General features: G+C 65.8%; 227 protein-coding genes, 2 tRNA genes and 8 pseudogenes (1 of these 237 only partly in view). 102 read left to right on the forward strand and 135 right to left on the reverse strand.

What is annotated here, in order from left to right:
* From aceE to ACWW36_RS26585, 8 genes are all read left to right on the forward strand, one after another.
* Positions 1-23, forward strand: partial view of a pyruvate dehydrogenase (acetyl-transferring), homodimeric type gene (gene aceE, locus ACWW36_RS26550; protein WP_456138913.1) — the 3' portion only. 2,767 nt of this gene lie to the left of the window's left edge; the window shows 23 of its 2,790 coding nt (coding positions 2,768-2,790); its start codon lies off the left edge, out of view; its stop codon occupies positions 21-23.
* 42 nt (positions 24-65) lie between these two features.
* On the forward strand, positions 66-1,352 hold the full coding sequence (locus tag ACWW36_RS26555; protein ID WP_456138914.1) for a PucR family transcriptional regulator: 1,287 nt from the start codon (positions 66-68) through the stop codon (positions 1,350-1,352).
* Between the two features lie 128 nt (positions 1,353-1,480).
* Positions 1,481-2,389: an ACP S-malonyltransferase gene (locus ACWW36_RS26560; RefSeq protein WP_456138915.1), complete on the forward strand. Its 909-nt coding sequence runs from the start codon at positions 1,481-1,483 to the stop codon at positions 2,387-2,389.
* Positions 2,390-2,462: 73 nt separating this feature from the next.
* On the forward strand, positions 2,463-2,765 hold the full coding sequence (gene acpM / locus ACWW36_RS26565) for a meromycolate extension acyl carrier protein AcpM (protein ID WP_456138916.1): 303 nt from the start codon (positions 2,463-2,465) through the stop codon (positions 2,763-2,765).
* Positions 2,762-4,012: a 3-oxoacyl-ACP synthase KasA gene (gene kasA, locus ACWW36_RS26570; protein ID WP_456138917.1), complete on the forward strand. Its 1,251-nt coding sequence runs from the start codon at positions 2,762-2,764 to the stop codon at positions 4,010-4,012. Before acpM ends, kasA begins: the two co-directional genes overlap by 4 nt.
* 24 nt (positions 4,013-4,036) lie before the next feature.
* Positions 4,037-5,290: a 3-oxoacyl-ACP synthase KasB gene (gene kasB, locus ACWW36_RS26575; protein WP_456138918.1), complete on the forward strand. Its 1,254-nt coding sequence runs from the start codon at positions 4,037-4,039 to the stop codon at positions 5,288-5,290.
* Between the two features lie 56 nt (positions 5,291-5,346).
* Entirely contained in the window at positions 5,347-6,768 is a 1,422-nt protein-coding gene (locus ACWW36_RS26580; protein ID WP_456138919.1) for an acyl-CoA carboxylase subunit beta, read from the forward strand.
* Positions 6,769-6,780: 12 nt separating this feature from the next.
* A complete protein-coding gene (locus ACWW36_RS26585) occupies positions 6,781-7,854 on the forward strand; it encodes a VIT1/CCC1 transporter family protein (protein WP_456138920.1) in 1,074 nt (357 codons plus the stop codon).
* 41 nt (positions 7,855-7,895) lie between these two features.
* Here the strand turns inward: ACWW36_RS26585 and ACWW36_RS26590 are convergent, their stop codons facing one another.
* Both ACWW36_RS26590 and ACWW36_RS26595 read right to left on the reverse strand, forming a co-directional pair.
* Positions 7,896-9,401, reverse strand: coding sequence for a glycerol-3-phosphate dehydrogenase/oxidase (locus ACWW36_RS26590; protein ID WP_456142636.1), 1,506 nt, complete (start codon positions 9,399-9,401; stop codon positions 7,896-7,898).
* A gap of 44 nt (positions 9,402-9,445) precedes the next feature.
* The gene (locus tag ACWW36_RS26595) at positions 9,446-10,024 is read right to left on the reverse strand and encodes a TetR/AcrR family transcriptional regulator (RefSeq protein ID WP_456138921.1); all 579 of its coding nucleotides are present in this window, start codon (positions 10,022-10,024) and stop codon (positions 9,446-9,448) included.
* Positions 10,025-10,056: 32 nt separating this feature from the next.
* Here ACWW36_RS26595 and ACWW36_RS26600 point away from each other — a divergent pair, with 32 nt between their 5' ends.
* Genes ACWW36_RS26600 through ACWW36_RS26610 form a run of 3 tightly spaced genes read left to right on the forward strand, consistent with a single transcriptional unit; the run spans position 10,057 to position 13,366 of the window.
* Positions 10,057-11,637, forward strand: a complete 1,581-nt coding sequence (locus tag ACWW36_RS26600) for an FAD-binding oxidoreductase (protein WP_456142637.1) — start codon at positions 10,057-10,059, stop codon at positions 11,635-11,637.
* On the forward strand, positions 11,634-12,548 hold the full coding sequence (locus ACWW36_RS26605) for a diacylglycerol kinase (RefSeq protein ID WP_456138922.1): 915 nt from the start codon (positions 11,634-11,636) through the stop codon (positions 12,546-12,548). Before ACWW36_RS26600 ends, ACWW36_RS26605 begins: the two co-directional genes overlap by 4 nt.
* An 11-nt stretch (positions 12,549-12,559) precedes the next feature.
* On the forward strand, positions 12,560-13,366 hold the full coding sequence (locus ACWW36_RS26610) for an enoyl-CoA hydratase/isomerase family protein (RefSeq protein WP_456138923.1): 807 nt from the start codon (positions 12,560-12,562) through the stop codon (positions 13,364-13,366).
* A gap of 10 nt (positions 13,367-13,376) precedes the next feature.
* Here the strand turns inward: ACWW36_RS26610 and ACWW36_RS26615 are convergent, their stop codons facing one another.
* From ACWW36_RS26615 to ACWW36_RS26635, 5 genes are all read right to left on the reverse strand, one after another.
* Positions 13,377-13,889 (reverse strand): DUF3145 domain-containing protein, encoded by a 513-nt coding sequence (locus ACWW36_RS26615; protein WP_456138924.1) that lies wholly within the window; start codon positions 13,887-13,889, stop codon positions 13,377-13,379.
* Between the two features lie 107 nt (positions 13,890-13,996).
* The gene (locus tag ACWW36_RS26620) at positions 13,997-14,821 is read right to left on the reverse strand and encodes a serine hydrolase domain-containing protein (protein ID WP_456138925.1); all 825 of its coding nucleotides are present in this window, start codon (positions 14,819-14,821) and stop codon (positions 13,997-13,999) included.
* Positions 14,822-14,831: 10 nt separating this feature from the next.
* On the reverse strand, positions 14,832-15,788 hold the full coding sequence (locus ACWW36_RS26625; protein ID WP_456138926.1) for a homocysteine S-methyltransferase family protein: 957 nt from the start codon (positions 15,786-15,788) through the stop codon (positions 14,832-14,834).
* Positions 15,789-15,796: 8 nt separating this feature from the next.
* On the reverse strand, positions 15,797-16,867 hold the full coding sequence (locus tag ACWW36_RS26630) for a class I SAM-dependent methyltransferase (protein WP_456138927.1): 1,071 nt from the start codon (positions 16,865-16,867) through the stop codon (positions 15,797-15,799).
* Between the two features lie 22 nt (positions 16,868-16,889).
* Positions 16,890-17,660 carry a dioxygenase family protein gene (locus ACWW36_RS26635; RefSeq protein ID WP_456142638.1) on the reverse strand — a complete coding sequence of 257 codons (771 nt, stop codon included), beginning with the start codon at positions 17,658-17,660 and terminating at the stop codon, positions 16,890-16,892.
* A 130-nt stretch (positions 17,661-17,790) separates the two neighbouring features.
* On the opposite strand from ACWW36_RS26635, the gene ACWW36_RS26640 reads away from it, so the two are divergent.
* Both ACWW36_RS26640 and ACWW36_RS26645 read left to right on the forward strand, forming a co-directional pair.
* Entirely contained in the window at positions 17,791-18,879 is a 1,089-nt protein-coding gene (locus ACWW36_RS26640; RefSeq protein ID WP_456138928.1) for an S-(hydroxymethyl)mycothiol dehydrogenase, read from the forward strand.
* Positions 18,876-19,505, forward strand: a complete 630-nt coding sequence (locus tag ACWW36_RS26645) for an MBL fold metallo-hydrolase (protein WP_456138929.1) — start codon at positions 18,876-18,878, stop codon at positions 19,503-19,505. The genes ACWW36_RS26640 and ACWW36_RS26645 overlap by 4 nt, the downstream gene beginning before the upstream one ends.
* Here the strand turns inward: ACWW36_RS26645 and ACWW36_RS26650 are convergent.
* Complete coding sequence (locus tag ACWW36_RS26650) at positions 19,502-20,242, reverse strand: SHOCT domain-containing protein (protein ID WP_456138930.1); 741 nt, start codon at positions 20,240-20,242, stop codon at positions 19,502-19,504. The genes ACWW36_RS26645 and ACWW36_RS26650 overlap by 4 nt on opposite strands.
* An 82-nt stretch (positions 20,243-20,324) precedes the next feature.
* On the opposite strand from ACWW36_RS26650, the gene ACWW36_RS26655 reads away from it, so the two are divergent.
* Positions 20,325-21,413, forward strand: coding sequence for an SAM-dependent methyltransferase (locus ACWW36_RS26655; protein WP_456138931.1), 1,089 nt, complete (start codon positions 20,325-20,327; stop codon positions 21,411-21,413).
* A gap of 2 nt (positions 21,414-21,415) precedes the next feature.
* On the opposite strand, the gene ACWW36_RS26660 is transcribed toward ACWW36_RS26655, so the two are convergent.
* The gene (locus ACWW36_RS26660) at positions 21,416-22,378 is read right to left on the reverse strand and encodes a GlxA family transcriptional regulator (RefSeq protein WP_456138932.1); all 963 of its coding nucleotides are present in this window, start codon (positions 22,376-22,378) and stop codon (positions 21,416-21,418) included.
* A gap of 46 nt (positions 22,379-22,424) precedes the next feature.
* On the reverse strand, positions 22,425-23,954 hold the full coding sequence (locus ACWW36_RS26665) for an acetolactate synthase large subunit (protein ID WP_456138933.1): 1,530 nt from the start codon (positions 23,952-23,954) through the stop codon (positions 22,425-22,427).
* A 106-nt stretch (positions 23,955-24,060) separates the two neighbouring features.
* Between ACWW36_RS26665 and ACWW36_RS26670 the strand changes: the two genes are divergently transcribed.
* Both ACWW36_RS26670 and ACWW36_RS26675 read left to right on the forward strand, forming a co-directional pair.
* On the forward strand, positions 24,061-24,687 hold the full coding sequence (locus ACWW36_RS26670) for a DJ-1/PfpI family protein (protein WP_456142639.1): 627 nt from the start codon (positions 24,061-24,063) through the stop codon (positions 24,685-24,687).
* Complete coding sequence (locus tag ACWW36_RS26675; RefSeq protein WP_456138934.1) at positions 24,678-24,977, forward strand: hypothetical protein; 300 nt, start codon at positions 24,678-24,680, stop codon at positions 24,975-24,977. Before ACWW36_RS26670 ends, ACWW36_RS26675 begins: the two co-directional genes overlap by 10 nt.
* Here the strand turns inward: ACWW36_RS26675 and ACWW36_RS26680 are convergent.
* From ACWW36_RS26680 to ACWW36_RS26695, 4 genes are all read right to left on the reverse strand, one after another.
* Positions 24,974-26,713, reverse strand: a complete 1,740-nt coding sequence (locus tag ACWW36_RS26680) for an acyl-CoA dehydrogenase family protein (protein WP_456138935.1) — start codon at positions 26,711-26,713, stop codon at positions 24,974-24,976. The two genes, ACWW36_RS26675 and ACWW36_RS26680, sit on opposite strands and share 4 nt — an antisense overlap.
* 9 nt (positions 26,714-26,722) lie before the next feature.
* A complete protein-coding gene (locus ACWW36_RS26685; RefSeq protein ID WP_456138936.1) occupies positions 26,723-28,480 on the reverse strand; it encodes an Hsp70 family protein in 1,758 nt (585 codons plus the stop codon).
* A gap of 63 nt (positions 28,481-28,543) precedes the next feature.
* Positions 28,544-29,629 (reverse strand): NAD(P)H-dependent amine dehydrogenase family protein, encoded by a 1,086-nt coding sequence (locus tag ACWW36_RS26690; protein ID WP_456138937.1) that lies wholly within the window; start codon positions 29,627-29,629, stop codon positions 28,544-28,546.
* Entirely contained in the window at positions 29,622-30,368 is a 747-nt protein-coding gene (locus tag ACWW36_RS26695) for a potassium channel family protein (protein WP_456138938.1), read from the reverse strand. The genes ACWW36_RS26690 and ACWW36_RS26695 overlap by 8 nt, the downstream gene beginning before the upstream one ends.
* 105 nt (positions 30,369-30,473) lie before the next feature.
* On the opposite strand from ACWW36_RS26695, the gene ACWW36_RS26700 reads away from it, so the two are divergent.
* Positions 30,474-31,214 (forward strand): 3-oxoacyl-ACP reductase family protein, encoded by a 741-nt coding sequence (locus ACWW36_RS26700; RefSeq protein WP_456138939.1) that lies wholly within the window; start codon positions 30,474-30,476, stop codon positions 31,212-31,214.
* A gap of 10 nt (positions 31,215-31,224) precedes the next feature.
* On the opposite strand, the gene ACWW36_RS26705 is transcribed toward ACWW36_RS26700, so the two are convergent.
* Complete coding sequence (locus ACWW36_RS26705) at positions 31,225-31,752, reverse strand: hypothetical protein (protein WP_456138940.1); 528 nt, start codon at positions 31,750-31,752, stop codon at positions 31,225-31,227.
* A gap of 143 nt (positions 31,753-31,895) precedes the next feature.
* Between ACWW36_RS26705 and ACWW36_RS26710 the strand changes: the two genes are divergently transcribed.
* Genes ACWW36_RS26710 through ACWW36_RS26730 form a run of 5 tightly spaced genes read left to right on the forward strand, consistent with a single transcriptional unit; the run spans position 31,896 to position 37,673 of the window.
* Positions 31,896-33,431 (forward strand): ABC transporter substrate-binding protein, encoded by a 1,536-nt coding sequence (locus tag ACWW36_RS26710; RefSeq protein WP_456138941.1) that lies wholly within the window; start codon positions 31,896-31,898, stop codon positions 33,429-33,431.
* Positions 33,428-34,396 carry an ABC transporter permease gene (locus ACWW36_RS26715; RefSeq protein WP_456138942.1) on the forward strand — a complete coding sequence of 323 codons (969 nt, stop codon included), beginning with the start codon at positions 33,428-33,430 and terminating at the stop codon, positions 34,394-34,396. The genes ACWW36_RS26710 and ACWW36_RS26715 overlap by 4 nt, the downstream gene beginning before the upstream one ends.
* A complete protein-coding gene (locus ACWW36_RS26720) occupies positions 34,393-35,277 on the forward strand; it encodes an ABC transporter permease (protein ID WP_456138943.1) in 885 nt (294 codons plus the stop codon). Before ACWW36_RS26715 ends, ACWW36_RS26720 begins: the two co-directional genes overlap by 4 nt.
* Positions 35,274-36,902, forward strand: a complete 1,629-nt coding sequence (locus ACWW36_RS26725; protein ID WP_456138944.1) for a dipeptide ABC transporter ATP-binding protein — start codon at positions 35,274-35,276, stop codon at positions 36,900-36,902. The genes ACWW36_RS26720 and ACWW36_RS26725 overlap by 4 nt, the downstream gene beginning before the upstream one ends.
* A gap of 30 nt (positions 36,903-36,932) precedes the next feature.
* On the forward strand, positions 36,933-37,673 hold the full coding sequence (locus ACWW36_RS26730) for an SDR family NAD(P)-dependent oxidoreductase (protein ID WP_456138945.1): 741 nt from the start codon (positions 36,933-36,935) through the stop codon (positions 37,671-37,673).
* 81 nt (positions 37,674-37,754) lie between these two features.
* On the opposite strand, the gene ACWW36_RS26735 is transcribed toward ACWW36_RS26730, so the two are convergent.
* Positions 37,755-38,690, reverse strand: a complete 936-nt coding sequence (locus tag ACWW36_RS26735) for a hypothetical protein (protein ID WP_456138946.1) — start codon at positions 38,688-38,690, stop codon at positions 37,755-37,757.
* On the opposite strand from ACWW36_RS26735, the gene ACWW36_RS26740 reads away from it, so the two are divergent.
* Together ACWW36_RS26740 and ACWW36_RS26745 are read left to right on the forward strand one after the other, a co-directional pair.
* Complete coding sequence (locus tag ACWW36_RS26740; protein ID WP_456138947.1) at positions 38,656-39,390, forward strand: hypothetical protein; 735 nt, start codon at positions 38,656-38,658, stop codon at positions 39,388-39,390. The two genes, ACWW36_RS26735 and ACWW36_RS26740, sit on opposite strands and share 35 nt — an antisense overlap.
* 223 nt (positions 39,391-39,613) lie before the next feature.
* The gene (locus tag ACWW36_RS26745) at positions 39,614-39,949 is read left to right on the forward strand and encodes a hypothetical protein (RefSeq protein WP_456138948.1); all 336 of its coding nucleotides are present in this window, start codon (positions 39,614-39,616) and stop codon (positions 39,947-39,949) included.
* A 6-nt stretch (positions 39,950-39,955) separates the two neighbouring features.
* Here the strand turns inward: ACWW36_RS26745 and ACWW36_RS26750 are convergent, their stop codons facing one another.
* Positions 39,956-40,381, reverse strand: a complete 426-nt coding sequence (locus ACWW36_RS26750) for a hypothetical protein (RefSeq protein ID WP_456138949.1) — start codon at positions 40,379-40,381, stop codon at positions 39,956-39,958.
* Positions 40,382-40,443: 62 nt separating this feature from the next.
* Here ACWW36_RS26750 and ACWW36_RS26755 point away from each other — a divergent pair, with 62 nt between their 5' ends.
* The gene (locus tag ACWW36_RS26755) at positions 40,444-40,932 is read left to right on the forward strand and encodes a hypothetical protein (RefSeq protein WP_456138950.1); all 489 of its coding nucleotides are present in this window, start codon (positions 40,444-40,446) and stop codon (positions 40,930-40,932) included.
* On the opposite strand, the gene ACWW36_RS26760 is transcribed toward ACWW36_RS26755, so the two are convergent.
* The gene (locus ACWW36_RS26760; RefSeq protein ID WP_456138951.1) at positions 40,929-42,485 is read right to left on the reverse strand and encodes a serine/threonine-protein kinase; all 1,557 of its coding nucleotides are present in this window, start codon (positions 42,483-42,485) and stop codon (positions 40,929-40,931) included. The two genes, ACWW36_RS26755 and ACWW36_RS26760, sit on opposite strands and share 4 nt — an antisense overlap.
* A gap of 326 nt (positions 42,486-42,811) precedes the next feature.
* On the opposite strand from ACWW36_RS26760, the gene ACWW36_RS26765 reads away from it, so the two are divergent.
* Complete coding sequence (locus tag ACWW36_RS26765; RefSeq protein WP_456138952.1) at positions 42,812-43,522, forward strand: cutinase family protein; 711 nt, start codon at positions 42,812-42,814, stop codon at positions 43,520-43,522.
* Between the two features lie 134 nt (positions 43,523-43,656).
* Positions 43,657-44,928: a L,D-transpeptidase gene (locus ACWW36_RS26770; protein WP_456138953.1), complete on the forward strand. Its 1,272-nt coding sequence runs from the start codon at positions 43,657-43,659 to the stop codon at positions 44,926-44,928.
* Positions 44,929-44,933: 5 nt separating this feature from the next.
* Here the strand turns inward: ACWW36_RS26770 and ACWW36_RS26775 are convergent, their stop codons facing one another.
* The 5 genes from ACWW36_RS26775 to ACWW36_RS26795 are packed head-to-tail and all read right to left on the reverse strand — an operon-like array spanning position 44,934 to position 48,337.
* Positions 44,934-45,170, reverse strand: a complete 237-nt coding sequence (locus tag ACWW36_RS26775) for a ferredoxin (RefSeq protein ID WP_456138954.1) — start codon at positions 45,168-45,170, stop codon at positions 44,934-44,936.
* A complete protein-coding gene (locus ACWW36_RS26780; RefSeq protein ID WP_456138955.1) occupies positions 45,167-46,378 on the reverse strand; it encodes an NADH-ubiquinone oxidoreductase-F iron-sulfur binding region domain-containing protein in 1,212 nt (403 codons plus the stop codon). Before ACWW36_RS26780 ends, ACWW36_RS26775 begins: the two co-directional genes overlap by 4 nt.
* Positions 46,375-46,935, reverse strand: coding sequence for a ferric reductase-like transmembrane domain-containing protein (locus ACWW36_RS26785; RefSeq protein ID WP_456138956.1), 561 nt, complete (start codon positions 46,933-46,935; stop codon positions 46,375-46,377). Before ACWW36_RS26785 ends, ACWW36_RS26780 begins: the two co-directional genes overlap by 4 nt.
* Positions 46,932-47,870, reverse strand: a complete 939-nt coding sequence (locus ACWW36_RS26790; RefSeq protein ID WP_456138957.1) for an FAD:protein FMN transferase — start codon at positions 47,868-47,870, stop codon at positions 46,932-46,934. Before ACWW36_RS26790 ends, ACWW36_RS26785 begins: the two co-directional genes overlap by 4 nt.
* Positions 47,867-48,337 (reverse strand): hypothetical protein, encoded by a 471-nt coding sequence (locus ACWW36_RS26795; RefSeq protein WP_456138958.1) that lies wholly within the window; start codon positions 48,335-48,337, stop codon positions 47,867-47,869. The genes ACWW36_RS26790 and ACWW36_RS26795 overlap by 4 nt, the downstream gene beginning before the upstream one ends.
* A 206-nt stretch (positions 48,338-48,543) precedes the next feature.
* Between ACWW36_RS26795 and ACWW36_RS26800 the strand changes: the two genes are divergently transcribed.
* Complete coding sequence (locus ACWW36_RS26800; RefSeq protein WP_456138959.1) at positions 48,544-49,515, forward strand: aldo/keto reductase; 972 nt, start codon at positions 48,544-48,546, stop codon at positions 49,513-49,515.
* 18 nt (positions 49,516-49,533) lie between these two features.
* Here ACWW36_RS26800 and ACWW36_RS26805 read toward each other — a convergent pair whose 3' ends face one another.
* From ACWW36_RS26805 to ACWW36_RS26815, 3 genes are all read right to left on the reverse strand, one after another.
* Complete coding sequence (locus tag ACWW36_RS26805; RefSeq protein WP_456138960.1) at positions 49,534-50,718, reverse strand: acyl-CoA dehydrogenase family protein; 1,185 nt, start codon at positions 50,716-50,718, stop codon at positions 49,534-49,536.
* Positions 50,719-50,746: 28 nt separating this feature from the next.
* Positions 50,747-51,535, reverse strand: a complete 789-nt coding sequence (locus ACWW36_RS26810; protein ID WP_456138961.1) for an SDR family NAD(P)-dependent oxidoreductase — start codon at positions 51,533-51,535, stop codon at positions 50,747-50,749.
* A 100-nt stretch (positions 51,536-51,635) separates the two neighbouring features.
* Entirely contained in the window at positions 51,636-52,301 is a 666-nt protein-coding gene (locus tag ACWW36_RS26815; RefSeq protein ID WP_456138962.1) for a hypothetical protein, read from the reverse strand.
* Positions 52,302-52,410: 109 nt separating this feature from the next.
* Between ACWW36_RS26815 and ACWW36_RS26820 the strand changes: the two genes are divergently transcribed.
* The 3 genes from ACWW36_RS26820 (at position 52,411) to ACWW36_RS26830 (ending at position 55,524) form a co-directional block, all read left to right on the forward strand.
* Entirely contained in the window at positions 52,411-53,097 is a 687-nt protein-coding gene (locus tag ACWW36_RS26820; protein ID WP_456138963.1) for an esterase, read from the forward strand.
* 172 nt (positions 53,098-53,269) lie between these two features.
* Positions 53,270-54,763 (forward strand): FAD-dependent oxidoreductase, encoded by a 1,494-nt coding sequence (locus ACWW36_RS26825; protein ID WP_456138964.1) that lies wholly within the window; start codon positions 53,270-53,272, stop codon positions 54,761-54,763.
* Positions 54,760-55,524 carry a lycopene cyclase domain-containing protein gene (locus tag ACWW36_RS26830; RefSeq protein ID WP_456138965.1) on the forward strand — a complete coding sequence of 255 codons (765 nt, stop codon included), beginning with the start codon at positions 54,760-54,762 and terminating at the stop codon, positions 55,522-55,524. The genes ACWW36_RS26825 and ACWW36_RS26830 overlap by 4 nt, the downstream gene beginning before the upstream one ends.
* Here ACWW36_RS26830 and ACWW36_RS26835 read toward each other — a convergent pair.
* Positions 55,441-57,942, reverse strand: coding sequence for an ABC transporter permease (locus tag ACWW36_RS26835; RefSeq protein ID WP_456138966.1), 2,502 nt, complete (start codon positions 57,940-57,942; stop codon positions 55,441-55,443). The genes ACWW36_RS26830 and ACWW36_RS26835 overlap by 84 nt on opposite strands.
* Positions 57,939-58,622 carry an ABC transporter ATP-binding protein gene (locus ACWW36_RS26840; RefSeq protein WP_456142640.1) on the reverse strand — a complete coding sequence of 228 codons (684 nt, stop codon included), beginning with the start codon at positions 58,620-58,622 and terminating at the stop codon, positions 57,939-57,941. Before ACWW36_RS26840 ends, ACWW36_RS26835 begins: the two co-directional genes overlap by 4 nt.
* A gap of 198 nt (positions 58,623-58,820) precedes the next feature.
* On the opposite strand from ACWW36_RS26840, the gene ACWW36_RS26845 reads away from it, so the two are divergent.
* The 4 genes from ACWW36_RS26845 to ACWW36_RS26860 all read left to right on the forward strand — a co-directional run bounded on the left by ACWW36_RS26845 (position 58,821) and on the right by ACWW36_RS26860 (position 64,176).
* A complete protein-coding gene (locus tag ACWW36_RS26845; protein WP_456138967.1) occupies positions 58,821-61,664 on the forward strand; it encodes an MMPL/RND family transporter in 2,844 nt (947 codons plus the stop codon).
* A gap of 80 nt (positions 61,665-61,744) precedes the next feature.
* Positions 61,745-62,635 carry a cutinase family protein gene (locus ACWW36_RS26850; RefSeq protein WP_456138968.1) on the forward strand — a complete coding sequence of 297 codons (891 nt, stop codon included), beginning with the start codon at positions 61,745-61,747 and terminating at the stop codon, positions 62,633-62,635.
* Positions 62,616-63,416, forward strand: coding sequence for a DUF1906 domain-containing protein (locus ACWW36_RS26855; protein WP_456138969.1), 801 nt, complete (start codon positions 62,616-62,618; stop codon positions 63,414-63,416). The genes ACWW36_RS26850 and ACWW36_RS26855 overlap by 20 nt, the downstream gene beginning before the upstream one ends.
* Positions 63,417-63,546: 130 nt before the next feature.
* On the forward strand, positions 63,547-64,176 hold the full coding sequence (locus tag ACWW36_RS26860; RefSeq protein WP_456138970.1) for a DJ-1/PfpI family protein: 630 nt from the start codon (positions 63,547-63,549) through the stop codon (positions 64,174-64,176).
* Between the two features lie 427 nt (positions 64,177-64,603).
* Here the strand turns inward: ACWW36_RS26860 and ACWW36_RS26865 are convergent, their stop codons facing one another.
* Positions 64,604-64,846, reverse strand: a complete 243-nt coding sequence (locus ACWW36_RS26865; protein ID WP_456138971.1) for a hypothetical protein — start codon at positions 64,844-64,846, stop codon at positions 64,604-64,606.
* Positions 64,847-64,883: 37 nt separating this feature from the next.
* Between ACWW36_RS26865 and ACWW36_RS26870 the strand changes: the two genes are divergently transcribed.
* The 3 genes from ACWW36_RS26870 (at position 64,884) to ACWW36_RS26880 (ending at position 66,220) form a co-directional block, all read left to right on the forward strand.
* A complete protein-coding gene (locus tag ACWW36_RS26870) occupies positions 64,884-65,165 on the forward strand; it encodes a lipoprotein LpqH (protein WP_456138972.1) in 282 nt (93 codons plus the stop codon).
* Between the two features lie 145 nt (positions 65,166-65,310).
* A complete protein-coding gene (locus tag ACWW36_RS26875; protein ID WP_456138973.1) occupies positions 65,311-65,610 on the forward strand; it encodes a DUF732 domain-containing protein in 300 nt (99 codons plus the stop codon).
* 322 nt (positions 65,611-65,932) lie between these two features.
* Positions 65,933-66,220 carry a CD225/dispanin family protein gene (locus ACWW36_RS26880; RefSeq protein WP_456138974.1) on the forward strand — a complete coding sequence of 96 codons (288 nt, stop codon included), beginning with the start codon at positions 65,933-65,935 and terminating at the stop codon, positions 66,218-66,220.
* A gap of 54 nt (positions 66,221-66,274) precedes the next feature.
* Here ACWW36_RS26880 and ACWW36_RS26885 read toward each other — a convergent pair whose 3' ends face one another.
* The 4 genes from ACWW36_RS26885 to ACWW36_RS26900 form a co-directional block, all read right to left on the reverse strand.
* A complete protein-coding gene (locus tag ACWW36_RS26885) occupies positions 66,275-66,901 on the reverse strand; it encodes a hypothetical protein (protein ID WP_456138975.1) in 627 nt (208 codons plus the stop codon).
* Between the two features lie 14 nt (positions 66,902-66,915).
* Positions 66,916-67,536 (reverse strand): hypothetical protein, encoded by a 621-nt coding sequence (locus ACWW36_RS26890; protein ID WP_456138976.1) that lies wholly within the window; start codon positions 67,534-67,536, stop codon positions 66,916-66,918.
* Positions 67,537-68,046: 510 nt separating this feature from the next.
* Positions 68,047-68,331, reverse strand: coding sequence for a DUF732 domain-containing protein (locus tag ACWW36_RS26895; protein WP_456138977.1), 285 nt, complete (start codon positions 68,329-68,331; stop codon positions 68,047-68,049).
* A gap of 558 nt (positions 68,332-68,889) precedes the next feature.
* Positions 68,890-69,276 (reverse strand): hypothetical protein, encoded by a 387-nt coding sequence (locus ACWW36_RS26900; RefSeq protein ID WP_456138978.1) that lies wholly within the window; start codon positions 69,274-69,276, stop codon positions 68,890-68,892.
* 239 nt (positions 69,277-69,515) lie between these two features.
* Here ACWW36_RS26900 and ACWW36_RS26905 point away from each other — a divergent pair, with 239 nt between their 5' ends.
* The gene (locus ACWW36_RS26905; protein WP_456138979.1) at positions 69,516-70,310 is read left to right on the forward strand and encodes a cutinase family protein; all 795 of its coding nucleotides are present in this window, start codon (positions 69,516-69,518) and stop codon (positions 70,308-70,310) included.
* 173 nt (positions 70,311-70,483) lie between these two features.
* On the opposite strand, the gene ACWW36_RS26910 is transcribed toward ACWW36_RS26905, so the two are convergent.
* From ACWW36_RS26910 to ACWW36_RS26940, 7 genes are all read right to left on the reverse strand, one after another.
* Positions 70,484-71,683, reverse strand: a complete 1,200-nt coding sequence (locus ACWW36_RS26910) for an IS481 family transposase (protein ID WP_456138980.1) — start codon at positions 71,681-71,683, stop codon at positions 70,484-70,486.
* 113 nt (positions 71,684-71,796) lie between these two features.
* Positions 71,797-71,870 (reverse strand) — tRNA-Ile (locus tag ACWW36_RS26915).
* Between the two features lie 121 nt (positions 71,871-71,991).
* A complete protein-coding gene (locus ACWW36_RS26920) occupies positions 71,992-72,837 on the reverse strand; it encodes a carboxymuconolactone decarboxylase family protein (protein ID WP_456138981.1) in 846 nt (281 codons plus the stop codon).
* Positions 72,838-72,844: 7 nt separating this feature from the next.
* Positions 72,845-74,218: a metallopeptidase TldD-related protein gene (locus ACWW36_RS26925; protein ID WP_456138982.1), complete on the reverse strand. Its 1,374-nt coding sequence runs from the start codon at positions 74,216-74,218 to the stop codon at positions 72,845-72,847.
* Between the two features lie 3 nt (positions 74,219-74,221).
* Positions 74,222-75,739 carry a TldD/PmbA family protein gene (locus ACWW36_RS26930; protein WP_456138983.1) on the reverse strand — a complete coding sequence of 506 codons (1,518 nt, stop codon included), beginning with the start codon at positions 75,737-75,739 and terminating at the stop codon, positions 74,222-74,224.
* Between the two features lie 246 nt (positions 75,740-75,985).
* Entirely contained in the window at positions 75,986-76,819 is an 834-nt protein-coding gene (locus ACWW36_RS26935) for a CbiQ family ECF transporter T component (RefSeq protein ID WP_456138984.1), read from the reverse strand.
* A complete protein-coding gene (locus ACWW36_RS26940; RefSeq protein ID WP_456138985.1) occupies positions 76,816-78,879 on the reverse strand; it encodes an ABC transporter ATP-binding protein in 2,064 nt (687 codons plus the stop codon). Before ACWW36_RS26940 ends, ACWW36_RS26935 begins: the two co-directional genes overlap by 4 nt.
* Positions 78,880-78,985: 106 nt before the next feature.
* Between ACWW36_RS26940 and ACWW36_RS26945 the strand changes: the two genes are divergently transcribed.
* Both ACWW36_RS26945 and ACWW36_RS26950 read left to right on the forward strand, forming a co-directional pair.
* Positions 78,986-79,423 carry a MarR family winged helix-turn-helix transcriptional regulator gene (locus ACWW36_RS26945; protein WP_456138986.1) on the forward strand — a complete coding sequence of 146 codons (438 nt, stop codon included), beginning with the start codon at positions 78,986-78,988 and terminating at the stop codon, positions 79,421-79,423.
* 23 nt (positions 79,424-79,446) lie between these two features.
* The gene (locus ACWW36_RS26950) at positions 79,447-80,658 is read left to right on the forward strand and encodes an MFS transporter (protein ID WP_456138987.1); all 1,212 of its coding nucleotides are present in this window, start codon (positions 79,447-79,449) and stop codon (positions 80,656-80,658) included.
* Here ACWW36_RS26950 and ACWW36_RS26955 read toward each other — a convergent pair.
* Positions 80,655-81,389, reverse strand: coding sequence for a VIT1/CCC1 transporter family protein (locus ACWW36_RS26955; protein WP_456138988.1), 735 nt, complete (start codon positions 81,387-81,389; stop codon positions 80,655-80,657). The two genes, ACWW36_RS26950 and ACWW36_RS26955, sit on opposite strands and share 4 nt — an antisense overlap.
* Positions 81,390-81,488: 99 nt before the next feature.
* Between ACWW36_RS26955 and ACWW36_RS26960 the strand changes: the two genes are divergently transcribed.
* Entirely contained in the window at positions 81,489-83,411 is a 1,923-nt protein-coding gene (locus ACWW36_RS26960; protein ID WP_456138989.1) for an acyl-CoA dehydrogenase family protein, read from the forward strand.
* 6 nt (positions 83,412-83,417) lie between these two features.
* Here ACWW36_RS26960 and ACWW36_RS26965 read toward each other — a convergent pair whose 3' ends face one another.
* From ACWW36_RS26965 to ACWW36_RS26980, 4 genes are all read right to left on the reverse strand, one after another.
* Positions 83,418-83,894 carry an LppP/LprE family lipoprotein gene (locus tag ACWW36_RS26965; protein ID WP_456138990.1) on the reverse strand — a complete coding sequence of 159 codons (477 nt, stop codon included), beginning with the start codon at positions 83,892-83,894 and terminating at the stop codon, positions 83,418-83,420.
* A 75-nt stretch (positions 83,895-83,969) separates the two neighbouring features.
* Positions 83,970-84,359: a nuclear transport factor 2 family protein gene (locus ACWW36_RS26970; protein ID WP_456138991.1), complete on the reverse strand. Its 390-nt coding sequence runs from the start codon at positions 84,357-84,359 to the stop codon at positions 83,970-83,972.
* A 206-nt stretch (positions 84,360-84,565) separates the two neighbouring features.
* Complete coding sequence (locus tag ACWW36_RS26975) at positions 84,566-87,304, reverse strand: M4 family metallopeptidase (RefSeq protein ID WP_456138992.1); 2,739 nt, start codon at positions 87,302-87,304, stop codon at positions 84,566-84,568.
* A 983-nt stretch (positions 87,305-88,287) separates the two neighbouring features.
* Positions 88,288-88,360 (reverse strand) — tRNA-Asn (locus tag ACWW36_RS26980).
* A gap of 150 nt (positions 88,361-88,510) precedes the next feature.
* Here ACWW36_RS26980 and ACWW36_RS26985 point away from each other — a divergent pair.
* Positions 88,511-88,762, forward strand: coding sequence for a hypothetical protein (locus tag ACWW36_RS26985; protein ID WP_456138993.1), 252 nt, complete (start codon positions 88,511-88,513; stop codon positions 88,760-88,762).
* A gap of 6 nt (positions 88,763-88,768) precedes the next feature.
* Here the strand turns inward: ACWW36_RS26985 and ACWW36_RS26990 are convergent, their stop codons facing one another.
* The 3 genes from ACWW36_RS26990 to ACWW36_RS27000 are packed head-to-tail and all read right to left on the reverse strand — an operon-like array spanning position 88,769 to position 92,350.
* Entirely contained in the window at positions 88,769-89,101 is a 333-nt protein-coding gene (locus ACWW36_RS26990; protein WP_456138994.1) for a DUF7155 family protein, read from the reverse strand.
* A 16-nt stretch (positions 89,102-89,117) separates the two neighbouring features.
* Entirely contained in the window at positions 89,118-91,028 is a 1,911-nt protein-coding gene (gene dnaG, locus ACWW36_RS26995; protein WP_456138995.1) for a DNA primase, read from the reverse strand.
* A 29-nt stretch (positions 91,029-91,057) separates the two neighbouring features.
* Complete coding sequence (locus ACWW36_RS27000) at positions 91,058-92,350, reverse strand: deoxyguanosinetriphosphate triphosphohydrolase (protein ID WP_456138996.1); 1,293 nt, start codon at positions 92,348-92,350, stop codon at positions 91,058-91,060.
* Here ACWW36_RS27000 and ACWW36_RS27005 point away from each other — a divergent pair.
* A complete protein-coding gene (locus tag ACWW36_RS27005; protein ID WP_456138997.1) occupies positions 92,349-94,349 on the forward strand; it encodes a TPM domain-containing protein in 2,001 nt (666 codons plus the stop codon). The two genes, ACWW36_RS27000 and ACWW36_RS27005, sit on opposite strands and share 2 nt — an antisense overlap.
* 61 nt (positions 94,350-94,410) lie before the next feature.
* Here the strand turns inward: ACWW36_RS27005 and ACWW36_RS27010 are convergent, their stop codons facing one another.
* Positions 94,411-95,826: a glycine--tRNA ligase gene (locus ACWW36_RS27010; protein ID WP_456142641.1), complete on the reverse strand. Its 1,416-nt coding sequence runs from the start codon at positions 95,824-95,826 to the stop codon at positions 94,411-94,413.
* Positions 95,827-95,865: 39 nt separating this feature from the next.
* Here ACWW36_RS27010 and ACWW36_RS27015 point away from each other — a divergent pair, with 39 nt between their 5' ends.
* Both ACWW36_RS27015 and ACWW36_RS27020 read left to right on the forward strand, forming a co-directional pair.
* A complete protein-coding gene (locus tag ACWW36_RS27015; RefSeq protein WP_456138998.1) occupies positions 95,866-96,225 on the forward strand; it encodes an ArsR/SmtB family transcription factor in 360 nt (119 codons plus the stop codon).
* Between the two features lie 11 nt (positions 96,226-96,236).
* Positions 96,237-96,656 (forward strand): Fur family transcriptional regulator, encoded by a 420-nt coding sequence (locus ACWW36_RS27020; protein ID WP_456142642.1) that lies wholly within the window; start codon positions 96,237-96,239, stop codon positions 96,654-96,656.
* Here the strand turns inward: ACWW36_RS27020 and ACWW36_RS27025 are convergent.
* The 3 genes from ACWW36_RS27025 to recO are packed head-to-tail and all read right to left on the reverse strand — an operon-like array spanning position 96,645 to position 98,759.
* Positions 96,645-97,049 (reverse strand): hypothetical protein, encoded by a 405-nt coding sequence (locus ACWW36_RS27025; RefSeq protein WP_456142643.1) that lies wholly within the window; start codon positions 97,047-97,049, stop codon positions 96,645-96,647. The two genes, ACWW36_RS27020 and ACWW36_RS27025, sit on opposite strands and share 12 nt — an antisense overlap.
* A gap of 35 nt (positions 97,050-97,084) precedes the next feature.
* Positions 97,085-97,969, reverse strand: coding sequence for a decaprenyl diphosphate synthase (locus tag ACWW36_RS27030; protein ID WP_456138999.1), 885 nt, complete (start codon positions 97,967-97,969; stop codon positions 97,085-97,087).
* Positions 97,914-98,759 carry a DNA repair protein RecO gene (gene recO / locus ACWW36_RS27035; RefSeq protein ID WP_456139000.1) on the reverse strand — a complete coding sequence of 282 codons (846 nt, stop codon included), beginning with the start codon at positions 98,757-98,759 and terminating at the stop codon, positions 97,914-97,916. Before recO ends, ACWW36_RS27030 begins: the two co-directional genes overlap by 56 nt.
* A 63-nt stretch (positions 98,760-98,822) precedes the next feature.
* Here recO and ACWW36_RS27040 point away from each other — a divergent pair, with 63 nt between their 5' ends.
* Both ACWW36_RS27040 and ACWW36_RS27045 read left to right on the forward strand, forming a co-directional pair.
* Positions 98,823-100,349 (forward strand): amidase, encoded by a 1,527-nt coding sequence (locus ACWW36_RS27040; protein WP_456139001.1) that lies wholly within the window; start codon positions 98,823-98,825, stop codon positions 100,347-100,349.
* Between the two features lie 49 nt (positions 100,350-100,398).
* Positions 100,399-100,851 (forward strand): annotated as a pseudogene (locus ACWW36_RS27045) (CAP domain-containing protein); the annotation flags it as partial.
* 271 nt (positions 100,852-101,122) lie between these two features.
* On the opposite strand, the gene era reads toward ACWW36_RS27045, so the two are convergent.
* The 10 genes and pseudogenes from era to hrcA all read right to left on the reverse strand — a co-directional run bounded on the left by era (position 101,123) and on the right by hrcA (position 109,358).
* Entirely contained in the window at positions 101,123-102,022 is a 900-nt protein-coding gene (gene era / locus ACWW36_RS27050; protein ID WP_456139002.1) for a GTPase Era, read from the reverse strand.
* The gene (locus ACWW36_RS27055; protein ID WP_456139003.1) at positions 102,019-102,336 is read right to left on the reverse strand and encodes a cytidine deaminase; all 318 of its coding nucleotides are present in this window, start codon (positions 102,334-102,336) and stop codon (positions 102,019-102,021) included. Before ACWW36_RS27055 ends, era begins: the two co-directional genes overlap by 4 nt.
* Positions 102,333-103,652, reverse strand: coding sequence for a hemolysin family protein (locus ACWW36_RS27060; protein WP_456139004.1), 1,320 nt, complete (start codon positions 103,650-103,652; stop codon positions 102,333-102,335). Before ACWW36_RS27060 ends, ACWW36_RS27055 begins: the two co-directional genes overlap by 4 nt.
* Positions 103,649-104,185: an rRNA maturation RNase YbeY gene (ybeY, locus tag ACWW36_RS27065; RefSeq protein WP_456139005.1), complete on the reverse strand. Its 537-nt coding sequence runs from the start codon at positions 104,183-104,185 to the stop codon at positions 103,649-103,651. Before ybeY ends, ACWW36_RS27060 begins: the two co-directional genes overlap by 4 nt.
* Before the next feature lie 5 nt (positions 104,186-104,190).
* Positions 104,191-104,526, reverse strand: a pseudogene (locus tag ACWW36_RS27070) (PhoH family protein); the annotation flags it as partial.
* Positions 104,527-104,787: 261 nt separating this feature from the next.
* Positions 104,788-105,615, reverse strand: a pseudogene (locus tag ACWW36_RS27075) (LAGLIDADG family homing endonuclease); the annotation flags it as partial.
* A pseudogene (locus ACWW36_RS27080) lies at positions 105,604-106,302 on the reverse strand (PhoH family protein); the annotation flags it as partial. The pseudogenes ACWW36_RS27075 and ACWW36_RS27080, both read right to left, overlap by 12 nt.
* Positions 106,303-106,410: 108 nt before the next feature.
* Positions 106,411-107,148, reverse strand: a complete 738-nt coding sequence (locus tag ACWW36_RS27085) for a 16S rRNA (uracil(1498)-N(3))-methyltransferase (RefSeq protein ID WP_456139006.1) — start codon at positions 107,146-107,148, stop codon at positions 106,411-106,413.
* 5 nt (positions 107,149-107,153) lie between these two features.
* Entirely contained in the window at positions 107,154-108,296 is a 1,143-nt protein-coding gene (dnaJ, locus tag ACWW36_RS27090) for a molecular chaperone DnaJ (RefSeq protein ID WP_456139007.1), read from the reverse strand.
* Positions 108,297-108,326: 30 nt separating this feature from the next.
* Positions 108,327-109,358, reverse strand: a complete 1,032-nt coding sequence (gene hrcA, locus ACWW36_RS27095) for a heat-inducible transcriptional repressor HrcA (protein WP_456139008.1) — start codon at positions 109,356-109,358, stop codon at positions 108,327-108,329.
* 145 nt (positions 109,359-109,503) lie between these two features.
* Between hrcA and ACWW36_RS27100 the strand changes: the two genes are divergently transcribed.
* Positions 109,504-109,839 carry a type II toxin-antitoxin system VapB family antitoxin gene (locus ACWW36_RS27100; protein ID WP_456142644.1) on the forward strand — a complete coding sequence of 112 codons (336 nt, stop codon included), beginning with the start codon at positions 109,504-109,506 and terminating at the stop codon, positions 109,837-109,839.
* Positions 109,840-109,854: 15 nt separating this feature from the next.
* Here ACWW36_RS27100 and ACWW36_RS27105 read toward each other — a convergent pair whose 3' ends face one another.
* Together ACWW36_RS27105 and ACWW36_RS27110 are read right to left on the reverse strand one after the other, a co-directional pair.
* Complete coding sequence (locus ACWW36_RS27105; RefSeq protein ID WP_456139009.1) at positions 109,855-110,481, reverse strand: DUF998 domain-containing protein; 627 nt, start codon at positions 110,479-110,481, stop codon at positions 109,855-109,857.
* 18 nt (positions 110,482-110,499) lie between these two features.
* Positions 110,500-110,889, reverse strand: coding sequence for a nuclear transport factor 2 family protein (locus ACWW36_RS27110; RefSeq protein WP_456139010.1), 390 nt, complete (start codon positions 110,887-110,889; stop codon positions 110,500-110,502).
* Between the two features lie 46 nt (positions 110,890-110,935).
* Here ACWW36_RS27110 and ACWW36_RS27115 point away from each other — a divergent pair, with 46 nt between their 5' ends.
* On the forward strand, positions 110,936-111,796 hold the full coding sequence (locus tag ACWW36_RS27115) for an LLM class F420-dependent oxidoreductase (RefSeq protein WP_456139011.1): 861 nt from the start codon (positions 110,936-110,938) through the stop codon (positions 111,794-111,796).
* A 63-nt stretch (positions 111,797-111,859) separates the two neighbouring features.
* Here ACWW36_RS27115 and ACWW36_RS27120 read toward each other — a convergent pair whose 3' ends face one another.
* The 3 genes from ACWW36_RS27120 to hemW form a co-directional block, all read right to left on the reverse strand.
* On the reverse strand, positions 111,860-112,567 hold the full coding sequence (locus tag ACWW36_RS27120) for a hypothetical protein (RefSeq protein ID WP_456139012.1): 708 nt from the start codon (positions 112,565-112,567) through the stop codon (positions 111,860-111,862).
* On the reverse strand, positions 112,564-113,073 hold the full coding sequence (locus ACWW36_RS27125; protein ID WP_456139013.1) for a sigma-70 family RNA polymerase sigma factor: 510 nt from the start codon (positions 113,071-113,073) through the stop codon (positions 112,564-112,566). Before ACWW36_RS27125 ends, ACWW36_RS27120 begins: the two co-directional genes overlap by 4 nt.
* A gap of 121 nt (positions 113,074-113,194) precedes the next feature.
* The gene (gene hemW / locus ACWW36_RS27130) at positions 113,195-114,370 is read right to left on the reverse strand and encodes a radical SAM family heme chaperone HemW (RefSeq protein ID WP_456139014.1); all 1,176 of its coding nucleotides are present in this window, start codon (positions 114,368-114,370) and stop codon (positions 113,195-113,197) included.
* Between the two features lie 93 nt (positions 114,371-114,463).
* Between hemW and ACWW36_RS27135 the strand changes: the two genes are divergently transcribed.
* The 5 genes from ACWW36_RS27135 (at position 114,464) to ACWW36_RS27155 (ending at position 118,753) form a co-directional block, all read left to right on the forward strand.
* On the forward strand, positions 114,464-114,556 hold the full coding sequence (locus tag ACWW36_RS27135; protein ID WP_456139015.1) for an Ms4527A family Cys-rich leader peptide: 93 nt from the start codon (positions 114,464-114,466) through the stop codon (positions 114,554-114,556).
* Between the two features lie 127 nt (positions 114,557-114,683).
* The gene (locus tag ACWW36_RS27140) at positions 114,684-116,354 is read left to right on the forward strand and encodes a nitrite/sulfite reductase (RefSeq protein WP_456139016.1); all 1,671 of its coding nucleotides are present in this window, start codon (positions 114,684-114,686) and stop codon (positions 116,352-116,354) included.
* A gap of 8 nt (positions 116,355-116,362) precedes the next feature.
* Positions 116,363-117,055 carry a phosphoadenylyl-sulfate reductase gene (locus tag ACWW36_RS27145; RefSeq protein WP_456139017.1) on the forward strand — a complete coding sequence of 231 codons (693 nt, stop codon included), beginning with the start codon at positions 116,363-116,365 and terminating at the stop codon, positions 117,053-117,055.
* A complete protein-coding gene (locus tag ACWW36_RS27150) occupies positions 117,034-117,759 on the forward strand; it encodes a sirohydrochlorin chelatase (RefSeq protein ID WP_456139018.1) in 726 nt (241 codons plus the stop codon). The genes ACWW36_RS27145 and ACWW36_RS27150 overlap by 22 nt, the downstream gene beginning before the upstream one ends.
* A gap of 4 nt (positions 117,760-117,763) precedes the next feature.
* Positions 117,764-118,753: a YncE family protein gene (locus ACWW36_RS27155; protein ID WP_456139019.1), complete on the forward strand. Its 990-nt coding sequence runs from the start codon at positions 117,764-117,766 to the stop codon at positions 118,751-118,753.
* Positions 118,754-118,762: 9 nt separating this feature from the next.
* Here ACWW36_RS27155 and ACWW36_RS27160 read toward each other — a convergent pair whose 3' ends face one another.
* Positions 118,763-119,338, reverse strand: coding sequence for a TetR/AcrR family transcriptional regulator (locus tag ACWW36_RS27160; protein WP_456139020.1), 576 nt, complete (start codon positions 119,336-119,338; stop codon positions 118,763-118,765).
* A gap of 26 nt (positions 119,339-119,364) precedes the next feature.
* Here ACWW36_RS27160 and ACWW36_RS27165 point away from each other — a divergent pair, with 26 nt between their 5' ends.
* Positions 119,365-120,375, forward strand: coding sequence for a quinone oxidoreductase family protein (locus ACWW36_RS27165; protein WP_456139021.1), 1,011 nt, complete (start codon positions 119,365-119,367; stop codon positions 120,373-120,375).
* A 9-nt stretch (positions 120,376-120,384) separates the two neighbouring features.
* On the opposite strand, the gene ACWW36_RS27170 is transcribed toward ACWW36_RS27165, so the two are convergent.
* The 6 genes from ACWW36_RS27170 to ACWW36_RS27195 form a co-directional block, all read right to left on the reverse strand.
* On the reverse strand, positions 120,385-121,443 hold the full coding sequence (locus ACWW36_RS27170) for a sulfate/molybdate ABC transporter ATP-binding protein (protein WP_456139022.1): 1,059 nt from the start codon (positions 121,441-121,443) through the stop codon (positions 120,385-120,387).
* A 12-nt stretch (positions 121,444-121,455) separates the two neighbouring features.
* A complete protein-coding gene (gene cysW, locus ACWW36_RS27175; protein ID WP_456139023.1) occupies positions 121,456-122,274 on the reverse strand; it encodes a sulfate ABC transporter permease subunit CysW in 819 nt (272 codons plus the stop codon).
* The gene (gene cysT, locus ACWW36_RS27180; protein ID WP_456139024.1) at positions 122,271-123,149 is read right to left on the reverse strand and encodes a sulfate ABC transporter permease subunit CysT; all 879 of its coding nucleotides are present in this window, start codon (positions 123,147-123,149) and stop codon (positions 122,271-122,273) included. The genes cysW and cysT overlap by 4 nt, the downstream gene beginning before the upstream one ends.
* Positions 123,146-124,174 (reverse strand): sulfate ABC transporter substrate-binding protein, encoded by a 1,029-nt coding sequence (locus tag ACWW36_RS27185; protein WP_456139025.1) that lies wholly within the window; start codon positions 124,172-124,174, stop codon positions 123,146-123,148. The genes cysT and ACWW36_RS27185 overlap by 4 nt, the downstream gene beginning before the upstream one ends.
* A gap of 116 nt (positions 124,175-124,290) precedes the next feature.
* On the reverse strand, positions 124,291-124,383 hold the full coding sequence (locus tag ACWW36_RS27190) for an Ms4533A family Cys-rich leader peptide (protein ID WP_416366905.1): 93 nt from the start codon (positions 124,381-124,383) through the stop codon (positions 124,291-124,293).
* 135 nt (positions 124,384-124,518) lie between these two features.
* Complete coding sequence (locus ACWW36_RS27195; protein ID WP_456139026.1) at positions 124,519-124,713, reverse strand: hypothetical protein; 195 nt, start codon at positions 124,711-124,713, stop codon at positions 124,519-124,521.
* Positions 124,714-124,805: 92 nt separating this feature from the next.
* Between ACWW36_RS27195 and ACWW36_RS27200 the strand changes: the two genes are divergently transcribed.
* The 3 genes from ACWW36_RS27200 (at position 124,806) to ACWW36_RS27210 (ending at position 128,485) form a co-directional block, all read left to right on the forward strand.
* A complete protein-coding gene (locus tag ACWW36_RS27200; RefSeq protein ID WP_456142645.1) occupies positions 124,806-125,969 on the forward strand; it encodes an FAD-dependent oxidoreductase in 1,164 nt (387 codons plus the stop codon).
* 56 nt (positions 125,970-126,025) lie between these two features.
* On the forward strand, positions 126,026-128,041 hold the full coding sequence (locus ACWW36_RS27205; RefSeq protein ID WP_456139027.1) for a glycoside hydrolase family 15 protein: 2,016 nt from the start codon (positions 126,026-126,028) through the stop codon (positions 128,039-128,041).
* Between the two features lie 177 nt (positions 128,042-128,218).
* Positions 128,219-128,485 (forward strand): ANTAR domain-containing protein, encoded by a 267-nt coding sequence (locus ACWW36_RS27210; RefSeq protein ID WP_456139028.1) that lies wholly within the window; start codon positions 128,219-128,221, stop codon positions 128,483-128,485.
* Positions 128,486-128,492: 7 nt separating this feature from the next.
* Here ACWW36_RS27210 and ACWW36_RS27215 read toward each other — a convergent pair whose 3' ends face one another.
* A complete protein-coding gene (locus tag ACWW36_RS27215; RefSeq protein WP_456139029.1) occupies positions 128,493-129,668 on the reverse strand; it encodes a cytochrome P450 in 1,176 nt (391 codons plus the stop codon).
* An 87-nt stretch (positions 129,669-129,755) separates the two neighbouring features.
* Between ACWW36_RS27215 and ACWW36_RS27220 the strand changes: the two genes are divergently transcribed.
* A complete protein-coding gene (locus tag ACWW36_RS27220; RefSeq protein ID WP_456139030.1) occupies positions 129,756-130,340 on the forward strand; it encodes a TetR/AcrR family transcriptional regulator in 585 nt (194 codons plus the stop codon).
* Positions 130,341-130,355: 15 nt separating this feature from the next.
* On the opposite strand, the gene ACWW36_RS27225 is transcribed toward ACWW36_RS27220, so the two are convergent.
* The 4 genes and pseudogenes from ACWW36_RS27225 to lepA all read right to left on the reverse strand — a co-directional run bounded on the left by ACWW36_RS27225 (position 130,356) and on the right by lepA (position 134,350).
* On the reverse strand, positions 130,356-131,069 hold the full coding sequence (locus ACWW36_RS27225; protein ID WP_456139031.1) for a sensor domain-containing protein: 714 nt from the start codon (positions 131,067-131,069) through the stop codon (positions 130,356-130,358).
* Positions 131,070-131,167: 98 nt separating this feature from the next.
* On the reverse strand, positions 131,168-131,704 hold the full coding sequence (locus ACWW36_RS27230; protein WP_456139032.1) for a DinB family protein: 537 nt from the start codon (positions 131,702-131,704) through the stop codon (positions 131,168-131,170).
* Between the two features lie 19 nt (positions 131,705-131,723).
* On the reverse strand, positions 131,724-132,431 hold the full coding sequence (locus ACWW36_RS27235) for a sensor domain-containing protein (protein WP_456139033.1): 708 nt from the start codon (positions 132,429-132,431) through the stop codon (positions 131,724-131,726).
* 9 nt (positions 132,432-132,440) lie between these two features.
* Positions 132,441-134,350, reverse strand: a pseudogene (lepA, locus tag ACWW36_RS27240) (translation elongation factor 4).
* Positions 134,351-134,382: 32 nt separating this feature from the next.
* Here lepA and ACWW36_RS27245 point away from each other — a divergent pair.
* Positions 134,383-134,982, forward strand: a complete 600-nt coding sequence (locus tag ACWW36_RS27245) for a type II toxin-antitoxin system PemK/MazF family toxin (protein ID WP_456139034.1) — start codon at positions 134,383-134,385, stop codon at positions 134,980-134,982.
* 20 nt (positions 134,983-135,002) lie between these two features.
* Here ACWW36_RS27245 and ACWW36_RS27250 read toward each other — a convergent pair whose 3' ends face one another.
* The 3 genes from ACWW36_RS27250 to ACWW36_RS27260 all read right to left on the reverse strand — a co-directional run bounded on the left by ACWW36_RS27250 (position 135,003) and on the right by ACWW36_RS27260 (position 136,717).
* Positions 135,003-135,617 (reverse strand): GNAT family N-acetyltransferase, encoded by a 615-nt coding sequence (locus ACWW36_RS27250; RefSeq protein WP_456139035.1) that lies wholly within the window; start codon positions 135,615-135,617, stop codon positions 135,003-135,005.
* On the reverse strand, positions 135,618-136,049 hold the full coding sequence (locus tag ACWW36_RS27255; RefSeq protein ID WP_456139036.1) for a CBS domain-containing protein: 432 nt from the start codon (positions 136,047-136,049) through the stop codon (positions 135,618-135,620).
* An 80-nt stretch (positions 136,050-136,129) separates the two neighbouring features.
* Complete coding sequence (locus ACWW36_RS27260) at positions 136,130-136,717, reverse strand: TetR/AcrR family transcriptional regulator (protein ID WP_456139037.1); 588 nt, start codon at positions 136,715-136,717, stop codon at positions 136,130-136,132.
* Between the two features lie 78 nt (positions 136,718-136,795).
* On the opposite strand from ACWW36_RS27260, the gene ACWW36_RS27265 reads away from it, so the two are divergent.
* Together ACWW36_RS27265 and ACWW36_RS27270 are read left to right on the forward strand one after the other, a co-directional pair.
* Complete coding sequence (locus ACWW36_RS27265; RefSeq protein WP_456139038.1) at positions 136,796-137,971, forward strand: FAD-dependent oxidoreductase; 1,176 nt, start codon at positions 136,796-136,798, stop codon at positions 137,969-137,971.
* A gap of 8 nt (positions 137,972-137,979) precedes the next feature.
* Entirely contained in the window at positions 137,980-139,002 is a 1,023-nt protein-coding gene (locus ACWW36_RS27270) for an aldo/keto reductase (protein WP_456139039.1), read from the forward strand.
* Here the strand turns inward: ACWW36_RS27270 and ACWW36_RS27275 are convergent, their stop codons facing one another.
* Genes ACWW36_RS27275 through ACWW36_RS27290 form a run of 4 tightly spaced genes read right to left on the reverse strand, consistent with a single transcriptional unit; the run spans position 139,003 to position 143,003 of the window.
* On the reverse strand, positions 139,003-139,722 hold the full coding sequence (locus ACWW36_RS27275) for a TetR/AcrR family transcriptional regulator (RefSeq protein WP_456139040.1): 720 nt from the start codon (positions 139,720-139,722) through the stop codon (positions 139,003-139,005).
* A complete protein-coding gene (locus tag ACWW36_RS27280; protein WP_456139041.1) occupies positions 139,715-140,494 on the reverse strand; it encodes a creatininase family protein in 780 nt (259 codons plus the stop codon). Before ACWW36_RS27280 ends, ACWW36_RS27275 begins: the two co-directional genes overlap by 8 nt.
* Positions 140,461-141,831, reverse strand: a complete 1,371-nt coding sequence (gene glnT, locus ACWW36_RS27285) for a type III glutamate--ammonia ligase (RefSeq protein ID WP_456139042.1) — start codon at positions 141,829-141,831, stop codon at positions 140,461-140,463. Before glnT ends, ACWW36_RS27280 begins: the two co-directional genes overlap by 34 nt.
* Positions 141,832-141,839: 8 nt before the next feature.
* Positions 141,840-143,003: an aromatic ring-hydroxylating oxygenase subunit alpha gene (locus tag ACWW36_RS27290; protein ID WP_456139043.1), complete on the reverse strand. Its 1,164-nt coding sequence runs from the start codon at positions 143,001-143,003 to the stop codon at positions 141,840-141,842.
* Between the two features lie 186 nt (positions 143,004-143,189).
* Here ACWW36_RS27290 and ACWW36_RS27295 point away from each other — a divergent pair, with 186 nt between their 5' ends.
* Positions 143,190-144,050 (forward strand): ribonuclease Z, encoded by an 861-nt coding sequence (locus ACWW36_RS27295; protein WP_456139044.1) that lies wholly within the window; start codon positions 143,190-143,192, stop codon positions 144,048-144,050.
* On the opposite strand, the gene ACWW36_RS27300 is transcribed toward ACWW36_RS27295, so the two are convergent.
* Positions 144,017-144,898, reverse strand: a complete 882-nt coding sequence (locus ACWW36_RS27300) for a TIGR03560 family F420-dependent LLM class oxidoreductase (protein WP_456139045.1) — start codon at positions 144,896-144,898, stop codon at positions 144,017-144,019. The two genes, ACWW36_RS27295 and ACWW36_RS27300, sit on opposite strands and share 34 nt — an antisense overlap.
* Positions 144,895-145,596: a hypothetical protein gene (locus ACWW36_RS27305; protein ID WP_456139046.1), complete on the reverse strand. Its 702-nt coding sequence runs from the start codon at positions 145,594-145,596 to the stop codon at positions 144,895-144,897. Before ACWW36_RS27305 ends, ACWW36_RS27300 begins: the two co-directional genes overlap by 4 nt.
* Before the next feature lie 88 nt (positions 145,597-145,684).
* Here ACWW36_RS27305 and ACWW36_RS27310 point away from each other — a divergent pair, with 88 nt between their 5' ends.
* Entirely contained in the window at positions 145,685-146,182 is a 498-nt protein-coding gene (locus tag ACWW36_RS27310) for a MarR family winged helix-turn-helix transcriptional regulator (protein WP_456139047.1), read from the forward strand.
* A gap of 45 nt (positions 146,183-146,227) precedes the next feature.
* On the opposite strand, the gene ACWW36_RS27315 is transcribed toward ACWW36_RS27310, so the two are convergent.
* From ACWW36_RS27315 to ACWW36_RS27325, 3 genes are read right to left on the reverse strand one after another with little or no spacing between them, the layout of a single operon-like run.
* A complete protein-coding gene (locus tag ACWW36_RS27315) occupies positions 146,228-147,067 on the reverse strand; it encodes a transglutaminase family protein (RefSeq protein WP_456139048.1) in 840 nt (279 codons plus the stop codon).
* Positions 147,067-148,044, reverse strand: coding sequence for an alpha-E domain-containing protein (locus ACWW36_RS27320; protein ID WP_456139049.1), 978 nt, complete (start codon positions 148,042-148,044; stop codon positions 147,067-147,069). Before ACWW36_RS27320 ends, ACWW36_RS27315 begins: the two co-directional genes overlap by 1 nt.
* Positions 148,045-148,058: 14 nt before the next feature.
* A complete protein-coding gene (locus tag ACWW36_RS27325) occupies positions 148,059-149,750 on the reverse strand; it encodes a circularly permuted type 2 ATP-grasp protein (RefSeq protein ID WP_456142646.1) in 1,692 nt (563 codons plus the stop codon).
* A gap of 146 nt (positions 149,751-149,896) precedes the next feature.
* Here ACWW36_RS27325 and rpsT point away from each other — a divergent pair, with 146 nt between their 5' ends.
* Complete coding sequence (gene rpsT, locus ACWW36_RS27330) at positions 149,897-150,157, forward strand: 30S ribosomal protein S20 (RefSeq protein WP_456139050.1); 261 nt, start codon at positions 149,897-149,899, stop codon at positions 150,155-150,157.
* On the opposite strand, the gene holA is transcribed toward rpsT, so the two are convergent.
* Genes holA through ACWW36_RS27345 form a run of 3 tightly spaced genes read right to left on the reverse strand, consistent with a single transcriptional unit; the run spans position 150,158 to position 153,491 of the window.
* Entirely contained in the window at positions 150,158-151,120 is a 963-nt protein-coding gene (gene holA, locus ACWW36_RS27335) for a DNA polymerase III subunit delta (protein ID WP_456139051.1), read from the reverse strand.
* Entirely contained in the window at positions 151,117-152,661 is a 1,545-nt protein-coding gene (locus ACWW36_RS27340; RefSeq protein WP_456142647.1) for a ComEC/Rec2 family competence protein, read from the reverse strand. Before ACWW36_RS27340 ends, holA begins: the two co-directional genes overlap by 4 nt.
* Positions 152,662-152,666: 5 nt before the next feature.
* Positions 152,667-153,491: a helix-hairpin-helix domain-containing protein gene (locus ACWW36_RS27345; RefSeq protein WP_456139052.1), complete on the reverse strand. Its 825-nt coding sequence runs from the start codon at positions 153,489-153,491 to the stop codon at positions 152,667-152,669.
* A gap of 132 nt (positions 153,492-153,623) precedes the next feature.
* Between ACWW36_RS27345 and ACWW36_RS27350 the strand changes: the two genes are divergently transcribed.
* Positions 153,624-154,280 (forward strand): hypothetical protein, encoded by a 657-nt coding sequence (locus ACWW36_RS27350; protein ID WP_456142648.1) that lies wholly within the window; start codon positions 153,624-153,626, stop codon positions 154,278-154,280.
* Here ACWW36_RS27350 and ACWW36_RS27355 read toward each other — a convergent pair.
* The 5 genes from ACWW36_RS27355 to ACWW36_RS27375 are packed head-to-tail and all read right to left on the reverse strand — an operon-like array spanning position 154,163 to position 158,255.
* Entirely contained in the window at positions 154,163-155,359 is a 1,197-nt protein-coding gene (locus tag ACWW36_RS27355; RefSeq protein ID WP_456139053.1) for a hypothetical protein, read from the reverse strand. The two genes, ACWW36_RS27350 and ACWW36_RS27355, sit on opposite strands and share 118 nt — an antisense overlap.
* A gap of 31 nt (positions 155,360-155,390) precedes the next feature.
* Positions 155,391-155,792: a DUF6841 family protein gene (locus tag ACWW36_RS27360; protein WP_456139054.1), complete on the reverse strand. Its 402-nt coding sequence runs from the start codon at positions 155,790-155,792 to the stop codon at positions 155,391-155,393.
* 30 nt (positions 155,793-155,822) lie between these two features.
* Entirely contained in the window at positions 155,823-156,722 is a 900-nt protein-coding gene (locus ACWW36_RS27365; RefSeq protein ID WP_456139055.1) for an SPFH domain-containing protein, read from the reverse strand.
* A gap of 52 nt (positions 156,723-156,774) precedes the next feature.
* Entirely contained in the window at positions 156,775-157,200 is a 426-nt protein-coding gene (locus tag ACWW36_RS27370) for a RidA family protein (protein ID WP_456139056.1), read from the reverse strand.
* Positions 157,197-158,255, reverse strand: coding sequence for an acetamidase/formamidase family protein (locus ACWW36_RS27375; protein WP_456139057.1), 1,059 nt, complete (start codon positions 158,253-158,255; stop codon positions 157,197-157,199). Before ACWW36_RS27375 ends, ACWW36_RS27370 begins: the two co-directional genes overlap by 4 nt.
* A gap of 211 nt (positions 158,256-158,466) precedes the next feature.
* On the opposite strand from ACWW36_RS27375, the gene ACWW36_RS27380 reads away from it, so the two are divergent.
* Together ACWW36_RS27380 and ACWW36_RS27385 are read left to right on the forward strand one after the other, a co-directional pair.
* Positions 158,467-158,766 carry a hypothetical protein gene (locus ACWW36_RS27380; RefSeq protein WP_456139058.1) on the forward strand — a complete coding sequence of 100 codons (300 nt, stop codon included), beginning with the start codon at positions 158,467-158,469 and terminating at the stop codon, positions 158,764-158,766.
* 102 nt (positions 158,767-158,868) lie between these two features.
* The gene (locus tag ACWW36_RS27385; protein WP_456139059.1) at positions 158,869-159,729 is read left to right on the forward strand and encodes an alpha/beta fold hydrolase; all 861 of its coding nucleotides are present in this window, start codon (positions 158,869-158,871) and stop codon (positions 159,727-159,729) included.
* Positions 159,730-159,731: 2 nt separating this feature from the next.
* On the opposite strand, the gene ACWW36_RS27390 is transcribed toward ACWW36_RS27385, so the two are convergent.
* The 3 genes from ACWW36_RS27390 to ACWW36_RS27400 are packed head-to-tail and all read right to left on the reverse strand — an operon-like array spanning position 159,732 to position 162,957.
* Complete coding sequence (locus ACWW36_RS27390; protein WP_456139060.1) at positions 159,732-160,562, reverse strand: mycofactocin-coupled SDR family oxidoreductase; 831 nt, start codon at positions 160,560-160,562, stop codon at positions 159,732-159,734.
* Positions 160,562-161,362 (reverse strand): mycofactocin-coupled SDR family oxidoreductase, encoded by an 801-nt coding sequence (locus tag ACWW36_RS27395; RefSeq protein WP_456139061.1) that lies wholly within the window; start codon positions 161,360-161,362, stop codon positions 160,562-160,564. Before ACWW36_RS27395 ends, ACWW36_RS27390 begins: the two co-directional genes overlap by 1 nt.
* Entirely contained in the window at positions 161,362-162,957 is a 1,596-nt protein-coding gene (locus tag ACWW36_RS27400; RefSeq protein WP_456139062.1) for a flavin-containing monooxygenase, read from the reverse strand. The genes ACWW36_RS27395 and ACWW36_RS27400 overlap by 1 nt, the downstream gene beginning before the upstream one ends.
* Before the next feature lie 102 nt (positions 162,958-163,059).
* On the opposite strand from ACWW36_RS27400, the gene ACWW36_RS27405 reads away from it, so the two are divergent.
* From ACWW36_RS27405 to ACWW36_RS27445, 9 genes are all read left to right on the forward strand, one after another.
* Positions 163,060-163,329 carry a 2Fe-2S iron-sulfur cluster-binding protein gene (locus ACWW36_RS27405; protein WP_456139063.1) on the forward strand — a complete coding sequence of 90 codons (270 nt, stop codon included), beginning with the start codon at positions 163,060-163,062 and terminating at the stop codon, positions 163,327-163,329.
* 93 nt (positions 163,330-163,422) lie between these two features.
* Complete coding sequence (locus tag ACWW36_RS27410; RefSeq protein ID WP_456139064.1) at positions 163,423-164,601, forward strand: acyl-CoA dehydrogenase family protein; 1,179 nt, start codon at positions 163,423-163,425, stop codon at positions 164,599-164,601.
* On the forward strand, positions 164,601-165,509 hold the full coding sequence (gene bphC, locus ACWW36_RS27415; protein WP_456139065.1) for a biphenyl-2,3-diol 1,2-dioxygenase: 909 nt from the start codon (positions 164,601-164,603) through the stop codon (positions 165,507-165,509). Before ACWW36_RS27410 ends, bphC begins: the two co-directional genes overlap by 1 nt.
* Positions 165,510-165,512: 3 nt before the next feature.
* Entirely contained in the window at positions 165,513-166,976 is a 1,464-nt protein-coding gene (locus tag ACWW36_RS27420; protein WP_456139066.1) for an FAD-dependent oxidoreductase, read from the forward strand.
* Between the two features lie 148 nt (positions 166,977-167,124).
* Complete coding sequence (locus tag ACWW36_RS27425) at positions 167,125-167,913, forward strand: IclR family transcriptional regulator (RefSeq protein ID WP_456139067.1); 789 nt, start codon at positions 167,125-167,127, stop codon at positions 167,911-167,913.
* A gap of 97 nt (positions 167,914-168,010) precedes the next feature.
* Positions 168,011-168,946: an alpha/beta hydrolase gene (locus tag ACWW36_RS27430; RefSeq protein ID WP_456139068.1), complete on the forward strand. Its 936-nt coding sequence runs from the start codon at positions 168,011-168,013 to the stop codon at positions 168,944-168,946.
* Positions 168,939-169,286, forward strand: a complete 348-nt coding sequence (locus ACWW36_RS27435) for a hypothetical protein (protein ID WP_456139069.1) — start codon at positions 168,939-168,941, stop codon at positions 169,284-169,286. Before ACWW36_RS27430 ends, ACWW36_RS27435 begins: the two co-directional genes overlap by 8 nt.
* Positions 169,279-169,899, forward strand: a complete 621-nt coding sequence (locus ACWW36_RS27440) for a Dabb family protein (protein WP_456139070.1) — start codon at positions 169,279-169,281, stop codon at positions 169,897-169,899. Before ACWW36_RS27435 ends, ACWW36_RS27440 begins: the two co-directional genes overlap by 8 nt.
* Positions 169,896-170,327: a nuclear transport factor 2 family protein gene (locus ACWW36_RS27445; protein WP_456139071.1), complete on the forward strand. Its 432-nt coding sequence runs from the start codon at positions 169,896-169,898 to the stop codon at positions 170,325-170,327. Before ACWW36_RS27440 ends, ACWW36_RS27445 begins: the two co-directional genes overlap by 4 nt.
* Here ACWW36_RS27445 and ACWW36_RS27450 read toward each other — a convergent pair whose 3' ends face one another.
* On the reverse strand, positions 170,328-171,215 hold the full coding sequence (locus ACWW36_RS27450) for an SDR family NAD(P)-dependent oxidoreductase (RefSeq protein WP_456139072.1): 888 nt from the start codon (positions 171,213-171,215) through the stop codon (positions 170,328-170,330).
* Positions 171,212-173,089: a flavin-containing monooxygenase gene (locus ACWW36_RS27455; protein WP_456139073.1), complete on the reverse strand. Its 1,878-nt coding sequence runs from the start codon at positions 173,087-173,089 to the stop codon at positions 171,212-171,214. The genes ACWW36_RS27450 and ACWW36_RS27455 overlap by 4 nt, the downstream gene beginning before the upstream one ends.
* Positions 173,090-173,191: 102 nt before the next feature.
* Between ACWW36_RS27455 and ACWW36_RS27460 the strand changes: the two genes are divergently transcribed.
* The 6 genes from ACWW36_RS27460 to ACWW36_RS27485 all read left to right on the forward strand — a co-directional run bounded on the left by ACWW36_RS27460 (position 173,192) and on the right by ACWW36_RS27485 (position 179,483).
* Positions 173,192-174,349, forward strand: coding sequence for an acyl-CoA dehydrogenase family protein (locus ACWW36_RS27460; RefSeq protein WP_456139074.1), 1,158 nt, complete (start codon positions 173,192-173,194; stop codon positions 174,347-174,349).
* Positions 174,350-174,360: 11 nt separating this feature from the next.
* Positions 174,361-175,920, forward strand: coding sequence for an acyl-CoA synthetase (locus ACWW36_RS27465; protein WP_456139075.1), 1,560 nt, complete (start codon positions 174,361-174,363; stop codon positions 175,918-175,920).
* Positions 175,921-175,968: 48 nt separating this feature from the next.
* Positions 175,969-176,451, forward strand: coding sequence for a polyketide cyclase (locus ACWW36_RS27470; RefSeq protein WP_456139076.1), 483 nt, complete (start codon positions 175,969-175,971; stop codon positions 176,449-176,451).
* 6 nt (positions 176,452-176,457) lie between these two features.
* Positions 176,458-177,318 carry an SDR family NAD(P)-dependent oxidoreductase gene (locus ACWW36_RS27475; protein ID WP_456139077.1) on the forward strand — a complete coding sequence of 287 codons (861 nt, stop codon included), beginning with the start codon at positions 176,458-176,460 and terminating at the stop codon, positions 177,316-177,318.
* A complete protein-coding gene (locus ACWW36_RS27480) occupies positions 177,315-178,289 on the forward strand; it encodes an alpha/beta hydrolase (protein WP_456139078.1) in 975 nt (324 codons plus the stop codon). Before ACWW36_RS27475 ends, ACWW36_RS27480 begins: the two co-directional genes overlap by 4 nt.
* A gap of 117 nt (positions 178,290-178,406) precedes the next feature.
* Positions 178,407-179,483, forward strand: a complete 1,077-nt coding sequence (locus ACWW36_RS27485) for a hypothetical protein (protein WP_456139079.1) — start codon at positions 178,407-178,409, stop codon at positions 179,481-179,483.
* 3 nt (positions 179,484-179,486) lie between these two features.
* On the opposite strand, the gene ACWW36_RS27490 is transcribed toward ACWW36_RS27485, so the two are convergent.
* The 3 genes from ACWW36_RS27490 to ACWW36_RS27500 are packed head-to-tail and all read right to left on the reverse strand — an operon-like array spanning position 179,487 to position 181,727.
* Positions 179,487-180,287, reverse strand: coding sequence for an SDR family NAD(P)-dependent oxidoreductase (locus ACWW36_RS27490; RefSeq protein WP_456139080.1), 801 nt, complete (start codon positions 180,285-180,287; stop codon positions 179,487-179,489).
* Positions 180,288-180,297: 10 nt separating this feature from the next.
* The gene (locus ACWW36_RS27495; protein WP_456139081.1) at positions 180,298-180,588 is read right to left on the reverse strand and encodes a ferredoxin; all 291 of its coding nucleotides are present in this window, start codon (positions 180,586-180,588) and stop codon (positions 180,298-180,300) included.
* Positions 180,588-181,727, reverse strand: coding sequence for a Rieske 2Fe-2S domain-containing protein (locus ACWW36_RS27500; protein ID WP_456139082.1), 1,140 nt, complete (start codon positions 181,725-181,727; stop codon positions 180,588-180,590). Before ACWW36_RS27500 ends, ACWW36_RS27495 begins: the two co-directional genes overlap by 1 nt.
* 99 nt (positions 181,728-181,826) lie before the next feature.
* Between ACWW36_RS27500 and ACWW36_RS27505 the strand changes: the two genes are divergently transcribed.
* Positions 181,827-183,530 carry a 3-ketosteroid-delta-1-dehydrogenase gene (locus ACWW36_RS27505; protein ID WP_456139083.1) on the forward strand — a complete coding sequence of 568 codons (1,704 nt, stop codon included), beginning with the start codon at positions 181,827-181,829 and terminating at the stop codon, positions 183,528-183,530.
* Here the strand turns inward: ACWW36_RS27505 and ACWW36_RS27510 are convergent, their stop codons facing one another.
* Positions 183,531-184,199 carry a PadR family transcriptional regulator gene (locus ACWW36_RS27510; protein ID WP_456139084.1) on the reverse strand — a complete coding sequence of 223 codons (669 nt, stop codon included), beginning with the start codon at positions 184,197-184,199 and terminating at the stop codon, positions 183,531-183,533.
* A 100-nt stretch (positions 184,200-184,299) separates the two neighbouring features.
* Here ACWW36_RS27510 and ACWW36_RS27515 point away from each other — a divergent pair, with 100 nt between their 5' ends.
* From ACWW36_RS27515 to ACWW36_RS27535, 5 genes are read left to right on the forward strand one after another with little or no spacing between them, the layout of a single operon-like run.
* Positions 184,300-184,785 (forward strand): flavin reductase family protein, encoded by a 486-nt coding sequence (locus ACWW36_RS27515; protein ID WP_456139085.1) that lies wholly within the window; start codon positions 184,300-184,302, stop codon positions 184,783-184,785.
* A complete protein-coding gene (locus ACWW36_RS27520; RefSeq protein ID WP_456139086.1) occupies positions 184,785-185,357 on the forward strand; it encodes a PaaI family thioesterase in 573 nt (190 codons plus the stop codon). The genes ACWW36_RS27515 and ACWW36_RS27520 overlap by 1 nt, the downstream gene beginning before the upstream one ends.
* On the forward strand, positions 185,354-186,892 hold the full coding sequence (locus ACWW36_RS27525) for an FAD-binding protein (RefSeq protein WP_456139087.1): 1,539 nt from the start codon (positions 185,354-185,356) through the stop codon (positions 186,890-186,892). Before ACWW36_RS27520 ends, ACWW36_RS27525 begins: the two co-directional genes overlap by 4 nt.
* Positions 186,893-186,904: 12 nt before the next feature.
* On the forward strand, positions 186,905-187,711 hold the full coding sequence (locus ACWW36_RS27530; RefSeq protein ID WP_456139088.1) for an SDR family NAD(P)-dependent oxidoreductase: 807 nt from the start codon (positions 186,905-186,907) through the stop codon (positions 187,709-187,711).
* Positions 187,712-187,721: 10 nt separating this feature from the next.
* The gene (locus ACWW36_RS27535) at positions 187,722-188,765 is read left to right on the forward strand and encodes an NAD(P)H-dependent amine dehydrogenase family protein (RefSeq protein ID WP_456139089.1); all 1,044 of its coding nucleotides are present in this window, start codon (positions 187,722-187,724) and stop codon (positions 188,763-188,765) included.
* Positions 188,766-188,843: 78 nt separating this feature from the next.
* On the opposite strand, the gene ACWW36_RS27540 is transcribed toward ACWW36_RS27535, so the two are convergent.
* From ACWW36_RS27540 to ACWW36_RS27590, 11 genes are all read right to left on the reverse strand, one after another.
* Positions 188,844-189,467 carry a maleylpyruvate isomerase family mycothiol-dependent enzyme gene (locus ACWW36_RS27540; protein WP_456139090.1) on the reverse strand — a complete coding sequence of 208 codons (624 nt, stop codon included), beginning with the start codon at positions 189,465-189,467 and terminating at the stop codon, positions 188,844-188,846.
* Positions 189,464-189,940: an SRPBCC family protein gene (locus ACWW36_RS27545; RefSeq protein WP_456139091.1), complete on the reverse strand. Its 477-nt coding sequence runs from the start codon at positions 189,938-189,940 to the stop codon at positions 189,464-189,466. The genes ACWW36_RS27540 and ACWW36_RS27545 overlap by 4 nt, the downstream gene beginning before the upstream one ends.
* The gene (locus tag ACWW36_RS27550) at positions 189,937-190,260 is read right to left on the reverse strand and encodes an ArsR/SmtB family transcription factor (protein WP_456139092.1); all 324 of its coding nucleotides are present in this window, start codon (positions 190,258-190,260) and stop codon (positions 189,937-189,939) included. Before ACWW36_RS27550 ends, ACWW36_RS27545 begins: the two co-directional genes overlap by 4 nt.
* Before the next feature lie 62 nt (positions 190,261-190,322).
* Positions 190,323-191,162: a DegV family protein gene (locus ACWW36_RS27555; protein WP_456139093.1), complete on the reverse strand. Its 840-nt coding sequence runs from the start codon at positions 191,160-191,162 to the stop codon at positions 190,323-190,325.
* A gap of 2 nt (positions 191,163-191,164) precedes the next feature.
* Positions 191,165-191,896: a diglucosylglycerate octanoyltransferase gene (octT, locus tag ACWW36_RS27560; protein ID WP_456139094.1), complete on the reverse strand. Its 732-nt coding sequence runs from the start codon at positions 191,894-191,896 to the stop codon at positions 191,165-191,167.
* Positions 191,886-192,554: a glucosyl-3-phosphoglycerate phosphatase gene (gene gpgP, locus ACWW36_RS27565; protein WP_456139095.1), complete on the reverse strand. Its 669-nt coding sequence runs from the start codon at positions 192,552-192,554 to the stop codon at positions 191,886-191,888. The genes octT and gpgP overlap by 11 nt, the downstream gene beginning before the upstream one ends.
* A complete protein-coding gene (gene rsfS / locus ACWW36_RS27570; protein WP_456139096.1) occupies positions 192,551-192,919 on the reverse strand; it encodes a ribosome silencing factor in 369 nt (122 codons plus the stop codon). The genes gpgP and rsfS overlap by 4 nt, the downstream gene beginning before the upstream one ends.
* Positions 192,916-193,557 carry a nicotinate-nucleotide adenylyltransferase gene (gene nadD / locus ACWW36_RS27575; protein WP_456139097.1) on the reverse strand — a complete coding sequence of 214 codons (642 nt, stop codon included), beginning with the start codon at positions 193,555-193,557 and terminating at the stop codon, positions 192,916-192,918. The genes rsfS and nadD overlap by 4 nt, the downstream gene beginning before the upstream one ends.
* 110 nt (positions 193,558-193,667) lie before the next feature.
* Positions 193,668-195,113 (reverse strand): vWA domain-containing protein, encoded by a 1,446-nt coding sequence (locus tag ACWW36_RS27580; RefSeq protein ID WP_456142649.1) that lies wholly within the window; start codon positions 195,111-195,113, stop codon positions 193,668-193,670.
* Positions 195,110-195,985 carry an AAA family ATPase gene (locus tag ACWW36_RS27585; RefSeq protein WP_456139098.1) on the reverse strand — a complete coding sequence of 292 codons (876 nt, stop codon included), beginning with the start codon at positions 195,983-195,985 and terminating at the stop codon, positions 195,110-195,112. The genes ACWW36_RS27580 and ACWW36_RS27585 overlap by 4 nt, the downstream gene beginning before the upstream one ends.
* A 44-nt stretch (positions 195,986-196,029) precedes the next feature.
* On the reverse strand, positions 196,030-197,277 hold the full coding sequence (locus ACWW36_RS27590; protein ID WP_456139099.1) for a glutamate-5-semialdehyde dehydrogenase: 1,248 nt from the start codon (positions 197,275-197,277) through the stop codon (positions 196,030-196,032).
* Positions 197,278-197,352: 75 nt separating this feature from the next.
* Between ACWW36_RS27590 and ACWW36_RS27595 the strand changes: the two genes are divergently transcribed.
* The 4 genes from ACWW36_RS27595 to ACWW36_RS27610 are packed head-to-tail and all read left to right on the forward strand — an operon-like array spanning position 197,353 to position 199,987.
* Positions 197,353-198,231 (forward strand): ribokinase, encoded by an 879-nt coding sequence (locus ACWW36_RS27595; protein ID WP_456139100.1) that lies wholly within the window; start codon positions 197,353-197,355, stop codon positions 198,229-198,231.
* Positions 198,228-199,049 carry an enoyl-CoA hydratase/isomerase family protein gene (locus tag ACWW36_RS27600; RefSeq protein WP_456139101.1) on the forward strand — a complete coding sequence of 274 codons (822 nt, stop codon included), beginning with the start codon at positions 198,228-198,230 and terminating at the stop codon, positions 199,047-199,049. Before ACWW36_RS27595 ends, ACWW36_RS27600 begins: the two co-directional genes overlap by 4 nt.
* 30 nt (positions 199,050-199,079) lie before the next feature.
* A complete protein-coding gene (locus ACWW36_RS27605) occupies positions 199,080-199,382 on the forward strand; it encodes an ArsR/SmtB family transcription factor (RefSeq protein WP_456139102.1) in 303 nt (100 codons plus the stop codon).
* On the forward strand, positions 199,382-199,987 hold the full coding sequence (locus tag ACWW36_RS27610; protein ID WP_456139103.1) for a cation transporter: 606 nt from the start codon (positions 199,382-199,384) through the stop codon (positions 199,985-199,987). The genes ACWW36_RS27605 and ACWW36_RS27610 overlap by 1 nt, the downstream gene beginning before the upstream one ends.
* 6 nt (positions 199,988-199,993) lie before the next feature.
* On the opposite strand, the gene ACWW36_RS27615 is transcribed toward ACWW36_RS27610, so the two are convergent.
* Both ACWW36_RS27615 and ACWW36_RS27620 read right to left on the reverse strand, forming a co-directional pair.
* Positions 199,994-201,010: an NADP-dependent oxidoreductase gene (locus ACWW36_RS27615; protein ID WP_456139104.1), complete on the reverse strand. Its 1,017-nt coding sequence runs from the start codon at positions 201,008-201,010 to the stop codon at positions 199,994-199,996.
* Between the two features lie 24 nt (positions 201,011-201,034).
* Positions 201,035-203,077, reverse strand: a complete 2,043-nt coding sequence (locus tag ACWW36_RS27620) for an NAD(+) synthase (protein ID WP_456139105.1) — start codon at positions 203,075-203,077, stop codon at positions 201,035-201,037.
* Between the two features lie 43 nt (positions 203,078-203,120).
* Here ACWW36_RS27620 and ACWW36_RS27625 point away from each other — a divergent pair, with 43 nt between their 5' ends.
* The 4 genes and pseudogenes from ACWW36_RS27625 to ACWW36_RS27640 all read left to right on the forward strand — a co-directional run bounded on the left by ACWW36_RS27625 (position 203,121) and on the right by ACWW36_RS27640 (position 205,826).
* On the forward strand, positions 203,121-203,660 hold the full coding sequence (locus tag ACWW36_RS27625; RefSeq protein ID WP_456139106.1) for a cysteine hydrolase family protein: 540 nt from the start codon (positions 203,121-203,123) through the stop codon (positions 203,658-203,660).
* 112 nt (positions 203,661-203,772) lie between these two features.
* Positions 203,773-204,207 (forward strand): annotated as a pseudogene (locus tag ACWW36_RS27630) (Hsp20/alpha crystallin family protein); the annotation flags it as partial.
* Positions 204,208-204,350: 143 nt separating this feature from the next.
* Positions 204,351-205,187, forward strand: coding sequence for an NAD-dependent protein deacetylase (locus ACWW36_RS27635; RefSeq protein ID WP_456139107.1), 837 nt, complete (start codon positions 204,351-204,353; stop codon positions 205,185-205,187).
* Positions 205,188-205,826, forward strand: a complete 639-nt coding sequence (locus tag ACWW36_RS27640) for a hypothetical protein (protein ID WP_456139108.1) — start codon at positions 205,188-205,190, stop codon at positions 205,824-205,826.
* Positions 205,827-205,875: 49 nt separating this feature from the next.
* On the opposite strand, the gene proB is transcribed toward ACWW36_RS27640, so the two are convergent.
* From proB to ndk, 7 genes are all read right to left on the reverse strand, one after another.
* Positions 205,876-206,979, reverse strand: coding sequence for a glutamate 5-kinase (gene proB, locus ACWW36_RS27645; RefSeq protein WP_456139109.1), 1,104 nt, complete (start codon positions 206,977-206,979; stop codon positions 205,876-205,878).
* On the reverse strand, positions 206,976-208,421 hold the full coding sequence (gene obgE / locus ACWW36_RS27650) for a GTPase ObgE (protein WP_456139110.1): 1,446 nt from the start codon (positions 208,419-208,421) through the stop codon (positions 206,976-206,978). The genes proB and obgE overlap by 4 nt, the downstream gene beginning before the upstream one ends.
* 76 nt (positions 208,422-208,497) lie before the next feature.
* Positions 208,498-208,764 (reverse strand): 50S ribosomal protein L27, encoded by a 267-nt coding sequence (rpmA, locus tag ACWW36_RS27655; RefSeq protein WP_456139111.1) that lies wholly within the window; start codon positions 208,762-208,764, stop codon positions 208,498-208,500.
* An 11-nt stretch (positions 208,765-208,775) separates the two neighbouring features.
* Positions 208,776-209,087: a 50S ribosomal protein L21 gene (rplU, locus tag ACWW36_RS27660; protein ID WP_456139112.1), complete on the reverse strand. Its 312-nt coding sequence runs from the start codon at positions 209,085-209,087 to the stop codon at positions 208,776-208,778.
* 148 nt (positions 209,088-209,235) lie between these two features.
* Positions 209,236-209,652 (reverse strand): PPOX class F420-dependent oxidoreductase, encoded by a 417-nt coding sequence (locus tag ACWW36_RS27665; RefSeq protein WP_456139113.1) that lies wholly within the window; start codon positions 209,650-209,652, stop codon positions 209,236-209,238.
* Positions 209,652-212,369, reverse strand: coding sequence for an Rne/Rng family ribonuclease (locus ACWW36_RS27670; protein WP_456139114.1), 2,718 nt, complete (start codon positions 212,367-212,369; stop codon positions 209,652-209,654). The genes ACWW36_RS27665 and ACWW36_RS27670 overlap by 1 nt, the downstream gene beginning before the upstream one ends.
* 295 nt (positions 212,370-212,664) lie before the next feature.
* Complete coding sequence (ndk, locus tag ACWW36_RS27675) at positions 212,665-213,075, reverse strand: nucleoside-diphosphate kinase (RefSeq protein WP_456139115.1); 411 nt, start codon at positions 213,073-213,075, stop codon at positions 212,665-212,667.
* A gap of 99 nt (positions 213,076-213,174) precedes the next feature.
* On the opposite strand from ndk, the gene ACWW36_RS27680 reads away from it, so the two are divergent.
* Complete coding sequence (locus ACWW36_RS27680) at positions 213,175-213,615, forward strand: DUF4383 domain-containing protein (protein ID WP_456139116.1); 441 nt, start codon at positions 213,175-213,177, stop codon at positions 213,613-213,615.
* Here ACWW36_RS27680 and ACWW36_RS27685 read toward each other — a convergent pair.
* From ACWW36_RS27685 to ACWW36_RS27705, 5 genes are read right to left on the reverse strand one after another with little or no spacing between them, the layout of a single operon-like run.
* Complete coding sequence (locus ACWW36_RS27685) at positions 213,612-213,992, reverse strand: DUF4233 domain-containing protein (protein WP_456139117.1); 381 nt, start codon at positions 213,990-213,992, stop codon at positions 213,612-213,614. The genes ACWW36_RS27680 and ACWW36_RS27685 overlap by 4 nt on opposite strands.
* Positions 213,989-215,395, reverse strand: coding sequence for a bifunctional tetrahydrofolate synthase/dihydrofolate synthase (folC, locus tag ACWW36_RS27690; protein WP_456139118.1), 1,407 nt, complete (start codon positions 215,393-215,395; stop codon positions 213,989-213,991). Before folC ends, ACWW36_RS27685 begins: the two co-directional genes overlap by 4 nt.
* Positions 215,392-218,058: a valine--tRNA ligase gene (locus ACWW36_RS27695; protein ID WP_456139119.1), complete on the reverse strand. Its 2,667-nt coding sequence runs from the start codon at positions 218,056-218,058 to the stop codon at positions 215,392-215,394. Before ACWW36_RS27695 ends, folC begins: the two co-directional genes overlap by 4 nt.
* A gap of 40 nt (positions 218,059-218,098) precedes the next feature.
* Positions 218,099-219,358: a saccharopine dehydrogenase family protein gene (locus ACWW36_RS27700; protein ID WP_456139120.1), complete on the reverse strand. Its 1,260-nt coding sequence runs from the start codon at positions 219,356-219,358 to the stop codon at positions 218,099-218,101.
* A gap of 10 nt (positions 219,359-219,368) precedes the next feature.
* Positions 219,369-221,339: a S9 family peptidase gene (locus ACWW36_RS27705; protein WP_456139121.1), complete on the reverse strand. Its 1,971-nt coding sequence runs from the start codon at positions 221,337-221,339 to the stop codon at positions 219,369-219,371.
* Between the two features lie 54 nt (positions 221,340-221,393).
* Between ACWW36_RS27705 and ACWW36_RS27710 the strand changes: the two genes are divergently transcribed.
* Genes ACWW36_RS27710 through ACWW36_RS27720 form a run of 3 tightly spaced genes read left to right on the forward strand, consistent with a single transcriptional unit; the run spans position 221,394 to position 223,511 of the window.
* Positions 221,394-221,786 (forward strand): winged helix-turn-helix transcriptional regulator, encoded by a 393-nt coding sequence (locus tag ACWW36_RS27710; RefSeq protein WP_456139122.1) that lies wholly within the window; start codon positions 221,394-221,396, stop codon positions 221,784-221,786.
* On the forward strand, positions 221,783-222,313 hold the full coding sequence (locus tag ACWW36_RS27715; protein ID WP_456139123.1) for a PaaI family thioesterase: 531 nt from the start codon (positions 221,783-221,785) through the stop codon (positions 222,311-222,313). The genes ACWW36_RS27710 and ACWW36_RS27715 overlap by 4 nt, the downstream gene beginning before the upstream one ends.
* Positions 222,314-222,341: 28 nt before the next feature.
* Positions 222,342-223,511: an FAD-dependent oxidoreductase gene (locus ACWW36_RS27720; protein ID WP_456139124.1), complete on the forward strand. Its 1,170-nt coding sequence runs from the start codon at positions 222,342-222,344 to the stop codon at positions 223,509-223,511.
* Positions 223,512-223,683: 172 nt separating this feature from the next.
* On the opposite strand, the pseudogene ACWW36_RS27725 reads toward ACWW36_RS27720, so the two are convergent.
* A pseudogene (locus ACWW36_RS27725) lies at positions 223,684-223,914 on the reverse strand (transglycosylase family protein); the annotation flags it as partial.
* Positions 223,915-224,232: 318 nt separating this feature from the next.
* Positions 224,233-224,457, reverse strand: a pseudogene (locus tag ACWW36_RS27730) (transglycosylase family protein); the annotation flags it as partial.
* Positions 224,458-224,648: the final 191 nt, after the last annotated feature.

Consider the following 224,648-nt stretch of genomic DNA (forward strand, 5'->3'; position numbering starts at 1 on the left):
CGTCCGATCCGGGTGTCGCTTAGCGCTTGTAGAAAAGTTACAGCGCAGTCGCGTAGATTTTAGGGATGCCCGACAATCGGTTCATCCCGCCGAAGTCCACGCTCGAGGTGCTGGAGACCGTGCCCGAGTCGGTCCTTCGGCGGTTGCACCAGTACTCCGGCCGGCTGGCGACCGAGGCGGTGCGCGCCATGGAGGAGCGACTGCCGTTCTTCGCCGACCTCGAGGCATCGCAGCGCGCGAGCGTGCAACTGGTGGTGCAGACCGCGGTGGTCAACTTCGTGGAGTGGATGCGCGATCCGAAGAGCAATGTCAGCTACACGGCCCAGGCATTCGAGGTGGTCCCCCAAGATCTGCGTCGGCGCATCGCGCTGCGACAGTCGGTCGAGATGGTTCGGGTCACCATGGAGTTCTTCGAGGAATGGGTGCCCGTGCTGGCCCGGTCCGAGGAACAAGTGACAGCGATGACCGCCGGAATCCTGCGCTACAGCAGGGATTTGGCGTTCGCCGCCGCCACCGCCTACGCCGACCAGGCCGAGGCGCGCGGCGCGTGGGACACTCGGATGGAGGCCAACGTCGTCGACGCCGTGGTCCGGGGTCACACCGGGCCCGAGCTGCAGTCACAGGCCGCCGCGCTGAACTGGGACGCCACTGCCCCCGCGACGGTGATCGTCGGGCTGCCCCAACAGGACCGCATCGACCTCGCCAGTGACGACGTTCATGACGTCGTCACCCGCAACGGGCGCGGGGCGTTGTCGGATGTGCACGGCGCGTGGCTGGTGGCCATCATCTCCGGCCCGCTGTCTCCGACCGACCGGTTCCTCACCGAACTGCTCACCGTCTTCGCAGACGGGCCGGTGGTGATCGGGCCGACCGCGCCGACGCTCGGCGCGGCCTACATCAGCGCCACCGAAGCGATCGCCGGGATGAACGCCGTCGCAGGCTGGACCGGTGCGCCACGGCCGGTGTCGGCGCGCGAGCTGCTGCCCGAACGGGCGCTACTGGGTGATGTGACCGCGATCTCAGCGCTGGAGGCCGAGGTGATGCGACCGTTGGCGGACGCCGGGCCTGCGCTGACTGAGACGCTCGACGCGTATCTGGACTCCGGCGGCGCAATTGAGGCCTGTGCGCGCAAATTGTTCGTTCATCCAAACACCGTGCGCTACCGGCTCAAACGTATCGCCGACTTCACTGGCCGCGATCCCACGCTTCCGCGCGATGCTTACGTGCTGCGCGTCGCGGCGACAGTAGGCCGGCTCGGCCGCCAGGCATACCACTCCAGCTCGTCAAACGCCCAGCCTGGAGCGGTGCCGGTGATCCGTCCCACTGCTCAAGGCGCGCATCGCGCCGGGTAACAGGTTGCGAGCCGGTATCGATGGAGTCCCATCACATGCCGTTTTGTGGGCTATCTACAAAAACATAAGACAAGGTTCATAATCTCTTACACCGCGCAAAACCGTCTTCACAGTGTTCTCTTAGAGACGTGCTTGCATTGCTTGCGCCCGGACAGGGCTCTCAGACTCCCGGCATGCTCACCGAGTGGCTCGAACTGCCCGGTGCTGCCGACCGTCTGGCTGCCTGGTCGGAGATCAGCGGCCTGGACCTCGCCCGTCTTGGCACCACCGCCACGGCTGAGGAGATCACCGATACAGCCGTGACGCAACCGCTGGTCGTGGCCGCGACGCTGCTGGCGCATGAGGAGCTGACCAAGCGGGGCGTATTGGGCGGGGCCGACACCATCGTCGCCGGCCATTCCGTCGGTGAGATCGCTGCGTACGCGATAGCGGGCGTGATCTCGGCCGACGACGCCGTCAAGCTGGCCGCCACCAGGGGTTCCGAGATGGCCAAGGCCTGCGCGCTGGAGCCGACGGGTATGTCCGCGGTGCTGGGTGGCGACGAAGCCGAGGTGCTGGCCCGCCTCGAGGCGCTCGACCTGGTGCCCGCCAACCGCAACGCGGCCGGTCAGATCGTTGCCGCCGGCGCGCTGTCCGCGCTGGAGAAGCTGGCCGAGGATCCGCCCGTCAAGGCCCGGGTCCGGCCGCTGGCCACTGCGGGCGCCTTCCACACCCACTTCATGGCTTCGGCCACCGACGGCTACGCGGCCGCTGCCGAAGGCGTCGCGACCAGTGAGCCCACCGCGACGCTGCTGAGCAACGCTGACGGACAGCCCGTCGCCTCGGCTGCAGACGCCATGAGCAAGCTGGTGGCCCAGCTGACCCGCCCGGTGCGCTGGGACCTGTGCACAGAGACCCTGCGCACCGACAACGTGACCGCGATCGTCGAGTTCCCGCCCGCCGGGACCTTGGCCGGGATCGCCAAGCGCGAACTTCGGGGGGTGCCGACGCACACCGTCAAGTCCCCCGCTGACCTGGACGGGCTTGCTGCGCTATAGCAGGGGCACCTCGCCAGACAACCGCATATCGAACGTAATTTCCGCAGTATCAACCCAATTAGAAGGAGCCATAGTGCCCGCCACTCAGGAAGAAATCATCACCGGTCTCGCCGAGATCATCGAAGAGGTCACCGGTATCGAGCCGTCGGAGGTCACCCCCGAGAAGTCGTTCGTCGACGACCTGGACATCGACTCGCTGTCGATGGTGGAGATCGCCGTGCAGACCGAGGACAAGTACGGCGTGAAGATCCCCGACGAGGACCTGGCCGGCCTGCGCACCGTCGGTGACGTCGTCGCCTACATCCAGAAGCTCGAGGAAGAGAACCCCGAGGCGGCCGCGGCCATCCGCGCGCAGATCGAAGCCGATCGGGCATGACCAGACCTTCCACTGCTAACGGCGGTTTCCCGAATGTCGTCGTGACCGCCGTCACGGCAACCACGTCGATCTCTGGGGACATCGAGAGCACGTGGAAGGGGCTGCTGGCCGGCGAGAGCGGCATCCACGTACTCGAGGACGAGTTCGTCACCAAGTGGGACCTGCCGGTCCGCATCGGTGGCCACCTGAAGGATCCTGTCGACGACCACATGGGCCGGCTGGACATGCGACGGATGTCGTATGTCCAGCGCATGGCCAAGCTGCTCAGCGGTCATCTCTGGGAGGTCGCGGGCACGCCCGAGGTCGATCCGGACCGCTTCGCAGTGGTCATCGGCACGGGTCTGGGTGGCGGCGAGAAGATCGTCGAAACGTATGACGCGATGAACGAGGGCGGCCCCCGCAAGGTGTCGCCGCTGGCCGTTCAGATGATCATGCCCAACGGTGCGGCCGCAGTGGTGGGTCTGCAGCTTGGGGCGCGTGCCGGGGTCATCACCCCGGTGTCGGCGTGTTCGTCGGGTTCGGAGGCCATCGCCCACGCGTGGCGTCAGATCGTCATGGGCGACGCGGACTTCGCGGTCTGTGGCGGCGTGGAAGGCGGCATCGAGGCCCTGCCGATTGCGGCGTTCTCGATGATGCGCGCCATGTCGACCAACAACGAGAACCCCGAAGGCGCGTCGCGGCCGTTCGACAAGAACCGCGACGGGTTCGTGTTCGGCGAAGCGGGCGCGATGCTGATCCTCGAGACCGAGGAACACGCCAAGGCTCGCGGTGCCAAGCCGCTGGCAAGGCTGCTGGGTGCGGGAATCTCTTCGGACGCTTACCACATGGTGGCGCCAGACCCGAACGGCCTGCGCGCAGGTCACGCAATGAAGCGTGCGATGGAGACTGCGGGCTTGTCCCCCAAGGACATTCAGCACGTCAACGCTCACGCCACCGCGACTTCGATCGGTGATGTCGCCGAGGCCAACGCCATTCGGGTTGCCGGTGTGGAGCACGCTGCGGTGTACGCGCCGAAGTCGGCGCTCGGCCACTCCATCGGGGCGGTCGGTGCGCTGGAATCGGTGCTGACGGTGCTGACGCTGCGTGATGGCGTCATCCCGCCGACACTCAACTACGAAACACCCGATCCCGAGATCGATCTCGATGTTGTTGCGGGCGAGCCTCGATACGGCGAATACCAGTACGCCATCAACAACTCGTTCGGTTTCGGTGGTCACAATGTCGCCCTGGCATTCGGGCGTTACTGAGCGAGAGGAACCATCGGAGTAGTAATGGCGGGGTTGTCTACGGGGAACGGTTTCCCCAACGTTGTCGTCACCGGCATTGCGATGACGACTGCCTTGGCGACCGACGCGGACAACACGTGGAAGAAGCTGCTCGACGGACAGAGCGGGATCCGCAAACTCGAGGACCCGTTCGTCGAGCAGTACGACCTTCCGGTCCGCATCGGCGGGCACCTTCTCGAGGATTTCGATCATGAGCTGACGCGGGTCGAACTGCGCCGGCTGTCGTATCTGCAGAAGATGTCCACGGTTCTGTCCCGCAGGGTCTGGCAGAACGCGGGCTCACCCGAGGTGGACCCGAAACGCCTGATGGTCTCGATCGGCACGGGGATGGGCTCGACCGAGGAACTCGTGTACGCCTACGACGGCATGCGGGCCAAGGGTCTGCGTGCCGTTTCCCCGCTGGCCGTGCAGATGTACATGCCGAACGCCGCTGCGGCCGCGGTCGGGCTGGAGCGCAAGGCGCGGGCCGGGGTCAGCACCCCGGTTTCGGCCTGCGCATCCGGCTCCGAGGGCATCGCGCAGGCTTGGCGTCAGATCGTCCTCGGTGAGGCAGACGTCGCGATCTGCGGCGGTGTCGAAACGAAGATCGAGGCGGTGCCGATCGCCGGCTTCGCGCAGATGCGAATCGTGTTGTCCACCACCAACGACAACCCGGCCGGTGCCTGTCGCCCGTTCGACAAGGACCGCAACGGGTTCGTGTTCGGCGAGGCCGGTGCGCTCATGGTCATCGAGACCGAGGAGCACGCCAAGGCGCGCGGCGCAACGATTCTCGCCCGCATCATGGGAGCGAGCATCACATCGGACGGCTACCACATCGTGGCCCCCGACCCCAACGGTGAGCAGGCCGGGCACGCGATGACGCGGGCAATCCAACTTGCCGGTCTGCAGCCCACAGACATCGACCACGTCAACGCGCATGCCACCGGCACCAGCGTCGGCGACGTGGCCGAAGGGAAGGCAATCAACAACGCGATGGGCGGCCACAAGCCGGCGGTGTATGCACCCAAGGCGGCGCTCGGCCATTCGGTCGGAGCGGTCGGTGCGGTGGAGTCCATCCTGACCGTGATGGCGTTGCGGGACGGCATCATTCCGCCGACGCTGAACCTGAAAAACCTCGATCCGGAGATCGATCTGGACGTGGTGGCCGGGGAGCCGCGGTCGGGCAATTACCAATACGCCATCAACAATTCGTTCGGATTCGGTGGGCACAACGTCGCGCTCGCCTTCGGGAAGTACTGACACACAGAATTTCTCGACGGCGCAAGCCGATGTCCGACCGGCTACAGGAGGTTTCTATGACGATCATGGCCCCCGAGGCCGTCGGCGAATCGCTAGATCCACGCGATCCGCTGCTGCGCCTGAGCACGTTCTTCGACGACGGCAGCGTGCAACTGCTGCACGAGCGTGACCGCTCGGGCGTACTGGCCGCGGCCGGCACCGTCAACGGCATGCGCACCATTGCCTTCTGCACCGACGGCACCGTCATGGGCGGCGCCATGGGTACCGAGGGGTGTGCGCACATCGTCAACGCCTACGACACCGCCATCGAGGAGCAGAGCCCGATCGTCGGCATCTGGCACTCCGGCGGTGCCCGGCTGGCCGAGGGTGTCAAGGCGCTGCATGCCGTCGGTCTGGTGTTCGAGGCCATGATCCGGGCGTCCGGCTACATCCCGCAGATCTCGGTGGTCGTCGGATTCGCCGCCGGCGGTGCGGCTTACGGGCCGGCGCTGACCGATGTGATCGTGATGGCGCCCGAGAGCCGCGTGTTCGTCACCGGCCCCGACGTGGTTCGCAGCGTGACGGGCGAGGACGTCGACATGGCGTCGCTCGGCGGCCCCGACACCCATCACAAGAAGTCCGGCGTGTGCCACATCGTCGCCGACGACGAGCTCGACGCCTACGAGCGCGGCCGTCGACTGGTCGGATTGTTCTGTCAGCAGGGCCATTTCGACAAAGGCAAGGCCGAGGCCGGCGATACCGATCTGCACGCGCTGCTGCCGGAGTCGCCGCGACGCGCGTACGACGTGCACCCGCTCGTCGAGGCGTTGCTCGACGAAGGCGTGCCGTTCGAAGAGTTCCAGGGCAAATGGGCGCCGTCGATCGTGATCGGGCTTGGCCGGTTGTCGGGACGGACGGTCGGCGTCATCGCCAACAACCCGTTGCGCCTTGGCGGCTGCCTGAACTCTGAAAGTGCCGAGAAGGCAGCACGTTTCGTGCGCCTTTGCGACGCGTTCGGTATCCCGCTTGTCAACATCGTCGACGTGCCGGGCTACCTGCCCGGGGTGGACCAGGAGTGGGGCGGCGTTGTTCGTCGTGGCGCGAAGCTGCTGCACGCGTTCGGCGAATGCACGGTGCCGCGCGTCACGCTGGTCACCCGCAAGATCTACGGCGGCGCCTACATCGCGATGAACTCGCGTTCGCTTGGCGCGACGAAGGTGTTCGCCTGGCCGGACGCCGAGGTCGCCGTTATGGGCGCCAAGGCCGCCGTCGGCATTCTGCACAAGAAGAAGCTGGCCGCCGCGCCCGAAGCCGAGCGCGAGGCGCTGCACGAGCAGTTGGCCGCCGAGCACGAGAGGATCGCGGGCGGAGTGGATTCCGCGATCGAGATCGGTGTCGTCGACGAGAAGATCGACCCGGCCCACACGCGCAGCAAGCTGACTCAGGCGTTGGCCGAGGCGCCGCAACGCCGCGGCCGGCATAAGAACATCCCGCTGTAGTTACCGGGCTGTGTGAAGTCCGAACGACAGTCGCAGCTGCGTCGCTGGCGCCGGCACCTGGCCAACGAACGAGCCGAAGCCGCCGTGTACCGGCACTTGGCACAGCGTCGGACGGGCGAGGAACGCGACATCCTGCTCGCGATCGCCGACGCTGAACGGCGCCACGAGCAGCACTGGCTGAATCTTCTCGGCGATCAAGTCGGCAAGCCGAGGCGTGCCGATCTGCGGACCCGCATGCTCGGGTTCTTGGCCCGGTACTTCGGTTCGGTGTTCGTGTTGGCCCTCGCTCAGCGAGCCGAGGACCGCTCCACCTACGACACCGACGTCGACGCCACGCCCACCATGGCCGCCGACGAACGCATCCATCTCGAAGTTGTTCGCGCGCTGGCCACCCGTGGGCGGGATCGCTTGTCGGGCACCTTCCGTGCGGCGGTATTCGGCGCGAACGACGGGCTCGTCAGCAACCTCGCGCTCGTCATGGGGATCACCGGGACGGGTGCGTCGGCCCACACTGTTCTCGTGACAGGCCTGGCGGGCTTACTCGCCGGCGCGCTATCCATGGGCGCCGGGGAATACGTTTCGGTCACTTCCCAGCGCGAACTGCTGGATGCCTCCACGCCGAGCCCGGCAGCGGGCGCCGCGTTACCTGAATTGGATGTCGACGCAAACGAATTGGCGTTGGTGTATCGGGCGCGAGGGATGAGCGCCGAGGAGGCCGCCGGTTACGCCGCGGAGGTGCTGCACAGGCTCGACGTGAGCGGCGCGGACGGTCGACTCGCTGGGCCCGACGCCGACAGGCACGAGGCCGTCGGCACCGGTATCCGCGCCGGGCTGTCCAGCTTCTGCTTCTTCGCCGTCGGCGCACTCATTCCTGTCCTGCCCTACCTGTTCGGTCTGCAGCGGATCCCCGCGGTGATCGTGGCGGCCATCTTGGTCGGGATCGCCCTGCTGGCAACGGGAGTCATCGTCGGGCTGCTCTCCGGCGGGCCGCCGTTGCGGCGCGCGCTCCGTCAGCTGCTGATCGGCTACGGCGCGGCAACGATCACCTATCTGCTGGGCACACTTTTCGGCACCACCACCGGCTAGCAGACGCAGCGGGTCATCGGTCGGCCGCGGTTATTCCGCGATCACGAAACTCGCGCCAGCATCTCCTCGGCCACCGCAACCGCTGCGGCACGGTCCGACTCGACGAGCCCTATGCGGGTCCGGCGGTCCACGATGTCGTCGACGGTGAGCGCCCCCTCGTGAGTCACCGCGTACTCGAATTCGGCCCGGATGACGTCGATGCCGTCGGCCACGGGATCGGTCGGCCTCTCGCAACTTGCCTTGGCGATCACGTTCGGCGCCTCCGCGCCGAAGCGCGCAACCAGCGACCCCGGTATCTGAGCTGGCAGTTCGGCCGGTGAACGCAGCGCCGCAACGGGATTCGACGGGGCACCGACGAGCGGCAGGTTGCGGGTGCGGCATGGCGACGCCGCCAGGCCGCGCAGCTCGACCGCCCGGTCGAGCACATCCTCGGCCATGTACCGGTATTCGGTGAGTTTGCCGCCGATCACGCTGATGACCCCCGACGGCGACTCGACGACCGCGTGCTCACGCGACACATCGGCCGTGCGGCCGCTTCCGGTGTCGATCAACGGCCGCAGGCCGGCGTACGCGCCGATCACATCGGTCGGCTCGAGCGCGACGTCGAGCGCCGTGTTCACCGTGTCGAGCAGGAACGAGATCTCCTCCGAAGAGGGCTGCGGCACATCGGGAATGGGCCCGGGCGCATCCTCGTCGGTAAGTCCGAGATAAACCCTGCCGAGCTGCTCGGGCATCGCAAACACGAAGCGGTTGAGTTCGCCGGGTATCGGAATGGTCAGCGCCGCAACAGGATTGCCGAACGCCTTGGCGTCGAATACGAGATGTGTCCCGCGGCTTGGTCGCAGCCGAATCGACGTGTCGACTTCTGCCGCCCACACCCCGGTGGCGTTGATCACCGCGCGGGCCGAAACGTCGAACGACTCGCCCGAGCACTGGTCGGTCAGTGTGACCGACGTGCCCGTCGCGTTCGTTGCGGCGACGCGGGTCAGGATGCGCGCGCCGTGCTGCGCCGCCGTGCGCGCGACCGCCGTGACCAGCCGCGCGTCGTCGATCAGCTGCCCGTCGTACGCCAGGTACGCACCGTCGAGCCCTTCTTGACGCACGGTCGGTGCGAGCTCGATCGCGCGCTCGGCGCCAACGCGACACGAGCGCGGCAAAGTCGATGCGGGCGTGCCCGCGAGTCGGCGCAACACATCGCCGGCCAGGAACCCGCCCCGCACCAAGGCCCGGCCGCCGCGACTCATCGACGGGAGGAGCGGAACCAGCTGCGGCATGGCCTTGACGAGGTGGGGAGCGTTGCGCGTCATCAGGATTCCGCGTTCGGCGGCGCTGCGCCTGGCGATGCCGACGTTGCCGGTCGCAAGGTACCGCAGGCCGCCGTGCACCAGCTTGGAGCTCCACCGGCTGGTGCCGAACGCCAGGTCATGCTTTTCCACCAGAGCGACGCGAAGGCCTCGGGTCGCGGCGTCCAGCGCGATGCCCGTGCCGGTGATGCCGCCGCCGATCACGATCACGTCGAGTTGCGCGCCGTCGGCCAGGGCCGCCATGTCGGCGGCGCGGCGCGATTCGTTGAGTGCGGTCGAACCACCGGTCACGGTTTGAGATATCCGTCGAGCGAGTGGGTCAGTTCGGCGATGAGAGCGTGTTCGTCAAGGATCGGCGCGACCATCTTGGAGGACTGGATCGCCGACTGGGTGATCAGCAGACACATCGCCGCCAACTGGCGCGGATCTCCCGAACGCACGCTGCCATCGTCCTGCCCGAGTTTGATTGCGTGGGTCAGCGCGTCGATGAGAACCTGCTGACTGGTGCCCAACCGCTCCGTGATGTACACGATCGCCATGGTCGGCGCGTTGAGCAGCACCGACATGACGACCTCGTCGCTGCGTAGACATTCGACGACCACGACGATGCGCTTGACGATCTCTTCGCGTCCGACGCCGCTGTCCGGTATCCCCTCAAGAACGCCGGCAATGCGTGCGGTCAGCAGGTCCGCGACGACATGGCGGATATCGGGCCACCGGCGGTAGATGGTCGGGCGGCTGACCCTGGCGCGCCGCGCGATGTCGGTCAATGTCATGCGTTCGACGCCGTTCGCCAGCACGCACGCCGCGGCCGCATCGAGAATTCGATCCTCGACACTCTGCGCAGAGTTACGGATTGACGACATGTGTAATACTGTAACTCATGACGCGGCCGGATATGAAATGGAACGCCTGGGGCGACCCAGCGGAGGCAAAGCCCCTGTCCGACGGCATCCGGTCGTTGTTGCGGCAGGCTCTCGGTGTCGAGGAGTCGACGACACCCGAGTTGCAGCCCGACCAGGTTCGGCTGCGCCCTTCGGCTTTGTCGGCCGGGGACCGCGAGGGCCTGGCCGCGATCGTCGGGCCCGAGTACTGCGGCGTCGACGACCGTGCCCGGCTGCTGCGCGCCGGCGGAAAGTCGACCTTGGATCTGTTGCGCCGCAAGGATTCCGGTGTGCAGGACGCGCCCGACGCGGTGCTGCTGCCTGGTGACGAAGACGAGATAGCCGCGATCCTGCAGTTCTGTGCGAGCAAGAGCATCGCGGTTGTCCCGTTCGGCGGCGGCACCAGCGTCGTCGGTGGTCTTGACCCGCTGCGCGGCGACTTCAAGGCCGTCATCTCGCTCGACCTACGGCGGCTCAACCAGTTGCATTCGCTCGACGAGGTGTCGGCCGAGGCGGATCTGGGCGCGGGGCTCACCGGGCCGGAGGCCGAACGCCTGCTCGGCGAACGAGGATTCTCCCTCGGCCATTTTCCGCAGAGCTTCTGCTTCGCGACCATCGGCGGGTTCGCGGCTACGCGGTCGTCGGGTCAGGATTCTGCAGGTTATGGGCGTTTCGACGACATGGTTCGCGGCCTGCGCGCGGTGACGCCGGCCGGCGTCCTCGACCTCGGGCGCGCGCCGGCCTCCGCCGCAGGACCGGATCTGCGGCAGCTGCTGATCGGCTCCGAGGGCGTGTTCGGAATCATCACGCGCGTGCGGGTGCGGGTGCACCCGATTCCGGCGGCCACCCGCTATGAGGCGTGGTCGTTCCCTGACTTTTCGACGGGCGCCGACGCGCTGCGTGCCGTCGTGCAGACCGGCACGGGGCCGACGGTCGTCCGGCTATCGGACGAGGCCGAGACCGGGGTCAACCTCGCGACCACTGAGAGCATCGGCGAACAGCAGATCACCGGCGGGTGTCTGGCCGTCACGGTGTTCGAGGGGACGCAGGCGCACGTGGAGAGCCGGCACGCCGAGACCCGGGCGGTGCTGCAAGCCAACGGAGGCACGTCGCTGGGCGAGGCGCCGGCCCGCGCATGGGAGCACGGCCGGTTCAGCGCGCCGTACCTGCGTGACTCGCTGCTGTCCGCGGGTGCATTGTGCGAAACGCTCGAGACCGCGACCAACTGGTCGAACGTGCCCGCGCTCAAAGCCGCCGTCACGGAGGCGTTGACGGCCTCGCTGGCCGAATCCGGCACGCCGGCGCTTGTGCTGTGCCACATTTCGCATGTGTATCCCACGGGCGCGTCGTTGTACTTCACCGTCGTGGCCGGACAGCGCGGCAATCCGATCGAGCAGTGGCGCGAGGCGAAGACCGCCGCGTCGGACGCGATGATGCGCACCGGCGGCACGATCACCCATCACCATGCGGTGGGCGCCGATCACCGGCCGTGGATGCATGAGGAGGTCGGCGATCTCGGGGTCGCGGTGCTGCGGGCCGTTAAGGCCACGCTCGATCCGGCGGGAATCCTCAACCCGGGCAAGCTGATTCCGTGACCGAGATCGGGCGAGTCACTGTTCTGACGAATCCGATGTCGGGGCATGGCAATGCGCCTCATGCGGCCGAGCGGGCGGTTGCGCGGTTCCAACAACGCGGGGTCGACGTCTGCGAAATCGTCGGCACCGACGCCGATCATGCGCGTCGACTGGTCGATGAAGCGCTCGAACGCGGCACCGATGCGCTCGTGGTGTGTGGAGGCGACGGCGTGATTTCGCTTGCGCTGCAGGCGTTGGCGCTCGGTAAGGTTCCGCTGGGCATCATTCCGGCGGGGACCGGAAACGACCATGCCCGCGAATACGGGATCCCCAAGAGTCCGGAAGCGGCCGCCGACGTGGTCGCCGATGGCTGGTCCGAAACCGTCGACCTCGGCCGCATCGACAACCATGCCGGTACGCAGAGATGGTTCGGCACGGTGATGGCCGCCGGCTTCGATTCGCTTGTGAGCGACCGAACAAATCGCATGCGATGGCCGCATGGCCGGATGCGCTACAACCTGGCGATCGTCGCCGAGTTGTCACAGCTTCGGCCGCTGCCGTTTCGGCTGGCGTTCGACGACGGCCAAACGACCGTCGCCGATCTGACGCTTGTCGCGTTCGGCAACACGAAAAGCTACGGCGGCGGAATGCTGATATGCCCGGAGGCCGACCACTCCGATGGCCAGCTCGACGTCACGATGGTGCACGCGACGTCGCGCACTCGGCTGATTCGCTTGTTCCCCACGGTTTTCAAGGGCACCCACACCGAACTCGATCGGGTCAGTACGGCACGGACGAGATCGGTCAGCGTGGACTCCCCCGGCATCAACGCCTACGCCGACGGCGAATACGTATGCCCGCTGCCCGTCGACGTGTCCGCCGTGTCTGCGGCGTTGAAGATCCTTCGACCACAAATTCCCGATAGACAGTGAACGATTGACCGATGACGGAGATCGCATACGACATCACGGACAGAATCGCGCGCATCGTCCTGAACCGCCCCGAAGCCAAGAACGCGGTCACACCGCATATGCATGAGGAGTTGTGCCGCATCTGGGCAGATTTCCGCGACAACGACGAGGCCGACGTCGCGATATTGACCGGCGTTGGCGACTCCTTCTGCGCGGGCGCCGATCTCGCGACGTACGTACCCATGAACTACGTTGACGCGCACCCAAGCCGCGTTCGGGAAATCGTGGACCTCGGGTTCGGGGGAATCACCCGAGGAATGCACCGCATTGCGAAACCGACCATCGCCGCCGTCAACGGTTGGGCGCTGGCCGGCGGGTTTGAGCTGGCGCTCGCCTGCGACCTGCGGGTGGCTTCCGAACACGCACAGTTCGGTTCATTCGAGGCGCGGCGAGGGTTCCACCACGGCGACGGTGGAATCACGAGGCTGGTCAACACATGCGGCGTCGGCGTGGCTATGCAGATGGTTCTCACGGCCGAGCCGATCGATGCGCACCGGGCGCTGCAATGCAATCTGGTGACCAAGGTCGTTCCGCACGAACAGCTATTGGACGAAGCCGAACTGCTGGCCCGCCAGATACTGCGCAACTCTCAACGGGCAATTCGTTCGGCCAAGGAAACCATCCTCGAGGTCATCGGCAAGCCGCTCGACGACCAGCTGCGCATCGAGGGATGGAATTCCTACACATGCGTGGACCAGGATGAAACCCGCGAATTGTTGAGGCGATACTTCGAAAAGTCCGACAGCGGTCGAGCCGGAGCGAACCCGACGCAACTGTGAGGGCGGCCGGCTAGCTGACTCCCCGGCTGAGCCAGCTCACCTCGGCCGTGTCGCCGCCGTCGCGGTAGGGCTCCAGCGCCTCGTCCCATGCGCTGCCGAGCACGGAGTCCAGTTCGGCGGCCAGCGTGTCGGCGCCCGACGCCATCAGCGTGCGCAGCCGCATCTCCCCGACCATCACGTCACCGTTGGCGCTCATCGCACCGCTCCACAGCCCCAGCTGCGGGGTGTGACACCAGCGATGCCCGTCGACGCCCGCGCTCGGGTCCTCGGTCACCTCGAAGCGCAGTACCGACCATGACCGCAGCGCGTTGGCCAACTGCGCCCCGGTGCCGACGGGGCCGACCCAGTTGGTGACCGCCCGCAGCTGTCCCGGCATGGCCGGCTGCGGGGTCCACTTCAGGTTCGCCCTCGCTTGAAGGGTCGACGACAACGCCCACTCGACATGCGGGCACACCGCCGCGGGTGAGGCGTGGATGTAGACCACGCCCGTCGTCGCGTCGGCGAATTGGTTCGCTGCACGCATCTGCTGCTCCTTCGGCTCCACGAGGGACGTCTTCCCCAACGACCTGGCGAATCCGAATTACAGCTGTGTCGTGCGTTTCTATTGTGCCTTGTGAGACCCCTGTTGCGCTAGTTCCCCGCAAATTCTCTCAGGACTTCGTCAGACAATGCCGGCCACAGCGGATAGGCCCACTCGCCGAAGTTGCGATCCGTCAGCACGACCAGCGCCACATCGGCGTCCGGATCCACCCACAAAAACGTCCCTGACTGGCCGAAATGTCCGTAGGTGCGCGCCGAGTTGTTCGCACCCGTCCAGTGCGGTGACTTGGCGTCGCGGATCTCGAAACCCAGCCCCCAATCGTTGGGCCGCTGCACCCCGAAGCCGGGCAAAACGCCGTCCAACCCGGGAAACTGCACGTCAGTCGCCTCGGAGTGCATCTGCTCCGACACTGTTGCGGGTCTCAGCAAGTCGCCGGCAAAAGCCGTCAGGTCCGCCACCGTCGACGCTGCCCCGAACCCCGCCGCCTGGGTGCCGCCCTCTAACGACGTGTCGGCCATCCCGAGGGGGTCGAACACCGCCTCGGCCAGGTATCGGCCGAACTCAATGCCCGACGCGGCTTCCACCGTCTCGGCAAGCACCTGGAATCCGTAATTCGAATAGACCCGGCGCTGGCCCGGCTTTGCCATCAGCTCCGCCGAGTTCATCGAGTAGCCCGTCGCGTGCGCGAGCAAGTGTCGCACCGTGGAGCCTGGCGGACCGGCAGGTGTGTCGAGCTCGACGACGCCTTCTTCGACCGCGATCTGTGCCGCGCGGGCGACGAGTGGTTTGGTCACCGACGCCAACGCGAACCGGCGACGGCTGTCGCCATATTCCGCGACCACACCCGACGGGGCGACAACGGCCGCGGCGGCCGAGTTGACCGGCCAGTCGGCGATAGCGTCGAGCGCAGACACCCGCAGGAGCCTAGTAGGCCCCCCACGCCGAGACGATCGCTGCCACATGCCGGGCGTCCGTTCCGCAGCAGCCGCCGAGCACACTGACCGAGGACAGTCGGTCGCGCAGAGCGGCGTGCCGCGCACCGAGGTCGACCGGATCGCCCTCGTCGAGTTCGGTGGCCTCGTCGAGCTCGGCGTGACTGCGCGTAGACGCGTTCGCCCGCAGACCGACGAGCCGTCGCCGCCATGCCCCCTCGGGTGCCAGTGCATCGGCGAAGTGCGCGGGGTGGGCGCAGTTGACCATGAAGTACGCGGCGCCGGAACCGGTCTCGGCGTCCACGTGTTCGATCGCCTCGTGCAGCGGCTGGCCAGTGGGAAGCCGGCCGTCGGTCTCGACCGTGAATGAGATCGCCGCGGGGATGCCCGATGCCGATGCCGCACGCACGATGCCGATCGCCTCCTGCGCGTTGGTCATGGTGAGCGCGGTGACTTGGTCGGCCGTGGTGCTGGCGAAAACGCCGATCTGAACCGCGTGGTAGCTCTCGGCTTCCTGTGGCGTCATCGCGTTTTCGGGGTCGTAGCCGTCCCCGCGCGGGCCGACGCACCCGCTCACCACCGCTGTGATCCCGTCGGCCGTCGCGACCGCTCGCACCTCCTCGGCGAGTGACACGGCATCGCGGTTGGTGGCGTCGCGCCGCTGCGGGGAGTAGCCGAGCTGCTCGGCCCAGTCGGGATTGGCGCGCCACGTTGGGGTTTCGACGATGAAGCCCGCGCCGTGCTCACGCGCGATCGCCAGATAGCCGTCGTAGTAGTGACGCAACCGAGCCCGGGTGTCCGGCTGCTCCAGCAGGGGGAACGCGGCAAAGCATGGCAGCTCGAGTCCGTCGTGAAAGATCAGCTCGGTCTCCAAGCCGCCGTCGGTCACGAACAATCCGGCGCCGTTCAATTGAGGCAGCGACTGTCGCCGGCCCCCTTCGATCGTCATCTATAGGGCTACTTGCGGGCGACGTAGTAGAAGTTGATCGGGTCGGTCTCGATCTCATGGACTGTGACATCGCTGAAGCCGGCATCGGCCAGCATCGAGGTGGCCAGCTGACGGCCCCAGCAGGTGCCCAATCCCGCGCCGTCGAGCCCTAAAGACACGCTCATGCAATGCATGGTCGAAACGGTGTAGAGGTACGCCGCCAGCGGCACACCGATGTTGTCTTCGAGCTCGCTGGATGCCTTGATGTCGACCATCAGCAGGATCCCGCCCGGCCGCAGTGCGCGATAGATGTTGTGTAGCACCTGCGCTGGCTTGGCCTGATCGTGGATCGCATCGAAAACCGTTATGACGTCGTACGTTTGGTCCGCGTCGAACTCGGCCACGTCCGTTTTGACGAAGGTGGCGTTCTCGAGTCCCCGACTGCGGGCCTCCGCGGCGCCAACGGCTAGTCCCTCGTCGGAGAAGTCAACGCCGGTGAACCGGCTGGCCGGGAATGCCTGTGCCATCACGTTGATGGCACGGCCACTCCCGCAACCGATGTCGGCGACGTCGGCGCCGTCCCGGAGGCGTTCGGGCAGACCGTCGGCCATCGGCAGAATGGCGTCGACAAGCGCCGCGTCGAATACCTCACCGCTCTGCTCGGCCATCAGCTTGTGGAACCGCGGGTACTCGGTGTACGCCAACCCGCCGCCTTCGTAGAAGCAGCCGATGATCTTCTGCTCGACCTCGCCGAGCAGCGGAATGAACTGCGCGACACGAGACAGATTGTCGGGCCCGGCGGCACGGGTCAACACCGCGGCGCGATGGCGGGGCAGCGAATAGGTCTGCGAGGTGGGGTCGTAGTCGACAACGCGGCAGGTGACGACACCGCCCAGCCACTCGCGGACGTAGCGTTCGTTGAGCCCGGCGGCGTCCGCGATCTGCGTGCTGGTGGCCGGCGGCAGTTCGGCCATCGTGTCGAACAGCTTGGTCTGATGCCCGATGGACAACAGAATGGCCAGGCTGGCGCCGTCGATCGCGCCGACCATGCGCCCGGCGAATTCCTCAGTGGTGTCGGTGTTCGGATCAAGCGTTGTCATGCCAACCTCAACGGTATTGGCTTCAGACGAGTTCAATGGACCGTTTCGCCAGTCCCATCCAATACCCGTCGATGACCTGCCGCGGCGATTGCCCGGGGTCGCTGGACGCACCCAGCGCGACGAACAACGGCGAGAAGTGTTCGATCGTCGGATGGGCGTACGGCATGCCCGGCGCCTTGTGCCGAAAGTCGATGAGCGCATCGACGTCGCCGGCGGCGAACCGCTCGCTGGCCCACGCGTCGAACTCCTGCGACCAGTCCGGTGCGGCGGCATCCGGTGACGGGTCCTCGAGGAACGGCAATCCGTGCGTGGTGAATCCCGATCCGATAATCAGCACGCCGTCGTCGCGCAGCGGACGCAGCCTGCGGCCGAGCGCGAGCAGGCGCTCCGGGTCGAGCGTCGGCATCGAGATCTGCAGCACCGGGATGGTGGCGTCGGGATACATGACGGTCAGCGGAACGTAGGCCCCGTGGTCGAGCCGGCGATCCGGGTCGTGGCTGACCGGTTCGCCGTACGGCATCAGGGCTTGGACTCGGGCGGCCAGGTCTGGCGCACCGGGCGCGTCGTACGTGACGTCGTAATAGTGCTGCGGGAATCCCCAGAAGTCGTAGGTCAGTGGCGTTTCCGCGATTGTCGAGCCGATCGTCAGCGGCGCGGCCTCCCAATGGGCGGAAACGACGAGGATCGCTGTCGGCGTCGGCAGTTCGCGCGCCCATGCCGCGAGCTGCGCCACCCAGAGCTCGTCGTCGACGAGCGGCGGCGCGCCGTGGGACAGGTAGAGGGCCGGAGGCATCACTCCCCCAGCCTTCCACCAGCGCGAGGGACCCGCCGAAACTGCGGGGAGATCGCGATTCGGGCCGAAATCTCGATCTGTGCGCAGGCTCGACGTTCCGCGCACGCGCGCACGCTTTAGGGTTCAACCCATGAGTCAGACGGTGCGCGGTGTGATTTCACGGAAAAAGGGCGAGCCGGTCGAGGTCGTCGACGTCGTCATCCCCGATCCGGGTCCGGGCGAGGTCGTCGTCGACATCCTCGCGTGCGGCGTGTGCCACACCGATCTGACCTACCGCGACGGCGGCATCAACGACGAGTTCCCCTTCCTGCTCGGCCATGAAGCCGCAGGCACCGTCGAATCGGTGGGTCCTGGCGTGACGAACGTCGAGCCGGGCGATTTCGTAATCCTGAACTGGCGTGCGGTGTGCGGTCAGTGCCGGGCGTGCAAGCGGGGCCGGCCGTGGTATTGCTTCAACACGTTCAACGCCGAGCAGCCGATGACGTTGACCGACGGCACCGAGCTGACCCCGGCGCTGGGCATCGGCGCGTTCGCCGACAAGACGCTCGTGCACGAGGGCCAGTGCACCAAGGTCGACCCCGCCGCCGACCCCGCGGTGGCCGGGCTGCTGGGTTGCGGCGTGATGGCCGGCCTCGGCGCGGCGGTCAACACCGGTGCGGTCACGCGTGATGACACCGTCGCGGTGATCGGGTGCGGCGGTGTGGGTGACGCCGCCATCGCAGGCGCACGGCTGGTCGGGGCCAAGCGGATCATCGCCGTGGACACCGACAACAAGAAGCTGAACTGGGCGCGTGAGTTCGGCGCCACGCACACGATCAACGCGCGCGAACTCGACCCGGTGGCCACCATTCAGGATCTGACCGACGGCAACGGCGCCGACGTGGTGATCGACGCGGTCGGCCGGCCGGAGACCTGGAAGCAGGCCTTCTATGCCCGCGACCTCGCGGGAACCGTTGTGCTGGTGGGTGTTCCGACTCCTGACATGAAGCTGGAAATGCCGCTGATCGACTTCTTCTCCCGGGGCGGGTCGCTGAAGTCGTCCTGGTACGGCGACTGCCTGCCCGAGCGTGACTTCCCGACGCTGATCAGCCTGTACCTGCAGGGGCGGTTACCGCTGGAGAAGTTCGTGTCCGAACGCATCGGGCTCGACGACATCGAAGAGGCGTTCCACAAGATGCACGCGGGTGAGGTGCTGCGCTCGGTGGTGGTGCTCAAATGAACGGCGGCCCGATCGACCGCGTCGTCACACACGGCACCTTCGAACTCGACGGCGGCAGTTGGGAAGTCGACAACAACATCTGGGTCGTGGGCGACGACTCCGAGGTCGTGGTGTTCGACGCGGCCCACGACGCCGGCCCGATCGTCATGGCGGTCGGCGGCCGCCATGTGAAGGCTGTCGTGTGCACCCACGGGCACAACGATCACGTGACGGTCGCCCCTGAGCTCGGCGAGGCGCTCGACGCGCCGGTGCTGCTTCATCCCGCCGATGACGTGCTGTGGCGAATGACCCACCCAGACAAGGACTTTCGTCCTGTCTCAGACGGTGACACGTTGACCGTCGGCGGCATCGAGCTGCGCGCGCTGCACACGCCGGGCCATTCACCAGGCTCGGTGTGCTGGTATGCGCCGGAAATAAACGCCGTGTTCAGTGGCGACACGCTGTTCCACGGCGGTCCCGGCGCGACGGGCCGGTCGTTTTCGGACTTTCCCACCATCCTCGAGTCGATCTCGAGGCGGCTCGGCAAGCTGCCGGGCGAGACCGTCGTCTACACAGGGCACGGCGACGCCACGACGATCGGCGACGAAATCGTCCACTACGACGAATGGGTGGCACGCGGCCACTAGTCACCGAGGATGCGGCGCTTTTCCGCCTCGAACTCCGCCTCGGTGAGTGCACCCGAATCCCGCAGGGACGCCAGAGTCTTGAGCTGTTCGAGCCTGGCCCCCTGGTCGGTCGGCGTGTACGTGGCGGTGGGTCCTGTGCTCCATGCCGGATGGTCGACTGCCAGCAGTTCCTGCGGCGCCAGGGGCCGCGCCTTCTTACTTGACCGCGCCGACCAGAGCAGCGAGGCGACCAGATCGACTACTCCGAATACGAACAGCGCAACGAAAACCCACACCAGCCATCCGTACGAACTGCCGTGTCCGAACGCCAGCGTCGGGTTGATGTAGCCATTGATCTGCCCGTCGGTCTTGACCCCATAGGTGCCTTCCGCCGGGACCTGCACCACCCAGACGCGAACATGCGCGTCGTTGTTGACAGTGGTTGTGCTGCCGAAGTTCTCGGTCACCGCGGGATCTGCAACCCCGTCCGGGGGAATGAGCCGCATCTTGAGCTCCGGTACGGGCAGCCCGCCGCCGCTCGTGCTGCCGATCACCTGGGTGTGGAAGCTGACCGTCACCTCACCAGCGGGCAGATGCAGACTCGTAGACCCGGGGACAGGTACCTCGCCGTAGGCGTCGTACTCGTCGAGGACGAAGGCGTTGAGGACCAGAGTCGCGATGAAGCCGACGATGCCCACCACCAGGGTCAGGATCGACAATCCGACCAGAACGCGCGCCGCGGTCCGTTGACGACTCATGGGGCGAAGTCTGTCACGGGCGCTGCGGGAAGACTACCGTCGTCGTTGAAGAAATTGTTTGCCAAGCGGTGTGGAGGTGACGATGCCTGAATCCAGCATCGTCGTGCGGCCAGAGCCGCTGGAGAGCGAGACGTACACGGCGAGTTCGCGGCTGCAGGCGGCGGGATTGCGGCCAGCCATTCAGCTTTTCGAGCGGGCCGCCTCCGAGGTTCCGCTTCCGTCCCCGCCCCAGCCCATCGTGATCGCCGATTACGGCGCATCGACCGGACACAATTCACTGCTGCCTGTCTGCGCGGCAATCGCCGTGCTACGCAAGCGCACCCGGCCCGAGCATTCGATTCTGGTCGCGCATACCGATGTGCCCGACAACGATTTCACGGCGATGTTTCAGACACTTGCCGAGGACCCGGACACTTACCTGAGCAAAGACGCTGCAACGTTCGCCTCGGCGGTCGGTCGCTCTTTCTATGCGCAGATTCTGCCGTCCAACAGCGTCAATCTCGGGTGGAGTTCCTGGGCGATCCAGTGGCTGAGCCGGGTGCCCGCACCGATCCCTGACCACCTCCAGGTCGCCTACAGCGACGACGAGGGTGTGCGCACTGCGTACGCCAAACAAGCCGCGCAGGACTGGCACGAATTCGTCGCGTTCCGCGGGCGTGAATTGTGCCCTGGCGGACGTCTTGTGGTGATGACGATGGCCATTGGTGATGACGGCGAGTTCGGCTACCGCCCGTTGTTCAGGAGCATGCTCGCCGGGCTGGCCGAGCTGCGCGACCAAGAATTGATCACCGAGGACGAAATGCATCGCATGTGCATTCCGACCGTGTCTCGTCGGGCCGCTGATTTTCTGTCGCCGTTTGCGCCGAAGGGCCGATTCGAGCGCCTGGAGATCGAACACCTCGAGGTGTTCGACGCCGAGGACAGGTTCTGGGCGCAGTACCAAGCCGATCACGACGCAAATGCTTTCGGGGCGTTGTGGGCGGCATTCGCCAGGGCGGCGGTGTTCCCGACGATGTCGACCGCTCTCGACGGCGGCCGGGCCGATCCGCGATGTGTCGAGTTCATGAACCGGCTAGAGGCCGGCGTTGCCGCGCGGATGGCGGCCGAGCCCGAGCAGATGCAGATACCGCTCGCACACGTGGTGCTGTGGAAGCGGCCCAAGGCGCCCTGACTTCAGCCCGCCATCCGGTCGCGGAAGGTGTTGCGGTACTGGACAGGTGCGACACCGGTCAGTCGCCGGAACTGCTCACGAAAGTTGGCAGGCGAACTGAACCCGACCTCACGGCCGATCCGTTCGACGCCGTAGGCGGTGCTCTCCAATAGCTGCTGAGCATGGCGGACCCGCACTCCGGTCAGCCACTGCATGGGCGTCTGCGCCGTCTCGGACTGGAAGCGCCGGTTCAGGGTGCGCACGCTCATCGCCGCATGGTCGGCGATGTCGCGCAGCGTCAACTCGCGATGGGCCTGCTGTTCGATCCAAGCCAGCACGTCGTCGAGTTCTGTACGCGCGGCAATGTGATTGACAGGTGGGCGATTCCGCACGATGAACTGCGCCTGTCCCCCGCTTCGGTGCAGCGGGGCGACCGCCAGCCGCGCAGCATCCGCTGCCACAGCAGCGCCGTAGTCATGGGCGACCATGTGCAGGCACAAGTCCAGACCGGCCGATGCGCCTGCCGACGTCAACACTTGACCCTCGTCGACGTAAAGCACATCGGGGTCGAGGTCAACGGCGGGGAAGGTCGCGCGGAACAGATCCGCTGCGACCCAGTGCGTCGTCGCGCGTTTGCCGTCGAGCAGTCCAGCCTCGGCGAGGGTGAAGGCGCCAGAACAGATAGAGGCGATTCGGACGCCCGCCGCGTAGGCCGACTGCAGCGCGTCTAACACGTCGTCGGGAGTTCTGACGCGCACGTCGTTGCGGCCGGGGATGACGATCGTGTCCGCACCGGCGAGCTCAGCGACCCCGTGGTCGGTGCCGATGCGCATCGGTCCCGCGCTCACGACGGGTTCGGTTCCGCACACCAGCACGCGATATGCCTGCTCGCCGGATGCCAGCTGCACACGGCCGAACACCTCAACGGCGGTGCTCAAGTCGAACGCGATCGTGTCCGGGAGGGCGAGAACCCCGACGGTGTGCACGATCCGACAGTAGCAGCCGGCGTGGCAATATCATGGCGCCCGGTGTCTATCTGGCCAGCAGGGCGTCGATGAGATGCGGTCCGGGCTCACTGACGGCAGCCTGGAATTGCGTCGCGAGTTCTCCCGTCGTGGTGGCACGGCTTGCCGGGACACCGAGTCCTTCGGCGATGGCGACGAAGTCGAGGTCCGGATTGGACAAATCGAGCAGGGACTGGGCCTTTGGGCCGGCGGCGGATGCGCCGACGCGCATCAGCTCGAGCTGCAGGATCGCGTATGCACGGTTGTTGAGGATGACGACGGTGATGTCGAGTTGTTCACGGGCCATGGTCCACAACGCCGAAATCGTGTACAGCGCACTCCCATCGGCCTGCAACGCGACGACTGGTCGGTTCGGCGCGGCGATGGCGGCACCGACCGCCACCGGCAGGCCCTGGCCGATCGCGCCACCCGTCAGCGTGAGCACATCGTGCGGTGGTGAGGCGGCGGTGGCGTCGGGCAGTAACAGTCCGCTGGTGTTGGCTTCGTCGGAGATGATCGCGTTTTCGGGAAGCAGCGCCCCGATGACCGAGGCCCAGTTGTCGGTTCGCAGCGGCCCGGTTGGTATGTCGGGGGGGCTGGCCGCCGATTCGGGGAGCGCCGGGGCCCCGAGACGGTCGGCGATTTCGTCCAGTCCGCTGGCCAGATGATGAACCTTCGCGCCGGGCGGTACCAGATCACCGGGCATGTTCGGATAGGCGAAGAACGCCACCGGCGACCGCGCTCCCGCCAGGATCAAATGCCTTGTGTCCCTGAGCTGTTCCTGCGCCATTTCGGCGAAGTAGCCGAGGCGGGGAATATTGGGCACGCCGCGGCCGCGGGGCAGCCGCGCGGGAAATGTTTCCACGAGTGCCTTGGCGCCCGTCGCAGCCGTGATGCGGGCCGCCGCGCGCAGGCCTGCCGCGGTGATCGCCGCGCCGCCGAGCAGCAGCACCGCATGCTCGCCGTGCTTTTTCAGTAGCTCGACAAGCGCCATGACCTCTGGCTGGGTTGCGGTCGGGACAGGTACGACTTCGGGTGACGATTGAACGGCCGCGCCGCCAGACGTCGACTCGCTCCACGACAGGTCCGCAGGCAGGATCAGCGTCGCCCCAGCCGCGGCGGCGGCGATCGCATGGTCGACCTTTTCGCCGACTTCATCGGCCGACGCCGGTCGGTGCACCGTTCCGTGTAGCCAGTCAACGAGCAGGTCGATATCGGATTGCAGTGGCGCATCAAGCTTTTGGTGTTCGACGGCGTGATCGCCGACGACGTTGACGACCGGACTGCCCGCTCGCCGAGCATTGTGCAGGTTCGCGAGTCCGTTGGCGAGCCCGGGGCCGAGGTGAAGCAGGGTGGCCGCGGGCTTGCCAGCGATCCGTGCATAGCCGTCGGCGGCGCCGGTGGCCACGCCTTCGAATAGACACAGCACGGCCCGCAGCTGCGGTGCGGAGTCCAACGCGGCGACGAAATGCATCTCCGATGTACCGGGGTTGGCGAAGCACACCTCGACTCCCCCGGCGACCAGACGTTCGACGACCACCTCCGCGCCTGTGCTCATGGGCATGATTCTGCCGTCGAGCCGACTTCCCGCGTGGCAACATTCCGGCGGCACATGGCCGCGTGACGCCTGGCTACTCGCACGGCGCCTCGCCGACGATCTCACTGTGCATGCACAGATTGTGTTGTTCGACGGGTTCGACCCACTCGACGTGATTGCGCCGTTCGAGGTGCTCGCGGCGGGTGGCGAGGCGGCCGGCGGCGGCTTGACGGTCGAGCTGGTGTCCGCCGAGGGTCCGCGTCCGGTGGTCAGCGGCACCCTGGGGCTGGTGCTGAATGCGACGGCCAAGCTCGATCCGTCGAAGCCCGGTTTCGTCATCGTCCCGGGCGCAAGCGGACCCGTCGATGGCGACCCCGATGAAGTCGACACTATTCCGGTCCTGCTCGCCCGGTTCGGCGAGACCGACGCGGCGCCGTTGATGCGCCAGGCGATGGCCAACCCCGACGTCACGGTGGCGACCGTGTGTGGTGGTTCGCTCGCGCTGGCGATGGCGGGGCTGCTGGAGGGCCGAAACGCGGTGACGCATGTGCTGGGCGTCGACGTGTTGGAAGCGACGGGTGTCAGCGTCGTGCGGGCGCGGGTGGTCGACGATGGCGACCTCGTCACCGCCGGCGGTGTCACGTCTGGTCTCGACCTTGCCCTGCACTTGCTTGACCGTGCCTTTGGGCCGCGCGTCGCGTTGGCCGTCGAGGAACTGTTCGAGTACGAGCGACGGGGCACGGTATGGACGTGATCGGCGACTGGGACGTGACCATCAAGACCCCGATCGGATCGCTGCAGATCCTGTACACCTTCACCGAAGACGGCGGCACGCTCACCGGAAGTGCGACGGGCCGCGGTGAAACCGTCGTGCTGCGCGATATCGCCGTTGCAGGACAGCGCATTACGTGGAAGCAGTCGGTGACCAAGCCGATGCGGCTGAACCTCGAATTCGACGTCGTGGTCGACGGGGACAGGCTCGCCGGGCATTCGAAGGCGGGGCGCCTGCCACGCTCGACGGTGACGGGTGTGAGACGCCGCTAGGGCCGCATCTCGTAGGCGCCGTCGTAGGCCTTCACCCGTTCCCAGACGCGGTCGAACCGTTGGGCGTCGGCTACGGGTTTGCGGATCGCGCCAACGGCCCAGTCCTGCTGCGCCTGCGTCGAACTCGGTTTACCGTGCAGCGCAACGGCATACGTGCTGAAGTCGCGGATCTGGAAGTCGAAGATCTGATCGACGATGTCGTCGTCCAGCCCGGTCAACGCGGCCTGCTCGAGGATCAGCTGTCCGTACACGATCAGCGAGAAGAGGTGCCCGACGTTCAGCAGGAAGTCGAGGTCCTTCTGCTGTTCGGCATCCGGTGCGGCGGTCATCAGCAGCGCCTTGAAGGCTTGCGCCTGCTCGTAAAATCGCCCGACGTTGGGGATGCTCGAGTGCTTCTCGTAAACCGTTGTCCAGTCGGCGAATTGCACCTTGCCGGCGCCGCGGGTGGGCCCCTGGTTCCAGAAGAAGGTGTCGTCGACGGCGTCGTTACGCGTCGGGATCTCGGGATACTCGCGTGGGTTGAGCATGTAGTTCGGCATGAACTTCAGCACTAGGCCGACGTTGACGTGCACGGTGCCCTCCAACCTGGGCAGCGCGCCGATCAGTTGTGCGACCTCACGGAACATCGTGTTCTTCTCATACCCCTTGGCGGCGACCACGTCGTGCAGCAACCGCACAATGTTTTCGCCCTCCATCGTGACCTTGGCCTTGGTCACCGGGTTGAACAGAAGGTAGCGCCGGTCGTCGAGGCTGGCGCTGCGGAAGTAGTCGACCGAACGCTGGCTGAACAGCTTCATCGCGACCAAACGCGCATACGAGTCGACGAAAGTCGCTCGCACATGCGGGAAGTCGGTGACCGGGTTGCCGTACAGAATGCGGTTCTGCGCGTGGGTGATCGCCTCGTAGAAGGCGTGTTCGACCATACCGATCGAGCATGTGCAGAGGTTGAACTTTCCGACGTTGACCGTATTCAGCGCCGCCGCAAAGGCTTCCACGCCGGTGTGCAGAATGTCCTCGGCGCGCACCGGATAGTTCTCCAGCCGGAACGTGCTCACGTAGATCTGCATGTGCACGACGTTGTCGATCAGGTGGTAGTTCTCGTGGCCGCTGTCGGCGACGAAGAACACGTAAGCGTCGTCGCCGTCGATGTCGCCGCGCCTGCCGAACACCGACACCATGCTCGCGACGTTGCCGTTGCCGATGTAGTACTTCTCCCCCGACGCCCGATAGAGGAGGCCGTTCGCGCGGTCCTCTTCGCTGGCAGGCGTGAGCACCATGTCGGTGTTGTACACGTCGGCGCCGTGCTCGCGCTCGGACAACGCGAAGGCCATCACCGCTCCGGCCTCCAGGTCATCGGCGGCCTTGCGCTTGGCGTCGGTGTTGTCGCTCTGCCAGATCGGTCCGAGGCCGAGGATGGTGACCTGCTCGGTGTACCAGTAGGTCAGGCCGTAGAAGCCGAGGATCTCGGACAGCGCGGCGTTGCGGGCGGCGTCCCAGCGCGTGTCAGAGCCGCCGAACTCCGACGGCGTGAGGAACGTTGCGAACAGTTTCTCCCGCTTGACGAAGTCGACGAAATCGGCGGGCCACCGCGCCGCCAGGTCGTCGTCGAGCAGGCGTTTCTTGCCCTGCCCCTCGAACCAGTCGATGGTCGCGCGCAGTAACCGACGCGTCTGCGCGTCGAACTGCGGCGGGTCATACGTGTTCGGATCGAAGAGCAAGCCGTCCGTCTGCGTCATGCCGCGAGCCTAGGGCTGCGCGGGCACCTGCGGTGCCGGAACCCAGGGCAAGCCCGGGATCGTCGGGTACGGCGCGGTCGGGCTCCACGGCGGCTGGGTCGTCGGTGGCGCCTCGGTCGTCGGCGGTGGCGCCTCTGTGGTGGGAGGCGGCGGCGGTGCTTCAGACGTCGGCGGTGGAGGCGGGGGCGCCTCGGTGGCGGTCGCCGGCGGTGGCGCCTGCCGCGTCACGGTGCGGGTCTGGGGTGCCTGCGTCTGCGGCGGTGGAGCCGGTTCGGTGGGTGGCGGCGCGGCGGCCGTCGTGGTGGGTGCCGGCGGGGTCGTCGTGACGGGAGTGGTCGTCGATGCCGGCGTCGGGGCGCTGTCGCCGCGGAGCACGAAAAGCACGACCGCGGCAAGCGCCGCGAACAGCACGACAAGCCCTATTGCGGCCAGCGCGACGGGGCGCCGGTACCACGGCAGCGGCGCCGGTTGGTCGTCGTACGGTTCATGGCCGAACTGCATCTGCGGGCGGGCGCCGTCCGTGTCAGCGGGAGAGGCGTAGTCGTACGGATCGGTTGGTGCCACGTCGGGCACGTCGTCGGCATCGGACCACGCCAGCGCCCGGAACGTGCTCGACGCGGGCCCAGCCTGAGGATCGACCTCGGGCGCCATCGCCGTCGCGGCGGCCGCAGCGGCCACTGCGCCGGGTGCTGCGGCGGCGGCGGCCATCGAGGTCGCACCGTCGTCCACTGTGCCGCGCACCGCGCGCAGTCCGCCGCCGATCGCGGCCGTCAGCTCAGGCTGCGCGGTCGTGATGACCGGCACGCGGAAGTGCTCGGACAGCGTCGTCGTGATGATCGGAATGCGGGCACCGCCACCGACCGACGCCACCGCAACCAGGTCGGCAGGCTGAATGCCACTGCGGTCGACAGTTTCCTGTACAACGCCGACGAAGTCGGTGAGCGGCTGGCGGATAGCGTCGTCGAGCTCGTTGCGGGTGAGCCGAACCTCGCTGTGGTGGCCGGGAAGTTCGACGGCCAGCGAGGTGACCGCGGCGGTCGACAACCGTTCCTTGGCGCCGCGGCACTGGCCGCGCAGCCGGCTCAGCGAGCCGATCGCCGACGTGCTGGACAGGTCGATGGTGCCCGCGGCAGACAGATCGTCGATGACGTGGGTGAGCAGCGCTTGGTCGATGAGATCCCCGGACAGGTCGGCGTGACGAATGGTCGGGCCGAGCGGTTGAAAGCCGTTGGCGGCGTCGACCAGCGTGATGCTGGTGCCCGTGCCGCCGAAGTCGCAGAGCGCGATGATGCCGCGGGTGGGCACGCCGGGGTTGTCCTGCAGTGCCACCAACGCCGCAGTGGCATCGGAGACGAGGGGCGCGGGCGTGGGATGACCGAACTCCGGGATCGCGGCCAACGCGTGGCGCAGCGCATCGACAGCCGCCGGTCGCCAGTGCGCAGGATGGGTCACCGCGACGGGCCCAGCCGGCGGCCGGCCACGGCCAACCGCGTAGAGCATCGCCCGCAACGCGTCGGCCAGCAGCGCGTCAGCGTGATGGGTCGAGCCGTCGGACGCCACGATGCCGACCGGGTCGCCGACGCGGTCGACGAAGTCGGTGATGATCAGGCCGCGTTCGTTCAAGTTGGGATTCTCGCTGGGCACACCGACCTCGGGCGGGCGGTGCGAGTACAGCGTCAGTACCGGGGACCGCGTCAGCGCAGTCCGGCCCACTACGACGGCCGCCAGGTTGGTCGCACCAACCGAGAGCCCTACCCCGTCAGACATGTCACTCCGTCTCGAAACAAACCCTATCCGGTTATCAATCTTGTCTGACGGGGTTGGCGTTACTCAGCGAATGGTTCCCGCGCCGGGAATCAGTGGCAAATCCAACGCTGTCACCCAGCCTGGTGACAGGTCGTTGACAGCGGGTACGGCGTTGAGCGCGCGCATGCCGGTGGCCAGGCAGCCGGCGGCGGCCGCGTCGCGCCCGGAGCCGTCGGTGAACCGGAACGCCGTCTCCTGAAAGATGCTCGGGGTGCCCTCGATGTCGACGCGGTAGACGTCGTTCTCGTTGCCAGAGGGCCAGTCGGGAGCGGCGTCGACACCGATCCGGTTCACGTGCTCGAGCTGGATGCGGGTCTCACCCCGGTAGACGCCGTTGATCGTGAACCTGACGGCGGCGACGTTGCCCGGCGCGATGATGCCCTTGGCGGTCTTGCGCTCGTTGGGCGTCACCCACTTGTCCCAGGTGGTGGTGATCTCGTCGAGCATGATGCCCGCGGCATGCGCGATCATCGGAACCGTTGCGCCCCAAGCGAATACCAAAATATCGGGAGTCTCCAGGAGTGCGCGGTATTCGGGCGGCTTGCCGATGCCCATCTCGACTTCGTAGTCGCCTTCGTAGTTGGTGTAGTCCAGCAGTTCTGATGCCCGCACCTTGCGGACCTCCGAGCACAGGCCCATCAGGGTCATCGGGAACAAGTCGTTGGCGAAGCCGGGGTCGATGCCGGTGGTGAAACATGAGGACTCGCCGAGTTCACAGGCCTCGGTGATGGGTTCGATCCAATTCGGCGGGTTGAGGTGCATGGTGGGCCACACCCATGGCGTCATGGCGGTCGAACACACGTCGATGCCGGCGCGCAGGAAGCGGGTGATCAGCGCGATGTTGTCGTCGGCGTGCGCGGCAGTCGGCCCGTAGTGCACCAGGGCGTCGGGTTGCAGGGCGATGAGGGCGTCGACGTCGTCGGTGGCCGTCACACCCACCTGCGTGCCCAGGCCGCAGACGTCGCCGACATCGCGCCCCACCTTCTCCGGATTGCTCACCCCGACGCCGACTAGTTCGAACCGCGGGTGCTTGACGATCTCGGCGATCACCATCCGGCCGACAAAGCCCGTGCCCCAGACGACAATTCGTTTCGCACCAGAATCAGTCACGGGCTTCACCATAGGCGGGCTCGCGGTCGTCGGTGACCGACTTGGCGAGTCGCTGAATTTCGGCGCGCAGCTCCTCGATGTGTGCGACGGTCGCCGCCTGATTGGCGGCATCCTCTTCACCGACGCGCTCGATGATCCACGACGCCAGCGTCGCCGTGACCACACCCAGCAGGCTGATCCCGGCGATCATCAACGCCACCGCCACCCATCGGCCGGTGGCCGTGACGGGTGTGAGGTCGCCGTATCCGACGGTGGTCACGGTGGTGACCGCCCACCACAGCGCGTCGCCGAACGTGTGGATGCGAGCCCCGGGATGACCGCGTTCGGCCTGCAGGATCGCCAGTGCCGCGGCGTAAACGATGACGAGCGCGCCGCAGATTGTGTAGACGATGACCCGGCCGCGGATCGAGTGCCCGACCGCACGCTGCAGGGACTCGATGACGACGGCGAGGCTCAGTAGCCGCAGCGGACGCAGAAACGGCAGCGCGACGATCGCGAGATCGAATAAATGGCGGACGAACCACTTGCCGCGGGGTTCGGCGAGGTACAGCCGTGCCAGATAGTCGGCGACGAAAACGAGATACGTCAACCACATCGCGACACCGACGGCATGACCGGTGCGGCCCTGGGGTTGAGCCAGCACCTGCACCGAATACAGCCCCAGGAACAGGAGCGCGAAGGTCGCCAGCGGCCACTCGGTTCGCCGCTCGAACCGCTCGAGCCGGGTCGGGGTAGTCATCAACCGCTGACCCTAGCGATCCGAGTCTGTCCGATCACATCGGGAATCATCTCGGCACAACGCGGCTTGACAACAGCGAACGTAGCCATCGAAAGGACCAGCGGGATGACATCTCTTGAGGGACGGCGAGCATTGGTAACCGGGGGGTCGCGGGGTATCGGCGCGGAGATCGTGCGGCGGCTGGCGTCAGACGGCGCCGCGGTCGCGTTCACCTACGGGGCCTCGGCAGCGGAAGCTGAGAAGTTGGTGGCCGAGATATCCGCCGACGGCGGCACCGCAGTAGCGATTCAGGCCGACAGTGCTGATCCCGATCAGGTGGCCGCGGCTGTCGATGAGACCGTCGAAAAGTTAAGCGGCTTGGACATTTTGGTCAACAACGCCGGCGTCGCCCACATCGAGGATGCGGAGTCGTTCCCGATGGAGCAGTTCGAGCGTCTGGTGGCGATCAACGTGCGCGGCGTGTTCGTCGCCATCCAGCGGGCCATTCCGCATCTCGGCGACGGCGGGCGGATCATCAACATCGGTAGCGTCAACGCCGAATGGGCGCCCATGCCGGGGCTGTCGGTATATGCGATGACCAAGGGCGCGGTCGCAAGCCTGACCCGTGGGCTGGCGCGTGAGCTCGGGCCGCGCGGTATCACCGTCAACAATGTGCAGCCGGGACCGATCGCCACCGACTTGAACCCCGACGAAGGCGACTTCGCCGATTCACTGCGAGCAGCGATGCCGCTGGGGCGTTACGGGCATCCGCGCGATATCGCTGGGATCGTCAGCTATCTGGCCGGCCCGGAAGCCGCGTACGTCTCCGGCGCCCAGTGGAACGTCGACGGCGGAATCACCACCTAGATACCGGCCGCTACTGGCAGATGCGCAGGCCTGCCGGCTCGCAGTACAGCGGGTACTGCTCGACTGGAATCGCCAGCGGCTCCTTGAACGACAGCGTGAACGGGATGTCGATCTTGCCTGGTTGCAGGCCACAGGCTTCGCCGTGGAAGATCGTGTGCTTTCCGGTCATCGTCACGTCGTCGAACTCGATGGTCTCGGTGGTCGCGGCCCAGCTGCCGTCCGGACAGCGCATGCCTTGGCCCTTGTTCGTTTGTATCTGCCACACACCGCCCGTCAGCCGGGCGTCGCCGACGTTGAGGCCGGTCTCCGACGACGGGGCAACGTGCAACCGGCAAGCCACCGGCAGATTCAACGGCTCGCGCAGGTCGCCGACCACCGGGACGCATGACGGCCAGATCGACCATGTGCCGCTTGCACCTTCGGCCGGGGTGTAGTTGTAAACGCCCTGCATGACCTGGTCCGCATTGGACGGCGCCGCAAGCCCGAGAGCAGCACAAACAAGGGCAGCGGAGGCGGCGAACCCGCGGATGATCGTCACAATGTGCGTCCCTTCGGTCCGTGCGCGTGCCCCGGGATTATCTCAGTGTTCTGCCAGCGGAGTCACTAGTATGGCGGTCTCGCGTTTCGGTCACCTGCCCTAACGGGTAGAGAGCCGAGGGCAGACGATTCCGGGGTGATCTGATGGCGAGATCGGCGGTGGTGACCGTCGTCGGCGTCATCACCGCGCTCGTGTGCGCCCTGACTGCCTGCTCGACGGGCGAGCGGGTCGACCTTGGGGGCACGACGTCGGGGAATCTGATCGCCGCTATCGCCGGCGAGCCCGACCAACTCGACCCGCACAAGACCACCGCCTACTTCTCCTTCGAGGTGCTCGAGAACATTTTCGACACGCTGGTCGAACCCGACGAGAACCTCGAGATGCGGCCGGCGCTGGCCGAGTCGTGGAACGTCAGCCCGGATCAGCTCACGTGGACCTTTCACGTGCGCAAGGGCGTCACCTTCCACGACGGCAGCCCCTTCACCGCGGACGACGTCGTCTACTCCTACCGGCGCATCATCGACGACAAACTCGCCAACTCCGACAAGTTCAGCGCAGTCAGCGATGTCACCGCACCGGACCCGTCGACCGTCGTCATCCGGGTCAAACAGCCGACGCCGAACCTGCTGACCAACCTGGGCGGCTTCAAGGGCGTAGCGATCGTGCAGCGCCGCAATGTCGAAAGCGGCCAGATCGCAACGCATCCGATCGGCACCGGACCGTTTGCGTTCGCGGGCCAGAAGAGCGGTGATTCGATCACGCTAAGGGCCAACGCAGGGTATTGGGGTGGTCAACCGAAGGTCGCCGGCGTCACGTTCCGTTTCATCTCCGAGCCGTCGACGGCCTTGTCAGCCTTGCAGGCCGGCGAAATCGACTGGACGGATTCCGTTCCCCCGCAACGCGTCTCACAGCTCACCGGTGACGACTCCATTCGGCTTGCCGTGACGCCGAGCAATGACTACTGGTATTTGGCGCTCAATGAGGCCCGCAAGCCCTGGAACGACGTACGGGTACGACAAGCGATTGCCTACGCCATCGACCGGACCGCGATCGTGCAGGCCACCAGCTACGGCACCGCCGCGGCCAACCAGCTTGCAATACCCAAGGGCAATCCCTGGTACGCGCCCTACGACACCTACCGCTACGACATCGACAAGGCGAAGAGCCTCCTTCGCGAAGCCAACGCGTCCCCGCGCAACCTCGACATGCTGGTGACGAACGAGTATCCGGAGACCGTCACGGCCGCCCAGATCATCGCGGACAACCTTGCGCCCCTGGGGATCAGGGTCAACATTCGCACGGTCGACTTCGCCACCTGGCTCGACGAGCAGAACAGCGGCCACTTCGACATGCTCATGATGGGCTGGCTCGGAAACATCGATCCCGACGACTTCTACTACGCGCAGCACCACACGAACGGCACGAGCAACGCCCAGAAATACTCGAATCCCGAAGTCGACCGGTTGCTCGACGCCGGCCGAGTGGAGACCAACCGGGCAGCCCGCGGCGACGACTACGACAAAGCGGCGACCACGATCGCCGACGACTGCAGCTACATCTACCTGTACAACCCGTCGGTCATCCAGGCGTGGAACCCCAACCTGTCCGGCTACACGGCGCGGCGCGACGGGGCGATCCGCTTTCGGTCGGCGAGCCTGGCGCAAGGCGAAAAACAGTGACCCGCTTACTCACTCATCCGATCACCCGGTTTCTGGCGCGCCGGCTGCTGTACTCGTTGGTCGTGCTGTTCGGTGTCCTGGTATTGGTGTTCGCCCTTGTGCACCTGGTGCCGGGCGACCCGGTGCGCATCGCGCTCGGAACCCGGTACACGCCACAGGCTTACGACGCGCTGCGTTCGGCGAGCGGATTGGACAAGCCGATCGTCGAGCAGTTCTTCACCTACATCGGTTCGGCGCTCACCGGTGATCTGGGCGTGAGCTTCCGCAACGGCGATCCCGTCACCATCACCCTTCTCGAACGCCTTCCGGCGACGATCTCGCTCGCCGTGGTGGGCATTGCGATCGCCCTGCTGATCGCCGTTCCGGCGGGGGTATGGTCCGCGCTGCACGAGGGCCGGCTGAGCGACGTGATCGTGCGCATCACAAGTCAATTCGGTGTGTCGATTCCTGACTTTTGGATGGCCATCCTGCTGATCGCTCTTTTCGCGTCGACGCTGGGCTGGCTTCCGACATCGGGTTACCGCCCCTTGTTCGACGATCCGGCGGGCTGGCTGCGTCACATCGTCCTGCCCGGCCTCACCGTCGGACTCGTCGCCGCGGCGATCATGACTCGCTACGTCCGATCCGCAGTGCTCGAGGTCGCCTCCATGGGCTACGTCCGTACGGCGCGGTCGAAAGGGTTGTCGCCTCGCGTCGTAACGTTTCGGCACACCTTGCGCAACGCGTTGATCCCTGTGCTGACCATCACGGGCATCCAGCTCGCCACGATCCTTGGCGGTGTCATCGTCGTCGAGGTGGTGTTCGCCTGGCCGGGTCTCGGGCGTCTGGTCTACAACGCCGTCGCGGCACGGGACTACCCGGTCATTCAGGGTGCGGTGCTGCTCATCGCGGTGCTGTTTCTGATCATCAACTTGATCGTGGATGCGCTGTACGCGGTCGTCGATCCGAGAATCAGGCTGTCATGACCGCGGACGCATCGGTCGAGACGACCCGGCTGTCATCGTGGCGACTGCTGTTCGGCAATCCGGTCACGGTCGTCAGCGCGATCATCCTCGTCGTCATCGCCGTCGTCGCCGTGACGGCCCAATGGATCGCGCCCTTCGGCATCAACGACATCGACGTGCCGAACGCCCTTCACCCGCCCAGCGGCGAACATTGGTTCGGCACAGACGAACTCGGCCGCGACGTTTTCTCCCGCGTGCTGGTGGCCATCCAGGCGTCGATGCGGGTGGCGGTCGTCAGCGTGGCGTTCGCGGTCGTGGTCGGCGTGACGATCGGCATCGTTGCGGGGTATCGCGGCGGCTGGCTGGACACGGTGTTCATGCGCGTTGTCGACGTGATGTTCGCATTCCCCGTCCTGCTTCTCGCTCTGGCGGTCGTCGCCATTCTCGGGCCCGGTGTGACGACAACGATTTTGGCGATCGGCATCGTCTACACGCCGATCTTCGCGCGGGTGGCGCGCGCCAGCACGCTCAGCGTGCGCGTAGAACCGTACGTCGCGGTGTCGCGCACGATGGGCACCGGCGACCTCTACATCCTCACTCGTCACGTACTGCCGAACATCGCCGGTCCCCTGATCGTGCAGACGTCGCTGTCGCTTGCGTTCGCGATCCTGTCCGAAGCTGCACTGTCCTTCCTGGGCTTGGGTATTCAACCACCCGAGCCGTCTTTGGGCCGGATGATCTTCGACTCCCAGGGCTTCGTCACGATGGCGTGGTGGATGGCGGTGTTCCCCGGCGCGGCGATCTTCGTCGCGGTGCTTGCCTTCAACCTCCTCGGAGACGGACTGCGTGACGTGCTCGATCCCAAGCAGCGCACGATGAGCGAAGCGCGGAGGCAGCGATGACGGGCGCCGGCCTCAAACCCGTTCTGAGCGTTCGCGATTTGCGTGTACGCATCGGCAGCCACGAGATCGCCCGCGGCGTCTCGTTCGACGTGGCCCGCGACCAGACGCTGGGCATCGTCGGCGAGTCAGGCTCCGGCAAGTCGATGACCGTGCTCGCCGCCACCGGACTTCTGGACGCTCCTGGCGCCGTCGTAACAGGATCGAGCACGATAGCGCAGGACGCGTCGGTAACCGAACTCGTCGGGGCGTCTGCGCGCACGTTGCGGGCGGTACACGGCGGCCGGATCGGTTTCGTGTTCCAAGATCCGGGAACATCGCTGAACCCGCTGCTGACACTGGAGCGCCAGATCACCGAATCGCTTGAGGCACACCGAAAGATGACACGTCGGGCGGCGACTGCCCGTGCGCTCGAACTTCTAGAGGCGGTGGGCCTGCCCGAGCCGCAGAACCGGCTGCATTCCTATCCTCATCAACTCTCGGGCGGCCAGCGCCAACGTGTCATGGTCGCGATCGCCCTTGCGTGTGATCCCGAGGTGCTCATCGCCGATGAGCCCACCACGTCGCTGGACGTAACGACGCAGGCGCAGATCATCGAGCTCGTGCGCGACCTGCAACGCGATTTCGGCACCGCCGTCGTGTGGATCAGCCACGATCTCGGCGTCATCGGACAGGTCGCCGACAACGTCACAGTCCTGCGCGACGGTGAGGCTGTGGAGCAGGCCCCGGTTCTCGACGTGTTCGACCGCCCGCAACACGACTACACCCGCGAACTACTGGAAGCGCGGCCGCTCGTCGGTGGCACCGGTCCCGGCCCGGCACCCGAGGACGCACCGGTACTGCTGCGCGTCGACGGGCTCGACGTGAAATTCCCGGTGACGACGCCCGTCGGCCGGTCGACCATCCATGCGGTCAAGGACCTCTCGTTCGAGATCCGCAGCGGCACAACGCTGGGACTCGTCGGCGAATCGGGTTCGGGGAAGTCGACGGTGGCCGGTGCGCTGACCGGGTTGGTCAAGCCGGATGCCGGCCGCGCCACGCTCGACGGTATCGACATATTCGGGGTGCGTGGGCGGTCGAAGAAGGCGCTGCGCCGACGGATCAGCGTCGTGATGCAGGATCCGTTCTCGTCACTGGACGCCCGCATCCAGGTGGGAAACGCGATCGGTGAGCCGTTGTTCGTGCATCACCTCGCCAAGGGCAAACGCGAACGTCACGCGCGTATCGCGGAGCTGCTCGAACTCGTCGGACTACCAACGTCATTCGCGTCTCGATACCCGCACGAACTCTCCGGCGGTCAACGGCAGCGGGTGAGCATCGCCCGCGCACTGGCCACCGAACCCGATCTGCTCATCCTCGACGAGTCGACGGCGTCGCTCGACGTTTCCGTGCAGGCTCGGGTGCTCGAGCTACTCGCCCGATTGCAGCGCGAGCTTGGGCTGACGTATCTGTTCATCGCGCACGATCTCGCGGTGGTCGAACAAGTGGGCCACGATGTGCTCGTCATGCGCGATGGCGCAGCCGTCGAGTATCGCAGTGCGAGAGAACTGTTCGCCGCGCCCGAGCACGAGTACACGCGCGCCCTGTTGGCGGCGGTTCCGCCGGCGCGCCCCCGCGCCGCCGTGTAGCCCGGCACAGGCCCATGAGAGGGTCATGCCATGACACAACTAGATGGCAAGGTCGCGCTGGTCACGGGAGCGTCCGCGGGACTTGGTGCCGCGACCGCACAGCTCTTCGCCGAACGCGGTGCGACGGTGTTCGGGATCGCGCGCGACGCCGACCGGATGGCCGAGGTATTCAAAGACGTGCCGGGCGGCAAGTACGCGTCGGTGGACATCGCCGATCCGTCGGCCTGTAGGCAGGCCGTCACAGATTGCGTCGCCGCATTCGGCCGCATCGATGTGCTGGCCAACATCGCGGGTTTCCACCAGATGCGACACACGGTGACGATGACCGACGAGGACTGGGACCGCGACCTCGCGGTGAACCTGAACGGGCCGTTCTACCTGTGCCGCGCCGCGCTGCCGCATCTGCTCGAGTCCGGCGGCAACATCGTCAACGTCTCGTCGATTGCCGGCGTCGAGGGCGAGGTCTACTCGGCGGGTTACTGCGCGGCCAAGCACGGGCTGATCGGGCTGACCCGCGCGCTGGCAATTGAATTCACCAAGGACAAGCTGCGCGTCAACGCGGTGTGCCCGGGTGGCATGCCGACGGCGCAGGCGACGGAGTTCCAGGCGCCTGACGACGCCGACTGGAACCTGATCCTGCGCATCGCGTCGCCCCGCGGATTCATGGAAACCGTCGACGTCGCCAAGGCGATCGCGTTCCTCGCCAGTGACGACGCGGCAGCCATCCATGGTGCTGTTTACCGCGTCGACAACGGCAAAGGCGCGGGCTGACGCGAGACGCACGCCGCGAAACTGCGGGCATATCGCCGGTTTACCAGAAATCGCGATCTGCCCGCAGTCTCGACGAGCCGGTTAGTGCTGCGGCCGTCGGCGTCCGAGATAGACGCTCGTCCCGATCGCGCCGAAGCCCAACGCCGCGATCACTGCGGCCGCCACGATGAGGAAGATGTCACGGCGATCCAAGCCCGACTTCGAGTCGTCCGACACCAACCTCATCTGGTAGTCGCCCGGCAGCGGCGCCTCGCGAGGATCATCGAGGCCGGGGAACTGTTGTGTGCGATGAACCTCGAATTGCCTTTCACCGGAAGGGGTTTGGGTCCACACACCCCATGCCGGCGTGGCGCCGTCGAGCAACACCTTGCGCTCTCCGAAACGATTGTCGTCGCCCACGTCGACGATGCGTCGCACGCGGAACGGTTCGTACGTTCCAGTCGAGTACCGAACCTGCACCGGGACATTGTCATAACGCCACACCGGCGGCGGGGGCGGCGGTAGTGGCAACCCGATACCCGGGAAGAAACCGCCGCCGAAGAACGTACCCACTGCGACATCGACTGCCGTCTCGACAAGGTCGACTGCGGTGTTGACCGCATTGAACACCGCGGCGGTGAAGCTGTAGGCGGCGAACTGGGCGACCTCCAGCACGATCCGCGCCAGCGGCGGGATCCACACGATCCGGGGGGCATTGTCGTAGACGTAGATGATCCGCACCGGCGCCCGATAGGGATTGAGGACGACCGGCCGGTAGTACTCGTCGTACTGAACCCAGTCCGGGCTCCACTGGCGAACAGGGCGGTCCCGGACGCGGTCGCTGCTGAGACGCAGGTCGGCGCTCGCGGTCGCACCCGCGCTGATGCCGCCCACGTTCGTGTTCAACTTGAGCGAATTCGCGAAGGCGACAACATCCTGCTGAGGGGCCGGATCCGCCTTTGCCTCAACGGGTTTCGCGTTCTTGGCAAGTTCGACGTCCTCCTTGGGCGCCTGCAGCGTCTTCGGAGTCTCCAGCACCGCAGCGGCCTGCGACAGGTTCGACGACGACGACGGAGCGACGCCGGAGGTGCGGCTGCTCGTCGCAGATGTCGGGCTGGCGCTCGAGGTCGGCGACTCGCTGAGGGCCGAGCTCGGCGGCACCAAGGCGGCCGAGGGCGATACCGCGCTGGCCGACACGCTGGCGCTGGCCGACACCTTCGCCGATTCGCTGTTGGTGGCCGTTGCGGTCGCCGTGTCAGGCGCGAGACTCGCCGGGCTCGGCGGGGCTGACGTCACCGCCGCGGCGGTTGACGAAGCGGGCGCCGGCTCGCTCGTCGAAGTCGTCGCGACCCGCGGCGCGGGCGGCTCAGCGGTGGTGGCCGGTGGACTCGCCACGGTCGTGGGAGTCGCCACAGTGGACGGGGCGACGACCGCCGCGGTGCTGGTCTGCACCGGTGACGGCGGCGGGGCCTGCGTCTGGGTGGGCGTCTGGGGTTGGGGCGCCTCGACGCTGGGCGCCGTCTGCACCGGCGGCTTGGGCGGCGCCTCCTGCGTCGGCGCTTCGGCCACGGTCGGCTGCTCGGGAGCCACGACTTCCGGCTCGGGAGCGGGGACCGTCGTTGTCGGCACAACCGGATCGGTGTGCGGTTTGGCGTATGCCGGTGCAATGCCTCCGGTGAGCGCTGTCAGGGAGATGACCACTCCCGATACCAGCCCGGCGACAACAGTTCGGCGATAGCGAGAATCAACCGGTGCACGCACGTGCATCGACTCCTTTTGCCATGCGCAGCCATCTCCCCCAACACTGGGCCTGGACCAGCAGCTGCCGCGGCACTTGCGGATGCTGTGCCGTCCCCTCAGCGGCACGAACATCCAGCAAGTTCATCGCTGGTTCGGCTGATCTGTTACAGCCGCAGGAGGAGAATCGAGAAAGCCGAGTACAGCCGCGACGGGGGGCTGTCATGTCACACAAGCGGGAAGCGTTCGCGGTCTGCTTTCTTGCCGCCGCGATAGCCGTCGCACCGACCGCGGCCGCAGAACCGGTCTGGCCGGTGGCAGGCGCCGAGTCGGCGGCCGCGACCATCGCGGACCTGGAAGCCCAGGGCTACGACGTGCAGATCAATTGGGTCAGCGGTGTGAGCAACGTCGCTCTGACACAGTGCAAGGTCCTCGCGATCCACAATCCCGACAATTCGCCGGGCAGCGAGAAAACGTTCACCACGGTCTACGTCGACGTCTCATGTCCCAACCGCGACGACGACTTCTGGGGCGGCGTCGGTGTCGGAATCGGTTTCTGACCCGCGTCAGATGCGCGTCAACGTGAAAAACACCGGATGCGCATAGCCGGGCGCTTCCGGGCTCGCATATCCCGGCGCGTCAGGACACGGCGCAGCGTTGGTGTTGAGGAAGGTGCCTTCCTGGCGTGGCGCATCGATTTTGAAGACGAGGGTTCCTGGCGATGTGCCGTCGTTGTTGCATCTCGTGCCGTCGGGAACGTTGACCACAAACCGCCACAGGCCACCCCATGGCCGGGCGTCCGCGCTCCAGCCGCTGCTGTCGGCGATGTGGGCGCAGTCAGGACCGCATGACGTGACGACCCATGTCGAATTGAGGCCGGGGCCGTTGGGGATGAACGTGCCGCTGAAGCCGTCCGCGTGAGCCGGGCTTGCGAAGCCGACTGCGCCGCAGGCGAGGATGGCCGCCGTCGCCGACCACGTGATGGTTCTCATGGTCAAAGTGTGCATTTTTCAAGTGCGAGTTGGCGCGAAATCTGCACGCTTAGACTCCTCGCGTGATCAGGCGACTGTCCGGTTCGCTGGCCGCGCTCGCAGTGCTCGCGGCCTGCGCCAATCACTCAGACACGACGTCGACCACCACCTCGACAACCACCACGACGAGCGTCGCCGTCCCTCCACTGACCACCCCCGCCGCGCGGACGGAGAAGTGGGTCGACCTCCAAATCGGTGATTGCCTGGCCGACCCTCCGCCGACCGATCCCGGCGTGGTGACCGTGACGATCGTCGACTGCGGGGCGCCGCACGCGGCCGAGGTCTATCTGCGCGCAGCGATCGAAGTCAATGCGGCACTCGACGACGTCGCGAATCGGCAGTGCAGCACGGGATTACCCCAGTACACCGGCCGGTCCGGCGGCCCTTACACGACGATGTATCTCATCGACTCCGAGCAGGATCGAACATCGAACAACCCGCTGCCGAGCACCGTCATCTGTCTGCTCCAGGACGCAACTGGCGGAGCGCTCGTCGGCTCGGCAAGGCACTAGCTCGACGCGTACTGCAACACCGCCTCGTTGGTGTCCACATGGCCGTAGCTGATGATGGTCAGCCGGTCAGGCCGCACCTCGTAACGCGTGCCGTCGGCTGGGTTGGTGACGTCGAATCCGCCGGCAGAGCGGGTGGCGTTCGCGAGTTCGATGTTGGCGCCGTCGCTCAACCGTTCGCCGCGGTAGTAGAAGCTGCCCGGCGTCGTCTGGCAGACGACGGCCAGCGACTGCGCTGTGCGCACCATCGCCGCCGGACTGCTGCCTGCGTCGCAGCGGGCGGAGTGGCCGACGAACCCTTGCGCGTCGGCGCCGGTCACGCCCGGCGGGGGTGAACCGGTCGAAGTCGGTGTGGATGTCGGCGTGGTCGTCGTGGTCGATGTCGTTTCGGTGGTCGTCGACGTGGTCGTGTCGTCGGTGGCGCTCGGCGCAGGCGGCGGCACCGCCACGGTGGTCTGCGGCGACGTGCTGTCGTTCTGGTTCATCAGAGCCAGCATCGCTGCGAGCACCGCGGCAACGCCGAACAAGACGATCACCGCCACGGTGAGGATGACCTGGCCGCGGCCGAATCGCGGCTTGCGTGCTGGCGGTTCGGGCGGTCGCGCAGGCGGCGGGTATGGCGTGTACCCCGTCGCGGAAGGGTTCGGAAAGACCGCGGAGAACTGCCGGGTGCCCGAAGGCTCACTGGGAGGCGGGGCTGGTGGGGCCGGCGGCGCGGGCACCGAGACGGCGGCCGTGGCCGCCTTGGCCAATTCGCCTGCGGAAGAGTACCTCTCGCCGGGTTGTTTGGCCATGCCGCTGGCGATGACGTCGTCGAATGCCCGGCTGATCCCACGGCGCATGATGCTCGGTCGCGGCGGCGGCGAGAACATGTGCGCGCTCATCAACTGACGCAAGTCCGCCGCCTCGAATGGTGGCCTCCCAGTGAGGGTTTCGTAGAGCAGGCAGGTCAGCGAGTACACGTCCGAGGCCGGCCCGACCGGTCCGCCGCTGAACCGTTCCGTGGCCATGTAGGCGCACGATCCGATCAGCATGCCCGTCGAGGTGACGCTGGCGTCGCCGCCGGCGTGCACGATGCCGAAGTCGACGAGGTAGGCGAAGTCGTCGGAGGTGAGCAGCACGTTCTCCGGCTTGATGTCGCGGTGCACCAGGCCGTCTGCGTGCGCGGCGTCCAGCGCGGCACCGACCTGCGTGATGATCGAAGCGGCCCGCCCGGGCTCGAGGGGGCCGTTGCTGCGCAGCACGTCCTTCAAGCTGGCGCCTTCGACCAGGCGCATGTCGATGTAGAGCACGCCGTCGATGTCCCCGAAATCGTGCACAGGGATGACGTGGGGTTCTTGCAGTCGAGCAGCGACTCGTGACTCGCGGCGGAAGCGCTCCTGAAAGCTATGGTCGGCCGCCATCTCCGGACGCAACAGCTTGACCGCGACGGTTCGTTCCCTGACGGTGTCGTAGGCCCGGTACACCTCGCCCATTCCGCCGACACCGATCAGCGACTTCAGCTCATAGGGGCCGAACCGGGTGCCGAGCCGCGAGCCGCCATTGGGCGAGGCCATCTGCAATCCTTTCCATCGATCCCCGACACGTACCCGCGGCCACCGTCCGGCTCGACGAGCGGCTAATCTCGGGTTCCCACATTAGGCGGTTTATTAACGCCCCGGTGGGACCGACAGTAGCCGCGTCGTCGAATTTAGAACTGCCGCAAAGTGATTGGCGTTTGCTGTGAGAGTCTGCTGCGCTGTACACGCATGGTTTCACCGAGCGCGGCGCTTTTCGTCCAACTAGTATTCAGATCGGCTAACCGTTCGATCAACGAGGGGCATCAATGGTCAGCGAGCACATGACCGCGCGTCGAATCGCTGGATTTGTCGCCGCTGTGACGATGACAACATCTGCTGTGCTGGGCTCGACTGCCGGGCTCGGGTCGGCATCCGCTGAGCCGTGCCCCGACGTGGAGGCGGTCTTCGCACGTGGCACGACCGAGGCACCCGGCGTAGGCGGAATCGGACAGGCGTTCATCGACTCGCTACAGGCGCAACTCGGCCCGAAGTTCGTCAGAACGTATCCGGTCGACTACCCGGCCAGTACCGATTTCCCGACGGCGGCTCAGGGTGTGATCGACGCCGCCGATCATGTCCGTCAGATGGCCGCGATTTGCCCGAAGACGAAGATGGTGCTTGGCGGATATTCGCAAGGTGCAGCGGTGATCGGCTATGTCACCGCGGCCGCGATTCCCCCCGGATACGCGGTTCCGCCCGGCATCACCGGACCCATGGCGCCCGACATTGCCGACCACGTCGCCGCGGTCGCCCTGCTGGGGAAGCCGTCGAGCAGGTTTCTGAACAGGATCGATGCGCCGCCCATCACGATCGGTCCGCTCTATGCAGCCAAAACCATCGACCAGTGCATTCCTGACGACCCGATTTGTTCCAACGACGGCGGCAACATCGCCGCGCACGGCGAGTATGTGGCTAACGGCATGGTCGACCAGGCTGCGCAATACGCCGCGGCCGCGGTGGTCCGCTCGCTCGCCCCGCCGACGCCGACGGACGCCCCGCTCAGCATCGCGGCCACACACCTCGGACAGGGTTGAAACGGAGCATAGGCGCTGGGACGCAACGGGTATCGGACCGCGTCGAATTCGTAACCGTGCCGTCGTTCCTGCTTGAGGCTGACCCCTTACGATGAGTGACTCCTACGTCGATTTGAGGGGTCTCGGGATCGTCATTGAGCATTGATCGTGGTCGCAGGCGCGCGTTGTGTCTGGCCGTACTCCTCATCGTCACTGCGTTGTTGCCTGCGTCAGGCGGCGCCGCCAGCGCACACTGCTGCGACCGCGCCACGGTTGCTGCGTCGGTCACGTCCACGCCGAAGCCTTCAGCTGCCGCTCCGATACCGGCATTCGTCACCGTCACGCCGCCGTCAGCAGCCAAAGACGTCTCCCCCTCGTCGCGGGTCATGGTGCGTGTATCCGCCGGAACACTCACCGATGTGCAGATGGTCAACGAAGACGGCAAGGCGATCGCGGGCATCTTGACGCCCGACCGCCAAGTGTGGAAACCGGCGGTCCCGCTGGGCTACGGACGCACGTACACGCTGACCATCCGCAGTCGAGGCCTCACTGGCATGCCCGCGGCGCAGACGTCGACCTTCTCCACGTTGACGCCCAGCGACCAGGCGGACGTCGAGCTGACCACCACCTCGGGCGCATCACTGGTCGACGGTGCCACCTATGGCGTCGGCACGGTTGTCGTCGCGCGGTTCGACGAGCCGATCGACGACCGCGCGGCCGCCGAACGCCGGCTCGTTGTGACGACCAATCCGCGGGTCGCCGGGTCGTGGTACTGGGTGGACGACCAGACCGCCCACTGGCGGCCGGAGCGGTATTACGCACCGGGCACGACGGTGACCGTCGACGCGAACATCTACGGTGCCGCGCTCGGCGGCGGCGTGTACGGCGAGGATGACCAGCACGTGTCGTTCCGCATCGGTGATGCGCATGTGTCGATCGCGGACGACAACACCAAGCAGGTCAGTGTCTACAACAACGGCAATCTGGTCCGCACGATGCCGACGTCGATGGGCATGGGCGGCACCGAAACCATCGGCGGCACGACGTTGTCGTTCTGGACGCCACCGGGGATTTACACCGTGATGGACAAGGCCAATCCGGTGATCATGGACTCCTCCACGTTCGGTCTGCCGATCAATTCGCGGCTGGGCTATCGCGAGACCATCCCCTACGCAACCCGCATCAGCATGGACGGCATCTATCTGCACCAGCTCAACGCCACGGTATGGGCGCAGGGCCACACGGACACCTCACATGGATGCCTGAACCTCAATTCCGAGAACGCGCAATGGTTCTTCAACTTCTCAGTCCCAGGCGACGTGGTCGAGGTGCGCAACACCGGCGGCAAGCCGCTGCAGCTGTCGCAGAACGGCGACTGGACGCTGCCGTGGGACCAATGGCGCAAGGGCAGCGCGCTAGGGCCGTAAAGGATCTACTCGCCGGACGCGACCAGTGATAGCGCGAGTCGCGGGCAACGGGCGACGGCGGCCCGTGCGAAAGCCTGTTCCTTGGGCGGTATCGACGGCTCGCGCGAGCCGTCACGCGCCAGGGGGTAGCCCCACTCGTCGCGCAGCAGCACACCGGGCAGCAGCTCGGTGCACAGCCCGCGCCCGTCGCAACGTGTCCAGTCGATATGCAGACGCAATGACGCCTGCTTGGTGGTTTTCATGTCGAGACCAGCCCGGCTTCACACCGGCCGTGGCGGTGGTGCTCGACGTCGACGGCGAAGGCGCGAAGGGCACTGCGGACCATGCGGGCGGTGCCGTCGGGATGTCGGCACGCGCCGCGGCCGTCGATGAGGCGGACCATCCGGTGCACGTCCCTGACGAGGGCGTCGCCGGCTCGGCCGTAGGCGAGCTCGTCGAGCAACTCAGCCAATCGCGGCAGACCGTTGAGGCAGGGACCGCATTGGCGCGCGCTCTGCTCGGCCAGATAGGCGGCGATTTGTGCGGTGCGTGCAAGGCCGCATTCGCCAACACCCAAAGCGTGGACGATGCCGGCGCCGGGGCTCGCGCCGAACGACGCCAGGCCAGACCGCGACAAGCGGGCGCCGTCCAGGGCGCCGGCAGGGACCCAGCTGCCGTGATAGCCGCCGACGAGGACGGCGCTCACGGTGCGAGGGTCGGTCGCGCCGCTGCGGGCGAGCAGTTCGGTCAGCGAAACGCCCGTCGGTACCTCGAACACCCCGCGGTTGTTCACGGCGCCGGACAGCGTGACGAGCATGCTGCCAGGGTCGGACGGGTCGCCGACCGACCGGAACCAGCGCGGACCGAACCGTGCGATCAACGCGATATGGGCCAGCGTTTCGACGTTGTTGACCAGCGTCGGCCGTCCCCTCACTCCCGAGATCGCGGTGATGACCTTGCGGTCGCGCGGCAGCGCCGGTCCGCCCTCGATGTGCCTGATAAGTGCGGACTCCTCCCCCGCGACGAAGGTGTCGGGGGCCTCGACGACATCGACCTGATAGTCGTCGAGTCCGGCCGCCCGCCGCTCATCGATGGCGTGCGTCACCGCGTCGACGACGTCGGCGTGCAGATAGAGGTAGACCTTGTCGGCCCCAACCGCTCCCGCGGCGGCGTTCAGGCCGTCGAGCACCAGATGTGGCGCCTGGGTCAGCAGGACCGCATCCTTGCGGCTCAGCGGTTCTCCTTCGGCGCCATTACCCACCACCACCGGCTTGCGCCCCATGACAGAGGCCATCTTGCGGCCGGTGGGAAAGCCCGCACCGCCACGTCCGCATAGACCGGCGTCGACAAGTGACGGAATCAACTGCACCCCTTGGCGATTGCGCGGTGCGCCGATGCGCGACTGATGTTCGGCCAGCCCGGGTCCATCGGCGGCGAACACACGGGGTATACCCGGCGGGGGTGTCGTCATGAGCGCCCGGACGGTCTGGCGTGGGCGTACTCGAAGTAATTGGCCCGTAGCCGCCACACCACGGCCGCGGCGACGATCGCTGCACAGCACCCCGCGAAAATCAGAAACCAGCCGCGGTCGGCGTCAGTCCCGTTTCCAAGCGCATGCGCCAGCGCGATCGGCCACAGTGCATACGAAATCCAGTGCACGACACGGAAAGCGCGCACTCCGAGTCGGTGACGCAGCAGGCTGGTGAGCGTCACGACCACGAGCACGTCGAAGGCGAGCGTTCCCAGTCCTTGCCACAGCGGCCGGTACGCACCCAGGAACGGCACGACGAAGTCGATGAGCCGCAGCTGCGCGTAAGGGTCGAGGAACAACAGCGCCATGTGCAGGACTACCAGCAGTGTTCCGGCCAGGGCGGCGAAGCGGTGGACATCGGCGACGGCGAACCTCGGCAGCGCGATCAATGAACGGCCCGACCGCGTCGCGATTCCCAATGCCATCGAAATGGTCAGAAACGCAAGCGCCGTTATTCCAGTGCCGCGGCCGAGCGCCCACAGTGCTTCGTCAGTCATTGCCGCCCACCGGGTTCCGACCGCGGCCATCCGCCGACGATATGCACGGCCCCGTCGCGATCTACCAGCCGCGCCGGCATGCCGAGGGCTTTGATCCAGTCCAGCGCCCGCCATCCTCGAACGATCGCCGCGGTGCTGACGGTGTTCGCGGCGAAACACGTTTGGGCGGCGACGCTGACCGTTCGCCACACCGGATCCGCAGGCAGGCCGGTGCGCGGGTCGAGTATGTGGTGGAAGAAATCCCCGCCCCGGCGCCATCGACGGCGGAGCGTGCTCGACGTGGCCAGCGCCGAACCTGCCGGCAGCGCAACTGAACTCGCGGGATCATCGTCGTCGTCATGGACGAGAACCTGCCAGCCACCGGCGGGCGACGGGCCGGCCGTCGCGATGTCACCGCCGAGGTTGACGAGCACGCCGCTGCCGGTCACGTCGTGCACGCGCCGAGCGCAGAGGTCCGCGGCGACGGCCTTCGCCGTCGCTCCGAGGTCGAGCACAATCCCCGGCGGCACGGTGACGACCCGACCGTCCAACGTGACCATCGACCACGTCGCCGGAACCGTCACGGACGCGGCCAGGGGTCGGGCATCGTCGATTGCCGCGAAGTCCCGGTCATAACCAAGGGCGATGATGGCGGCGCCCATCGTGGGATCGACATCGCCGTCGGTGAGGCAGGCCGCATCCAGCGCGTCGGCCAGTAACCGCGCCAGCAGCCGGCTCACTTGCGTTGGCTTTCCGGATGACGTTGCGAGCGCATTGATTTCGGAATCCGGCCGAAAGCGCGAGGCGGCGACGTCGATGGCGTCGAGTTCGGCGTCGACTTCGCGGCGCGCGGACACCAGGCAGTCGGAGTCGGTGACGACGACCTGCATGGTCGTACTCCACCGCTGCCAGTGCGTGGTCGCGGTGTCGGTGCACTGTGCGGTGCCAGCCGTCATGAACCGCGGGACCTTGTGACGTGCGGCGAGAAGTTCGGAGCCATCACGGTTGTGGGGGTGAGTATGCGCCGCTGAGTGGTCGGCGGGGCCGTGACCTTCGTGGGCGCCTGTGCCTGCTGCGTTGCCGGTGCTTGCTCGACGGTCTGCTCGGGGGTGTACGTGGGCACCGGTTTGTACGTCGAGATGGGTGCTTGCTCGACGGTCGTCTCCGGCGCGGGCGGTTCCGTCGTGACTGGTGGTGGCGGGGGCGGCGGCGGAGGCGCTTCTGTCATCGAGGGGGCCACCTCGGGAACAGCGGGAACAGGCGGGGCCTGCTCGACGGCATCAATCGGTACGTCGGCGGGGGGCGGCTTGACGGTGTCGGCGTACGCAAGCACGGAGGCGCCGCCGACGCTGGCGATGCCTAGTCCGGCCAACGCCCACGATGCCGCCGCGGCCCTGCGGAATCCCGAACGAGGTGAGTCCATGGCTACCGACGGTGACAGCCGTTTCTTAGAGCCTTCGAAGAACTGGGCGTGACTGGCGGAGCAGCTTGGCATGGCAGCCAGACCGCTGGCGACGCCACGACACCGGCCCCGCCGAGCCCGTCCTTCAGATAGTTTGCAGTACAAGGGATTTCGGATTGCAGTGACCGCCATGTGCACGCTGTCCGCGATGTCAGTACGGTGGGCGCATGAAGTATGCCGATGTCGACGGAGTCGGACGGGTCAGTCGGATTGGACTGGGCACTTGGCAGTTCGGCTCACGCGAGTGGGGCTATGGAGACCAGTACGCCTCGGGCGCCGCGCGCGACATCGTGCAGCGCGCGCGTGCCCTCGGGGTCACCCTGTTCGATACCGCCGAGATATACGGGTTGGGCAAGAGCGAGCGGATCCTCGGCGAGGCGCTGGGCGACGAGCGCGCCGAAGTTGTGGTGGCGAGCAAGGTTTTCCCGGTCGCTCCTTTCCCCCTCGTGGTCAAGCAGCGCGAGCACGCGAGTGCGCGGCGGCTCCAGCTGGACCGGATCCCGCTTTACCAGATTCACCAGCCGAACCCGGTGGTGCCCGATTCGGTGATCATGCCGGGAATGCGTGACCTACTCGACAACGGCGACATCGGCGCAGCCGGCGTGTCGAATTACTCACTCGCACGATGGCGAAAAGCCGATGCCGCGCTCGGGCGCCCGGTGATCAGCAACCAAGTCCATTTCTCGCTGGCCCACGCGGGGCCGCTCGACGATTTGGTGCCGTTCGCAGAGCGAGAGAACCGCATCGTGATTGCCTACAGCCCGCTGGCGCAGGGACTACTGGGTGGCAAGTATGGCCTCGACAATCGGCCCGGTGGTGTTCGCGCGTTCAACCCACTGTTCAGCACCGAAAACCTGCGTCGCGTCGAGCCGCTTTTGCAGACGTTGCGCGACGTCGCCACGCAGGTCAGCGCCAAGCCGGCTCAAGTCGCGCTGGCCTGGCTGATCAGCCTGCCCGGCGTCGTCGCCATCCCCGGCGCCTCCAGTGTCGAGCAACTCGAGTTCAACGTCGCGGCCGCCGACATCGAGCTCCCCGCGGATATGCGCGACGCACTCACCGACGCCGCCCGCGCGTTCCGGCCTACCTCCTCGGGGCGATTCCTAATGGACCTGGTCCGCGAGAAGCTCGGGCGACGGTGATGGCGTAGGTGCCAGGGCTTAGAGCCCGAACTGGTCCTCGATGATGCCGAGCCAGATCTGAGCCGCGTCGATGGCCACCTTCTCGCTGATGAAGGCGTGCTGGGTTCCGGTGTACATGTCACGGAACGCGCGTTCGAGACGAGTGCCCTCGCGAATCGAGCTCGTGCCCGCGACCAGGTGGGCCCACTCGGCGCAGCCACGGGCGACGTCGGTGGCGTAGACGGCGGCGGCGCGCATGTCGGCGCGCAACGTCGGGGTCAGCGCGTCGCCCGCGGCGACCGCTGCCTCGGCCGTCGTGAAGGCGTCGAGCACGAGAAGACGCGCGGCGCGCCAGGCGGCGACGTGGTGGGCAAGCCCTTTCTGGAACGTCGGGCGGCTGGCCAGCGACGCCATGTCGCTCATCCGGAACTTGGTTGCGGCGAGCTCCTGGACGTCGTCGAGCATGCTCTTGGCGACGCCAAGCGCCCACGACGCGTGACCGGCCGCGGTCACCGGCATCAGCCCCATGCGAGTAGCGGGTGAGGTACCGCGGCGCGGCTCGCGGGCGAAGAGCGGAAACGTCCGGCTCGCAGGAACAAACACATCTTCGGCGCTGTAGTCGTAGGATCCGGTTCCCTTGAGCCCCTGGACAAACCAACCGTCGTTGAACGAGATGTCTTCGCGGGCAACGATTGCCACCTGCATGTCGGGGATGCCTTCGCTGATCCAGCGCATCTCTCCGTTGTCCATCGGCAGGAATCCCGCGGCGACGTATTGCGAATGACCGATGCCCGAGCCGAAGCTCCACGATCCGCTCAGCCGGTAGCCGCCGTCCACGACGGTGCCCTGCCCGTTCGGGAAGAACTGGCCGCCCATCGTCACCCGATTGTCGTGTGCGGTGAATACTTCCGCGAAACCTTCGTCGGACAGATAGGCCGCGGCCGCGAAGGACGAGGGCAGGTTCGCAATACCTACCCAACCGAAAGAGCCATCCTGCCAGGCCATTTCAATCCAGGTCTCGATCATCTCGGTAAACGAGGGCTCGACGCCGCCCGCCGGTACAGGATTGAACGCCGACATCAGGCCACTGGCCCACATTTCGTCGACGATCGCGCCAGTCAGCGTGCGCATCTGCTCGGATTCGGCAGCCTCCTTCTGAACGAGGTCACGCATGCCTCGGGCCAGCGCGACGACGCGATCATTCGATTCGACTGTCGACGTCATTGGCGTTCTCCTATCACGGGTTTCGAAGTCATTTGGGGAAGCCGAAGAGCGCAACCACGCCGTGATCGCGGCCGGCGGTGTAGCCACCGTCGACGGCGATGGCCTGTCCGCTGACGAAGGATGAGTCGGGCGACACGAGAAAGGCCGCCGTGGCGGCGATCTCGTCGGGGCGGCCCAGCCGTTGCAGGGCATGCTCTTCGGTGATCGACGCCTTCGGGCCCTCCATGCCGGGCATGCCGAAGACACTGTCGAGCATGGGCGTCGAGATGAAGCCGGGGCAGATCGCGTTTGCGCGGATGCCACTCGGGCCGTAGTCGAGTGCGATGTTCTTGGTGAGCAGCACGACGCCGCCCTTGGCTGCGTTGTATGAACTGCCGCCAGCCGTCCCTTCCAGGCCTTCGATGCTTGCGAGGGTGACGATGGAACCGCGCTCACCGTCGACTCGGGGCTGCTCGATCATTCGGGCCAGCGCGGCCTTGGCGACCAGGAACGTGCCGGTGAGGTTGATCCCGATGACGCGGTCCCATTCGGCGCGGTCGAGCAGGTGGACAGGGCCGCCGCCGGCGACGCCGGCAGCGTGGACGACTCCGTCGAGGCGGTCCGGTACGGCGGCCATGATCGCGGCGACCGCATCTTCGTCGGTGATGTCTGCGGTCACGAAGGTGAACCGCGGGCCGAGGTCGGGCGGGGCCGCCAGGTCGGCGCCGACGACGGTGCCGCCCTCGGCAAGCAGGCGCTGGGCGGTGGCCAGGCCGATGCCGGATGCGGCGCCTGTCACGACGAAGGTGCGGGAATGGGCGCGATCGGCGCTCACCATGTGTCTTCCTCTCTGCCCGCGGCATGGCAGGGGAAGTCTGACATCTGTGCCGCGCCGTGTGATGCCTTTTCGCGGAATAACGATACGCCGCGACGCGTAATTAGGCAGTCACGGAGTTGCCTGAAAACCATGCCGTCGTCACGGCGTGGGTCTGTGGCGGCGGAAAGTGCTCGGTCGGTGCGCCGAGTTGGCCGATTTTGACCGTCCACGCGGGCATCGACCGATCGACGCACGTGCCCGGTCCCTGGCTCGGCAGCCACAGGACTGCGTCGGCGCCACCGCAGCCGTACACGCCGACGTAGCCGTCATCGCGCCCACCCCACGCGCCGCCGTTGCGCAGTCGACACTGGGTGCCGTCGTCGAGAAGTAACGCGACGGGATCGCTGATCGCGGGTGCCTGCACGGGCGGCAATGGGCCGGTGAGGGTCACCCGATGGAGTTGCTTATTCCACGGATCGTCAAGGCAGAGAAGCGATTCCGGCGTCGATGGCCAGCAGGGGTCGGCGCCGGCGGCACTGGGCGAGCACGCATAGATGTCGTCAGCCACCGCCGACAGCGACGCCGTCGTGCAGTCACTGACGGAAGTGACGTTGCCTGCAGACGGCGCCTCTTGGTAGCCGTTGATCGGTTGGCCGCTCGGCCCGACAGGCGCAACCGTGATCACCTGGGTGGACGGTTCGGCGCCAACGGGCGCCGTGACGGCGGTAGCCATGGCGACAACGGCGACCGGTATCACGGCCTGCCTGATCCTCTTGACCAGATTCACTGAAGCTCGCCCCCCTCAGACGTTATGGGCTGCAGCTTGCGTGACTGATTCTAGTAATCTCTCCGTCGCGGCGGTGGCGCCGCAGTTTGCTCTGGGGAGGAAAACCGCCATGCGCAACCTCAAAGTGGCCGTCGCGGCCGCCGCTGTCATTCTGTTCAGCTCTTCCGGCATCGCCGCGGCCGCGCCGAAGAACTACTGCGCCGACCTCAAGGGTGTCCAGATGGGCTCGGCGTGCCAGATTCAGGAGTCCGACGCCGGATACAACCTCGACATCAGCTTCCCGACCGACTACCCCGACCAGAAGTCTCTCGCGGACTACATCACCCAGACCCGCGATGCTTTCCTCGCCGTGGCCAAGTCGCCCGCGCCGCGCGAACTGCCCTATGCGCTCGATATCACGTCGACGAACTACGGATCTGCGATACCGCCGCGCGGCACACAGGCCGCGGTGTTGAAGGTGTACCAAAACGTCGGCGCCGCGCATCCACAAACGTCGTTCAAGGCGTTCAACTGGGACCAGACCTATCGCAAGCCGATCACCTACGACACGTTGTGGCGCGTTGACGATCCGCTGAAGACGGTCTTCCCCATCGTCCAAAGTGATGTGCAGAAGCAGACGGGACAACAGGTGTCGATAGCGCCGACCGCCGGCTATGACCCGATGAACTACCAGGAGTTCGCGGTCACCAACGACGGGGTCATTTTCTTCTTCAGCCAGGGTCAACTGCTGCCCGAAGCAGCCGGTGCCATGCAGGTGCTGGTCCCGCGCTCCGCGATCGACCCGATGCTCGCCTAGAACCGGCCTGCGTTTGCCATCCGATCGACCGACAGGCCAATGGGTGGCATTCATACAACCGTATCCACTTCTCTAACAGCATTTCCAGTGCTGTCGGTCGCAAATAAATTTCTCAAGCGTTATTTTGCTGAAATCGTCCGCAGGCGACACGCGCAACACACAATGAAGCGCGATGACTGGACTGCCACCCCCTGACGCGACTCGAGACGTCCCTGTAACCAGGTGCGACGTCTGCATCGTGGGAGCCGGCCTCACCGGACTCAATGTCCTGTTCGTGGCCAGCCAATACCTGTCTCGCGATCAGAAGGTCGTCCTCATCGACCGCCGGGAGCGGGTTGGCGGCATGTGGGTCGACACCTACCCGTATGTGCGGCTCCACCAGCCGCATCCCGCGTTCACCGCCGGGAACATCAAGTGGACTCTCGACCGGGACCGCGCACACCTGGCAACGAAGGGCGAGGTCCTCAATCACCTTGAACACTGCCTCGACGTGATCAAACAGCGGGTGCACGTCGAACAGCGCTTCGGCTGGTCGATGGAGTCCCACGACGAAGACGACGGGATCGTGCGGATCACCTGTAGGTCTACCGACGGCCAGCTTCTAGTGGTTGAGACGACGCGGCTGATCAAGGCTTACGGCTTCCGCATCACGCCCAACGATCCGCTCGAGATTTCCAGCAAGCGAATCCAGTCGGTGTCCCCTGACTTCTGCGACATGGGTGGCGACGACATGCGAGCCAGTGATTCGCCAGTGTGGGTCATTGGTGGCGGCAAGACCGCGATGGATACTGCGCACGCGCTGATCACGCAATACCCCGGCCGTGAAGTGAACCTCGTGGCCGGCACCGGGACCTACTTCCTCAGCCGCGACCGATGCTTCCCCAGCGGGGTCCGGCGCTGGTGGGGCGGCACGCTCGTGAGCGATATCGGCGTGGAAACTGCCCGTCGTTTCGACGGGACCAACGAGACAGCCGTCCGGGACTGGATGCGCTCCACGTACGGCACGTGGTTGACCCCTGACACCGGCAACTTCCTGCTGGGCATGCTGTCCGAGTCGGAGAACGACACGATCTCCGCCGGCCTCAACGATGTGATCATGGACCACCTCGTGGACGTCGTCGACCGCACGGGCGCGACCGACATGGTTTTCCGTAGCGGGTCGACGAAGTCGGTCCAGCCTGGCAGCTGGATAGTCAACTGCACCGGATACATGCGCGACGACTATCCCTACGAGCCGTACATTTCCGGTAGTGGCTCAGTGCTCTCGATCCAGTCGCGTTCTGCCACATTCAATTTGATGTCGGTCATGGCCTACTTCATGACGCATCTGCTGTTCTTGGGCGAGCTGCTGGACCTCCCGCTCTATGAAGTCGATGCGCAGGATCTGCGGGCGAAGTCGAATGCGGTGTTTCCCTATGCGCTCTTGTCCCTCGCCGTCTACAACGTCAGCCTCGTCTCCGACGTGGTTCCGACCAAGGTGTTTCTCGAATGCGGAGTCGACTTCGATCGGTGGTACCCATTCCCGCGCCAACTAATGCGTGGGGTGAGGTTCCTGGTCTCGCATCGGCGCGAGCGTGAACACCAGCGCCATGCCCTCGACACCGTACGCGAACGGTTCGATGTGCGTTGCGGTCCGCTCGAAGAATTGGTCTCGGCGACGCGATGAGTGGCCATTTGAACTACGCGTATCTAGCCGGCAGCTTCGGCGCCACGCTCATCTGGCTCGCGTTCTGGGTCCACGCAGATGCCGACCGTCGGCGGCTGATCATGCGGGTGAGTGCAGTAGCCGCGCTGTGGGGACTCGCCCAGCCCGTGTTCGTTCCTGTCTATTGGAGTCCCCCAAGCCTTTTCAATCTGAACCACAGAATTGGCTTCGACATCGAAAGTGTGGTGTTCCAGTTCGCGACAGGAGGCGTCGCCGCAGCCGTCTATGCAGCGCTCGGCACGATGCGCCAACGAAACCTGGGCCGACAGCACTGCGTCCGCCGAATCCACCGGTTCGCGCTGTCGGTTGCACCCCTGGTGTTTGTTGCACTCGTCGCCACGACGGACGTGAACCCAATCTATATCGCCATCATCGCGCTTTTAGCCGGCGCTGCCGCGACGAGCCTGTACCAGCCAGATCTGGTCAGGAAGATGATCGGCAGCGGAATTGTCTTCCTGGGAATATATTTCACGTTCTTCCTGGCGTTCAATGCGGTATTTCCGGGCTACATCTTCAAGGTGTGGAACCTGCACGCTGTCTCGGGCGTGGTGCTCGCCGGCGTGCCGTTGGAGGAACTGTTGTTTGCGTTCGCGTACGGCCTGATGTTTTCCAGCCTCGCCGAACACTTCACCCGCGTATCACTCGACCGAGACCGCCTCAACGATGTTGAGGCGAGCGGCGCGGACCGCCGGTGGCACCGCGCCTACGAGACAACTGGCTAGTGAGCCAAGGCCAATGGCGACCATCCCAGGCTGAGCTTGGTAGGTCACCTCGAAGCCAAGCGCGTTCGTCAGCGCGATCGCGGTCAGGTATTGGCTTGCAGCGCCTATCATCAGCCCGAGTAAACCGCCGACGATGCCGATGGCGCCCGCTTCGGCGAGTATGGAATTAAGGGTGAAGCGGCGCGTTGCCCCCATCGCCCGTAGAACACCGATCTCACGACGCCTGTCCAGCACCGAGAGCATCAACGTATTCATTAGGCCGACCACCGACACCACCACGACGATCCACGCAATGGTCATCGTTATCGCGCTGTATGCGCTGAGACCTTTTCTCAGACCGGCCAAGGCTTCGCGGCCCGAGTAGACAAAGACATCTGCTGACACCACCTTCAGTATCGCCGCACGTACCGAGGCGGCGTCGAATCCAGGTTCGACCGTGATTTCCAGGTCGGTGGCACCCGGCCGGACAAACCACTGCTGCATGGTCTTCAGGTCGATCGCGATGGTCCCCGCGGCGCCCGAGAAGTACGGGACCGTATCGAGCACCCGTACATCGCGTTCACCGCTGGGCGTCTGCAAGAGGACGTTCTCACCGGCCGAGACACCGAGCTCCTCGCCGAGGTCGCGCGATACCGCGACACCTTCTGCGGCATCGAGCTTTTCGCGATCCGCGGTGGACAGTGCGTCGTAGATGGGTTGATGAGAACCGGGAGCGACCCCGAGCAACATCACTTTGATATCTCCTACCGTGCCAAATGCCTTCTGCTCGGCCACTACCCGACTGACACCTGGCACGGACAACACTCGGGATTCGGTGTCGGCGGGCAAGAGTGTCGCGGTGGGATAGTCGCTCGGACCTGTGGTGCTGACCCAGAAATCGGGGTCCCCGGTCGAGGAGACGGACGCCACAATAGAGTCGATGGCATTGCTGCTGATGCCAACTACTGATGCCGTGGTGGCCACCGCAGTCAACACCGTCATGGTGGCGACCCACATCCGTCGCGACGCGCGCTCGATTGCGGCGGCGCCGAGCGCACCTGCTGGACCCAACAGGCGTGCAACTGCCGCTGCGGCGGCGATGATGGGATCCGACAAGGCGAAGCAGATCGCGCTGCCACCGACGAACGCCAACGCCATTGAGGCAACGGCGATGCGGCCAAAGTCGCCGGTAACCAACAGGATCGTTACCGCGAACAGGATCACCCCGATGACGCCCGCTGCGATCCGAGCGGGCCTCGAGCCTGCCTCAGTCGAGGCAACACCGATCGGTGCTAGCGCCTCGACCGGAGCGACGCGGTGAATTTGCCTCGCCGCCAAGGCCGATGCGGCCACACTCGCCACGACGCACGCAACGATGGCCACAGGTACGACGTAGAGCGGTAGGACGTAGTCGACGTGTGCCTCCACCGACTCGACGATCGCCGGCGGCAGCCTGCCGATGGAAATGCGGCCGACGAATATGCCGAATACAGAACCGATCACTCCGCCGACGAAGCCCAGTACGGCCGCTTCCGCGAGCATGGCGGAGACAATGGTCCGTCGCCGGCCACCAAGCGCGCGCAACGTCGAAATGATCGGGCGCCGCTGAGCGATCGCGATGCTCATCGCGTTGTAACTCAGGTAGGCGGCAACGACAAACGAAATCGAAGCCGCCAACAGCATCATGGATTGAAGCAGCGCCAGAGAGCGGCCGGTCTGACCGGCGCGAAAAGCGGGTTCTGCCACCACCGCCCGGCCGGCGACGGCCGCCGTGACATCTTTTCGAACCTGTTCGATGTCCGCGCCCGGCTTCGTGACGACCATGATCGAGTCCAGCCGATGCTCACGGCCGGTAATTCGCTGTGCTAGCGCGAGGGGCGCGAAGATGAAGTGACCACCGTTGAGTCGTCGCGCCGATGGACCCGACGCGACCACCGCTACGGTGACCCTCGTTGAGGCCAAATCGAATTGGTCACCCGTGGCGACGCCGATGGCCGGACCCACCACTACCCCGTCGGGTATCGACTCCAGCGGGGAACCCGGTTCGATTTGAGCCTCAACAGCATTCGCCAGGTCGGACTGCAGCGCCATAACGCTGCGGTCGACACCGACGAAAATGAAGCGATCCGAGTGTGCGGTCATCTGCATCCGCAACACGGGCACCGCTGCGGAGACATCTTTGACACCGGCGACCGCGTTGAGCAGCGACTCGTCGAATCCGGAGTCAGTGACCCCGGAAACCTCCAGCGCCGCGGCACCGCCGATGCTGTTGGCGAGGCGCTCGGCGGAACCGGTCGCTGAGCCAGAGATGCCCAGTACTGCCACGAGCAAGGCAGCGGAAACGGCGACGACTCCCACAGAAGCGGCTGCGCGCCCCCAATGCGTTCGCAATTCGCGCAGGTTGATGAGATGCAGGCGGCTGAAAGTCGCGGGAATCATGGCGCTGTATTGAGCACGTCTGTCATCACCACGCCGTCGTGCAGGGTGATGATCCGATCCGCTGCGGAAGCGGCCTCGACGTTGTGCGTCACCATCACGACCGACGGATGTATTTCCCCGTCGTGAACCACATTTCGCAGCAAGTCCACGATCGCGTCGCCTGTCGCCGAATCGAGATTGCCGGTCGGTTCGTCCGCCAGGATCAGTCGGGGGTTCATAATCAACGCCCGCGCGACCGCCACCCGTTGCATCTGCCCACCGGACAATTCGGCCGGGCGATGATCGATGCGGTTGCCAAGTCCGACGGCCTCCAATAGACCCACTGCATCAGGCTTGGCCCGGCTCAACCTTTCGCCGTCGAGCAATTTCGGAATCGCCACGTTCTCCCACGCCGATAGAGTCGGCAAGAGGTTGAAGAATTGGAAAATGAAGCCGACCTGGTGCCGGCGAAAACTCGACTGCTCGTCGTCGGTCATATTGGCGATCTCGACGCCGTCGAAATGTATCGAACCCGAATCGGGAGAGTCCAACGCACCTAGCAGATGGAGCAAAGTGCTCTTGCCTGAGCCGGACGGCCCGACGACGGAGACGAATTGGCCGGCGTCGATGCACATGGAGACGGCGTCCAACGCTCGGACCGTCTGTCCGCCTGCACGGTATTCCCGCACGACCTCGGACATTTCTATGCGCGCTGACACCCCGTCTCCCCGCTCTTCCCCACGAACAGCAAAGTTCCGCTGAGTACTTAGTGTCGTACTGCCTGGTCTGCAAAGATGGGAAACCGCAAAGGTGATGCAATGGGTCGCCGCCGGAGTCGGACCGCGCTGTGTGACGGCCGATTCTGGTATGACTGAGCGAAATACACCGATGAGGAGCTCGTGAGCGCCCCGACGATCGACCCCGTCATCCCCGCCGAGCAGCCGCGGAAAACCGGCGTGGCCAGGTGGATCCGCCGATTGGCGGTCCCCATCATCGTCGGCTGGGTAGCGCTCATCGCGGTGCTGATGACGACCGTGCCGCCGCTCGAAGTCGTTGGCGAGATGCAGGCGGTCTCGATGTCTCCCAAAGACGCACCGTCGGTGGCGGCGATGATGCGCGTCGGCAAGGTCTTTCAGGAGTTCGACTCCGACAGCTCGGCCATGATCGTCCTGGAGGGCCAGGAGCCCCTCGGCGCGGACTCGCACCGCTTCTACGACGACATGATCGCCAAGCTGCGTGCCGACACCAAGCACGTCCAGCACATTCAGGACTTCTGGGGCGACCCGCTGACAAGTGCCGGAGCGCAGAGCGAAGACGGCAAAGCCACCTACGTGCAGGTCTATCTCGCCGGGAATATGGGCGAGGCGCTCGGCAACGAGTCAGTCACCGCGGTGCAGAAGGTCATCGCGGGATTGTCTCCGCCGCCGGGGGTCAAGGTCTTCGTGACCGGAGGGCCGGCACTGCAGGCAGACCAGGAAAACGCCGGCAACTCCAGCATCAGAATCATCGAACTCGTCACGGTCGCCGTCATCATCTTCATGCTGCTGTTCTTCTACCGGTCGATCGTCACAGTCCTGCTCGTCCTGACAATCCTGGTGTTGAGCCTCTCGGTGACCCGTGGTGTGGTGGCGTTCCTCGGCTACCACAACCTGATCGGGCTGTCGACGTTCGCGACTCAGCTCCTGGTGACCCTCGCGATCGCCGCAACGACCGACTATGCGATCTTCTTGATCGGGCGCTACCAAGAGGCCCGTACGATCGGCGAAGACCGCGAGTCGGCCTACTACACCATGTTCCACGGCACCGCCCACGTGGTGCTGGGCTCGGGCATGACGATCGCCGGCGCGACATTCTGTCTTTCTTTCACCCGATTGCCGTACTTCCAGACGCTGGGCATCCCGCTCGCGGTCGGAATGGTAGTCGCGGTGCTTGTGGCGCTGACTCTGGGGCCCGCGGTAATCACTGTCGCGAGTCGCTTCGGACTATTAGAGCCCAAGCGCGCCATGCGGATTCGCTTTTGGCGGCGCCTTGGTGCCGCCGTCGTCCGGTGGCCGGGCTGGATCCTGACCGTGACGGTCCTACTCGCCCTTGTTGGCCTACTTACCCTGCCGGGCTACCAGCCCAGCTACAACGACCGCAAATACCTACCCGCCGACCTGCCGGCGAACCAGGGATTCGCGGCGGCCGAACGACATTTCCCCGTCGCCAGGATGAACCCCGAAATGCTGCTCGTCGAAACGGACAAAGACCTTCGCAACTCGGCGGACTTTCTGGTGATCGATCGGATCGCCAAGGCGGTGACGAGGGTGCCCGGCATCGGCAGGGTGCAGTCGATCACCCGCCCCGAGGGTAAACCCTTGAAGTTCAGTACGATTCCGGCTCAGCTCAGCATGAGCGGCACTTTTCAGGAGATGAACCGCTCGTACTCGCAACAAACCATGGACAACATGCTGGTGCAGGCCAACGACATGCAGACGACCATCGACACGATGACGAAGATGAACTCGTTGATGGGAGAGATGAGCGCCGTCACCCATTCCATGGTGGGCAGGACGAGAGACATGACCATCGACATCGCCGAATTACGTGATCACATCGCCGATTTCGACGACTTCTTCCGCCCGCTCCGCAACTACTTGTATTGGGAGCCGCACTGCTACGACATCCCGGTCTGCTGGTCAATGCGATCGGTTTTCGACACGCTGGACGGCGTCGACACCACCACCGATGACGTCAAGGCGCTGCTTCCAGACTTGGAACGGCTCGACTCCCTGATGCCGCAGCTGATTGCGGTGATGCCGCAGCAGATCGAGACAATGAAGAAAATGCAGAAGATGATGCTGGAGATGCACTCCAGTCAGTCGAGCCAGCAGGATCAGCAGGCCGCGATGGACGAGAACCGGTCCGCCATGGGTGATGCATTCAACGACTCCCACAACGACGACAGCTTCTACTTGCCACCGGAGATCTTCGACAACAAAGACTTCAAGCGCGGCATGGACAACTTCATCTCTCCCGACGGCCACGCGGTGCGGTTCATCATCTCGCACGAAGAGGATCCGCTCAGCGCGGACGGCATTGAGCGCATCGACGCCATCAAGACCGCCGCATTTGAAGCCATCAAGGGCACGCCGTTGGAGGGATCACGGGTTTACCTCGGCGGCACCGCCTCCACCTTCAAGGACATGCAGGAAGGCAACAGTTACGACCTATTTATCGCCGGTGTCGCCGCGCTGACGCTGATCTTCATCATCATGCTCATCATTACGCGCAGTGTGGTCGCGGCAGGCGTCATCGTCGGCACCGTGGTGCTGTCGCTCGGCGCATCCTTCGGGCTCTCGGTGCTGTTCTGGCAGCACCTGGTCGGCTTGGACCTGCAATTCATGGTGATGGCAATGGCGGTCATCATCCTGTTGGCAGTCGGCGCGGACTACAACCTGCTGTTGGTGGCGCGGATGAAGGAAGAGATACCCGCCGGGATCAACACCGGGATCATCCGTGCCATGGGCGGCAGCGGATCCGTCGTGACCGCGGCCGGCCTGGTGTTCGCGTTCACCATGATGTCGATGTCAGTCAGCGCCATGGTTGTGGTCGCCCAAATGGGCACGACGATCGGGTTGGGTCTGTTGTTCGACACCCTGGTGATTCGGGCGTTCATGACGCCGTCTATTGCTGCGGCCCTGGGCCGTTGGTTCTGGTGGCCGCAGGTCGTGCGGGCCCGCCCCGCACCGGCAAAGTGGTAGCACGTTTCCGGTCACGCGGTGTTCATCGGCTGTTTGATTTTCGAATCGCCCTCGTCGTTCGCCTATGTAAGCATTGCGCGGTGAGGGGACGCCATGTCGCTGTTTTCATCAGTGCTGGAGCAAGCTTGGCGGCGCTGAGCGCAGCCGTTCCGTCCGCGTCCGCGCTGCCGTGCCCCGACGTCGAGGTGGTGTTCGCGCGCGGCACCACTGAGGACCCCGGTGTGGGGCCAACGGGACAGGCGTTCGTGGACTCCGTACGCGCAAAGCTCGGCGCAAAATCGATCGGGGTCTATCCGGTGGACTATCCCGCCACGATCGACTTCCCCACGGCGCTGGTCGGCATAAGGGACGCCAGCGCGCACATCGAAGCCACGGCGGCGAACTGTCCCAACACCAAGATGGTGCTCGGCGGATTCTCTCAAGGCGCAGCCGTGATGGGCTTTGTCACCGCGAATGTCATACCGGACGGAGCGCCTGACGGCGTACCGAATCCGATGCCGCCCGACGTCGCCAACCACGTCGCCGCAGTGGCCCTGTTCGGCAAACCAAACGCCCGGTTCATGGGAGCGATCAATCAGCCGCAGATCGTCGTCGGCCCGGCGTATGCGGCCAAGACGATGGACTTGTGTGTCCCCGACGACTTCGTTTGTTCGGGCGGAAGGGATTTCAACGCGCACATGCAGTACGCGGACACCGGGATGATCGACCAGGCGGCCACTTTCGCCGCGGGTCGGGTGTTGGCAGATTCGCGCGCAGCCGCACCACCGCTGGCACCGCAAGCGCCTGCCGCAGCCGCACCACCGCAGGCACCTGTTCCTGCCGCACCGCCTGCCCCCGCCGAACCACCGCCCGCCGCGCCACCGCCACAATCGTCGGCCCCGGCTCCGCCGCCGTTTGACGCACTTCACCCACTTCCCCCCGGGACGTTGTTGAGGTGTGACACTGTCTGCCATGTCATCGGCCCCGCGTGACAGGCGCCTGAGCAACGCCGTTTCACGACGCGACGTCCTGAGATATGCGCTGACCGCCCCGGCTCTCGCGAGCCTTGCAGCGGTTGGCTTTGCCGAGCCGAAGGCGTCGGCCGCGAACCCTCAGCTGATCGATTTTGCAGAGCGGCTGGTGCCGGCGGATCAGATCGCAGCGGCAGGTTTTGCAGGGGCGCTGGTTTATGTGTCCGAACTGCGGCCGGGGGCAACCTTCGATTTCAAGCCCGTCAGCCGTGAGTATGCGGATGCGCTGCGCGCGGCGGGTCTTCATGCCGTCAGCTGTTATCAGTACGGAAAACCCGGTTGGCCAACGCCTTCCGACTACACGCGTGGCTATGACGGCGGTGTGGCGGACGCTCAGACAGCACTGCGGTTGCATGGTGCGGCGGGCGGGCCGGCTTCGGCTCCGATCTTCTTCAGTGTCGACGAGGACATCGACGTCAACACGTGGAAAAACGTTGCGCTGCAATGGTTCCGGGGGATCAACTCGGTACTCGGAGTGGGCCGCACAGGCATCTACGGCCATAACCGAGCGTGCGGGTGGGCTTTGGCGGACGGCGTCATCGGGCGCTCGACCACCCCGGGATACGCGTGGGCCTGGCAGACCAAAGCGTGGTCGCATGGCGAGCGCGAGCCTGCGGCCGTGCTTTTTCAGTCTGTGGTCGTCGGCCCGTCAGAACCGGGCGTGGCGCTAGGAGGTGTCCACGTGGATGTGGACGAGGTGCTGGCGGCCGACTTCGGGCAGTGGGATCTCGCTCGCGGCTGATACGGGCAATCGCGAACGGGGGTTGCTGGCATACGCAGACCGCTAAGCTCGCGCGTGGGATCAGGCAAGTAGCCGTGCTTCGGAAGTAGCTCTGGCGAAAACGCGACGCCGACGTACAAGGGAATGCCCCATGATCATTGCCCTCGGTCTGTACCAAGGATTTACCGCCCTCGACGCAATCGGCCCCTACGAGGTACTCACCTATTTGCCTGGCGCACAGATGATCATCTGCGCCGAGCGCACGGGCATGATCGACGACCATAACGACCTCGTGCACATGCGCGTCGACGCGACGTTCGCCGATGTGCCACGTCCGGACGTGCTGCTTGTGCCCGGCGGTCCCGCCGCGGGCCAGTACGCCGCAGACGGGCACCCGATCGTCGACTGGATCCGCCAGGCCCACCCGCACACGACGTGGACAACCTCGGTATGCACAGGCGCGCTACTGCTCGGCGCCGCGGGGCTGCTCAACGGATTGCCGGCCACCACCCACTGGAGCGCCTACGACGCTCTTGCCTCCTACGGCGCCCAACCAACGGAACAACGCGTGGTCACCGCGGGACGGATCGTGACGGGTGCCGGAGTCTCCGCCGGCATAGACGTTGCCCTCACTCTTGCCGCGAAGATCGCCGGACCCGAAGTGGCCCAAAGCATTCAGCTCGCCATCGAATACGACCCTCAGCCGCCATTCGACGCGGGCTCACCGTCGAAGGCGCCGAAACGGATCTACGACATGGCGGTTGCGGCCCTTGGCGACTGATGGTGAAGGGCACGCAATTCAGTACGGAGCGCCGATGATCGGCCACCCGTATGGGCTTCTCTCGCCCGGCCTGCAATGTGTAGTGGGTGGTGGGCCGATCCCCCAGCCGGCCCCGCCGGGCGGCTGCGGTGGAGCCGTACCGCCGGCGCCACCACCTTCGTAGCAGCCCGCCATTCACACCAGACGCGCTACCGCGGTCTCACATTCCGTCAGCACGCGAACCCACACAATTGGCTACGGCGTTTGAGAAATTGAGTGTGGCTCTGTCGAGAGAATCCACTCCGAATTTAGGACGACCTGCAGGCGTCGGCACGTTGCCAATTATTTCTCGCCTATAGCAAGGTCCACTAGCTAACTCGCCGGTAGAACAACATTCAATCGCTCCGTCCTCTGTTGCCAAATCTGCAAGCAACCGCGCATTATCCGGTCATACTGCGGGAGACTCCGTGAAACGCGGATCACTGGCGAAGGAGAAATCGGTGAAATATGAATTGATAATCGCCATCGGTGCCGCGACAATCGCGGTCGGAGGTGTGGCCGCCTGTTCGAAGGGCGATGACGAATCCTCCAGCACGTCCTCGACCGCGGCGTCGTCGAGCAGCGCCGCCAGCTCGGCTAGCGCGACCACATCGGTATCGGCCTCAGGTGCGGCGGGATCTGCCACGGTCACGATCGACGGGCAGCCGCGGAACGTCGATGGTCAAGTGGTGTGCGCGACCACTGACGGCAAGTTCTCCATCGCGATCGGCGACGTGATCACGGGTGTCATCGTTGGCCTCGAGCCCGACGGTTCGGTCGTCCACAACATCGGGCTGGGCGACGTGAACGGTGCCGTTCTGAGTTTCACAGAGGGTGTGCCCGGCAACACGGCCAGCGCCACCAAAGACGGTAACCACTACAAGATCACCGGCACGGCAACCGGAGTCGACAATGCCAACCCGACGCAACAAGTCAGCAAGCCCTTCGAGATCGACGCTACCTGCCCCTGACGTCCACTCTTCGCTGCACCTGTCCGATCACAGCAATATTTACGTTCAGCTAAATTTCTGAACCGTTTCGGCCCCAGGCGCGCGTTGATCGTCTTAGCTTGATGCTGTTCGGGCAACCCGCCCGGCGAAACCGAAAGAAGGCAAGATGATCAAGCCACTATGCGCGGCAGCCGCGATATGTGCGCTCGGGGTGGTCTTTGCGCCCGCTGCGTACGCGATTACCACCGCGGAAGCGGACTACATACAAGATCTGAATTCCGCCGGCATCGGCGGCGACGAGGCGGGACTCATCGCCGACGGACATACCGTCTGCGCGGCCATAGCAGCTGGCCACGACCCCAACACGTTGTCCCAGACGTACTACGACAACGCCGTCAATCTGAGCCACGCTCAAGCCGACGCGGCCGTGAACCTTGCCGTCAAGGACTTGTGCCCCACAGGGTGAAAGGCGAACCGATATACGACTGACCCGTCACGCAGGTCATTTCAGGCGACCAGATTTAATCCGGCCGCCGTTCTATACGCGATGCGACGTATCCCGCATTGCTGATTCCGTATGGCATCGCAAATTGTGATCCATTGCCAACTCATCACAGTTGGACTCAATCGGCAAATGTGTGCTCGTAACTGCGTAAAAGCAGTACCAGAATTCTGCGTGGCACCCAACCGGCGTTGACGAATTTCATTTTTGTCGCCTCTCGGTGGGACATTCTCAGGTACGGTAAGACCGCTTCAACCCAGCGAAACAGCGTTAAGGAAAGATACACATGGCTCAACAATTGCCTCCCGCACAGCAACCAAGTAGTCACCTGGTTTTCGCGATCCTGACGACACTGTTTTGCTGCCTGCCCCTCGGCATCGTGTCGATCGTGAAAGCGTCTCAAGTTTCCGGACTGTGGGCTCAAGGCAATTACGCTGGCGCGCAGGCAGCCTCAGATAGCGCACGGAAGTGGGCGATGTGGAGCGCGATCTTGGGCATCGCCGCAATCGTCATCTACGGCGTTCTCATCGCCGCAGGCGTGATCGACATGAACATCGACACCAGCACGAGCTGACTTCACTGGCCCGTCGACCACACATGCTGGCCAGAACCCTGACCGCAGGAATGCTCAGTCAGGCAATCCGGCCGCGATGGCCTCGTCCTGCTTTCTACCGAGATCGAGGAGGAAGTCCGGCTGCACCGGGTCGTTCGCTTCGCTCTCCAACTCAAGGACGACGAAGACCTTGTCGTGGGTGAACATCAGCACGCCTTTGGCTTTCGAGCCGTCGGGCGACGGCCCCACCGCGATCTGACCACCGGTGCCCACATCGGCTGGTTCTGGTGTTGCCTTCACGCTCAATTCGGGAATCGCCTTGGCGCTCGCGTCGAGCGCCTGTGACGCCGCGGCGGCGTCGGGATAGACATAGATCGTGTCGTCGACCTTGCGGGAGTCATTCTGATTGGTGAAAACGCCTTCAATTCCAGCCGGATTGGGCACCGGTAGCGTCTGCGTCAGGCTGAAGGTGTCGCCCGGTACGACGATGTCGGCCGGCTTGATCAGCAGATTGCTGTAGTCCGACGGCTGGGCGGCAGCACTGCTCGAGGTCGGTTCCGCTGACGACGCGGCGGACGCCGACGACGACGATGACTTGGACGACGACGGGCTTGACGACTCGTCGCTACCGCAGCCGGTAACCGCCGCACCTAGCACCAAGGTGCCCGCCGCTAAGCCGGCAGCCGCCACCGAAACCTTCACGCGGAACTCCTTGATTAGCCGGGCAAGCCGTTCTTGACGGCAGTGTCCTGTTTGGTGGCGATTCCCATCGCAATTTCCGGCGGGACAGGATCGTTGGGGGCGCTGGCGAACTCGAGATCGACCATTGCTCTGCCCTGCGTGAACACGATTTCGGTCAGTGCCTTGGTGTTATCGGTCGACGTGCCGGCGACCATGAATCCGCCTGTGCCGATGTCGACCGGCTGCGGCGTGCCCGAGATCTTCTGCGCGATAGCGTCTTTCATGTGCGGGATGGTGTCGGTAGCTGCGCCGGGATTGTCGAAGACCGCAACTGTGTCGATGACGAACTGCGTGCCCTCCCGATTCTTGAATGTCTGCCCGGCGCCGGTCACCCCGCTGGGATTCGGTATCGGTGGCCCATCGGCGACGGTGTCGCTGCCGATGTCCTCTGGCTTGATGAGCAATGCGGTGTAGTCGCTTGGTTGCGCGCCAGACGGACTGGCCGCTGCGCTGGTGGAGGTGGGTGCGGCCGAGCTCGACGATGCCGCCGACGGTGATGACGTGTCGGACTTCTCGTCGTCGCCGCCGCCGCAACTCGCCACGGTAGCGCCGACCAACACTGCAGCGATCGCCAAGCCAGTCGTAGATGCCCGCATTATTTTCCCCCGTTTTTGCTTGGTGACAGCTATATATAACTGCTATATAACCCGGCGGCGGCACCCTGCGTGACGTTAACGTCAAAATCACTTTTGCGGCCTTGCCAGCTCGAACTCGCAAATTCCGAGCAGGCAGGCGACGCTGGGCGTCACAATCGCCTGCGTATGGGCAAATATGGAGGCCCGGCGGGCCGCGGTTGGCGCCCGTCGACCACGTGCGGTTCGGTCGGCTGTTCGGGCGACAAGCCACCTCGCGTCCGTCTTTTCCCACAGCCCCGGAACAGGCAGAGGTGAAATCGGCTCGAGCGCGTATTAGACGTCTACGGGGTCAGGCTGAACATGCTCGTCAAATCGCCTGCCCTGCCTGAGTTTCTGGAATCGCTGGCGGAACTCATCGCGTCGAATTGCCGCATCTGCGACGACTGTTTCGCGTCGGGTAGTTTGCAGCGTCGTAGCTTGATACCCGTTATTTCTTGGGAGTCCAACGGTTTTGGCTCGGACCCGCCCTGGCTAGCAGAGATCTTTTACAGCTGCACCCACGATGACATTGGCAGCGTCGACAGAGATCTGGGTGGAATTTGCGAGGGCCTCGGCGACTGCCCCGGCGGGCGTTCCCCCCTGAATAGCCTGGCAGATTATGTGGCCGTCATCGATCAGCGGCTGGTTACTGCCTTGCAACGTGACGCCGGCGGCTTGCAGGTCGGCAATGTACTGCGCGTCGTCGCTTGCATGAGCCGGTGGCGCGAAGGCCAGCAAGATGCCGATCCCCACCGCTGCAATTGCTGCTTTCGTCATATTGGATTCCCCCCTTTGGAACCGGTCCTGCTGGTGTCAGGTCAAACGAAACATCTAGCAAACCATGTTCGCGCGTCCTCGTCATGCGCATGAGGTTTTTCCGGCGATCAATCCTCGGCGGGGCATCTGACGCGGACACGACCCGGAATGTCGTTGGGCCGCCCATCCGCGGTGGAGCTGTCGCGACGCTCTCGCTCAACTCCTTCACGAAGGTTCCGGCGGACCTAGCGAATCTAATTCCCGCCGTTGTAGCTCGGACTCAGCCTGCTATGGCGTGCGGGGGCGCGGGCGGCCGATCAGCTGGCGGGCGAAAATGCACCGGGGGATTCCGCTAGCTACCGCTTCGTGTTGCCCGCTACCTCGACCGCTTTGCAGAACTGCACTTACGCTCCACAGCGAAACGCATGCCAAATGTCCGTGGAATGTGCTGCTGCACAGCGGTTTTGGATGACCGTCGGTTCGCTTACGGGCCATCATCCGGAGGCGCTGAGTGCTCAGGGGCTACGCGGGTAAGTGCGTAGCCCCCTTTGTCTGCGAACGATCAGCCGCCAGCGCCGATTACCAGGGAGTGGGGAATGTTGAAAAAGCTTGTGTGCCGCCCAGTTGCGACTGTTGGGGGTTGACGCCGACTGTGCCGGGGTTGCTCACGGTCAGTCCCGGGTTGACGGAGACAATGGACGGCTTGCCCGGGGGATCCGGTTGCGGGTTGAAGGCCTGGGCAGTGCCAGCCGCCAGTCCAAGGGCGGCCAGTGCGAGTGCGCCGGACACGACGACCTTGCCGGCTATCTTCTTCATGTTGTGGTTCATGTCTTCCTTTCGCTGAAGCGGACCAGGCGGTCCGTTGCGTAAAGGTTGCGGCTGACGCCTTGGCGGATTCTTGGCGGATTCTTTGACGCGCTCCGGTGATGGCGCGGCGTTCGTGTTCGTCGTCGCGATGATCGGCATCGCCTACATAGACCGCCGTCCTCCTCGACGAACCCGCAGCCGGCGTGGGAGATTTCTCAGCGTTTGTTGCGTCAAGCTGCGACCGTCTCCGAAAGAACTGCAAGTCAGCTCGCTGTGCTACGAGCAGCTTCACGCAATCGTCGCAACCAACTGCGGATTGTCCCGATTGTCCGGTCAGTTAGCGGCGGACGACCCGCAGATGTGAATCTGCCCGCGGTTTCTCGGTAATATCTGGCCGCATGAGCAACCACCAACTGACGCGTTGTGGGTTGCGTCATTCCTGGTCACGCGGCTTGCGACGCGCCGGCCTGGGCGCCGCCGCGGTGCTGGCCGCCGGCGTTCTGCTGATCGCGCCAAGCGTCCTCTCGCGCGGCGTGCCCTCAGCCAGCTCCGACGACTGCCCGGACGTCGAGGTGACGTTCGCCCGCGGCACCGACGAACCGGCCGGCCTCGGGCGCGTCGGCCAGGCCCTCGTTGACTCGCTGCGCCAGCAGACAGGCATGAACATCGGTGCGTATGCGGTGGACTACAAGGCAAGCCTTCTCCAGTTGCATACCGATGCCGGCTCCAAGGACGCCGTGTCGCACATCAAAGCCATGGCCGACAAATGCCCGAATACGCCGCTGGTCTTGGGCGGCTATTCGCAGGGCGCGTCGGTGATCGATATCGTCACCGGAGATTCGGTGGGGGGCCTCCTCAGGGGCACTACGCTGCCCGCCCAATACGCCAACAACGTCGCGGCAGTCGTCACCTTCGGCAATGTGGCCGACCGCAACGGTGCACCGATAACCACCCAGAGTCCGCTGTTCGGTTCCAGGGCGATGGATCTGTGCAACCCCAGCGACCCGATCTGTCACGCGGGCCCCGGCAACGAATGGAGCGGGCACACCGAGGGCTACGTGCCCATCTACACCGACCAGGCGGCGAGCTTCGTCGTCGCCGAGATCTTGGGGATCCAACCTCCCACGACGTCCGGGCCTTCTGCGACGCTCGCACCATCTACGACGGCCGAATCGCCCACAGCTTTCCACTGACGGGACCGATCGGCCGAGTGATAACGGGTCGCGGACGAGGGTATTCAGTCCGCGAAGTAAGGCGTCGACTAAACAAGATCGATCTTGAAGATAGGGTCTGACGTGGGGCTGTTGAGCTTCGGTTGATTCTTGACGGATCTACTGCGGTTGATCCTTGACACTCGTTGTTGTGTTTAGGGTCCGGTGCGGGTGCGTAGGGCCCGTTTGTTTCTTACCTCGCCGTTGCTGTTGCGGGCGGCGGTCTTGACCAATACGTCGCCGATGTAGAAGCGCAGCAGTGCACCGTCGACGTGGACGTCGCAGCGCGAACCGGCGTAGTGGCGGCCCAGGCTGACCTGCTGCCAGGACACGCTCACCACCCCATTGCTGGTGACCCGCCGACTCACCCAGTCCGAACCGGTGCGCTCAGCGCTGAGTCCCTGCTCGGCCGGCAGCGCGACCGCCGGATCCGCAGCGACGGTCTCAAAGGTGAACCGCGAGTTCGGAGTCGCCATCTGCAGAGCCTGGTGCGGGCGGGTGGTGTTGTAAAAGATCACCCACTCATCCAAGGCTTGCTGGGCCACCTTCAAGTTCGCGAAAGGCTCTCTGTCGCTGAGGAATTCCGCGCGCAGGCTGCGGTGAAACCGCTCAATCTTGCCGGTCGTGGTCGGACTGCGGGGCTGGGTCAACAGATGGTCGATGCCGTGTTCGCGGCAGATCGCCTCGAAGAGCACCTCGACCGGCGGATGATTGAACCGGCCGGTGAACACCTTGCCGTTATCGGTCAGGATCTGCACCGGCGCACCATAGGTACCCAGCGCTGCGCGCAACCCATCGCAGACCGCGCGAGTGCGCTCACGAGCCATCAACTTCGCGCACACGCACAGCCGGGAGTGGTCATCGATGCCGGTGAGGGCTTTGGCGCTGGTGCCATCGGCCAGCGCAAACCCGCCGACCACATCCATCTGCCACAACTCCATCGGCGCGCCGCGTTCCCAGCGTTTCCACTTGCGCGAGCGCCGATCACGCAGATGCGGATCGATCATCTGCGCACGCACCAACGCCCGATAGGCCGCCGACTCCGAGGGCACCGGCCTAACACCGCGCCTAGACAGTTCGAACACCAACCGCCGCGGCCCCCAATACGGCCGCGAACGCCGCAGCTCCAACAGCGCCGCCTCCACCTGGGCGGGCATTTGATGCGGACATGACCCCGGTCGATGCGACCGATCGATCAGCCCCTGCAGACCCTCGGCCTCATAGCGGGCCAACCAGGAGTGCAGCGTCTGGCGCGACACCCCTACCTTCGATGCGACCTGCGAAATCGACAATCCGTCACTGATCACCGCCAACACGGCCTGATACCGCTGCTCGGCCACGCTCAACTCCCTCATTCCGGGAGTGTCAAGGATCAACCGAAGCAACTGTCAAGCATCAGCCGAAACACCGTCAGGCATCAACCGAAGACGAAACGTCCAGCATCAACCGAGGTAATACAGGTCTGACGTGGGGCGGGCGGGGCTCGAACCCGCGACCAACGGATTATGAGTCCGCGGCTCTAACCAACTGAGCTACCGCCCCAGGCGTGATCGGCGCTGCACCATGTTGCCATACGCGATTGTCCCCGCCCAGCGAGCGACATTGTCGCTCGCTGGGCGGGCAAATAAGCACCTCCCGCTGCCACTGGCCCGTGACGGCGCGACTAGCTCGCGAAGACGGTCTGCCCCTGCTCGTCGATCAGATACCGCTCTGTGCCCTCCGCCACCCGCGGCGCATCCGCACCCAGCGACACCGCGATCTTGTTGCTCGCGTTACGCATCACGTCCAACGTCAGCTCGAACGCCTCAGCCTCGGTGAAGTGCTCCCGCACCGCGGCGGCCACCTCCGAACCGATCCTCGACGGCGTCCAAATCAGCGCGTCCACATACCGCAACGCCGCCTTGTGCCGACCCGACAACCGATCCGACCTCTCGTACCTCTCGATCTCGCCGTACAGGTCTTCCGATCCCCCGGCATCGAGCGCATTCCCTTCCCGCAACGACTTACACAGTCGGCAGTTGTGCTGCGCTGCCCCGCGTAGACGCACCACCTCCGTCGTCACCGCGTCCAGCTCTCGCAGCCGCGCCACCGCCGGCGCGAAACCATTGAGGAGCGCCTCCGCCGGATCCTTGTCGTGGTCCCACTCGATCGGCTTACCGCTGCCCGGTTTCCCCAGGCCCAACGCATCGAGACCCGCCCACACCCTCGGCACGAAGTCCGCGATGAAGATCGCGACGACGACGCGAAAAGCTCTGTCGCCCAACGTCGCAACAAATTGCTTCCGTTGATGGTTTCCAATACCCGTCACGTCGACCGCGAACTGTTCGGCGAACGCCGCCACCACCGCCTCGTCCCCGGAAGTTCCGTCGAGCAGGTCAACCTCAACCGGCAACGGCCGTAATGCCAACGCCCTTCCGCACGTCAGCCGGATCAGCGCGTCAAGCCGCACATCCCCCGACGACAACGCGACAAGGTCAGCAATTCGTCCGGGCATTCCTGAGTCGGCCATCCATGGATTATTGCGCCTGGCTGACCGACGACATGTGAAAGTCGGGGATCCGCAGTGACGGCATCGCCGCCCGCGTCGCCCAGTCGCCCCATTCGCGCGGCAGCGTCATCTCGCTGACGCCCGCCTCCGTCGCCCGCCGCAGCAGATCCAGCGGGCTTTCGTTGAACCGGAAGTTGTTGACCGCCGCGGTGACCTCGCCATCCTCGACCAGATACACCCCGTCCCGAGTCAGCCCCGTCAGCAGCAGCACCGCCGGATCAACCGTCCGGATGTACCACAGCGTCGTCAGCAGCAGACCCCGCTCGGTCCGCGCGATCATGTCCTCCAGCCCCGCCGAGCCGCCCGTCATCAACAGGTTGTCCGCCGGCACCGCCACCGGCGCATCGAACTCAGCGGCCGCCGCCCGCGGATACGCCAACGCGTTGATCACGCCGTCGCGGATCCAGTCCACCCGCCCGATGTCCATGCCGTTGTCGAACACCGACACCCGCTCCGACGACGTGGGCGCCGCGACGAACGGCGTGCACGCCAGCCCATCAGCCAACGGATCCGAGTACAGCGTCAACGGCAGATGCGTCAGCTTCTCCCCCACCCGCGTGCCGCCACCGGGAGCCGACAACGCGGTGCGCCCCTCCTGCGCCCCGCGGCCATCCATCATCCAGGCCAGATAGATCATCATGTCCGCCACCGTCGACGGCGGCATGATCGTCTCGTACCGACCCGCCGGCAGCTCGACGGTCCGCTGCGCCCAGCCCAGCCGCGTCGAGAGCTCGGAAAGCAGCGAATCGATCGGCACATCAACGAAATCCGGCGTGCTGACTCCCGCCCACGCGCTTGCGCCGTCGCTCTTGGCGTTGATCTCCACCGAGCCTGTCGGCTGCGTGTATCGCCGCCGCAATCCACCAGACGTCGCCAGAAACGTCGTCTCCACGATGTGCCTGGCGTAGCCGTACAGCCGATCCGCGCCGCGAAAGCCCTGCGCCAGAGGGCCCGCCAGTCCGGAAAACACCTCAGCCCCCGTCACGGCCACCGGCGCATCCCAGTCGGCAGGCGCATCGGTGGCCGGCAGCGGCGGCGCGCCGTCGCGCGCTTCGGGCGCGGACACCGCCGCTTCCTGCGACGCGGCCACCAGATCGACGACGACAGACGGATTCACATCGCTGGACCGCACCGAACCAACGCGCGCTGTAGACCCCTGTCGCACAATCGAAATCACCGTGGTGTGCCGACTCACCGACTCACCGTTGGTAGTCATCGAATTTCCCGCCCATCGCAGCGCCGCGTCGGAGCGATCGGTGACCAACACAATCGTCTCGTCGGCCCTGCCCAACCTGCCGGCCTCGGCCAGCGCGATATCAACAACCTGCTGTGCGCCTATCACCGATTACCGCCCCGCCTCGGTGCGCGTGTTGAGCACATTGACACCGCGGAACAGCGCCGACGGGCAGCCGTGGCTCACCGCGGCGACCTGGCCGGGCTGGGCCTTGCCGCAGTTGAAGGCGCCACCGAGCCGCCAGGTCGACGGCCCACCAACGGCTTCCAGCGAGCCCCAGAAGTCCGTCGTCGTGGCCTGGTACGCGACATCTCGCACCTGGCCGTCCAGCCGGCCGTCGCGAATCCGGAAGAACCGCTGCCCGGTGAACTGGAAGTTGTAGCGCTGCATGTCGATTGACCACGATTTGTCGCCAACCACATACAGACCGTCCTCGACGCGGGCGATTAGATCCTCGGTGCTGAGGTCATCGACTCCGGGCTGCAGCGAGACGTTGGCCATCCGCTGAATCGGCACATGATGCGCCGAGTCGGCATACGAGCAGCCGTTAGACCGGGCTACCCCCAGCCGCGGCGCGAACACCCGGTCCAGCTGATAGCCGACGAAGAGGCCGTCGCGCACTAGATCCCAGCTTTGCGCCCGGACGCCCTCGTCATCGAAACCCACAGTCGCCAAACCATATTCGACAGTCCGGTCCGCCGTCACGTTCATCATCGGCGAGCCGTAACGCATGGTTCCCAGCTTGTCCGGCGTCGCGAACGATGTGCCCGCGTAGGCGGCCTCATAGCCGATCGCACGGTCGTACTCGGTGGCGTGGCCGATCGATTCGTGAATCGTCAGCCACAGATTGGACGGGTCGATCACCAGGTCCGTCGGGCCGGCCTCCACCGAAGGCGCCTTGGCTTTTTCGGCGAGCAGCGACGGCAGTTGCGCCAGCTCGTCGGTCCAGTTCCATACGTCGTCGCCCGCGGCGTACTCCCAGCCCCGCGCGGTCGGCGGTGCCAGCGTGCGCATCGACTCGAAGGTTCCCGCCGCGGCGTCGACCGTCACGGCCTCCAAAGTCGGTTGGATTCGCACCCGCTGCTGGGTGATCGTCGATCCGAAAGTGTCGGCGTAAAACGTCTGCTCTTTCGCCGCGTGCAGGGCGGTCGAAACGTGGTCCACGCCGTCGGCGGCCAACAGCCGTCCTGAGTACTCCTGGAGAATCGCGATCTTGTCGGCCTGCGGCACCCCGAACGGGTCGACCCGGTAGTCGGAGACCCAGCTGACATCGGAGTAGACGGGCTCGGCGGCCAGCTCGATGCGTTCGGCATTCAGCGGCGCCAGCGTCGTGGCGACAGCCACGGCCCGGCGAGCAGTGTCGGCCGCTACACCCGTATCCAGCTCTGCGTGCGAAGCGAAGCCCCACGTGCCGTCGACGATCACCCGCACCGCGAGCCCGATCTCGCGGTTGACGACGGCGGTCTCCAGTTCGCCGTCGCGCAGCTGCACGATCTCCGTCGTGATGGCGTGGATGCGCAGATCGGCGTAGCTAGCCCCGGCGCCGACTGCGGCGGCCAACGCCGCGTCGGCCAGCTGATGGCGCGGCAGCTCAAGGAAATCGGCATCGACTCGGCGGTGCGCTGTCACGTCACCACCGTAACGGCGGGCCGGAAATCCGCAGCGCACGCCAGCAGGCATTTGTGCTGACAAAATTTGCTATTGACGCTATCGATAATTACGAGTAGGAATACCGACATCGGGTTCGTGAGGCAAGAAAACTCATGTGAGCTCGTACGACTTGGGAGGGGGAATGCCCGCCTAGCGAGCGGCAACGTAACGCTGCTTGCCACCTTCGGCGTGTTGTCGCTTGCTAGGTGGGCGCAATCTCCTCGACTAACTGGTTCCCAGCAGAGTCAATTCCAGCGCCAAAGCCGCTGCGCACACCACCACGACGATCGAAAGCGCCAGCCAGTCAATGCGTTTGGGCCGAGACGGCGCCGCCGAGATCTGGCCGGCACCGCCGCGGGCCGTGATCGCATCGCCCATTTCATCGGCCCGCCGAAGCGCCACCGTGATGGCCGCCGCAAGCAGGTCTATGAGCTCGATCGCCCACCTGCGCCGACGCGCCCTTCTGGTAGCGGGCACCTGTTTGGGGCGAAGCCTGCGGGCCGCATAGAGCACTCGGAACTCGTCGATCAGCATCGGGAATGCACGCAGCGCCAAAGCCAGAGTCACCGCCCAGTCGTCGACGGGTATCCGTAACAGCCGCAGCGGTCGTCCCAATGTCGCTACCGCCGGGGCGATTTCGGCGACGTTGGTGGTCCACGACACCATCGCGCCGAGCCCGAGCAAGACGATCGACAACACCGTGATGCGCAGGAAGTACAACAGTCCGCCCAGTCCAACTTCGACCGAGCCGATGTCGATGACGGGACTGCCTCCCGCGAACGTCGCTGTGACCCCCCCGAGGATCATCAGGAACCACAGCCAGCGCGGCACCGACGGCAGCACGCCGCGCGGTATCCGGGCCAGTCGTGCGGTGACCAACACCAGCGCAGCCACAAAGCCGATCGGGATCCAGCCCGGGTAGTAGGTCAGCAACACGCCGATACCCGCCACCACGATGAGTTTCGTTCCGGCCCACAACTCGTGAACCACACTGTTGCCAGGCACCGGCCGCAGCAGCACGACCGGCTTGCGCTGCCGTTGGGTCGCCGGCGCGGTCACGACATCCCTCCCGCGGTCGTCGGCGCCGGTTCAAGCATGCCGTCGTGCAGATTCAGGGTGCGCGGGCATACATCTTCGAGTCCCGAAAAGTCATGGGAGATCACGACGATGGTCAGTCCGGCGCGGCGGCGCAGGTCTTCCAGCAATCGCAGGAGGCCCCGCTGGCTCGACGCGTCCAGACCCGCAAGCGGCTCGTCGAGAATGAGCGCACGCGGCGAGCGCGCGAGCAGCCCGGCCAGCACCACGCGGCGCATCTGCCCTCCGCTGAGCTGATCGATGCGCCGCTTCGCCAGGCCGGGATCGAGGCCGACGGTCGCCAATGCCGCGACCACCCGGCCATGCTCGCGAGGCGAAAACCCTGCTGCCGAAGCGATTTCCCGGTCAACGTGACTTCGCATCAGCTGCAGCCGTGCGGCTTGAAACGAAATAGCCACTCCGCCAACTTGATCAGACACAGGCGTGCCGTCGAGCAAGCACTCACCGGCCGTCGGGACCGTGAGGCCCGCCATGATCCACGCCAGCGTCGACTTGCCCGATCCGTTCAGGCCGTGGATCAACACGCCGTCGCCCTCGTGCACGCTGAAGGTGATGTCGCGCAAAGCTGTTTTCGCCCAGGGCGTTCCGCTGCCATATTCGTGGCTGACACGGTCCAGTTCGAGCACCGGCTTCTCGGCGGTGTGCCCGGGTGCAACCGTGGCGGACGGCGCCGAAGCGGTCTCCACCATCTCGGTGTTGTCGGCGGCACCGCCATTGCCCGTCAGGTTGATGGTGTGATCGGCGGCGTCGGCCTCGGTGTTGTAGTGGGTGATGTGCACCAATGACATTTGGTGGTGCTGAGTCAGACCTGACAGCACCGACATCAGCGCGTCACGTCCGTCCTGATCGACCATGCTGGTGACCTCGTCGGCGATGAGCAGCGACGGCTCTCGCGCCAACGCCGCTGCCACCGCGAGCCGTTGCAACTCGCCGCCGGACAGTGCGCCGGTGTCACGTTCGGCCAACCCGTCCAGACCGACCTCGGTGAGCAGCTGGTGCACATCGGTCGTCGTACCTGGCGGCAGCCCCCATACGACGTCGTCGGCGACCCGCGTGCCAAGCACCTGGCTCTCAGGGTGCTGCATGATCACCGCCGTGCCACCGAGGCGGCCGAGCCCGACGGCACCGGGCCGTTCGATGGTGCCCGAGCTGGGTTCGCGGCCCGCCAACATCAACATCAGCGTGGTCTTGCCGGAGCCGTTGGCGCCGGTCACCGCGAGGTGCTCGCCGGGCTGGATGCGCAACGACACCGGGCCGAGCGCGTCGCGGTCGGCTTTCGGGTAGCGGAAGCGGACCTCGTCCAGCAGGGCAGGCACTGGCCCGATCGGCTCGGTGTCGGTCGACAATTCGAGCTTGTGCACGTCGGGGATGCCGAGCAGCCGCGACATGACACGTGACAACGCCCACCAGCCGATGAGACTGACCATGGTGATGGACACCACCGACATGCCGAAGAACAGATAAGGCCAGTAGTTCAGCGCGGTGGCGAAGTCGTGCTTGAGCCGGTCGGCGACGGGCTGCATATCCGGAATGCGGGCGATGATCGCGGCCACGCCCTTGACGTTGGCGCTCACCGATTCGAAGAGCAGATGGCGCAGCCGAACGAAAACGGCCAGGGCCGCAACCGTGACCAGTCCGAAAGCCGCACCGGCGGCCAGCGCGCTGACGAAGACCGTCGGGGTGCCGTGTCCGCGCCGCTTGACGATTCCGGTCAGCCCGCCGATGTAGGCACAGTTCACGACCGTCATGAATCCGCCCATGCCGGCGATCAAGAACGCGATGATGCCGCCTGCAACCGTCGCGGCGATCAACACGCGCAGGCGGTAGCGGTAAGCGAGCAGCCCCATCGGCACCGTGCCCAGCACCGACAGCCCCGCCGCGAACGGGACGACGACGGCGATGATCGCTGTTGCCGCGCAAAGGGCGGCCATCACCGAGGCTTGTGCAAGTTCGACCGGTTGCAGCCGACGGCTCGCGCCTACCGGATGTCGCCCGCCAAGCGGCTCCGGCCCGGTCACACTCATTTCTCGATTCTGCCAGCCGCCACCTGAGAGCCCACTTGTCCACGCTGTGACCGGCGACACGCCGCGTCGTTTGATACGCATAGTGAACCTATGTAATTATGGGGTCATGTCCCCGACACTCGGTGCAGATCTGCTTTCCGTGGTGGCCCGCATCAATCGAATGGCCACTCAACGGGTTCGGATGCCGCTTGGCTTTGCCCAAGCACGGCTGCTGTCCACGATCGAGGACCAGGGAGCGGCGCGAATCTCCGACCTCGCCGCCCTCGACCACTGCTCGCAACCCACCATGACGACTCAGGTTCGCCGTCTGGAAGACGCCGGCCTGGTGTCGCGCACCATCGACCCCGAGGATGCGCGGGCAGTGCTGATCCGCATCACCCCGAAGGGCGTCGACACTTTGAGGCAGGTCCGTGTCGACCGCGGCGCGGCCATCGACCCGTATCTGGAGCGGCTTGATGCTGCGGACCGGCAGACGCTGAGCGACGCCGTGCGCGTGCTGCGTCGCCTTCTTGAGGATGCGGCCGCCCCCGCCCCCACCAAATAATCGAAAAGGAGTAGCCGCACCGTATGTGGCGCCAACCCAAGGCCGTTTGGGCCGTTGCCTTTGCGTGCGTCGTCGCGTTCATGGGCATCGGCCTCGTCGACCCGATCCTGAAGCCGATCGCCGATAACCTCAACGCGTCGCCGTCCCAGGTGTCGCTGCTGTTCACCAGTTATATGGCGGTGATGGGCGTCGCCATGCTCATCACCGGCGTGGTGGCCAGCCGAATCGGCGCCAAGCGCACACTGCTGCTGGGCCTTGTGGTGATCATCGCGGGCGCCGGCCTCGCCGGCATGTCCGACACCGTGATGGGAATCGTTGGCTGGCGGGCACTGTGGGGCCTTGGCAACGCGCTGTTCATCGCGACCGCACTGGCCACCATCGTCAGCTCTGCACGCGGCTCGGTGGCCCAGGCGATCATCCTCTACGAGGCCGCACTGGGCCTGGGCATCGCCGTCGGGCCGTTGGTCGGCGGCGTGCTCGGCTCGATCTCATGGCGCGGCCCGTTCTTCGGCGTCTCGGCACTGATGGCATTCGCGCTCGTCGTCACCGCGATCCTGCTGCCGTCCACACCGCGCGCCGAGCGCGCGACGACGCTGGCCGACCCGTTCCGCGCGTTACGGCACCGCGGTCTGCTCGGCGTCGCAATCACCGCTCTGTTGTACAACTTTGGCTTCTTCACGCTGCTGGCGTTCACACCGTTTCCGCTCGACATGAGCGCGCATCAGATCGGCCTGATCTTCTTCGGCTGGGGTCTGGCGCTGGCGTTCACGTCGGTGGTCGTCGCGCCGCGGCTGCAGCACCGCTTCGGCACCGTGCCCACGCTATTGGTCAACCTGCTGGCGATGACGGCGACGCTGGCAGTGATGGCCGTCGGAACGGACCACAAAGCCGTGCTCGCGACATGTGTGGTCGTGGCGGGCCTCTTCATCGGCATCAACAACACATTGATCACCGAGACGGTGATGAAGGCGGCACCCGTCGAGCGAGGTGTTGCCTCGGCGGCCTACAGCTTCGTGCGGTTCGCGGGCGCGGCGCTGGCGCCGTGGCTGGCAGGCGTGCTCGGCGAGCACGTGAGCGTGCACCTGCCGTTCTGGGTCGGCGCGGCGGCCGTGCTGCTCGGCGCGGGCGTGCTTCTGGCCACCCGGGGGCATCTGGTCGGCATCGATGTCGAGGAGTCCGAGCTCGACGAGCTCACCGAGCAGGCGACCGCCGTCACCGTCGGGAGCGACAGCTAGCTGGTTACGGTGCCGATGAGACTGCCGACGGCATAAGTGGCCGCGATCGCGACAGCGCCAAATGCCAACTGCCGCAACGCTGCCCACCACATCGGCTTGATGGTGAACCGGGCGGAGGCACCACCGGCGATGAGCAGGCCAACTCCGCCGAAGAGCAGCCCGAACCACAGCGATTCCCAGCCGATCAGATACGGGATCAGCGGGATGATTGCGCCGATCGCGAACATCACGAACGACGAGCCTGCCGCCACCCATGGTGACGGCTTCTCCTCAGGATTCACGCCCAGTTCCTGTGCCACATGGACGTTGAGCGCCCGCTCTTCGTCTTCGTGAATTTCCTCGGAAGCCTTCTCCGCAGTTTCGGGAGACATGCCCATCTCCACGAGCATCCACACGAGTTCGGTCTTCTCCGCCTCGGGTTGCTTGCTCAACGCGCGGCGCTCCAAGCGCACCTCCGCATCGATCTGCTCGTTCGCGGTGGTGACCGACGTGTACTCGCCCAGCGCCATCGAGAACGCGCCGGCCAGCAGTCCCGCGACGCCGCTGAGCACAACAGTGTGGGCGTTCGCGCTGGCCGCGACACCCGCAATCAGCGCGGTGTTGCTGACCAGACCGTCCATCGCGCCGAACGTCGCGGCACGCAACCAGCCGCCGGATACATCGGAGTGCCGATGGCCCGGGATATGCGGCAAGCCGGTCGGCGATACCGGCGCCTCCTCTGACTCGGTCATACCGAGATTCAACGCTACGAGTTTCGGCTGGTCTAGCGAGGATTGGCTACGTTTGCCAGATCACAGTTTGCGCGGGCGCGCCGCGGGCTACCGTCGGGTATGACCACCACTGCGGAGCATCTACGCAACACGCTGGACGGCCGTTGGCGCGATGTGAAGAACAGGATGCGCCAAGAACTCTCCACCGAGGTCTTCCGCCCGCATTACACCCCGAACACCGTCATCGCCCGCACCAAAGTGGCCGAGCAGCTGAAGATCATGGCCGCGGCGGGCGCCGCCGAGGACGGGTTCAAGAAGGAGCACGGCGGCAACGGCGACGTCGGCGCCGCGATCGCGCAGATCGAGATGCTCGCGATGTCGGACCTGTCGCTGATGGTCAAGGCGGGTGTGCAGTGGGGACTGTTCGGCGGCGCGATCGAGAATCTCGGCACCGAGCGCCACCACGAGGCGTATGTGCGTCGGATCATCAGCTTGGATCTGCTCGGTTGCTTCGCGATGACCGAGACCGGCCACGGCAGTGACGTGCAGTCGATCGAAACGACCGCGACCTATGACCCGGCAACGCAGGAGTTCGTCATCGACTCCCCCACCCGAACCGCCCGCAAGGACTACATCGGCGGTGCCGCCGAAACTGCCACTGTGGCAGCGGTATTCGCCCAGCTGATAACGCCTGACGGGGTGGGCCACGGTGTGCACTGCTTCGTCGTGCCGATCCGCGACGAGGAGGGCAACGACCTGCCCGGCGTGACCACGTCGGACTGCCACTACAAGGGCGGGCTGCCCGGCGTGGACAACGGCCGGATTCAGTTCGACCACGTTCGCGTTCCCCGCGAAAACCTGCTCAACAAGTACGCCGACGTCGCCGAGGACGGTACGTATTCCTCGCCGATCGAAAACCCCAACCGGCGGTTCTTCACAATGCTCGGCACGCTCATTCGTGGCCGGGTCACCGTGGGCGGCAGCGCAGGCGCGGCAGGCCGGGTAGCGCTGGACATTGCGACGCGATATGCATTGGGGCGCAGGCAGTTCAAGGCACCCGATGACGACGGTGAGGTGCTGCTGATGGACTATCTGGTGCATCAGCGACGGTTGTTCCCGTTGATCGCGCGGTCGTATGCGCTGCAGTTCGCGCAGAACGAACTGGTGGCCAAGACCCACGACCTGCAGACGGCCGAAGACCCCGATCCCGAGGAGCAGCGGGAACTGGAGTCACGTGCCGCCGGGCTGAAGGCCGCCAACACGTGGCATGCCACCCGCGCGATCCAAGAAGCCCGCGAAGCATGCGGCGGCGCAGGCTATCTGGCCGAAAACCGGTTGATCGCATTGCGTGCCGACACCGACGTGTTCACCACGTTCGAGGGCGACAACCACGTGCTCACGCAGCTGGTGGCCAAAGAGCTGCTGACCGCCTACGCCGACGACATCAAGGGCATGAGCCCGGTGGAGTGGGTGCGGTTTGCGGCCAACTTCGCCGGCACGCGGGTGATGAAACGCACTGCGGCAGAGGCGATCATGCAGACGATCCTCGACACCCGGCAGGACAACGAGGAAGAGGGCAGCCTGTTCAACCGCGGTACTCAAGTCAAGATGTTCGAGGACCGCGAGGAGTACATGATTTCCACCGTGGCCCGCCGGCTGCAGGGCAAGTCGAAGGAGATGTCGGCGTTCGAGGCGTTCAACTCTGTGCAGGATCATGTGTTGCACGCCGCGCAGTCGCACATCGACCGCGTCATCCTGGAAGCGTTCGTGGCCGGTATCGATTCATGCGAGGACGACGAGGCGCGCAAGATCCTCGAGATGGTGTGCGACCTGTACGCGCTGTCGGTGATGGAGGACGACAAGGCGTGGTTCATCGAGCATCGATTCCTGTCGACCGAACGCGCCAAGGCCGTCACGCGTGGAATCAACGAGCGCTGCCGCACGCTGCGGCCGTATGCCGAGACGCTGGTCGACGGGTTCGGCATTCCCGAGCAGCTGCGCTACGCCGAAATGCTGCATCCGGAGAACATCCCCGACGAGTAAGCGCGACTAGCCGTTCGGGATCGGGTCGAGCGCCTTGAGCTTGCCGTCCTCGATCTTGAAGCGGACCGTGGCGATGCCCGTCGGGCAGCATGCGGGTTCTTGGCCTTGACGCCATTGGTACTGCACCGCCGCGGTGTCATTACCCATCGCCGTGATGGTGATGTAGGGCCGAGGGTTCGGGGTCGCTGTCCCGATCGGCGACTTGCGGTCGAAGAACAACACCTGCTGTGGGCTGTCCGACGCGTCGCCCGAGGTGACGACGACCCAGTGCAGACTGCAGTCGGCGGTGTGTCCGCTGACCACCTCCATCCACTGCGCGGCGGGCAGCTTGGCGATCTCTGCGGCGACGGTGTCTGCACTCGGACCGTCTGCCGGCGTGCAGGCAGCCGAACTGGTGGGCGGTGGACTGGGCGGACTCCATCCGCAGCCAGCCCCAATCAGGCCCAGGGTCAGCAGAACTGCGATCAACCGGAAAGGGCGCATGGCCCCGAGCTTACGGACGGCGCGAAAGCAGTCGGCCCGCCACCGGACGATGACGGGCCGACCGGGAAGGGCTGACTAGCCGGCCGCGAGTTGCTTCTTGCCGAACACGCGTTCCGTCAGCGCTGTGTCTCCGTGTATCCGTACAGATACGGTCTTGCCGTCGCGAAGGGTGAACACGTCGGCGTCCTCGCCCGATTCGCCGCCGGCGGACACCTCGGTGATCGCGACAACCGTGTCGCCCTCGGCGATGAGTTGGTTGAGCTTGACTGTCAGACCCTTCTCGGCCATTCGCCCGAAGTGCTCCATGACCTCGGTCTTGCCGTGGAACGTGCCGCTGATCGCGCTGTTGCCCGGTTGCACCCATTCGATGTCGTCGTCGAACAGGCCCATCACCGTGTCAAGGTCGCCGGAGGAGAATGCTTCGTAACCCCTCTTGATGACTTCTTTGTTGTCTTGCTCGGACATCTCGTTCCCCCTTGTGTGCGCATCCGATACTTGGGCCGCGGTAGGCGTGGCCAGTCGTGGGAGACGCGCAGCGCGGCTCCCTGATCAGTCAGACCGTTCGCCGCCTCGTCGATTATCGGCTTTGGGTCGCGGCGATAAACGCAATCAGCACAAATAGATTGGCGCTGTTGACTATGCAAACAGAAATGGTTGCGCAGTCAGAGACTTCAGATCAAGACCGTGATGCCGGTAGGGATTCCGACATCATCGAATGCGCGGTTGATCGCATCGAGCTGGGCCGCGGTGAAGCCCAACGTGTCGGCCGAGTCGAGGACGGCGGCCCGGCCATCGGCGAACGTGGCGCCCGGGCTCAGCCGGTACAGCGCGTGGTAGAAGACCCTCGCCCACGTCTGCTGCGAGATCGAAGATGTAGCCGCATCGGTCATCATCTCGTAGGCGGCGTGGCTGAAGATCGTGCTGTTGACATGTTCGCCGCCGTCGTCTCCGGTACCGGTGTAGCGGGTGGCGTACGTCTCGCGATACGGCCCGTACGACGTCGTGATCGTCGACGGATCGGCGAGGTTGCGTATCGGCCCGCCGGGGAAGTGCGAATCCTCGCCGATCAACCAGCGGCCGGTGCCGGACTTGCCTTCGACCAGACTGCCAAGGATGTCGGCGAGGGCCTCGTTGAGCGCCCCGGATTCCCCGTAGTCAAGGACGGAGCCGCCGTCGCCGACGGCATAGCTCACGACGGCGTGGGTGTACTCATGCCCGACGACGTCGAGCGCGGCCTCGAGGTCGCCGCCGTTGCCGAAGACCAATTGTTGCTTCGTCGGATCCCAGAACGCGTTGTTGAAGCCGCTGAAGTAGTCCCACCAGGCGGCGTGCGGGTTGTACTCGATGCTGACGTTGATCGCTGCACCGATGCCGTTGAAGGACGTCAGGCCAAGCACGTTCTTGTAGTAGTCGTAGACCGCGGCCGCGTTGGCTTGCGCAGAGACCGCCGACGCGTCCCAGCCGAACCAGCCCGGGTTGACGATGTTTCCGGGCAGAACCGGCGGACCCCATCCGAAGAATTGATACGAAGTCCAGTACGTCGCGAGGTTTCGGGTGGTGTCGCTGAGCGCGGATGTGTGGAAGAAGAACCACACGGTGGTGTCCTCGACGTTGATCTGTCGGGTCTGGCCCAGCACGTCGCGAGCGGTTGTGGTGGTCGACAGCGGTTGCACGTTGGGCGTGTCAACGATCACGCTGCCGGCCTCGGCGCCGTTGGCGTAGATGAAGTAGGTGGCACCAGGGTCAGGATCGGTCAGTCCGAGAGACTGCGAGATGGTGGTCGGTTCGACGATGACCCGCCATGCCAGCCTCGGCGCCGCGCTGGAGTCGAGCGCGTAGACCACGAGTTCAGGATCGAACGTCGATGCGGCGATGAACGCCGCGACGGCCGTGCGGTCGGTCTGCCCGGTCGTCGAGGCCAGATAGGCCGCCGCTGCCACCCCGACCGCCTCGGCCGAGTTGTCAAGGCGTGCATCGGGCGTCAAGTCGGTGCTGGCGACACGGTCGTCGTGGTTGTTGAAAACACCGGTAACGGCGCCCTTGGCGTCGGTCACTACGATCACGTCGCTGCCCAAAACCGTTATGCCGTCAATAGTTTCGTGTAGACGATAGATCGTCTCAGCGACGTCGCCAGGCGTCGTGCCGACGTGTTGGATCGTGATGTTGTCGGGATTGACGAAGCCCGCGGCAGCGCCAAGGAGAGGAGCCAGCCCGTTGAGTAGCTGGGCCGCCTCGGCCGTGGTGCGGATGGCCTTGTCGGTTATCGCGGCGGGCGAGACGGTGACGGTGACCGTCGCCGAGGTCGGCCCGTCTTGGCCGATGAGACCGAGCAGTCCGTGGATGTGCAGCGGGTTGCCGACGGTGTCGTCGACGGTGATGGTGAAGCTGTCGGTGCCACCGGTTGCCGCCCACGCGGAATCGGGTGTGTAGGTGAAGGATCCAGATTTGTCGACGACGAGCGTGCCGTGCTCGGGTGCGCGCGACACCGCGTAGGTGAGGTTCGTGTCGTCGTAGTCGGTGGCGTTGACGCTGCCGGTGTAGACGCCGTCGGGCCCCTGGCTTGACAGTGTGGGCTGTGCGAACGGTCGCTGGTTGTTCACCCTGTACGCGGCCTCGCGCACCGCCAGCCACAGCCCGGCAATCAGATCAGGAACCGGGGCGCCGCCGGGGATGCGCAGGCCGTTGGCCAGGTCGCCGCCCCACCCCATCCAGGTCAACACATCGGCGACCATGCTGCCGACGGTCACCGGCGCGGCGGTAGCTGGCTGTGCGGCAACGGTTTTCGCTACCGGCTGGGCGGTGGCCTGGGTAGTCGACGGAACTGTCACAGAAACGGTGGCCGGGGCCGCGGCGCTGACCGCGGCCGTTGCGGCGGAGCGGACGGACACGGTCTGCGCAGTGACGTCGGCAGCGGTCTCGGTGTGACTGGTCGGCGTTTTCGACTCGGAGTCCGATGAGATGGCCTCGTGCGAACCGCCTGACTTGGCCGTCGTCTCGACCTCGGGCGGCGTGTCTTTCGAGCCGGATCCTGTTGCAGTTCTTGCACTTTGGGTGTTCGCCTCGGCTGGCTGCTCCGACTTCTTTTCCGTCTCGGTGGCGGAAGTCGTGCTGTCCCCGGTGTTCTGTTGGGCTGACACCGTCGACGTGGGGGCCGTCGACGAGGACGACGTCGAAGAGGTCGTCGAACCGGACGTCCCAGTCGCCATGGTGGTGGCCCCGGTGTCGGCGGTCTCGGTTGTGGCCGAGCCGTCGGCGTTGGTCGACTGTGCGGAATCGGTCGTGTCTGTCGGTGACGCGGCGGCGACGCCCTGTCCGGCGGTGACGGCGGCGCCGAGGCCGACGGTCAGTGCGCCGACGCGAAGCCACTGTGCCCAATCCCCTGCGGGCTGGCGGCGATGCCGAGCGACCAACGTCGTCCCCCCTAGGTGCGCTGCACTGTGAGCGGCAAATTACCAGGAGTTGACCCAAGAATATTGTTGAACACGTCAATTTATATCGAACAATTTCGTAAAAGATTTCGAAACGGGCCTTTGAAATGTATGGAGATGCTTACTCCCCCGGCCGACTCGAACCCGCCAATCCGGCTGATTGACGACTTGTCCTGACCTCGCCCGACACCCCAGCGAGACAGAGTTCGCCGCGCAGGCTGCCGCGTTGTTTGCGGATTACCGGACCGCTCCCGCTGTACGAGATAGCGAAGCTGCCGCCGCCGGGTGAGCCGGTGGTTGTCAGCACCTAGCATCCGGTGTGGCGGGCCGTGGCCCCGAATCAGGTGGGGAACAATTCACTCCCCACCGTTACGTCAGTTCAGCGGGCCACCCGAACGAGTCCGGGCCCGGTAAGCCGTGGGGATCTTGGATGGCGGGCCGAGAAATAGGTGAGACGCCTGCAACTGCGATTGGGCTCCACGGATTCCAAGAATTCGCCAAGGCGTCTGCCGCATGGTTGCGACAACCACGAAACCTCAAGCGAGGACGGAAAACCATGAGCTACAACATGAAGACGATCGCCGCTGGGGCGATGCTCTCGGCCGGTGTCGCGGTGGCCGGGTTGGTCCTGGGCGCAGGTACCGCCTATGCAGATCCTGGCTTAATAGAGCCGGTTGGGCCGTACCAGTGGTGCCCGGGGGGACGACCCACAACCCTCGATTGGGACCAGAGCATCTGCCACACGTTCTGGATCGTGGCCCGCGGGCACGGCAACGTTGACGGTACTGCCGTTGTCAGTGACGGTGCGCCCCTTGACAACGTCTGGGAGGGGCCCAATCCGCCGCGGGTACCTGAAGGGCCGTGCTTCGCCATGTGGCTTCCGGCCCCTTGCCCCAACGGCTGACGGGATAGCACGAATAGTTAAGGTCAGACCAGAAAACCGGCCTGACCTGCAAATATTGTTGCTCCCCCGGCTGGACTCGAACCAGCAACCCTTCGGTTAACAGCCGAATGCTCTGCCAATTGAGCTACAGGGGATTGCTCTGCCGCGACCGTAATTGTGCCGCGGGCCGAGGCATGACTCTAGCGTACGTGCGGTTCACGTTGCCAATACGCCGCCGCCCGGCGCGGACCCCGGCGGGTGAGGCAGGATGGAACCCAATCGCACCGTCGTCTGGGAGGGGCCCTGTGATCCGGTATCTCGTCGTACTGGCTGTTGGTTACGTCTTGGGTTCGAAGGCGGGCAGGCGCCGATATGACCAGATCGCCGGAACGTACAAGGCGGTAACCGAAAGTCCGGCCGCCAAGGCCGTTATCGACGCGGGACGGCGCAAGATCGCCGACCGGGTGTCACCCGACCCGGCCCTTGTCACGCTGACGCCAATCGACTCCGACACCACAGTTCTGGCGCCGGAGTCGGCTGCGGAAAAGCGGGGCTAGCGGCTGCTAGCCGATGCCCTGATTGATCGTGGTGCCGGGGAACAGCGGCCCGGTGCTGATACCGGAATTAGGGCTGTTGCCGCCGTTGTAAATCGGCGTACCAACGTAGACAGGCTGGCCGTTGGAGTACGACAGGCACTTGCCGTCTTCCTTGTTGCCGAACCATGCCAGGCAGGCGGGCTGGGCGCTGATCTGAGGAGCGTCGACCGTGAGAGCTGCGTAAAGCGGGGCGGCGATAGCGGCAGCCGCGAACGCGCCCGCGATCAGCCGAGTTCGGTTGGATTTCCGGCTGGACACAAGCCTCCCTCTCCGTACGGACCCCGACAGCCCATACACCATAACCTGCTTAGAGTATTTACGCAGTAAGGTCGTCGCCGCTGGCCTGTTCGAGCAGGCTGCGGCGGTAGGCCTCCATCGCCACCAGGTCACCGAACAACGCGTGGTATTCGTCGCCCTGTTCCACCGGTGACATGCGCTGCAGTTTGGACTTCACCTCGGCGATCTGGCGGCCGACCCACACCTCCTGTAGCCGCGCCAGCACTCCGCCGATGTAGCGCGGCAGCCTTTCGTCGTCGACGTTGATGGCCTCCACGCCGAGTTCGTTGACCAGGCCCGCGGCCGCCGGCGATGCGGTCTGGTCGCGCACCGCTTCGATCCATTGGGCGCCCGAATGGCCCGCCGCCGTCCCACCGGCCGCTTCGATGGCCGCCCTGACCGCGGAGTAGCCCGGATGCGTGAAGCTCTCCACCGTCAGCGAGTCGAACACCGGCCCGGCGACGACCGGGTACTGCAGCGCCGACTTGAGCGCCTCCCGCTGCGGCCACAGCGTCGGATCGGCCGGGTCGGGCCGGGCTACCGTCGCCTTCTGCGCGTGCGGCCGCGTCGTATCCGTCGCCGCGGTCCGCCGTTTGCTTCGGTCGGGCATGCCCCGCTTCTGCGCCTCCTCGCGCACGCGGCTGATGACCTGGGCGACGTCCGCCCAGCCCACCCATCCGGCCAACCGGCGGGCGTACTCGTCGCGCAACATGCTGTCTTTGATTCCGGCCACCATGGGCACACACCGGCGCAGCGCCGACACTCTGCCTTCCGCGGCGTCCAGGTCGTGGTCGGCAAGCGCCGTGCGAATTGCAAACTCGAACAACGGTGTCCGCCGCGCCACCAGGTCTCGCAGTGCGCCGTCGCCGGATTTCAACCGCAGATCGCAGGGGTCCATCCCCTCGTCCGCCACGGCGACGAAGGACTGCCCGGCCAGGTTCTGTTCACCTTCGAACGCCTTGACCGCCGCGGCGCGTCCGGCCGCGTCGCCGTCGAACACGTAGATCAGCTCGCCGCGAAAGAAGTTGTCGTCCATCATGAGTCGCCGCAGCATCGACAGATGCTCGTCGCCGAACGCGGTGCCGCACGAGGCGACGGCGGTGGTCACGCCGGCCAGGTGCATGGCCATCACGTCGGTGTAGCCCTCGACCACCACCGCCTGATGCCCCTTGGCGATGTCGCGCTTGGCCAGATCGAGCCCGAACAGCACCGCCGACTTCTTGTACAGCACCGTCTCCGGGGTATTGATGTATTTCGCTTCCATCGTGTCGTCGTCGAAGATGCGTCGCGCCCCGAACCCGATCACCTCGCCGCCGGCCGCCCGGATCGGCCACAGCAGCCTGCGATGGAAGCGGTCCATCGGGCCCCGGCGCCCTTCGCGCGACAGCCCGGCCGCTTCGAGCTCCTTGAACTCAAATCCCTTGCGCAGCAAATGTTTTGTCAGTGAATCCCAGCCCGACGGCGCAAACCCGCAACCGAAGTGTGCGGCCACATCGGCGTCGAAGTTCCGGTCGAGCAGGTACTGCCGCGCAGGCGCAGCCTCCTCGGTTCGAAGGGCCTGCGCGTAGAACTCCTGCGCGGCGGCGTTGGCGGCCAGCAGCCGGCTGCGGCTGCCACGGTCGCGCTGCACGTTCGTCGCACTCGCACCGGTGTAGGTGACGGTGTAGCCGACGCGGTCGGCGAGCAGTTCGACGGCCTCGACGAAGCTGACGTGCTCGATTTTCTGCACGAACGCGTAGACGTCGCCGCCTTCGCCGCAGCCGAAGCAGTGGAAGTGGCCGTGGTTGGGCCGCACGTGAAACGACGGCGACTTCTCGTCGTGGAACGGGCACAACCCCTTCAGCGAATCGGCACCGGCGCGGCGCAACTGCACGTAATCGCCGACGACGTCCTCGATGTGGATGCGTTCACGAATGGCCGCGATATCGCGATCAGGGATGCGGCCGGCCACCGGCTCAGTCTAGGCGCGCGCCGCGCCGGCTAAGCGGGTTCCAGACGCTCGAGCCGGCCCTCGGTGAACGACGCGATCTGGTCGACAACGACCCGCAGACGGGCTCCGTCGTCGCCGGCTTCGTTGAACGACGGGACGAAGATCGGGTCGAGCGTCGCCGGCGCTCCGGCCAGCAGCCACTGTGCGACACGGTGGATGCGCTCACGCTGCTGAGCCTGAAGGTCCAGGTGCCGCGGGTCGGACATGATGAACTGCAGCGCCAGGATCTTCAGCACCGCGACCTCGGCCCGCACCAGTTGCGGCACCCGCAGTTCGGCTTGGTAGCGCACCAACGGACCGGGTCCTGCTTCCTCGCGGGTAGCGGCGATCGCGGCCGACGCGAAGCGACCCACCAATTCGCTGGTCAGCCTTTTCAGCGCGACGGAGGCGGCCAGCGTGGCGTCGTACTTGCCGACGGCCGCCACCACGGGCAGGTTGGACAGCCGTTCGGCGGCGGCCACCAGGTCGTCGGCGCCCAGGCCGGCGCCCATGCCGCTGGACTCCCCGAGCCGGCCGAGCACCGCGGCCGCATCGTCGTCGGCGAGCACCCTCATGTCGATGCGGCCAGAGACCACACCGTCCTCGACGTCGTGTACCGAGTAGGCGACGTCGTCGGCCCAGTCCATCACCTGAGCCTCGAGGCACGGCCGGTCCGCCGGCGCTCCGGAGCGCACCCATTCGGCTGCGGCGGCGTCGTCGAAGTAGAACCCGAATTTGCGCGTCCGCCCGCCGCGTCGCCATGGGTATTTCGTCACCGCGTCCAGTGCGGCTCGGGTGAGGTTCAGCCCTGCGCTGCGGTCATGGGGTCCAAGAACTTTCGGCTCGAGTCGGGTGAGGATGCGAAAGTTCTGCGCATTGCCCTCGAAGCCGCCATGCTCGGCCGCCACTTCGTCGAGGGCCCGTTCGCCGTTGTGGCCGTAGGGCGGGTGCCCGATGTCGTGGGCAAGGCCGGCAAGGTCGACGAGGTCGGGATCGCAGCCCAGCCCGATGGCCATGCCGCGGCCGATCTGCGCCACCTCCAGCGAGTGGGTCAGTCGCGTGCGGGGTGTCTCGCTTTGGCGGGGGCCGACCACCTGTGTCTTGTCGGCCAGCCTGCGCAACGCGGCACTGTGCAGCACGCGTGCCCGGTCACGGGCGAAGTCGGTGCGGTGTTCAGCGGCAGTGCCCGGCAGGGCGGCACCCTTGGGCGGTTCGACCACCAAACGCTGCCGGTCGAACTCGTCGTATGGATCACCAATCACAGCCACCGGTGCACAGTCTGCCAGTACTACATTGTGGGCCATGCGCATCGCTCGTTTGCTCGGCCTCGTGCTGGCGGTACTGACAGTCGGCGTCCTGCTGGCGCCGACCGCTGCTGCTAAACCGCCGTTCCGGTTACCGAGTTACGTCAACGACGACGCGCGCGTGCTCAGCAAGTCGGAGTTCAGCGACGTCGAGCAGGCGGTCGACAAGCTGTACAACAACCGGCACATCCGGTTGTGGGTCGTCTACGTCGACACCTTCTCCGGTAAGAGCGCCGTCACATGGGCCCAGGAGACGAAGAGTTTCAGCGATATCAGCGGCCAGGATGCGATTCTCGCCGTCGCCACCGAGGAACGCTCGTATGCGTTCCTGCCGCCCACCACCGCTTCGGGTGGCTTCGACGTCACGTCGCTGCGCACCAACGAGATCGAACCCAAACTGCACCAGAACGATTGGGCCGGTGCGGCCATTGCCGCAGCAGACGGTCTCAACGGGACGACGACGTCCGGTGGCTCGGGCTTCACCTGGTTCGGGTTCCTCGTCGCGTTCGGAGTGCTCGCGCTGGCCATCCTGTTGCTGTGGCTGTGGACTCGGCGCCGCCGCCGCAAGCGGCGCGAGGCAGAGTTCGCGGCTGCACGCCGCGCCGATCCGGCGGATCCGAACTCGTTGGCCGCGGTATCACTCGACGCCCTCGACGATCTGTCGAAGTCGATCGTCGTCGAGGTGGACAACGCGGTGCGGACCAGCGAGAACGAATTGGGTTTGGCCGTCGAAGAATTCGGCCCCGAGCAGACCGCGCCGTTCAGCAAGGCCGTCACGAATGCGAAAACCACGCTGGCGCAAGCGTTCAACGTGCGCCAGATTCTCGACGACGCGATACCGGAGTCACCGCAGCAGCGGCGCGACCTGCTGACCCGCGTCGTCGTCGCCGCAGCCAAGGCCGACCGTGAGCTCGATGCCCAAACGGAGGCGTTCAACCAGCTGCGAGATCTGGTGATCAACGCCCCATCCCGGTTGGACACGCTCACGCAGCAGATGGTCGAACTGACCGCCCGCGTCGGGCCGTCCGAACAAGCACTGGCGGCGCTGCACAGCCAGTTTTCCGATTCGGCGTTGGCGTCGGTGGCGGGCAACGTCGAAGCCGCCAAGCAGCGATTGGCATTTGCCGATCAGAACATCACCAATGCGCGCACGCTGGTCGCGCGACCGGCAGATCGCCAGAGTGGACTCATCGACAGTATTCGAGGAGCGGAATCGGCTCTGGGACAAGCTCGTACGCTGCTCGACGCGGTTGACAGCGCAGGGACGGACATCCACAGCGCGGCGGCCAGGCTGCCCGCGGCCATCGCAGACCTGCAGAATGGAATAAACCAGGCGGGCGGTCAGCTTGCGCAAGGTGCCGTAGGGCGCGCAGCCGAACTGAGTGCCGCGCGCGACGCTGCTGTCAAGGCGGTGTCGAACGCGCAGAGCGCCGGGACATCCGATCCCCTTGGCACATTCACGCAATTGACCCATGCCGATGCCGAACTCGACCGGCTGCTCGCCGAGGTTTCCGAGGAGCGTGAGGCCGCCGAACGGCTCAGTCGAACGTTCGACCAGGCGTTGTTCACCGCACAGTCACGGGTGCGGGCGGTATCCGACTACATCGACACGCGACGCGGCAGCGTCGGTCCCGAGGCGCGCACCCGGCTGGCAGAGGCTGTGCGCCAACTTCAAGCAGCCATCGACACCAAGTCGGCCGACCTCAACGAAGCCATCGCGCATGCGAACGGCGCCGCGACGCTGGCCAACCAGGCGCAATCGATGGCCAACGCCGATGTGACTGCGGCGCAACGGAGTTACACGTCGCGGTATGGCGGCGGCGGCGGTTCCAATATGGGTGCGGTGCTCGGCGGCATCATCATCGGCAACGTGCTGAGTGGTGCGCTGCGCGGGGGCTTCGGAGGCGGATTCGGAGGCGGCTGGGGCTCCGGCGGTTTCGGCGGCTCAGGCGGCGGCGGTGGCGGCGGTTGGGGCGGTGGCGGCGGCGGCCGGTTCTAGCTCGGAGGAGAAGCACCTCCTTTTGTGGAGCGTCAGCATATGTTGACGCCCCACAAAAGCATCAGCAGCCCTTCAGCCGCGCCGCCAGATAGTCGCTGACCCCGTCGATCGCGACGCGGTCCTGCGTCATGTCGTCGCGTTCGCGGATTGTGACCGCGTGGTCCTCAAGCGTGTCGAAGTCGACCGTCACACAGAACGGCGTGCCGATCTCGTCCTGGCGGCGATACCGCCTGCCGATCGCGCCGGCATCGTCGAATTCGACGTTCCAGCACTTGCGCAACTCGGCGGCCAGGTCCCGCGCCTTCGGTGACAAATCGGCATGCCGCGACAGCGGCAACACCGCGGCCTTCACGGGCGCCAAGCGCGGGTCCAGCCGCAGCACCGTGCGCTTGTCCACACCGCCCTTGGCGTTCGGCGCCTCGTCCTCGGCGTACGCGTCGATCAGAAACGCCATGAACGAACGGGTCAGCCCCGCCGCCGGCTCGATCACGTACGGCACGTAGCGGGTGTCGCTGGCCTGGTCGTAGTAGGACAGGTCGGCGCCGGAATGCTTTGAATGCGTGGACAAGTCGAAGTCGGTGCGGTTGGCGACGCCCTCGAGTTCGCCCCACGGATTGCCCTGGAAGCCGAACTTGTACTCGATGTCGACAGTACGGTCCGAGTAGTGCGACAGCTTGTCCTTCGGATGCTCGAACAGCCGCAGGTTGTCACGGTCGATACCAAGATCGACATACCACTGCAGCCGCTCGTCGATCCAATATTGGTGCCATTCCCGGGCGCTCGACGGCTCGACGAAAAACTCCATCTCCATCTGCTCGAACTCACGCGTGCGGAAGATGAAGTTACCGGGGGTGATCTCGTTGCGGAAACTCTTGCCAGTCTGGGCAATTCCGAACGGCGGCTTGCGGCGCGCCGTGGTCACCACGTTCGCGAAGTTGACGAAGATGCCCTGCGCCGTTTCTGGCCGCAGATAGTGCAGACCCTCCTCGGTCTCGATCGGCCCTAGATACGTCTTGAGCATCATGTTGAAGTCGCGCGGCTCGGTCCACTCACCCTTGGTGCCGCAGTCCGGGCAGACGATTTCGGACATCGGCACCGAGTCGGGATCGTCCAGACCCTTCTTCGCGGCGTAACCCTCTTGCAGATGGTCCTGCCGATGCCGCTTATGGCAATTCAGGCATTCGACCAGCGGGTCGTTGAACACCTCGACGTGACCAGAGGCGATCCACACCTCGCGCGGCAAGATGATTGCGCTGTCGAGGCCGACGACGTCGTCGCGGCTTGTGACGACCGACCGCCACCACTGCCGCTTGATGTTCTCCTTGAGCTCCACACCGAGCGGTCCGAAGTCCCACGCCGACCTCGTGCCGCCGTATATCTCGCCGGACTGGTACACGAGCCCACGGCGCTTGGCCAGGTTCGCAACGGTATCGATGATGGACGCCACGGGTGAACAGCCTAACGACACTCGACGCATCGTTGACATGCGCGGTCACGCATGTATTCTGGCGCCATAATGAAAACGGTTTCCACTTTGGTTGATTCGGAGCCACACGACCACAGCGGCGCGCCCCCGCCGGAGCTTCCGCCGCGCGACGTCCTCGACACCGCGGGTGACCTCTTGCGCGCCCTCGCCGCCCCCGTGCGCATCGCGATCGTCCTGCAGCTGCGCGAATCGGCACGCTGCGTGCACGAGATCGTCGACGCGTTGGCTGTGCCCCAACCACTGGTCAGCCAGCATCTGCGGATCCTCAAGTCCGCCGGCGTCGTCGCAGGCGAGCGCTCGGGCCGTGAAGTGATGTACCGGCTCGTCGACCACCACCTCGCCGACATCGTGCTGGCTGCCGTCACCCACGCGGCCGAGGGCGGCGAGTGAACGCTGCGGAGATAGCAGGTCGCCGGTCGAGCGGCTCCGGGGTGCGCGCCACCCGGCAACGCGCCGCGATCTCATCGCTGCTCGAAAACCTCGACGACTTCCGGTCTGCGCAAGAGCTGCATGACGAACTGCGCCGCCGCGGCGAGGGAATCGGCCTGACCACCGTGTACCGCACGCTGCAGTCGATGGCCACCAACGGTCTCGTCGACACTCTGCGCACCGACACCGGCGAGTCCGTCTACCGCCGATGCTCCGACGACCACCATCACCATCTGGTGTGCCGCGCCTGCGGCTCGACCGTCGAGATCCAGGGCGGCCACGTCGAAAAGTGGGCCGCCGAAGTCGCGCGCGAGCACGGCTTTTCCGACGTCAGCCACACCATCGAGATCTTCGGCGTTTGCGGCGACTGCACCAAGGCGTCAGGCAAGTAGGGCGCGGCGCACATCGGCGCCGGTGGCCAGCACCATCAGAATCAGCGTGCGCAGCGCATCGTCGGTAAGGCCGCCGGCGGGAAAGTTGTAGCGCAGCAACACATCTGCTGTCTTCTTGGCATTGCCCTTGGTGGCGATCTTCTCGACCAGCGACACCGTGCCGAGCAGTGTGTCAGAAGCCTGCTTCGCGACCTTCGCGCGAATCTTGCTGTCCAACGGCAGATCCCACACCAGTACTTGCGTGAGCGACACCATGTCCAGACCCTCGCCGATCGTCACGACGCGCAGCGACGCGAACGTCTCGTCGTGGTGCACGGTGACCGCGCCGTCCTCTTCGTGCTGCGTCGGCAGGATCTCGTCGAGGACGACAACGAGCCGCTCCGCGAGGAACATCCCCGGGTCGCTTCGCTCCTGCCCGCCGGACGTCACTACGCCCCGCCGAACCGCCGGTTGCGGTTGGCGTATTCCTCACACGCCTCCCACAAATCGCGGCGATCGTAATCGGGCCACAGCTTTTCCTGGAAGACAAACTCGGCGTACGCCGCCTGCCACAGCAGGAAGTTGCTCGCCCGCTGCTCCCCCGACGTCCGGATGAACAGGTCGACGTCGGGAATGTCGGTGCGGTGCAGATGCTTGGCGATGGTCTTCTCGGTGATCCGGTCCGGGTTCAGGGTTCCTTCGACGGCTTCGCGCGCGATGGCCTTGGCCGCTTCGGCGATCTCGGTGCGCCCGCCGTAGTTCACGCAGTAGTTGACGGTGATGACGTCGTTGTCGACGGTCATGTCTTCGGCGATCACGAATTCCTTGATGACGCTGCGCCACATGCGCGGACGGGAGCCAACCCATCGCATCCGCACACCCATCGCGTCGAGGTTGAGCCGTCGCCTGCGCACCACCTCACGGTTGAAGCCCATCAGGAACCGCACTTCTTCGGTGCTACGGCTCCAGTTCTCTGTGGAGAACGCGTAGACGGTGAGGTGCTTGATGCCCATTTCGATGGCGCCACACGTCACGTCGATCAGCACGGCTTCGCCCATCTTGTGACCGTCGGTGCGGTGCAGCCCGCGCTGCGTGGCCCACCGCCCATTGCCGTCCATCACGATCGCGACGTGCTTGGGCACCAGGTCGGCAGGAATCTGCGGCGCGACGGCCTTCGAGGTGTGCTGCGGCGGACGGCTGAACCTGCCGTTGGTGCGCGGCGGCAACTCGGGAAAGATGACCGGCCACGTCGACGTGTCGGGGAAGGTCGGATAGTCGTCAGGCGCCTGAGGCAATTGGGGGTATTCGGTCTTGCTCGCCCTTCTGATTGCCATGGGCCACATCCTGCCCGAACAGTGCCACCCGATGGTCGGCGACCGTGCGATCGACCTGATATGCGCGCTCGACCAGCGGCAATGTCCGCAGTTGACGTTCGAGATGCCACTGCAAATGGGCTGCGACCAGCCCGCTGGCCTGGGTGCGGTATGACTGCGGCGAGGCTTGCGCATGCTCCCAGTCGCCGTCGTTCAGCGCGGCCATCAGATCCAGCACGCCCTGCGGCGGGGTCGCCGAGCCGGACGGGCGGCAGTGCACACATACGCTGCCGCCCGCCGCGACGTGGAACGCCCGGTGTGGACCGGGTGTGGCGCAACGAGCACATTCGGTCAGCGCGGGCGCCCACCCCGCGATTCCCATGGCGCGCAACAGATAAGAGTCGAGCACGAGTTCGCGGGGCCGGCCGCCGTCGGCCACTGCCCGCAGCGCGGCGACGGTCAGCCGGTGCAGCGCGGGCACCGGGGCCCGCTCCTCCCCTGCCAAGCGCTCCGCCGTTTCCAGCACCGCGCATGCACAGGTGTAGCGCCCGTAGTCGTTGACGATGTCGGTGGCGAACGCGTCGATGGCTTGCACCTGGGTGACGATGTCGAGGTTGCGGCCGGGATGCAGCTGAACATCGATGTGCGCGAACGGTTCCAGCCGCGCCCCGAACTTGCTGCGGGTGCGCCGAACGCCCTTGGCCACCGCGCGCACCATCCCGTGGTCACGGGTGAGCAGGGTGACAATCCGGTCGGCCTCGCCGAGCTTGTGCTGGCGCAGCACCACCGCCCGGTCCCGGTAGAGCCGCATCGGTACAGTCTCTCACTGCGATCCGACAGTTGCCGGTACGCAGCGCCGATATTCTTTTATGTGATGGTCGACTCTTCCCGAAACCGCACACGATTTCCCACCCTGACCAACCAGCTTTATCAGCTCGCCAGCGGCACCGTAACGTCCGTCGAACTGGTACGGCGATCGCTCGATGCGATCAACGCCAGCCAGTCGAGCCTCAACGCGTTCCGGGTGGTGCTGACCGAACAGGCGCTGGCCGACGCGGCCGAGGCGGATCGCAAACGTGCCGCGGGGATTGACCTTCCGCTGCTTGGCATTCCGATCGCGGTCAAGGACGACGTCGACGTGGCGGGCGTACCGACCCGGTTCGGCGCCGACGGATCCATCCGGCCTGCCGAACACGACGCGGAGGTGGTGCGGCGGCTGCGGGCGGCCGGTGCGGTGATCGTCGGCAAGACCAACACCTGCGAGCTCGGCCAATGGCCGTTCACCAGCGGGCCCGCGTTCGGCCACACCCGCAATCCGTGGTCGCGCGAACACACACCAGGCGGCTCGTCTGGTGGCAGCGCGGCGGCGGTGGCGGCGGGTCTGGTGGCCGCGGCCATCGGCTCGGACGGCGCGGGCAGCGTCCGCATCCCCGCGGCGTGGACCCATCTGGTCGGCATCAAGCCGCAGCGCGGCCGCATCTCCACCTGGCCGCTGCCCGAGGCTTTCAACGGCATCACGGTGAACGGCGTCCTCGCCCGTACGGTCACCGACGCGGCGCTGGTGCTCGACGCGGCATCGGGAAACGTCGCCGGGGACCTACATCAGCCACCGGAAGTGCGGGTGTCGGATTACGTCGCCCAGGCGCCGGGACCGCTGAAGATCGCGCTGTCGACGAAGTTCCCGTACACGCTGTTCCGCGCCAAGCTGCACCCGGAGATCCGCGCGGCCATGGCGACCGTCGCGGGCCAACTCGAGGAACTGGGCCACACGATTGTGGCGGCCGATCCGAACTACAACCTGCGGATGTCGTGGAACTTCCTGTCGCGGTCCACCTCAGGACTGCTGGATTGGGCGGACCGTCTGGGCCATGGCGTAACGCTCGACAAGCGCACGAAAGCCAACATGCGGACGGGCCGGCTGCTTTCGGAGAATGTGTTGCGCAAGGCCCGCCGCCGCGAGGCCGCGTCGCAGCGCCGCATCGGATGGATCTTCAACCTCGTCGACGTCGTGTTGGCGCCGACGACCGCACAGCCGCCGCCCGAGGTACACACGTTCGACAAGCTCGGCGGGCTGGCCACCGACCGCACGATGATCAAGGCGTGCCCGGTGACCTGGCCGTGGAACCTGCTGGGCTGGCCGTCGGTCAACGTGCCCGCGGGGTTCACCTCCGACGGGCTGCCGATCGGTGTTCAGCTGATGGGCCCCGCCAACAGCGAACCGCTGCTGATCTCGCTGGCCGCCGAGCTGGAGGCGCTCAACGGATGGGTGATGAAGCAGCCGGAAATCTGGTGGAACACACCTGACGACGTGAAGGCCGTGCCTCCCGAACTGGTCGCCGAGGAGCCGGAAGCCGTCAGCAATATTGCAGCTCACGCACCGGTGCCCGACGAGGTCGCGTAATCTCCCCTGCGTGACAGTCCGCGATACCGCACGCCGCTGTGCACGCACGCTGCCCGTCGTGGCCGTCGTGGGTGGGGCGATCGCGGGTATGCCCGCAGCGAATGCCGACAACAGGCGGCTCAACGACGGGGTCGTCGCCAACGTTTACACCGTTCAGCATCAGGCCGGCTGTACCAACGACGTGAAGAAGAACCCGCAGCTGCAACTGGCGGCCGAGTGGCACGCGAACGATGTGCTCAACAACCGCGCGCTGGACGGCGATATCGGCTCCGACGGGTCGACGACGCAGGACCGTGCCAACGCCGCCGGGTACAAGGGCGTCGTCGCCGAGACCGTCGCGATCAATCCAGCGCTGGCGATCAGCGGCATCGAGATCATCAACCAGTGGTATTACCGGCCCGACTACATGGCGATCATGAGCAACTGCGCCAACTCACAGATGGGCGTGTGGTCGTTGAACAGCCTGGACCGCAGCGTCGTCGTCGCGGTGTACGGCCAGCCGGGATAACCCAACCCCTAATCCCCTAACGCGGCGGCCTCGAAAAGCCGCAGCCCGCGTAGCCGAACGCGGGATTGCGCCCCGTTATGCGTATCGCTTCGCCTTCATACGGTGCTTGTACACCGCATGAAAGGAGTTGGAGCGATGACGCACTGTCGGTATTGCAACCGATTCCGCCTGATCCGCGTCGCCGGTAGCGGCAGTTGGCGGTTGGACTGCGGGCACACCTATCTGCCGTTGCCCAGCGAGGCGCAGCGATGGTCGGCCTATAACCTCAAAAGCCAAGCCGCCCAAGCTGTTTAGGATCACGCTGCCAGTTCTTGGCGATCTTGACGCGCAGGTCGAGGTACACCTTGGTGCCGAGCAGCTTTTCGATCTGTGTGCGTGCGGCGGTGCCCACTTCGCGCAGCCTGGCGCCGCCCTTGCCGATGACGATGCCCTTCTGGCTGTCGCGTTCGACGTAGAGGATGGCGTGCACATCAATCAGATCGTCGCGGCCTTCGCGCGGGGTGACCTCATCGATGACGACGGCCAGCGAGTGCGGCAGCTCGTCGCGCACGCCCTCGAGCGCCGCCTCACGGATCAACTCGGCCATCAGCACTTCTTCGGGTTCGTCGGTGAGCTCGCCGTCGGGGTAAAACGCTGGACCCGGCGGCAGTTGGGCGGCCAGCACGTCGATCAGCTCGTCGAGGTTGTCGCCGCGGGTCGCCGACACCGGAACGATTTCGGTGTCGGGCCCGACGAGCTCGCTGACCGCCAACAGCTGCGCGGCGACGCGATCCTTCGGCAGCTTGTCGATCTTGGTGACGATGGCGATCAGCGTGGTGTTCGGCGCGATGGTGCGGATCTGCTCGAGGATCCACCGGTCGCCTGGGCCGATCTTCTCGTCGGCCGGGATGCACCAGCCAATGACGTCGACTTCGGAGTAGGTGTCCTTCACCAGATCGTTGAGCCGCTGCCCGAGCAGAGTGCGCGGCCGATGCAGGCCCGGGGTGTCGACGAGGATGATCTGAAAGTTCTCGCGGTGCACGATGCCGCGAATGGTGTGCCGGGTGGTCTGCGGGCGGTTCGACGTGATCGCCACCTTGGTGCCGACGAGCGCATTGGTCAGCGTCGACTTTCCGGTGTTGGGCCTGCCGACGAAACAGACGAAGCCTGAGCGGAATTCGGTCACTGCACTTTGCCCGCGCGGTCGGTCACGACGATCGCCGCGTCGGCAGAGAGCTCGCGCACGGCGGCCACACCCGCGTCGTCGGCCGATCCGCCGACGAGCACCGCAGCCTCCAGGCCGGTCGCGCCGCTGGACACCGCGGCGGCTACCGCCGCCTGCAACGCGGTCAACTGCAAGGCGTCGAGCGCCACGGGTGCGCCGGCGTAGGTGCGGCCGTCGAGGTCACGCACCGCCGCGCCGCTGGCCGCCTCCGCCCGTCCCATCGCGCCGCGCGCCAGCGTCACCAGCTTGGCGTCCTCGGCGTCGAGCTCACTCATTGGTCTTTCGCTCTTCGCGCAAGCGGCTCATCGTCGCTCTCCTCGGGCTTCTCGGTCGGGCTGACCAGGACCGTACCGATGCGCACCCGGCCGCGGTGGTCTGGGCCGCCTTCGGCGCGAAGCCGCAGCCCGTCCCATGTCACCTCGGCCCCGGGCAGCGGGACGCGGCCCAACTCCAGCGCCACCAAGCCGCCGACCGTGTCCACGTCGAGGTCTTCGTCGAACTCGATGTCGTACAGCTCGCCGAGATCTTCGATGGGCAGCCGCGCGGAGACGCGAAAATGCTTGTCTCCCAAATCTTCTACCGGAGCCACTTCGTCGGTGTCGTACTCGTCGGCGATCTCGCCGACGATCTCCTCCAGTACGTCCTCGATCGTCACCAGTCCGGCCGTCGCGCCGTATTCGTCGACAAGCAGCACCATGTGCACACGGTCGCGCTGCATTTCACGCAGCAACGCATCGAGTGGTTTGGAGTCCGGCACGAACACCGCGGGCCGCATCACCTCCGACACCTTGGTGTCGCGTCCGCCGTTTCGCGAGTAATACGTCTTTTGCACAAGGTCTTTCAGATAGACCACGCCGATGATGTCGTCGACGTTCTCGCCGATGACCGGGATGCGCGAATGGCCGCTGCGCACCGCCAACGACGTCGCCTGCCCGGCCGTCTTGTCGTCCTCGATCCACACCATCTCGGTGCGCGGCACCATGACCTCGCGGGCCGGGGTGTCGCCGAGTTCGAACACCGACTGAATCATCCGCCGTTCGTCATCGGCGACGACGCCGCGCTGCTGGGCCAAGTCGACGACCTCGCGCAGCTCGATCTCGGAGGCGAATGGACCGTTGCGGAAGCCGCGGCCTGGCGTCAGCGCGTTACCGATCAGCACCAGCAGCCGGCTGATCGGGGTGAGCACCACCGAAATAGCCTGCAGCGGAAGCGCGGCGATCAAGGAGATGCTGTAGGCGTTCTGCCTTCCGACGGTGCGCGGGCCGACGCCGATGGCAACGAAGCTGGTCACCGTCATGATGGCGGCGGCGGTGATGAGACCCCAGCTGACGCCGGTGTAGTCATCGAGGAAAGCGGCCAGCAGGACCGTCGCGCTCACCTCACACGCGATGCGCAGCAGCACAACGAGATTGATGTAGCGCGGACGCTCGGCCATGATCTTGTGCAGCCGCACCGCACCGGGCCGCTCGTCGCGTACGAGTTCCTCGACGCGGGCTATCGACACCGTGCTGATGGCGGCGTCGACAGCCGCGAACAGCCCGCCGAGCGCGATGAGCGCGATCGCGGCGATCAGTTGCCCCAAGCCGGTCACGGCTCGTCGAAGAATCGCGTCTTGTCCAGCAGCCGCCGGTCCTTCTCGGACTGGCGGTCCTGGTGATACGCCTCGACCTGGTCGGCGACCCACTCTTCGAGCAGTTGGCCTTGCAGGGCGAACATCTCTTTTTCCTCGTCCGGCTCAGCGTGGTCGTAGCCGAGCAGGTGCAGTACACCGTGCACGGTCAACAAGGCCAGCTCCTGGCCGAGCGTGTGGCCCGCCGCAGCGGCCTGACTGGCGGCGAATTCGGGGCACAACACGATGTCACCCAGCAGCGACGGACCCGGCTCGGGCGCATCCGGACGGCCGCCGGGCTCGAGCTCGTCCATCGGGAAGCTCATCACGTCGGTCGGGCCGGGCAGATCCATCCATCGCATGTGCAGGTCGGCCATCGCCGCGGTGTCGAGCAGCACCATCGACAGTTCTGCTGCGGGATTGACGTTCATCTTGCGGATAACGAAGCGCGCGACGCTGATCAGTTCCTCTTCGGAAACGTCGATGCCCGATTCATTGGACACCTCGATGCTCACACCGATCACCTTCGCGGACGGGTGCCCGACGCACGCCGCTGGGCCCGGTTCATCAGCGCGGGCTCCTCGGATTTGGCGTAGGCGTCGACGATGTCGGCGACCAGGCGGTGGCGCACGACGTCGGCGCTGGTGAGTTCGGCGAAGTGGATGTCGTCGATACCGTCGAGAATCCCCATCGCCGCGCGCAGACCCGATGCCGCGCCGCCGGGCAAGTCCACCTGCGTGATGTCGCCGGTGACAACGATTTTGGAATTGAAGCCCAGGCGCGTCAGAAACATCTTCATCTGCTCGCCGGTGGTGTTCTGCGCCTCGTCGAGAATGATGAACGCGTCCGATAGCGTGTTGTGGGTGAGCAGGAAATCCTCGGTGACATATAAGGAGTCCTCTGCTGCGACTCGAATGCACACCGCTTCCTCAGTGCCTTCCGGCTCGATGCGGTCAATGAACCGCATCGGGTGACCGCCGCCGGCCTCGCCGTACTTCGCCGCCTTGCGAGCGAGACGGAACGGCCGCATTCCTTCTGGGAGCCGGATATCTAGGACATGCGCGTCGTGTCGGTAATGGACTTCGCGACCTCGCGCCAACCCTGGCTTGCGGCCCTCCGCCTTACGGGCGCGTGTATAGACGATCCCTCCGAGTGACTGGACGAGGAACCTCACGTCGTCGCGCAAACGATCCGAGACCGTCGTGAACTGGACGCGGCACGTCCTTCCCTTCTGGCTGACCGGGCCGCCGTCGGAGTCGAAAAGACCCTGGAGAACCCTGAGACGGACCTCCGGCGTATTGAACAGGTAATCCCTGGGTACGAACTTGGTGTTCGACTTCGCGCCTGCAAGACCTAAATCACGCATGGCTCTTGTGATCGGGTTCGGAATGGTGGTGTCGCCGCCGCGCCCAGAGCTTCTGGAGAGGACGTAATCGACCTCGCTCTTGCGTCGTACTTTTATACCGGGAATCAAGCGGGCCAACTCTTCGGCCAGTTCCGGATCACTGGTTGCGAATGTCGGTGTCGCTCTGCATGAGAAACACCCGTCACCGAGAAGTAAACCGAGCGCGTACGGATCAATCGGCACCGGCCGCGATTTCAAACTCACAGGTGCACTAACCAGCGGCAATTCGTAGCGGTGGTAGTGCGCCGCGCGGAGGTTCCCGATCATCTCCTTCGTCTGGAGTACGCGGGCCGGCTTCCCGCGTCGTCGATCATCGCGGGTGTGAACCGACCACAGATGGTCACCAGATGCGAGCGTTGACGAACCGTCCTGGGTGTAGACCCGGTAGATCTCCTTGAAGCCTTGCGGGTATACCCCCAAGACTTCCGTAGGTTGTCCGTCGGAGCCGATGACAAAATCGCCAACCTGAAGGTCCCCGATCGCTTGGAAGCCGCTGGGCGTCAAGACCTCCGTGAACGACGGTTGTGCTCGACCCCGCATGTACGCCAGCGGCGCGACCTCAATGATCCCGGCATTCATCAGCTTTGGGATCGACTCGGGATCCATCATGTCGTGCAGCGCGTCGTACAGCGGCCGCAGATACGGGTCGATCTTCTCGCTGAGCGTGCCGGGCAGAAAGCCAAGCCGCTCACCGGCTTCCACGGCCGGGCGGGTCAGGATGATCCTGTTGACCTGCTTGGTCTGTAAAGCGTTGACGGCCTTGGCCATTGCCAGATACGTCTTGCCGGTGCCCGCGGGCCCGATACCGAAGACGATGGTGTGCGCGTCGATGGCGTCGACATAGCGCTTCTGGTTCAGCGTCTTTGGCCGGATCGTCTTACCGCGCCGCGACAGGATGTCGAGCGTCAACACCTCGGCGGGCGACTCGTTGCCGGTGCCGGTGAGCATCGCCACGCTGTGGCTTACCGCGTCGGGTGTCAGCGGTTGTCTACTGGCGACGATTGCGATCAGTTCGGAAACCACTCTCTCGGCCAAGGCGACGTCGGCCGGCTCGCCCGTGAGTGTGACCGCGTTGCCGCGCACGTGGATGTCGGCGGCGAGGAGGTTTTCGAGTGCACGCAGATTCTCGTCGGCGGAGCCGAGCAGGCCCACGACGAGGTCGGGCGGAACATTGATGCTGCTTCGAACTGGAGCGTCCGAGTCAGCGTTCGTCTCGCTGGGCGTCACGTGGGGTTTTCTGCCTGCTTTCTGGGCTCTTGCCTGGTTGGTTGCTCTGGAATACCCAGTTTACCGCCGGGTAGCGACCCATCCCAATGCTTAACCATGCCTGCCGGCTCACGACCACCGCGGCGTCAACACACCCAACGCGCCTAGGGCGACGGCCGCGGCGGTGGACGTTCGCAACACCGTCGGCCCCAGCCGCACCACGCTCGCCCCGGCATCGGTCAAAGCCGTGATCTCGTCGTCCGCGATACCCCCTTCGGGGCCGACCACCAGCATCAGCGAATCCACTTGCGCCAGCGGCACTTCGGTGATCGGCACTGTCGCGGACTCATGGAGGACAAGCACCGTTGCGGCGTCGTCGCGTACCCGTTTGGCCAACTCGGCCGTCGACACCACACCGGTGACCTCCGGGATGCGCGCGCGACGCGATTGGCGTGCGGCCGCCCGTGCCACCGCGCGCCAGCGCCGCAAACCCTTGTCCACCCGTGGGCCGTCCCAGCGGGCCACGCAACGCGACGCCTGCCAGGCGATGAATGCGTCTGCGCCGGCCTCGGTGGCCAGCTCGATGGCCAGCTCAGAGCGGTCGGATTTCGGCAATGCCTGCACGACGGTGACCGCCGGGACGGCTTCGGCGACGGTGAGCTTGTCGAGCACCCTGGCCGACAACCGGCCCTTGCCGACGTCCTCGATGACACAGTGCGCGAGCGTTCCGGCGCCGTCGCTCAGGTCGAGTTTCTCGCCGGGACGGATCCGCCGGACGTTGGCTGCGTGAAAGCCTTCGTCGCCGTCGACGACCGCGATCTCACCGACCGGGGGCACCGCGTCGACGTAAAAGACCGCTTCGGTCACGGGCGCTAGCGGCCGGTGAAGGTTTCGCGCAGCCGGCTGAAGAAGCCGCTGCCGGTCGCCGTGCTCTGGGTCGAGCGCACTTCGGCGACGTCCCGAATGCGGTTTTCCTTGAGCTTGCGCAGCAGCTCGATGTCCTCGTGGTCGAGCCTCGTCGGGATCTCGACGTCGATGTGGGCGTGCAGATCGCCGCGCACCCCCGACCGCAGATGGGGCATCCCGTGGCCGCGCAGCGTGGCGACCGCGCCTGGCTGCGTACCGGCCGGGATGGTGATTTCGGTTGGGCCGTCGATGATTCCGTCGACGGTGACCGTGGTGCCCAGTGCGGCGTCGACCATCGGCACCGAGACGGTGCAATGGAGGTCGTCGCCGTCACGGACGAAGATCTCGTGCGGCTTCTCGTGCACTTCGACGTACAGGTCGCCCGCGGGCCCGCCGCCAGGACCGACCTCGCCCTGCGCGGCCAGCCTCACCCGCATCCCGTCGCCGACGCCGGCGGGGATCTTGACGCTGATGTCGCGCCGTGCCCGCACCCGGCCGTCGCCGCCGCAGCGGTGACACGGATCCGGGATGACTTCGCCGATCCCGCCGCACACCGGGCACGGCCGCGACGTCATCACCTGGCCGAGCAGCGAGCGTTGGACGGTCTGGATCTCTCCGCGGCCGCCGCAGGTGTCGCATGTGACCGGCGTCGAATTGCCGTGGGTGCCCTTGCCGTGGCACAGGTCGCACAGCACCGCGGTGTCGACAGTCACCTGCTTGGTGACGCCGGTTGCACATTCCTCCAAGTCAAGCCGCATCCGCAGCAGTGAGTCCGAACCGGGCCGCACACGGCCGATCGGCCCGCGCGAGGCGGTGCCCCCGCCGAAGAACGCCTCGAACACGTCGCCAAGCCCGCCGAATCCACTGAAGCCGTTGCCTGCTGCGCCGGCCGACTCGAGCGGGTCACCACCGAGATCGACGATCCGCCGCTTCTCCGGATCGCTCAGCACCTCGTAGGCGGCGCTGATCTCCTTGAACTTGGCCTGCGCCTCTTCGTCGGGGTTGACGTCGGGGTGCAGTTCACGGGCGAGCTTGCGGTACGCGCGCTTGATCTCCGAATCACTCGCACCTCTGCTCACGCCGAGCAGCCCGTAGTAGTCGCGTGCCACGCTGACCTTGCCTGCCTGTTTCGTGCCGGGTTACCGGCTGCCTAAGACTTCACCTATATAGAGAGCAACCGCAGCGACATTAGCGATAGTTCCCGGATAGTCCATCCGGGTGGGTCCCAGCACACCCATGCCGCCGTACACCTTGCCCGAGCTGCCGTAGGCGGTGCTCACCACCGAGGTGCCGATCATCTCCTCGGCCTCGGTCTCGTGCCCGATGCGCACCGTGACCTTGCCGGCCTCCTGCTGCGCGGCCAGCAGCCGCAGCACCACAACCTGTTCCTCGAGCGCTTCGAGAACCGGCCGCAGTGAGCCGCCGAAGTCGGCGGTGTTGCGGGTCAGGTTGGCGGTGCCACCGAGCAGCAGGCGTTCCTCGCTGTGCTCGACGAGCGTCTCGACCAGTACCGTCGCCGATCGGCCGACCGCGTCGGACAGGCCGCCGTGGCCGTTGAGGTGTGAGGCGAGGTCGGACACCGCGACCGACGCGGCCGCCAGCGGCTTGCCTTCCATCGCCTGGCCGAGCAGGTCGCGAAGCTTGGCGACGTCGTGTTCGTCGAGCGCATCGCCGAGCTCGACGATGCGCTGATCCACCCGCCCCGTATCGGTGATTACGACAAGCAGCAACCGTGCCGGGGTCAAGGCCACCACCTCGAGGTGCCGCACCATCGACGTCGTCAACGTCGGGTACTGGACGATCGCGACCTGACGGGTCAGCTGAGCCAGCAGCCGCACAGCGCGGCGCAGCACATCGTCGAGATCGACGCCCGACTCCAGGAAGCCGAGGATCGCTCGGCGCTCAGATGACGACAGCGGCTTGATGTCGTCGAGCCGGTCGACGAACTCGCGGTAGCCCTTCTCGGTGGGCACGCGTCCCGAGCTGGTGTGCGGCTGAGTGATGTAGCCCTCGGCTTCCAGGACCGCCATGTCGTTGCGCACGGTCGCGCTCGAAACGCCGAGATTGTGTCGCTCGACCAGCGACTTACTGCCTATCGGTTCCTTGGTCGCCACGAAGTCGGCGACAATGGCGCGCAGTACCTCGAAGCGTCGATCGTCGGCACTACCCACTGTTCACCTACCCTTCCCACCTAGTCAGCGTCCATTTTACGGTCATTATCTGGGCCGATACCGCGCGAGCGGCAGTAGGTGTGGCGAACCGGCTGGTTGGGACTAGCCTTTGCATGGTGACCTGGACCTCCGAGAGATCAGCGCGATGATCTTCAAGGGTGTCCGCGAGGGCAGGCCGTACCCCGATCATGGGCTCTCGCAACGGCAATGGGCGCAGATTCCGCCGCGGCAGATCCGGCTCGACGAATTGGTCACGACGACGACGGTGCTGGCGTTGGATCGCTTGCTCTCCGAGGATTCGACGTTTTACGGCGACCTCTTCCCGCACGCCGTCAGATGGAAGGGAATCGTCTATCTAGAGGACGGTTTACACCGCGCCGTGCGCGCCGCGCTGCGGAACCGGACGGTTCTGCACGCGCGGGTGTTCGACATGGACATGCCGTCCGCGGCTGGCGCGTGGGCTCGGACGCAGCAGGCGTAGTGGCTCCTGCGAGCCTCATGCTCGTCGGGCCCCCAGCAAGAGGAATCCGGTGAATATCTGCCAGGCCAGGATGGAGTAGACGCTCCCACGCTCCAGCACTCCTGGGGGCAGGCCGCTTTTCGTCGTCTTGATCGTCAACAACGCAAGGCACACGAACCCGACGGCGGCTATCGCCACCGAAACGATGTGATATCCCCGGATTGCGACGGCCCGCCTGATTACCGACGAGCCGACGACGATCGCGGCGTTGCCTCCCACGATCGCGAGCACCGCCCCGACCACGTGCAACCACGCGTGTCCCGCGTTGACCAGTGCCGAGCCGCCATGGGCGACCGCGACAAGGATGTTGCCGACCGAAGTCGCCGCGGCCAGCCCGACGAATACGCGGCCGCCGCCAAGCGCGCGAGCAATGACGACTGCTCCAGCCAGGAACCCAAGGCCCTGGATCCAGAACGCCGTGTTCATCAACATCGCCTTGGGAGACCAGGCAGGCACGCCGAGGTCACTGATGTAGCCGTGCGTGTAGCTGTACGACGGCACCACCGCTGCGGCGGTTATCGCCTCAAGGGAGAGGAACAGCAGACCCGCGGAGATCCACAGCACGGCCGCAACCGCCAGCCCGCGCCGTTGAGTCGCTTGCACCGGAACCAGCTTCCGGACTTACGCGTTTCCGCGCGACGGTAGCTGTGCTCCCGCGTCCGCCGGATCGATCTCGACGGCATAGGACGTGATCGCCGTGATCTGCTCGCCGGTGAACTCGTAGATATCGCAACTGGCCACCGCCGTCACGCCGTCCGGACGCGTGTACCGCGCGAACGTGTCGACAGCGACCGCGTCCGAGCCGGCGGCGACCACACATCGGTCGTACGCGGTCGTGGTGCCTTCGAGACTTTCCAGGGTGTCGCGGCACGTCTGACGCACCGCGTCCGCGCCTTCGAGCACCATGTAGCCGACGATCGTCCAGCGCACATCCTTGGCGAGATATGGCAGTGCCTCGTCGAACCGATGCTCGGAGAACGCTCGGGCGACGGCGCCCGGATCGAATGCCATGCGCCGACGGTAGCGTGAGTTCATCGCCGAATGGAAAGGCTGGCCCATGGACCTGTCGGGTGTCGGCGTGTGGAGTTCTCAACTGCGATACGGCGACCCGGCCGAGTCTGCTGAGGCCGCGGCCGAGCTGGAGGAGCTCGGTTTCACCGCGCTGTGGATACCGGACGTCGGCGGACCGGTCTTGGATTCGGTGGCTCTTCTGCTGTCGTCGACCAAACAGACTGTCGTCGCAACGGGCATCCTCAATCTCTGGATGCACGAGCCGTCCGACGTCGCCGCCTCCTACGCGTCGTTGACCGCCGAACACGGCGAGCGCTTTCTTCTCGGGATCGGCGTGAGCCATGCACCGCTCATCGACTCGCAAGAGCCAGGCCGTTACCGCAAGCCGCTCGCCGCGACGGCGGCATTCCTCGACGGCCTTGACGCCGCCGACCACCCGGTGCCCGTCGAGAACCGGGTACTCGCTGCGCTCGGACCGAAGATGCTGCACCTGTCGGCGACACGCGCGCGCGGCGCCCATCCCTACCTCGTCACACCCGATGACACACGGCAGGCCAGAGAGGTGCTCGGCGATGGTCCACTCCTGCTCCCCGAGCAGGCCGTCCTTCTCACAGACAGCCGCGACGCAGCACGGGCCATCGGAACTGATTGGCTCCGTAGGTATCTCGCGTTGCCGAACTACGCCAACAATTTCCTGCGCTCTGGCTTCACCCAGGACGACCTGGATTCGGTCAGCGACAGACTGTTCGACGCGATCATCGCCTGGGGCGACGAGGACGCGATCGTGCAGCGGGTGAATGAGCACCGCCAGGCGGGCGCCGACCACGTCTGCGTTCAGGCCCTCACCGCCGACCCTCTGGAATTCCCTCGCGAGCAGTGGCGCAGGCTGGCCGCCGCGTTGACCTAACGTCAAGCGAGGCCGAAAACATCGCCACCGCAACGAAATCGGCTTGTAGCTGCTGCGCAGGGCTTACCGCAGCGTGGTGATTGCCAGCGGTTCATTGCTGCCCGTCACCCGGATGTCGACCGTGCGGATCTGTGAGGTCGGAATGCTCGTCGCCGCCGACAATCCCTTCGCCTCGTCCCCAGCCGGCTTCCACGAGCCCACCGCCGTCTGGACGCCGTCATGCGTCGTCACCACGATGTCGTAGCTCTTGACGTTGCGCGACCAGTCCTTGGTGTACTCGCAGGCCCAGTTCAGTTCGGTGCCCCACTTCTTCTCGCTGACCGCCAGCTGAGCGGTGAGGCCGCCGCGCGGGGTCGGCTGCATCTCCTGCATCGCAACGGTTTCCACCGGCGCGGTCGTCCGCGAGAACACCGTCGCGCCCACGACACCGCCGGCGATCAACAGCGCCGCTGCCGCGGCCACCGCGGCCGCGAGCCACGTTCGGCGGGAACGCCGCTTGCGCTCGGCCGCCGCGTGCGCGAGGGAGGCCACGTTGTCGGACCGATCGTGGGACACAGGGGCGCCCGCAAGGTTGGTCAACGCCACCGCCTCGTCGCGGCTGAGCGCGTTGAGGATGCCGGGCATACCGGCGAGCTCGGTCAGCTCCGTGGCACGGTCGGGGTTGGCCGCCAGATAGCCCTCGTAGGTACGACGCTCCTCGAGGCTCAGGGCGCCGAGCACATATGCGGCGTCCCACTCGGCAAGGTCGTCGTCGGGCTTGAAGTTCGTCACCGGACAACCCCCCTTTCCTGCAACGCAATTCGCAACGCGCGAAGCGCATAGTGAAGCCTGGATTTGACGGTGCCCTCCGGAATCTGTTCCTGCTGGGCGATGTCGGCGACCGTTTGGCCCAAATAGTAGGCGCGGACGATCGCGGTGCGGTGGTCCTCCGACAGCGACAGCAGCGCATCGGAGAGGATCCACTTGTCGAACGCCGGTCCGATGGCGTCGGGCGATGGCCGCTCGGGAAGGTACTCACTCTGCAGTTCGCGGGTGTAGCGCGCACTGCGACGATCGTCGATCACCAGGTTGCGGGCGACCGTGAACAACCACGCCCGCACCGAATCGGTGGGCTGCTCCAACACTTCGGGCTTGCGCCAGAGCCGAAGCAGCGACTCCTGCACGACGTCTTCGGAGAACGGCATGTCGCCGCGGGTAAGCCGCAATACGTACCGCAACAGCGACTGGCTGTGCGCGTCGTGAATTGCGCGCAGCAGGTCGGCCTGTTCTTCGGTCATGACTCCTCCACGCTGATCACAACGAGGCGAGGGCGCCGGTCGTTCAATCAGCCTGACGTCGAGTGTGGGGCTATGTCACGCGAAATTCGCGACAAGCGTGCACAAACCCCACACTCGACAGTCAATCGAGCAGTGTGCGCACCACCGCATCGGCCAGCAGCCGGCCACGGTCGGTCAACACCAATCGGTCGGCCACGCACGCCAGCAGACCGTCGTCGACCGCTGTCTCGGCGCGATGGCGTTCAGCCGCGCCCAGGAGCGCCACCGGCAGCCCTTCACGTAACCGCGTCCTCAGCATCACGTCTTCGGTGTGCCGCGTCGAATCGTCGAGCCGTTCGAAGTCGGCGACCGGCAACCGTCCGTCAGCCAACGACTGCGCATAGGCGTTGGGGTGCTTGACATTCCACCACCGCGTCGACCCTACAAAGCCATGCGCACCCGGCCCGGCGCCCCACCATTCGCCGCCGTTCCAATAACCCATGTTGTGGCGGCACTCGCCGCCAGGGCGGCTCCAATTCGACACCTCGTACCACTGCAGCCCCGCGGCCGACAGCCGGGCATCGAGCAACTCGTAACGTCGCGCCAGCACCTCGTCGTCGGTCATCACGATCTCGCCGCGCCGAACCCGGCGCGCCAACGCCGTGCCGTCCTCGACGATCAGCGCGTAGGCCGACACGTGGTCCACGCCGGCTTCGAGCGCCGCGTCGGCCGAGCGCAGCAGATCGTCGTCGCTCTCCCCCGGCGTGCCGTAGATCAGATCGAGGTTCACATGGTCGAAGCCCGCCGCGCGGGCTTCCCCCGCCGCGTCGAGCGCCCGGCCCGGCGAATGCACGCGATCCAGCACGGCCAGCACCTGCGGGGCCATCGACTGCATGCCGAGCGACACCCGGGTGAACCCCGCCTCGCGCAGTGTCTCGAACAGGCGCGCCGACGTCGACTCCGGGTTGGCCTCCGTGGTCACCTCGGCATCCGGCGCGAGAACGAAATGGGCACGAACCGCGTCGAGCACCGCCGCCAGACCCGCGCCGCCAAGCAGCGACGGTGTTCCCCCGCCGACAAACACGGTGTCCACTGCTGGCGGCGAACCCAGCCTGGCCGCCGCGAGCTGCAGTTCGACCTGCAAAGCCGACAGCCAGCCATCGGGGTTCGCGCCGCCGAGCTCAGCGGGTGTGTAGGTGTTGAAGTCGCAATATCCGCATCGCGTCGCGCAGAACGGCACGTGGATGTAGATGCCGAACGCCCGCCCTGGCGTGACGTCCAGGGCCGGCAGCTCGGCGTGAGCCGCTCGCACCGTCATACATCCAGTTTCCCAGACCGCAGTTTTGCTCAGCGTGAGCGCAAATCTCCCCCGGTTAGGGCTGTTGTGGGACTTCGTGGCACAATTGGCGATGTGATCGCCCGCAACTACCCCCAGCGTGTATCCCTGGTGGCGCGGCGGCACGTCGACTTCAAGCGCGTTTGTACCTGTTGTTGTCTGCCTTGATGGCATTGATCTAGGACCCAGCCCACCCCCGTACTTTCAGCTGGCCGCCGGATCTGCGCCGCCGGACAGCCCAAGACCGGTGATATTGCGCGGTTCGAACGCCGGCTCCGAGAAGGAGCCAGACCAGATGACCACTGCAAAGCCCGTGAAGCGCCCGCGTGGCGAGGGCCAGTGGAAGCTCGGCTATCGCGAGCCGCTCAACCCCAACGAGCAGTTCAAGAAGGACGACGATGCGCTCAATGTGCGGGCCCGCATCCTCGACATCTACTCCAAGCAGGGCTTCGACAGCATCGACAAGCAGGACCTGCGCGGCCGCATGCGCTGGATGGGTCTGTACACACAGCGCGAACAGGGTTACGACGGCACCTGGACCGGTGACGAGAACGCCGACATCCTCGAGGCCTCGTACTTCATGATGCGGGTGCGCTGCGACGGCGGCGCACTGACCACCGAGGCGTTGCGCACGCTCGGCGAGATCTCGACCGAGTTCGCACGCGACACCGCGGACATCAGCGACCGCGAGAACGTGCAGTACCACTGGATCCGCATCGAGGACGTGCCGCAGATTTGGGAGCGGCTGGCAGCGGTCGGTCTGCAGACCACAGAGGCCTGCGGCGACTGCCCCCGCGTCGTGCTGGGCTCCCCGCTCGCCGGCGAGTCGCTCGACGAGGTGCTCGACCCGACATCGGCGCTCGAGGAGATCGTGCGCCGCTTCGTCGGCAACCCGTCGTTTTCCAACCTGCCGCGTAAGTACAAGACCGCGATCTCGGGTTTGCAGGACGTCGCCCACGAGGTCAACGACATCGCTTTCATCGGCGTGAATCACCCCGAGCACGGGCCGGGCCTCGATCTGTGGGTCGGCGGCGGCCTGTCGACGAACCCGATGCTGGCCCAGCGAGTCGGCGCGTGGATCCCGCTCGACGAGGTGCCCGAAGTCTGGGAGGCCGTGACGTCGGTGTTCCGCGACTACGGCTACCGCCGCCTGCGCAGCAAGGCGCGGCTGAAGTTCCTGATCAAGGACTGGGGCATCGAGAAGTTCCGTCAGGTTGTCGAGGACGAGTACCTGGGCCGCAAGCTGATCGACGGGCCCGCGCCCGAACCCGTGAAGCATCCGATCGACCACGTCGGTATCCAGAAGCTCAAGAACGGGCGCAACGCCGTCGGTGTCGCGCCGATCGCGGGCCGGGTGTCCGGCACGATCCTGACGAAGGTCGCCGACCTCGCCGAGGCCGCCGGCTCGAATCGAGTCCGCTTCACGCCGTACCAGAAGCTGATCGTCCTCGATGTGCCCGACGACAAACTCGATGAGCTGGTCGCCGGGCTGGATGCGCTCGGACTGCCGTCACGGCCGTCGCACTGGCGCAAGAACCTGATGGCCTGCACCGGCATCGAGTACTGCAAGCTGTCGTTCGCCGAGACGCGCGGGCGCGCCCAGGTGCTGGTGCCCGAACTGGAGAAGCGGCTGGAGGACATCAACGCGCAGCTCGATGTGCCGATCACCGTCAACATCAACGGCTGCCCGAACTCGTGCGCGCGTATCCAGGTCGCCGACATCGGTTTCAAGGGCCAGATGGTCGACGACGGCGACGGCAATTCGGTCGAGGGTTTCCAGGTGCATTTAGGCGGCAGCTTGGGCCTGGACAGCGGTTTCGGCCGCAAGTTGCGCCAGCACAAGGTGCTGTCCACCGAGCTGGGCGACTACATCGACCGTGTTGTTCGCAATTTCGTGAAACAACGCGAGCTTGGCGAGCGTTTCGCTACGTGGGCACTAAGAGCAGACGAGGCGGACCTGAGGTGACTGAGTTGATGAGCGAGTCTGATCTACAAGCACTGGCCGAGCGCGGCGCGGCCGAGCTCGACGGCGCCAGCGCTGAAGACCTGCTGCGCTGGACCGACGAGAACTTCGGCGGCAACTACATCGTCGCGTCCAACATGCAGGACGCGGTGCTCGTCGACTTGGCGGCCAAGGTGCGCCCCGGTGTGGACGTGCTGTTCCTCGACACCGGCTACCACTTCGTCGAGACGATCGGTACCCGCGACGCCGTCGAGGCGGTCTATGAGGTCAACGTCGTCAACGTCACGCCGGAGAATTCCGTTGCCAAGCAGGATGAGCTGTACGGCAAGGATCTATTCGCCCGCGAGCCCAACGAGTGCTGCCGCATGCGCAAGGTCGAGCCGCTCTCCAAGGCGCTGCTGGGCTACTCCGCGTGGGTGACCGGCATTCGTCGCGTCGAGGCGCCGACGCGGGCCAACGCGCCGTTCGTCAGCTGGGACAAGGCTTTTGGATTGGTGAAAATCAATCCGCTGGCAGCGTGGACCGACGACGACATCCAGAGCTACATCGACACCAACGGCGTGCTGGTCAATCCCCTTGTCTTCGAGGGATATCCGTCGATCGGGTGCGCGCCGTGCACCGCAAAGCCGGTCGAGGGTGCCGATCCTCGCAGCGGCCGGTGGGCGGGCCTGTCGAAGACGGAATGCGGTTTGCACGCGTCGTGACACTCGTACTGGCGGCGCACGGTAGCGCCGACCCACGGTCGGCGGCGGTGACGCATGCGGTCGCCGGCCGGATCCGGAGGCTGCGGCCATGGCTCGACGTCCGTCCCGCATTTCTCGAACAGACCACACCGAATCTGCGCGATGTGTTGGCCGGCATCCCCGGCCGCGGCGTCGTGGTTCCGTTCCTTCTCGCCGACGCGTACCACGCCCGCACCGACATCCCCACGGTCATCGACGATTCGGGAGCCGCTGTGCAGCAGGCCGGCGTGCTCGGTGAGGATCCAGCGCTGTTGTCGGTGTTGACACGACGACTGTCCGAGATCGGGGTGTCTCCTGACGACGAGGGACTCGGCGTGCTTGTGGTCGCGGTCGGTTCCTCAAACGACGCCGCCAACGCGCGGACGTCGGCGGTGGCACGCGCGTTGAGTGCCGGCACCCGCTGGGTGGGTGCCGAAGTCGCGTTCGCGACCGGTCCGCATCCGGGCATCGCGGACGCGGCGACACAGCTGTCGGCGAAAGGCGCACGCCGGCTCGTCATAGCTCCGTGGTTTCTGGCCCACGGCCTTATCACCGACCGGGTGGCGACCTTTGCTGCCGCGCAAGGTATTTCGATGGCCGAACCGCTCGGCTCACACAACCTGGTCGCCGCGACGGTGCTGGACCGCTTCGATGCGGTGGCCGCCGAGGATCGCGTAGCCGCCTGAGCCGATGCTTGCAAAGCTGCAGGCACTGGTCATCGTCGCGATGATCGCGACGGGATGCGCCGATCATGCGTCCTCACAACCGCTTCCGCTGCGTCCCGTCGGGGATATTCGACTACCGGGCGACGATTCGCGGTTCGACTATGCGAGCCTCGATGTTCAACGCCGATTACTGTTCGTCGCGCATCTGGGGGCAAGTGAAGTCATCGAAGTCGATGTTGACGCCTCACGCGTGGTGCGGACCATTCCGAACCTGTCGCAAGTGCACGGGGTGTTGGCCGTCAGCGCTCTGAACCGTATCTACGCCACGGCTACCGGCACGAATCAGGTGGTCGCGATCGACGAAAGCACCGGTGCAGAAATCGCCCGTGCACCAACCGGCGCATATCCCGACGGACTGGCGTACGACCCACGCCGCAACGCGATTTGGACGACCAACGAAGCGGCAGGGACCGAAACCGTCGTCGATGCGACCACGCTGCGGCCGCGAGGCACGGTCGAACTCGGCGGTGAGGTTGGCAACGTTAGCTACGACTCGTCCACCGACCGGATGCTGGTCGCGGTCCAAGGCCGAAACGATGTGGCCGTCATCGATCCCGCAACGATGACCGTCGAGAGACGGGTGCCGCTACCGGGGTGTGCGCATCCACACGGGCTGACGGTCGATCCGTCAAACGCCGTGGCGTTCGTGGCTTGCGATCAGAACGCCCAGCTGGTCACGATCGACGAAAACACCTGGCGTGTCACCGGTTCCAGCGAAGTCGGTGACGATCCCGACGTTCTGGCATACGACGGAAACGCACGCCGGTTGTATGTGGCCGCCGAAAGTGGCGTCGTCACAGTGTTGGACCTTCGCGATCGGGCACTGGCGTCGGTCGGTTCGGGCCATCTGGCCGACGGCGCGCACGTGGTGGCCGTCGATCCGACCACACACCGGACCTACTATCCCGTACCGCGCGGATCCGACGGACATCCGGCGTTGCTCATTCGCGCGTGATGTCGCCTCTTAGGACACCGCATTGAGGGCTGCGGTGACGGTGGCTTCGATCAAAGCGTCATCGATCGGCCCGATCGCCGGTACCAGGGCGCGAAACAACAGCGGTCCGGTGAGGATGTCGGAGATGCGCGCCGGGTCGTCAACCGGAGCGATCTGCCCGCGGTCGGCAGCTCTGGCGAGCATCTCGGCGACCGAGTGGCGCCTCGGCGCGAGGAAACGGTCGTACAGAACGGCGCCGAGCGTGGGTTCGGCATAGGTGTCGCTGAGCAGACCAGCGAGCCCGGCACGCACGACGGCATCGGCGAAGAAGACGCGCTGAAGTGCTTGGACGTGTTCGATGTCTTGGCGCAGGTCGCCGGTGTCTGACGCAGGTGAGGTGCCGAACCGATGGATCAGCAGGTCGACGACGAGTTCCCCGCGGCTCTTGACCCGACGGTAGACAGCGGCTCGCGTCGTGCCTGCCATTTTGGCGACCCGGTCGATGGACACCGCCGCGTAGCCGTTGTCGATCAACACCTCCTCGGTCGCCGCCGCGATGGCGGCGTCGAGGGAGGTGTCGCGCGGGCGGCCGAGCTTGTCAGACATACGATGCACACTGTACCGTAAGTCGAATGGCGATCAAAGCGTTGCGCGCACGGGTCAGTGGCTTCGGAGGGCCCGAGGTTCTGGAAATCGACGAGTTCACGCCTGAGCGACCGAGTCGCAAGAAGGTGCGGATCCGGGTGACGCATGCCTCGGTCGGGTCCACCGACGCGATGGCGCGCTCGGGCGACTATCTCCTGCAGCCGCGGCCGGGTTTCACTCCCGGCTATGACTTCGTCGGTGTGCTGGAAACCGTTGACGCCGCAGCGGAGCGCAGAGGGCTGCGGGTAGGCATGCGCGTCACGGGGTGCCTGCCGCGGATGGGCAGCTACACAACCGAACTCGTCTTGCCGTCGAGTCGGCTTGTGCCGCTGCCGGATTCGCTCGACTCGGCTCAGGCAGCCGCGTTGCCACTTGATCTCGTGACAGCTGCGCTGGCGATCGAACTTGGCCGGCTGCCAACCGGCGGCACCATCTTCGTGCAGGGAGTATCGGGCTCGGTTGGAGCGCTGGTCAGTCAATACGGCCGCGCGAATGACGTGAAAGTCGTTGGGACAGCATCGGAGCGCACACGCGGCTACGCCGAATCGTTCGGCGCTCATGTGGTGGACTACCGCGACCCGAACTGGCCTGCGCAGGTGCGAGAACTGACGTCGGGCGGCGCCGACGCCGGTGTCGACCACACCGGCAGCCCGGTGGCACGCGCCGCGATGGCGCCACACGGCACCCTGGTACGGACGGCGTGGTCCGGGCGGCCCGGACACGGGCGGCGGGACGCAGCCATCGGCGGCCTGATCACCAACCTGCGCCGGTATGCCTCGCCGCGTGAACGAGTCTGTTCAGTGCCCTTGCTCGTCGCACTACAGCCGGCCAAGTATCGGCAGATGCTGACCGACCAACTGAACCGGATCACCGATGGAACGCTTCATGGCCCCGCCGTGACCGCCGTACCGTTCGCGGAAGTCGTTCGCGCACATACTGACTTCGGCACGCAGCCACCCGGACACAAGCTGGTACTCCAGATGCCCGATTCCGTTTAGCCGGCCGCCTCAGGCGTTGGTCAGCGCCTCGTCGTCGTCGGCGTTATCGGCCCTCGGGATCTCCGTGCCGCCCGGCAACGGGGGAACCCGGGTTGCGCGCACGTAAACCGTGTCGCCCTCCTTCAGCCCCAGCGCCTCGGCGTCGCCGCGGGTGATCTGCGCCGTGAAGGGCGTGTGGTCGGCAGCACTGGTGAGTTCGACGCGAACCTCGAAGCCCAGCACCACAATTCGATCGATGATTGCGCGCACTACGCCAGTGGCCTGGACAGAATCATCGGTGCCGGCGATCGCCATTTGCGGGTTGCGGCCGACACGGATGTCGTGCGGACGAACGAGCGAGCCGTTCAGCGACGACACCGCACCGAGGAACGACATCACAAACGCATTGGCGGGCGCGTCGTAGACCTCCGTCGGTGAGCCGACCTGCTCGATACGCCCCTTGTTGAGCACCGCGATGCGGTCGGCGACGTCGAGGGCCTCCGCCTGATCGTGGGTCACCAGCACGGTCGTGACGTGCACCTCGTCATGCAGCCTGCGCAACCACGCGCGCAGATCTTCGCGGACCTTGGCATCGAGCGCGCCGAACGGCTCGTCGAGCAGCAAGACCTGGGGATCCACCGCGAGCGCACGGGCCAACGCCATGCGCTGGCGTTGGCCGCCCGAGAGCTGGTTGGGATAGCGAGTCTGAAAACCGGCGAGGCCAACCACTTCCAGAAGGTTGTCGACCTTCTCCTTGACTTCGGCCTTCGGCCGCTTGCGAATCTTCAGTCCGAACGCGACGTTGTCGCGGACGGTCAGATGCTTGAACGCCGCATAGTGCTGGAAAACAAAGCCAATTCCGCGCCGCTGCGGCGGGATGTGCGTCACGTCGAGCCCGTTGATCGTGATCGTGCCGGTGTCGGGTAGGTCTAGTCCGGCGATGGCGCGCAGCAGAGTGGACTTGCCAGAACCGCTGGGACCCAATAGCGCGGTCAGCGAGCCAGAAGGCACCTCGAAGTCGACGTTGTCCAGTGCCGCGAAGTCGCCGTAGCGTTTGTTCGCGCCCCGCACGATGATTGCGTCGGTCATCTCCCCGTCTCCCTATGCCTGCTTGCTTGCCCGCGAGCGCCGCGCGTCGAGTACGACCTGAACGATCAGAACGATCACCGCAACCGTCATCAACAACGTGGACACGGCGTATGCGCCGTATTCCGCGCCGCGGCTGTACCGATCCGACACCAACAGTGTGAGGGTTTGCGACGACCCAGGCAGGTTCGACGACACCATGATCACCGCGCCGTACTCGCCGAGGGTCCGTGCGATCGTCAACACGATGCCGTACGTCAGGCCCCACCGGATCGACGGCAGCGTCACCCGCCAAAATGTCTGCCACCATCGCGAACCCAGCGTGGCGGCTGCCTCTTCCTGGTCGGTGCCGATCTCATGCAGCACCGGCTCCACTTCCCGGATGACGAACGGCACCGTGACGAAGATGCTGGCCAACACGATGCCGGGAAACCCGAAAATGATCTTGAAGCCGAGGTTGTTCTCGACGAATCCGAACAGCCCAGCCGAACCCCACAGCAGGATCAGCGCGACGCCGACTACGACCGGCGACACCGCGAACGGCAGATCCACCACGGCCTGCAGGGCACTCTTGCCGCGGAATCTGTTGCGCGCCAAGACCAACGCCGTCGGTACACCGAAAAGCACGTTCAACGGTACGACGATCGCCACGACCATGAGCGACAGTTGCAGCGCGGAGACCGCGGCGGGGGTGGTAATGGATTCGAAGAAGGCTCCGACACCGGGCGAGAACGTGCGCCACAGAATCAGCGCGACGGGGACGATGACCAGGATCGCGACGTAGGCCAGCGCGAGATACCGAAGCAGATGCCGTACGACGGGTGACAGAATCACGGCGCCAGCTCCTCACGCTTGGCCGCCCGTGATCCGATCGCACGCAGGATGAACAACACCACGAATGAGATCACAAGCAGCACAATGGAAATTGCTGCCGCGCCGGTGCGGTCGTCGTTTTCGATAAGGGTCCGAATCCACTGCGACGACACTTCGGTCTCGCCGGGAACCGCACCGCCGATCAGCACCACCGAGCCGAATTCACCGATCGCCCGTGAGAACGCAAGACCCGCCCCGGACAGCAGTGACGGCAACAACGCCGGCAAGACGACCCGGGTGAAGATCGTCCAATTGTTGGCGCCCAGGGAGGCCGCGGCCTCCTCCGTCTCGTGGTCGAGTTCCAGCAGGACCGGCTGCACCGAGCGGACGACGAAGGGCAGCGTGACGAACAACAGCGCGATGCCCACACCCCATTTGGTGTGCTGCAGATGAAGGTCAATCGGGCTGTTCGGCCCGTAGAGGGCCAGCATCACCAGGCTCGCCACGATGGTCGGCAGCGCGAACGGCAGGTCGATCACCGAGTCCACGAGGCGCTTGCCGGGGAAATCGTCGCGGGTCAGAACCCAGGCCACCAGCAACCCGAAGACCAGGTTCACCAGTGTCACCCCGGCCGAGATGGTCAGCGTCACCCGGAACGACTCAACCGCCGCGTTCGACGTGACGGCCAGCCAGAACGCGTGCCAACCGCCGCCGGCGGCCTGCCACACGATTGCGGCAAGCGGCAGCAGCACGATGACGGACAGCCATATCGATGCCGCGCCGACCCGCAGTGACGTCGTGCCGAACCGTCCCCTCAACGGGCCGGGCGCCCGACCGCCCTCACCGTCGCCGGTGAGTTCGGGCCGGGTCGCCTCGGGGTTAAGAGCAGCTGTCATCCAGTCGCCTGCTTGTAGATCTTCGTAATACTGCCGTTGTCCTTGTCGAACAACGCGGGATCAACCGCACTCCATCCGCCAAGGTCCGCGATTGTCCACAACTTCTGCGGCACCGGGAAGTCGACGGCGAAGTCCTGGGCGACCGACGGGTCAACCGGCCGGAATCCGGCCTGCGCCCAGATCTTCTGACCCTCCTTGGTGAACAGGTAGTTCTTCAGTGCGGTCGCCTTGTCCAGGTGGGCACTGGAGGTGACCACGGCCACAGGGTTTTCGATCTTGAACGTCTGCGGCGGGTTGAGGTGCTCGACGGGCTTGCCCTGCCGTTCGACGTTGATCGCCTCGTTCTCGTAGCTGATCAGCACGTCGCCGGTGCCCTGCAGGAACACGTCGGTGGCCTCCCGACCGGAACCGGGCCGCGTCTTGACGTGCTCGGTCACCAGCTTGGTGATGTAATCCAGCCCGGCCTGCTGGTCCTTACCGCCGTCGCTCTTGGCGGCGTAGGGCGCCAGCAGATTCCACTTGGCCGAGCCTGAGCTCAGCGGGCTCGGGGTGACCACCTCGATCCCAGGCTTCAGCAAGTCGTCCCAGTCTTTGATGTTCTTCGGGTTGCCCTTGCGGACGACGAGCGAAACGACCGAGCCGAACGGGATGCCCTTGGTGGCGTCGGCGTTCCAGTCCTTGGCCACCTTGTTGGCCTTGACCAGGCGGGTGACGTCCGGCTCGACCGAGAAGTTGACGATGTCGGCGGGCTTGCCGTCGACGACGGCGCGGGACTGGTCGCCGGACGCACCGTACGAGGTGGTCACCGCCACGCCCTTGCCTTCCGGTGTGGCAGCGAACGCCGGGATGATCTTGCTCCAGCCCGGCTCGGGCACCGCGTACGCGACGAGCGTGAGCGTGGTCTCGGCGGCCGGCTGCTGGCTGCCACCGGCGACGTCGCTGGAACCGCCGCCGCACGCGGCGAGCAGCGTCGCCGTGGCGGTCAGAGCGGCGCCATAACGCCAGGACTTTCGGATGTTGAGCATTGATGACCTTTCCTTGCGGGAACAACGGACAGTCCCGCCACAACGGCAAGGCGAAGGATCAGTATTTGGGCAGTGACACAGCCGCTACCGACACCAAACCGCGGACGGGCGTGGAGTCAGCGACAACAACAGACATCTGCGACAGCAGTGAATCCCACGGCAATGAGGGCCAGGATGTGGCCGCTCTTGTTGCCGGACGCTGTACGCATGGCGCGAAGAATAACAGAGTCAGTGAGCGTTGCCAGTTGGGGCTTAGCCGACTTAACGAGTTAACAGCCACATGACGATCACCAACACCACGAGGATGACGAGCACCAGCGTCACTCGCGATCGGGGCAATCCGCTCACTTCGCATCCTCGTCGTCGTGCCGTCCCCGGCGCAGCAGCCGAATTCCGTTGCCCAGAGCGCCGTCAAGCAACATGGCGATCCCGTACGCAAGGGCCAGTACCACGGGCATCACCACCGCGGTCTGTGCGACGAACGGCAGCCCGGAAAGCCACAGCTCGACGCCGTCCCACCAGTTGAGGAAGCCGCCCACATGGCCACACTATTCGATGCAAGGATGACGGAGTGCCGACCGACGCGAAGCAGACGACATGCATCGTTGCCGGCGGTGGGCCCGCGGGAATCATGCTGGGCCTGCTGCTCGCCCGTGGCGGGGTCGATGTGACGGTGATGGAAAAGCACGCCGACTTCCTGCGTGACTTTCGCGGCGACACCGTCCACGCGAGCACTCTGCGATTACTCGACGAGTTGGGGTTGGCAGACAAGTTCGAGCAGATGCCGCACCGGGAGATCGACACGATCAGCATGAAGGTGCAGGGCACGCAGGTGGACATGGACCTGCACCGAATCCCTGGTCCGCACAAGCACATTGCGCTCGTGCCACAGTGGGATTTTCTTGAGCTGTTGGCCGCCGCCGCCGAGGAGGAACCGACGTTCACGCTGCTGCGCAGCACGGAGGTCCTCGCACCGATCCGTCAGGGCGACAAGGTGATTGGGGTCAGCTACCGAGACGCCGACGGGCAAACCCTTCAGATGCATGCCGACTTGACGGTCGCGTGCGATGGTCGATCGTCCACCCTGCGCAAGGAAATGGGCCTGACACCGAGAAGTTTCGGTGCGCCGATGGACGTCTGGTGGTTCCGGTTGCCGCGCAACCCCGACGACCCTCACGGTCTGGCGGGTGTGCTGGGCGCCGGGCAGGTATGCATCACCATCGACAGGGGCGACTACTTCCAAATCGCGTACATCATTCCCAAGGGCCGCGACGCCGAACTGCGCTCTCAGGGCATCGAGGCGCTGCACCGCGGCGTGACGTCGCTGGTGCCCTGGCTCGCGGACCGCGTCACGGCCCTGGCGTCGTGGGACGACGTGAAACTGCTCGACGTCCAGCTGAACCGGCTGCCCCGCTGGTACACCGACGGCCTGTTACTGATCGGCGACGCCGCCCACGCGATGTCACCGGTCGGCGGTGTCGGAATCAACCTCGCGGTCGCCGACGCGGTGGCCGCCGCCACCGTACTGGCGGGCCCTCTGCGCGCCGGCACGCTCTCGACCAGGCATTTGGCCCGGCTGCAGGTCCGTCGATGGTTCCCTGCCGCCTTGATCCAGTTGGTGCAGCGGGTGGTCCACGCGCGCGTGATCGCGGTCGCGGTGTCGTCGAACAAGGCCACCAAACCGCCGCTGCTCGTGCGGATCGCCCCGAAGGTGCCGGCACTGCGAGCCCTGGTGGGTTATGGCGTGGCGATCGGCCCGCTGCCTGAACACATACCGAAGTTTGCCCGGCGATGAACGGCGCGCCGCACCACGAGTAGACGCCGGGCAGGTCGGCAGTCGATGATGTCGGCATGGTTTTGCAACAGAGCCAGCCTTCCGACGGGGCATCGACGATGCACTCAGGCGTGTCGAACGCCCCGTTGACAGTGACGGCACCCGTGCCGTACACGTCCGCCGGGTCGTTGCGTAACCCCTTCCCGCCGATCGCCGACTACGCGTTCCTATCCGACTGCGAGACCACGTGCCTGATCTCGTCGGCCGGCTCGGTGGAGTGGCTGTGCGTGCCGCGGCCCGACTCCGCCAGCGTGTTCGGCGCGATCTTGGACCGCAGTGCGGGCCATTTTCGACTGGCGCCCTACGGGGTGACGGTGCCGGCAGCGCGGCGCTATTTGCCCGGCAGCCTGATCCTGGAAACGACGTGGCAGACCCACACCGGCTGGCTGATCGTGCGTGATGCGCTGGTGATGGGCCCGTGGCACGACATCGAGACGAGGTCTCGCACGCATCGCCGGACACCGATGGACTGGGATGCCGAGCACATCCTGCTGCGCACCGTGCGCTGCGTCAGCGGCACCGTCGAGATGGTGATGAACTGCGAGCCGTCCTTCGACTACCACCGAAACAACGCCACTTGGGAGTACTCCGCCCAGGCCTACGGCGAAGCGATCGCGCGGGCGGCCAAGAACCCGGATTCGCATCCGACTCTGCGGCTGACCACCAACCTGCGCATCGGGTTGGAGGGCCGCGAGGCGCGGGCAAGGACACGAATGAAGGAGGGCGACAACGTCTTCGTCGCGCTGTCCTGGTCCAAGCATCCAGCGCCGCAGACCTACGACGAGGCCGCCGACAAGATGTGGCAGACCAGTGAAATGTGGCGGCAGTGGATCAACATCGGCGACTTCCCCGACCACCCGTGGCGGTCCTATCTGCAGCGCAGCGCGCTGACGTTGAAGGGCTTGACCTACTCGCCCACCGGCGCCCTGCTGGCGGCACCGACGACGTCGTTGCCGGAAACCCCTCAGGGCGAACGAAATTGGGACTATCGCTACGCGTGGGTGCGTGACTCGACGTTCGCGCTGTGGGGTCTGTACACGTTGGGCCTTGACCGAGAGGCCGACGATTTCTTCGCATTCATCGCCGATGTGTCGGGCGCGAACAACGGTGAGCGCCATCCACTTCAGGTGATGTATGCGGTCGGCGGTGAACGCAGCCTTGTCGAAGAAGAGCTGCACCATCTGTCCGGATATGACAACGCCCGGCCGGTGCGCATCGGCAACGGCGCGTACAACCAGATGCAGCACGACATCTGGGGCACGATGCTGGATTCGGTGTATTTGCACGCCAAGTCGCGTGAGCAGATATCCGACACGTTGTGGCCGGTGCTCAAGCAACAGGTCGAAGAGGCGATCAAACACTGGCGCGAACCCGACCGCGGCATCTGGGAGGTGCGCGGCGAGCCGCAGCACTTCACGTCCTCGAAGATCATGTGCTGGGTGGCGCTGGATCGCGGGTCGAAGCTGGCCGAGCTGCAGGGCGAAAAGAGTTATGCGCAGCAGTGGCGGGCCATTGCCGAGGAGATCAAGGCCGACGTGTTGACCCACGGCGTCGACTCCCGTGGCGTGCTGACCCAGCGCTATGGCGACGACGCGCTGGACGCGTCGCTGCTGTTGGCCATCCTGACCCGGTTCTTGCCCCCGGACGACCCGCGGGTCCGCGCAACGGTGCTGGCGATCGCCGATGAGCTGACCGAGGAAGGGTTGGTGCTGCGGTACCGCACCGAGGAGACCGACGACGGCCTGTCCGGTGAGGAAGGCACGTTCACGATTTGCTCGTTCTGGCTGGTATCGGCGCTGGTGGAGATCGGCGAGATCCACCGGGCCAAACATCTGTGTGAGCGGCTGCTGTCATTCGCGAGCCCGCTGCATCTGTACGCCGAGGAAATCGAGCCGCGCACGGGGCGGCATCTGGGCAACTTCCCGCAGGCGTTCACCCACCTGGCGTTGATCAATGCCGTCGTGCACGTGATCCGGGCCGAGGAGGAAGCCGACAGCTCCGGAGTGTTCCAGCCAGCTAACGCCCCGATGTAGGGACGATTCGTCGAGCGCTCAGCCTGGTACGCAATATCGGCCGAAAACCGTACGCAGCTGAGCGCTCGCGCTGAAACTGACGGTCCGGTTGCGCGCGGGTGACGAGTCGGTAGCCATTCAGGATCATCGTGCTCTGATGTCTTGCTCTGACATTTTCCGTCCCGCACCATCGCATGCATGAGTTATCGCGTGGGGGATGAGTCGTCGCGACGGGTGATCGATGTGGCCACCGGCATTCTGGTCGGATTGCGCGGCTGCTCGGACCGTGAGGCGTTCGACGAATTGGTCCGCGTCGTGCATCAGACCGGCATCGGCATCGGACGGCTGGCGGGAGGTTTGGTCGCATTAGCAAGCGGCTCGTCGTCGGCACAACATGCCGAGGCGTTCACCGCCTGGGGCGACCTGGTCCAGCGCGGGCGACTGGAACCGTTGGCAAGCCGCTAGACGACCGTCACCACTGCACCGGCAGTTCGGTCAACCCTCCGGCCAGCGAGTCGGGTCGCACCGTCAACTCGTCGGTGTCGACTGCTAGTCGCATCGTCGGGAATCGCGAGACGAGTTGCGTGAACACCGTCTGTAGCTCGATGCGAGCCAGCGGCGCGCCCAGACAGTAACGGGCACCATGTCCGAACGCGAGATGGTTTGCGCCCGAACGATTTACATCCACTCGATCCGGATCCGCGAATACGTCCGGGTCATGGTTACTTGCGCCGATTTCGAGCAATACCAGCTCTCCCGCCTTGACGGTGACTCCCCCGATCTCCAGGTCAGTGCGCACGTAGCGAGGCAACACGCCACCGCCTCGCCGGGATGCGCGCAGAGTCTCCTCTATCGCCTTCGGAACCAAGGCGGGCTCGTCGACAAGTGCCTGCCACTCTTCCGGGTTACCCATCAAAAGCACTGCAGTGAGGCCGATTTGGACCACCGTGGTCTCGTGTCCGGCGAACAGCAATGCCATCGACAGTTCGGCGGCCTCGTCGTCGGAAACCCCGTCGGTCGCGCACAACCGCGAAATCACATCGTCGGTCGGCGTGCGGCGTTTGACGGCGACAAGCTGACGGCCATACGCGTGCAGCTGTGCCAGCCCATCTTCTGACGCGGCGTGGTCGCGAGTGTTGGCCGCCGCGGTCGTCCACGCGCGGAACCGGTCACGATCCTCGTAGGGCACACCGAGCAGTTCGCAGATGACCAAGATCGGCAGCGGCACCGCCAGCATGGAATGCAGGTCGGCAGGCGAACCCTGCGCGGTCAGCTCGTCGAGCAAGCTGGTTGAAAGGGTCTCGATGTGCGTACGCAGATTCCGCATGTGCCGCGGCGTGAAGTGGGGTTGCAGCAGTGCCCGCATCCGCGTGTGGTCGGTGTGTTCGGTGGCGAAATTTCCCATGGGTCCGCCGAAGAGCGCCGACTCGCTCGATCGCGGGGCGGTCTCCGGCTCCGGGTGGGCGCGCCCGAGCCGCTCGTCGTCGAGTAGCCGCCGCACATCGGCGTGATGCGTGACCAACCACGCCGGATCGCCAACCTCGGTTCGCACGCGGTGAATGTGGCCCGTGGCCAGTAATTCCCGCAGCTGCGGTGTCACCTGCAGCGGGTCTACCTGCTCGAACGGTAGTTGCAACGGGGTCGTCATGGCGGTCTCCACTGGACGCGGCCGGTTGTATAAGTCACCTTTAACAAAGCTACTTGTATAATCCGATGTAAACAAGAGGAGGTCGGCATGGCAGCGGCGTCAGTCGAGCGGCCGCCGCGGGTCCGCCGCATGGCTAGGGCCGAGCGCCGCGAACAGATCCTCGATGCGGCCACCCGCGCCTTCGCTCGCTCCGGATTCGCCGCGACCAGCCTCGACGACATCGCCGCGGAAGCCGGCGTTTCGCACGTGATCCTCTACCGACACTTCGACTCCAAAGCCGAGCTCTACCGCGCGGTCCTGGACCGCGCCTGCGCGCAACTCGACGAGACCGTCGGCAGCGAGGGCTACGACGAAGGCACCATTCCCGTGCTGCTGCGTGCGGCCGCGGCGGATCCCGATGGTTTCCGGTTGCTGTTCCGCCACGCGGCGCGCGAACCGCAGTTCCGTGATGTGGTCGACACCTTGCGTTCAACCGCGACCGAAATCGCCCAACTCGAGCTGACCGAGAGGATGCCGGCCGGTCCCTGGCAAGACTGGGCGGCACGGCTGGTTCCGACCGTGACGCTGGAGTCGGTCATCGCTTGGCTCGACTCCGGCCAACCCGACCCCGACCGCGCCGCAGAACACATTTGGCACGCCATCCAAGGAGTTATCGATGCCGCGAATTCCTGACCTTGCTTGTGCCGCTTACTTTTTCGCGGCGTTGGCGACCATCTGGTCGGCTATTGTGGCGGCCTCGTCCTTGATGCCGTAGCCGCACGCCCACGCCTCGACGGTCACGTTCGACACCACCGACAACGCATGCTGGCACTCCCAGCCGTCGGCGTCCTCCTGCGTCGTTATCTGCGTGATCAGGGTGTCGTCCGCAGAGACCTTGTCGATCTGCCACAGGTATGTCGAATCGGCGTCGTCGACCGAAATCGAAAAGTTCCCGCATCGCTGCCATGACGACTTCGACTCGTCGAAGAACTTCTGCGCCTTGTCGGCAGACGGGTAGAGCACCGCGGTCTGCTCGACCCAGTGCTCGTTGTTTTCGCTGGGTTCGCGCGCCACCTGGTCGCGCATCGCGGTCCATCCGCTACCGGCATACACCGGCTGTTCGGCCCCGTAGATCGCGCCGAGGCAATCGGGGTCGGAAACCTGGCCGGAGTGGTCCGTCATCTGCTCCAACTCGCTGGTGACTTTCATCTGGGTGGAGCCGACGATCCCGTTCAGTTCGCCGATGGACAGCAACACATGATCGAGTTTGGCTTCGTTCAGCGGCGGCACGTCGACCGGTCCGGCGTTCTGCGCGCGCACCGCGGTCCCGGAAACAGTGCTCACACAACCGGAGAGCAGCACAGACGCCGCGATGGCCGCGCCAACGGCGCATGCCCGGGCAGCCGGGCCGATGAAGGTCACCGCGCTATTGTGACCGACTATCGCGGCCGTCGTCGGGTGGCCGTCAATTTTTGCCAGTATCGCGAGCTCGCAGCAAGACTCGATATGGCGACCACTGCTCACACGAGATTCGTCAGCGTGAGTTGCTGACGGTGGTGGTCGTAGTGCAAACCCGGGTAGCGGTAGACATCGGCCAGCGTCATGTATTCGCGAAAGTACGGGTCCCAGTGGACGGGGTAATGCATGCCGCGGCGAAACGCCGGAGGCGGCTCACGTCGTAGCGATCTTTCGAGGGAGTCGATTGTCCGGTTGAGCTTCGCGGCCATTCGCCTGCGGTCATAGACGGTGGCAGCCAGACACGACCCGTAGTAGTTGATCACGTCGAACGGACGCGTCGCCGAATCGAGAAGACGCGCGAAACCCAGACTGACTGAATCGGGTAGGCGCCCGAAAATCCGCACGAGGACGAGCAGTCGCTTGACGACCATGTAGCCGAACACCATGTGGAACAGCAATTGCTCGTTGGTCCATCGGGTTCCGAGCGTCGGCTTCGCCCAGTCGTTTTCCTCCGCGAGCGCGATCAGACGCTGAAAGTCCGCGCGCACACGCTCGAGATCAGCCATCAGTGACGCACGATCGGGCATGGGTTCTGACATGACTCCCCCGTCCGATGAGTCAGGGCGCGCCGATTTTCTGGACCATGAGGTTCGCGACCTTGATCGCATCCGCCGAACCGTTGCCGGCATCCGAAACTTCCACGTCCACAACGCAATCCGCGGCTACGCCGAGCGCGCGTTGAATCGTCGAGCCGGCGTCGCGCATGACCACCGCCGACACCACCCGGTTGCCGACGACGACGTCGGCGATCCTGCTCAACCCGTCTGCACCGTGCTGGGGTTGATGCACGACCAGCGTCTGGCCGTTGCATCGATGCCATTTGTCGGCCGAAGCCGCGAAGAATCTCTGGGCGTCGTCGGCGCTGGCGAACTGAACCACGCCGAAAAAGCCCGACGCAGAAGGGCCGCTCGCGTCGCCGCCCGCCCACGATTGGCTCGCCACAGATCGCACCGGGCTGGCCTGATACACAACCTTCTGCAGCCGGTAGGTGGGGCTCACACAGTCGGCGGGGGTGGCGTCGGACTCGCCGACGCCTTGCAGCAACATGTCGGGCCCACCCTTGACGAGTTGACCCATGAACCCGCCGGTTCCCAGCGTGGTGGCCAGCTCGTCGACGGTCGGCAAGACCTGGTCCAGGGAGCGCGACACGGAGGGCTTGGCGGCGTCGACGATGTGGACAGCGGGGGCGCCTTCAACCGCTGAGGCGCAGCCGGCAAGAACCACGCATGCGCTCATCGCCGCGATCGCCGATCGTGATGAGCGCATTCTGTGTTCCTACTTCTTGGCCTTGTCGGCGGCGGCGTCGGTGGACAGGGCGGCGACGAACGCCTCCTGCGGCACCTCCACCCGACCGATCGTCTTCATCCGCTTCTTGCCTTCCTTCTGCTTCTCGAGCAGCTTGCGCTTGCGCGTGATGTCGCCGCCGTAACACTTCGATAGCACGTCTTTGCGGATCGCGCGGATGTTTTCGCGGGCAATGATCTTCGAACCGATGGCAGCCTGCACCGGAACCTCGAACTGCTGGCGCGGGATCAGCTCCTTGAGTTTGGTCGTCATCTTGTTCCCGTAGGCGAAGGCCGAGTCCTTGTGCACGATCGCCGAAAACGCGTCGACGGCCTCGCCCTGCAACAGGATGTCGACCTTGACCAGTGAGGCTTCCTGCTCCCCCGCTTCCTCGTAATCGAGGCTGGCGTAGCCGCGGGTCCGCGACTTCAACGCGTCGAAGAAGTCAAAGATGATCTCTCCCAACGGCATTGTGTAACGCAGCTCCACCCGCTCGGGAGACAGGTAGTCCATGCCGCCGAGTTCGCCACGGCGGGACTGGCACAACTCCATGATCGTGCCGATGAATTCACTCGGGGCGATGACGGTGGTCTTGACGACGGGCTCGTACACCGTGCGGATCTTGCCGTCGGGCCAGTCCGATGGGTTGGTGACGACCTTCTCGCTGCCGTCCTCGAGGACCACTCGGTACACCACGTTGGGCGAAGTGGAAATGAGGTCAAGGTCGAATTCGCGCTCAAGCCGCTCACGGGTGATCTCCATGTGCAGCAGACCGAGAAAGCCGCAGCGGAAGCCGAAGCCCAGCGCCACCGACGTCTCCGGCTCGTACGTCAGCGCGGCATCGTTGAGCTGCAGTTTGTCAAGCGCATCGCGCAGGTCCGGGTAGTCGGAGCCGTCGACGGGATACAGCCCGGAGTACACCATCGGTTTGGGCTCGCGGTAGCCGGTCAGCGGCACCGAGGCGCCGTGGCGGGCGGTGGTCACGGTGTCGCCGACTTTCGACTGGCGCACATCCTTCACGCCGGTGATCAGGTAGCCGACCTCGCCGACGCCGAGACCGGCCGCGGGTTTCGGTTCCGGTGAGACGATGCCGACTTCGAGCAGTTCGTGGGTGGCGCCGGTGGACATCATCTTGATCCGCTCGCGCGGGACGATCTTGCCATCGACGACGCGCACGTAGGTGACCACGCCGCGATAGGTGTCGTAGACCGAGTCGAAGATCATCGCGCGGGCCGGGGCGTCGGCGTCGCCCGTCGGCGGCGGAACCTGGCGCACGACCTCGTCGAGTAGCTCCGGCACGCCGTCGCCGGTCTTGCCGGACACCCGCAGCACATCGGCAGGTTCGCAGCCGATGATGTGGGCGATCTCCGCGGCATAGCGGTCCGGATCGGCCGCGGGCAGGTCGATCTTGTTGAGCACCGGGATGATCGCGAGATCGCGGTCGAGTGCGAGGTACAGGTTGGCCAGCGTCTGCGCCTCGATGCCTTGGGCGGCATCGACGAGCAGCACCGCGCCCTCGCACGCCTCCAACGCCCGCGACACCTCATAGGTGAAGTCGACGTGGCCAGGGGTGTCGATCAGGTGCAGCACGTAGTCCTGATCGCCGACCTTCCATGGCAGCCGGACATTCTGGGCCTTGATGGTGATGCCGCGCTCGCGTTCGATATCCATCCGGTCCAGGTACTGGGCGCGCATATCCCGATCGGCGACCACGCCGGTCAGCTGCAGCATCCGGTCAGCCAGCGTCGACTTGCCGTGATCGATATGGGCGATGATGCAGAAGTTCCGAATCTGCGCCGGCGCGGTGAAGGTCTGGTCGGCCAAACTGCTGATGGGAATCTCCTGGTCGGACGGGCATTGTGCGCTACCAGCGTATCGAGGAGGAGCACTGTCGACACAATCGCGGCGACCGCCGGTCGCTTATGCTCGAAACATGGCGTCGCAGTGGAAGACGTTTCAGCGCTTTCTCAATGTCACCGAGCACCTGGTGTTCAACGAGGCGCCGAAGTTTGTCCGCCAACTGCAGAAGTCAGATGCGCTGCAGCGCGGTATCCAGGTGGGGATCCGAATCGGCCTCGATGCGCTCGCCGGCTCGGCCAACGGCGAAACCCCCGCGCTGACGGCCGGCCGCCCGATTACCAAGGACAGCGTCCCGACGGCGATGCGGGCCCGCAAGCTGGTGTACGCGCCCGATCTCGACGGCCGTGCAGACCCCGGCGAAATCGTGTGGACGTGGGTCGTTTACGAAGACGATCCGACGCGCGGCAAGGACCGGCCGGTGCTCGTCGTTGGCCGTGATCGCCGCACCCTGCTGGGCTTGATGCTGTCCAGCCAGGAGCACCACCGCGACGACCCGGACTGGGTGAGCATCGGCAGCGGCGGCTGGGATTACGAGGGCAGGCAGAGCTGGGTGCGGCTGGACCGGGTGCTCGACGTGCCGGAGGAGAGCATCCGGCGTGAGGGCGCGATCCTCGAGCGGGAGAGGTTCGAGCTGATCGCGGCGCGGCTGCGCGCCGAATACTCCTGGAGCTGACGGTTGTCCCCCGGGACCACCTAGCGAGCCCGCCTCCACATCGGGTACATGCTCGGCCCGCCGTCGGGCAATTTGATCTCGCCGGTCACCTCGAAGCCGAACCGCATGTAGTACGGCACCGTCTCCTCTTTGGTGGACTCCAGATAGGCCGGTGCGTGCTCGGCGTCGCAGCGGTCCAGCCGCGAGCGCATCAACGCCTGACCGAAACCGGCGCCGCGCACGGTCGGATCACTGCCGATGGCGAACAAGTACCAGTGCGGCTCCTCGGGATGCACCTTTTTCATGAGTTCGGCGACTTCCTGGGCGGCCCTGGCGCGACCCCGGAAGATCCAGAGGAACGCGGGCAGCAGCATCAGTGCGTCGCGTGGCGACTCCTTCGGTGGCCCCGGCGGGGGTCCCCAAAGCGTGGCGGCGCCGATGTCCGACCCGTTGGTGGCAACCTCCACTCCGCCGAGCGCCAAGTACTCACGCCGCGTCAAGATCGCCCACATGCGTGGCAGGCCCTTCGCGCGCAGGCGATCGTCGGGCAACATCCACTTCATGATCGGGTCTTCGTAGAAGGCCCGGCCCAGCGTGACCGAAAGTGCGCGCACGTCGGACTTCTGCGCGTCGCGCACAGTGATATCGGTCGGCACCTACCGGCCCTGAGTGATGTAGGCCTGCAGCTGCTGCTGCTCAGCCTCGAGTTCTTCCATCCGCGTCTTGACCACGTCACCGATGCTGACGATGCCGGCGAGCCGGTCATTCACCACCACAGGAACGTGCCGCACTCGGTTCTCGGTCATCAACGCGGTGAGGCTGTTGACCGAATCGTCGGGCGTGCAGGTCGCCACCACGGTGGTCATGATGTCGGAGACCGGGCGCCGGAGAATGTCGGCGCCCAGCTCGTGCAGCTTGCGCACGACGTCGCGCTCGGACACGATGCCGACCAACCCGTCCTGGGACATGACGACCATCGCGCCGATGTTGTGTACAGCGAGTTCGGTGAGCAGGCCGGAGACGGACGTCTCCGGGGTGATGGTCGCCACCGCCGCACCCTTGTTCCGCAAGACGTCCGCGATTCGCATCGAAGCCTCCACTCGTGACTTACTTCACAGGCTAGGGCCGACGCGCCGTGCGCGAAAGGTATTCCGACGTTGCAACAAAGTCACGTCCACGGCCGCAGCGCGACGGCCGTGGCGCGGCCAAGTCGCTCCCGCACCACGTCAGGATCGTCTTCCTCGCGCAGCAACACCTCCAGCGCGCCTGCGATCGCGCCGACGAAAGCGCCTACCAACGCTGCGGCCTCGACCGCGTCGAGCTCGTCGGGAAACGCGGCGTGCAGCCGGGCGGCGATCTCGGTCTGCGCATCGAGCTGACGCTGAAGACCCCTACCCCGAACGGACGGAACCGATTTCACGAACCGCAGCCGCAGCGCAGCCATCGGACCGACCAGATCATCGCCCGCGTCACCGAGTTCGCCCAAGGCACGCAACAGGATTTCCGTCGGCCGCTCGCCGGGCCGACGCTCGTCGATGGCCGTCAAGGCGGCTTGGACACGGGCGTCGGCATCCGGGAAAAGCACCTCCTCTTTGCTCGAGAAGTAAGAGAAGAAGGTGCGGGTACTGACGTCCGCGGCGGCCGCGATGTCCGCGATCGTGGTGCCGTCGTACCCGTGCTGCTCGAAGAGCTCCGCGGCGGCGTCGATCAGAGCCTGACGGGTGCGGAGACGTTTGCGCTCACGCAGTGACGACACGATTCGGAGCCTACCGCGAATCTGAGAATTTTCTGCAGCCATTGTAATTTTGCATTCGGTGTAGCTAGCGTGAGTCCTATGCGTACGGCATTGATCTCGGGCGCGGGCATCGCCGGCGCGACGGCGGCATATTGGCTGGCCAAGTCCGGTTTTCAGGTGACGGTTGTCGAGCAGGCCCAGGATCTGCGGTCGAGCGGCAGCCCGGTCGACGTTCGCGGTGCGGCCGTCGAGGTCGCCGAACTGATGGGCGTTATGGCGAAGATCCGCGACGCCGACACCTGCGTGCGGCAGATGGTCATCGTCAACTCCCGTGGACGCGTCGTGAGCCGCGTCGACATGCGCAGCGCGTGGGCCGCCCCGGGCGAGGTGGAACTGTCCCGCGGTGAGCTCGCGACGATCCTGCGCGGTGCGGTGCCGGACGACGTGGAATTCGAGTACGGCAACACAGTGACCGCACTCGAGCAAGACACCGATGGGGTGACCGCGCAGTTCAGCGCCGGTCCAGCACGTCGATTCGACGTCGTCATCGGTGCCGACGGAGCGCATTCAGGTGTACGCGCCCTGGCGTTCGGCCCCGAGACGGACTACCTCAAACACCTTGGCGTCTACATCGCGACGCTGCCGTTGGAAGGCGAGACGGGCACAAACCTCGTCATGTACAACACGCCTGGTCGAGCGGTGGCCATTCACCCTGCGGGTGGCAGGCCGGGCGCGGCGTTCATGTTCCGCGCACCACAGATCCCCCAGTTCGATCACCGAGACGTCGACCAGCACAAGCGCCTGCTGTGTGATGCCTATGCCGGTGCTGGGTGGCGAGTGCCCGAACTACTGGACCGGGTCAGGGCCGCCGATGACCTGTACTTCGATTCGGTGAGCCGGATCCAGGTGCCGACGTGGTCGCAGGGTCGGATCGGATTGGTCGGCGACGCCGCATCGTGTGTCTCCTTGTTCGGCGACGGCTCCAGCCTGGCGATGATCGGTGCGTATACGTTGGCGAATGCCCTGGCCGGCGACATACCGGCGGGCTTACGCGCCTACGAGGCACAGCACCGACCCCAGCGCGCGGCGAAGGAGAATTCGGTGACATACGCGACGAAGCTCTTGATCCCCGCCACGTCGGCAGGCATCGCGATCCGCAACGTCGCCATGCGCCTGATGCCGCTGGCCGTTGCTGCGCAACGGTTGAGCCTCCCGCGTGGAAAATCGCATTCGCGGTCGTCCCTGCTGGAATACAGTTTCGGCGAGACTCGTTAGGACAGGCCATGACAAGTTCCAACTCTGTGCCCGCAGTAACGCTGGGCAACGAATTAACCGTCAGCGCAATCGGGTTCGGCGCGATGGCGCTGACACCCGTTTACGGCGAGGTCGACGACGCCGAGTCGCTTGCCACCTTGCACCGTTGCGTGGACCTTGGCGTCACATTCATCGACACCGCCAACATCTACGGCGGCGGCAACAACGAGAAGCTCATCGCCAAACTGCTCGCCGACCGGCGCGACGAAGTCACTCTCGCAACGAAATTCGGCATCAGCGGCAATCCGGCTGACCGCGCAGCGGGCCGCATCGGTGTCCGCGGCGACGCCGCCTATGTTCGCCAGTGCATCGACGAAAGCCTGCAGCGACTGCAAACCGATGTCGTCGACCTGTACTACATGCACCGCCGCGACGTGAACGTGCCGATCGAAGAAACCGTCGGCGCCATGGCCGAATTGGTGGCCGCGGGCAAGGTGCGCCACCTCGGGTTGTCCGAAGTCACCGCCGACGAGCTGCAGGCCGCCGTATCGGTACATCCGATCGCGGCGGTGCAAAGCGAATGGTCGATCTGGAGCCGCGACGTCGAACGCCGAGTCGTGCCCGCGGCCGCCGACCTCGGCGTCGGCTTCGTGCCGTATTCGCCTCTGGGGCGGGGCTTTTTGACGGGCACGGTGCGCTCGGCCGCCGATCTGTCGTCACCGACGGACTTCCGCAAAACCATGCCGCGCTTCAGCGGGGACGCGTTGGACGCCAACCTCGCCGTCGTCGACGTGGTGAAGTCGGTGGCCGAGCAGCAGGGCGCGACGCCGGCACAGGTGGCGCTGGCATGGCTGCGATACAGGGCCGATGCGCTGGGGGTGGCGTCGGTGCCGATACCGGGCACGCGCCGGGCCTCCCGTGTCGAGGAAAACCTTGGCTCGCTGTCTGTCACGCTGACGCCCGAGCAGCTCGACGCCCTCGACGCGGCCGGCGCGGCGGTGTCCGGCCAGCGTTACGGAGACCTGACCTGGGTGTCGGCGGGCCGCGAATAGTCAGTCCTGCTGTGGCCGGGTGACGCGCAGGGCGATCGACGCGTCGTCGAACTGGGTTGCTTGTGCGCTGATCCGGGTGATCTCGCTCGGACGTTTGAGGAGTCCGCGCACCGCGATGATCGCCACCTGTTCGCCGACGCGGATGGCCTCCTCCACTCGGTCGCCCTGATCGGTGTGCAGCCGCGTGCGTTTCTGCGCGCCCTCATCGAAGTTCAGCAGCAGGCCCGCGGTCTGCTCGCGGTCACAGTCGATGAACTTTCCTTCGCTGATCGCTGCACCGATCAGGTCGACGACCCAGTCTTTCAGCCGTTCGTAATCAGTCCAGAACTGGTGGAATTCATCGCGCTGATCGTGGGCGATGCGCTGGATCTCGTTGAAGTCGATCGGCGACAGCGCCAGCTGCATCGTGTCGAACCGCAACAGCCGGTACAGCTTGACCGCCGGCGAGCCGGAACCAGCGCCGACCTCCGCGATGAACTTCAGCGGCGCCCGGTTGACCAGCAGCGTCTCGCCCAGCAGCTGTTCCTTGTTACGGAACCAGTAGTACAGCGACGACTGCTGCAGGCCCGCCGCGCGGGCGATATCGCTCATCGTCGTTTGCGCATAGCCCTTTTCGGAGAACAGCTTCGTCGCCGCGTTGACGATGTCGGCACGGGGTGACGTCGTCGACGCGTTGGAGGTGTTGTTGCGCGGTCGTCCGATGGCGTGGAGTTTAGCCAAGCGGCGCCTTCTCGCTGTGAGCGCGCTCGACGAGTTCGCGTGCGGCGGCGACCACGTCCTGCCACAGTTGCAGCCCCATCGACTTCGATGCGCGTGACGGGTATCCGGTGACGCCGTTGGTGGAGACATGCTGGACCGCGTAGCGAAAAACGGCGCCCTCGGTCCGATCCGGATCGTCGGCGTCGCGCATCCTGTCGGTATCGACGAGTTCGGGTCGCAGCACGAGCATGAGCGATGTTTCGGCCGCGTTGGCGTGCCAGTCCGCGGCGTCTTCGGTGGCCCGACGGGCGATATCGGGGGTCAGGTCCCACCACTGCATGACCCCGATGCGCAGTTCGGGAAACTCGCGCCGGAACCGGTCGCAGGCAATCCACAGCGGGGCCGCGTTGCCGACGTGACCGTTCACGAAGAGCAGCCTGCGGAAACCGGAGTCAACACAGGCTTCGGCGACCAGCCCGGCCGCGGCCGCTGTTTCCTCACCCGAGAACGCGACCGTGCCTGGGAGCCGCGTGCCGTGAAAGAAGCTGGCGCCGAAGGCAAGTGGCGGCAACACCACCGCCACCTCCCCCGCAGCGGCATCGGCGAGCGCGGTGGCGATGATGGTGTCGGTGCCCACCGGCAGATGGGGTCCGTGTTGTTCGGTCGCCCCGACGGGAATCAGTGCCACACAATCCGGGTCCGTGGCGAGCCGGTCGGCCAGTTGCGCCGACGTGAGCTCCTCCCACTTGTGGGTCATGGTCACCAGAACCTGAGGTAGCGTTCGGTCTCCCATGCCGACACGTGCGCGTTGTACCCGTCCCATTCGGCACGCTTCTCCGCGACGAACGACTCGAACATCGTATCCCCGAACACCTTCCGCACCAGCGGATCCGCTTCGAGCGCATCGATGGCCTCGCCGAGTGACCGTGGCAACCAACCAATTCCACGCTCGACGAGGTCGGGCTCGGTGAGCCGGTACAGGTTGTCCCGGTTCGGCTCGCCGGGGTCGAGCCCTTCACGGATGCCCTCAAGACCGGCGGCCAGCATCAGCGCGCCACCGAGGTACGGGTTGTTGGCGGCATCGGCGGCCCGGCACTCGACGCGGCCGCCGCCACGCGGGATGCGCAGCATGTTGGTGCGGTTGTTGTCGCCGTAGCACGCGAACACCGGGGCCCACGTCAGCCCGGACATGCTGCCCTGCTTGACCAGACGTTTATAGCTGTTGACCGTCGGGGCGATCACCGCGCAGATGGCGTCTGCGTGCCGCAGCACTCCGGCGATGAACTGATAGCCGAGCGTGGACAGGCCGCACTGCCGCGGATCATCGTCGGCGGCAAATAGATTGGCGCCCGAGGCGTCGGCCAGCGACATGTTGTAATGCGCGCCGCTGCCGGTGCGATCCGCGAACGGCTTCGGCATCCATGTTGCGAACAGGCCGTGCTTGCGGGCGATCTCGCCGACCATCATCCGGAAGAACACCAGACGGTCGGACATCGAAACCACGTTCGTGTAGGTGAAGTCGGTTTCGAACTGGCCGTTGCCGTCCTCGTGGTCGAACGAGTAGACGTCCCAGCCGAGTTCGTTCATCGCCGAGACGATCTCGTCGACCACCGGATAGTTGTGCAGCATCGTGCGCAGGTCGTAGCAGGGTCTGTCGAGGGTGTCGTCCGCGCTGGCGGGTGCCGGCTTGTCGGTATCTGTGAGCAGGAAGAACTCTGTCTCGATGCCGAGGTTGAACGTGTATCCCAGCGATGCGGCGTCGGTGGTCACGCGTTTGAGGATCTGCCGGCTGCACGCCTCGAACGGGGTGTCGCCGATCCACAGATCGCCTGGGAACCAGGCGACTTCGCGGTTGAACGGCATGATGATCGGGGCGCCGAGGTCCGGGTGCGGCGCGACCTCGTCGTCGTTCACGTCCTGCGGTACGCCGTCGAGCGCCGCGCCGGTGAACATCTCCGATCCCAGCGCCGCCTGCGTCAGATGACCGAGCGGCACCATCTTGCACTTCGGCTTGCCGTGCATGTCGACGAAGCTGATCGCGGCGTACTTGACGCCCTTTCCCGCCAGCTCGTCAGCGACCTCGCGTGCCATCGACGCGACGCCAGTCTGTCCGTTCAGGGTTGTCGTCATCTGATATGTCATCCTGCCGATGCGAGAGTGGTTGTGGTGCTGATGATTCCGAGCTCACGCCCGAGGTAGCGATAGAACTCCCACAGCGGCCGTTCGAGATGCGAGAGCCGGCCCGTGCTTGACACCCCTGACCGGACGGCACGCTGTACCGCGGCGCAGACGTCGAGATCCTCGCGGTGGATGTCGCAGATCAACTTGACCAGCTCGCTACGACGTTCCTCGAGGCCGGGCGCGGCCAGCGCGGCCGGCGACATGCAGATGTCGAGCTGCAGTTCGATCTTGCCCGCCCCGAGCGGAAGTGTCTTGAGCCAGTACATGTATGCGGGACCCATGGCGATCTGCAGCAGCGGGTACGCGATGAAGATCAGTGACCGGTCCTTGTGCTCCGCGGTCAGCGTGTCGGCACCCGGCGAGAGAAACGGCGGATCGGAGGGATAGCCGTCAACCTGCTTCGACCACATCGTGGTGAAGTACTCGCCGACTTCACCGGTGTAGCTCAGCGTCGCCGGGAATCGGTCCTCCAGCGACCCGCGGTGCGGCCCCATGTGGTGGTAGCACTCCATGAAGTTGTCCACCATGATCTTCCAGTCCCATTCGCACACACCCCAGTCGGTCTGCTCCACGGTCTGGTAGTTCTCCAGGTCGTAGGCGTCCACGATCGGGTCGAGTGCCGCGTACTGGCTGGCCAACGACTCCGCCTGTCCGTCGAAGTTGACCATCACGAAGCCTTTCCAGACTTCGTGACGGAACTTCTTGAGCGGATAGTCATTCCGCTCGAATCCCGGCGAGTGTTTCATCTCCGGCGCACCGGCGAGGTGCCCGTCGAGACCGAACGACCACAGGTGATACGGGCATTGCAGCACGTTGGCCTCGCCCGCTCCGCTACACACCTCCATCCACCGATGCGTGCAGTTGCGGGAGAGCACACGGATTTCGGAGTGCCGGTCGCGCGTCACGACCAACGGCGTACCGAGGATGTCGATGCTGTAGTAGCTGCCGGGCGTGGCCACTTGCTCGACTCGGCATAGCGGGATCCACCCGCGCTTGAAGATGCGGTCGACTTCGTGCGCGTAGAGGTCGTCGCTGCCGTAAGCCTCGGGCGGCAGGGTTATCGCTTTGTCGGGTGACTCGACCGCACAGGTTGCGGCGAGTCGTGAGTAGTCGAAAGACATGGCTTGACGCTATGGGCGCCCTGTTGCCGGCCTGTTTCTTGGCCGTAAATGACCTATTGATATTTCGGGGGTTGCGTTACCGCTGGACACGGCTTGTTTACATGCTGCTTTCGCGAATTTGGTCAATACACTATTGAAACGAGCGATCTGGCCATTTGACGCTGCCGAAACGGTAGGAATGACGTCATGATTGAGGTCACGTTGCTCGGTACCGGCAGTCCAATTCCCGACGCGAACAGGGCGGGACCGTCGACGCTTGTGCGGGCAGGCGGACAGACGTTCCTGATCGACTGCGGCCGTGGTGTGCAGCAGCGGATGACCGGCGTCGGTGTGGGCGCCACCGGTTTGACGGCACTACTGCTGACGCATCTGCACAGCGACCATATCGTCGACCTCGGCGACCTCATCATCACGCGATGGGTCACGAACTTCACGCCCGACCCCAGCCCGCTGCGGATTATTGGGCCGCCGGGCACCAAGGCCGTCGTCGACGGGTTCCTCAACGCGTTCGCACCCGACATCAGCTATCGCATCGCACACCACGCCGATCTCACCAGTCCTCCCCCAGTCGAGGTGGAGGAGCATGTCGAAGGGCTGGTGTGGAATCACGACGGTGTGCGAATCACCGTGGCGCCCACCGATCATCGTCCGGTGGAGCCGACGATCGCGTTTCGCATCAGCTACGAGGGCGCGTCGGTGGTGTTGGCGGGCGACACAGTGCCGTGCGCGACTTTGGACGAGTTGGCTTCCGGTGCCGGGGCGTTGGTCCACACGGTGATCCGCAAAGATCTGGTCGCCTCGATGCCGATGCAGCGGATCCGCGATATCTCCGACTACCACTCCTCAGTGGAAGAGGCCGCGGCCACCGCGGAGCGGGCCGGCGTCGGAATCCTCATCCTCACCCACTACGTGCCTGCGATCGTGCCGGGCCAGGAGGACGACTGGCGCGCGCTGGCGGCATCGGCCTTCGACCAGCAGATCGAGCTGGGCGACGACCTGCACCGCGTTGAGGTTCACCCCGGTGTTTGCGCGAAATCGGCGACCTGATCTGCCGCCGCCGCAATGCAATTGAGGTCGTCGTCGGATAGCGGCCGGCCGCGGGTGATCACCACGACGTGCTCAATTCCCAGCTCGCCGAGTCCACGGCAGCGGTCGGCGAGCGCCTCGGTGGGTTCATCCGGCTCCAGCGCGGTGGTGGCAGTGCGCTCGATTTCGTCGGCGGCCCTGCCGACGACGGCACAGTGACGGTTCAGCACCTCGAGCTGCCGCCGGATGGCACGGCCACCGTCGGGAATGTCGAAAAGGTTGCAGGCATCGGCATATTCGGCGACGAGGCGCAGCGTGCGCCGTTCGCCCGTTCCACCGATCAGTACCTGCGGCCGCGGGTTCGTGACGGGGCGCGGACTGCTGACCGGATGTTCGACGCGCACGTACTCGCCGTGAAACGGGCTGTCGTCGCCGCTCCACATCTGACGGGCCAGACGTAACAGCTCCGACATCCGCGCGAACCGCTCGACGGTTGACGGCAGGAACAGTCCCATCGCCCGCGCTTCGTCGGCGTTGTAGCCGGCACCGACGCCGAGCCATGCACGCCCGCCGGACAACACGTCGAGGGTCGTTACCGCCTTGACGAGCAAGGCCGGGGCGCGGAACGTGGCTGCGGTGACCATGGTGCCCAGCCGCAGGCGTGACGTCGCCGCCGCGAGGTAACCCAGCGTCGTATATGCCTCGAGCATGGGTTCGTCGATCCGGCTGGCGGGATCGGCCTGCAACAGATGGTCGGGCACCCACAGCGTGTCGACGACGGTGTTGTCGAGCATGCGCGCGAGCGACGCGAGCCGGTCCTCGATTCGACCGCGCCACGAGTAATTCGTCACGCTGACACTGAGTTTCATGTCGTCACCTCCCGCCTGTTGCGTCGATGCAGCGGCAGCATCGCCCCGGCGACGACCAGCCATACGAGTCCGCTGAACCTGGCGACCGGCAGCAGCGGCGATAGAGCGAGCCAGATCAACGCCAGCGTGGTCAATTCGGCCAGGCCCGCGATCACCAGACCGGTCCACGCGACAGCCTTGGGCAGCAGGCCGACGATGAGACTGGGCACGGCGATGCCGGCGATCAACAGGCCGAGCGTGACCACGTGCCAGGGTCCGCCCGTGAGGTAGACGAGGTAGTACAGGGCGCGGACCAACGCACCGTCGGAGGTGACTTCTGGGCGGGAAAGCGTCCACGCCACAAGGCCCGACAACCCCAGTGCGGCCGATGCCAGCAGTCCTCCGGCGAGGGCAATGGTCGCTCCTGGTGCGGTGATGCCGAGTTGCCGCAGGCGCGCGCTGGCCGTCGCGGCATAGATGCCAAGCGGAATCGACGACGCGAACGTCGCGACGCCGATGGCCTGTGCCGCGCCGTGGTGGCCGGAAACGTAATCCTGTATCGCGGTTGCCGAGCCGTATGGGAGCGGCATGACACCCGCGAGCGCGATCCCGATCGCGAGCCCGGCGAGCAGCAGCACCAACGAGATCACTGCCAGCATCGCCAGCGGCGGTCCGCCCTGGGGGCGTCGACGGCTCTGATCCACCAATGAATCGTTCATGTGGTGAACGATATGCCCCTCGGCGCTGAGTGGCAAGATGTTTCGACTATTTCAGACAGAAATCGTTCACTACTGTTACGATCATCGCATGTCAGCAGCCTCGAGAGACGGTGATGGCGTGGCGTTCTTGCTGTCCCAACTCGGCCACCATTCCGCGTCGGTGTTCGCCGATCTGATCGCGTCGATCGACCTGACGCCGCCGCACGCAGGCATCCTGCGCGCGATCGCGGCCGAGCCGGGGCGCAGCCAGCAGGCTCTCAGCGGGCAACTGGGGCTGCTACCCAGTCGAGTCGTCGCATACGTCGACGAACTCGAGGACCGGGGCTACGTCGAACGTCGCCGCAACCCCGACGACCGTCGGCTGCACGCGCTGTATCTGACCACGTCGGGCAAGAAGGTGATCAACAAGATCGGCGATCTCGGCCGCCAGCATGATCGGCTGCTCACTGCGGGCCTGGACACCGGGCAGCGCGAAACCCTGCGCGAACTGCTGGCTATTGTCGCCGAGCGCCAAGGGCTCACGCCGCACGTCCACCCGGGTTACCGCACCCTGGGCCGCACTACCTCGCGAGCAGTCGCAAAGTGACCCGACACGCCGAAGAAATGGAGCACTTTGCGTCTGGTCGCGCAGCTAGGCCAGCCGGGTGATTTCGACGACGACGTCCAGATCGGTCGACCCTTCGCCGGAGTAGATGCCCTTCAGCGGGCTGACGTCGGAATAGTCGCGACCGACGCCGACGCTGACGTACTGTTCGTTGATCTCGGCGTCGTTGGTTGGGTCGTAGTTCCACCAGCCTCCGGTCCACGCTTGCACCCACGCATGGCTCTGCCCGTCGATCGTGTCGCCGATCTTCGCCTTTCCCTTGGGGTGTAGATAGCCCGACACATACCGCGCCGGAATTCCCATGCTGCGCAACAGGATCAGCGTCAGGTGGGCGAAGTCTTGACAGACGCCCTTGCCTTCGCGGTGCGCATCGAGGCCCGACGAGTGCACACCCGTTGTGCCCGGCACGTATTCGAGTTCGCTGTGTACCCAATTGGCGGCGGCGGTGACGGCCTCCTGCGGATCGTGATACTTGGCGATGCGCTCCCCCACTCGACGGATCCGCTTGCTATGCGGGGTGTAGTGGCTCGGGGCGAGCACCTCGTCGAACCGGTCGATCACCGCCTCGGATCGCAGATCCTCCCAGGTCACCTTGTCCTTGGGCATTTCGCCCCTGTCGGTTTCGACCACCGACGATGAGGTCACCTCCAGCTCGGTGTGCGGAGCGTGCAGGTCGAAGGCGGTCACCGCGGTGCCCCAGTAGTCGACATAGCGGTACGACCTTGTGGCGGGCACGGTTTCGACGCGGTTGAGGATGACGTTCTGCCGGCTGTCCGAACGCGGGGTGAGCCGGGCCTCGTTGAACGACGCCGTCACCGGCGACTTGTACGCATATCCGGTCGAGTGCACCACCCGCAGCCGCCACATCAGACCTCACCTTCTTCGATGACGAGGGAGCCGTTGCGTCCAGCGTCGTGCCAGGCCACCCACGGCGCAGAGTGAAAGTACTGCAGCGCCAATGCCTCTCCGACGTCATGGCAGGTCTGCTGAAGTCCGGCCAGCCTTTTCTCGAGCGACTCCAGCAGCACACCGGGCCGCATGAACTCCAGCTCGCTGCGGGCCCGGCCCAGCAGCCGCTGCGCCTCCGCGGTGGCGCCGAGCCGGCTGTGCGGCCGGTTCATCAGCTCGTCGAGGCTGTGTTCGGCAAGACGCAGCGAATAGAAGATCGAACGCGGGAAAAGCCGGTCAAGAAGCATGAATTCGACCACTCGGCTGGCGTCGAGCACCCCCCGATATGTGCGCAGATAGGTGTCATGCGCGCCGGCGGACCGCAACAACGTCACCCACGCCGGCGACGATGCGCTGTCGCCGACGCGGGACAGCAGCAGCCGCACCGTCATGTCGACCCGCTCAATCGCGCGACCCAGCACCATGAACCGGTAACCGTCGTCGCGGCTCAGCGTCGAATCCGCCAACCCGGCGAACATCGCGGCGCGACCCTCGACGTAGGACAGGAACTCATGGGGCCCAAGCCGTTTGGCGGCACGCTCCCGCTCGGCTAACGCGTTATAGGTGGTGTTCAGACACTCCCAGATCTCTGTCGAGGTGACTTCCCGTGCGCCGCGGGCATTTTCGCGCGCAGCCGATATCGCATCGACGATCGAGAAGCCGCTGTCCAGGTCACGGCTGAACGCCACGATGTCGGTCAACGACCACACGTCCAGCTGCTGCTTCGGTGCTTCGATGCCCAGCACCTTCAGCAGCGTCCGCGACGCCTGATCGGGGTCGACGCTGGAATCCTCGAGCAACTGGTGCACGGTCACGTCGAGGATGCGGGCGGTGTCGTCGGCACGCTCGACGTACCGGCCGATCCAGTAGAGCGATTCCGCGTTGCGCGCCAACATCAGACCATCACCGCCTACTGCTGCTGTTGTTGTTGCTGGTTGCCGTTCAACGGCGGCAGCACCTGCGATTGCTGTTGTTGCTGTTGCTGCGAGGAACCGTCGGTCTCGGTCTTGGGCGCCTTGGTCGCTTTGGGCAGCGACCGCACCACCTCGGCGGCGCCGAGCTCACGGTCGGCCACCGAGGCGCGCGACGCCAGCACCCAGGTGTCCTTCGAACCGCCGCCCTGGCTCGAGTTGACCACCAGCGAGCCCTCGGGCAAGGCGACGCGGGTCAGCCCGCCCGGCAACACCCACACCTCGTCGCCGTCGTTGACCGCGAACGGACGCAGGTCGACGTGGCGCGGCGCGAGCTTGTCGTCGATCTGCGTCGGCACCGTGGACAGCTGCACGACGGGCTGGGCGATCCAGCCGCGTGGATCAGCGCGGATCTTCTTGCTGATCGTGGCCAGCTCCTTCTCGGAAGCGTCCGGACCGAACACGATGCCGTAGCCGCCGGAGCCCTCGACCGGCTTGATCACGAGCTCGTCGACCCGGTCGAGGACTTCTTCGCGTTCGTCGTCGAGCCAGCAGCGGTACGTGTCGACGTTGGCTAGCAGGGGCTTCTCGCCGAGGTAGTACTCGATGATGGTCGGCACGTAGGTGTAGACGAGCTTGTCGTCGCCGACGCCGTTGCCCACTGCGCTGGAGATGACGACGTTTCCGGCGCGCGCAGCGTTGAGAAGCCCGGCCACGCCGAGCACCGAGTCCGGCCGGAACTGCATCGGATCGAGGAAGGCGTCATCGATGCGGCGGTAGATCACGTCTACTTGGCGTTCACCCTCGGTGGTGCGCATGTAGACGGCGTTGTCGCGGCAAAACAGGTCGCGGCCCTCGACGAGTTCCACGCCCATCTGGCGCGCCAGCAGCGAATGCTCGAAGTACGCGGAGTTGTAGACACCCGGCGTCAGGACCACGACGGTCGGGTCGGCGACGTTGTTGGCCGCCGCGTTGCGCAGCGCCCGCAGCAGGTGCGAGGAGTAGTCGCCGACGGCGCGGACGCGGTGGGTGGCGAACAGGTTCGGAAACACCCGCGCCATCGTGCGGCGGTTCTCCATCACATAGGAGACACCGGAGGGTGAGCGCAGGTTGTCCTCGAGCACGCGGAAGTCGCCCTTGGCGTCGCGGACCAAGTCGATGCCTGCGACGTGGATGCGCACGCCGTTGGGCGGGACGATGCCCGCGGCCTCGCGGTGGAAGTGCTCGCACGACGTGACGAGCCGGCGCGGGATGACACCGTCGCGCAGGATCTCCTGCTCGCCGTAGATGTCGTCCAGATACATCTCCAGGGCCTTGACGCGCTGGGTGATGCCGCGTTCGAGACGCGTCCATTCGGCCGCGGAGATCACCCGCGGCACCAGGTCCAGCGGGAACGGGCGTTCCTGACCGGAGAGCGAGAACGTGATGCCTTGGTCGATGAAGGCTCGGCCGAGCGCGTCGGCGCGAGCAGCCAACTCGGACGCGTCAGAGGGTGCGAGCTCGGCGAAGATGCCCTTGTAAGGCCCCCGCACGTTGCCCTGGCCGTCGAACATCTCGTCGAAGGCCATCGCATAACTGCCCAGGCTGTTGTAGCCGTCGAAGATGCCCTCGTACCGCTTGCGCGTTTGCGAGTTGGTGCGCGACGTGCGTGCGGTGTCGGTCGGCAGGGTGCGAAGGCTCACGCCTGCAATGCTGCACCACCTGAGCCATTTCGGCAGGCCAGTGGCGCTCGCTTTGGGAGATTCGGGGGCGCGCTGGTAGCCTGAACAGTCGCTGCCCGCCGCCGGGCGCCACACAGACTTGCCAAACCCAGTCGAGATTTAGAAGGAATACACGCGTGGCCAACATCAAGTCGCAGGAGAAGCGCAATCGCACCAACGAGCGCCGCAGACTGCGCAACAAGTCGGTGAAGTCGTCGCTTCACACGGCGGTCCGCGGGTTCCGGGACGCCATCGAGGCCGGTGACAAGGACAAAGCCGCCGAGTTGCTGTCGTCGACCAGCCGCAAGCTGGACAAGGCCGCCAGCAAGGGCGTGATCCACAAGAATCAGGCGGCCAACCGCAAGTCGGGCCTGGCGGCCGCGTTCAACAAGCTCTGATCAGTCGGCCGCTAGTTCTGCCACTTTCCTGACCGTCGCCTCGAGCGCGTAGTCCGGGTCGGCTGCTGCGCCCTTCACGTCGGCGTTCAGCGCAGCCACCAGCCTCATCGCCTCGGCGACCGATCGGCGCGACCAGCGTCGCGCCTGCTTCTGAGCCTTTTGCACCCGCCATGGCGGCATACCGAGTTCGGCAGCGAGCCGGTACGGGTCACCTGACAGCGGCCCGACACGAGCGATGGAGTGAATGGCTTCGGCCAGCGCGTCGGCGAGCACCACCTGCGGCTCACCGCTCATCATCGCCCAGCGCAGCGCTTCGGCCGCACCGGCGACGTCGCCCATGACGGCCTTATCGGCGATGTCGAAGCCCTTCACCTCGGCCTTGCCGGAGTGGTAGCGGCGCACCGCAGCCGCCGTGACGTCTCCCCCGGTGTCGGCGACCAACTGTGAGCAAGCCGCCGCGAGTTCACGGATGTCTGAGCCGATCGCGTCGAGCACGGCGGTGACAGTGTCGTCGCTGGGCTTGATTTTCAGCGCACGGAATTCGCGCCGCACGAAATCGGCCCGTTCCGCGGCCTTGGTGATGCGCGCGCACGGATGCACTTGGGCGCCAAGCGTTTTCAATTGATCGGCCAGCGCTTTGGCCCGTCCGCCGCCCGAGTGGACGACGACCAGCATGGTCCCCGGCGGCAGGTCGGCCGCGGCGGCCGCGATCAGCGCGACGGCGTCCTTACCCGCTTCGGCCGCGGCCTCGAGCACCACCACGCGTTCGTCGGCGAAAAGCGACGGGCTGAGCAGTTCGGCCAGCTCGCTGGTGCTGACCTCGCCGGCACGCAGCCGGTCGACCGGCACGTCGTCGGTGCCCGCGAGCTTGCGCGCTTGCCGAAGTACGGCGGCGACCGCGCGTTCGACGAGAAATTCTTCGTCCCCCAGCACCAGATGCAGTCCGGCGACCTCTTGGCTCACACCCCGATCGTGTCATGCCCGCCCGACAGCCCGGCCACCGTCCACGCCAGTAGACACACCACGGCGCCCGCCGCCCCGAAGCGGACCCACCGCCATCGCCACGACACCACCGCTACCACGCCCCCGACGGCAACGAGCACCACTCCGACGAGGCCCGAGGGAACCGACACCGAGGCGCCCGGAATGCCTGCTGCCCACCTCGCTACCCGCAACAGCCACCACAACTCGGGACCGGTAAACCGGATCAGCAGCTGCGCGGCCGACGGCCAGATCGGGGCCAGTGCCGCCGCCGCGGTGCCCACCACGGTGATCGGCGGGATCGTGGCGGCGACGGCCAAGTTGGCCGCGGTCGAAACCACGCTGAAGGTGCCCGACATCCCCGCCACCAGTGGCGCGGTGACGAGTTGCGCGGCGACCGCCACACTGACCGCGTCCGCCAGCGGCTTGGGCCAGCCATGACCAACCAGACGCTGCGACCAGACCGGCGCGATGACGACGAGAGCCGCGGTCGCCGAAACGGACAGGGCGAATCCGACGTCCACGGCGAGTTCGGGCGCGGCGATCATCAGCACGATGACGCTGGCCGACAACACGGGCAGGGCCTGGCGGCGACGATGCGTCACCACCGCCACCAATGTGATGGCACCCATGACGGCTGCGCGCAACACGCTTGCCGACGGCTGCACGACGATGACGAACGCCAACAGCGCGAAACCCGCCAGCACGACAGCCACCCGCGGCCCGACCAGCGCGGAGGTCAACAGCACGGCCCCGCACACGATCGTGACGTTGGCGCCCGACACCGCGGTCAAATGCGTCAACCCCGACGCGCGGAACTCCCCGGTCGTCTGCGGCGTGACGGTTGAGGTGTCGCCGAGCACCAACGCGGGAAGCATCGCGGCCTGGTCGGCAGGCAGGGCGGCACGCGCGGCTTCTCCAAATCCACGCCGAATATGTTGCGCCACACGGTCGATCGGTGATGCCTCGCCCAGTTTCGGCTCGCCGGTCGCCGACAGCACCGCCACGCTGAGATCGCGTCGCGTTGGTCGGCCGATGCGTGCGCGAAAACTCGCCGGCCGGCCGGCGGTGAGGTCCCCGAAGTCGCCTGACCGCGTGAAAACCACGACGCGGCCCGACATTTCCTCTCCATCGACGCCAAGCAGCGAGCCGCGGAACATCGTCCGGCCGCCACCCAGTGCACGAGGGCTTTCGGACGGTGTGACCACGACGGCGGCGACCGTGCCGTAGCGCAACGTGATCGGATGGTCGCGCACCTCGCCAACACGGAGTCCCACCGCAACAGCGAAACCCGTGCCCACCACACCAACGGCGATGACGCCCGTTGCCAGCGCCCGGAAATCGACGACCGTGTCGCGGCGGCCACTACCGCACCACCCCACAACGGCCGTGGCAACGACCGCCGTGGCCAGGACTGCAATGGAACCAACTGCATGCCAAAGGATTCCGGCCGCAGTGACCGCCCAGCTGGTGAGGGCCGCCGGGACCAGTCGCAGGTCGAGCCGGGCGGTACCGACCTTCACCGACGTCACGCATGGACCAAGGCGCGCAGCTTCTCCAGCCGCGCGGGACCGATGCCGTCGACGTCTCCGAGCTGATCGACGCTGGTGAACCGGCCGTTGGCATCTCGCCAGGCGATGATGGCGGCCGCAGTCACCGGCCCGATCCCCGGCAGCGCGTCGAGTTGCTCCACCGTCGCGGTGTTCAGATCCACCAAACCACCTGGGGTCGGGGTTTTTCCAGCGGTAGCCGGTGTGGCGCCGGGACCAGCGGCACTGGTCTCCGAGCTGGTCGAACTGCCCATCGCCGTCGGCTGTCCCGGTGCCGACGCGATGCCGACGATGATCTGCTCGCCGTCGGCGACGCGTCGAGCCATGTTCAGACCGACCAGGTCGGCACCGTCCAGTGCGCCGCCCGCGGCGGTGAGCGCATCGGCGATCCGCGCGCCAGGTTCCAGCGTCACGAGCCCGGGTTTGTGCACCAGGCCGACGACGCTCACGACGACGGGCCCATCCGGCTTGGGTGGCGCGGGGCCAGATGTCGCCCCGGCCGACGAAACCATCTGAACCGGTGGCAGTTTCGCCGACGTGACCGGTGGTGGCTTGTCGCGCATCAACGTGAACACCGTCACCAGCACCGCGATGACGCCGACGACCGCCAGCGCAATGACACCGGTTCTGCCTGGATCGGCCCGGATCGCGGCGAGCCAGCCTGCCGTGCCGCCCGTCTTGGTGTCCGGCAGCCACCGTGACAACGACGTATCGGGCTGCTCGTCGCCGTCACCGTCGGCGGCCGACTCACTTTCGGCGCCGAGGCTGCGCTGCAACCGCTCGGTGGCCAGTTCGGTTCGCATGCGCCCAAAGTAGGTGCGAACGACGACTTCGCCGACACCTGTTCCGGGCAAATCGACGCGCCCTGTGGATCAAATGAGAACTGTGGATAACACCGTTGTCTACGATGATTGACTGTGGATCGTCGCATCCCGATGATCGCCGGCATCGTCTTCGCGGTGCTCTACGCCGCTGCGTTGCTTGCAGTTCCGGCGCTTCCCGGCATCGACAAGCCCGGCTACGACATCGTCTCGCATGTCAACGAGCATTCGAGCGCGATGCGAATGCAGGCACTGTTGGTCGCGTTCGGGTCCCTGGCATTGGTCGTGGTGCTGGGATACGCCCGTGACCGGCTGACGGGCCCGTCGGCGTATGTGTTCACCATCGGCTCGGCCATCGTGCTCGTCGAGGTAAACATCGCAATGTGGTTCAACGCCGGCCTGGCATTGCATCCGGATCAGCTGGGATCGGCGACTGCGCGCACCCTTACCGACATCGCTGCGATGTGGGGCCCGATCCTGACCCTCGCCGACATCATGGTTGCGGTACCAATCTTGTTGGCCGCCAACGATGCTCGCTTCCCACGCTGGCTCGGGATACTGGCCGCAGTGTTCGCAGTCGAGCAGCTGATCGAGACGGTCACGATCATCGGCCCTCCGGCCAGTTTCATCTCGCCCGGCGGCGCGATGAACTTCTACCTCGGCGGCCCGCTGTTCATCGTGTTCTTCTTGGCGCTCGGCGTTGCGCTGTCGTTGGATGAGCCGTCGGTCGAGGAGGCCTCGGCGCCGGAGGACGCCGCCACCGACGACTGAACCGGTCCGTCGCCGAGTGTGGGGTTATGACGCGGTTTTTGGCCGAGAGCGTGCTTCGATCCCACACTCGCCGCCTCTGCAGACTCATCGTCTGATTTCACCCCAGTGCGGGCGGGACAGGCCGTTGGCGCCGCGGCTTCGACCTTGGCCGTCTCGACCATGGGCGCCGTCGTCTTCGGCGTCGTCTTGGGCGCGGTCGTCTTCGGCGTCGACGGGAACGGATCAGCCAGCGACGCAGAGATGTTGGTCACCGCCGTGTTGACCGCCGAAACGACGGGTGCGCTCGCCGTGGCGATGACCTGGCCGGCCCGTGTGGCACCGGCCATCAGCGCCGCCGCGGGGTCGCCCGACCGCGCCAGTTCCTGCGCTGCAGCATCCGCGACCTGCACGACGCCCGCCAGCAGCAGTTCACCGGCCTGGAAGGCCACCGCCGTCGTCACATTGATCGCCTCGACAGAAATGACCTGCAGGATGTTTCGGGCGCCCGTCGGGGTCGTTGGCGGTCCCACCGGCTGATTGAGCGCGTCGAGAATATTGGCCCGTCCATTCTGGAGGACCTGCACGAACTCCCCCGGCGTGAATACCGCCGCGCCGACGTTGAATGCCTCGACAACTGCGACGTCGAGCGCGTGGAACGCCTTCGGCACGACCAGAAACACGTCGTTGTTGATCAGCGGTGTCACGGCGGCGTTCGCCGACCCGGTCACCGACGCCGCTGCGGTGCCGATCGCCTGGAGCAGATTGCCCGTCGCCGCCAACGAGCCCACGAAGGTCGCCGGTGTCTGCGCCGCCGCGATCGGCACCGTGATGGCGCCCTGAACGGCGAACGGGCAGATCAGGCTGCAGTACTGGAACTGGTTGCGGATGAAGGCCAACGGAATCGCCCCCAAATCCGGCGCAGCCGTCAACTGCACCTCGCGGGAGACGGTCGGCGGCCGGTGGGGTTCCGGCGGCGGCGCGAGTGGGGCCACAGCGACCGCGCTGATTCCCACTATCGCGACGCCGGCAACGACAGACGAACGGATACGCGCGCGCATGCAATACACACGGCCCACACGGCCGAAAAGTTCGAGTTTCAAGGAATCGATCTTCGAAGGATTCCAGCTGCAGTTATTGGTCTCCGGCGGCGAGCACGACGATCCGCAACCCGGCGACATCGTCGGTGACAAGATAAGTGATTGTGGGGCAGCCGATCTCGGCGCCATCGGCGTTGCGTCGTGACATCGTTGCGCGGTACAGCGCCGACGTCGAGTTGAGCACAGACACTTCCGAATGCATTACGTCAGTGTGGTGATAACCGTTGGCGCGCAGGCCGTCGGCAAGGCTCTGCATCACCGCGGCCGCTTCGTCGTCGGTCATCAACGTCGTCACACCGTCGTTGCTGGTGAGGATCAGCGGCACACCGTAGCGGCGCAACAGCTCGGACAAGTCCCGATCCCCCCTGGCACACGCCGCGAAGGTTTCGAAGTATTCGTCGAACCAGCGATTGACGGCATCGGCTTCCAGGGCCATGTGCTGATCATGCCCCAAACGTTGCCGACCCTAGGTGTTCTGACCCGAACGGCGTCCCGTCAGGGGCTCCTCGAGCGCGATGCCGCGGACGTCGTCGGGCACTGTGGGCGCCGTGAGCTGTGGCGTATCCCCGTTGGTGGAGGTGGTCCCCTCGTCCTCTCGTTGTTCAGGTGTCGAACGTTCCAGGAACCGCAACAGCTCGACAGGGAACGGCAGGATCAGCGTCGAGTTCTTCTCCGCCGCAACCTCGACGACAGTCTGCAGCAGCCGCAGCTGCAGCGCCGCAGGCTGCACAGACATCACCTCGGCGGCCTGGGCAAGCTTCTCCGACGCCTGCAATTCGCCGTCAGCCGTGATGACGCGGGCCCGCCGCTCGCGCTCGGCTTCGGCCTGCCGGGCGATCGACCGTTTCATCGAGTCGGGCAGCACGACGTCCTTGATCTCCACGCGGTCGATGTGGATGCCCCAACCCAGGGCCGGGCTGTCGATCAGCAGCTCGAGGCCCTGGTTGAGCCGCTCACGGTTGGACAGCAGGTCATCGAGATTGCTCTTGCCGATGATCGAGCGCAGCGACGTCTGCGCGACCTGCGCGATCGCGGACATGTAGTCCTGCACGTCGACCGCGGCTCGGACCGGGTCCTCCACCTTGAAGTAGATGACCGCGTCCACCCGCACCGTCACGTTGTCACGGGTGATGCCGTCCTGGCCGGGTACCGGCAACGTGATGATCTGCATGTTCACCTTTTGCAGGCGATCGGCGATCGGGATCAACGTCGTCAGTCCCGGCTGCCGCACGCGGCTTTGCACCCGCCCGAAGCGGAAGACAACGCCGCGTTCGAACTGCTTGATCACGCGGATGTTCTGCACTCCCAGCCAGATCACGCCGAGCGCGGCAGCTCCGGCCACAGCGAGTGAGTAGAGGATGCTCATGGTGTCCTCCTCGACGGACCAACCCACGACAGCCGTTCGGCCGCCATGGGCCTCATGATCCGATTGTGGTCCCCCATCCGCCGCTGCGCCAGCACACCCAGTCGATTTCGACGCGGGCGCCGACCGCCAGACCGGTGACGCCGACACAGGTGCGCGACGGCAGCCGATCGGGAAACCAGGCCGCGTAGGCGGCGTTGAACGCGTCGTAGTCGGCCCAGTCGATCAGGTACGCGCGAACCGAGACGACATCGGTCAGTCCGCCGCCGCACAGCTCGGTGACACGCAGCAGGTTCCGCAGCACCTGATCGGTCTGCGTCGCCACATCGTCGCCGACGACGACGCCGGCGATGTCGGTGGGCATCTGCCCCGTCACGTACAGCGTGGGCCCGGCCGCGGTCGCGTGGGCGAACGGCGCGACCGCCGGCGGCACACCGTCGTCGGGAGTGAACGAGAACGAGCGAATACCGTTGTCGCTCAATCCGATATCCCGGGCCAATGCGGGAAGCAGCGCTTGTCGATGCGGCCGTGCACACCCTGACGCTGGTCGACGACCTGCGTGACGGTGAAATCGGCCGCGACGGACATGAACGAGTACGCGTCGGCGCGGGAAAGGCCGAATTGGCTCTGCAGAATGGCGTGCGTGCGCAGGGCCGCGGTTCTCATCGCCTCATCCAGCGTGTCGCCGAAACCGTGCACCAGCAGCTCGGTAGCGGTCTCCAGGACCGGGACGGTGAACGGCAGATCACGACGAATCGTCAAGCGCAGCAACCCATTCAGAGACGACTCAAGCGCAGTGCCGCTGACTTCGCCGTCGCCCTGGGAGACGTGCGGGTCGCCGACCGACAGCAGCGCGCCGGGCACCTGGACGGGGTAATACATTCTCCCGCCGGCACCGATGCGCCAGTTGTCGACGTTGCCGCCGTGATCGCCGGGCGGCACCGACGAGACGCGCTCGGGTTTGGCCGGTGCGACGCCCATCGTGCCGAAGTGAGGCCGCAGCGGAACGACCACACCGGGCAACGCCGGTTCACGGGCGGCGAGGTCGGGGCTGACGATCGTGCCGGGTTGATCGGCAAGCGGGGTCGCCGTCCAGTCGTAGCCGAACAGCGCACGGCCGACGCTGGCTGCGGCGTCGAACTCGTAGATGGTCACGCGCTCGACGGGCATCTCGCCGTAGAGATAGCCCCAATGCGCGGCCAGGTTGGACCCGTATGGCAGCCGCGGTGTGGCCTCGAGGATGTCGACTTGCAGGACATCGCCGGGACGGGCGCCCTGCACCGCGATCGGCCCCGTCAGCAGGTGCGGGCCAGGGCCGCGGTCGTCGACCCGGTCGAAGATGTCGGTGATTCCGACGTCCATCAACAAATCGGGCGCATCGCCGGCGTGGTGGGTCAGCGTTTCGATCGCGACCAGATCCCCAGAGGAAACGGTGAGCGCCGGCTCGAGCCGAGGGTCGAAGTAGCCCCAGTGCACGGTCGACGGTGTGGCCGGCAAGCGATGCACGGTCGGCGAATCTGTGGCGGAGAGCACCATCGGACGATCATGCCAGCGATGGGAGTTGCCGTCGCGCCGAGATGAGGCGGCTGTCAACAGATTTAATCCTGCCAACAGACGCTCAAATGCTGCCAATGGAATTAAACGGGTGATCTTGACGGTTAGACAAGACAGCTGCAGCGAACCGAACCGCGACAGACATGCCACGGCTCTAAACCAGAAGAAGACGAAAAGAAGAAGGCACCGACAAATGAAGAAGTTCGGATTCGCAACCATACTTGCCGGCGGGTTGACCGCCGCGGTGGTTGGTCTGGCCGCCCCGGCCAGTGCCGCCCCCACCGGTCCTGGCAACGCCCAGGACACGATCAGCAAGCTGCAGGCTGACGGCTACAACGTCATCGTGAACCACATCGGCTCGACCCCGCTGGATCAAGCCACCGTGGTCGCGGTGCGGCCTGGTCAGACCTACAGCCGTACCGACTCGGGCACCCCGGGTGACAGCTTTGGAACCACTGTCACCGACAAGACGGTGTTCGTCGACGTCAAGTAAGACCCCCCGAAACGCGAAGGGGCGCCCTCACAAGGGGCGCCCCTTCGTCGTGTCCCACCCTTCGGACTTGGGCACTGAATCTGTCTGCCACGATGCCAAGCTATGGCAGTGGATCTGACCTACGACGACACACTTCGCGAACTTTCTGCCGACGCGGGCGTCCTGCGCTATCACGAGGCAGGCGAGGGCCCTGCGCTGCTCTTTCTGCACGGCTCCGGTCCCGGCGTCACCGGCTGGCGCAATTTCCGCGGCATTCTCGGCACGTTCGCCGCGCATTTCCGTTGCCTGATTCTGGAATTCCCCGGTTTCGGTGTCAGCGACGACTTCGGCGGCCACCCGATGGTGACCGCATTCGGTGCCGTTGGCACCTTTGTCGATGCGCTGGGCCTCGATTCCGTTGACATCATCGGTAATTCGATGGGCGGCGGTGTCGGCATCAACTACGCGATCCGACAGCCTGCCAAGGTTCGCCGCCTGGTCACCATCGGCGGCATTGGCACGAACATCTTTACGCCGGGCCCGAGCGAAGGCATCAGGCTCCTGCAGGAATTCACCGAGGAGCCGACTCGGCAACGGTTGATCGACTGGCTGCACTCGATGGTGTACGACCGGGCGATCGTCACCGACGAGCTGATCGAGGAGCGCTGGGCACTGGCCACCGACCCGGCCACGCTGGAGAGCGCCCGGCGCATGTACGGCAAGGCCGCGTTCGACCAGATGATGGCGGCTATGCGGGCATCGGATGCCCCGCTGCCGTGGGCGACGATGCACAAGGTGTCGGCGCCGACGCTTCTCACCTGGGGCCGCGACGACCGGGTCAGCCCGCTGGACATGGCGCTGATCCCGATGCGCACCATTCCCAACGCCGAACTGCACGTGTTCCCCAACTGCGGACATTGGGCCATGATCGAGGCGAAGCAGGCGTTCGAGGACACCGTGCTGGCGTTCCTGCTGCGCAAATAGCCTCAGCGCTGGGTGCTTCCGGCGTCGACGGGCAACGCGACGCTCGTGATGTAGCGGGCCTCGTCGGAGGCGAGAAACAAGCACGCGTTGGCGACGTCGACCGGTTCCACCCATGGGATCGCAAGCATGTTCATCGAACATGCCGCCTCGGCGAATTGCTCGCGAGTCACGTGCTTGAGGTCGGGCCGGAAGGCGCCGCGCACATGCTCGTTCTGAATCATCGGCGTATCGGCATTGGTCGGATGCACCGTGTTGACCCGGACATTATGCGGGGCAAGCTCTTTGGCCAAGCTGCGCATCAGGCCGACGACTCCGTGCTTTGCAGCGGTGTAATGAGCTACGCCGACCAGACCCTTCATGCCCGCGATCGAACTTGTCAGAATCATCGAGCCTCCGCCGCTACCGATCAGGTGCGGAGCCGATGCGCGACACGTCCGCCAAACTCCGGTCAGATTGACGTCAAGCATTGTCTGCCAAGCGCTCTCGCTGAGATCGGTGGCCATCGCACGCGACGTGATGCCGGCCGTAGCGCACACGATGTCGAGCCCGCCCAGGCGGTCGACACCGCGATCGGTCGCGACTTGCACCGCGTTGGTGTCTCTGACGTCGACGACCTCCGCGACGATCCGCCCGCCAGCATCGATCACCAGCCGCGCCGTCTCCTCGAGATCGGCGGGCGTGGCCGGTGGAACGACGACCGTATCGACGGGGCCGCAGATATCGAGCGCGATGATGTCCGCGCCCTCTTGCGCAAAGCGCACCGCCTGCGCGCGTCCGATGCCCCTTGCCGCCCCGGTGATCAGGGCGACCTTTCCCTTCAGTCGGTCGCTCATCACGCCCTCGCAAGCAGACCGGCGTCGACCACAAGTTGGGTGCCCGTGATGTAGCGCGCCTCGTCAGACGCCAAGAACACGACGGCGTTACTGACGTCGACGGGGTCCACCCACGGCACCGGCAGCAAGTTTCGTGCCGCCAGAACCTCCGCGACATCGTCGGCGGTCGGGCTCTCCAGATCGGGCCTCAACCGCCGGAACGTGGCTTCGTTGAGCGTCATCGCGGTCGCGACCGCACCGGGATGTACGGTGTTGACCCGGATACGCCTCGGGCCGAGTTCGTTGGCCAGCGTGCGGGCCAGGCCGACCACCGCATGCTTACTCGATGTGTAGTGCGCGGTCTCGGCCGTACCACGTAATCCGTTGGTGGAACTGATGATCACGATCGAACCGCCATCGTCTCCGAGATGGCCGACGGCCGCCTTGACGGTGTGCCACACTCCGGTGAGGTTGACGTCGAGCGTGTTTCGCCACGCGTCCTCGGTCAGCTCCCAAGCAGGCGCGCCCGCGGCGTGGATGCCGGCATTGGCCACGACGATGTCCAGCCGCCCGAATTCAGCGACGCCGGCGCTGACCGCCGCCTCCAGCGCATCCGGGTCACGTACATCCGCCAGGCCCGTCACGCAATGTCGTCCACGTTTCTCGACCTCGGCCGCGGTGACCCCCAGATCGGTTGCTGCGGCGGGGATGTCGAGCGCGATAACGTCCGCGCCCTCATCGGCGAACCGCTCACAATGGGTGCGGCCGGTGCCGCGTGCGGCTCCTGTGACAACGACGACCTTGTCCAACAACCCCGACATCACGACGCCTTGATCAGGTTGAAGCCCTTGTAGCCGGCGTCGGCGACCTCGGCGCACATGTCGTTGTAAGTCGCGAAACCACCGACGAACAACATGAATACCCGCGGCTTGCCCGGCACGTTTGCACCCATGTACCAGGAATTCGCTTTGGGGAAGAGCGTGGCGTCAGCGCGGCGGGCGCATTCGGCGATCCAGTTGTCCACCGCATCCGGCGTGGCCTCGATCGCGGCGTGACCGTGCTGGTCGAGGTATCCAATGCAGTCGGCGATCCAATTCACATGCGCTTCGGCGTGCAGCACCATATTGGCCAGCACCGCCGGGGCGCCGGGCCCGGACACCAGGAACAGGTTGGGGAACCCATCTACCCCCAGTCCCAGATAGGTCCGCGGGCCGTCAGCCCAATCGTCACGCAGCTTTTCACCGGCCCGGCCGACGATGTCGATTCTCGCCAGCGTCCCAGTCATCGCGTCGAAGCCCGTCGCGAGCACGATCGCGTCGACGTCGTAATGCGCGTCGGTGGTGTTGATCCCGGAGGCGTCGATCGACTCGATCGGTGTCCTGCGGACGCTGACGAGTTTCACGTGGGGCTCGTTGAATGTCTGGAAGTAGTTGGTGTCGGTGCAGATTCGTTTCGTGCCGATCGGATGATCGGTGGGGATCAACAGGTCGGCGACCTCCGGGTCATCGATGACGGCGCGGACCTTCTCCTCGAAGAACTTCCTGGCCTCATCGTTGGCCACCGGGTCGACCATCTGGTCGGAGAAGGTCTTCGAGAACAGCACACCGCCGAGCTCCCAACGCTTCTCGAATGCCTCGCGCCGCTCCTCGGGAGAGGCCTCCATCGTCAGCTTGGGGTGAGCGAGATGCGGTGAGCCGCCGCCGCTGCGCCACGAAAGTCGTCGGCGCTCGTCGTAGTTCGCCTTGATCTCGGCGACGTCGGCGGCGGTCAGCGGCTTGTTCCCGGCCGGCACACTGTAGTTCGGCGTGCGCTGGAAGACGTACAGCGCCTCGGCCTGTTGGGCGATCACGGGAATCGACTGGATGCCCGACGATCCCGTGCCAATGACGGCGACTCGCCTGCCGGCGAAGTCGACGCCTTCATGCGGCCAGTGCGCGGTGTGGTAGATATCGCCGGCAAACGTGTTCAGGCCCTCGAACTTCGGTGTCATGGCCGCCGAGAGCGGACCGGTGGCCATGATGCAGAAGCGGGCGGTGACGACTTCACCGCCATCCGTGCTCACCGTCCACCGCATCGCGCTCTCGTCGAGCACCGCAGACGTGACCCGTGTTCTGAAGGTGATGTCGCGCCGCAGGTCGAGCCTGTCGGTGACCCAGTTGAGGTAGCGGAGTATCTCCGCCTGTGTCGCGTACTTTTCGGTCCAGTTCCACTCCTGCTGCAGTTCGTCGGAGAACGAGTAGCAGTAGTCGACGCTCTCGACGTCGCAGCGGGCGCCGGGGTAGCGGTTGAAGTACCAGGTTCCGCCGACGTCGGGTGCCCCCTCGAACACCCGCACCGACAACCCTTGCGAGCGCAACTTATGCAACGCGTACAGGCCGGCGAAACCGGCGCCGACGACAACGGCATCAAGGGTCACGATCGTGACGGTAGCTGGCGTGGGCCCGCCGATGTTCGTCGCTTCCCGGTCACCGGACAGTCGCCGCCTGCAATAGGCGCCGAGCTCTCAGACTGACGTGCCATGCCCCTAGCTGAAGTAGATATCGACGGACAACGGCACCGGGTCGAGTGGCCGCGACAATCGAGTCTCGTCGATGTGTTGATCGACGCGGGCATCGACGTGCCCCACTCGTGCCGCGAAGGGCGCTGCGGGTCGTGCGTGTGCACCGTCGTATCCGGCGAGGTCGACATGGCGCCGAACGACGTCCTCGAACCCGAAGATCGTCAGGCCGGCCTCATCCTGGCATGCCAGGCCAGAGCCTCGTCCGACACGGTGCACGTCGAGTTTTGACGGCCGGCCCAGTTCCGCTGACCGGGATTGGCTGCGGCGCCAGGGCCACCTGAGGTACACCATGAATCACGCCCCCACAAGTAAGGACGAAGCATGACCGAGCGGGTAATCGACCGGGTGATGGAGATGGCCGGCCAACTGCGCGAGCAGGCCGCGGAGGCCGAGAAGATCGGCCGGTTGACCGATCAGACGACCAAGGCGATGAAGGCAGCGGGCAACATCAGGCTGCTGCAGCCCGCCAAGTACAACGGCTACGAGGTCCACCCACGCGAATTCGCCGAAACCGTGATGGCGACCGCTTCGCTTGACCCCGCGGCGGGGTGGATCAACGGTGTGGTGGGTGTGCACCCCTACCAGTTGGCATACGCGGATCCGCGCGTGGCTGAGGAAATCTGGGGCGCCGACGTCGACACCTGGGTCGCCTCGCCGTACGCACCCCAGGGTGTGGCCAAGCCCGTAGACGGCGGGTACATCTTCAACGGGCGGTGGCAGTTCAGCTCGGGTACCGACCAGTGCGAGTGGATCATCCTGGGCGCGATGCTCGGCGATGCCGACGGCAAGCCACTGATGCCCCCACAGATGCTGCACATGATCCTCCCGCGCAAGGATTACGAGATCGTCGAGGACTCGTGGAATGTGGTGGGCCTGCGCGGAACCGGGTCCAAGGACGTCATCGTCCGCGACGCGTTTGTGCCGAGCTACCGGACCATGGATGCCAACGAGGTGATGGATGGCACCGCCCAGCCCAAGGCCGGCATGACGTCGACGCTGTACCTGATGCCGTGGTCGACGATGTTCCCGCTCGGCATCACGTCTGCGGTGGTCGGTATCGCCGAAGGAGCCCTGGCCGCGCACCTGGATTACCAGCGAGACCGCGTCGGCGCCTACGGCGCAGTCAAGGACGACCCGTACGTGATGTACGCGATCGGTGAGGCCGCCGCCGACATCAACGCCGCGCGCCAGGAACTGCTGGCCAATGTCGACCGCATTTACGACATCGTCGACTCCGGCAAGGACGTCTCCTTCGAAGACCGTGCGGCCGGTCGCCGGACGCAGGTGCGCGCGGCGTGGCGCGCTGTCACGGCGGTCGACCAGATCTTCGCGCGCTCGGGCGGCAACGCCTTGCGGATGGACAAACCGCTGCAACGCTTCTGGCGCGATGCGCATGCGGGTCTCGCGCACGCGATACACATACCCGGCACCCCCTACCACGCGTCGGCGCTGAGCTCGTTCGGAGTCGACCCCGAGGGTCCGCTGCGGGCGCTGATCTGATGAGCGTCATCAAGAGCCTCGGCTACATCACCGTTGCGGCCAGCGACATCGACCGGTGGCGCCAATTCGCTTTCGGCGTCTTGGGATTCGCCGAGGGCAAGGGTTCCGACGCGTCGGCGCTGTACCTCCGGATGGACGAGCGCGCGGCCCGCATCATCGTTGTCCCCGGCGACGTCGACCGCGTGCTGACCGTGGGCTGGGAGGTGCGCGACCACGCTGCGCTGGAGGAAGTCAAGGCCACCCTGGACGCCGCCGGTGTTGCCGTCAAGGAACTGTCCGCCGCCGAGGCCGACGAGCGCCGGGTCGAGGAAGTGATCACGTTCGACGACCCGGCAGGGACGACCCTGGAGGTCTTCCACGGCGCGGTGCTCGACCACAGCCCGGTCATCACGCCGTTCGGGGCTCGGTTCGTCACCGGTGATCAGGGTCTCGGCCACGTGGTGATGCCTGCACACGATGCGAACGGACTGTTCGACTTCTATACCGGGGTCTTGGGTTTCCGCTCTCGCGGCGCCTTCCGGGTGCCCGCGCCGCCGGAGTTCGGTCCGATCCGGGTTCGCTTCCTTGGTATCAACGAGCGTCACCACAGCCTGGCCATCTGCCCCGCAATGAACCAGGACAAGCCCGGACTCGTCCACGTCATGGTCGAGGTCGACAGCCTGGACGCTGTCGGGCAGGCGCTGGACCGGGTCAACGCGGAGGGCTTTCAGCTGTCTTCGACGCTCGGCCGCCACACCAACGACAAGATGGTCTCGTTCTACGTCCGCGCGCCCGGCGACTGGGACATCGAGTTCGGCACCGACGGCATGCGGGTCGACGAAAGGTATTACACCGCAGAGGAAATCACCGCCGACAGCTACTGGGGTCACCAGTGGGTCGGCGAGCCGCCCGCGGCGATGCGGATCTAGCCGATGGATACCGACGTCTATCCCAAGCCGGCGGATGCGATCGAGAGTTGGGATTACGAAGCCGATGTCGTGATCGCGGGGTACGGCATCGCCGGTGCCGCGGCGGCAGTCGAGGCCGCGTCGGTCGGGGCCGACGTGCTCGTCCTGGAGCGCACCGGCGGCTGGGGTGGGGCGGCCGCGATGGCCGGCGGATTCATCTACATGGGTGGAGGTACGCCGCTGCAAAAGGCCTGCGGTTTCGACGATTCCGTCGACAACATGGCCGCGTTCCTCAACGTGGCGATGGGGCCGGGTGCCGATGCGAACCGCGTCGGCGACTACTGCGCCGGAAGCGTCGACCATTTCGAGTGGCTGGTGCGCTGCGGGGTGCCGTTCAAGCCGGATTTCTGGGGCGAACCGGGCTGGGAACCGCCTGGCGATCAAGGCCTCATGTTCACCGGCGGCGAGAACGCGTTTCCGTTCAACACGATCGCGAAACCCGCTCCGCGCGGCCATATTCCGCAGATGGCCAACAAGAAGGCTGGCGAGGCGAGTGCCGGCTACATGCTGATGAAGCCATTGGTCGACACCGCAACGTCGTTAGGCGTGCGGGCGGTTTACGACGTGCACGCGTCGTCGTTGGTGGTGCAGTCCGACGGACGCGTCGCCGGGCTCGTCGCCCGCCAGTACGGCAAGCCGCTGGCGATTCGCGCGCGACGGGGCGTTGTCCTTGCCTCGGGCAGCTTCGCCTACAACGACGCAATGCTGGCGCAGTACGCGCCGCGGCTTGTCGGGCGTCCCGCGGCTTCGATCGAACAGCATGACGGGCAGGCGATCCGGATGGCGCAGGCACTGGGCGCAGACCTGGCCCATATGGATGCCACCGAGGTGGCCTTCCTGGTCGACCCCCAGCAGACGGTCCGCGGCATCCTGGTCAACGGGCGCGGTCAGCGCTATGTCCCCGAGGACATGTACTCGGGCCGCATCGGGCAGCTGACGCTCTACCACCAAGACGACACGGCGTACCTCATCATCGATGGCGAAGCGCACGAAGAGGCCAATGCCGCGACTTCCGCGACGCCGTTCCTGAAGCGCCCGGCCTCGTGGATCTGCGAGACAGTGGCCGAACTCGAATCCGAGATCGGCCTGCCCTCCGGTGCGCTGCAAGCCACCGTCAGCACGTACAACGATTTCGCCGCGCGCGGTGAGGATCCGTTGCTGCACAAGAAACCTGAATGGTTGAAGCCGATCGGCACACCCGTCGGCGCGATCGATCTGCGCGGCAGTTGCGCCGGTTTCACGCTCGGCGGGCTGCAAACCACGCTGGACTCCGAGGTGCTGCACGTCAGCGGCTCACCGATCCCCGGCCTCTACGCCGCGGGTCGCTGCACCGCGGGCGTGGCGGCGTGGGGTTACGCCAGCGGCATCTCGCTTGGCGACGGCAGCTTCTACGGTCGCCGCGCCGGCCGCTCCGCTGCGAAGGCCTGACTCTCTTCGTCGTTTTTCTGGACCACGGCTGTTGTCGTGGTGTCTTCGCGACCACGCGCAGAAATCGACGCACTTACGTGACACCGGCCACACTCGTATGGTACAAACAGTCATATTACTAATAGTCATATGAGCGCGAGGAGGCGTCATGACCGCGGCCGTCGAATCCACCACTCCGAGTGCCGTCATCGATCGGGTGTCGCTGGTGCTGGACGCCTTCGACGGGCCAGGACGGCTGACGCTTGCTCAGGTCGTCCGTCGGACGGGCCTGCCCCGGTCGTCGGCACACCGGATGCTGGAGCGGTTGGTTCAGTTGCGATGGCTTCGCCGCAGCGGCCGCGACTACGAGCTCGGCATGCGGCTCGTTGAACTCGGATCGCTCGCGGTGCACCAGGACCGGCTGCATCGCGCGGCGATCCCCTTGCTGCACGATCTCCACCGCGCGACCGGGCTCGTCGTGCACCTGGCGGTCCTCGACGGCTCGGATGTCGTGTACCTGGAAAAGATCGGCGACCGGATGGCCGCCGCGATCCCCACCCGCGTTGGCGGACGGCAGCCTGCGCACTGCGCGGCCGTCGGCAAGGCGATGTTGGCGTACAACGAAGCCGGCGAGGTCGATCTGACCAGTCGCAAGACCAAGTACTCCATCAGCACGCCGGCGCAGCTGACCGCCGAACTGGCCAAGGTTCGCGCCCACGGAGTGTCGTTCGACCGTGAGGAGTCGCTGGCCGGATTCGGTTGTGTCGCAGCGCCGATCGGCGCGCCGGACGAAGCCGTCGCCGCGGTGTCGGTGTGCGGCCCGATGAACCGGATGATGTTCGACCAGCGCCTGGCCGCTCCGGTACGGATGACCGCGATGGGAATCTGGCGCAACGTCGAAGACCGTGTGGCGCCGACACTGCAGCAGGTTCGCCCGCTGCGACGCATCCCGGCATGAGGACCCGAAGACGAGCGCGAGTGAGGATCGCAGCGAGGAACGAGCGAGGACCGGTGGGCCCACGCCCGAAGGGCAGGGGACGAGCGTGAGTCGAGGCATGAATTTGGACCCGCAGATCGCGGAAATTCTCGACGCGCTCGACGCCGGATTTCCGCCCGTGCACACGATGACTGGCGCGGAGGCCCGGGCGGTGATTCGGTCTCGCTTCGTCGCACCCTCGGCGCCCGAAGCGGTTGGTGAGGTTCGTGACGCGTCCGTCCGCGGTCCTGCGGGCGACATCGCAGTGCGGATCTACCGCCCGGCGTCAATGTCGGGTCCAGTGCCCACTCTTGTGTATGCCCATGGCGGTGGGTTTGTGTTCTGCGATCTCGACAGCCACGACGGCCTATGTCGCAACTTTGCGAATCTGATTCCCGCCGTTGTCGTTTCGGTTGCTTATCGGCTGGCGCCGGAAGACAGGTGGCCAGCGGCCGCGGAGGACGTTTTCACGGTGACGCAGTGGGCAGCCCGCAACGCGGATGCGCTCGGCGGCGACGCCGGCCGCATTGTGGTCGGTGGTGACAGTGCGGGCGGCAACCTTGCGGCAGTGACCACGCTGATGGCCCGCGACCGCGGAGCACCGGCGCTCGCCGCACAGCTGTTGCTGTATCCGATGATCGCTCCGAACTTCGACACCGCATCCCACCGCGCATACGGCGCTGGCTTCTACAACCCGCGAACCGCGTTGCAGTGGTACTGGAATCAGTACGCCCCCTCCCCTGCTGATCGCGAACATCCCTATGCCACACCACTTCTCGGAGACTTGCGCGGATTGCCGCCGTCCGTCGTCGTCATCGCAGGCCACGATCCGCTACGGGACGAGGGAATTGCATTCGTGGAGGCATTGGAAAATGCCGGCGTGCGGACGACGCGGCTTGATTACGACGGAGGCATCCACGGATTCATGACGATGCCAACGCTGAACCTCGCCCGACATGCGCGCGCGCACGTGAGTCGGCATTTGTCCGCGCTTCTTGCAGGTGCTCGTGTCTGAGGGCTTGGTGTATGTCATCGACCGCGTCGTGACGCAGCCGGGGTGTGCCCGCAAGTTTGTCGACTACTACCTGGCAGAGTATGCGCCCGGTGCTCGCGAGCGCGGAATGACATTGCGCGACATTCTGGTCAGTCCGCCGATCTGGTTCACCGATCGGAGCAACACGGTGACCATCACATGGCAACTACCCAGTGCACAGGCGTGGTGGGAGATGACCTGGAAGAGCAGGCCCGACCCCACCGTCGGCCAATGGTGGGCGCACATCGACGAGCTCATCGCTGAGCGGTCCCGCAGTGTCGCGGCCGCCGTCAACGATGTCGATGGGCTCTGCGATGTATAGCGTTACGCGGCTGATTCACACATCGTCGAATGTCATACGGGACCGCTTACTGCCATCCCTGCGGGCGTTCGCCACCGATGCCGACTACGCAGTCGTCGCGCCCACGCTACCGGGAGTGCGCAATGGCGGCGACATCCTGATGCACCTCCGGTTCACGGAAGCCGGCCAGTGGCACTCTGTCGCAGACGATCTCGACGCCATCCTGTCGGCACCAGGGGTGACGCACATCGATGGGGCGGAGTACCTCGGAATTCCCGAAGCGGCCGATCAGTCCGCGCCGGGCACGGTGTACCGCACGCTGCTACTGCGGGTTGCGCCGGACAGCGACGAGGCTTCGATCGCCCGATTCGAGGACGACCTGCGGCTCCTACCACGTTATGTCCGGGCGATCACCGCCTGGCAGCTCAGCCGCGTCGAGTCGGCCATCGGGCAGTCTCCTTGGACCCACGTGTTCGAGCAGCAATTCACCGATGTCGACGGCCTGATGGGTCCCTACCTCATGCACCCGGTCCACTGGGCTTACGTGGATCGTTGGTTCGATCCCGAATGTCCGGAAGTCATCGTCCACGATCGCGTGTGCCACAGCTTTTGCGCGATTGGTGCCACGGCATGACCTGCAACTGCTCAGATCTGCACGCCATAATCGCCGTTCTCAACGCCTATGCCAAGTGCCTCGATACCCACGATTGGCCCGGCCTCGACGACGTTTTCCATCCGGACGCGACGGCGGAGTACGGACGGCGGCTCGAGAGTCGCCCGGCCATCGTCGACTCGATCCGTGGCTTCCTCGACCAATGCGGACCATCCCAGCACCTGCTGGGCAACTACGAGATCCACATCGAAGGGGATCGCGCAGTAGCGGTGACAAAGGCGCGGGTCATCCACGTCGGTGCTGGGCCACGCGCGGGTCTGACGCCATACGAGGCGATCGGTGTGTACCGCGACCGGCTAGTCCGCACCTCCGACGGTTGGCGAATCACTCACCGCACGTTCGACGTTCACATCTCCATCGGTGACATCGCCGTGTTGCACGCGCGATGACTAGACCCCGTCGGCGAGGATGTTCGGATTGGCCGTCGGGGGCGGTTCTAGTGGCGGCAGCAGCGAGACACCGTCGAGACTGTGCACCGGCAGCCGCTGCGACCACGGGTAGTGCAGGCTGAATGCGACCAGCCCGGTGCGTTCGGCGGCCGGTAGGTGGCACATCGCCAGTACGGTCTCCGCGAGATATTCGACGGGTTCCGTCGGGAAGGTGCCCGGAATCAGTTGAGCCGCACCAGGTGTGCGGATAGCGGTGGATGGACCGACACAGTTGACAGCGATGTTCGCATCGAACAACTCGGCCGCCACCCCCTGGGTGAATCTATGCAGAGCGGCTTTCATCGACGCGTATATCACGTCGCCGGAGGTCTTGTTGTATTCGCGGTAGGGCCGCACCGGCGCCACCCCGGTCACCGATCCGATGTTCACAATCCAGCCCGCCCCTTGCTTGCGCATGTGCGGCACCGCAGCTCGGGTGAGCACGAACGGCGTGCGCAGATAGTGCTCTACCGTGCGATCGAACGTATCGATCGACATCTCCTCGATCACCGAGTAGTCGGCGAAGCCCGCGTTGTTGACCAGGATGTCGAGGCGTCCGGTCCGGTCAAGCGCCTGATCGACCAATCGGTCACGCTGGTCGGGGTCCTCGAGATCGGCGGCGACGCCGAACGCCGTTCCGCCTGCCTCCTCGATCAGCTTGACCGTTTCTCCGATCGTGCCGGGTATCGCCAGCGTCGCCCCTCCCCGCAGCGATGGCGATGGATCGTGGGACCGCGCCGTCACCACGACCGTCGCCCCTTCGGCCGCCAGCCGCTGGGCGATCGCCCGGCCGATCCCCCGGCTGCTGCCGGTGACCAAAGCCGTTCTGCTGGCTAACTTTCCGGTCATCTGATGTCGAAATGCTCTTCGATGGGCGCCCGGTGCTGATGCCACAGATCGATCAGCCGATACGGGGTTGCTACCACCACCCGGCCCGAACCGGAGCGGTAATAGGTGTGCGCGTTGGGCGTGTGGCACCAGACGGTGCGCAACATCGCCTCGTCGATGCCGGCGACATAGTCCTCGTAGGCCTGCTGCGTCACCTCCATCGTGGTTGCGCCGCGCAACGCCATCAGTTGCAGGCACTCGACGACGTAGTGCGCCATCACCTCCATGGAGAAGTTGGCGCCCGCGCCGTGCCCGGGACTGTAATTCGGTGCCGAGTTGATGAACAGGTTCGGAAATCCGGGCACGGTGCCACCGCGGTACGCACGCGGACTGTCGCCCCACTCGTCGGACAGCTTGCGCCCGCCGCGACCGCGAATGTCGATGGTGGACAGGAAGTCCAGGTGATAGCCGGTGGCGTAGATGATCACGTCGAGGTCGATCTGCCTGCCGTCGGCGGTCACGATCCCCTTCGCGTTGACCTCGGCGGGCTCGTTCGCTTCCACGTCGACGTGGTCACGGGTCAGCGCCGCGTAGTAGCCGCCCGGGTCGCGGATGATCCGCTTGCCGTAGGGGGCGAAATCCGGGGTGACCTTCTCCGCCAATTCCGTTCCCTCACCGAATGTTCGGTCGATGTACTCCAGGCACATCTGCAGCAGCACATCATTGGCCGGTGAGATCGACAGGTGGCTCTTCGCCCATTCCGGGTCCTGCAAGATCACTGGATAGTTGTTGTCGGCCGTGGCCCAAAACGATTTCAACCGGTGCCAGTTCGCGTAATACGGCAGGTGGCGGCCGAGGTAGCGGCGGTGCTCGGGAACGTCGTCGGAAGACCGCTTACGCGGCGCCACCCAGTGCGGCTGGCGCTGAAACACCGTCAAGTGTTCCACTTCATCGACGCAGGCGTCGACGATCTGCACCGCCGTGCAGCCCGCACCAATGATCGCAACGCGCTTGCCTGACAGATCCAGCGAGGCGTCCCACAGCGCAGAGTGAATGCTGATGCCCGCGAACGACTCCCGGCCGACCACCTCCGGCCAGCGCGGGCGGTTGAGGTAACCGGCGGCGGTGATCACGGCACTCGCGAAGCTGACATCTCGGTTGCCATCGCGGTCAACCGAATGGATCTGCCACTGCTCGCGCTCCTCGTCCCACCACAGCGCCTCGACCTCGGTGCCGAACCGAGTGTGCTCACGCAGACCGTATTTGTCGGCCAGCGACACCAGATACGTCTGATATTCGCCGCCCTCCGGGTAGTAGCTCGACCAATCCGGGTTCACCTCGCGCGACAGCGAGTAATACGCAGCAGGTGTATCCACGCCGATGCCCGGATAGGTCGTGGTCAGCCACGTACCGCCGACTTCGTCGTTGCGGTCGAAGATCTCGTAGCCGACCCCCGCATCGGCGGCGGCGAGCGCGGCGATGATGCCGGCAAGCCCGGCACCGACGATGGCCACCGTCAAGGTTTCCGGAATCGGCACCGTTCGCGGGAGCGTCGGCTGCGAGAGCTGGAAGCCACCCTGCTCGAGCAACAGTGGAACGAACTCGTCGTCGACATCACAGCCCAATGCCAGCGGCAGCAGTCGCTGGAAAAGATGTGGGTCGACAGTTGCCGGCGCGCTCCCAGCGGCCAGCGCATCGATGACGGCCGCTACGAGCGCCTCCGCGGTGTCCGGGTCGGTTCTACCCGCACGCTCCGGCGGGTCGGGAACGTGCGATATCGCAGGTCCGAACCTGTCGATCACCGACGCATCGCCGGTGAGCTGAGTCAGCACCGCCACGAGGACGCCAGGGTCGGCCCGGCGCAAATGAGTCAGCAATTCGGCGTCAGTCGTCACGACTACCGAGTATCGAATCGGCAGGCGCCGACGTGGGCGCTGCTGTCTACTGAGCGGGACAGCTATCGCTGCCGGCTACATGCACACGCCTACGCTGCGGCCATGCAACGGGTGCATTACGACGCTGACCACCGAGCATTCGCCGAGTTGGCCGGCGATTTCGCGGCCAAGGAAGTCGCGCCCAACATCGCCGACTGGGAAACCGACGGGATCATTCCGCGCGAGGTGTTCGCCAAGGCCGGCGCGGTCGGGCTGTTGGGTTTCGCGGCCGCCGAACGCTTCGGCGGCGTCGGCGCGCGCGACTTCCGCTACAACCAGATCCTGATCGAAGCATTCATGGACGCCGATTGCGGCGGGGTGGGCCTGAGTTTCGCTGTCCACAACGACATTTGCCTGCCGTACCTGGCCGATCTGACCACACCCGAGCAGCAGGACCGTTGGCTGCCCGGCTTCGTGAGCGGGGATCTGATCGCGGCCATCGGCATGACCGAGCCCGGAGCCGGATCCGACGTCGCGGGCATTCGCACGTCGGCCGTCGATGCCGGAGACCACTTCGTGGTCAACGGCGCCAAGACCTTCATCACCAACGGACAGAATGCCGACCTTGTCATCACGGCGGTGCGCACCTCGCCCGAACGTCACCGCGGGCTGACGCTGGTGGTGCTCGAACGCGGCCTGCCAGGTTTCGAGCGCGGCCGCAACCTCGACAAGTTGGGACTGCACTGCCAGGACACCTCCGAGCTGGTGTTCACGGACGTGAAGGTGCCCAAGGAGAATGTGCTCGGTGAAGTGGGTCGCGGATTCGACTACATGATGAGAAATCTTCCGCAGGAACGCATGCAGATCGCCGTGGGCAGCCTTGGCCGCGCCCGCGCTGCGCTGCGTTGGACGGTCGACTACGTGCGTGAGCGGACCGCGTTCGGCAAGCCCATCGGGGCTCTCCAGAACACACGGTTCACTCTCGCCGATGTCGCCACCGAAGTCTCGGTCGCCGAGGCTTTCATCGACCGATGCGTGAACGAACTCAACACCGGGCGTCTTTCGCCGGCCGACGCAGCGAAGGCCAAGCTGTGGGCAACGGAGATGGAGTTCCGGTGCCTTGATTCATGTCAACAGATGTTCGGCGGCTACGGCTACATGCGGGAGTACCCGATCGCCCGGTCGGCGATAGACGCTCGCGTCACGCGGGTCTACGGCGGCACGTCGGAAATCATGCGCGAGATCATCGGCAGGGACTTGAATCTCGCACCGAACAAGTAAAGGACGACGCAATGCAGGTGCGCAGCCACTCACTGAGTGACATCCCGCGACGCTCCGCACGCAGATACCCCGACAAGGTCGCGATCATCGATGGCGATCTCACGTTGACGTTCGCCGAGTTCGACGAACTGGTGGATCGTGCGGCGGCAGCGTTGCATGACAATGGTTTTGCACCGGGCGATCGGATCGCGCTGCTCGCCCACAACTGCTGGCAGTACGCCGTGCTGGCGTTCGCCACTGCTCGGGCAGCGGTCGTGCTCGTGCCAATCAATTTCATGTTGACCGCCGAGGAGATCGCCTTCATCCTCGGGCACAGCCGCGTCCGCGGCTTCATCGTCGAACACGATCTGATCAACACTGCCGAGCAGGCGATGGCACATAGCGGCTCGGTGATCGCGAAGGTGGCATTGAACGCCGACGGGCAAAGGGCGCCTTGCGGCTGGTACGACTTCGCGCAGTGGGTGACCACGACGACACCCGCACCGGACCTCGAAATCGCCGACGATCAGATGCTGCGGGTGATGTACACCAGCGGCACCGAATCGCGGCCGAAGGGTGTGATGCACTCCAGTCGCAGCCTGGTGTCGAACTATGTCAGCACCATCGCGGCCGGATCGATGTCGGCCGACGACACCGAAATTCATTCGATGCCGCTGCACCACTGCGCGCAACTGGACAACTTTCTTGCCACCGACATCTACCTCGGCGCGACCAGCATCATCATCCCGCGGCCTGATCCGGAAGTGATCCTGCGCGGCATAGAGACGTATCGTGTCACCAACTACTTTGCGCCACCGACGATCTGGATTTCCTTACTGCGTTCACCGTTGTTCGACCAGATCGACCTGAGCACTTTGCGTAAGGGCTACTACGGCGCATCGGCGATGCCCACCGAGGTCCTCCAGGAGATTCGCGAGCGACTGCCCAACGTTCAGCTGTGGAACTTCTACGGCCAGACCGAGATGGCGCCGTTGGCGAGCGCGCTGGGTCCCGACGACCAGGCCGAGCACGCCGGCGCGGCGGGCCGGCCCGCGATCAACGTCGAGACCACGATCCTCGACGACACCGATACACCCGTCCCCCACGGGACTGTCGGCGAGATCGCGCACCGTGGCCCCCACCTGATGCTGGGTTACCTCGACGATCCCGTGCGCACCGCCGAGGCGTTCCGCGGCGGCTGGTTCCATTCCGGAGACCTCGGCTACTACGACAAGTTCGGCCTGCTGCACGTCGTCGACCGCAAGAAGGACATGATCAAGACAGGCGGCGAGAACGTCGCAAGCCGCGAGGTCGAAGAAGTCTTGTACCGGCACCCCGCCGTGCAGGAAGTGGCGGTGTTCGGCGTCCCGCATCCCGTGTGGGTCGAGGCCGTGGTGGCGGCCGTCGTCGCTCGCGAAGGCGCCAGCGCCACGGCTGACGAGCTGATCGAGCACTGCCGCAGGCACCTAGCCGGATACAAGACACCCAAGCATGTGTTCTTCGTCGACGCACTGCCGAAGAACCCCAGCGGCAAGTTGCTCAAGCGCGAGCTCCGGACGCGCTTCGGCTCCGAACAGAACGTGTTCCACTGACCGGACACAACTGCATCCGCTTCCACATCGCGGCGGTTGACTCGCTCTATGAGCGACGACATCACGCTGGCCGAAGTTCAGGAGTTCATTGCGGGCTTCTGGTACCACTATGACCAGGGCCATTTCAGCGAACTAGCGTCCCGAATCGGCGATGAGATGGAGTACCTGAGCCGCTCTGAATCCGGCGCATGTCCGTTCGAGAACCTGCTCGCGGCCGAACTGCACGGCGGCGCCGAGACGCTGGCATGGCTGACCCAGCACCGCAACGAGAATCCGTACCCGCTGCGCCACCACGCGACCAACATCTTCCGCACCGGAGTCGACGGGCCGGTCACCAACGTCCGCTTCTATCTGTTCGTCAATCAGGTCACCAATGCGGTGCCGTTCGCGGTGTCCAGCGGTGTTGTCGACGTCGGTGTGCGGCGCGCCGCCGACGGCCTGGTGTTCACCTCGATGAAGGTCGTCCTCGACGCCGACGATTCGGTGCCCTTCGCCGAGTACAGCAGTGCGGCAGCGGCGACGGGTGCGTAGGCACCGATGACTGCTCGCGACACGTTCGGCGGCGGCGTGGCCGTCATCACGGGCGCCGGCGCGGGCATCGGCGCGGGCCTGGCCCGCCACGCTGCCAGGCTCGGCATGACGGTGGTGCTCGCCGACATCGACGCCAAAGCGGTTGCGGCCCTTCGTGACGAACTCACCGCCGAAGGCGCTGTCGCCGTCGATGTCGTATGCGATGTCCGTGATCCCGAAGCGGTGCACGCGTTGGCCGAAGAGGCGTACCGCGATGTTGGGCCGGTTCGGCTACTGGTCAACAACGCAGGCGTCGAACAGTTCGGTTACCTGTGGGATATCCCGGTCGAGAACTGGAACCGGCTCGTCGATATCAACATCAGCGGCGTATTCCACGGTGTGCGTGCGTTTCTGCCGAGAATGCTGGCGACGCGGGAACCGGCGTGGGTGTGGAACCTGTCCTCGATCGGCGGCGTCGCCGTCGTACCCCTGCAGGCGCCGTACATCATGAGCAAGCACGCGGTTCTCGCGCTCACCGAATGCCTGCGACTGGAAGTGCAGCATACCGGACACGATGATCACGTCCAGGTGCAGGCCGTGCTGCCGGGCGCGGTGGTGTCGAACATCTTTGAGTCCGCCGGTGGCGTGAACGGCGGCGACGTCGCGGCCGCCGAATCGCAACGTTCCGCCATGCTGGACATCAAGGCCGAGGCGATGGACCCCGTCGCGGCGGCCGAAGCCGTATTCGATCAGGCCGCCCAAGGACGGTTCTACCTACTGACCCAGCCTGACTACGTCGGTTCGGCGATGGCCGAGCGTGCCGAAGTCCTTGTCTCCCAACGGCCGCCGATGTTGAGGGGCCGCCGCTTCGACCCCGCGCACAAATGAGGCTCGACCCCGACGCCGCAGCGCGAATCGCCTCGTTCGGTGAGATACCGCCGATGCGCGTGCGTGGCCTGGCAGCTGTGCGCGACGCGATCGAGTCCGCTCCGCAACCCGACAACATGCCGTCGATGGCGCACATCGAAGGCTGCGATATTCCCGGCCCGGCCGGCCAGATCCCCATCCGGATCTACCGCCCGTCAACCGAGTCCACGCAACCCGTGCTGGTGTACTTCCATGGCGGCGGACTGGTGATGGGCTCCAACCATTCGTTCGAGCCGCTGGCGAGAACGCTTGCCGCGGAGTCGCATTCCACCGTCGTGTCCGTCGACTACCGGCTGGCTCCTGAGGCCCCGCCGCCTGCTCAGTTCGACGATGCCTACACCGCGACGGCATGGGTGGCCGACCATGCCGAGCGCCTTGGAGTCGATGCGACACGGTTGGGCGTCGTCGGTGACAGTGCGGGCGGTTCGCTAGCCGCTGGTGTCGCGTTGGCAGCGCGCGATCACGAAGGTCCGGCCATCTTCTGCCAGGTGCTGCTCTACCCCGGCCTGGACCGCGACATGGCGGCGCCTTCCATCGTCGCGCTCAGGGACGCTCCGTTACTCCACCACGACGACATCGCCTACATGCACGACCTGGCGGACCGCGGCGAATGCGTACCGCACGACCACTACCGGGTGCCCGCCTACGCGACGGACCTGGGCGGACTGCCACCCGCGATCATCGTTACCGGGGAATGCGATCCGATCCGCGATTGGGGCGAGCGCTACGCCGCCAGGCTGCGCGACGCGGGCGTACAAACGACCGTCACGCGTTATCCAGGCATGTACCACGGGTTCCTGATGCGTTCCGATGCCACGGCGCGGGGCCGGCTGGCGATTGCCGAGGTTGGCGCGCTGCTGCGCGCGAAATTCGCCATCCCCTGCCGTTCTAGTTGGCGCGAGCAGACGCAAAACTGCCCATTTCCGAACTAAATTGGGCAGTTTTGCGTCTGCTCGCCAGGAAACGGGCGTCCCGATCACCGGACAGGTCCGGACTGTATCGGCCGTTTCGATCACAGAATCGAAGTAGCCGAGAAAGAGGAGACCCTGATGCTGACTGATGAGCGGCGCATGGAGCTGTCCGAGGTGTTGCGCCCCGCGTCACCACCGGTCGAGATCGATAGCGTCTACACCGACGACCAACGGGATCGCCTGCTCGACGTCGTCCGCATGCAGGGTCCGTGGAAGCTGATCATCGCCCAGCATTTCGCGTCCGCCGACGAGTTGATGGCGACGATGAGTGGCGCGTTCCCCGAAGGATTCACGCCATCGTTGGACCTGTTTCTGACTCCGACGTTTCGCGGCTATCTCGCCAACTACGGGACAGTGCTGTACCCGGAACTGCACGACTGCTTCTACAACGAGAAATTCCTGCAGATGGCGAAGCATTACTGGAACGCCCAGTACGCCAAGCCGGAGATGATGCTGTTCAACATCAACGGCCCGTGCGCCAATCGCGATCCCGGACACTTGGATTCGCCGAGCTTCCGGGGTGTGCGTCACGAGAACGCCCCGACCTGGCTGTGCAGCGTGATGGGTAAGTCCGGCCTGTTCACCGACTACTTGATCAAGATGGCTCAGGTGATCACCTGGTTCTCGTTGGACGAAGGTAGCGGTTTCACCTATTGGCCGGACGGTCCGCTCAAGGCACCGCAGCGCCTCCTCCCGCCGGTGTACAACCGCGGCGTCGTTGTGCAGAACGAGATGATGGTGCACCGCGGCGAAGCTAACGGCGCACTCGAACAACAGGTTCCGGCCGGACTCGCCTTCGACACGGTGTTCAGCGGCGACCCCGCCGACCGCGACCACTGGCTGCTCAAGACCGGTGAAGACGTCATCGCCCGGCACCACACCAACGACCTCCGCTTCTTGGTGCACTGGTCGGCCGAGGTCTTCATGGACCATGACGAACTTCGCAAGAACATGGACGGTTCGGACGATCTGACAGTCGATAAGGCGATCGACGTGCTCGTCGACGACGTCACGAAGAAGGGCATCAAGCTGGACGTCCCGAGCGAGCCGCTGCATGATCCCGAGTTCATCGGCGCCCTGAACGCCGCCTACGATCTCGGCGGGCCCTCGAGCTACCCGGAAGAGGCACCGCTCAGTGCCTTCCAGTTGACGTGACGCTCAGCGCACGATCACCGAGCTCGGTTCCCGCGGCGATCCCAGCATGTCGCGATGCGACGGTGGCCGCCGACCGTGCTCGTCGGTGATGCCGTACCGGTCAGCGAGTTCCGCGCCGATCACCGTGTGTCCGGACAGCCCCGAAACTTCGGGATCGTGGTAGAGCGCATTGATCAAATGTCCAGTGAATTCGGGGGTTTCGGCGTGCTTGGCGGTCTCCGCGAGCGCTTCGGGGTGTCCGGCGAACGCGCCGCGGAACCGTTCAGTGAGCAGAATCCCCATCCAGATCGACACGGTGGCCACGCCGGTGTCGCGGAAATCGACCGCCATGTCGGCAGCCAGCTTGTCGACGCCCGCCTTCTGCGCGCCGTACGCCGGGCCGTGCATGTAGCACACCGACCCGGGAGACGAGGTGAACACGATCAGACCGCGACCCTGACGCACCATCAGCGGTGCCGCATGCCACGACGCCACATAGGCCGACCGCAGCCCGACGTCGAGTACGTCAACCAGCTCGAGTGGCTTCTCCCAAAACGGCTTTGGATTCGTCAGGTCGTCGTGAATGGCCGCGGCATTGTTCACCAATAAATCGAGCCGGCCATTCTCCTGCTCGACGCGTGCGAATAGCGCGCCAACCGCGGCGTCATCACAGTGGTCGACTCGTACCGCGATTCCACCATCGCCAGGGTCATCCACCGTTCTACCGGTCAGATAGACCCGCCAGCCGTCGGCAACAAGCGCAGCTGCTATGCCGCGTCCTGCGCCGCGGCTCGCGCCTGTCACAACCGCCACGGGGTTCGTCACGATTACGAAGCTACGTCGTCACCCGTACGGATTCGTCAACCACCGGCAGATCGCCGTTGCGTACCGCGTCGAGAATCGAGCCGCTCAGCGCTGAACAGGCCAGGAACAGACCCCGACCCGAGTGCGCGGCCAGGTTCTCGGCGTCGCGGCGCTCGAGGCAGGCCGCGGAGGCGTCGGCGTTCCACTGCACAGTGGTCTGATTCCAGCTGCTCTTGCGCGCCAATATGCAAGCCCCGCACCTGCTGCACGTCACCGGCACCATGGGAGAGTCGGCGAGGCGATTATCGGGCCGGACGGCCATCACGTGGTTCCCGCGGCAGACTTCGCGGCGAGATTGGCCTCGACGACCTTCATCCACTCCTCGTTCGGGCTGGTGGTGTCGAGCTCGTATTCGAAGCGGTCTGTCATGTCGGGCTGCACATCGGCAACGTCGACGTAGAACTGCTGATACCAGCGGCGAAGCTGGTAGACCGGGCCGTCCTCCTCGCACAGCAGCGGATTGTCGATGCGCGCCTTGTTCTTCCAGATCTCGACGTCCTGCTCGAAGCCCATCTTGACGAAATCCCCGAGGCCGATCGCGGTCTGCAGCGCCGCATCACCGGGCAGCGCGTCCGACTTCTTGACGATGATACCGTATTGCAGCACAAAGGAATTCGCGTCGATCGGATAGTGACAATTGATCAGTATTGTCTTGTGATCGGCGTCCTCATAGTGGTAGGTCAGGTCGTCGATCATGAACGATGGACCGAAATACGATGCGACCGAGGTCGTTCCGAGCAACTTCGACTCGCCGGGATCACCGATGTCCGGGCGGCCCTCGCCGTTCATGTACTGCGTCGCGACATGACCTTCGAAGATGTTCTTGAAGTGCGTCGGCAGCGAACCGTGGATGTAGAAGAAATGCGCCATGTCGACCACGTTGTCGATGATCTCGCGGCAATTGGTGTTGACGACGGTGGTGTACCAATGCCAGTCCGTCCACTCGTCGCTCGTCGCGCCCTCGATCCGAGGGATGGCCTGCTCCGGCGGCGGGCCGTTTCGCTCGGGGTCGTTCCACACGAACAACATCCCGTCCTGCTCGAGGGTGGTCCACGTTGCGGTGCGGGCCAGCCTTGGTACCCGCTTGCTGTAGGGCACCTTCTTGCACCGGCCGTCCCCGCCCCAACGCCAGTCATGGAACGGGCACGCGATTTCGTCGCCCTTGACCTCGCCCTGACTGAGGTCGCCGCCCATGTGGCGGCAGTAGCCGTCGAGGACGTTGATCCTGCCGTCGCCGCCGCGGAACACCACGAGCTTCTGACCGAAGGCGTGCACGGCGTGTGGCTTGCCGTCACCGAAATCCCTGGTCAGCCCGAGGCAATGCCAGCCACGGGCGAATCTGGCCGGGGCCGCTTCGGCCTCGATCTGCCGAATCTCATCGATCTCTGACTGCAACGTCATGACCTTGTTGTACAACCGCGACGCCGGTTACGCGGCCGATCGTCCCGCTGGAAGGGAGAAACCCGTCGCACGCCCGAATCTGCGACTTACCGTCAGAACGTGACTACCGCGCAATCAGCCACCATTCCCGACGGCCTGCCCATCGGTGACACCACCGTGGACTTGCTCGTCGTCGGTTCTGGCACGGGCATGGCCGCTGCGTTGGCGGCCGCCGAGCGCGGTCTATCCGTGCTGATTGTGGAGAAGTCGGCATACGTCGGCGGTTCCACCGCCAGGTCGGGCGGGGCCCTGTGGCTGCCTGCCAGCCAGATCCTCGACGAGAACGGCGCGGGCGACACCAAGCCGGCCGCGAGCACCTATCTGAAGTCAGTGGTGGCCGAAACCGCACCCGCAGAACGGTCCGCGGAGTTCCTCAACCATCTTTCGGAAACCGTGGCGATGCTGCGCCGCACCACACCGTTGCGGTTCATGTGGGCCCGGGACTACTCCGACTACCATCCCGAGCACCCCGGCGGATCCGCTGCGGGGCGGACATGCGAGTGCAAGCCGTTCGACACTTCGGTGCTCGGCCGGTACCGGTCACGATTGCGTCCCGGCGTGATGAAGACGTCGATCCCGATGCCGACCACCGGTGCGGATTACCGCTGGATGAACCTGATGGCCCGGGTGCCCCGCAAGGGTCTGCCGCTGATCGCGAAACGGCTCGGTCAGGGCGTGGGCGGCTTGCTGCTCGGCAGGCACTACACCGCCGGCGGGCAGGCGCTGGCCGCCGGGATGTTCGCCGGCGTGTTGCGCGCTGGCGTTGGCGTCTGGACTGAAACGGAATTGGCGCGGTTGACAACCGACGGCGCCATGATCACCGGGGCTGTTGTCCAACACGGCGGGCTTGAGGTCACTGTCACCGCGCGGCGCGGAGTTGTCCTGGCGGCCGGCGGTTTCGACCACCGCATGGACATGAGGTGGAAGTTCCAGTCCGAATCCCTCGACGAACACGCCAGCCTGGGCGCCGAGACCAACACCGGCGACGCGATTCGAATCGGCCAAGATGCCGGTGCGGCAATCGATCTCATGGATCAGGCGTGGTGGTTTCCCGCCGTGGCGCCGCTGCCGGGGGGCGACCCGCTGGTCATGCTGGCCGAGCGTTCGCTGCCAGGTTCGCTGATCGTCGATCAGACCGGCAACCGGTTCACCAACGAGGCCGCCGACTACATGTCGTTTGGGCAGTGTGTGCTCGAAAGGGAACGGTCAGGCAAGCCCGTCGAATCCATGTGGATTGTCTTCGATCAGCAGTACCGCAACAGTTATGTCTTTGGCGCTGCGCTGTATCCGCGCATGCGATTGCCGCAGGCGTGGTACGACGCGGGCATCGCGCACCGCTCCGAGGATCTCGCCCATCTCGCCCGACAGATCGCGGTTCCGGAGTCGCACTTCCTTGGCACGGTGTCCCGATTCAATGAAATGTGCCGCGCCGGGGACGATTCCGATTTCGGCCGCGGTCGCAGCGCATACGACCGCTACTACGGCGATCCCACGATCACCCCCAACCCGAATCTGCGGGCGCTGGACAAGGGACCGTTCTACGCGGTGAAAATGACCCTCAGCGACCTCGGCACCTGTGGCGGTCTCCGGGCCGACGAGCGCGCCAGGGTGCTTCGGGAGGACGGCAGCGTCATCGACGGGCTGTACGCGATCGGCAATGCCGCGGCCAACGCTTTTGGCACCACGTATCCCGGTGCGGGCGCCACGATCGCGCAGGGTTTGGTGTACGGCTACATCGCAGCGCTCGACGCGGCGGGCAAATAGTCAGTCGTCGGCTTCGGCCTTCTTTTCGATCTCGTACCAGTATTCCGGTGCGGGCCAAGGGGTTTTGATTCGTCCACCCTCGCCGGCGCGCGGGAACGTTTCCTCGGCTTCATCGAGTTCCTTGATCATTTTCAAGGTCAGCTCGCGCTCGTTGGCGTAATACCTCTCGGCCCACTGCAGCGCGACGCGGGCGTATGCCCACGCCGGATCCACTCCCGCCCACTTTGCGTCCTTGGCCGCATTGCGGTGCATCTCGTCGACGTAGGCCAGGTGTTCCTGCAGAAGCTCTTTCAGCCTCGCCGGAGTCGTGAGATGCCCCATGGTCACTCGCAGCAAGGGGGTGTGCTTGAGCACCGGCGGGTCGAGCGGCGCCTCGTTCGCCCATCGCGTCACCGCATCCAGTCCCGCTTCGGTGATCTTGTACAGCCTGCGATTGCGGGTGCCTGCGCTGTTCTCGACGCGCGACGTCACCAAGCCGAGTTGCTCGAGCTTTTTGAGTTCGGAATAGATCTGGCTGTACGCGGGACTCCCGTAGAAGAACCGCATGCTCCAATCGATCCACTTTCGGATGTCATAGCCCGAAAGCTCGTACTCGTACGACAGCATGCCGAGCAGCGCCCAGCTGGTCGCCGCGAGATTCGGCTTGCCCGGCTGATCGCTTTCTTCCACGTTGTCAGACTAACAACACAGGTCACAGCCATGAGGTCACTCACCACTGGCCGGGACGCCGTATTGCGGGGCGCCAACGTGGCGGCGGAGGCTTATGCCGATGACGACTAGCGCTCCTCCAACACCGACGTCGATGCGCGACGTCCTTGGGCGGTTCTGCACAGGGATCGCGGTGATTACCGCCAGCGCCGGCGTGCGACAGTACGGCTTCACCTGTCAGTCCGTGACGTCGGTGTCTTTCGATCCGCCATACATCTCGTTCTGCCCCGCGCGGACATCGAAGACCTGGCCGATGATGCGAGGGTTAGGCGCGCTGTGTGTCAACGTTCTGGCCCACGATCAGCATCGCCTCTGCAGACAGTTCGCAGTCAGCGCCGCTGACAAGTTCAGCGGTGTGCGGTGGCGTCCGGCCGCCAACGGCGCTCCGGCGATCGCGGGCGCCCTCGCCACCATCGAAGCGAACCTCGAATTCGAGCACGGCGCGGGTGATCACACGATTGTGGTGGCGCATGTAACCGGGCTGCACGCGGCGGACGACCGGCGTCCCTTGCTGTTCTACCGCGGTGGCTACGGCGGATTTGCGTGATGCATTACGAAACGCTCGCCGAATCCGTGCGTCGGCTCATCGACGTCACCATTCGCACCGAAGTCGACGCAGCAGCCGTCGCTGCGGCTAAACACAACATCGACTCGGCCACAGCACAATTGAGCGCCTCGTTGCTACCGGGATCATTTGGTGTGCAGTCCGATCCCCACGGGCAATCCATCGCGTTAGGCAACGTGGTCATCGGCCGACGCAATCCTGTCGCGCCGCCGTTGGTCATTCACGATGGTGCCGACGGAGTGGTGCACACGGAGTTTGAACTCGGCGCCGCGTACGAGGGCCCACCAGGTCACGTTCACGGCGGCGTCTGTGCGTTGATACTGGACCACGTTCTCGGCGCTACGGCGCATCTGCCCGGCAAGCCCGCATACACCGGCACCCTCACACTGCGCTATCTGCGCGGCACACCCCTCGGGGAACCGCTACGCGCCCAGGCGCGCGTCGACCGGATTGACGGAAACAAAACATTCGCCGTCGGGCATATTGCTGACGCCGAAGGCATCACCGTTCAAGCTGAGGGCGTGTTCATCCATCCAAGAAACGCCGGGCCTTGACAACCTGGGACGACGAAACAGACGTCATCGTCGCCGGATCCGGTGGCGGTCTGGCCGGCGCGTACACCGCGGCCCGCGAAGGGCTGTCGGTCATGGTCGTGGAGGCCAGTGACCAGTTCGGCGGCACCACAGCCTATTCCGGCGGTGGGGGCATGTGGTTCCCCTGCAACCCCGTGCTGCGCCGTGCGGGGTGCGATGACACGCTCGACGCCGCGTTCGATTACTTTCATGCCGCTGTCGGCGACCGCACCCCGGTGGAGCTGCAGCGCACTTACGTGTACCGCGGCAGCGACCTGATCACCTACCTCGAAGAAGACGATCACTTCGAGTTCGACGTGCTGCCCTGGCCCGACTACTACGGCCGTCTGCCGAATGCCCGGCTCGACGGTATGCGGCACACCGTGATGAAACCCCTCCCCGCCAAACACCTCGGCGAGCTGGCCGACCGGATACGTGGTCCGTTGGACAGGGAACGGCTTGGCGCGCTGGCACCCAAGTACCTGATCGGCGGGCGGGCGCTCGTCGGTCGGTTCCTGTCGGCAATCGCCTCCTATCCACACGCATCGCTTCACCTGAACAGCCCGCTGGTCGAATTGGTCACCGAAGACGGTCGCTTGGTCGGTGCGGTCGTCGAGCAGGACGGCCGTCGACGCGCGATCCGCGCCCGCGTCGGCGTGCTGCTCGCCGCGGGCGGTTTCGAGAACAATCCCGCGCTGCGCCAACGGTTCGGCGTCCCCGGCGATGCGCGCGACACGATGGGCGCGCCGGGCAATGTCGGGCAGGCTCTTGAGGCGGGCATCGCCGTCGGCGCTGCCGTCGACCTGATGGACCAGGCGTGGTGGTCGCCCGGGTTCACCCATCCCGACGGGCGCTCGGCATTCGCGCTGTGGTTCACCGGCGGGATATTTGTCAACCAGGACGGCAAGCGTTTCGTCAACGAATCCGGCCCCTACGACCGCATCGGCAAGACCATCATCGATCAGATCGCCTGCGGTGCAATGACATTGCCGTTCTGGATGATCTACGACGACCGCGAAGGCCTTGTTCCGCCGGTGAAGGCGACGAACGTCACGATGGTCGAGCCCGAACGCTACGTTGAGGCCGGCCTCTGGCATACCGCGGACACGCTGCCCGAACTGGCGGCGAGAATCGGCGTGGACGCCGACAACCTGGTGTGGACAGTCAAGCGCTACAACGAGTTCGTCGCCGCCGGCATCGACGACGACTTCGGGCGTGGTGGCGAGGCCTACGACCGCGCGTTCTCGGGTGGCCTGTCACCGATGGCACCGATCGACAAGGCTCCATTCCACGCCGCCGCTTTCGGCCTCTCCGACCTGGGCACCAAGGGCGGACTCGTCACCGACGCCCACGCCCGCGTGCTCGACGCCGACGGCAAGCCCATCGATGGGCTCTACGCCGCAGGCAACACGATGGCCGCCGTCAGCGGAACCGTCTATCCCGGCGGTGGCAATCCGATCGGGGCGTCAATGTTGTTCAGCCATCTCGCCGCACTGGACATGGTCACACGTAACTAGGAGGCTCGCGCTATGACATCTCTTCAGCGGTACACCGACCGTCGCGTTCTGATCACCGGCGGTGGATCCGGCATCGGGCAGGCGACCGTGCTGCGGATACTCGACGAAGGTGGGCGGGTCGTCGCGGCCGACATCAGCGAATCCGGGCTGAAGGACACGGTGGCCAAGGCCGAATTGCACGGCGATCGGCTGAGCACCGTGGTGATCGATGTCGCCAGTGAAGAGTCGGTGAAGGAGGGCGTGGCCGAGGCGGTCCGGCAGCTCGGCGGTCTGGACGCCCTCGTCAACGCCGCCGGGATCCTGCGCTCGGCGCACTTCGTCGACACCACGCTCGCCGACTTCGAGCAGGTGCTTCGGATCAACCTCGTCGGCACCTTCCTGATGATCCGCGAGGCCATCCCCGCCTTGCGCGACGGCACCGATCCCGCGGTGGTCAACTTCAGCTCTACCTCGGCGGCGTTCGCACACCCGTACATGTCGGCATACGCCGCGTCCAAGGCTGGCGTCCAAGCGATGACGCATGCGCTCGCGCTGGAGTTCGTCAAGGAAAAGATTCGGTTCAACTCAGTCCAGCCCGGATCCATTTCGTCCGGAATGACCGACGGTACAGGCGAATCCAAACAGAGCATCGGTCCCGGACTGCCCGCCGATGCGGACTTCTCCCTGCTCGGCAAGATCATGTCGCTGCTGCCCGTCGAGGGCGGGGGGATGTTCGCCAAGCCGGACGCGGTCGCCGCCGTCGTGGCGATGCTGGCCTCGTCGGATGCGTATTTCGTCACCGGAACAGAGGTCCGCGTCGACGGCGGAACACACATGTAAATTGCTGCAGATGAGCAGACCGTTACGCGTCATCCAGTGGACCACCGGCAACATCGGACGGCGGTCGCTGCACGCGATCATCGGGCGCGACGACATGGAGCTCGTCGGCGTCTACGCGCATGGTGCGGACAAGGTCGGTGTCGACGCTGCGGAGCTGGCGGGCTGGCCCGAGCCCACGGGCGTGACGGCCACCAACGACATCGACGCGCTCGTCGCCCTGAAGCCCGACGCCTGCTGCTACAACCCGCTGTGGCCGAACATCGACGAGCTGACCCGGCTGCTCGAGAACGGCGTCAACGTGTGTTCGAGCGCGGCGTGGATCACCGGCGGAAAGCAGACACCGGAAGACCTCGAGCGCATCCGAAAGGCTTGCGAGAAGGGGAATTCGACGATCTTCGGCAGCGGCGCACATCCAGGGATGACGAACATGGTCGGCATGGTGTTGTCCGGTGCATGCGAGCGGGTGGACGAAATCCGGATCACCGAATCGGTTGACTGCTCGACGTACGAGTCCGCCGGAACGCAGACCGCGATGGGCTTCTCGCAAGACCCGGAAACGCCCGGCCTTGCCGAGAGTGTGCGCCGGGAAAGTGAGGTCTTCGCCGAATCCGCGGCGATGATGGCCGACGCGATCGGTGCCAAGCTCGACAGGATGACGTTCGACGTCACGTTCACGCCCGCCACAGGCGACACCGACCTGGGTTTCATGCAGATCCCGGAGGGGACGGTGGCCAGCGTCTACGGCTACCACCGCGGCTGGGTCGGCGACCGCAACGTCGTCAGCGTCGGCTTCAACTGGACCATGGGCGATCACGTGACACCACCCAAACCGCTCGAGCACGGCCACGTCATCCAGGTGTTCGGCTTGCCCAATATGCGCACCGTGCTGCACTGCCTGCCGCCCAAGGACTGGACCGAGCCCGGATTCATGGGCCTTGGCATGATCTACACGGCGATGCCGGTCACCAACGCGGTGCCGGCCGTCGTCGCCGCCGCACCCGGCATCGTGACGCTCAAGGATCTGCCGCCGATCACCGGTCGCGCTGCCGTGTAATCGAGCTGTCGGCGAACGTACGGTTGTTGTAGACAAACGCCGAGTAGACCCGTCAACCACCGTACATTCGGCGCGGGCTCAAAAGCGTTGAGCCAGTTTCGCTTTGCCCGGTCCGTCAAGGTCTTGCAGTGCGGCAGCGCGGCCGGCCATCGCCATCAGCAGGGCTTCGCCGCTCCCCCGCACCTCGGCCCCTTGGCCATGAGACCAATCCGTGTCGGTGGCGACCAACCGCACCCCTCGAGCCCGCCACGCGCCGAGGATGCGCGGCGCCGTCGTCGCGAAATTCAGCGCAACACGCAGCCGCTCAGGGTCTATGGCGCGCGGAATCCCCAGCGGCCTGCGGATGTCCTGCTGGTGAATCATCCCGTCGGTCAGCGCAATACGGCCGCCGAACCCCGACGTCAAGCCTTGCGGTTCAGCGTATTTGCGCATCAGCTCGGTGAGCGCCTCGGGCGACTCGCCCGCATACTCCGCGACCCCGACGGCGTTGGCACCGCCGCGAGTCACAAGGCCTTTGGCCATCCGACGCATGAGCTGAGCGCGTGTCAGCGGGTCGTATCCGATGACGTGGGCGACGACGTCGCGCACCCGCCACCGTTCGCATAGCGTTGAGCTCTCCCACTGTTGCGGCGTCAAACCTTCCAGCAGCGAGGCGAATTCCTCGCGCTCGGCACGCGCCAACCGCATCGTGTCCGGCGTCATTGCTCGAAGAGGCCGGCGTAGCGACCCAGATAGAGCGGCCAGCCGGCGTCGCCGTCGACTCCCGCGGCCACGGACTCCCAGCCCTCACCGTGGCGTTCGATGTGCCGGTGTTCGAGCTCGACGCGAGTGCGGTCTGCGGACTCGGCCGTGAAGCGGACTTCGACTTCACTGGACCGGCTGGGGTCGGTTTCCAGCTGCCAGGTCGGCCCGATGTCCCAGGTGAAGACGACGCGGTTCGGTGGCTCGTAGGCGACGATCCTCGCCCACTTACACAGGCTGCCGTCGACGCCGCGGTCGTAGATGTGTCCGCCGACTCGCGCCTCGAACACCGTCTCGGCGATTGGGACGCTCAGCAGATTGTGTTCGCGGGGCTTGAAATCGCCGAACTGCTCGGTGAACACGCGGAACGCGCGGTCCACAGGGGCATTTACGACGACGTCGTGACGGACGGTTACCGGTCGGGTGTGTGTCATGTTTCGTCTCCTTCCAGACGCTCGACGGTCTGCTTGAAGCCGGCCAGAGCCTGCATCCAGAACCGATCGAGATCGGCACGCAGCGCTTCGAGCCCGGTGGGGTCCAGCTGATAGACCCGTCGCGTCCCGGCGGCGTGGTCCCGCACCAGCCCGGCACGCTTGAGGACTTTGAGGTGTTGCGACACCGCAGGCCTGCTGACGGGCAGGTCGCGTGCCAGCTCACCGACCGCCAGCGGCCCATGCGCAAGCCGCTCCACAATCGACCGCCGGGTGCGGTCAGCCAGTGCCACCCAGACGTCGGCTTCTTGGTAAGTGGTCACGAACCGTAAGCTACTACTTACCGAGTGCGAGATCAACGGGCAATGCTCGGACCACGGGATTGTTATTGAGCAGCGAGGTGTACGACGACGCCGACCGCTCCGCCGCCGACGTGTATCGACAGCACCGGCCCCATATCGGTGACGACGAGCGACTCGATCTGAGGCAGCCGTGTCGTCAATGCCGCGCCGATCTCGTCGGCGGCATCGTGGTTGTCGACATGGTGTACCGCGATCGCGGCCCGGCGCTCGCCGATGACGTCGGCGACCCGATCGACCATCGCGGCGTGCGCTTTGGTGATCGTGCGGATCCGCTGATCGAGGACCAGTCGCCCGTCGACGTCGAGACAGAGCAGCGGCTTGAGCGACAGCGCCGTGCCCAGCCACGACGCCGCGGTGCCGATCCGGCCGCTTCGCCTCAGGTTGTCCAGCCGGTGTACCACGACGAAGACATAACCGCGGTCGACGGCGGCCCTGGCGGCGGCTTCGACCGTATCGAGGTCAGAACCCGACGCCGCCGACCGCGCCGCCTCCAGTGCGACGAATCCGACGCCCATCGCCGCCGACCGCGAGTTGACCACCCGCACTGCCGGACCGAACTCGCGCGCCGCTTGAACCGCCGAACTATACGAACTCGACAGCGCGGCCGAAATATGCACGGCGACAACGCCGTCGCCGTCGCTATCCCGCAGCGCCTGGCGGTACGTCTCGGCAAGCTCCGCGGGCGTCGCCCCCGCGGTGGTGGCCCGTGGCAGTTCGTGGATGTCATAGGGCACATCGTCGACGCCGTCACGCAGGTCGATGCCGTCGACAAGCACATGCAGGGGCACCTGCCGGATGTCGAACTCCTTCAGCTCATCGGGCGCCAAGCGCGACGACGAGTCGGTGACCACTACGACTGCCATGGCTAGCCGCTTGAGTCTTCTTGCTGGACACCCGCTTCGGCGAGGGCTTTCAGCGTGAGGTCGGCCACCGCCTGGTGGGCTTCGAAGTTCCAGTGGATGCCGTCGGGATTCCCGCGGCCGCTAAGGATGTGCTCGGCGACCGCGGCCTTCTGATCGACCAGCGGGATGTCATGCTGCGCGGCCCATTCGGTGATGGCCCGCGCCGTGCCTTCGCGGCCGTGGTGCGCCTTGCCGTAGGTTTCGGCGATATGCACGGCGGGCAGCGACGCCACGATCGGGATGCCCGGGCGGTTGAAATCGATTGCGCCGCGGGTCATCTCGAGGTATTCCGCCGATAGGTGGGGCGGCAGCGCGGCGCGCGCGACCGGCGACAACCGTGGCTGAACCCAGCCGTACCCGTCGCGCACCCACCGCCGAAGCCACGGCGGCCGGACGTACCGGATCAGCTCGCGCACGGCGGTCGGTAGCGGCGAAGGAAGCGAGTCCATGCCGCCGGTCGCGAAGATCACCGCCCCGGCCCGAGGCAGCGCCGCCCATGCTCGCGGGTCCTGGGTCGCCGCCCACCACACGTCGCGGCAGGTCCAGCCGATCCGCCCGATCAGCTCGAGATCCCAATCAAGTTGGCTCGCAACGATGTTGGGCCAGATGCGCGGATCGTCGGACGGCAGCCCGCCCGTCGGTCCGTAATAGGACAGCGAGTCGCAGAAGACGAGCAGGGTCTTTTTAGAGGACATCGTTGGCAACCTGTGCTGAAGCGTTCCACACGTCGAGCCGCCACCGGATGCCCTCCAGCCCGGCATTCGGTTCGCTGTGGCCCGATAGCTGCACCCAGCTCGCGTTGCCCATCCCGCCCAGCACCGGCCAGTTGTCGACCGGCAGACCCAGCAGCGCCGCGGTGAGCGCCGCGATCAGTCCGCCGTGCGCGACGAGGACCACAGGCCTATCGGGATCGTCGACTCCCCACTCGGTCTGCTCGGCGACCAGGTCGGCCATCAGCGGCATGCTGCGCGCGGCGACGTCGACACGGCTTTCGCCGCCGTGCGGTGCCCATCGCGCATTCTCGCGCCAGGCCAGCCGGGCGCCGGGAGCGGCGGCGTCGACCTCGAGGTGCGTCATGCCCTGCCAGTCGCCCAGATGTGTTTCACGCAGCCGGGTGTCGACGAGCACCGGCATGCCGGACCGCTCGCCTAACGCCACTGCGGTGTCGAGCGCGCGCCGCAGATCTGACGACACGATGATCAGCGGTTGACGCTTGGCCAGCACTTCGGCGGCGGCGACGGCTTGGTCGCGGCCGAGGTCGGACAGCTCGGTGTCGAGCTGGCCCTGCATTCGGCTGCCTGCGTTGTATTCGGTCTGCCCGTGCCGCAGCATCACCAGGCGGCGGACCCTCATGCCTGGCCGTCCAGGTCGACAGGGACGACGGGGCAGTCGCGCCACAGCCGGTCTAGGGCGTAGAAGTTGCGCTCGTCCTGGTGCTGGATGTGGACCACGATGTCGACGTAGTCAAGAAGCGTCCATCGGCCCTCGCGGGCACCCTCACGGCGTGCGGGTTTGTAGCCGGCGACGCGCATCTTCTCCTCGACCTCGTCGACGATGGCGTTGACCTGACGTTCGTTGGAGGCCGACGCGATCACGAAACAGTCGGTGATGACGAGTTGGCCTGATACGTCGATGACGACGACATCCTCGGCGAGCTTGGAGGCTGCTGCCCGCGCAGCGACCGTGGCCATGTCGATGGCTTCCTCGGAGGCGCTCACCGGCTACCGTCCTTGGCCACCACCGGCTGCGCGGCATACATGTGGCGTTTGGCCACATACTGGACCACGCCGTCGGGCACCAGATACCAGATCGGTCGGCCCTTTTCGGCGCGCTTGCGGCAGTCGGTCGACGAGATCGCCAGCGCAGGCACCTCGACCAGCGTCAGCGCGTCGTCGGGCAGCTTCCGCAGCGCGGCGGTGAGGTGTGTGCTGTCCAGGTCGTAGCCGGGCCTGCTGACGCCGACGAACTTGGCGAGCGAGAACATCTCCTCCCAGCCCTGCCAGGTCAAGATCGACGCGAGCGCGTCCGCGCCGGTGATGAAGTACAGATCGGTGTCTGGGTTGAGGGCCTGCAAGTCGCGCAACGTGTCCTTGGTGTACGTGGGCCCGGCGCGGTCGATGTCGACGCGGCTGACCGAGAAGCGGGGATTGGAGGCGGTCGCGATCACCGTCATCAAGTAACGGTCTTCAGCCGCCGTGACGTAGCGGTGGTGCTTTTGCCACGGCTGGCCCGTCGGCACGAACACCACCTCGTCGAGCTCGAACAGGTCCGCAACCTCGCTGGCGGCGACCAGGTGGCCATTGTGGATGGGGTCGAACGTCCCACCCATCACCCCTAGCCGTCGTCGAGAAGTCACAAACAGCCAGCTTACGGGAGTGCTGTCCGGGCCTCTCTTCGCGCGCCGAACGTGGGTTACCGTCACGCTTCACCCTGCGAAGGCGTGACGGTAACCCACGTTCGCCGAAACTAGACGGGCAGCAGCTGGTCGATCACCCCGGCCAGCTGCTTGGCCGACCGGCATTCATGCATGGTGATGACCTCTTGGTAGCGCGGCACCGCCGAGTCGCCGCTGCCCCACAGATGCTTGGGCTCGGGGTTGAGCCAGTGCGCATGGCGGCTGGCGTTCACCATGTGGGCAAGCAGGTCGGATTCGGGATTGCGGTAGTTGTTGCGCCCGTCGCCGAGCACCAGCAGCGAACTGCGCGGCGACAGCACGTTCGGCCACTTCTCCATGAACGACACAAACGCGTTGCCGTAGTCCGAGTGCCCGTCGCGCGTGTAGACACCGGCCTCGCGGGTGATGCGCTGCACGGCCACCGCCAGGTCGGAGTCGGGCCCGAACAACTCGGTGACCTCGTCGGTGGTGTCGATGAACGCGAACACGCGAACGCGGGAGAACTGCTGACGCAGCGCGTGCACGAGCATCAGGGTGAAGTGACTGAAGCCCGCCACCGAGCCGGACACGTCGCACAGCACGACGAGCTCGGGGCGCGCCGGATGCGGCTTCTTGAGCACCACGTCGATCGGCACGCCGCCGGTGGACATCGACTTGCGCAGCGTCTTGCGCATGTCGATCTCGCCGGCACGCGACCGGCGCCGCCGCGCGGCCAGACGCGTCGCCAGCATGCGAGCCAGCGGCGCCACCACCCGCCGCATCTGGCGCAGCTGCTCCCCGGAGGCGCGCAGGAATTCGACGTTCTCCGCCAGTTGCGGCACACCGTACATCTGCACGTGCTCACGGCCCAGCTGCTCGGCGGTGCGGCGCTTGGTCTCGGCCTCCACCATCTTGCGTAGTTGCGATATACGTTGAGCCGCAAGGGCTTTGGCGATCTGTTCCTGCGTCGGCGTGGGTTCGTCGCCGTACGGCGCGAGCAGGCCCGCAAGCAGCCGGCCCTCCAGATCGTCGAGGCTCATCGCCTTGAGCGCCTGATACGACGAGTACGACGGCCCGCGGCTGGACTGATAGCGCCCGTATGCCTCGACGATCTGCGCGATCATCGCCGCCAGCCGCTCGTCCAGGTTTGCGAGATCGGCGTTGCTGGAGAGCATGTCGACCAGCTGCGCGCGCAGCGCCTCGATGTCTTCGGGCGGCAACCCCTCCGGCTGGTCGTCGGTGTCGTCGTCGTCGAGCAGCACTGTCTTGGCGCCCAGCGCTGCCGGGAAAAACAGGTCGAACATCGCGTCGTAGGTGTCGCGGTGATCGGGGCGGCGCAACACAGCGCACGCGATGCCCTCGCGAAGCACCTCACGGTCGGCCAGCCCCAACGTCGCCATCACCCGCCCGGCGTCGACGGTTTCCGACGGGCCGACCGAAATACCCTGCCCGCGCAGGGCTTCCACGAATTCCACGAGATGTCCGGGAATTCCGTGCGGCGCCAGCGGCTGCGGTGGTCGGACGCGGCGGGCCATCAGTTCAGCCTCAGCTCCCCGGCCGCGCGCACCTGGTCGGACTGGTGCTTGAGGACAACGCCGAGCGTGGCCGCGATCATGGCGTCGTCGATGGTGTCCATGCCGAGAGCCAAAATGGTGCGCCCCCAGTCGATCGTCTCGGCGACCGACGGCAGCTTCTTCAGTTGCATGCCGCGTAGCACCCCGATGACTCGCACCAGCTCCTCGGCCAGATGCTCGGGCAGCTCAGGCACCCGCGACAGCAGGATGCGGCGCTCCAGGTCGGGATCGGGAAAGTCGATGTGCAGGAACAGGCATCGACGCTTGAGCGCTTCGGACAGCTCGCGGGTGGCGTTCGAGGTCAGCAGCACGAAAGGCTGGCGTTCGGCGGTGATGGTGCCGAGTTCGGGCACCGTCACCGCGAAGTCGGACAGCACCTCGAGCAGTAGGCCCTCGATTTCGATGTCGGCCTTGTCGGTTTCGTCGATCAGCAGCACCGTCGGCTCGGTGCGGCGGATCGCCGTCAGCAGCGGACGGGTCAGCAGAAACTCTTCACTGAACACATCGGTCTTGGTCTGCTCCCAGTCGCCGTGCCCGGCCTGGATGCGCAGGATCTGCTTGGCGTGGTTCCACTCGTACAGCGCGCGGGCCTCGTCGACGCCCTCGTAGCACTGCAGCCGCACCAGGCCAGAGCCGGTGGCCTGGGCCACCGCACGCGCCAGCTCGGTCTTGCCGACGCCTGCGGGCCCTTCGACCAACAACGGTTTGCCCAGCCGGTCGGCGAGGAAAACGGCTGTGGCCGTTGCGGTATCGGGCAGATAGCCGGTTTCGGCGAGCCGCCGGGCGACATCGTCGATGTCGGCGAACAGCGGCGCCGAGCGTGCGGGGACGCTCACTGGGTCATTCTCTTCGCGTAAGCGCTCATCGGCGTCTTCTCCTGTTATGCCGGGCGGGTGTGGCCGTCTCCCCACACAATCCACTTGGTTGACGTCAATTCGGGCAGCCCCATCGGGCCGCGGGCGTGCAGCTTCTGGGTGGATATGCCGATCTCCGCACCGAAACCGAACTGCTCACCGTCGGTGAACGCGGTGGATGCGTTGACCATAACCGCGGCCGCGTCGACCCGCTCGGTGAAGCGTTGAGCAGCGGCCAGATTCGTCGCGACGATGGCCTCGGTGTGCCCGGTGCCGTATTCGTTGACATGCTCGATCGCGGCGTCGAGGCCGTCGACCACCGCAACAGCGATGTCCATCGACAAGAACTCGACACGCAGATCGTCTTCGGATGGGTTGTCGTGCACGGTGACGCCGGCGTCTTGCAGCGCCTTGGTCAGCCGAGGCACCGCCGTGTCGGCGATCGACTTGTCGATCAGCAGCGACTCCGCCGCGTTGCAGACGCTGGGCCGCCGCGTCTTGGCGTTCAACAGAATCGCCTCCGCGACGTCCAGATCGGCCGACTCGTGAACGTACACATGGCAATTGCCGACGCCCGTCTCGATGGTCGGCACCTGGGCATCGCGCACGACCGCGTCGATCAGGCCGGCTCCCCCGCGCGGGATCACAACGTCGACAAGGCCGCGGGCCTGGATCAAGTGTGTAACGCTGGCGCGGTCCTCGCTGGGCAGCGACTGCGCCGCGTCGACGTTGCGGTTCTCCATCGCAAGGGCGTCGCGAAGTGCCTTCACCAGAGCGGCATTGGACCGAGCCGCCGACGAACTCCCGCGCAACAACACCGCGTTGCCCGATTTGAGCGTTAACCCGAACGCGTCGACCGTCACGTTGGGCCGCCCCTCGTACACGATGCCGACGACGCCGAGCGGCACCCGCTGCTGGCGCAGCTGCAGGCCGTTGGGCAGCGTGCGGCCCCGCAGCACCTCGCCGATCGGGTCCGGCAGGCCCGCGACCTGGCGCAGGCCGGCGGCGATGCCGTCGATGCGTTGCGGGTTGAGTGCGAGACGGTCCAGCATCGCATCAGGCGTGCCCGCCGATTTGGCCGCGGCAAGGTCTTCGGCGTTGGCTGCGAGGATCGCGCCTGCGTCGCGCAGCAGATTGTCGGCCGCGGCGTGCAGCGCCGAGTTCTTCGTGGCGGTGCTCAGGGTGGCCAGTTCACGAGCGGCGATGCGGGCACGCCGCGCGGCGTCGTGGACCTGCTGGCGCAAGTCAGGCAGCGACGGTGCTTGCACACTCATCAGCCCAGCGTATCGGACCTGTCTGTGGCAGTTTCGACGCCTGTCAGTTAGTCCGCTGGGATAGCGTTGACAGTTATGGTGCGGGTCTGCGTAGTGGGCAGTGTCAACGCCGATCTGACTTTCACCGTGGATGCCCTGCCCCGTCCCGGCCAAACCGTTCTCGCGTCGTCGCTGTCGTCGTCGCCGGGCGGCAAGGGCGGCAATCAAGCGGTCGCCGCGGCCAGGGCCGGCGCGTCGGTGCAACTCGTGGCGGCGCTGGGCGCGGACTCGGCTGCCGATCAGCTGCGGGCGCATCTGCGGGACAACGAGGTCGGCTTGGACGGGGTGGTCAGCCTGCCGGTTGCCAGCGGCTCGGCGGTGATCACAGTCGACTCCGCCGCCGAGAACACCATCGTCGTGGCGCCAGGCGCCAACGCACATCTGAGCGTGGCTTCTGCCGACGTCCGCGCCGTGATCGCGGACAGCGACGTGGTGCTGCTGCAGCTGGAGATCCCGATCGCCACCGCCATCGCCGCGGCGAGGGTCGCACGCGCCGCCGGTTCGGTCGTGATCATCAACGCCTCGCCGACAGGCGCCGAACCCCACGAACTGCTCGCGCTGTCCGAGCTCGCCGACGTGGTCGTGGTCAACGAGGCCGAAGCGCGCGAATGGCATTGGCCGGTCCCGCATCTGGTGATCACCCGCGGTGCCCGCGGCGCCAGCTACCTCGGCGATGACGAGCGGTTCGACGTGCCCGCACCACCGGTCGAAGCCGTCGACACGACCGGTGCGGGCGACGTGTTCGCCGGAGTGCTGGCGGCAGGATGGCTGAACGGCCACGAGGATGCGTTGCGGCGCGCCTGCGCGGCCGGCGCCTTGTCGACGCTTGTTCCCGGCGCGGGTGATTGCGCGCCGTACGCGGAGGCCATCGACGACGCGGTATCGAACAGAAAGGCGGGAGAAAGGCAGATATGACGACAACAACGCCACGTCCACCGGAGGGCGACTGGCTGGGCACGCCGTATCTGCGATTCACCCGGGAGGGGCCGTTCGGCGTGTGCACGCTCGACCGGCCCGAGGCCCGCAACGCGATGACCCCGGCGATGTACTTCGGCATCCGCTACGCCGTGCGCCACGTCGATTCCGATCCCGACCTCGCGGGTCTGCTGATCACCGGTGCTGGAGACGTGTTCGCCCCCGGCGGCGACATGGGCGGCGGCGACGGCTCGGACAACTGGCTGACGTTCGGCTCCGCTCTCGGCATGGACGTGACGCCGTTCGAGACGCTGCGGCAGTCGGTCAAGCCGGTGGTATCGGCGGTCAACGGGCTGTGCCAGGGCGGCGGGCTGCAGATCGCGCTGTGCAGCGACATGACCGTGGTCAGCGACCGGGCGACGTTCCGGGTGCCGGAGCTGTTGCGCGGTATCGCCGACACGTACTACAGCCAGATGCTGGCGCGCCTCATCGGTCCGGTCCGAACACGGGACTTGATGTTCACGGGCCGGACGTTGACGGCGGCCGAGGCAGTGGAGTGGGGCATGGTCGCCAGGGTGGTTCCGCACGACTCGTTGCTCGATGCTGCGCGTGAGGTGCTCGGACAGTGTTGTCGCTCGGCGCCGGCGGCACGCAGCCTGGTCAAGTCCAGCCTCGACAACTACATGGGGCTGTTCGACCGCATCGGCATGCAGGCCAGCTACGCGTCACCCGAAGCGCTCGAGGGATTCCGCGCGTTCAAAGAGCGGCGGTCCCCCGACTGGGTGCACCCGGATTTACGCATCGAAGGACGGCTGTAATAGTTCAGCGTCAGCTGTACTATCCGTCTCGTGCAGACGGTGACCCACAGCGATGCCTTGGCGCGGTTCGGCTGCGCGTTGTCCGACGCGACCCGAACGGAAATCCTGCTGACATTGCGCGACGGGCCGGGCTACCCGTCTGACCTGGCCGAGAAAATCGGGGTATCGCGGCAGATCGTGTCCAACCACCTGGCGTGTCTGCGTGGCTGCGGCCTCGTGGTCGCGCTGCCCGAGGGCCGGCGCAGCCGCTACGAGCTGTCCGACAAGCGCATCGCCCACGCGCTGGACGACCTCGTCGGTCTGGTGCTCGCGGTCGACCCCGCGTGCTGCTGATGTCCGCAGTCGGGACGCGTCGCGCGGCGCTTGAACGCCGAATCCGGCTCTTGGTCGGCGCGACGATCACCTACAACGTGATCGAGGCGGCCGTCGCGTTGGCCGAGGGCACACGCGTCTCGTCGTCGGCGCTGATCGGCTTCGGACTCGATTCGGTGGTCGAGATCTCGTCGGCGGCCGCAGTCGCCTGGCAGTTCTCCGCGCGTGATCCCGAGACACGGGAGAAGGCCGCTCTTCGGTTCATCGCGTTTTCGTTCTTCGCACTCGCCGCGTATGTGGTCGTCGATTCGGTGCTGTCGCTGCTCGGCCTCGGCGAGGCCCGGCCGTCGCCGATTGGCATCGCGCTCGCGGCGGCGAGCCTCGTCATCATGCCGGTGCTGTCGCTGGCACAGCGCCGCGCCGGTCGCGAGCTGGGTTCGCGATCGGCGGTCGCCGATTCCAAGCAGACGCTTCTGTGCACATATCTTTCGGCGATCTTGTTGGCCGGTCTCGTCTTGAACAGCCTCCTGGGCTGGTCGTGGGCGGACCCGGTCGCCGCTTTGGGCATCGCCGCAATCGCTGTGCGTGAGGGCATCGAAGCCTGGCGCGGGGATCCCTGCTGCTGAAGCGTCTCAGGTCGTCGGCTCGCTGAGTTTCACCAGCGTCTTGCCGATGTTGGCCCCCGTGAACAACCCGTTGAGCGCATCCACGCACGACTCGATTCCGTCGAAAATGGTCTGACGATGCACGAGCTTTCCCTCGGCCTCCCATTGGCGGAGGTGGACGAAGGCTTCGTCGAAACGCCCCCACTCGTCGAGCGCATTGAATCCTTGCATCACAGCGGTTTTCGACAACAGGTTGACGTAGTTCGCCGGACCTGGATGCTCGCCGGTCAAGTAACTCGAGATGACGCCGCACAGCACGACGCGCGCCTTGGGGGCCAGCCGTCCCAACACCGCATCGAGGATAGGGCCGCCGACGTTGTCGAAGTACACGTTGACGCCCTTCGGGCAGTGCTGCTTGAGCGCCGCGGGTAGGGCGTCGTTCTTGTAGTCGATACATGCGTCGAACCCGAAGTCCTCGACAACCGCCTTGCACTTCTGCGGGCCGCCCGCGATGCCCACCACCCTGGCCCCGGCGATCTTCGCGATCTGACCGGCCACCGAACCGGTGGCACCGGCCGCGGCCGATACCACCACGGTGTCCCCCGCCTGCGGCCTGCCGATGTCGGTCATGCCGAAATACGCCGTTGCGCCTGTCGGGCCGTACACCGACATGATCGCCAGCTGATCGGTCTCACCCGGAATAGGCGTGCTGAAGATGTCGTCGCGAATGAGCACGTATTCCTGGAAGCCGGTAAGAGTGGTGACCACGTCGCCGACGGCGAAGGCGTCGCAGCGTGATGCGACCACCTCACCGATCCCGGCGGCGCGGATGACCTCGCCCAGCTGTACCGGCGGCAGATAACCCGGTTGGTCGTTGAGCCACGTCCGGGCAGCGGCGTCGATGCCGACATAGGTCGTGCGCAGCAGCGCCTCGCCCTCGCCCGGCTCTGGCGCCGGCCCGGCGACCAGTTCTGTGTCTCCCGGCTGAACCAGTCCCTTCGGGCGGCGACGCAGCAGGATCTGGCGGTTCGTGAGATCGGGCACCAGGAGAAACTACGCCGAGTTGTTTCAGTCCTCTGGGATTTCGCGTTCGATCTCGTCCAGCCAGGTGCGCGCCGACATGTCCGACGGCGCTCGCCAATCACCCCGGGGTGAGAGCGACCCGCCGTGGGAGACCTTCGGTCCGTTCGGCAGCGCCGAACGCTTGAATTGGGAAAACGAGTAGTAGCGCTGCGCGAACACCTGCAACCAGTGCCGAATCTCCTTCAGCGAGTAGGTGGGCCGCTTGTCCTCGGGTATACCGAACGGCCAGTCGCCGCGCTCCGGATCGCTCCACGCATGCCAGGCCAGGAAAGCCACCTTCGACGGGCGGAATCCGTAGCGCAGCACCTGAAAGAGCGAAAAGTCCTGCAGCACATACGGTCCCACCTTGGACTCGCTGCTTTGGATCTCCTCGTCCTCGCCCGCCGGAACCAGTTCGGGACTGATCTCGGTATCGAGGACCGACTGCAGCACCTCGTTGACGGCATCGTCGAACTGATGCGATGAGATCACCCAGCGGATCAGGTGTTGGATCAACGTCTTCGGCACGCCGCCGTTGACGTTGTAGTGCGACATCTGGTCGCCCACACCGTAAGTGGACCAACCCAACGCCAGCTCAGAGAGGTCGCCCGTGCCGAGCACGATGCCGCCGCGCTGGTTGGCGAGCCGGAAAAGGTAGTCGGTGCGCAGACCGGCCTGCACATTCTCGAACGTGACGTCGTAGACCTTTTCACCGCGCGCGAACGGATGGTCCATCTCCTTGAGCATCAGCTCGGCGCTGGCCTTGATGTCGATGGTCTCGAACGTCACGCCGAGCGCTTCCGCCAGCCGGATCGCGTTTCTCTTGGTGCGCTCGCCCGTCGCAAACCCCGGCAGCGTGAACGCAAGAATGTCGCTGCGCGGCCGGTCTTCCCGGTCCATCGCACGGGCCGCGACGATCAACGCGTGCGTGGAATCCAGACCACCGGACAGGCCGAGGACGACCTTCGGGTAGTTCAGCGCGCGCAGCCGCTGCTCGAGACCCGACACCTGGATGTTGTAGGCCTCGTAGCAATCCTGTTCCAGGCGTTCGGGATCCGACGGCACGAACGGGAAGCGCTCGACCTCGCGACGCAGCCCGATGTCGCCGGACGGCGGGTCGAGCCGAAACTCGATGCGGCGGAACGACTCCGCGGTGATGCGATGGTGGATGCGGTTGTCGTCGAACGTGCCCATCCGTAACCGCTCAGAGCGCAGCAGTTCCAGGTCCACATCGGCGACCGAGCGCCGTTCACCCTTCGGGAATCGCTCGGAGGAGGCAAGGCATACGCCGTTCTCCCACACCATCGTCTGGCCATCCCAAGCCAGGTCCGTGGTCGATTCGCCCTCCCCCGCCGCGGCGTAGACGTACGCCGCCAGGCAGCGCGACGACGCGGACCGGGCCAGCAGGCAACGATCCTCGGCACGCCCGATGGTGATGGGGCTGCCCGACAGGTTGGCGAGCACCGTCGCGCCGGCCAGCGCCGCCTGCGCGCTCGGCGGGATCGGCACGAACATGTCCTCACAGATCTCGACGTGCAGCACAAAGCCGGGCATGTCGGTGGCGGTGAACAACAGGTCGGACCCGAACGGGACGTCGGCTTCGCCCATCCGGATGGCGCCGTGCACATCGTCGCCGGCCGCCACCTGGCGGCTTTCGTAGAACTCTCGGTAGGTCGGCAGATACGACTTCGGAACCACGCCGAGCACACGGCCGCGGTGGATGACCACCGCGGTGTTGTAGATCCGATGCTGATAACGCAGCGGCGCGCCGACCACAAGCACCGGCATCAACTCCGCCGACGCGACCACGACGTCGAGCAGCGCGTCCTCGACCGCGTCCAGCAATGCGTCTTGCAGCAGGATGTCCTCGATCGAATATCCCGACAGCGTCAGCTCCGGGAAGACCGCGAGCGCGACGCTGTCGTCGTGGCAGGCGCGGGCCAGCCGAAGCACCGATTCGGCGTTGGCGACCGGGTCCGCGAGCGTCGTGTGGTGTGTGCACGCGGCCACCCGCACGAAACCCTGGCGGTACGCCGAGTAGAAATCCATGCTTCATTGTTGCCCGAAAACGGATCGGGGTATGCAACTCCCCATGAGTGACGTAGCGGTGCTGGTCATAGACATGCTGAACACGTACGAGCACGAGGATGCAGATGTGCTCGCCCGCAGCGTCGCCGACATCATCGACCCGCTGGCACAGCTCGTGTCGCGAGCCCGCGACCGCGATGACGTCGACTTGATCTATGTCAACGACAACTATGGAAGCTTCGACGCCGACTTCAGCGACATCGCGGAGGCGGCGCTGCACGGCGAGCGGCCGGACCTCGTCACACCGATCGCCCCTGACGAGAACTGCCAGCGGCTGCTCAAAGTGCGCCATAGCGCGTTCTATGCCAGCTCGCTCGACTATCTGCTCGGCCGGCTCGAAACTCGCAAACTGATCCTCACCGGTCAAGTCACCGAGCAGTGCATCCTCTACAGCGCGCTGGACGCTTATGTGCGGCATTTCTCGGTCGTCGTGCCTCCGGATGCCGTCGCGCACATCGACCCCGAACTCAGCGACGCCGCGCTGACGATGATGGCCAAGAACATGCATGCCGAAATCGTCCCCGCTGAGAAGTGCCTGAACTGAGCTCCCCGCTGCCTCGTGTTGGCTTGCAGTTCGCCCGCGCGCACCATGGGCGATCCGGCGATTTTGATTGCGTCGCGCATCGTGAACCGGAGACCCAACCCAGGAGGAAACCGTGAATAAGCTTGCCGTTCAACGCCCGTCGCGCCCATTGCTGCCGGAGCTGTCCGAACTCTTCAATGGCTTTTCTGGCTTTCCCACGTTCGCCGGCTTGCGCCCGCTCTTCGACGGCAGCCTGCTGCGGGTCGAAGACGAGTACAAGGACGGGCTCTACGAAGTCCGTGCCGAGGTTCCCGGTGTGGACCCGGCCGAGAGCATCGAGGTGACCGTGCTCGACGGCCAGCTCACGATCAAGGCCGAGCGCGCCCAGACGAGTGAGTCGAATGGGCACTCGGAGTTCTCGTACGGCTCGTTCACCCGGACCGTGCCGCTGCCCGCGGGCGCCGACGAGGACGACATCAGCGCCATCTACGACCGGGGCATCCTCACGGTGTCGGTGCCGCTCGCCGAGGACCATCCGACCGAGAAGCGGGTCGAAATCGTCGAAACCATCCTCGCGGACGAGGACGAGGACTACGACGAGGACTACGACGATGACGACGAGGACGACGAGGACGATGAGTCCGATGAGCACGCTGAAGGTGAGGATCAGCCTCAGCTCGAGTCCGGGGCGTGATCGCCTAGCCTGGATGCGTGGAAGCACCTGAACTCGTCGCCTTGTTACAGGGGTGCCGCGTCGCGGTGCTGACCGGAGCGGGCATGTCCACGGATTCGGGTATCCCCGACTACCGCGGACCGGACTCGCCGCCGAGCAATCCGATGACGATCCGCCAATTCACCTCCGATGCGGCGTTTCGCCAGCGGTACTGGGCGCGCAACCACGTCGGCTGGCGCCACATGGATGACACACTGCCCAACGCCGGCCACCGCGCGCTGGCCGCACTCGAGCACGCCGGCGTCGTCTCCGGGGTCATCACCCAGAACGTCGACCTGCTGCACACAAAGGCGGGTAGTCGCACGGTGGTCAACCTGCACGGCACGTATGCCCAGGTGATCTGCCTGGACTGCGGGCACACCATGGCGCGGGCCGCACTCGCCGAATTGCTCGAGGCCGCCAATCCCGGCTTCGTCGAACGCGCAGAGGCCGTCGGTGGGATCGCGGTTGCCCCCGACGCCGACGCCGTCGTCGGCGACACCACATCGTTTCGGATCGTCGACTGTCTCGAATGCGGGGGCATGCTGAAGCCCGATATCGTCTACTTCGGCGAGAGCGTGCCGAAAGACCGTGTGGAGCAAGCCTATTCGCTGGTCGACGAGGCCGACGCACTCTTGGTCGCTGGCTCGTCTCTGACCGTTTACTCCGGATACCGCTTCGTACGGCACGCCGCAGCGCACGGACTGCCGATCGCGATCATCAACCGCGGCCGCAGCCGCGGCGACGACCTCTCGACGGTGAAGATCGACAACGGCTGCTCGGAGATGCTGGCACTGTTGGCCGACGAGCTACCTGCCATGGCAAGTTCGGCCTAGATGACCGACGACGACACCTCTTGGCTTCAGGCGCTGTTGGAAAGCAGGCGGCCTGATCCTGGGCCGGTCGCGGGGCGGTGGGCGCTGGGCGTCGGCGACATGGTGGCCGACCATCCGCTGACACCGGCCAAGCTGCGCGGGTTGGCCCGCAAGCTGAACCATTTCGGCGGAGTGGCGATCAGCGAGGACGGCGTCGAGTTCGACGGTGACGACGCCAATTGGTCGGATATCACCGAGATCCGCACCCGCAGCCTCGTCGAGTACCTGTTCTCCGGCGGCGTCGACAAGCAGGTCGATAAGCTGCCGCTGCCGTGGTTCCCGTTCCGCCGCAAGGTGATAGAGGCGATTTCGCACGCGGCACTGACGCTGCTTCTAGCCGCCGCCAAGCAACAGCTCGACGGCGCGCTCGAGATTCGAATTCCCGCCGAGGTGCACTACCACGGCATGCTGCGCACCCGTGAACTGACACCGAGCTTGATCGCCGCGGTGGTGCTCGCCGATCCGGCGGTGCGCCGGTGTTTCGAGGCGACCGCGCAGGTGCACGGCGTCGAGCTGCAGGCTGCCGACGACGAGGTGATGGAGGACGCCGAGCACCGCGCCGAACAGATCAAGAGCATGCTGGCCAAGCTCAAACCGTGACTTGTGCACAGTTTGTTGCGCTCAGCGTGACAAACCGTGCACAAATCGCTCAGACGGCGACCAGGTCGTCGGCATGCACGGCGGGACGCCGCATCTCCGCGGGCAGATCCGTCGTCGAGCGGCCAAGCATGGTCGCCAGTTCAGCCGCGTCGTAGGCCACCACGCCACGCGCCACCATCGTCGCGTCCTGAGATCGAAGCTCGACGACGTCGCCACCGTAGAAGCGGCCGGACAACGCGGTGATACCCGCCGGCAGCAGCGAACGTCGTTGCCGCACAACGGCTCGCACGGCGCCGTCGTCGAGCGTCAATGCCCCCGACACCTCGGCCGCGTAGCGCACCCAGAACCTGCGCGCCGACATCCGCTCGGGCCGCGGCGCGAACACCGTGCCGACCGACGCGTCGTCCAATGCGGTGGCCGCATCCGACGCCGCCGCGAGCAGAACCGGCACGCCCGCATCGGCGGCCAGTAGCGCCGACGACAGCTTTGACGCCATCCCGCCGGTGCCGAGGTGGCTGCCCTGGCCGGCCACTACGCCGTCAAGGTCGGCGGGCCCAGTGACCTCATCGATGAAGCGCGCGTTGCCTTTTCGCGGGTCGGAGTCGTAGAGACCGTCGATGTCGGACAACAGCACCAGCGCGTCGGCGCCAACGAGATGGGCGACCAGCGCGGAGAGCCGGTCGTTGTCGCCGAACCGGATCTCGTTTGTGGCCACCGTGTCGTTCTCGTTGACGATCGCGACCGCGTGCAGCGCCCGCAGCCGGTCCAGCGTGCGCTGGGCGTTCGTGTGCGACACGCGCATCGAGATGTCGTGCGCCGTCAACAGCACCTGGCCCACGGCGCGGTGGTATCGAGCGAACGCCGTGCTCCACGAATTCACCAGCGCGACTTGCCCGACGCTGGCCGCCGCCTGTTTGGTGGCAAGGTCGACGGGTCGCTTCGTCAGGCCGAGTGGTTCGATCCCGGCGGCGATCGAACCCGATGACACGATCACCACGTCGGAACCGGCCTTCATCCGGCCTTCGATGGCGTCGGCCAAGACGGCCAGCCGGCTGGCGTCGAACACCCCGGACGGTGTGGTCAGCGCGGTGGTGCCGATCTTGACGACGACGCTGCGCGCGGTGCGGACAGCCTCGCGATACGGGCTGGTCATGAGTCGCCGCCGGGTCGGCGCCGTTCGCGACGGGCGGCCTTGCGCTCGTCGGCGCGGACCCGGTCGCTCTGCTCCAACCTGGCATCGGTGCCGCGACCGGTCGGCGTCACGTCCACGCCCGCGGGAGTCTGCGGCTCCCAGTCGAAGGTCACATCCCCGATCGTGACCGCGCAGCCTGGCTTCGCGCCCAGCCGCAGCAACTCGTCCTCCACGCCGAGACGGGCCAGCCGGTCACCGAGGTAGCCGACGGCCTCGTCGTTGTCGAAATTCGTTTGGCTGATCCAGCGTTCGGGTCGCGTCCCGTGCACCACGAAACCGCCCTGGCCGTCCGACTCGACCTTGAATCCGCTCTCGTCCACCGGAATCGGCCGGATGACGGGTCGGCGCGGTACGACCGGCGGCTGGGCCTCACGGTAAGTCGACACCATGTCCCACAGCGCAAACGTCAACGGCCGCAAGCCTTCATGGGTGACGGTGGAAACCTCGTGCACCGGCCAGCCGAACCGGCGGGAGATCTCGTCGCGGACGAATTCGGCCAGCTCGCGAGCATCCGGCACGTCGATCTTGTTGAGCACCACCGCACGAGGCCGCTCCGCCAGGTCGCCCAGCGTCGAATCGCCCTGCAGCGTCGGGGTGTACGCGGCGAGCTCGGCCTCCAGCGCCTCGATATCGGAGATCGGGTCGCGGCCGGGCTCCAGTGTCGCGCAGTCCACGACATGCACCAGCACCGCACAGCGTTCGATGTGCCGCAGGAAATCCAGGCCAAGGCCGCGGCCTTGCGAGGCGCCGGGGATCAGGCCCGGCACATCGGCGACGGTGAACGTGTGGTCCCCAGCCGACACCACACCCAAGTTGGGCGCCAGTGTGGTGAACGGGTAGTCGGCGATCTTCGGCTTGGCCGCCGATATGGCCGATACCAACGACGACTTGCCCGCCGACGGGAACCCGACCAGGCCGACGTCGGCGACCGTCTTGAGTTCCAGCGTCAGATCCCGGACCTGACCCTTTTCGCCGAGCAGCGCGAAACCGGGCGCCTTGCGGGCCCGCGATGCGAGCGCCGCGTTGCCGAGCCCGCCGCGGCCACCGGCAGCCGCTTCGAATCGGGTGCCCGCACCGACCAGGTCGGCGAGCAGGCGGCCGTTCTCGTCGAGCACCACCGTGCCGTCGGGAACCCTGACCTCCAGATCTGCGCCCGCGGCGCCGTCGCGGTTGCCGCCCATGCCCTGCTTTCCGGAGGGCGCGTCGACATGCGGATGGAAGTGGAAATCGAGCAGAGTATGTACCTGCGGGTCGACGACCAGCACGATGCTGCCGCCGCGGCCGCCGTTACCGCCGTCGGGACCGCCGAGCGGCTTGAATTTCTCGCGATGGACCGAGGCGCAGCCGTTGCCGCCGTTGCCTGCCCGCGCGTGAATGACGACGCGGTCTACGAAGCGCGGCATTGCGATGAACCTCCGAATGTAACGTCATGGCGGGGAAAAGGCTTGCGATCCCGCCGTGTCGTTACAGTCGCGAAGCCTATGCCTGGGGAGCGGACGGTCGAACGACGCTGACCGTCTTGCGACCGCGTGTCACACCGAACTGCACGGCGCCGGGAGACTTCGCGAACAGCGTGTCGTCGCCGCCACGGCCGACGTTGACGCCGGGGTGGAAGTGGGTGCCGCGCTGACGGACCAGGATCTCGCCGGCCTTGACGATCTGGCCGCCGAATCGCTTGACGCCCAGCCGCTGGGCGGCGGAGTCGCGACCGTTGCGTGAGCTGGAAGCGCCCTTCTTGTGTGCCATGTGTACGCCTCCTACTTGATGCCGGTGACCTTGAGGACCGTCAGCTGCTGACGGTGACCCTGCCGCTTGTGATAGCCGGTCTTGTTCTTGAACTTGTGGATGCGGATCTTGGGGCCCTTGGTGTGCTCGAGCACCTCGCCGGTCACCGCGACCTTCTCGAGGGCCTTGGCATCGGAGGTGACCTTCGCGCCGTCGACGACCAGGGCGACCGGCAGCGAGACCTTGGCGCCAGGCTCGGAGTCCAGCTTCTCGACCTTGAGCACGTCTCCGACGGCGACCTTGTACTGCTTGCCGCCGGTCTTGACGATTGCGTACGTCGCCATCGTTCCTCTTCTCTGGGCGCGCGCTACCCGATGGTGCGCGTGCGGGTCTGGGTGCGGAGCCACATCGGGCCCGCTGTCGTCGGCGTCAGCCGAAAGACAACTGGTCCAGGGTACGTGAGGGCCGCCTACAGGGTCAAATCACCGCAGGTCACGGCTTGTGCACGGTGCGTTTCGCGTCGTACCACCGCTCACCTGCCGGCTCACCGGCCAGATTCCAGCTCCACGACACCGTCGGCGTGATGCGGCTGTATAGGCCGGGGCCCATCATGCCGACCCGTTCGACGGGCGGCTCGGCATGGCCATACACCCGCAATGCCCTGGCGATAAACGGCTCCATGGACACCAGGTCGTCCACCACCAGCGACACCTTGGTCCGGCCCGCGCCGATGTTGCGCAACTTGCGGGTGTGCGCGACGTCGGGGCCGACGCCGCCGATCCAGATGTACGGGCCGTCGAGCTCGAATGCGACGGGAACTACGTCGGGATGGCCGTCGGCGTTGACGGTCGCCAACCGGGCTACGGGCTGCGACCTCAGGTAGGCGATCTCCTCGTCGCTGAACGCCATCAGCCCTCGTGGGCGGGCGGCCCGGCGGGACGCGCGGCGGCGCGGCGGCGATGCCGGCCCGCCGGTGCAGTCACCGCCGCTGGCGGCTCCTCGCGGTCAGATTCCTCGTCCTCGTCGGAGTCTTCCTCGTCATCGGACTCGTCTTCGTCCTCGTCCTCGTCATCGGACTCGTCTTCGTCGTAGTCCTCATCGTCGGAGTCGTCGGAATCGTCGTCGGAGTCGCCGTTGATGACCTCGATGTCGTCGTCGATGTCGTCGTCGTCTTCATCATCGGCGTCCAGGTCGATCTCGTCCTCGTCGGATTCGTCCTCGTCCGACTCGTCCTCGTCGGATTCGTCGAAGTCGTCGTCCTCGAGTTCTTCGTCCTCTGCGTCGACGACTGCCTCGCGGATGGTGTCCGGCTCAAGTTCGGCGACCTCTTCGGCGGCCTTCTTCTCGTCGTCCTCACCCTCGGTGTCCTCGGCTTCGTGCTTACCGTTGGCCGCGGCCATCGCCTTGAACATCGGATGCTCGCCGGCGGGATGTGCGGGCAGCTTGGCCACGGGGACTTCCTCCGCCTTGCCGCCTTTCTTACCGCGTTTGCCTCGGCGGCCCCCGGATTCGGACTTGCGGCCGGTCGCGGCCATGGAGTCGACGGGATCGCCGTGCAGCACGATCCCACGCCCACCGCAGTGCGTGCACTGCGTCGAGAAGGCCTCAATCAGCCCGGTGCCCAAGCGCTTTCGGGTGAGCTGCACCAAGCCCAGCGACGTGACTTCCGAGACCTGATGCCTGGTGCGGTCACGGGCCAGTGCTTCAGTCAGCCTGCGCAGCACCAGATCCCGGTTGTTTTCCAGCACCATGTCGATGAAGTCGATGACGACGATGCCGCCGATATCGCGCAGCCGCAGCTGACGGACGATCTCCTCGGCAGCCTCGAGGTTGTTGCGGGTGACGGTCTGCTCCAGGTTGCCGCCCGAGCCGGTGAACTTTCCGGTGTTCACGTCGATGACAGTCATCGCCTCGGTGCGATCGATGACCAGCGTGCCGCCCGACGGCAACCAGACCTTGCGGTCCATCGCCTTGGTCAGCTGCTCGTCGATGCGGTGCACGGCGAAGACGTCCGGGCCGTCGGACGAGGCCGGTTCGTATTTCGTCATGCGCGGAACAAGCTCGGGCGCAACCGAATTCACATAGTCGTTGATCGTGTTCCAGGCTTCGTCGCCCGAGACGATCAGCCCGGTGAAGTCCTCGTTGAACAGGTCGCGGATGACCTTGACCAGCACATCGGGCTCTTCGTACAGCGCGACCGCCGCACCGGCCTTCTTTTCGGTGATCTCGCCGGCCTTGGCCTCGATCTCCGACCATCGCTTCTGCAGGCGTTCGACGTCGGAACGGATGTCTTCTTCCTTCACGCCTTCCGACGCGGTGCGGATGATCACGCCAGCTTCCGGCGGCACGACCTCGCGCAGAATCTCCTTGAGCCGCTGCCGCTCGGTGTCTGGCAGCTTGCGGCTGATGCCCGTCGACGACGCGCCCGGCACGTAGACCAGATAGCGACCGGCGAGCGAAACCTGGGTGGTCAAGCGCGCGCCCTTGTGGCCGACCGGGTCCTTGCTGACCTGGACGACGACGTAGTCGCCGGGCTTGAGCGCCTGTTCGATCTTGCGCTGAGCGCCGCCGAGGCCGGCGGCCTCCCAGTTCACCTCGCCGGCGTAGAGCACGCCGTTGCGGCCGCGGCCGATGTCGACGAACGCCGCCTCCATTGACGGCAGCACGTTCTGCACGATGCCCAGGTAGATGTTGCCGACCAGCGACGTCTGAGCCGCCGATGTCACGAAATGCTCAACGACGACGCCGTCTTCCATCACCGCGATCTGGGTGTAGCGGGCGCCTTCGTGCGGCGGCTCGCTGCGGACCTTGTCGCGCACCACCATCGTCCGTTCGACGGCTTCGCGCCTGGCCAGGAACTCGGCCTCGGAGAGGATCGGTGGGCGTCGGCGGCCTGCGTCGCGGCCGTCGCGGCGGCGCTGCCGTTTGGCCTCCAGCCGGGTCGACCCGGAAATGCCCTGGATCTCGCCGTCGCCGCCCTGGGCGGACTTGTCGGCCTTCGCCGACTGACGCGGTTCGCGCTCGTGCACGACGGTGTTGGGCGGATCGTCCGGAGCGGTCCCGTTCTCGTTGTCGTCACCGGAGCCGGACTTGCGGCGGCGGCGACGCCGGCGACGGCGGGTGCCGCCCTCGGTGCCGGTGCTGTCCTCGTCGCCGGTGTCCTCGTCGGATTCGTCGGACTCGTCGGAATCCTCGCCATCGTCGGATGAGTCGTCGCCGTTCTGCTCGCCGCGACCACGACCGCGTCCGCGGCGGCCACGCCGACGGCGGCGACCGGCGGGACGCTCGGACTGCTCATCGTCGACGTCGGGACCGCCGTCGTCGCTGTCGTCGTCCTCGTCCTCGTCGTCGGGCTCGTACTCGAATGTGACCGGCTGCGGCGCGACGAACAGCGGCAGGTAATCCGCCTGCTCGGTCTGCGTGGCAGTTTCGAGAATCAGCCGCGACTCGGGCTCGTCGCCGTCGACACCTGCGTCCGGCTCAGCCGCGGCGTCGGAATCGTCGGGACCGCTCGCCGCGGAATCAACCGTCAGCTGGTCCGGTTCGGAATCCTGCTGCGCCTGCGGCGAGTCCTCCGCGTGCTGAGTCTCTTCGGATAGGTCTTCGGTAGGGGCATCTTCGGCCACGTATTCTCCTCAAGCCCCCGGGCGCGTCTTGTCTGACGCGGCCACGCGAGGGCTTCCGCTGTGGACTCGGGCCACTTGACCCGAGCTTGTTTTGGTCTCGCCCCGAGGGGTCCCAGTTCGGAACCGTCTCGGTGCCGGTCTGAATGATGGCTGGACGGTCGGCGCCGCACCGCGGGTGGCGATGGTCGCGCTCGTCTAAGTCTTCATTCGGGTGTCCGGCCCTGGTTTCTGGCCGGCTACCCGTCCCTAGTATCCCACATCACGCATCCACGACCGACCAAGCCGCGTGACCAGGTTATTCGCCAGGAAACCAGAGTTCGATTTCCCGGGCCGCCGACTCGGGCGAATCCGAGCCGTGGACAAGGTTGTCTTGAGTGACAAGTGCCAGGTCCCCGCGGATAGTGCCGGGCGACGCCTTCTCTACGGGATCGGTGGCGCCGGCGATCTGCCGAAACGCAGCAACCGCCCGCGGACCCTCCACGATGGCCGCGACGACGGGTCCTGAGGTGATGAATTCCAGCAGCGACGGGAAGAACGGTTTGCCCTCGTGTTCGGCGTAGTGCCTGCGGGCGAGGTCGTCGCTGACGTCCTTGAGCTCGAGGGCCGCAATGCTCAGCCCCTTGCGTTCGATCCGGCCGAGGATCTCTCCGACCAGGCGCCGCTGCACGCCGTCGGGCTTGATCAATACGAGGGTCCGCTCAGTCACGGCCGACAGCCTAACCGGACGCGACCCATCCACCATCGCGCCGGCGCCGAATACCCCTCGACCGGCGAACGCCGGCGAACACCTCAGAAAGGCATACCGATGGCAACACAACAGACCCGGACGCGCATGTCGCCCGTGCAGATCGCGGCGCTCGTCGTTGGCGTGGCGTTCCTGGTTCCCGGCGTCCTGGGCTTCGTTCCCGGCGTCACCACGCACTACGACATGCTCGACTTCGCCGGCCACGAATCGGGAGCGAAACTGCTCGGCATCTTCGGCATCTCGGTCCTGCACAACATCGTGCACCTGGCGTTCGGCATCGCCGGCCTGGTGTTCGCGCGGACCTTCAGCGGCGCCCGCGGATACCTCATCGTGTCCGGGGTGATCTACCTACTCCTGTCGATCTACGGGTTGATCATCAACCACGACAGCGCGGCCAACTTCGTTCCGATCGACTCCGCCGACAACTGGCTGCACCTTGTGCTGGCAGTCGGCATGCTCGTGTTGGGCTTCGTGCTGGGCCGACGCCCTGCCAACGCCTAGTCGGGAGGCTGCTGTCCCGGCAGGAGTCCGCGCTTCTGCCGGCGCAGCACCTCGTTACGCAGATAGAGAATCAGCAGCCACACCCCGGCGAAGATGACGCCGATGAAGCCCACCGCGCCGTGCACCGCCCAGCCCGCGATGAGCACCACCTGGATTCCGAGGTTGACCCAGATGGCCCACGGCCGACCTTGCACGCCGGCCAGCACCACAAGCAGGACCGCCATCCCGATCAGATATGTGCCCGTCAATGGCGTCAGCCCATCGTGTGAGACCACGACCACTGGGATAGCGAGAAGCACGACGATCGCTTCGAGGATCAGTGTGCCGGCCATGACACCGCGGAAGCTGCGCCAGGGGTCCGGAGCCTGCTCGGTCATTGCGGATCCTTCCCGAACAGCGTGCGCGCCGCCCCGGCAGTGACGACCGACCCTGTGATCACGATTCCGCCGCCCGCAAGGGCGTCTTCTGCCCCGTACTCCTCGACCAGCCCGGTGGCCGTTTCGATCGCATCGGGCAGTGTCGCGGCGGTGATCACCCGTTCGGGTCCGAACCGCTCCTCGGCCCGCAACGCCAATGCCTCCACTTCGAGAGCACGCGGCGAACCGTTGTGCGTCACGATGACCTGATCGAACACCGGCTCGAGCGCGGCGAGGATGCCGTCGACGTCCTTGTCGGCCATCACCGCGACGATCCCGACAAGGAACCGGAAGTCGAACTCCTCGGACAAGGTTTGGGCCAGCGCGGCCGCCCCAGCCGGGTTGTGCGCCGCGTCGATGAACACCGTTGGGGCGCTGCGCATCCGCTCCAGGCGGCCGGGGCTTGTGACGGAGGCGAAGCCCGCACGTACCGTGTCGATGTCGAGTTGTCGCTGCGACCCCGCACCGAAGAACGCCTCGACGGCGGCAAGTGCGAGCACCGCGTTGTGCGCCTGATGCTCACCATGGAGCGGCAGGAAAATCTCCGGGTACACGCCGCCGAGCCCTTGCAGTTCCAGAAGCTGGCCGCCGACGGCAATCTGCCTGCCACGCACCGCGAATTCGGAATCCTCGCGGGCGACGGCCGCATCCGCGCGAACCGATTGTGCCAGAAGCACTTCCATCGCCTCGGGCACCTGGCGGCCGATGACGGCGACGGTGTCGGTCGGCACCAGGTCGTCGTCCTGCTTGGTGATGATGCCGGCCTTCTCGCCCGCGATCTCGGTGATCGTGTCACCCAGATAGTCGGTGTGGTCCACCCCGATCGGGGTGATGACTGCGACGGGCGCGTTGACGACGTTGGTGGCATCCCACCGTCCGCCCAACCCGACTTCGACGACGGCCACATCGACAGGAGCGTCGGCGAACGCCGCGAACGCCATACCCGTGACCACCTCGAACTTGCTCATGGCGGGGCCGCCTGCGGCTTGTGACTGTTGGTCGACCAGCTGTACGAACGGCTCGATCTCGCGGTACGTCTCCACGTACTGCGCCGGGCTGATCGGCTTGCCGTCGATCGAGATGCGTTCGACCGCCGACTGCAGGTGCGGACTGGTGGTTCGGCCGGTGCGGCGACTGAACGCGGTCAGCAGCGCGTCGACCATCCTGGCGACCGACGTCTTGCCGTTGGTTCCGGCGATATGAATCGATGGGTAGCCGCGTTGCGGTGAGCCGAGCATCTCGAGCAGCGCCGAGATTCGAGAGGTGCTCGGCTCGAGTTTTGTTTCCGGCCAACGCTGGTCGAGCAGGTGCTCGACCTGGAGCAGCGAGGCGATTTCGTCCGGCGTCGGGACGAGTTCGGTCATGTGAGGCTGGCCAGCCTCGCCGTGATCCGGTCGACCTCTTCACGGGCCAACTGCTGGCGGGCGCGGATCTTGTCGACGACGTCAGCGGGCGCCTTGGCCAGGAACGCGTCATTGCCGAGTTTGCCTGCGGTGCCTGCCAACTCCTTCTCCGCGGCGGCGAGATCCTTTTCGAGGCGGCGCCTCTCGGCGGCGACGTCGACGGTGCCCGACGTGTCGAGTTCGACGACGACTGTGCCACGCGACAATCGGACCTCCACGGCGGCGGACGCGGTGAAGCCGTCGTCGGCGGCGGTCAGCCAGGCCAGCGATTTCACCGCGGGAACCTGCGCGGCCAGATCGGCGTTCTCGATGTCGGACAGTCGTGCCGGCACCTTCTGCCGATCGCCCAGTCCCTGGTCGCTGCGGAACCGGCGGACCTCGGTGATGAGCTTCTGCATGTCGGCAACACGTTGCGCCGCAACCGGTTCCACGCTGAGGCGGGACGGATGCGGCCAGTCGGCGATGACGATGGACTCGCCGCCGGTCAGCGCCTTCCACAGCACTTCGGTGACGAACGGCATCACCGGATGCAGCAGCTTGAGCAGGGTGTCCAGCACGGCGGCCAACACCGCGGTCGTGTGGGCGATGCCGTCGGACAACTGAACCTTCGCCAGCTCGACGTACCAGTCGCAGAACTCGTCCCACGCGAAGTGGTAGAGCGCCTCGCATGCCCGGCTGAATTCGTAGACGTCGAACGCCGAATCCACTTCGGCGCGAACTTCTTCGAGTCGTCCCAGGATCCAGCGGTCGGCGTCGGTGAGCTCAGCGACGTCTGGCAGCGGAGCGGGGCTGGCGCCGTTCATGAGCGCGAACCGGGTCGCGTTGAACAGCTTGGTGGCGAAATTGCGTGACGCGCGGGCATGGTCCTCGCCGATCGACAGGTCGCCGCCGGGGCTGGCGCCACGCGCGAGGGTGAACCGCAGCGCGTCGGCCCCGAACTGCTCGACCCAGTCAAGCGGGTCGATGCCGTTCCCGCGCGACTTGCTCATCTTGCGGCCGAACTCGTCGCGAATCAGCCCGTGCAGGAACACATTCTCGAACGGCACCTGCGGCCCACGCTTGCCGCCGAGGGTGATCGCGGGATCGTCGCCGACGAAGGTGCCGAACATCATCATCCGCGCCACCCAGAAGAACAGGATGTCGTAACCGGTCACCAACACCGTGGTCGGATAGAACTTCGCCAGATCATCGGTGTGGTCTGGCCAGCCGAGCGTGGAGAACGGCCAGAGCGCCGACGAGAACCAGGTGTCGAGCACGTCTGGGTCTTGCTCCCAGCCCTCCGGCGGGCTCTCGTCAGGCCCGACGCAGACCGTCTCCCCGTTGGGGCCGTGCCAGATCGGGATGCGATGACCCCACCACAGCTGACGCGAGATACACCAGTCGTGCATGTTGTCGACCCAGCTGAACCAGCGCGGCTCCAGGCTCGGCGGGTGAATCACGGTGTCTTTGTTGCGAACTGCGTCACCTGCGGCCTTAGCCAAAGACTCGACCTTCACCCACCACTGCAAGGACAGCCGCGGCTCGATCACCTCACCGCTGCGCTCGGAATGCCCCACGCTGTGCAGGTACGGCCGCTTCTCGGCCACGACGCGGCCTTGCTCGGCCAGCGCCTCGCGGACCTTCACCCGGGCATCGAAACGGTCGAGACCGTCGAATTCGGTGCCGGTGTCGATGATTCGCGCCTTGGTGTCCAGGATGGACGGCATCGGCAGCTGGTGACGCAGCCCGATCTCGAAGTCGTTCGGATCATGGGCGGGCGTGACTTTGACTGCACCCGTGCCGAATTCGGGATCGACATGATCATCGGCGACGATGATCAGCTGCCGGTCGAGGAAGGGATGCGGCAATGTCTTGCCGACCAGGTGCCGGTAACGCTCGTCGCCGGGATGTACCGCGATCGCCGTGTCACCGAGCATGGTCTCCACTCGGGTGGTGGCGACCACGATGTGCGGTTCGTCGTCGCGCAGCGAGCCGTACCGGAACGACACCAGCTCGCCTTCGACTTCTTCGTACTTGACCTCCAGGTCGGAGACCGCGGTTTGCAGCACCGGTGACCAGTTCACCAGCCGCTCGGCGCGGTAGATCAACCCGGCGTCGAACAGCCGCTTGAAGATGGTGCGGACCGCGCGCGACAGCCCGTCGTCGAGCGTGAACCGGTCGCGGCTCCAGTCCACCCCGTCGCCAAGGCGGCGCATCTGGGCGCTGATGGTGCCACCGGAGTCGTGCTTCCAATCCCACACCTTCTGGATGAACAGCTCCCGGCCGAAGTCCTCCTTGGTCTTGCCATCGACAGCGAGCTGCTTTTCCACCACGGTCTGGGTGGCGATGCCCGCGTGGTCCATGCCTGGAAGCCAGAGCACCTCGTAGCCCTGCATACGCTTGCGACGGGTCAGCGCGTCCATCAGGGTGTGGTCCAGCGCATGGCCCATGTGCAGGCTGCCCGTCACGTTCGGCGGCGGAATGACGATCGAGTAGGCGGGCTTGGGGCTCGACGGGTCGGCCTTGAAGTAGCCGGCCTTGACCCAGCCGTCGTAAAGCTCGCTTTCTACCGCGCCCGGATCCCACGACTTGGGCAGGGCAGTCGCCGGCGGGTCGCCGGAATCAGGTCGAGCGCTGGCGGTCACCGCGCCATTCTATGGAGTGCGGCCGGCCCGCTCGTCAGGGCTACTGGTCGAGCCGGTCGACCTCAAGGGTCACGCCGGCGCCAGGGAATCGGGCCATCAGCGCTTCGCCCATCGCCGCGGCCGGCGTCAACACGCCGCGCAGATCCGAAAGCCGCTCACGGTCCAGCGCCAACGCCAGGCCGCTCTCGCCGAGCAGCACCGACGTCGCCTTGTAACCGGGGTCACCTTTCTGCGACATGGTGGCCCGGTAGCGCGCACCGGTGGTTGTGGTGGTGTACGTCTCGACGGTGTAGTGGCCTTGTTCGCGGGCCCGTTCGCTGGGGCCGGTGCCCGGTTTCGGGGCGATGCGCTCGACGAGTCTGGACGGCAGCCGGTCGAAAAAGCGGGTGCCCAGCGCCATCGTCGCCGCATTGCCGCCGGTGGCCATCGCCGCGGCCGCGGGCGCCGCGAACGAGCGGCCCATGCTCATCTGCTCCGCGTACTCGAATCTGCGTCCGTATGCATAGTCGAGTAGGGCGTTGGAACGCCGGACAATTCGGGTGTTCGCCGCGGCCATCACGAACGCCCCCGCCCAGTAGCCGTCGAGTTCGGGAGCGATCTCGCGGCCACGACGCCATCGAATATCCGGCTGTGCGCCGAGTTCAGGCTCCGCGCCGCGGTCGGGTGTCAGCGTGTACGGGTCGTTCATCAGCCGCCGCGCCTCGGGGTCGGTTGACGCCGTACGCATGAGCTCCAACATCGAGGCGACGGTGCCGCCGGATACCCCGCCCGCGAATGAGCGCACCACGAGGTTGGTGTCGCCGAGCTGGCCCGCCCCGTCTTGTTCGGCGCGTCGATAGAGCGCGAATACCGTGAGATCCGAAGGGATGGAATCGAATCCGCACGAATGCACGATGCGGGCGCCCGTGTCCACGGCCTGCTTGTGATACAGGTCGATGCTTTCGCGGATGAAGATCGACTCACCGGTCAGATCGGCGTAATCCGTTCCGGCCGCTGCGCAGGCGGCGACCAACGGAAGTCCGTACCGCAGATAAGGCCCGACCGTCGTCACCACCACACGTGTGCGGGCGGCCATCGCGTTGAGACTGGACGGATCCGACGCGTCGGCACTGATCAGCGGCCACGACTGCGCCGCCTCCCCCAACGTCTCCCTGACCGCCAGCAGTTTGTCCTGCGACCGGCCTGCCAGTGCGATTCGGGCGTCTCCGCCCGCTCGTGCCAGGTAGTCGGCGGTCAGTTTCCCGACGAAGCCGGTGGCGCCGTACAGGACGATGTCGAATTCACGCTCCGCTGCGCTCATGAGGCCGACGCTACCCGAGCATCTCCGGCAGCTCGACGTCCTCATCCAGCACGTGACGGGCCAGGAATGCCGTGACCACCTGGTACCAGAGCTTGGCGTGCTGCGGGGAAAGCACCCAGTGGTTTTCCGACGGGAAGTAGAGGAATCGGTGCGGGCTCGTGCCGTCGTCGGCGGCGGGCAAGCCCGACTCCGTGAGCAACTCGTACCACAGCCGCAGCGCCTCGCCGATCGGCACGCGATAGTCCTTGTCGCCGTGGATGACCAGCATCGGGGTGCGAATCTGGTTGACGAAGAGGTGTGGCGAGTTCCGCTCGGCCATCTCCGGCGTCATCTCGCGGGCCCACCAATACGCGCCGTCGGTGGTCGATCCGAACTGGTCGAGCGCCCAGAGGCTGGCGTGGGTGACGACCGCGTCGAACCGATCCGTGTGTCCGGCGATCCAGTTCGCCATGTAGCCGCCGAACGAGCCACCCATCGCGGCGGTGCGCGTTTCGTCGACCCTGGGATGTGCACATGCTGCGTCGGTTGCGGCCATGAGGTCGGTGTACGGCGCGAAACCCCATGCGCCCCAACCACGCTGGATGAAGTCTTGCCCGTATCCGGTGGACAGCGCGGGATCGGGCAGCAGCACGGCGTAGCCCCGTGCGACGAGCAACCATGGATTCCACCGCCAGTGCCAGGAGTTCCAGCTGGCCAGTGGGCCGCCGTGCACCCACAGCAACAGCGGCGCAGGCTCGTCGTCAAGCGGTAGCGCAAGCCACGACCGAACGAGCTGCCCGTCGTCGGTGGTCGCGGCGACTTCGGTGAGTGTGCCGGGTAGGTCGGGCAGCTCCACACAGGGCAATTCCGTGACCGTGCCGTCCGGGTCGATCCGCACCGGATGTTGCGGCGTCGCATAGGAATTGCGCAAGGCGAAGATTACGCCGCCAGGAGCGGTGTGCACGTCGGTGTAGGTGTAGTCGTCGTCGGTGAGCCGGGTGACCGCGCCGGTCGACGGGTCGACCGAGAAGATCGGGCCGCGCCCGTTGTCGTCGGCCGTGACAATCAGCGAGGCGCCGTCGTCCGACCAGGTCACCGAGGACGGCCAGCGGTCCCAGTCGGCGGTCAACTCCACAAACGGCTCGCCGAAACGCATGTGACACAGCGTGATTCGCGGCGCTTTCTCGGGCGTGGAGATCGTCTCCCTGGTGAACGCCACCGCTGTGCCGTCGGGCGAAATCGTCGGATGCTCCAGGTCGGCGTCCGGGTCGTCGGCGAACGTGGTGCGCTCCGCGGTGTCGATGTCGATGCGAACGAGCGTGCCACGGATCGCCGCACCCGGCGCCGGGTCGTGCCACGATGTCACGATGACGGAGCCGTCGGCGCTGACGTCGAAGTCGGCCTCGCGCAACGCATCACCGGGCCGTGGCGTCAGGTCGCGGCGTCCGTCGACGTCGAGCAGATGCGGGTGGTCCGGCCCGAGGTCGTGATCCCAGTACCGGACCGGATAGGTGTTGTGCAGCACCGCGGATACCTTGTTGTCCTTGCGCAGGGTTCGGAGTCGTTTGTCCTCGTCGACGCCGGACGCCGAATGCAGCAGCTTCGCGGCGACGACGGTGACGGCCGCCTCGCGAGCGGGGCGAACCCCGTCGACGCCACCCGGCAATGCCAGCTCCTCGACGGCTTCCCCACCGGCGGCGGGCAGCCGCCACAAGGATGCGGGCGGCTTGTCGTCATCGTCGTTCGGCCGTGCGGCAACGAACAGCAGATCACCCTCGGCGGCGAAGGCCGGTGACGACTCGCCCTTTGCGCCGCGCGTGAGCCGGCGGGCCGGTTGTCGGCCGGCCGGGTCGAGTTCCCATATCGCACTGATGAACTCGCTGCGCTTGTCGTTCAGTTCGGCGATCGTCGTGACCACTCGTGACCCGTCCGGTGACACCGCCAACCCGGACACCCGCGGCAGGGCTAGGAACTCATCGAGGTCGTCGAACGGTGTGGCCATGCCTTCGAGACTAGTGAGTTTGACTTTCAAACTTACTCCTGTCATGCTGGCGCCATGACCACAGTTGCGCTTGCCGATCTACCTGGACGGGCGTGTCCGATCGCCGCGTCGCTGGAGCTGGTCGGTGAACGATGGTCGTTGCTGATCGTTCGAGAGCTGGCGTTGGGCAACCGGCGTTTCTCCGGCATCGTCGCCAAGACCGGAGCACCGCGTGACCGCATCGCGGCGCGGCTCAAGGCGCTGGAAGAGGCTGGCGTGATTCGCCGAACCGCCTACCAGAGCACGCCGCCTCGCTTCGAATACCACCTCACAGAATCGGGTCGAGACCTGATTCCCGTGCTGGACGCGTTGACGGCGTGGGGACTGGACCATGCCGTCGAGGCTGACGATCCCAATCGACCGCCATTCCGCCGGGCACCCTGGCGATCAATTGAAAGGACACCATGACCGCAGAACTGGCCGACACCGATATCCGTGCCGACTGGGGACCGCAGCGCTCACGCACCGTCACGTGGCACGAGCCTGACCCGACGACCGCCAAGGGACTCACCATGGCGGGCATCGACTATCTGCGTGCCATGGCCGAGGGCGAGCTTCCGCAGCCGCCGATCGCCGGGCTGTTGCAGTTCGATCTTGTCGAGGTCGAGCATGGTCGAGCCGTATTCACTTGCGTGCCAGACGAGTCCGCGTACAACCCGATCGGCGCCGTTCACGGCGGGCTGATCTGCACGCTGTTGGATTCGGTCACGGGATGTGCCGTGCACACCACGCTTCCCCAGGGCAAGGGATACACGTCGGTCGAGATCAAGGTGAACTACCTCAAGGCTGTACGCCTCAGCAGCGGCCTGCTCACCGCGACCGGCACGGTGGTCAAGGCCGGCTCGCGAGTCGGTTTCGCAGAAGGCGTCGTAACCGATGGAAGCGGGGCGGTCGTCGCCACCGCAACCAGCACGCTCCTGATCTTCGACGTATAACTCGCCGGGGTCGCGCTATTTTCGACGGATGGCGCAGCAGATCCTCGTGATCGGTGCGGGCATCGCTGGCCTTGCCACGGCCGTGGCGCTGCAGCGGCGGGGTATCGACGTCAGCGTCATCGAGGAGCGCACCAGCACATCGTCGGGCGCCGGCATCAGCATCTGGCCCAACGCACTGGCCGCACTCGACGAGCTGGGGCTCGGCGACGCGGTGCGTGACGCCGGAGGGCGTGTCAGCGCAGGTGCGCTGCGGTGGCGCGACGGCACGTGGTTGCGGCGCCCGTCGCCACAGCGGATGGAGAAGGCGCTCGGCGAGCCGCTGGTCGTGATCCGGCGCTCGAGGTTGACGACGATCCTGGCCGACGCGCTCGCCGAGGGCACCCTCCACAACGGCCTGTCCGCGCGAGAACTCGTCACGACCGGTGACGGCGTGCGGGTCACGCTGTCCGATGCCACGACGCGCGAGGCGGCCGCGGTCGTCGGAGCCGACGGCACCCGTTCGGTGGTGGCTCGCCATCTCAACGGCACATTGACCGACCGATACGTCGGGTACACGGCGTGGCGCGGCGTGGCCGACTGCGCCATCGATCCCGACGTCGCAGGCGAAGTGATGGGCCCGGGCATCGAGTTCGGCCACGTCCCGCTCGGCCCTGACCACACGTACTGGTTCGCGACCGAACGGGTGCCCGAAGGCCGAACCGAACCGCAAGGCGAGCTGAACTATCTAAAAGCCAAGTTCGCTTCGTGGGCCGACCCCATCCCGACAGTTCTCGCCGCGACCGACCCCGCCGACGTCCTGCGCAACGACCTCTACGACCGCGAACAGGCCCGGCAGTGGTCGCGCGGACCGGTGGTGGTGGTCGGCGACGCCGCCCATCCGATGCGCCCGCATCTGGGACAGGGCGGATGTCAGGGACTGGAGGACGCGGCGATTCTCGCCACGTTCGTCGATCGGGCCGACGATCCGGCGACGGCTTTTTCGCGGTTCGCGACGTTTCGCAGGCCCCGGGTGCGGTCTCTGGTGCGGGAGTCGGCAATGATCGGCCGGATCGTGAACTTGCGTCCCGCGTTCCTCAGCGGGCTGGCGAGCCGCGCGACGGCCCTCGGTCCCGAGGCGGTGCTGACACGACATCTGGCGGCGGTGGCGTCGCGCTCTGCCTTTGTGATGCCGACCGAGCGCGACATGGCGCCGGCGTAAATCAGCGGGGTGCCGCCAGGGTGCCCAGCGGGTTGAGCAGTGCGGTGCACATCTGACGCGGGTTGATGAAGCCGAAGAAGCCGGAGGTGGGCATCGCAGCGCATCCCGTGGTGGTGGCCGGCGCGGACGGCGCGGAGGGCATCGTGGCGTTGCCCCAGACCGCGGGAGCGCCACCCTGGGCGCCGCACTTCGGCCACGCGCCCAGACCCTGCGTGCGCAGGACGTTCTCGGCGACGCGGATCTGCTCGTCACGCGAGGCGGTTGCCGGGCTGCCGACACCGCCGTTGGCGGCCCAGGTCGCCTGCTTGAACTGCAGGCCGCCGTAGGCGCCGTTCCCGGTGTTGATGGCCCAGTTGCCGCCCGACTCGCACTGTGCGATCGCATCCCAGTTCACGGAATCGGCGTGTGCGGTGCCGGTCGAAAGTGCCATCGGCACCACGGCGAGCGCTCCGGAGATTGCGGCGGCCATCAGGCCCTTGGTGATTGCCTTACGAATGTTCATCACTGCGGTCCTTCCCCGACCGTTTGAAACAAGGCCCCGCAGTGGAAGGACTGTGTGTTCTCCCGACGCGGTTATCCGGTGTTTCGGGTGATGGACATCACGTGTTACGGAAGCGTCAAAAGTTTTAATCGTTACTTATCTGGTGTAAGAGGCCTCTGAGAAAGATGAGGCGGTGCCGGGTTTATGACCCGGCACCGCCTCTGTAAGCGTCGTGCAGTACTAGCCGCGCCTGCCGCACACCGGCCACGCGCCGATACCCTGCGACCGGAGCACGTTCTCCGCGACCCGGATCTGCTCCTCACGGCTGGCCTGGCTCGGCGAGCCAGAGCCGCCGTTGGCGTGCCAGGTGCCCATCGTGAACTGCAGGCCGCCGTAGTAGCCGTTACCTGTAGCAATTGACCAGTTGCCACCCGACTCGCAGGCGGCGACGGCGTCCCAGTTGACGCCGCTTTCCGCATTCGCGGTGCCAGTCGCCAGCGCCATCGGTGCCACAGCGAGCGCACCGGCAATGGTGGCCAGACCAAACGTCTTGCGGATGTTCTTCACTTCGTTCCTTTCGCCAAGCGCGCGCCATCAACACCCGCGCGGAGACGCGGGCGTAGCTGCCTGTACACAGGCGGAGTTGGGCCGCACCG

It is taken from the genome of Mycobacterium sp. MMS18-G62, from assembly GCF_053877835.1.

Excerpts from the sequence above, each read along its gene's own strand:
- ACWW36_RS26820 (WP_456138963.1), top strand. The coding sequence starts at position 52,411 with ATGCGCAACCTCAAAGTGGCCGTCGCGGCCGCCGCTGTCATTCTGTTC.
- ACWW36_RS27255 (WP_456139036.1), bottom strand. The coding sequence starts at position 136,049 with ATGCGAATCGCGGACGTCTTGCGGAACAAGGGTGCGGCGGTGGCGACC.
- ACWW36_RS27345 (WP_456139052.1), bottom strand. The coding sequence starts at position 153,491 with ATGCGAACCGAACTGGCCACCGAGCGGTTGCAGCGCAGCCTCGGCGCC.
- ACWW36_RS27380 (WP_456139058.1), top strand. The coding sequence starts at position 158,467 with ATGAAGAAGTTCGGATTCGCAACCATACTTGCCGGCGGGTTGACCGCC.
- ACWW36_RS26750 (WP_456138949.1), bottom strand. The coding sequence starts at position 40,381 with ATGAGAACCATCACGTGGTCGGCGACGGCGGCCATCCTCGCCTGCGGC.
- ACWW36_RS27320 (WP_456139049.1), bottom strand. The coding sequence starts at position 148,044 with ATGTTGGCGCGCAACGCGGAATCGCTCTACTGGATCGGCCGGTACGTC.
- ACWW36_RS27025 (WP_456142643.1), bottom strand. The coding sequence starts at position 97,049 with ATGTTCCTCGCGGAGCGGCTCGTTGTCGTCCTCGACGAGATCCTGCCG.
- ACWW36_RS27420 (WP_456139066.1), top strand. The coding sequence starts at position 165,513 with ATGGATACCGACGTCTATCCCAAGCCGGCGGATGCGATCGAGAGTTGG.
- ACWW36_RS27465 (WP_456139075.1), top strand. The coding sequence starts at position 174,361 with ATGCAGGTGCGCAGCCACTCACTGAGTGACATCCCGCGACGCTCCGCA.
- ACWW36_RS26630 (WP_456138927.1), bottom strand. The coding sequence starts at position 16,867 with ATGACAACGCTTGATCCGAACACCGACACCACTGAGGAATTCGCCGGG.
- ACWW36_RS27315 (WP_456139048.1), bottom strand. The coding sequence starts at position 147,067 with ATGTGGCGGCTGCGGGTGGTGCACTCGACCGGATATGCGTACAAGTCG.
- ACWW36_RS26860 (WP_456138970.1), top strand. The coding sequence starts at position 63,547 with ATGATCATTGCCCTCGGTCTGTACCAAGGATTTACCGCCCTCGACGCA.
- ACWW36_RS27215 (WP_456139029.1), bottom strand. The coding sequence starts at position 129,668 with ATGACGACCCCGTTGCAACTACCGTTCGAGCAGGTAGACCCGCTGCAG.
- rplU (WP_456139112.1), bottom strand. The coding sequence starts at position 209,087 with ATGGCGACGTACGCAATCGTCAAGACCGGCGGCAAGCAGTACAAGGTC.
- ACWW36_RS26760 (WP_456138951.1), bottom strand. The coding sequence starts at position 42,485 with ATGGCCTCGCCCAATGGCGGCTCGCGGCTCGGCACCCGGTTCGGCCCC.
- cysT (WP_456139024.1), bottom strand. The coding sequence starts at position 123,149 with ATGACAGCTGCTCTTAACCCCGAGGCGACCCGGCCCGAACTCACCGGC.
- ACWW36_RS26965 (WP_456138990.1), bottom strand. The coding sequence starts at position 83,894 with ATGCGCCCTTTCCGGTTGATCGCAGTTCTGCTGACCCTGGGCCTGATT.
- ACWW36_RS26970 (WP_456138991.1), bottom strand. The coding sequence starts at position 84,359 with ATGTCCGAGCAAGACAACAAAGAAGTCATCAAGAGGGGTTACGAAGCA.
- octT (WP_456139094.1), bottom strand. The coding sequence starts at position 191,896 with ATGTCCTCTAAAAAGACCCTGCTCGTCTTCTGCGACTCGCTGTCCTAT.
- ACWW36_RS26610 (WP_456138923.1), top strand. The coding sequence starts at position 12,560 with ATGACGGAGATCGCATACGACATCACGGACAGAATCGCGCGCATCGTC.
- ACWW36_RS26825 (WP_456138964.1), top strand. The coding sequence starts at position 53,270 with ATGACTGGACTGCCACCCCCTGACGCGACTCGAGACGTCCCTGTAACC.
- ACWW36_RS27170 (WP_456139022.1), bottom strand. The coding sequence starts at position 121,443 with ATGACCGACGCAATCATCGTGCGGGGCGCGAACAAACGCTACGGCGAC.
- ACWW36_RS27115 (WP_456139011.1), top strand. The coding sequence starts at position 110,936 with ATGGACCTGTCGGGTGTCGGCGTGTGGAGTTCTCAACTGCGATACGGC.
- ACWW36_RS26600 (WP_456142637.1), top strand. The coding sequence starts at position 10,057 with ATGAAATGGAACGCCTGGGGCGACCCAGCGGAGGCAAAGCCCCTGTCC.
- ACWW36_RS26835 (WP_456138966.1), bottom strand. The coding sequence starts at position 57,942 with ATGATTCCCGCGACTTTCAGCCGCCTGCATCTCATCAACCTGCGCGAA.
- ACWW36_RS26800 (WP_456138959.1), top strand. The coding sequence starts at position 48,544 with ATGAAGTATGCCGATGTCGACGGAGTCGGACGGGTCAGTCGGATTGGA.
- ACWW36_RS26655 (WP_456138931.1), top strand. The coding sequence starts at position 20,325 with ATGCCTGAATCCAGCATCGTCGTGCGGCCAGAGCCGCTGGAGAGCGAG.
- ACWW36_RS26775 (WP_456138954.1), bottom strand. The coding sequence starts at position 45,170 with ATGAAAACCACCAAGCAGGCGTCATTGCGTCTGCATATCGACTGGACA.
- bphC (WP_456139065.1), top strand. The coding sequence starts at position 164,601 with ATGAGCGTCATCAAGAGCCTCGGCTACATCACCGTTGCGGCCAGCGAC.
- ACWW36_RS27555 (WP_456139093.1), bottom strand. The coding sequence starts at position 191,162 with ATGGCAGTCGTAGTGGTCACCGACTCGTCGTCGCGCTTGGCGCCCGAT.
- ACWW36_RS26810 (WP_456138961.1), bottom strand. The coding sequence starts at position 51,535 with ATGGTGAGCGCCGATCGCGCCCATTCCCGCACCTTCGTCGTGACAGGC.
- ACWW36_RS26945 (WP_456138986.1), top strand. The coding sequence starts at position 78,986 with ATGTCCCCGACACTCGGTGCAGATCTGCTTTCCGTGGTGGCCCGCATC.
- ACWW36_RS27210 (WP_456139028.1), top strand. The coding sequence starts at position 128,219 with ATGAGTTATCGCGTGGGGGATGAGTCGTCGCGACGGGTGATCGATGTG.
- ACWW36_RS26680 (WP_456138935.1), bottom strand. The coding sequence starts at position 26,713 with ATGACGCAGACGGACGGCTTGCTCTTCGATCCGAACACGTATGACCCG.
- obgE (WP_456139110.1), bottom strand. The coding sequence starts at position 208,421 with ATGCCGCGCTTCGTAGACCGCGTCGTCATTCACGCGCGGGCAGGCAAC.
- folC (WP_456139118.1), bottom strand. The coding sequence starts at position 215,395 with ATGACCGAACTCGTCCCGACGCCGGACGAAATCGCCTCGCTGCTCCAG.
- glnT (WP_456139042.1), bottom strand. The coding sequence starts at position 141,831 with ATGACGACAACCCTGAACGGACAGACTGGCGTCGCGTCGATGGCACGC.
- ACWW36_RS26990 (WP_456138994.1), bottom strand. The coding sequence starts at position 89,101 with ATGGTGTATGGGCTGTCGGGGTCCGTACGGAGAGGGAGGCTTGTGTCC.
- ACWW36_RS26745 (WP_456138948.1), top strand. The coding sequence starts at position 39,614 with ATGTCACACAAGCGGGAAGCGTTCGCGGTCTGCTTTCTTGCCGCCGCG.
- ACWW36_RS27685 (WP_456139117.1), bottom strand. The coding sequence starts at position 213,992 with ATGACCGAGCAGGCTCCGGACCCCTGGCGCAGCTTCCGCGGTGTCATG.
- ACWW36_RS27530 (WP_456139088.1), top strand. The coding sequence starts at position 186,905 with ATGACATCTCTTCAGCGGTACACCGACCGTCGCGTTCTGATCACCGGC.
- ACWW36_RS27005 (WP_456138997.1), top strand. The coding sequence starts at position 92,349 with ATGCGCATCGCTCGTTTGCTCGGCCTCGTGCTGGCGGTACTGACAGTC.
- ACWW36_RS26710 (WP_456138941.1), top strand. The coding sequence starts at position 31,896 with ATGGCGAGATCGGCGGTGGTGACCGTCGTCGGCGTCATCACCGCGCTC.
- ACWW36_RS27495 (WP_456139081.1), bottom strand. The coding sequence starts at position 180,588 with ATGGCCGTCCGGCCCGATAATCGCCTCGCCGACTCTCCCATGGTGCCG.
- ACWW36_RS27055 (WP_456139003.1), bottom strand. The coding sequence starts at position 102,336 with ATGAGTGAGCTCGACGCCGAGGACGCCAAGCTGGTGACGCTGGCGCGC.
- ACWW36_RS27300 (WP_456139045.1), bottom strand. The coding sequence starts at position 144,898 with ATGAAACTCAGTGTCAGCGTGACGAATTACTCGTGGCGCGGTCGAATC.
- ACWW36_RS27305 (WP_456139046.1), bottom strand. The coding sequence starts at position 145,596 with ATGAACGATTCATTGGTGGATCAGAGCCGTCGACGCCCCCAGGGCGGA.
- ACWW36_RS27100 (WP_456142644.1), top strand. The coding sequence starts at position 109,504 with ATGATCTTCAAGGGTGTCCGCGAGGGCAGGCCGTACCCCGATCATGGG.
- ACWW36_RS27270 (WP_456139039.1), top strand. The coding sequence starts at position 137,980 with ATGACAAGTTCCAACTCTGTGCCCGCAGTAACGCTGGGCAACGAATTA.
- ACWW36_RS27405 (WP_456139063.1), top strand. The coding sequence starts at position 163,060 with ATGCCCCTAGCTGAAGTAGATATCGACGGACAACGGCACCGGGTCGAG.
- ACWW36_RS27290 (WP_456139043.1), bottom strand. The coding sequence starts at position 143,003 with ATGTCTTTCGACTACTCACGACTCGCCGCAACCTGTGCGGTCGAGTCA.
- ACWW36_RS27485 (WP_456139079.1), top strand. The coding sequence starts at position 178,407 with ATGCTGACTGATGAGCGGCGCATGGAGCTGTCCGAGGTGTTGCGCCCC.
- ACWW36_RS27265 (WP_456139038.1), top strand. The coding sequence starts at position 136,796 with ATGCGTACGGCATTGATCTCGGGCGCGGGCATCGCCGGCGCGACGGCG.
- ACWW36_RS27440 (WP_456139070.1), top strand. The coding sequence starts at position 169,279 with ATGTATAGCGTTACGCGGCTGATTCACACATCGTCGAATGTCATACGG.
- ACWW36_RS27515 (WP_456139085.1), top strand. The coding sequence starts at position 184,300 with ATGACGACTAGCGCTCCTCCAACACCGACGTCGATGCGCGACGTCCTT.
- ACWW36_RS26625 (WP_456138926.1), bottom strand. The coding sequence starts at position 15,788 with ATGACGATCGAAGGGGGCCGGCGACAGTCGCTGCCTCAATTGAACGGC.
- ACWW36_RS27470 (WP_456139076.1), top strand. The coding sequence starts at position 175,969 with ATGAGCGACGACATCACGCTGGCCGAAGTTCAGGAGTTCATTGCGGGC.
- ACWW36_RS27590 (WP_456139099.1), bottom strand. The coding sequence starts at position 197,277 with ATGAGTGTGCAAGCACCGTCGCTGCCTGACTTGCGCCAGCAGGTCCAC.
- ACWW36_RS26855 (WP_456138969.1), top strand. The coding sequence starts at position 62,616 with ATGTCATCGGCCCCGCGTGACAGGCGCCTGAGCAACGCCGTTTCACGA.
- ACWW36_RS26700 (WP_456138939.1), top strand. The coding sequence starts at position 30,474 with ATGACATCTCTTGAGGGACGGCGAGCATTGGTAACCGGGGGGTCGCGG.
- ACWW36_RS27110 (WP_456139010.1), bottom strand. The coding sequence starts at position 110,889 with ATGGCATTCGATCCGGGCGCCGTCGCCCGAGCGTTCTCCGAGCATCGG.
- ACWW36_RS26555 (WP_456138914.1), top strand. The coding sequence starts at position 66 with ATGCCCGACAATCGGTTCATCCCGCCGAAGTCCACGCTCGAGGTGCTG.
- ACWW36_RS26785 (WP_456138956.1), bottom strand. The coding sequence starts at position 46,935 with ATGACTGACGAAGCACTGTGGGCGCTCGGCCGCGGCACTGGAATAACG.
- ACWW36_RS26875 (WP_456138973.1), top strand. The coding sequence starts at position 65,311 with ATGATCAAGCCACTATGCGCGGCAGCCGCGATATGTGCGCTCGGGGTG.
- ACWW36_RS27620 (WP_456139105.1), bottom strand. The coding sequence starts at position 203,077 with ATGGATTTCTACTCGGCGTACCGCCAGGGTTTCGTGCGGGTGGCCGCG.
- ACWW36_RS26895 (WP_456138977.1), bottom strand. The coding sequence starts at position 68,331 with ATGACGAAAGCAGCAATTGCAGCGGTGGGGATCGGCATCTTGCTGGCC.
- ACWW36_RS27680 (WP_456139116.1), top strand. The coding sequence starts at position 213,175 with ATGGCAACACAACAGACCCGGACGCGCATGTCGCCCGTGCAGATCGCG.
- ACWW36_RS26910 (WP_456138980.1), bottom strand. The coding sequence starts at position 71,683 with ATGAGGGAGTTGAGCGTGGCCGAGCAGCGGTATCAGGCCGTGTTGGCG.
- ACWW36_RS26590 (WP_456142636.1), bottom strand. The coding sequence starts at position 9,401 with ATGGCGGCCCTGGCCGACGGCGCGCAACTCGACGTGATCGTGATCGGC.
- ACWW36_RS26890 (WP_456138976.1), bottom strand. The coding sequence starts at position 67,536 with ATGCGGGCATCTACGACTGGCTTGGCGATCGCTGCAGTGTTGGTCGGC.
- ACWW36_RS26830 (WP_456138965.1), top strand. The coding sequence starts at position 54,760 with ATGAGTGGCCATTTGAACTACGCGTATCTAGCCGGCAGCTTCGGCGCC.
- ACWW36_RS27475 (WP_456139077.1), top strand. The coding sequence starts at position 176,458 with ATGACTGCTCGCGACACGTTCGGCGGCGGCGTGGCCGTCATCACGGGC.
- ACWW36_RS26840 (WP_456142640.1), bottom strand. The coding sequence starts at position 58,622 with ATGTCCGAGGTCGTGCGGGAATACCGTGCAGGCGGACAGACGGTCCGA.
- ACWW36_RS26790 (WP_456138957.1), bottom strand. The coding sequence starts at position 47,870 with ATGACGGCTGGCACCGCACAGTGCACCGACACCGCGACCACGCACTGG.
- proB (WP_456139109.1), bottom strand. The coding sequence starts at position 206,979 with ATGACCAGCCCGTATCGCGAGGCTGTCCGCACCGCGCGCAGCGTCGTC.
- ACWW36_RS26665 (WP_456138933.1), bottom strand. The coding sequence starts at position 23,954 with ATGAGCACAGGCGCGGAGGTGGTCGTCGAACGTCTGGTCGCCGGGGGA.
- ACWW36_RS26685 (WP_456138936.1), bottom strand. The coding sequence starts at position 28,480 with ATGTCTGACGGGGTAGGGCTCTCGGTTGGTGCGACCAACCTGGCGGCC.
- ACWW36_RS27000 (WP_456138996.1), bottom strand. The coding sequence starts at position 92,350 with ATGGCCCACAATGTAGTACTGGCAGACTGTGCACCGGTGGCTGTGATT.
- ACWW36_RS26950 (WP_456138987.1), top strand. The coding sequence starts at position 79,447 with ATGTGGCGCCAACCCAAGGCCGTTTGGGCCGTTGCCTTTGCGTGCGTC.
- ACWW36_RS26900 (WP_456138978.1), bottom strand. The coding sequence starts at position 69,276 with ATGCCGATCATCGCGACGACGAACACGAACGCCGCGCCATCACCGGAG.
- ACWW36_RS26730 (WP_456138945.1), top strand. The coding sequence starts at position 36,933 with ATGACACAACTAGATGGCAAGGTCGCGCTGGTCACGGGAGCGTCCGCG.
- ACWW36_RS27395 (WP_456139061.1), bottom strand. The coding sequence starts at position 161,362 with ATGTCGGGGTTGTTGGACAAGGTCGTCGTTGTCACAGGAGCCGCACGC.
- ACWW36_RS27010 (WP_456142641.1), bottom strand. The coding sequence starts at position 95,826 with ATGCGTCGAGTGTCGTTAGGCTGTTCACCCGTGGCGTCCATCATCGAT.
- ACWW36_RS27365 (WP_456139055.1), bottom strand. The coding sequence starts at position 156,722 with ATGAGCATCCTCTACTCACTCGCTGTGGCCGGAGCTGCCGCGCTCGGC.
- ACWW36_RS27545 (WP_456139091.1), bottom strand. The coding sequence starts at position 189,940 with ATGACACACACCCGACCGGTAACCGTCCGTCACGACGTCGTCGTAAAT.
- ACWW36_RS27230 (WP_456139032.1), bottom strand. The coding sequence starts at position 131,704 with ATGTCAGAACCCATGCCCGATCGTGCGTCACTGATGGCTGATCTCGAG.
- ACWW36_RS27385 (WP_456139059.1), top strand. The coding sequence starts at position 158,869 with ATGGCAGTGGATCTGACCTACGACGACACACTTCGCGAACTTTCTGCC.
- hemW (WP_456139014.1), bottom strand. The coding sequence starts at position 114,370 with ATGACGGTGCGAGCGGCTCACGCCGAGCTGCCGGCCCTGGACGTCACG.
- gpgP (WP_456139095.1), bottom strand. The coding sequence starts at position 192,554 with ATGAGGGTCCGCCGCCTGGTGATGCTGCGGCACGGGCAGACCGAATAC.
- kasA (WP_456138917.1), top strand. The coding sequence starts at position 2,762 with ATGACCAGACCTTCCACTGCTAACGGCGGTTTCCCGAATGTCGTCGTG.
- ACWW36_RS26675 (WP_456138934.1), top strand. The coding sequence starts at position 24,678 with ATGGACGTGATCGGCGACTGGGACGTGACCATCAAGACCCCGATCGGA.
- ACWW36_RS27310 (WP_456139047.1), top strand. The coding sequence starts at position 145,685 with ATGTCAGCAGCCTCGAGAGACGGTGATGGCGTGGCGTTCTTGCTGTCC.
- ACWW36_RS27220 (WP_456139030.1), top strand. The coding sequence starts at position 129,756 with ATGGCAGCGGCGTCAGTCGAGCGGCCGCCGCGGGTCCGCCGCATGGCT.
- ACWW36_RS26720 (WP_456138943.1), top strand. The coding sequence starts at position 34,393 with ATGACCGCGGACGCATCGGTCGAGACGACCCGGCTGTCATCGTGGCGA.
- ACWW36_RS27375 (WP_456139057.1), bottom strand. The coding sequence starts at position 158,255 with ATGGTGCTCTCCGCCACAGATTCGCCGACCGTGCATCGCTTGCCGGCC.
- ACWW36_RS27715 (WP_456139123.1), top strand. The coding sequence starts at position 221,783 with ATGACCGCAGAACTGGCCGACACCGATATCCGTGCCGACTGGGGACCG.
- ACWW36_RS27480 (WP_456139078.1), top strand. The coding sequence starts at position 177,315 with ATGAGGCTCGACCCCGACGCCGCAGCGCGAATCGCCTCGTTCGGTGAG.
- ACWW36_RS27150 (WP_456139018.1), top strand. The coding sequence starts at position 117,034 with ATGCGGTTTGCACGCGTCGTGACACTCGTACTGGCGGCGCACGGTAGC.
- ACWW36_RS26615 (WP_456138924.1), bottom strand. The coding sequence starts at position 13,889 with ATGCGTGCAGCGAACCAATTCGCCGACGCGACGACGGGCGTGGTCTAC.
- ACWW36_RS27720 (WP_456139124.1), top strand. The coding sequence starts at position 222,342 with ATGGCGCAGCAGATCCTCGTGATCGGTGCGGGCATCGCTGGCCTTGCC.
- ACWW36_RS27500 (WP_456139082.1), bottom strand. The coding sequence starts at position 181,727 with ATGACGTTGCAGTCAGAGATCGATGAGATTCGGCAGATCGAGGCCGAA.
- ACWW36_RS27425 (WP_456139067.1), top strand. The coding sequence starts at position 167,125 with ATGACCGCGGCCGTCGAATCCACCACTCCGAGTGCCGTCATCGATCGG.
- ACWW36_RS26960 (WP_456138989.1), top strand. The coding sequence starts at position 81,489 with ATGACCACCACTGCGGAGCATCTACGCAACACGCTGGACGGCCGTTGG.
- ACWW36_RS26805 (WP_456138960.1), bottom strand. The coding sequence starts at position 50,718 with ATGACGTCGACAGTCGAATCGAATGATCGCGTCGTCGCGCTGGCCCGA.
- ACWW36_RS27710 (WP_456139122.1), top strand. The coding sequence starts at position 221,394 with ATGACCACAGTTGCGCTTGCCGATCTACCTGGACGGGCGTGTCCGATC.
- ACWW36_RS26880 (WP_456138974.1), top strand. The coding sequence starts at position 65,933 with ATGGCTCAACAATTGCCTCCCGCACAGCAACCAAGTAGTCACCTGGTT.
- ACWW36_RS27235 (WP_456139033.1), bottom strand. The coding sequence starts at position 132,431 with ATGCGCTCATCACGATCGGCGATCGCGGCGATGAGCGCATGCGTGGTT.
- ACWW36_RS26920 (WP_456138981.1), bottom strand. The coding sequence starts at position 72,837 with ATGGCCGACTCAGGAATGCCCGGACGAATTGCTGACCTTGTCGCGTTG.
- ACWW36_RS27430 (WP_456139068.1), top strand. The coding sequence starts at position 168,011 with ATGAATTTGGACCCGCAGATCGCGGAAATTCTCGACGCGCTCGACGCC.
- ACWW36_RS27665 (WP_456139113.1), bottom strand. The coding sequence starts at position 209,652 with ATGGCGTTCAGCGACGAGGAGATCGCCTACCTGAGGTCGCAGCCCGTA.
- ACWW36_RS27625 (WP_456139106.1), top strand. The coding sequence starts at position 203,121 with ATGAGTGACGTAGCGGTGCTGGTCATAGACATGCTGAACACGTACGAG.
- ACWW36_RS26695 (WP_456138938.1), bottom strand. The coding sequence starts at position 30,368 with ATGACTACCCCGACCCGGCTCGAGCGGTTCGAGCGGCGAACCGAGTGG.
- ACWW36_RS27160 (WP_456139020.1), bottom strand. The coding sequence starts at position 119,338 with ATGTCTGACAAGCTCGGCCGCCCGCGCGACACCTCCCTCGACGCCGCC.
- ACWW36_RS26905 (WP_456138979.1), top strand. The coding sequence starts at position 69,516 with ATGAGCAACCACCAACTGACGCGTTGTGGGTTGCGTCATTCCTGGTCA.
- ACWW36_RS26795 (WP_456138958.1), bottom strand. The coding sequence starts at position 48,337 with ATGGACTCACCTCGTTCGGGATTCCGCAGGGCCGCGGCGGCATCGTGG.
- ACWW36_RS27145 (WP_456139017.1), top strand. The coding sequence starts at position 116,363 with ATGAGCGAGTCTGATCTACAAGCACTGGCCGAGCGCGGCGCGGCCGAG.
- ACWW36_RS27540 (WP_456139090.1), bottom strand. The coding sequence starts at position 189,467 with ATGACGCCGGACACGATGCGGTTGGCGCGTGCCGAGCGCGAGGAATTC.
- ACWW36_RS27040 (WP_456139001.1), top strand. The coding sequence starts at position 98,823 with ATGGTCGACTCTTCCCGAAACCGCACACGATTTCCCACCCTGACCAAC.
- ACWW36_RS27155 (WP_456139019.1), top strand. The coding sequence starts at position 117,764 with ATGCTTGCAAAGCTGCAGGCACTGGTCATCGTCGCGATGATCGCGACG.
- ACWW36_RS26940 (WP_456138985.1), bottom strand. The coding sequence starts at position 78,879 with ATGAGTGTGACCGGGCCGGAGCCGCTTGGCGGGCGACATCCGGTAGGC.
- ACWW36_RS27030 (WP_456138999.1), bottom strand. The coding sequence starts at position 97,969 with ATGGCAATCAGAAGGGCGAGCAAGACCGAATACCCCCAATTGCCTCAG.
- ACWW36_RS27705 (WP_456139121.1), bottom strand. The coding sequence starts at position 221,339 with ATGGCCACACCGTTCGACGACCTCGATGAGTTCCTAGCCCTGCCGCGG.
- ACWW36_RS27640 (WP_456139108.1), top strand. The coding sequence starts at position 205,188 with ATGACCGACGACGACACCTCTTGGCTTCAGGCGCTGTTGGAAAGCAGG.
- ACWW36_RS27190 (WP_416366905.1), bottom strand. The coding sequence starts at position 124,383 with ATGCGTACAGCGTCCGGCAACAAGAGCGGCCACATCCTGGCCCTCATT.
- ACWW36_RS27200 (WP_456142645.1), top strand. The coding sequence starts at position 124,806 with ATGCTGGGCCTGCTGCTCGCCCGTGGCGGGGTCGATGTGACGGTGATG.
- ACWW36_RS26725 (WP_456138944.1), top strand. The coding sequence starts at position 35,274 with ATGACGGGCGCCGGCCTCAAACCCGTTCTGAGCGTTCGCGATTTGCGT.
- ACWW36_RS27410 (WP_456139064.1), top strand. The coding sequence starts at position 163,423 with ATGACCGAGCGGGTAATCGACCGGGTGATGGAGATGGCCGGCCAACTG.
- ACWW36_RS27245 (WP_456139034.1), top strand. The coding sequence starts at position 134,383 with ATGGCGTCGCAGTGGAAGACGTTTCAGCGCTTTCTCAATGTCACCGAG.
- ACWW36_RS27205 (WP_456139027.1), top strand. The coding sequence starts at position 126,026 with ATGGTTTTGCAACAGAGCCAGCCTTCCGACGGGGCATCGACGATGCAC.
- ACWW36_RS27295 (WP_456139044.1), top strand. The coding sequence starts at position 143,190 with ATGATTGAGGTCACGTTGCTCGGTACCGGCAGTCCAATTCCCGACGCG.
- ACWW36_RS27015 (WP_456138998.1), top strand. The coding sequence starts at position 95,866 with ATGAAAACGGTTTCCACTTTGGTTGATTCGGAGCCACACGACCACAGC.
- ACWW36_RS26635 (WP_456142638.1), bottom strand. The coding sequence starts at position 17,660 with ATGCCTCCGGCCCTCTACCTGTCCCACGGCGCGCCGCCGCTCGTCGAC.
- ACWW36_RS26780 (WP_456138955.1), bottom strand. The coding sequence starts at position 46,378 with ATGACGACACCCCCGCCGGGTATACCCCGTGTGTTCGCCGCCGATGGA.
- ACWW36_RS27280 (WP_456139041.1), bottom strand. The coding sequence starts at position 140,494 with ATGGGAGACCGAACGCTACCTCAGGTTCTGGTGACCATGACCCACAAG.
- kasB (WP_456138918.1), top strand. The coding sequence starts at position 4,037 with ATGGCGGGGTTGTCTACGGGGAACGGTTTCCCCAACGTTGTCGTCACC.
- ACWW36_RS27450 (WP_456139072.1), bottom strand. The coding sequence starts at position 171,215 with ATGACCGGAAAGTTAGCCAGCAGAACGGCTTTGGTCACCGGCAGCAGC.
- ACWW36_RS27600 (WP_456139101.1), top strand. The coding sequence starts at position 198,228 with ATGACGACAACAACGCCACGTCCACCGGAGGGCGACTGGCTGGGCACG.
- ACWW36_RS27350 (WP_456142648.1), top strand. The coding sequence starts at position 153,624 with ATGATCGCCGGCATCGTCTTCGCGGTGCTCTACGCCGCTGCGTTGCTT.
- ACWW36_RS27535 (WP_456139089.1), top strand. The coding sequence starts at position 187,722 with ATGAGCAGACCGTTACGCGTCATCCAGTGGACCACCGGCAACATCGGA.
- recO (WP_456139000.1), bottom strand. The coding sequence starts at position 98,759 with ATGCGGCTCTACCGGGACCGGGCGGTGGTGCTGCGCCAGCACAAGCTC.
- ACWW36_RS26765 (WP_456138952.1), top strand. The coding sequence starts at position 42,812 with ATGACAACATCTGCTGTGCTGGGCTCGACTGCCGGGCTCGGGTCGGCA.
- ACWW36_RS27610 (WP_456139103.1), top strand. The coding sequence starts at position 199,382 with ATGTCCGCAGTCGGGACGCGTCGCGCGGCGCTTGAACGCCGAATCCGG.
- ACWW36_RS27460 (WP_456139074.1), top strand. The coding sequence starts at position 173,192 with ATGCAACGGGTGCATTACGACGCTGACCACCGAGCATTCGCCGAGTTG.
- ACWW36_RS26955 (WP_456138988.1), bottom strand. The coding sequence starts at position 81,389 with ATGACCGAGTCAGAGGAGGCGCCGGTATCGCCGACCGGCTTGCCGCAT.
- ACWW36_RS26595 (WP_456138921.1), bottom strand. The coding sequence starts at position 10,024 with ATGTCGTCAATCCGTAACTCTGCGCAGAGTGTCGAGGATCGAATTCTC.
- ACWW36_RS27125 (WP_456139013.1), bottom strand. The coding sequence starts at position 113,073 with ATGACCGAAGAACAGGCCGACCTGCTGCGCGCAATTCACGACGCGCAC.
- ACWW36_RS26640 (WP_456138928.1), top strand. The coding sequence starts at position 17,791 with ATGAGTCAGACGGTGCGCGGTGTGATTTCACGGAAAAAGGGCGAGCCG.
- ACWW36_RS26645 (WP_456138929.1), top strand. The coding sequence starts at position 18,876 with ATGAACGGCGGCCCGATCGACCGCGTCGTCACACACGGCACCTTCGAA.
- ACWW36_RS27595 (WP_456139100.1), top strand. The coding sequence starts at position 197,353 with ATGGTGCGGGTCTGCGTAGTGGGCAGTGTCAACGCCGATCTGACTTTC.
- ACWW36_RS27185 (WP_456139025.1), bottom strand. The coding sequence starts at position 124,174 with ATGCTCAACATCCGAAAGTCCTGGCGTTATGGCGCCGCTCTGACCGCC.
- ACWW36_RS27445 (WP_456139071.1), top strand. The coding sequence starts at position 169,896 with ATGACCTGCAACTGCTCAGATCTGCACGCCATAATCGCCGTTCTCAAC.
- ACWW36_RS26580 (WP_456138919.1), top strand. The coding sequence starts at position 5,347 with ATGACGATCATGGCCCCCGAGGCCGTCGGCGAATCGCTAGATCCACGC.
- ACWW36_RS26650 (WP_456138930.1), bottom strand. The coding sequence starts at position 20,242 with ATGAGTCGTCAACGGACCGCGGCGCGCGTTCTGGTCGGATTGTCGATC.
- ACWW36_RS27700 (WP_456139120.1), bottom strand. The coding sequence starts at position 219,358 with ATGAGCGCAGCGGAGCGTGAATTCGACATCGTCCTGTACGGCGCCACC.
- rpmA (WP_456139111.1), bottom strand. The coding sequence starts at position 208,764 with ATGGCACACAAGAAGGGCGCTTCCAGCTCACGCAACGGTCGCGACTCC.
- ACWW36_RS27165 (WP_456139021.1), top strand. The coding sequence starts at position 119,365 with ATGGCGATCAAAGCGTTGCGCGCACGGGTCAGTGGCTTCGGAGGGCCC.
- ACWW36_RS27360 (WP_456139054.1), bottom strand. The coding sequence starts at position 155,792 with ATGGCCCTGGAAGCCGATGCCGTCAATCGCTGGTTCGACGAATACTTC.
- ACWW36_RS27520 (WP_456139086.1), top strand. The coding sequence starts at position 184,785 with ATGCATTACGAAACGCTCGCCGAATCCGTGCGTCGGCTCATCGACGTC.
- ACWW36_RS27390 (WP_456139060.1), bottom strand. The coding sequence starts at position 160,562 with ATGAGCGACCGACTGAAGGGAAAGGTCGCCCTGATCACCGGGGCGGCA.
- ACWW36_RS27140 (WP_456139016.1), top strand. The coding sequence starts at position 114,684 with ATGACCACTGCAAAGCCCGTGAAGCGCCCGCGTGGCGAGGGCCAGTGG.